The sequence below is a fragment of the Mesobacillus subterraneus genome, assembly GCF_020524355.2.
Classification (GTDB): Bacteria; Bacillota; Bacilli; order Bacillales; family Cytobacillaceae; genus Mesobacillus; species Mesobacillus subterraneus_C.
The window spans coordinates 4,572,510-4,786,507 of the sequence record NZ_CP129019.1 but is presented as its reverse complement, the minus strand read 5'-3'; the positions used below and the strand labels follow the sequence as shown (position 1 = coordinate 4,786,507).

The window sequence follows — 213,998 nt, the reverse complement described above, 5'->3', positions numbered from 1 at the left end:
AAAAATGAACGAGAACTTCAAGTTCCCGTTCATTTTTTTACTTATCCTTTATTTCCAGCAGCTTTAATTTCAACTCATTTTCCATAGCTGAAAGGTCCTGCTCTGCCTGGCGCCTCTTCGTCCTGCCTTCCTCCTGGATCCTCAATGTTTCTTCCAGAGTAGTGATCAGGCTTTCCTGCGTCTTCTTCAATGTTTCGATATCCACAATACCGCGTTCATTCTCTTTCGCTGTTTCGATTGTGTTGGTTTTAAGCATTTCTGCATTCTTCAACAGTAATTCATTCGTTGTCTTTGAAACCTGTTTTTGCGCTTCAACAGCATGTCGTTGCCTGATCAATGTCAACGCAATCGCAACCTGGTTTTTCCAAAGCGGAATGGCCGTAACAATCGATGATTGGATTTTTTCCACGAGCGCCTGGTTTGTGTTCTGAATCAAGCGGATTTGCGGCGCACTCTGGATGGTGATTTCCCGGCTAAGCTTCAGGTCATATAAACGTTTATCCAGACGGTCGGCGAACTGGATCATATCGTTAACTTCCTGGAACTTCATCTGGTCCTGGGAAGCTTCTGCTTCTTTCTTTAACTGCGGAATTGTCTTTTCATGAAGCTCCTCTAGCTTCAGCTCCCCAGCAGCGATGTAGATGTTCAGGGCGTTGAAATATTCTTTATTTGTTTCATATAACTTTTCAAGCATGCCTATGTCAGAAAGCAGTACATTTTTGCTTCGGTCCAATTTCACGCTGATCCGGTCAATTTGGGTCCCTGTCTTCTGATACTTCGAGAGAATTTCCTGGACAGATCCCGAAAGCTTACCAAACATCCGCGCAAAGAATGATGGTTTATCGGCGCTTAGCTCCTCTGGGTTCATATTGTGAAGGTGCTTCATCAAATCATTGATGATCTCCCCAACTTCACCGACATCCTTTTTTTGGACATGCTCAAGCATCGCATGGGAAAAAGTCAGTAACTTTCCTTGTGCCTGAGTACCGTATTGGATCATCGCCTGGTGGTTTTTCGGGTCAATCTGCTCAGCTAATTGGTAGGCTCTCTGTCGATTTTCTTCCGGTATGACATCAATCAGCTTCACCGGTTTACTCCCCTGTTGCTGCGGGCTTGGCTGCAGCTGCATTTCCGGTGTATCACCAAATGGGTTTGTTAATATATCATCCATAATATTGCCGGTATTTTTTAATAAATTCGAATTGTTTTCAGTCATTATTTTAACCTCCTGGTTTCATCAGGAATATCATTTAGCTTCTTGATGGAATGCTTAGCTACGTCAATTTCAAAATTCAGATGGTCAATATCATCAGCCAGCATATAACTTAAATCTTTCTCAACGATTTTGGTAAGTTCCTTTAATGTATCCTGTGTATCATATAAAGATCGCTCCAGCTCACGGTTTTTTCCGGGCTGCGAAGAAAGGAACGCGTACCTCTCGCTTAGTTCCATAATTGAGTCAAGATGTGAAAAGTAAAACTGTTCAGCCTGGAAAAACCTCCTCGGTTCCCGATTGCTTAGCTTCTGGATGTTTTTCACTAGACGCAAAAGCTCCATTCTTTGCCTCAGAGAACGGATATGGCGGATCGAAAAGAGTGATTTCTGGATTTTGTTGATCTTTCCATTCGCTTCTTTAAGATTTCTCTGTATATATTTGTATTCCTTCTTAGTGAGCCTGTTTTTTTCAAGAACTCTTCGTTCAAGATAATAACCTAATCCAAGAAACATGAAGCCACCGCCAATAAACCCATAAAGTGACGACATCCAGAACGACTGGTCAAAACCAGCAAAGGCCAGCAGCCAGATAAACGCGGAAAATGGAATTGCCGCTCCGGTTTGCATGAATCGTAAAAGGAATTTATTCATTAATATCGACTCCTGTTTTTAAATCTTCCTATTTTATACGAATAGGAGACACAGAATGTTTCAATCACTGTTAAAAAATGTTTTCTCCCTCATACATTACTGCAAAACCAGCTATTTTACCACAGACCCTGTCTGTAATGTCTTCTAGGTCCTCGGACGGAGAAGGAAGCAGAGAAAACATCTTAACGAGCATGATAAAACTCGGTTCTAGCCAAGGGTCTTTATGCTAGGTATTAGATAATTTCACACTCACACCTTTTAATTGCACGCTTCTAAACAATATTTGCACGGTCATGTGGAAAAATTGCACCATATATAAACATAATTGCATCATCGTCCAAATTTCGGTTCAAATTCATTGTCTTTTTATGATGATTTTCGACCTTGTTTTAACAATAATTTCCCCTTTCGACAAAAGTGGAGGGTAAGCGTGTAATTCCTTCTGGTAATTTGTAGAAACTTTTGTTGTTTGTTTTTCTGAAAAGGGCGGTATATAAGGATTACAAGTATTAACAGTAAAAAAATACAGTTAAAGAAGGAATGGTTGAAATGAAAGTAAAAGCAGGAAGCTGGAGCATGTTGAGCCCGGAGGAAAAATTTTTATTGTTAACTGTCATCAGCAATCAATCAATAAAGCAAAAGATTAATGGATAACGAAAATGGAGTGAATTTATCAGTAATGAACTTAAATAGTGTAAAAGAAAGACTGCTATAATGTACCTATCTATATTTCAAATAATAGCAGTCTTTCAATTTTGTTTAAGATAAATAGAATAGCCTCCTTGGTTCACTTCCCTCACCAGTTCCCCCTTAATTACCTTCTGTCTCATTTCCCTATATTTTCAGGACTTTTATATTCTTAGTTCGTCATATTACTTGGAAATATTGTCGCAAATTGTAATATAAATGTAATTATCCCGTTATTTGTTTGTAACCCCTTTCGCTATATACTAGGTTTAACTTTTAACAAACGGGGGTAAATTACTTGCTTAAGAGAATCTTGACTTCTATGTTGCTCTTCACTTTACTAGCTACTGTCGTTCCGTCTATCGATAAAGCCTCTGCCTCTGGAACTACCTATTATGTTAAAATTAATTCTGGAACGTTAAATATGCGCAACAATCCTTCCACTTCCGGAAAAGTTGTTAGCACTCTTTCAAAAAATGAAGTAGTAACCGTTTCTTCCCAATTAAATGGCTGGGCGAAAGTTTCAGCAAAAGGAAAAGCAGGTTATGTAAGCTCAAAATACCTTGCACCAAAAACAGCTGCCAAAGCACCAGTTTCCAAGCCAGCTAACTATAAAGCTACAGCGATCTCTGCTGCCAAAAGTAATCTGGGAGTTAAGTATAAATGGGGCGGTAATAATCCCAATGGGTTTGACTGTTCAGGATTGGTGACTTATTCATTTGCAAAAGCTGGTGTTACATTGCCCCGAACTGCTGGAGAAATGTATAACGTAGGCACCAAAGTTACTTCATACCAGCCTGGTGACCTATTATTCTATGCAACCAGCGGCGGAAAGAAAGTTACTCACGTAGCAATTTACATTGGCAATGGACAGATGATTCACTCTGCAACTTCAAACGGTGTTTCAATCGCCAATCTTAACAATTCATATTGGAAGCCAAGGTTCATTGGTGCTAAAAGACTATAAGCAAAAACGTGGCTGACGCAGCCACGTTTTTTTATTGAATATACCGTTCAATCCACCCGCCAAAATGCATGGCAATCAGTGCGATTTCATCCTGGGAAACCTCTTTGCCGATTGCATTTTCCAGGTGATGTATCACCTTTTTAGTTTCATTGAACAACTCTGGATAGTTGCTGATGATGCCTTCAGCTAGGAGGTTATCAACCTCAAGTCCGTAAACAATGCGGTAATAGGCAGATTTCAAATGAAAATACAAACTGCGTTCGAGCACATCACGATCCCTGAAGGAGAGATGGAAATCATCTTCAAAGTCATTGACCATCTTTTCAATTAGCTTTTTTAATCTCGCAAGCTCCGCCTCACCAGGGCTGCCTGGGCAATATTCCTCATTTTTCACCTCCATCAAGCAAACCGAAAGATAGCAAAGTTCATCATCCGGGATAACCAGCTCGAATTCGTCTTCCATTCTTTCACCGATAAAACGGGCAGCCTCGTACTCGTCAGAAGGCTTAAGGATGATTTTTTCCATAGAATCCATTTTCATCATCTTTCCCTGACGGTAGCGCTTTAATAAGAAAAGCAGATGAATGCTGAGGATTTCAATAATGTCATCCGGATACTGGATATTAAGAAATTTTTCTGATTGCAGAATAATCCTGTAAATAATTGCAGCATCAGGCGAAGCAAAGATCTGGTCGGGACAGCTCTTTTTTTCAAATTCACTAGGGGTCTCATTCACCAGCCAGTGACTTTCTTTATCTGGATGAATACGTCCCAGAAAATGGACAAGGCTTCGCCGTTTATCCTGTTCTATCCCTGCAATATGATACCCTTCACCCTTGTCCAACTGAAGGTCCAGATTGTGCCTAGCCAGCTTTATCTTTAATTCTTCAATATCACGTGAAATCGTGCTTCGACTGACATTTAGCTTGGTCATCAACTCCCCCTGAAAAACAGGGTGCTCTCTGGTCAGCAGAAGTACTCCGATCCATGCTCTTCTCTCCTGTGGCGAACGGTGATATTCACGATCCAGTGCCAGTCGCCCGATTTTTTCCTTGATAAGATGTTTTTCGGCAGAATTCAAGTAAAAACCTTCGCTCAACTTATGATGGACAGGCTGCAGATTGGATTCCGCCAGCCATGCTGAGATATCCTTGATGTCGCGATAAATTGTACATCTCGAGATATTGTAATTCTCCACTAAAACATGAATATTTACCGGGGTAGACAAATGGAATAAACTGTTGAGGATTTTCACTTTCCGGTTATTTAGCGCCATGGAAAAGTTCACCCTTTTCGACAAGAAACTTTTTCTTGCTTCCATTATAAAATCTTAGAACACTTTTTCATACCCCGCGGGTATTTAATTTTGCCAAAAAACAAGCTATCGTCCATTATTTGAACGGTAGCTTATCTGATCATACCCTTACTATTTCTTCATTTCATTCGCAATCAATATTCTGTCCAATTGTTCTATTTACCAGCGTAGCCCCCTGGATGCTTTTGAAACCAATTCCAAGCGCTGTTAATCATTGTATTAAGTGCTGTGTATTTGGGTTTCCAGCCGAGTTCGTCTGCCGCTTTTCCCGAAGAAGCAACAAGGCTTGCCGGGTCTCCCTCACGTCTTGGGGCAACTTCAGCAGGAATCTTCTTGCCTGTAATTTCACGTGAAATCTCTATCACTTCTTTTACAGAGAAGCCGTTGCCATTCCCGAGATTATAAACAGAACTTGTTCCGCCCTCGCGCAGTCTTTTAATGGCGAGAATATGAGCATCAGCAAGGTCCGTCACATGAATATAATCACGAATGCAGGAGCCATCCGCTGTATCATAGTCATCCCCGAAAATCATGATTTTTTCACGTTTGCCAAGCGCGACCTGCAATACGATTGGAATCAGGTGTGTCTCAGGCACGTGGTCTTCGCCAAGCTTGCCATCTAGATCGGCACCGGCAACATTAAAATACCTGAGGACAACATGCTTAATACCATAAGCCCATTCAGACCATTGGAGCATTTTTTCGATTACCAGCTTCGTTTCCCCATAAGGATTGGTAGGGTTGGTCTGCAATGTTTCAGGTATTGGCATTAGGTCTGGTTCCCCATAAACCGCTGCAGTCGAAGAGAAAACCATCTTCTTTACTTTGTGTTTTGACATCGCTTTTAAAAGTGAAATTGCGCCGCCGACATTATTGTCAAAATACTTAAGCGGATCTTCCATACTTTCGCCAACAAGAGAATCAGCCGCAAAATGTACTACTGTATCAATCTTTTCGGCGAAAACTCGATCAAGGAATACAGAATCCCTTAAATCCCCTTCGAAAAACTTCGCTTCATTAAATAAAGCCTCCTTATGCCCATTTTGGAGATTATCTATGACCACTACTTTCTCCCCGAGTTTTATTAGCTCCAATACAGTGTGACTCCCAATATAACCAGCACCACCAGTAACTAAAACTGCCATGAATAATCCCTCCCAGTAGAAATATTTATTAATTTTTATTAAAAGTCATACGACTTTTTTAATAAAAGGAGAATGATTTGTCATACAGCTGTGGAATATAGAAATTTCATGCGGACCATATTCTGGATCTAACGAGCATTAGTTATTATTCAAATCAAATTCCCGGATTCATACCTATCTTCATCCAGATTCATAAACAAAAAGAGCCCAAGAAACATTACCCATTAGACAGTAATGCACTTGGTCTCTTTAGCTAACTCTATTTAAAAAGTTTACATTATTTAAACGCCATCGTAGCGTTGACGGCTTTTTTCCAGCCTCTGTATAACTGCTCGCGGCTATCCTCAGACATCTTCGGTTCAAATGCACGGTCAATCGCCCACTGGGAAGCAATTTCCTTCTGATCAGCCCAATAGCCAACCGCGAGTCCTGCCAAATATGCTGCACCAAGTGCGGTTGTCTCGTTGACTACAGGTCTTTCGACAGGAACGTTGAGGATATCGCTTTGGAAGTTCATCAGGAAGTTGTTTTTCACGGCACCGCCATCGACACGCAGTGTTTTTAGCTCAATACCTGAGTCTGCCTCCATCGCGGTCAGCACATCCCTTGTCTGATAGGCAAGGGACTCCAGGGTCGCGCGAACGAAGTGTTCCTTGCTAGTTCCGCGGGTCAGGCCAAATACTGCCCCTCTGACGTCACTGTCCCAATAAGGAGTTCCCAGTCCAACGAAGGCTGGAACCACATAAACTCCGTCAGTGGACTCCACCTTTTCAGCATACGTCTCACTATCGCTCGCATGCTTTAGCATCCTCAATCCATCCCGGAGCCACTGTAGCGCTGATCCGGCCACGAAAATACTGCCTTCGAGCGCGTATTCTACCTTTCCGTTCAGGCCCCAGGAAATTGTTGTCAATAAACCGTGTTCAGACTGTACCGCTTTTTCACCTGTATTCATCAGCATGAAGCAGCCAGTGCCATACGTATTTTTTCCCATACCTTCCTCGAAGCACGCCTGCCCGAACAGTGCAGCCTGCTGGTCACCTGCAGCCCCGGCGATTGGGATTTCCTGCCCAAAGAAGTGATGCGGTGCCGTTTTGGCATAGACTTCAGACGATTGGCGAACCTCCGGCAGCATAGATGCTGGAACACCGAGGATTTGTAGGAGCTCTTCGTCCCATTTGAGGTCATGGATATTAAACATCAGCGTACGCGAGGCATTGCTGTAATCCGTTACGTGAGCCTGCCCACCAGATAACTTCCAGATCAGCCATGTATCGATCGTTCCGAACATCAGCTTTCCTGCTTCCGCTTTCTCCCTTGCTCCGTCGACATGATCCAGGATCCATTTCACTTTCGTTCCTGAAAAATAAGCATCGATCAACAGACCTGTTTTTTTCCTGAAAAGGTCATTGTGTCCTGCCGCTTTTAACTCATCACAAATCTGGCTCGTCTGTCTCGATTGCCAGACAATCGCATTGTAGACAGGCACTCCTGTTTCCTTATCCCAGACGACCGTCGTTTCCCGCTGATTCGTGATCCCTATTCCGGCTATCTCCTCAGGCTTAATATTTGATTCCGTAAGAACACTAGCAATCACCGCCAAAATCGAACCCCAGATTTCATTCGCATTATGTTCCACCCAGCCTGGCTTAGGGAACAATTGAGTAAATTCTTTTTGTGCCACATGGACAATCTTACCCTTTTTATTGAAAAGAATCGCCCGTGAGCTTGTCGTGCCCTGATCCAGTGATAAAATGTATTTCTCCATCCCATAATCCCCCCTGTAATTAAAAAGAGGAGAACCCCTACAGAAACTGCCCTAGTAATAGGATTTGTCTGTGTGATTCTCCCCGACTCCATCACGAATATTAACTTATTTGCAGTATACCGTACATAGAAATCGCTTTCAATGGTTTTTGTGTTGGACTACATTTTTCATCTACTCTCTCATGCAACATAAAGGTCAAATAAAAAATTATATGGGCGAGATACTGCTGCATAAGGGTACGATTTGACCTTTTTCGTTACCTTATGAGTGGCGATGCTGCTGCATAAGGGTACGATTTGACCTTTTTCGTTACCTTATGAGAGACGATGCTGCTGCATAAGGGTACGATTTGACCTTTTTCGTTACCTTATGAGTGGCGATGCTGCTGCATAAGGGTACGATTTGACCTTTTTCGTTACCTTATGAATGGCGATACTGCTGCATAAGGGTACGATTTGACCTTTTTCGTTACCTTATGAATGGCGATGCTGCTGCATAAGGGTACGATTTGACCTTTTTCGTTACCTTATGAGAGGCGATGCTGCTCCATAAGGGTACGATTTGACCTTTTTCGTTACCTTATGAATGGCGATGCTGCTGCATAAGGGTACGATTTGACCTTTTTCGTTACCTTATGAGAGGCGATGCTGCTCCATAAGGGTACGATTTGACCTTTTTCGTTACTCCTAATTAAGTGTATACCGCTTAACCCCCTCTCCCTCTATCATCTCAATCCCTTTCTTTGATTCTACAAAAAACGTTAGAGAACCTTTTGAGTTCTTTGTCATCTTTTCTCTTAGTTCTTCAGCCTTTTTCCTTCTTTGGTTAAAGGCGGATTCTTTCATTTGTATGATGACCTTATGACCATAGCTCAATTCAACTTCTGTTCTGCGTATTCCCAGAGCTTTTGTCCCTTTTACATGCATCAAAGAGAACCATATGCAAAAATCATCATTGTATGACTTGGTCGGGAATAACCAGATTCCCAGATTGCAGTTAACCTTAATTGGGCACATACTGACATCGCCCAGCAGTCTTCTCGCACTTTTGCGGCCTGTTTTAAAATTAGAACCAACACCTATCATCGTTTCATCGATAATTTTTAATGGTCTCATATCAACCAGGAATGTTTCTTCCCCATGGATCACCCTAGCATATAGCTTTCCATTCACATGATATTCTCCAGTCAATAGCACTGATTCTTCATTGAGTATGTATTCCGATAACACGTCCATCGTATCCTCTCCTTTTAAAATCTATTGATTATTTGATAAGAAAAGGTATACTAACATAGTTGGTATACCCAACACTTGTCCTCGGGAGTCCACCAAGACTTTTTCCCGAGGGCATCTTTATTTTTATTGGATTTCTTCATCTCACCCCTTTAACCCCTACTGGTATTATTATATAAATTCTTCCTTTTATATGTAAATCAGCTTTAAATGTTCCTCTAAAATAATGAATCTTATGGAATATTGTCAAAAAAATGTTTTTTCTGTATAATATATGCTATTTTTCATAAATCCCTTTGAATTTTGCAATTATCCTTTAGATTACCTCCATTAACCGTTCTTTTCATATACATGAATAGTGCTAACCTTCCCTGCCAACCCCAAAAAATATTTTTCTTAGGTTGACAAACAATATTCACAATTTAATGGAAAACTCATTTTTATACTCTTTATTCATGAAGTTGTCTAATAACTCTTAAAAATTGATTTTTGGATGCAAAATAGGCTCTTTATTGAGCTTTTTTGTATCCAAAATTGATTTTTTGCGATTGGCTCAACTCCCACTTTCCAAAGTATCTTAAAGCTACCCGGGAATATAAGTCAGTCGCGCGCGATCCAGGAAGGATTGCAAATGGATAATTTTGACCAATTAGCTAAACAGTATGAACCAATGATTCATAAAATCATTCGTACCTTGCACATCTATAAAAACCAAAAAGAGTATTTCCATATAGGATTGGTAGCACTCTGGGAAGCAGCTGAAGCTTTTGATCCGGTTAAAGGCGCGTTCTCAAATTACGCATATAGCTTTATTAAGGGACAGATCCTTAATGAAATGAACCGGAGCAATAAATATGAAGAAAGAAGTGTCTTTCCGAAGGAAGAATATTGGGAAACAATCGTGGACCAAAACTCAGGCAGTCCGTTTGAGGTAGAATTTCTTCTTAGTTATTGCGGAACGCTGACTGAGAAGGAAACTAAATGGGTTATCTATACGTGTGTTGATTTTTTGTCTATAAAAGAAATTGCTGAAAGAGAACAAGTCTCCTTTTCAGCTGTGAAACAGTGGCGAAGTGGCGCTAAAAGAAAGTTAAAGGAGCAATTGTTAGAGATTGTTGATTAATCTAGCTTGTGAAGGGCAGGAAACTCAAATTGGAACATTAGTAAGCTATTATCCTGCAAAAAGATTAAGGCCGTTTTCATTTTATTGGCGAAGTTCACAACTTTATTAGCGATTTTCAGATTTTATTGGCGAACTGGAAATTCCAGTCGGTTTTTTCCAGTTAAATCAATTAATCAAAGCCGAAGCTTCTAATTCCTCACACTAAGTTGTGGAGTTGGACCAGTACTTTCTTTTACAATAAAAGCCTGAAACCATTGATATTCTTTGGTCTCAGGCTTTTTATATAATCCAAATTTTATTCCGTTTCACCTTACAAAGCATCCTTCCAATTATCAGAAGTCAATTCCATGAATCTTTCCTTATTCTTGTTTTTGAGCGCCAAGTCAATTTCTTCTTCTCTTCTTTTCTCTAGAAATTCATTCTGCACCTTTTGAATGATTCTGTTTGCCCCATCCGTATACCTTGTTTTTTCACGGATCAGTATCATCTCCGTATTGTCTGCATCATGAATGGTATCCATGTACATATTCAAGTTCGCTTCTTGTTTATAATAATTAGAGTTCTTGTCGTTTTTCATCAACCATCCCTGCCTTTATTTGGGGTTTAGTGTTAAATACTATTTACCCGATTTTTCAGGATAATAACTTGTTGAAGGGATTTTTCATTAAGTTTCTTATATGAAAGACACAGAAGCTATTGAACAGGTATTTACATGACCCCTATTAAGAACCAACTATTGGATGTATCTTACTAATCATTCTTGTTGGAAAAGTCGTCATTCAAACGATTAATCTTGCTCAATATTCTTGCGATGAGCTATCGGAGTTTAATAGTAATCCACTCAAAATGAATAAGAGGAGTACAGACATGAATTTGTCAATAGATTCACCTGAAAAAAAGTAATATTTTTACAAAAATATCCACTATCTGTTTTTTCTGAAAGGTTATATAATACTTTTGTAGTATATATGAATTGTAGGAGGAAGAGTTACTTGAAGCGTGTTTTATCTATTATCTTGGCTTTCACATTGACGTTGGGACTGCTTCCATTTGCTGCACTTGCCGCGGTCGATCCTAAGGATCAAGAGTTCCAAAATTACCTGCAGGAAATTGGTATGTCTGAGGAGGATTTCGTTGCCTATTTAACACACTGGCATGATTATTCTTTAGAAGAATTTGAAGATTTAGAAGATTTAATTGAATATCTGGGACCTGTCTTGGATGAGGAAAACCTCCAAGAGTTGCTTGCCGAATATGGAATGACAGAAGAAGAATTCAACCAGTTCCTTGAAGAAACCGACACCACATTGGATGAATTCGTTTTTTATGAGGATTTATATTTCAGTGTATCAGAATGGCTATATACTGAAGAAATGACTCCTATCACTGACGAAAACCTGCAAACGCTTCTTGAAACCTATGAATTTGGATCAATTGAAGAATTGGAAGCTTTCCTGAATTCTTATGATGATTCAATCGAAAACTATGAATATATCGAAGAACTTGAATTCGCTATTGCGGAACACTACTTCATGGAAGCCAAGGATGACTTGATTAACACTTTGGATTCTTTTGGCCTTTCTCTTGCAGAAGCCAATAAACTTGCCAATCATGTCGTTTCTATCTTAGAAAATCCTGACCTTGATCCTGAACAATTTTTCACAGCGCTTGAGGGATACGGTGCTAGATTAATGGATTTCCCTGAGTTTGACAGCGCATCTGAACTTTCTGCTGAAGACATTGCCGAGTTCATTGACATTTGGGATGGCATGCTTACTTTGTTGGACCTAAAAGTAGAATACTATCTGGTAAAGGATGGAGTAACTACTCCTGTTTCATTTGCATCCCTTATGCAAATGAATTCTACTAATGGAGCCGACCTAATGATAAAAATCTATTCTACCAATGGTGATCTTTTAGCTGACATGGTCATCACAAAAGAAATGTTCGACTCCGAATTCATTGAAGAAACTGGAGAAAACATTGAAGATACAACAGATGCAGCTGAAGAAGTTAAAAAAGCTGCCGATGAAGTGGCAAAAGCTGAGAAGAAAGCTCCTGCAGCCAAAGCACCTGCAAAAACGGTCAAAGGCGGCAAGCTGCCGAACACTGCTTCTGATTACCTGCAAAATACAATGGCAGGATTAGCGATGATCCTTCTTGGGGCTATTGTATTCAGGAAAGTGAAAGCTACACGTGCATAAATATATGAAAGGAAGAAGAACCGGAAAACTGGTTCTTCTTTCCTTATCCGTTGTCATAATCGTATTCGGTTTCTGGTTCAGCGGAACAAACGTTTATAAATTCATGAAGGGCTATTGGTTATTTAAAACTGGAGAACCAAAAACAGAGGTCGTCCTTGCCAATAAGCCTGATCCGACAGCAGATAGAAAACCGCAAGAAAGTCCTAAAAAGAATCTCTATTCGGAAAGACCTGAAGAAGGAGAAATGTTCGGCAATCTCTTCATTCCTAAACTTGACGCCAACTTGCCAATCTATCATGGTACTGATGAGGACGAGCTTGAAAAAGGTGTAGGGCATTTTGCCGGCAGCGTGCTTCCAGGTGAGAAGGATAATTCTGTCCTCTCTGGCCACAGAGATACTGTTTTTCGCAAGCTTGGCGATGTAGGCAAAGGTGATTTGCTGATAGTCTCAACAGAAGCAGGCGAATTCACGTACAAGGTCAGAAAAGTCCGCATTGTTGATGCAGATGACAGGACAGTAATTGTTCCAAAACCAAGAGCAACGCTGACTGTGACCACATGCTATCCTTTTGATTTCATTGGAGATGCACCTGAACGATATATCCTGGTAGCTGACTTAATTGAAGACTCTGTTTCCAGGAAAGAATAAACCTGAGCGAAAGCTAATCTTCGCTCAGGTTTTTTGTATCTTTTACATGTCTGACAATAAATATATAATTCACCTAAAATACAGTAATTATATTAAGATAATAATACATAACCATTAAAAATAGGTTAAATGAAGAGACATACAGCTTTTTTCTTGTATTATGTAGAAGGCTTTTTCTACTTTTATAAGAAGGTTGTGAGATGGATGAGGAATAAACGTGAACACATTTATGAAATTCATTATATCCGTGCGATCGCTAGCTTAATGGTCCTTCTTGTCCATGTGTCAGCAGCTTACTTCTATCAGCATGACAAACAATATAATGATTATACCTTTTTTATTAACCAAATCAGTCGCTTTGGAACTCCAATGTTTGCGATGATGAGTGGGTTTTTGCTATTCTATCAGACTAGGACAAGAGGCTTCCAATTAAAAAGGTTTCTTTCGAGCCGCTTTACGAAGATAGGCATTCCCTTTCTTGTATGGAGTGTTTTCTATCTTCTATTTACGTACTTCATCTTGAAAATCAATCCCATGCGAGATGGCATGGAGAGCTTTTTAATCAATTTTCTATCTGGAAATGCTTTTTATCATTTATATTTTATATCCATTGTTTTTCAATTTTATCTAATCTTCCCGATTCTGCAGTTATTTCGTTCAAAAATAATGTGGCCTTTCTTATTGGTGCTTGCAGGGTTGATTAATTGGTACTTTGTGAAGGTTGATGTTTCCGCCCAATTTGAAGGGGTTGCAGGGTTGATATTAAGCCAGCGCGCTTTTCTGCCGGAATGGATCTTCTTCTTTATTTTCGGGGGGATTTTTAGCTTATTACTGGGAGACTCTTCTCGCATTTTCAAAGAGATATAAAATAGCGCTAAGTTTCGCCTCAGTGATAGTGATTGCTTTATCGGTCCTCGAATATCGAAGTGCTGGCTCTATTGCTTCAAATAGAACAGCAAACTTTATTAATATTCCTATCTTGACTTTATTTATGGCTGGAATCATGGACGATATAAGGAAGGTTAGGATTCTTGATAAATTCCTAAAAGAAATAGGGACTTTATCAATGGCAATTTATCTAATTCATCCATTTGTGATTAACATATTTGAAAGAGTTGCGCCCTCAATCCTTTGGAAGACATCTTTATTCCCTATTACTTTTGGAATCATCCTATTAGGGACAATATTCCTTACTAAACTTATACAGTTGCTTCCGTTCAGCAATTATATTTTGACTGTACCTAAAATAAAAGACTCTGGCAGCGATAAACAGCTAAAAACAAGGGGTAAGATAGTACATGTAGCCAAGTTGGCCAAGAATTAGCAAAGTGAAAAGGAGAGCCGGCAACATGTAACGGGTTCCGTTCCCTATCGCAAACGAAGAAAATGTAATATTAAACACCTATCGAATTGTATACCAATTTGATAGGTGTTTTTTCTTGGTAAAAAGGGATTTATTGCCCATTTTGATGTTTATTTGTATAGCAAAATGCCTATAATATTGCTAATATATACTAGCCAGTATATATAAGCAATTCGACCTATAAATTACTATACAAATTAGCTAGCATATTTTTACCAATAAATAGGAGTCGGTATATTTGAAAATCAAGCCTAAGTACCCGAATACAGAGGACGTTAAATTTAAGCTGTCCTTCCAATCTCGAAAAATTTTAGAGCATTATTCCGATTATACGGGTCTAACACCTTCACAGGTATTAGAGGAGGTATTGCCGCACTTGCTAAAGGATGATGATTTCATCAAGTATGTAGAAACCAAACGTAGTAATAAGCGTATGAAGCTTGAATTGGGTATAAGCGATGTACAAAATTAAACGTTTGGCTAATTTGGCTGACCCTATTTGTCGCATTGAACCAAACATCTCTTCAGAAGAACTTGTGAAACGTATAAATGATTACAATGTATTGTCAGATAAAAAAATGAAAACTCTATATATTCATTCTGCCTTTCGAGAAGTGCATTTGCATTGGGGCGAGAAAGAATATGAAATTCAAGTAAATTACTGTTCTGACCCCTTTTGTAAAAACCATAGGCAGCCTCAAGAAGATTATAAGATTGGCAAAAGTAAAAGATATAAATTTACAGGCAAGGATGGTTCAAGAACAATCAATTGTGTGCCAGACCCGACTAATCAAATGGGTGTACCGACTTTAGGGTGCTATACGAAGACTTTTTCCAATTGGTCCTTAGCAACTGAAATAGAAAGATTGGTTCGCATTAATTCCACTGTTCCTTTGGAGCCCGACTACGAATTCCATAAAGATGATTGTTCAGAAAATCAGACTTATTTTGAAAACCCAAAATCCTTCTATAAACGAGGAAAAGCAACATCTAAAGCTCAAATTGTTCAATGTAAATCCTGTAAAAAATATACAAATATATTGCCTAATAAGTCGCAGACCACATCGTACACACAAAAACGGAATGACATTTTGCTTACCTTTGCAGAACATTTAATTAACCGAGTTCCCGTTTCAAGTACGTGTAAAATATTAGGGATAGGGCGAAGCACTTATTACAGTAAACTAGAATGGCTTTATCGCTGTTGTTTGGAATTTTTGGAAATTAGAGAGGCGAAGCAATTTGCTAAACAAATATTTCCTCGGATTTGGTTGAATACCGATATGATGATGTATTACCTAAACAATGTTCGAAAAAAGGGACAGCCACGAACAAAAGGAACGGTATCGGAGAAGCAGTTACAAACACAGACGGTTGTTACAACCGATTTAACTTCTCGTTATGTCTTCAGGGCAGATATAGCGTATGATTGGGACATTGATTTTAAAAAAATTGAAATGGACACTCTAGCCTACAAAGATGACCATTTACCAGTAGAACTGCGGAAAAATGCAAAGTATACAAATTACTCGTATTATCCTATGGAGCCGATTGTGAATGATACGCAGAGTTCAGCAGACTATTACCGTGAAATACAAGATTATATGTTAAGAGGAAAATATGTCGATGGATTGCACATCAATCATACATATACGGCGATGGCTCAGATGTTTTTAATAAAACAAATGGTGAAAACGGACAAATGGCGTGTGGTTAGCGATGATGATATGGTGTTGAAATCTGCCATAAAAAAGGTATTCGCAGAAGAAATCAGTAAGGGTAGATTGCATTATTTTGTTAACACCTTCGATAAGACACTATCAAGGGAAGCTGCTTTTCAAGAATATATCGATGCAAATAAACACCTGAAAAATTGGGCGGAGTCCAATGGTTTAAAGGAACAATCTGATTATGAGGTAGCGATTGAATATTTGAGAAGAAGGTTAGCTGTACACAAATTTTACGAAACAAAAGTAGCTCCGGACGGTACACCTTATAATGTCCATAAATCTAATAAGATTGAACATCCCATTGCGATGGCTGACCGAGGAAGCCGTTATATTGATGTGATTTCAGATACCTCAAAGGTATCAGATGAACACCTAGCAAGGCTAATTACAAGGGCTAATGATAATGCGGTAAATGCCTTTTTACAGGAAATTAGACGTAGCTTATCTATTTTGGAGAGACCGTTAGTGACATCAAGGGGTGACGGAAAATCATATATTTACAGCAATTTCAATCCAAAATATGCACAAATGGCAATCACAATTTTACGAACCTACTACAACTTTTGTCAGCCTTTTAAAACCTACGGAGATGAGCTGACCCCTGCACAGAGAATTGGTATTGCCAAAAGAGCATATAGTTGGAGGGATATTATTTATAAGCGTTAATTCCTTTAATAGTCGAATTCACATACTAAATCTTGTAGGAGCAATTAAATGAAAAAAACAATTAAGGTGATAACGTTAACATTACTGTCACTTGGATTACTTATTGGTGGAGTAATTTGCATTTTATTTTTGATATTTTCACCTGATAAGTTTAACCAAGACAGATGGTTAAAAAAGCCAGAGGAAAGAGTAGATATGGTGGATAGCCTGCTCTCGGAAGTGAACTTGAAAGGAAAAACCAAAGCGGAAATAATAGAACTTTTAGGAGAACAAGAAAAAGATGTATATTTTAAAGAACCGAACAATCTTGTATATTACTTAGGTGCCGAGCGTGGTTTTATTAGTATTGATAGTGAATGGCTAGTAATTTGGTTTGATGATAAAGGCAAAATGACGAATTATGAAGTTAAAACAGATTAACAAAATAAATACAGTGTACAGCCCAGTTCTAAAATGACTGGGCTATTTTTATAAACAAAATGCACCGCAAAAGCGGTGCAAATTAATATACATTTTACCATCCATTTTCTATTGTAATTTCAAGTTTTGCGATAGGAAACGGAACCCGTTAGGCAACATGGCTCTCCTTTTCATTAAAATCCTAGCTTACCTATGTTTTATATAAAATTAACTTTCTATATTTTTTATTTATTTAGTTGCGTCTGATTGATTTCTTTAAGTATTTACATATACCCAATACTGATTCCGAGCATAGAAAATAATGCTCCTCCTCCCTTCATTTCTCCCCTAATATCCTTGACCAGTCAAATAAACTTCCCGGATCTGTTTTACGTTCTGGTGCGTATTCATCATGACCAACTATATGATTCTTGTCTCTCTTAATCTCTTTGTTTCTTGCCAGTATATCATCAATAAGCAGATTAAGAGCTTTATATTGTGCTTCAGTATAGCCGATATGTTTCAGGGGTATTTTCTTATAGTGCTCTGGAGACATCATTTGCTGCATTTCGGATTGTGTTCCGATGGCCATTAACTCAACACCAATCGAATATCTATTCAACTGATTATTATAATCTGTATACTTGGTAAGTTCCCCTTTCCCTGCATGGCGGGCGGCCCGGCTTTCCGGGAGCAGAAAGTATATTTCTCCTTCCCGATCAATCATGTAATGTGGCGAGACATCGTAATCAATAAAAACTTTTCTGATGTCCTCATATATATATGGATTCTCAGGATTGACTCCGGCATTGCTTATAAAGTGCAATACAACATGGGTTGGTATATTGCTCTTTGGCACAAAATTCATATTAGGCATAAAGTCTTTAGTTACAGGAATTTGAATTTGAGTTTGGACAATCTTTTGTTCTTTCACTTCTGCACTTGCCACTGCTTCCTCCTGAAGCCCTTCTGAGCATCCACTCAAGATCAGTAACAAGAAAAATACTAGCTTTCTTAATAATACCCTCTTTTTCATTCTTCTCCCCCAGTACTCTTTCTATTTCAGAACAATTCGGCAGATAAATTGAAATTCCTTCGCAGCTCTCTCCTTTTTATTGTACTGCGGCTATTATCCTTGTATTGAATACATACATCCTAACTATCGGTTCTTTTCTCCCATTACTAAATTACCAAATTAACGAATTTTCAATTTATTTAATTTATATCGTGTCAATTTTGATAGAATTGAAGTGTTTGAGCGAGGTAACTAGTTTAATAGCAACATCACTTAAGATTACAAGGAGGAAAATGTTAATGAACTACCGTACCAAGTTCTATCGTAAGTTTTTATCAGTAGCTGCATCTGCTGCGCTTTTGACATCTATTGCTGTACCTGGTGTATCTGCAAATATGAAGGGCGTAAAGCCAGGCAAGCCTTTTGAATTAACGGTTATGCATACCAATGATACGCATGCGCATTTAGATAATGTCGCGAAACGGGTTTCTGCTATTAAGCAGGTGCGTGAGGAAAACACTAACACTTTGTTATTAGATGCCGGGGATGTTTTTTCCGGAACACTATATTTTAACGAGTTTCAAGGACTGGCGGATTTGGAGTTCATGAATCTTGCTGGATATGATGCCATGACATTCGGAAACCACGAATTTGATAAAGGGACCGGTGTTCTAGCAAACTTTGTAAAAGAAGCGGACTTCCCATTTGTCAGCGCGAACGTCAACTTTGAAAAAGACCAAAATATGAATATGCTTGCAAATAGTGAGTTCTCATCAGAAGCGAATGATGGTGAAATCTACAAAGGCATTGTAAAAGAAGTAAATGGGGAGAAAATCGGTATTTTTGGTCTTACTACCGCTGAAACAGTAGACATCTCCAGCCCTGGAGATGATGTCGAATTCAATGATTACCTCAACGAAGCAAGAGAAGCTGTTAAAGCGTTTGAGGAACAAGGAGTCAATAAAATCATCGCTCTTACTCACATCGGACTGAATGACGGCGGCGGCGACAATGACCTTACATTGGCTGAGGAAGTAGAAGGCATAGATGTAATCGTTGGCGGCCACACTCACGTTAAATTGACCGAACCAGTATTTGTCGAGGTTGGAAAAGAACCGACAGTCATCGTCCAGGCTAATGAATATGGTAAGTTCCTTGGTACGCTGGATGTTAAATTCAATAAAAATGGAAGAGTAATTGAATATGCAGGTGAGTTGCTGGATATGAAAAATTATGAAGAAGATGCAGCAGCAGCCCAAATTTTGAACGAGAAATACAAACCTGCTGTTGAAGAGATGAAAAACACCGTAATCGGAACAACAACTGTTGACTTAATTGGTGGAAACCCTGCCGCAAGAACAGGTGAAACGAACCTAGGAAACCTGATTACGGATGGTATGCTCGCAAAAGCACAAACAATCAATCCTGATACGGTGATCGCACTCCAAAACGGCGGCGGTATCCGGACATCTGTGAATGCTGGTGAAATTACAATGTCAAAAGTACTTGAAGTAATGCCATTCGGAAACTCATTAGCAATCATGCAGCTGACAGGTGCCGAAATCAAAGAAGCATTGGAGCATAGCGTGAAGGATGCCCCAACAGCATTCGGAGGTTTCCTGCAAGTATCCGGCATGAAATTCACGTACGACAGCTCCCTTCCAGCTGGCCAGCGTGTGCAGTCAGTTGAGGTAAAAGAAGACGGAGTAAATTACGTAAGTCTGGATCTTAATAAAACATATGCAGTCGCAACAAACACATTTACCGCTAAAGGCGGAGACGGATACGATGTATTCGGGAATGCTTACAGTGAAGGCCGTGTGAGCGAGCCTGGTTTTGTTGACTGGGAAATCTTCACGGAATATGTGAGCCAACAAGAAAACAATACAGTGAGTCCTGTTGTTGAAGGTCGAATCATCGATTTGGCAAACTAAAAATAAAGCAATGGCCAGCAAACAAGGTATGGTTGCTGGCTTTTTTTATCCGAATAACTGTATATCTAGAAAATGAAAAATATAAATATTAGTCACCATTTCTTTAACTCTTGATAAAAACAAACCATCACTACCAAACATACAGGAAAATAGAAATACGCTCCCCTTTCTATATTCTATTCCAAAACTACCATTATGCTAATTCGCTCTAGTACCTTCCACTCATTTATTTCGTAAATCGAAATATTCGACAAATTCTAGCACCCTTTGCTCTATTAAACATCTTAATATAGTTATGAAATTACTTTACAAGTCTAAGGAGTGAAAGAATCTATGAAAAATAGCAAAGTACTAACAGGTTTAAGTGTTCTGGCATTGTGCACAGCTCTTGCGACGCCTACACTAGCTACTAACTCGCCTAACGGAAACCTTTACAATGACAACCAGGTTTACTCTGTAAATGGCTATACTGACTATGCTGAGATGGTGAAACGCCTCCTGCAAATTGAAGCAAACAGCCAGGGCCGAGTTGCTTTGGAGGTTGTTGGTCAATCAAACCAGAGAAGAGATATTTACCAGGCTAGAGTGGGAACAGGTGAAAAGGTTGTCCTGATCGAAAGCGAGATCCATGGAAATGAAAATACCGGAACCGAAGCCTTGCTTAGCATGCTTCAATACCTCGGATCCAGCAACTCGCCTGAAGCACAAAAAATTCGTGAGGAAATCACCCTTGTCACTTTGCCGAAAATGAACCCGGATGCTTCTGAACTGGATCGACGAGGAAATGATATGTCATGGGAAGAGGTAGTCGATGATTTCCCTCAGCTAGCTGATGCTGCTGGCCCAGCATGGAATTATTATAACAACCGGATTATCCAGGACAGGGACTATAATGGCAGACCAGGATTTGACGTAAACCGTGACTTCAACCCAAATTTGGATTATGTCCCTCAAGCCGAGGACTTCCCGGGAACCTCAAGTAAGCCAGGCTGGTACATAACCCCAGAATCACAAACGGTACGTGATGTTTATAAGTCTCTTTTAGCTGAATTCGGAAAAGTGGATGTATTTGTAGATCTTCACCACCAAGGACATTACTATGTTGAAGGAACAGATAACCTTGTCACCATGTCTCTTTCAGCAGACTTCGTCCCGGATCCAAACACAGCAGAAGGCGCAAAGTACGCCGAATATAAGGACAACTATAATTTCGAGTTTTCCAAACAGTTAAATCTTGCTGCGTACAATGCGCTGCAGGCACTTGGTGAAAATTCACCGTTTAACAACATCACGCTATATCAACAAAACCTTGACCTTCCAGGAACAGCTCTTGGCAGCTTTGCATTAAACGGCAGCGGCACAGTCCTTTTCGAAGTAAGGGGACAATCGCATACATTAGGACAGAAGAAAAAGGGACAGCTCGTTAAGGCTGTTGAAACAGGATTGTATGGAATTATTAATGGGGTAGTAGATGGTAGCGTGGAGGAACTGGACGCGGCGGAATATGATAAAATTCCTCGTACCGCTTATTCACCAAGTTTATAAGAGGATGACGAGAAAAGCGGAGGGTGACCCCTCCGCTTTTTTATGTGATTGCTTTATAATACCTTCTGAACTAAAAGCCAATTAGTGCGGCCAGACTCCTGACTTGTTCGCGAATAGACACATCAATTAGAAAAGGCCTTTCATTAAAGTACAGCAAGCCTATTAACAACATTATCAGAATCATGGGATATAGACGAAAAACATTCGAAAGAATCTCTTGCTTAGAAGCAAGAATATAAGATACTCCCAATGTAATGCCCACCCCTGTTGTCACTCCAAAAATATTTGCAATGGCATCAAAGAACTCCGAACTTCTGACTGGATCCAGGTACTGCCGGTACTCTTCAATTATTCCAATAGTTACCAACACAAACCATATAACACTTAACTGGTCTTTGACTCGGTCGCGGTCTGAGATAATTAACATAAAGACACCTATCAATGCTGAGATACCTGCAAAACCAATAAAATGCATCAGCTTATCCATTCCGAACATCAGTTTATAATTTATAATCACTCGCATCACCCTCTTAGGTATCAGCCTAACCATAGTGAGTTAATGATAATCCTAAAGAGGATAAGCAAAAAAGAGATGTATGAACACCTCTTTAGTAAAAAATATGGTCATCAAAACCATCGATTGCCGCTTTATCAAAAATTTAGTCCTGCCATTCCAAAAATTGGCGCAACTCGTTTCCATGATTGATCGCTTTAATTTTCAGCCCCGAAGGGAACTTTATATGATTATCGCCAAAGAAGTCGTCTTTTTCCAGTACTTCATATACAAAATCAATATACCGGTGGTCAACATCATAACCAACTGTTTGTAGTACAGATAAAACAAACTCCAGATCTGGCGTAGAGACATTTTTCTTTATGTTATCAATATAGAGGCTAAAATCATTGCTTCCCCAACTCTCTTTATCATTCACTTCCTTAAAGAAAGTCAACTCTAAATATCTGCTTCCATCTTTCCTGTTGAAGTTAAGCTTTTTGTCAAAGGAAGAAGAAATCTCCACATCAAGCCCTACAGCCTCACTCAATCTCTCCAGTTCACCTAAAACATTGTCAATGTGCTTCTTGATCATTAAGTCTGATAAAAAACTTTTTGCGGTAAAGGAATGCTTTTTAAACTTTTCCAAGAATTGCACCTGGTCATTCATAGGTATTGTAAATGCTGTTTCTTCCTCTAATAACTTAATATACTTTTCAAGTTTACTGGCAATGCGTTCGGGGTCGGAATAAATCTTAGAATCCTCTCTGTCATATGAATAGTAATCGTCATAGGAGTCAAAGTCAGAGTCATTATTATCCACGTATTCATCAGGAACGATCTCCCCATCATGAACTGCTTCCCAATAAAGTACATCGCTGTATTCATTGTCATCATCATGACTGTGATCGACTGTGTACTTGCTCCTTGTGTAAGTTTCAGCAGGTTTATTCTTTTCCGCCCTGCTGACTGTCTCCAGGATAAATTTCATGACAAAAGGATAATGGCCATTTTCATAGAACAATTTTGAAAGATTAAAAGTATCATCCTCATAAATAATTTTTAAACTTTCTCCAGGATTTAAATTTAGATTCGTGTTTCTGAATTGGTAAAGAAAAGCCTCAGTCAAGAACTTCTTTTTAAAGGACTGGTTTTGTATTTGACCAACAGTATCCTTTATGAAAGAATTTCTTAAACTTGATTGCTCGTAAGGAATATTTTTTAAATCTTTATATATATCCTTTAAAAGATGGAATGTGAGGCGATCAACCGGTTTACTAATATAGCTTAGAATAAACTCATTCTTCACCTTATTGTATTGTCTGTTTAATTCATCTTCATAGGGATCTGGTTCATATTCTTCTGCATAGTCGTATTCATCATAGTCATCCTCAAACATATTTAATCCCTCCTGATGATTCTGATAAGACAAGATATCTCCTGAGGAAGATTCTTTGTCTATCCGCTAATTCATTTCAATATATCTCTTAAACTTTTGTCCCAGTTCAGTGACATTAGACAGAACATATGTAATTTCATCAATGTCCCATAACCGTACCTGGCTGCCTTGTGTTGAGTCATAAATGATTGGCGATTCACCATTCACTATGACATGTTTATTAAAAAATCCTTGAAGTAATTTAGTTTCTAACCTGACATCCATTGTACTAAGCCAATTCATCTTATTTTGTGCATATCTGGCATGGGCAGTTTCTGGCAGGATCCGGTCAATAAGGAAACCTAATTGGTAGGCCAACTGAATTAAAATCGCTTTGTAATGACGATGGACAAAATTGGATTCTCTGCCGCCGGCTAGCATGATAGTATTATCGAAGACGCCCTCTAAATCATTGACAAGCAAGTCCGTGATCCTTTGCCTATTCATATAAGGTAAAGCAGCCTTTTTATACTTTTCAAAATCAGTAACTACCATAAGAACTTCATCTCGTGACTCTGCATTTGATTGTCTCAACAGAATTGAATCAAGGTAGACCGATTCATGATTTTTAATGTTTACAGCAGCCGGAATCTTAATGGCAGTGGCAACAGCACCATTTCCTTTGTGATTTCTCTGATTCATTGAATTATAAGATGGTTGAGCCACCGGTTTTGATGGTGTAGTTTTCGGCATTGATGATGAGTTTTCCTTTTTCATTTTAGAAAGATCGTTAGAAATCCTGACTTCAATTCCATAATTATAGCCGTTTCCACCAACAATTTTTTTAATTTCTGCATACAATGTGATTCCTTTATCCATTTGCGGGGCGATATTGGAAGCATAGCCTTTTGGCACCCAGCCAAGACTTCTGCCATTCGAATTATATACCCCGACTGCGTTACGGTCATGCTGGTTGTTCTTATCACGTTTTAGTGTGATTTGATCCCATTCCTCTGTTTGGGCAATAATCCCCTGACGACCTTCGTATGTAACCCCAGTAAGATTCGCACTGAAATGTATATGTTTCTTAGAAATTTCCCAACCGCATTTTTCACAATGGCTTTGCTGGGAATAATGAATATGCTGGCATTTTGTACATTTATATTCTTTTGCATATTTTGATGTTGATGTTGATGAAGTGCGGCCGGTATTCCCATTACTATTGTAACTGCTGCTTGAGTAGCTATTATTGTTGCTGTTGCTACTGCTGCTGGAGCCAGAGCTGCCCCCCGCTGAAGATATGAACCAAATAATAACGATTATGACTAGTAATGTGAACAATGGATTTCACTCCTGGTTTAAATTTTTGTAGTTATCATCAGCTGTTTTAAGCAAGGAAAATGATTTACTGGGGAAATTTTTAATTTAAAACCTCACTAAGCCAGATAGAAGAAGCATCATTTAATTCATTCCAGGAAATCCCTTTTCCTGCAAGGTCAAAAGTATCACCCAAAACTCCAGTATAAAAATAAGCAAGTTGCCTACAAATCATAATGACCGCCCTTGTTAACGAGCCATTCCATTCGGGATTAAATGATGCTGATAATCCCTGTCCAGCCAACCTCAACTCATTTCGGCCATCCAAGCTTCCATAGTGATGACGTAATGCCCGATTCACACCTGCATCCTGGTAAGCAAGCTCCATGAATTGAGTTGCTATTTCTCTTGCACTATGGTTGCATCCTTCATAAAACTCATAAAAATCCGAAGAGTTGTTTTGCTGTTTTTGAAGCGCTAGCGCCAGCCACTTCATGAATGCCGCGTAGCCAAAGGCCATCTCAAGCTGTGTAAATGGCTCACCAGGCCTGTATGATTGCATCTCTTGACCAGCTCTAGTAACCTCTCTTTTTATTAAATTCATCTTCTCTACAGAAACATACTGTGAATAAAATGCCATATAAATAATCCCACCCTAAGACTTTTTAACCATTACTTTATCACTACTCCTTAATTTCTTCGACAATTTCTGATAATCTCCTGCCTTTTTTGGTGAAAAATGGTGATAGTTCTTTTGTCTTAATATTAAAAAATGTCCTCAAATTATTAAAAACCCTGAACTGTCCCTTTTTATCCCTCCTTTCACTTCCGTAATACAGAGTGAATAAGGTCATCCCTCCTTCAGCAAATACAGTTCCATGGAAAAGGAAAGATCATTGATGATATCTATTATCAAGTTGTGGCGGAGGAGGAAAAACAAAGAATCCAAAGTGAGCTTAAAACACAGCTGGAAATGACAAAATCATAGGGACAATTGTCCCTATGATTCTTTTATTTGCTATTGATAAATAATTGACCAAAGCTCATCTTCAACAACCGGACTCACTGCCCCTGTTCCGCCAATAATGGTGTACCATAAAACATCTTCATCTACAAAGAGCTCTTTTGCCGCTGGATGAAGGGTCTTTGGAGTTGTTAAAACAATTGGTTCGACATAATATCCTGCAAGGACTGACCCTGCTAGTGCATCCGCAAAGTTTGTACCTGTGGTAACGAAGGAAGAATCAATTCCTGCTCCAAAGAAGTATTTTGTTACATTCGCCGATGTTTCGTAACGGTTTTGTCCACTGATTCGATAAGGGTCAGGCAATTGGTTATATACATTTTCTGACACTGCCCCTGTCCCGCCAATAACAAATGTATTTTTATATTTCTTTGCTTCAGCTGCCGTTGCAACAGGAAGCTTATTTGCCTCAGTCAACAGGATTGGGGTTCCACTAATAGCGGCATATGACCCAACAGATAGTGCATCAGGATAATTTTGTCCTGAAACCACAATAGAGTTTTCTTGAAGTGGCAGTTTTTTTGCAATCCCCACAGCAGTTTCATACCTGGTGCTTCCCGCAATCCTTTCAACTGTTACTCTAAGTTTATCGTTGAGATAATCTTCAATCGCCCGGGATACCACTCCAGTACCGCCAATGATTGTTACCTTTTCTACACCTAAATCATGAATTGCTTCAATAACAGAATTAGGCATTGAATTCTTTGGTGTGAGCAAAATAGGTGCATCTAAATAGTAGGCTAACGGCGCTGCCGCTAATGCATCCGGGAAGTCTGTACCCGTCGCTAATACAATTTCACTGGCACCACTACCAAACCAGCCTTCATAAGCAACATTCACTGCAGTTTCATATCTATCACTACCAGCAATTCTATCAATACCAGGTTCCATCATCATTGTTGAGAACCTGTATTGTTCGCCTCTTGTTGTATCGTAGTTGTCTGATAACTGCAAAATGTAAGTACCAGGTTCTAAAATAGCCTCGGCATAAAATCCACCTGCATTATCAATAGAACTGCGCACCTCAGGTAAGTCCTCCCTGGTTCCATCTGAGTGTTCCTTATAAATTACAATACTGATTTCACCAGTCACACTAGTGAAAGCTTCCAGCACTTCTCCGTAAAGAAAAAAACCACCTTTTTTCGGAATGGTAATCTTGTACATATCCCGATTTAAATAACTCATCGTTCCAGTGACCTCGTCCTCAAGCGAGATTACATTCGCTTCGTTAAAAGAATCATTCGGTTCCTGTTCTTGAATATATTGGAAGTCTTCATCATTTTGAAACTTCAATGTCTTTTCTGCGTAACCATTGTTAGCTGATGCTGGACTGGAGATTAAAGAGCTTGACAACAAAACAAAAGCGACTAAAAATAAAAGACTTCTTTTCACAAGTTTGCCCCCATTTGTTTAAACCGCGAGTTGAACTGTACCAACGGTTCACCTAAAGTAAATTGCTAAAAATAATATATAGGAAATGACACTTCATATTAGTCGAATTTTGTCGGAACAAAAAAATTTTCTTTAATCTACCATATTTCGAAAAGCGCTTAAATTACTCCATTGAGCCATTCTGGTTTCATCCTATCATTTCAGAAATTTCACCCAAAGCAGCATGACATTATAGTATTCGGAACATACAATCTATGTCCGCTATCAATCTAACTAGAAAACATGGGCGTTCTGCATGTAATCAACAACTTCTAATACTTATAAATAAAGAATCCAGCTTGTGAAAAACAATAAAAAGCCCTCATTGAAAGAGGGATTGGTTTAGTGCAGGAACCGGGATACGTTTCTTCCGTTACACAATATTACATGTTTTTTAAATAACAAAAATAACAGTTCCTGTGCTTTCTGTTTATCTCTTTTTCCGATCGCTGACAATTGCCTTTAATGTTTTGTGGATTATTGGATAATCTTTCTTTGAAACCACATAGTAAGTTGGTATGTAAATAGATTCCCCGCTCTTTATATTCAGTACAAATGCAGGAGTCCTTATTCCTAAGTATCCAGTTTTGATATCATTCTGTTCTTCAACATTTTTAACGGAATCTAACTTGAATGTCTTGTCCCTGACTGTGATGTTTTCCCGGTCGTAGCCGAACATCTTTTTATTATTGAATAAAAGGAAGATAAGCATTATTGCCATTCTGCCAAAAAACAATATTCCGAGAATACCTGCAGCAACAGAAAATACTTTTCTGACAGTAGGAGCTTCCAAATAGATGCTTGCGAGAATCAGGGCCAATCCAGAAAAGATAAAGAGTGCACAAACCAATAAGCGTCCAATAATGGTTGAGGTCCGATATTTTACTATATTCATATTTTCACCTAATACTTTCAAGATATTTTACTGGTTGCCAATTGAGATAAGACTGATTCCAATAATTGTTGCCATTCTATTTTATGAAGAGTTTTAAAGATAATGTTTTTTTCCCTTTCAACCGTCTCTTCCATAATCGCCCATATTCGATCTTTCCCAACAAGCAGCATTACAACATCGAGGAAGTGCGGGAGTCCTTCATCCTCTGTACGAATCAAAGAAAAGTTAACGATATTCCCCTTATTCTTATGAAAATCATTCACGAATTGATCGGCAGTCTCGTCAAGGTTAATCGGTTTCTTTAACTTGACGGATTCCATGAACTCTTCAAAGTTGTTTTCCTTAACTGAAAATTGCAACGAATCCCAGTTTTTAAATTCCGGCTGAAAAAAAGCTGTAATTTCCTCTATTAATTCCCCCTGGTTCAGTTCACTTAAAACGTGAACAATTTGATTTGAGACTAAGTGAAAGATTAGTCCATTTCTGCTGCTATGGGCAGTAAGAACAAATTAGCCATTTTCATTTTCGTTGTAAGCCCGGAACATATTATTGGATGTCGCCATATCCTGTAAAATTTCGCTAAAACCTTCATCAAATGCCTTATTTGGTTTCCCTTCATCAAGGTTCAGCAATATTCCTTTGGTAAATAAACTCCTGGAAGCCGTTTGGAAAATCAGTTCAATACCTTCTTCTGTTACGTCCCCCACACTTTCCTTTAAGATGGAAGATGCAAGTCCGTCATACTGGCAGAATGCCAGAGCAAAACTAAGTTCCTCTGATGATAGTATAAATTCCTGTCGCTTCATTAGCTCATTCCCCCATGGTCATTTGAACAAATCCTTTGCCTAATTGAAACCCTTATTCAATTGTTTATTGACGCTGTTGCCAACATCCTTTATTGCTTCACCAGGTCCTTGGCGAATAATCTTTTCTGAAAAACCTGCTACCTTATCCCCGAGCCAAACACCACCAGATCCACCTATAAATGATCCAACTGCTGCACCACCAGGGCCGAGTAAAGCACCCAGAGTGCCTCCTATGATTGCACCTGCAGCTTGCACTGGATTTAATGATTACGTTAGAAGCCGCCACTGCTATATCCTTGCCATCTAACGTACCTTTTTGATGTTCCCTATATACACCTACACCTTCCTCGGCAGTATTAAAGACTACATCAATAGCATACACCCTTTTCGCAATCATCCTGGGAATTTTTGACGTTGCGATACCATGGACTCCGTCATCTATACCCGTAATGACTGTCTTCAAGAAGTGCGGAAAACTCTTTGCTTTTGAAATACCGATCAACTGTGCTCTTGTCATCTTCTCTAAAAGACTGTCCGCGGTTTTCAACCCCTTCATTAACATGCCTGGATCTCGAAGGGTCTGATCCATTCTTCTTGCTAATGTTTTTAAAAACTCATTGTTTCCCTTGCCCTTTATCCACTTAGCCGTATGGATTACCGCTCTTCCAGGATGGTCTTTCTTTTTTTGGATGCGGATTTGTTTTCCTAAAATAAGTGCGGATGCAATAGCACTTTGAGTAAACACTGCAGTATTTCCATACTTTTCAAGAAATTCAAAAATTGAATCTTCTATGACTTTCTTTTGTTTGCTGTCTTTCCCGCTAGTTTTTGCAGCAATTTCACTCACATGATGTGAATTAATCCTTCTCTCAGCATTAGTATATTTCCCCATAGAAATCTCTACAAAAGACTTTAGTCCTGATAATTCATGTTGAATTGTATTTCCCTTGCTTACCGCTTTTGTAAGCCTGGCTTCAATCTGTTGGCGGTTTTTTATTCTGTGGTCGATAGAATTTTTTAAAGATATCAACCCTCCTCCAATATTATCTAGTCCGTTTATTTGCCGTACTAAGCCATTATTAGTACTCCTGACATGCTCCAGATGGATTTTTATCGAAGACAAACTAACCACCTCCCTGGAATATAGTCCTTTCAAAATATTATAGATAATACGAATAAAAATGTAAAACATTACCTTTTAAAAACCAAAAAAAGGTAATAAATAACCACGAAAAGACATTCGACATTATTCGAGGAGTGCTAGGGACCTGTCAATAAAAAAAGAAACAAAGTTCATCGCGCTTCTCAGTTTCTCTCAGAATATTTATTTTTGTGTCTTTTTGATTTCTCCTTCTGTTAGGTCGATAAACTTCGCAATCTCTTTTGTGCTTCCTTGTGGTGGTAGATTCTTCTTTTTAGTGGTCCCTTTATGAGCCTGTTGTATGAACTCCACGTGCTACCACCGGGTGGACTGGCCACCAATAAATTCGAACAAGTTATAGTCCTTTCTGACTAACTACTATATTTAAAATCAAAAAGGAAATGATCTATGGGCAAATACTTAGCCAAATATCTATTAAAAGACAGATGAAATAAAGCCGGTTCCATTAGGAACCGGCTTTATTTCAATCGTGCATCTTTTATGGTAAACTTCCGCTTAAAGAAGTTCCCCATTTTCCTCTTTCCTACGCTAATAGTGAGAACCTTTTCTGCGCTTCAGGAATAAAACTGTACCGCTGGAAGCAATCAGCAGCAATCCTAAAAGGAATAGGTTGTAACTGTTCGTTGCTGTGTCTGGAAGTTCATAGCCTTCTTCTGGTTGTGAAATCTTTGAGATGTCATCTGAAGATACTATTTCCAAAGCTGCGTAAGTACTCAGGTGGTTAGTTGTTGCAACAGCATGACCATCTTTGTACTTTCCGCCAACCAGTTCCCACTCTTTCTTCACTTCATTGTAGTAATATACTTTAACATCTTTTTGGTTTTTGACTTCTCTGCTATCGACTTTAAATTTGACTGTCAACGGCTGGTCAAATTGATGATACACCTTCCCGTTTCCAGTAATGGTGAAGTCATAAACAGCACTCACTGCAGACTGGATATCTTTCAACCTCTTCACCTTGATGGATATATCCTCATCCGGAAGAACGGAAGCAGGGATATGCAGTTCTGCATCATTGTTCTTGATAATGATGGTATTGCCTTTTTCTTTTAACATTTTAATTTGTTCTTTTGTCAGTTCCACTTCAAATTGTACCTGTTTTTCAAGGTTCACAATGAGAGATGCATCTTTTTCCAGATTATTCATGACTGTATTTTCAATCTTTGCGACACCATTTTTCGTTTCAGGCTTTACTTCAACAAATTTTTTATCAGGCTTTTCACCACCCGGAAGTCCTGGCAGACCAGGTAGTCCAGGAGTGTTTGGAATTCCAGGGTTTTCACCTGGTGCCTCTGTTGCTTTTCTATCCAACTTAATTACGACTGTAGTCAATGGATCGATTGACAAAGTGTCGTTTGTTAATTTGAATCCAGATCTTTTTGAAACAGGCTTCATACCAGCCTCGTCGCTATCTACAAGTACCTTGCCGCCAGCGAAGTTGTAATCGCCCAGCGTCAATGTACGTGCTTTCGTGTCAGCGTTGACGAATACATAGTAGTTGCCTGTCTTGTCAGTCGATACGTTTTCGTATGCGATGACAAGGTCTGTATCCTTGATTTCAGGGATATCAAGCAATGTAACGTTTTGGTCAACCAAATCACTCTCGCCGAGGCGGAAAGCGTTTGTTGACTTCCTTAACTCAATCAAACCTTTTGTAAAGGCTTGCGTTGTTGTATTCACTTCGAATTCTTCTTTGTTTGTTGCTTTTTCCCAATCGAACATATTGATCGCATCGGAAGAATCATACGAGTCATGAATGAAGTATCCGAATGATTTTCCTTTCTCATCCTTCAGTTCGTGGTACTTCTGTTCTGGAACGCCTTTGCCTTTCCACTGCTTCGTTCTGCCATATTCCTGGCCTGCGTGGAGGAATGCTGTTCCCTGGGATGTTAAAATAATGGAGTTTCCAATGCGAATACGCTTATGGATTTCCAACTCATTTTCTGGTACTGACGGATCCTTTTTGATCGATTGGGCAATGACATCGTGAAGCGGCAGATTATCATGCGCTGCGATGTACTGGACCATATCGCCTGGATCGTCCCAAGCAGTATTGCCTGGCTGACCTTTGATGTTCTTGAAGATTGTGTTGATATCTCTTGCTCCGCCTGTGATGAAACGAGGTTCACCTTCAGAACCGAAGCCAGATTTCAGTTCGTTACGGATTTCGTCAGAGAATACGCCAACGTCATCTGTTTTGTTCATCCAATCCTGATCAGCGCCCATGCCCGCTAGCTCTGGCTCAGCGATGTGGCCTGCGAATGTTCTCCAGCCTTCACCGATGAACAATGCATCAGGATTTACAGCCGCTGCTGCGTCATATGCGTTTTGAACAGATGGATAGGTTGCGTCACCCATCATGTCGAAGCGCATACCGTCAATCTTGTACTCTTCGAACCAGTATTTCACTGAATCTACCATCAGCTTTTCAGCCATTGTATGGCTTGTCGCCAGGTTGTTTCCGAAGCCGCCAAGGAAATTACCTTGAGCGTCCTGGAACGCATAGTAATTTGGAACAATATCATTCAGCTGGCTGGCTTTTGCCATATGAGTGTAAACAACGTCAAGGACAACACCCATTCCAGCATCATGGATTGCATCGATCATTTCTTTCAATTCTTTTACGCGTAATTCAGGATCAGTCGCATCTTCTGAATATGCGCCATCCGGCGAGAAGTAGCTGTGCGGGTCATAGCCCCAGTTGTACTCGTTTCCGCCCGCAGAGTAATCAAGCTCTCTTTGGCCCATCTTTGTTTCGTCGCCATAATACCAAGCCATGACAGGAAGCAGTTGGACATGTGTCACGCCAAGAGACTTAATGTAATCAAGCTTGTCAGCAAACGCTTCGTAAGAACCCCATCTTGCGTTCAAATCGCCTTCGATCGATGGGTCAGAAGTGAAGTCACGTACATGAACCTCATAGATGACTGCATCTTCGCGCTTTTCATAGCCATCGATGTTCGCGTGGCTGAATCCTTCAGGGTCTGTATCGCTAAGGTCAATGATTGCTGCCTTGCCAACAGTGTCGCCGTCTGGACCAGCTTCACCTTCCGTATTAACCGTGAAAGCTGCCATTGATTTTGCATAAGGGTCAAGAACCTGACGAGTCACTCCGTCATTGGTTACATCATACTGGTAAAAATAACCCTCAAGATCAGTAACGTTAAGGTCTCCAGGAGTTGCCTCAACAGACCAGACTCCCTTGTCGCCTTTCTCCAATTCAATGCTGCCGATTTTTTCAGCTGCATCATCTTTATCAAAGAAGTTTGCGACAACCTTGCTTGCCTTTGGAGCCCATAGCTTTAATGTTGCTCCGCCATCCTTGTAAGTTGCACCAAGGTCATTTCCATCATAAGCATACATATCATCAAGCATTCTCCAGCCTGAAGCAGCGGAAACTGTTCTGCCTGCATATGTGACGGACAATGGAAGCTTGTCTAAAGCGAATTCCGCTGTAACTTTTACAGAGGTAGCCCCCGTGATTTCGACGCCTTCAATTGTCACTTCAGCACCGTCTGCATCCGTGATTGCAAGAGCATCTTTTAGTGCATCCGCTGTAAGGCCGTCAGTCATCGTGAAGCCTAATAGAATGGTATTTCCATTAAGAACTTCTGCAGATACAAGACCTGTCGCCTGTTCCCAGTATGGAGAAACGTAGACATTGTCATCGCCTTGTTTTACCCAAACATGGTTGTACTTGTCGAGGAGATTGAAGGTCTTGTTCTCGCCATCCTTATCTCCAGTAGACTTATTTAGCGTGATCATGCCGATTTCTTTCGCATTTTCCTTCAACTGGATGTCCACATAAGCACCATAACGGTCAGTTTCCGAGAATGATGCTGCACCAGTCGGTCAACCATCAGAAGGTGCTGCTACATCGCCCCAGTTCCAAAGCCCAAAATCTTCGTAGTCAGCATTGTCCCGTACATAGTGAACACGGACTGTATTTTCAGGAAGGTTGACTGGTTCATATTTATAAACCTTGTCATCACCTTGTTTGATAAAAATTTCATTCATCTCAGGTGACGTGATTGTAAAGCCTTTGTCTCCGCCATCTTTACCCGAATCCCCTTTGGTAATGTCCATAACGAGGAATCCTATGTTCTTCGCGCCCTCAATAAGTTCTACATCGATATAAGCGCCATAGCTGTCTTTCTTTTCAAACATTGTAGCGCCAGTCGGCCATCCAGCTGAAGGGGATGCTACATCATTCCACAGCCATGCACCGAAGTTTTCATAGTTGTTGTCATCGCGTTTATAGTGGATACGCACATGGTTATCAGGGATTGGATCAACAGTTCCCTCTCCGCCGCCATTTTTTGTACCCGCAGCTTCAGCCGCCGTAATCGCTCCATTTTCAACTGACAGTAAAACCGTACCGCCATCAGCTTTTGCAGGGATTGGTAAAATAACTTCTCCCACTTCTGAAGCAGTGTAAGTTTTGCTAGAGTAATGGTCTGTAACAACCGCTCCGGCATCAACTTTCAATTTCACTTCTTTTGCTGTGTCAGCAACATTCAAGCCGACATATGCAGCTTCATTACCGTATGTTCTAGCAAAAACCATGAACTTATCAGCGTCTGTGCCGCCGATTGTCGTGCGTTCACCTTTAGCGAAAACCTTAGAGTGATCGCCTCGGAAATTCAAGATTTTCTTATAGTGGTCAAGAATGTCATTGCCTTCTACCTCATTCCAGGCAAGGTCATAACGGTTATCGTATTGCGGATAGTTATTCGCTCCTGTTTGGCCAAGCTCTTCACCGTAATAAATGACTGGTTGGCCTTTTGCCGTTGCCTGCAGGGAAGCGGCAATCTTAAGCTTGCCTTCGTCATTGCCGACAGCATGCAGGAATCCATCTTCATCATGGCTGCCAAGGAACTGGCCTAGTGTAGCTGTGTTATCGATTTTTCCGTTGCGGGAAATCAGCGCATCGTTTGCTTGTTTAAGCTTTCCGTTCGCAAAGTTTTTCGCGATATTTTTAAAATCAAAGTCAAGCAGGGAGTCCATCATTCCTGACTCAAGGTATCCAGAGTCGTTTCCGGCACTAGCTCCCCAAGTTTCGCCGATCATCTTATGTTCCAGGCATTTTTTCAGTGATTGCGTTCTTGAACGCCATCCATGTTGCATCTTCGACGTGCTTGACAGTGTCTACACGGAAGTAGTCGATTGTGTTGCCTTTTGCTGTTTTTGCTTTTTCGATCCAGTCAGTCTGCCATTGAACAATCGCATCGCGAACTGCCGGGTCTTCTGTCTTGAAATCTGGAAGTCCAGCCAGTTCACCGCGAACCTCATCTGTTCCTACATTTCCCTGGCGAAGCAGGCTGCTGAATGTAGCTCTTTCTTCATCTGTCGGATAGCCGGCAGGAGGGTTTGTCACCTGGTCATCAATATCCTTCAAACCATAACCTGTGTGGTTCAGGACCACATCGACCATGATTTTGATGCCGCGCTCATGTGCAGCGTCAATCAGGGTATGGAAATCTTCCATTGAACCGAAATGAGGGTTCAACTTGCCAAAATTACTAGCCCAATAGCCGTGGTAAGCATAGTAAGAGTGGCCTTCTTCATTGTCGTAGCGCACATCATGCTTGATGTTTTCTACAACAGGGCTGATCCAGATTGTGTTTACACCTAGATCATCAAGGTAATCTAATTTCTCTGTGATCCCTTTAAAATCACCGCCCTGATACGTACCGCGGTCATTTTTCGCATCATAATTCTGGTTGTATGGATCATTGTTTGTTTCATCACCGTCAAAGAAACGGTCTGTAAGCATGAAGTAAATGATTGACTCATCCCAGTCAAAATCATTTTCGCCGACAGCTTGTCTTGTTTTAACTTCTACAGTAGCAGTACCGTTGTAAGGGTTTCCAAAAGAGTCTACAACAGTTAGTGGAATTTCTTTTGTTCCAGCTGGGATATTGTCATCCACTGCGATTGTCACTTCTTTTAAGGCAGGGTCAATTTCAAGCTGCTTGGATCCGCCAAGTGCTGAAATATCAGCTGTCATTGAGCTGATGGAAAGTTCATCAGTCAAACCTTGTACATCAAGAGATAATACTGCGTTTTGGTTGTAATCGATCGCAGCTGGTGCGATTGTGCCTGAAACAGTCAGTTCACCCTTTTGGAAGACGATTTCTGAAGTCGGATTGTATGGGTCTTTCACTTCAGTTGTAGTGCCGTCCTTCATGGTCACAACATATGTGTAAGGAGTTGTGCCATTAGGAATACTTTCGTAAGTAGCTGTGAATCTCTCATTCTCGGACTCATACGTCATTGGAATGGTTTCATCGTTAAACTTCAATTCTACTTTTTCAATCGTGTCCATTGCGTCGTTAGCAAAAAGCTCTTTGTCACGATAGAAGAACGTCGCATTTCCCTGGTCAATTTTAGGGGCTGATCCATCAGGGACGATGCGGATTTGTTCTACACCGCTAGTGATGAATGCTTTTGTGATGGAGTCATTTTTGCTTAGTGTGATAAAACGGTCTCCAAATTCTTTTTCGGCAGTATCCCAATCATAGTTGCTGCGAAGGACAAAACCCATTTGAGCGGCATCTGGACCAATTGGGATTTCTGCTACCGCTTTGCTACCTTCCTTGATTGTGAAATCTACCTTGCCATCATTCACACCAGTGTTCCATGTCCAAATATTCCACTCGCCAAAGTTTTGATCCTCACGAATATAAGTAAAGCGAACTTTGCGTTCACTCGCTGCAACAGAATCTTCCGTTGCAGATGAACTTTCTGCAAATGCTTGAGGAGCAGGCACAAATGGCAGCCATAAGCTCAACAGCATGATCGCAGTCATGAAGATCGAGAAATTGCGCTTATTGTTCTTTCTCATAAACCTTTCTACCTCCTATGTAATATGTTAATAGAGTAATAGATGATAAGGATCAATCTAGTACTCCACCAATGAAATCGTTTGCACAAATGGTCAAAAAATTTAGAACCTTTAATGCAAACGCTTGCAAAAATTATTTTCCTCTCAATCTTACAATATTTATTTATAAACTTCAATGGAGTAAAGTGAAAAGATTGTGAAGAAACAGGACGTATGGACGGTTCTCTTTTAAAGATGAAAGTTACTATGACAAGGAATTAGTCTATAGTGTAGTAACAAGCCAAGCTAAAGCAGAACAGTAAAGTTATATAACTCTAACTGCGCGGCGGTTGAAAATGTAAAATTTGTCAGCACTAATGGAGCTGTATTATTCGAAAGATCTATTGATAAAGGGAAGTATATATCATTCACCAAAAACAACTCTGGTGAAATATTGAAACTTTTTGTGTATGGCACACACCTAGCTTCCTAATAAAACGTAAAAAATACGTTGATTCTATACCGTGTTTTTTTATTGTCTGTACTATGCTGTAATAAGACATAGGTGCACAGCACGGTTCTCTTGTCCCAAAAATATAGTAGGTATTTACCATTTTGAAAAGCATAGGACGTACCCTTCGATACTCCTTTATTTCACAGCTTAGCCCTAGCCCCCATCCAATACTCAAGCGGTTGGCGAATAAGCATGTTTATAAGCGTTTAATGTTCGGTAAAAATGTAATAATGGATTTTCCAGCTAACACTATCAAGAACTTTAGAAATAGGGGTTTAGAAAAATTATTAGAGGTCAATGCAAACTTTGCAAACTTCTATAATATTCCTTAATCTTAGTAACGATCAATTCTTGCCTCCAATTGCACAAATGCGTAACGAAAAATTCCGTATAGAGACCTATCGACAATGAAGCGCTGTTTAATCATGTGCTAAAATAAATTGAGTACCATGAGCTTCAGAGGGCATAAAACAACACAGCGATTGTCCTATCATAATTATAAGAGCCTTATCCTTTTGTGGATAAGGCTCTTTTAGCAGCGATCTTTTAACTAGTTGGAATGCTATATCGCTTCAAGAATGAGGCTCAGCAACCGTCTCGTGTTTCTTCTAAACTACTCTGTTAGTTCTTTCTTTTTCTTATTGAAGAAGTAGAATGCTGTACCTGCTGCTATTAAGAGTAAGCCTAGTAAAAGTATATTGTATATATTTGAAGCTGTATTAGGTAAAGGGTTGCCCTCACCATCATTGTCTCCAGGCTGGTCGGTTGTCAGGTCGTCTCCTTCATTGTCTCCAGGCTGATCGGTTGTTGGGTCGTCTCCATCATTGTCTCCAGGCTGGTCGGTTGTTTGGTCTTCGCCATCATTGTCTCCAGGCTGATTGGTTGTTGGGTCGTCACCATCATTATCACCAGGCTGATCAGTTGTTGGATCTTCACCATCGTTGTCTCCAGGCTGATCGGTTGTTGGATCGTCTCCTTCATTGTCTCCAGGCTGGTCACTTCCGGAATCATCCACTGTAATCGCTACATTATCCAGAAAAGCAGTTGTGGCAGCATTTCCGTCTTGGATGTTACCTAGCTCAAAGACTATTTTTCCATCGTTGAAGCTTTCTTCGGTCATTTCAAATGAATAGGTAAAGGTTTGCATTTGCTTTGTTAAATCAAATGTTTGCGTTGGTGCATATGGAATGAACCAAGGGTCTTCTGTCAGTTCTTTTCCGATGTTCACATTGACTTTACGAGCGTCATTAGCTCTTGCATTAAACGTAACCTTATAGGTTTTTCCTTTTTCAAAAGTAATCCCCTTCTGAAAAATTTGTGGTGAGTAAGATGCACCGCCTACCTTCGTAATGTCCACCTTTAATTCTCCGTTTTCCACATCAGCTGATCCTTCAGCCACTCCGCTCCATTGGTCACCCCACCATGAGACCCAGCCATCTATTCCTGCATCAAAAGTACCGTTGTCTAGCTCTGGTGTATGTTCCGGCTGTTGTGGTGTGATCGATACATTATCCAGAAAAACAGTTGTGGCAGCATTTCCGTCTTGAATGTTGCCTAGCTCAAAAACTATTTTTCCATCGTTGAAGGTTTCTTCGGTCACTTCGAATGAATAGGTAAAGGTTTGAGTTTCGTTTGTTAAATCAAATGTTTGCGTTGGCGCATATGGAATGAACCAAGGATCTTCTGTCAATTCTTTTCCGATGTTCACATTGACTTTACGAGCGTCATTAGCTCGTGCATCAAAGGTTACGTTATAGGTTTTTCCTTTTTCAAAAGTAATCCCCTTCTGGAAAATTTGTGGTGAGTATGATGCACCGCCTACCTTCGTAATGTCCACCTTTAATTCTCCGTTTTCCACATCAGCTGATCCTTCAGCCACTCCGCTCCATTGGTCACCCCACCATGATGCCCAACCGTCCATTCCTGCTTCAAAAGTACCGTTGTCTAGCTCTGGTGTAGGTTCCGGAGTTGTAGGTTCTTCCGGTTGTGATGCACCTGCTGTGATAATTTTTACATTATCAATAAAAATATCATGAGCACCTGAACCGTATTTACCCATTTGGAACTTCAGGCTTAGTGTGTCATTCGCTGGCATTTCCATGATATACGTAAAGGTTTTCATTTCATTCGTTAATTCTATATCCTCATCGAGATATCTGTAGTATCCTGAATTTTCCAAGGAGACAACGATTGGCCGGTCGGTTGTTGATCTTGCGTCAAAAGAGACCGTGTATTGTTGTCCCTAGCCAAACTTCAAGCCACCTTGCTCAAGAAGAACGCCCCACTCTTCTCCACCAGGATTTGTAATCGCTACTTTAGCTTCACCGTTAGCTTCTGTTATTTGTGCCTGTGCATCAAAGTGGATGTATTGTGACCAAGGTTCTAGTCCATTGCTAAAATCACCATTGACTAACTCTGGCACTACCAGTTCCCCTGAAAGATTCAGCAGCTTCACATCATCAATATAAACATCCGAACTATTTCCACCTAAGTTGAATACTAACTGGCCCTGGATGTCTGTCACTTCGCCAGGCATTGTAAACTCAATCGTTTTCTTGTTCGTTTCTTGAGATAAGTTGACAGTATTTGTTGAGTAAACGACTGTTCCATCCTTGCTTACGAAATCCACTTGGATATCTCTTGGTTCCTCTGCTCTTGCTTTGAAGGTCAATTCGTAATTCTTTCCTTCAAGTAAATTCATACCCTGCTGCGTTAACTGGATAGCATTGGTGCTGCTTCCTCCATCAGCAATCGTTGCCTTGAATTCCCTGGTTGCTTCACTAACATTTCCTGTTGCTGAACCGTCATTTTGAACGAAATTCCAAAAAGTCATGCGGTCCATTGTTCCTTGGTCGAATGTCCCATTATAAACATGGTTGCCATTTAATAGAGGTGCTTTAGAAGAATAATCCTGCTGGGTTCCTGTAATTTCTTCCACTCTGACATTCCCAATCCAAATTGGATTAGTCCCGTTGGCGCCCATATTGAATTCTAATCTTGCCGCTAAGTCCGTATCCTGGATCATGTCAAAAGAAAATTCGTAGGATTTGAGTTCGCTAGTTAATTCAATGGTTTCTTCACTTGAATATTTTGACCAGCCTCGATCGGCACCGCCTGATACTTTTACCATCATATTTCGATTGCCAGTAGATTTTGCATCAAAGCTCACTTTGTACTTTCCGCCAGTTGCAATCGAAAGTAATTGAATCTTTTGCAGGGACCAAAGAGCATTTCCTTGGTTGTTCACATCCACTTTGGCAAATGTATCCCCATTAATAGTATCAGTCGTTATAGCCCCATCCCCGCCAAAGCTTGGCAAGTGAAGGAAGTTCCAATAGAGGGGATCCAGGGATTGCGCTTCTGTTGAAATATCTGTAAACCCATGGGTGTAATCATTGTCATAAAGTAGGTTGCCATCTGCTTGCGGCATCTTTGCATCAGCAGGTAAAGTTACTTTTTCAACCGCGGGTTCTACTGGTGTCAGATAGTCTCTGCCGGTTAATTCATAAACGCGAACATAGTCTACTTCCATTTTTCCAGGAAAAGTAGTTGTCGCATCTGGGTCGCCACCATACCAGCCGCCAACTGCAAGATTCAAAACAAGATAGAATTCTTGATCAAATGGGGCAGGGAAAGAGTACTTTTCTGCATTGTTTTTATCTTTGCTATACCAATTATTCGAAGTCTGATAGAGATTTCCGTCAACATACCAGCGAATCTCGCCAGGCTCCCATTCTATTGAATATGTATGGAAATCTGTAAAAGACTCTCCTTGAGGGAAATGATAAGGCTTTCCTTTATAGACATTGTTAGGATACACCTCACCATAATGAATGGTACCGCCAATTTCAGTTGCGTCTTTTCCTGCTGCTTCCATGATGTCAATTTCACCTGAAGCGGCCCAGCCGCCATACACATCATTCTCAGGTAACATCCAAAATGCTGGCCAGTATCCTTGGCCACTTGGAAGCTTCATTCTGGCTTCAAACTTCCCGTACTTTTTGCTGAACAATCCCTTTGTTTTGAGCTTAGCAGAAGTATAGTCATATGAGCCATACTCATCAGTAGTTGCTTCTTTCTTTGCTTCTATTACTAACTTGCCATCTTGCAGGTAAGAGTTTTCAGGAGAGTCGGTATAATACTCTAGCTCATTATTTCCCCAACCTTGAGCTACTCCATCTCCGTTTTCATCGACAATCCAATTTCCGATGTCATGTGACCATTTCGTTTTATCAATTTCAGTACCATCAAACTCATCCGACCAGAAAAGTGTCCAATCTGACTCATTTGTTGAATTCGTCGCCGCTTGCGGTTTGATTGTAGGGGTAATTGCAAGTCCTAAACTTTGAAATGCTAATAAGAATGTTAATAGAATAATAATTGGCTTATTCAAACTATTTCCTCCTTCGTTATTAACCCTTTTGCTAGTATGGTGCCTTTTGGCCCTGTCCTTATTCCCCCCTTTTCACAAGCAAAGAAAATAAAAGAGTTCTAAAACAATATCTACTAATCAAGTGAATTAGTTGAAAGTCGTTTTACTTAATCTAAGGATGTCGGTGAATTTATTTTCTTATTATTGGTTTATTTATCAGTACCACTATTAATTTTATCCTTTTTCGATATGTTTCTTTAGGTTTGGATTTTTGTAAACGGTTTCATAATTTTGGAGAAGAACCGTCCATGAATAGTCCCAGGGCTTATGTTTTAGGATCTGTTTTAGCTCTGGTGATCATTACACTACTATTTGCTTCTGTAATAATCATAAAAAACGCAGCCTTCACCTACCCAGAAGCTATTCATACATCCTATGAATTCTTTATCGGTTCCATATTGACCCTTTTCCCTGCTACAATTTTAGGAATTAGTATGATTCGCGTTCAAAAGGACCACAAAAATAGTTAGCTACCTGCGATAATTTGTTGTTTATTTCATTATCGCTGAACCTAATTGCCTCAAATTTAAATTGAATATTTTGTTACTTCTATTGAACTCTATATCTACTAGGATTAAGATGTTAATAGAATTTCATCTTAATCTCGAGGTGCGCGCATGAGGTATAAACGAAACGAAAGTTTTCGCTTTTCATTCGGTACTCCTCTTCCCTCTTTTTTTTACAATCCAAGAACTAGATGGGAAGCCCGTTACAACTGGGGAAGGGAAATCTTCCTTAATCAATATCAGCCTCAACGGCCTTAAGCTATCCACACCATTAAACATCCCTGATTCACGGCCGCCTGTAAAAATCTCCGTCCGATTCACCATCAACGAGACGCAATTCATCGTTCCAGGCGAAATCGTCTGGAAGAATAAGCGTTTAGATGACTATTTTTACGGAATCCATTTTCATATAGAAGAGAAGCAGCAAGTTAAACTATTGGAAGAATTGAAATCCTATATCAAGGGGAAAAATGAAAAACGCGGGACATAGGGGAATCCCCCCATTGTCCCGCGTTTTTTTGAGTTAGCCCTAGCCATATCCCGGTCAATTCATATTATTCATCCATCTCCATTTTCAAATCCAAGCATATGTACATTAAGTTGACTTTATAGCAGGTGCAATCAAGATTTCTATTATTCGGTGAGAGTTAGAATATATTCCATCCGCGTCCAGTTAATTCGGAAAACCTGTCATTGCCCACCGTTTTGCCGATAGCTTTCCAGACGCGAAAGCAGACCAACTAAAAAAGAGCACAATACACCTAATTAAGCACCTGACGTTTATTTCGACCCCGAATCGGTCGTGAGAACCTTCCCTCTGTCCCTGTAGTGAGTCTATTCAATCAATCTCTCACTATATTTTGACGGATCGCTAATGAGTGAATAGGCATCAGCCCAGCTATAAAAATGAGGTACAAACCCACTAATATAAAGGCTATGCTCGTTATTTTCCTGCCCTGGGATTCATGATAAATACCCCGCAAAACAAAAGACCAAATCGCCGGTATAGCAATTTGGTCCACAAAATCAATAACCCCTATATGTGAAAAACTATCCAACAGCAATAATCCCATTCAAGAATATTGCAGTTCCTTCCTTAACGGTCCTTAATAGTTAAATGGCCGATTTCTTGATAAAGTTTTCACTTCAATCGTAGGAATCTTGAGACTTCATCTATTTTTAGCAAAAGATCAATTTGAGTTGAATTTGTTGTTTTTCTTTGACTTGTTATCAGCTTCTTATAACTCTATCGCCCGATAATCAAACGGGTCTATCTTTTTCAGCATCACAAGTTCTTCTTTCGCAGGTTCTGCCGTGTACTTGATTTCGTCATAAAGCAGTTCGAATCCGGTGTTGTCTTTTACCTCTTGAAGTGAAGAGGTTGGGTGGATGGTGTCGAGATACAGTTTGCCGTTTTTGAATTCGAATACGCAGAGCGGGGTGACGATTTTCCATAGGTTTCCCCTTGTAGTAACGAAGTCCACTTGTTCGACGAATGTTCTAACGTCGTGCTTCGTCCGCCAGATAATCGCTTTCTTCGCTGTTGGAATTAACACGGCACTTCCTGCTCCACCGGGCAGGCGAAGCTTCGGACGATGGTAGTCACCGATGACCGATGCATTTACATTTCCATTGATGTCAAACTGGATTCCTCCAAGGAATGCCACATCCAGCCGTCCTCTCATCGAGAGGTCAAACACTTCTTCCAGCGGGAAATAAGCTTCACCGCTGTCAAGCAAGTCAGCACCAGCAGAGGAATAGGATGCGTTTCGGATTGACCCTGGGTTCACCCCGCCAGGAATGTTCAAGTGAACCAAGTCTGGTGCATGCATGTGTTTGGCAAGGCTCATCGCAACCATTGGCAGGTGCGATGAGACACCATGAAACACTGTTTCTCCATCCTTCAGCATATTGGAGATGGCACATGTCATGATATCTACCGGCCGATAAGATTGTGTCATCATCTGTTCGCCATCCTTTCCCCTTGATGATCTTTTGCTAGATAGCTAGATAGATAGCCCTGAATTTCTTCCTTTGTCTTCATGCTGATGAAAGATGTAAGTGATTTATCATCGATGTCATACTTTTTATAACAAGAAGTCGGACTCGCACCTTTTGGCGCATGGACGACAGCACTTACCAAGAATGAAGGAATATCGACGTACTCAGCATTGAGCTTCATTTTACTGTCAGGTACAATTTGTTCGGTGGTAATGATCACTTTCTTCGCCGCACGGCTTATCAGCACATCCTCGAACTTAGGTCCATAGATTCGTGCATTTCCATGGGCGTCGCATTCCTGGACATGGATGACAGCAACATCAGGCACGATTGTTTTCACGAGCGTGACGGGATTTCCGCTGAATGGATCCTCAACGACCATGAAATATTCATTCTTCTCCAGAAGTTCGCCAGCGACCAGTCCTTTTACCGGCATAAAAGGTACATTCATTTGGGCACCGCGAAGGGCGCAAATGACCGTATAACATGCATGCTCGTTTCCTTTAACGACGCCCTCCTGCACCGCTTTCCGGTAATGGGACGCAAGACCGAACTTGGTCTCATAGCTGACAAAACCAGCATCCACTGTCGCCACGCTCCCTACTGCGCAAAGAAGGTCGATGTCATGAGCGCCAGCTGTTTTTACAATCTTAAGGTCTTTTTTACCTTGTCTGGCTATTTCACGGACAAATGCCATCGGCGCCCGATGAAGGACATTCCCTCCAAACGCAACCGTATCCCCATTTTCCACAAGAGCTGATGCATCAGCTAGACTAATTACTTTTTTCATAAAAATTCACCACCATCACTTTACTGCATTGCAGGCGATGTGCACTGCATCCCATACTCCTGCAAATGGGGGCGCATAGCAGAGGTCCGCCATTCCCAGGTCGTCGGCCGTCATATTCGCATGGATCGCGACGGCAAAAATATCAATTCTTAAGACAACCCCTTTATTGCCGATTGCCTGTGCACCAAGAATTCTCCGTGTCCTTTTTTCGCAGATCAGCTTAATCCAAATCGGGGTTTGATTCGGATAGTACCCCGGATGGTCCGCACTTTTTACAAAAACAGTTGTATAATCCATGTTCAATTTCTTCGCGTCATCTTCAGACATTCCCGTCCTTGCCATCTCGAGGTCAAAAACCTTGATGGCGGCGCTGCCGAGTGTACCAACGTACTTCTGATGGTCACCTGCAATATTCGCGCCAGCCAGCCTGCCGCATTTATTGGCATTTGTCCCAAGCGGGATGTAGCTGTTTTCTTCCATGACTTTGTTGTAGACAAGGGCGCAATCTCCCGCTGAATATATACCCTCGATGTTCGTGCGCATTTCCCTGTCAATCACTACCGCACCATTATCTGCAAGGGCAATTCCCGAGCCATCAAGGAAACCCGTTGCCGGCTTCACGCCAAGAGACAGAAGGACGAGATCTGCTTCATATTCACCACGGTCTGTTTGTACCTTCGCAACTCGCCCTTGGCCTGCAAAGCTCAGGACCTTTTCATTCAAATTCAGCTGGACGCCCTGTTTGCGAAGCTCATCTTCCGCCATGTCAGTGATTTCTTGATCAAAGGTCCGCATAATCCTGTCTGACAGCTCGATGACTCGGATATTTTTGCCGAGATGGCCCATTGCTTCTGCCACCTCAATCCCGATATATCCGCCGCCGACAATGACCACATTCTTCACCTCTGGGCGCCTGGCAATCTCCTGCAATTGAATCCCATCCTCCAATGTCTTCAGAACATGAATATTCTCAAGTTCCCTGCCGCTGAAAGGCGGGACGATTGGATAGGTTCCTGTAGCGATCATCAGCTTATCATAGCTGTCGAGGAACATTCGCTTGGTTTCTAAATCGCGGATCATGACCTGCTTTTTTTCCGGAACGACCTTGACGACCTCGTGCCTTAAATGAATCTCCATGCCCATTGATTCGAATTGTTCCTTTGTCCGGGCAATCATTTTGGTATAATCGTCATTTTCTCCAGAAACATAGTAAGGGAGTCCGCAAGCACCATACGACAGAAAGCTGCCGCGCTCGTAAACAGTAATTTGGGCATCCTTATTCATTCTGCTTAGTTTGGAAGCTGCAGACATACCTGCTGCAACTCCGCCAATTACGATTAGCTTCATTATGAATTTCTCCCGGACATTAATTTTAAGATCTCATCCTCCGCTGCCTTAAGAGCATCGGCAGGACTTTCTTTTCCAATAAAAGCTTGATAGATATGAGTATATAAAGGTGCCATCCTGTCCCCGGCATCATCCATTTTTGGCAATGGTTTTGCGTAACTGCTAATGGATTTCTGTAAAATTGGGTACCATTCATGATCCCCTGTCTCATAGGAGATTTTCCTGACAGGAGCACCAGAGTAGCTGCCGACCACCCGATCAATCGGGGCAGAAGTTAGATACCCAAGGAATTCATCAGCAAGCTCTTTATTGGACGAATTCTTGTTGACAGCAAATCCCCAGGTTACATTCCAGGCAGTAGGGATGATCGCGAAACCTACATCCTCTTTGTCGAGGCAGCGGTCATCCATGACAAATCCCAGCTGGCCGCCCCATGTAATCGCAAGTGCTGAACGCTTTTCCTGGAATGCTTTCCTTACCTCGTCATTGCCATATGTATGTGAATTTTTAGGAGCAAATTTTCTGAGGGAAAGATACTTTTCGAGTGCCTGCACTCCTTTTTCTTGATTAAAAGCAGGAAGGGATGTTTCCCCGTCGAATGCATCAATCCCTTCATTTCGTAAAAAAGGAAGGAAATCAAGGAAGATTTCACTTTCGTGTGCCTTCAGGCTGATACCAGCCATTCCATCCTCACCGTGCAATTTCTTAGCTAGCGAAATGATTGTATCTGTATCCAGTACATCGGGAAGCTTTCCGCCAAAAGCTTTTTCAGCTGAAGATTTACGATATAAAAGAATATGACCATCGCAAAAAGATGGGTACAGGTATGGCTTTCCTTCAAATGTTACTTCGTTACGGATTTCTTCCATTATGTCGACTTCATTGTAGGATTGGTGTTTTGGATAGTTTACTTCAGCAATATAGCCCTTCTTTATAAAATCCTTCAACCAAAGATGACCGGCCACCATCACTATATCAAAATCACTCTTTCCTTCCAGCGCTTCCACCATCATGCCATAATAGTCCACCCACGGGACGATCTTAAAAAGGACATGCATATCCTTCGCTTTATTATAGGTGTCAATGATCAAATAACGCGGATCTGAATACGCATAGACTGCAGGGTCGCCGACTGCGAGAACTTTTAAAATCGAAAACATTTGAGATTCCACCACCTGTCATCTTACTCTTTTTTTAATGGTTCATGATCGATAATGCCTACCACTGCAGCATCGATCGGTGCCTTCCTGCTCAGGCCGTTCTCCACCGCACTGCCCCGGGAAACAAGGACTAGCTCGCCAATACCAGCGCCAATTTCATCCGCCGCCACGAAGCTATCCTCGACGTCCCCGAAATAAGGCTGGATGACAAGGAGCTTGAACCCTTGCAATTCATTATATTTCCTTGTTGATACGACATTGCTGATTACACGGCCCATGATCATGTTTCACGCCCCCTTTTAGGGAATAATTTTTAGCAGCTCGTTTCCTGCCAGTCCAAACGCATTCGCATCATCTGTGTCGATGTGCATATCCAATGCATAGTTTTCTCTGATTCTGATTGTCACTTGACCCATGATGCCCGCCTTCTCTCCGTCTACCAGGACTGACACCTTTTGTTTGTCCCGGACGCCGAACTGAGCAGCGTCAGCCGGTGTCATATGAATATGGCGGTCTGCAATGATACAGCCTTCCTGTAAAACCACTTGCCCTTTTGGACCGATGAGTGTGATTGGTGAAGATCCTGCTAGATTGCCAGAGTTGCGGACAGGAGGATTGAGGACGAGCTTCCGGGCATCGGTCCTCGCGATTTCCACCTGAGTTTGACTCCTTAGCGGTCCAAGAATCCGAACCTTCTCAATCTTGCCTTTCGGACCTTCGATTGTCACTTGCTCATTGCAGGCGAATTGTCCCGGCTGGGAGATTTCTTTCAGCTTCGTCAAGGTGTAACCTTCGCCAAACAGCTGGTTGACATGCCCCTGCTGAAGGTGGACGTGCCTGGCTGATACACTGACAGGGACATATTCTTTTCGAGTTGGTTCGTCCAAAAGATTATGCTTCTTTAGTTCCTCAACCACCGATTTCGTAATCTCAGATAATAATTCTTGATGATTGATGTTCATCATTACTTAATTCCAGTCAATAATTTTGCTACATCTCCATGAGGTCTTGGGATGACATGTACTGCGACCAGCTCTCCAACTCTTTGAGCCGCTTCCGCACCAACTTCAGTCGCCGCTTTTACAGCTCCTACTTCACCAGTCACGATCACAGATACTAGTCCAGATCCGATTTTTTCACTGCCAACGATTTCAACATTTGCTGCTTTCAGCATAGCGTCCGCTGCTTCAATTGCCGCTGTAAGACCTCTTGTTTCAATGATTCCTAATGATCCGTTCATGTAAAGTTCCTCCTGTAATTGGTTTTTTACTTCCTCGGTTATAGAAAATACTGATATTGGTTGGTTCTGCACAATTCGCTGCATGATTCTTTCATCGCATCCGAACTTGCGCTTACTTCGGACAGGTTTGGGCTCATTTTTAGCCAAGTTGTCCGAACTTGGGCTTACTTCGGACAAGTTTAGGATCTTTTCCACCAAAACTGTCCGAACTTGAACCTACTTCGGACAAGTTGGCTCTCTTTTCTGTCAAAGTTGTCCGAACTTGGACTTACTTCGGACAAGTTTAGGATCTTTTCCACCAAAACTGTCCGAACTTGAACCTACTTCGGACAAGTTTAGGATCTTTTCCACCAAAACTGTCCGAACTTGAACCTACTTCGGACAAGTTCGGGCTCTTTTCCGTCAAAGTTGTCCGAACTTGCGCTTACTTCGGACAGGTTCGGGCTCTTTTCCACCAAAATTGTCCGAACTTGCGCTTACTTCGGACAGGTTCGGGCTCTTTTCCACCAAAGTTGTCCGAACTTGGACTTACTTCGGACAAGTTTAGGAACTTTTCCACTAAAGTTGTCCGAACTTGATCCCACTTCGGACAGGTTTGGGCTCTTCACTGCCAAAATTGTCCGAACTTGCGCTTACTTCGGACAGGTTTGCGCTCTTTTCTGCCAATGTTGTCCGAACTTTAAGTGATTGACTAGTTGCCCTGAAAATTTTACTACCTTATAAATTTGGCAATAGCTTCGTAATATCACCGTGCGGTCTTGGGATGACATGGACTGCGACTAGTTCGCCGACTCGCTGTGCTGCTTCTGCTCCGACTTCTGTTGCTGCCTTGACTGCTCCTACATCACCTTTGACGATAACAGATACTAGTCCTGATCCGATTTTTTCGCTGCCGACAATCTCAACGTTGGCTGCTTTCAACATGGCATCTGCTGCTTCAATTGCTGCTGTAAGACCTCTTGTTTCGATTAAACCGATAGATTCATTCATCATTTTTCCTCCTCAGATTCATTAAATTCTTTTCGACTTTCTACTTCATCAATGATTTCCTCAACGTCAATGTCATCCATGTCACTATCTTTCATTGCTTCATAAACCTCACCAAGCATATCCTTGCTTTTTTCCACTTTAGTGACCAGCTCCTCCGCATCTGCAGCCAATTGGGTTGGAACAATGAATTTCATAATTTCTTCATGCGGATTCATGATGGCAAGTGCCATTTTAAGCGGGTTTCCCGGTTTCCCTTCACAGACCTGTTCGGCGATCTCAATTGCAGCTTTTATATCGGATACACTGCCTCCGATAATCAAACTGACCAGTCTGCCACCCAGGTAATTCTCTGAAGTCAGAAATTCAACGTTTGCACCTTTGCAGACAGCATCTAATATTTCTGATGCGATGGTAAAATATTGTGTTTCTATGACACCTATTGCTTCATATCGGTTCATTGTTCACCGCCTTCTGCTGTATCCGTCAGCTTTTCCAAACCTTCATATGGTCTTGGGATTACCCTGGCCGCTATCAGTTCCCCGTGTTCCACCGCAGCCTCCTGGCCCACTTCAATTGCATGCTGGACAGATGCTAAATCCCCGCGGATGATGATGGAGACCATTCCGGTCCCAATCCTTTTCATGCTTTCAATCTCGATGTATGCGGATTTGATCATTCTGTCAGCGCAGGTTAAAGCGTTTACATTTCCGACGACTTCAATGATTCCCAGTGAATGCTTCACCTGTCTCACCTCTTGCCATGACTTAAGACTTAATTTTGACCTTTCCCAGCGGAAGAAGTTTCTCGATTCCTTTCGATGCAGAAGAGATCATATGAGCAGAAATATCTGCTTCATCTATATACTTTGCGGCTTCATGTTCTGCAGCTTCCAGAGCAACTTTAACATCCGAGACCGATCCGGTGAATTTCACCTGGATTACGACCGGTATTGGTGCATGATCGCCAGCGGCAGGATTATTGCAGTCCATTCCTTCGATCTTTATGTTCGCCGCCTTGCAGGCCTGGTTCATTGCTGCCAGGGCGACACTGTATCCTTGCACTTCCAATAACCCAATTGCATTCCCCATCTTCCATCACCTACCCTATGATTCGAAATCCACCCTCAGCTAACACACAGCGCCTTTGTCTTGTAAAAGTTTTCGCCGAAGTGATCCCTTCACCCGTAGGCCCGGCGATCGTCATCGTTGTAAAGCCTTCGCCCCCAAACCCAACTCCAGCTAGAGATGAAGCATTTTTTACAAAAATGGTCGTCTCGACTGCTCTTGCAAATCGCGTTAGATGATCAACATTCTTGGAGTGCATAATAGCCGTATGGCGATTTCCATGCTCCGCCTTCACTGCAAAATCAATTGCCTCATCCAATGACTTAGTCCGCACTAGTGGAAGGACTGGCATCATTTGCTCCAGCTGGACAAATGGATGATCAAACTCAACATCACATATAAGCAATCTGACCTCACCGTTAGTTACAACTCCCAATTCTTTTAGAAAAGCTGATGCCGGCTGGCCGACCCATTTTTTCGCCACATGGTACTCTCGCTTTGAGTCAAGCGAACATCCCTGGGCCACTTGCTTTTCGTTTTCCTCAAGCGCAAAGCTCATTACTTTCTCCAGCTGATATTGATCGAGCATGTATGCTCCGTTGTTCAGCATATGAAAAACTAAGTCATCAGCAGCTGAGTCAAGGACAAACACTTCTTTTTCGGCGATGCACAGGATGTTGTTATCAAATGATGCTCCATCGATAATCGATTTTGCAGCATGTTCCAAATCAGCGGTATCATCCACGATTACCGGCGGGTTGCCTGCTCCAGCTCCAACCGCCTTTTTACCTGATTTAAGGAGTGTTTTTACGAGACCGGGACCACCTGTTCCAACTAACATCCGAACCTTCGGGCTTTCAATTAAGACCTGCATCGTATCCAATGTAGGATTGCCAACCATTGTAATCAGGTTTTCAGGTCCTCCTGCAGCCTTGATTGCCTTATTTAACAACCGGACCATATAAGCACAAGAGTTTTTAGAAGAAGGATGGACATTGAACACGACTGCATTCCCGGCAGCGAGCATTCCAATTGAGTTATTAAGGATGGTTTCAGTCGGATTTGTCACCGGCGTCACTGCCCCAATCAGTCCGAATGGCGCCTCCTCGACGATTGTTAAACCATCATCACCTGAGAATGCCTCCGTTTTCAGGATTTCAGTACCCGGTGTATGTAAAGCTGTTAATTCATGCTTGGCAATTTTATCGACGACATTGCCAAGTTTTGTTTCCTCATAGACCATATTGGCGAGATTTTCTTTTTCCACTAAAACCGCCTGCCGCATGGAAGAGACAATTCTTTCCCGGTCCTTCAGCTGGAATTGTCTCATATATTCAAGCTGCGCCTTGTGGCCTGCCTCGACTGCGTCCTCCATCGAAGCGAACACTCCAAGGTCCCCTTGCGGTTGTATCGTAGATGTCTCTTGCCTTGCTGCAGCTGCTATCTGCTGCTCAGGATGGACAGCCTGCTTCATCTTCAGAGGAGCGTTAGCAGATGGCGGGATCTCTTTCATCACAGCTTCAACATTTTGCAATACAGATTGAACGATTTTTTGGATATCCTGTTCAGAAATCTGGGTGCTCAAAGTGCTTCCCCCTTACTTAAGATATTTTTTCAATACATCTTCTGTAACCTTCCTGACGATTGATTCAATCAGTTGGTCATTGCTTTGTACGGACTCTGCTTTTTCAGCTGTCCTCACTTTTCCGCCTTGCTCACAGGTAGGAATTCCACCCGTTTTGATGCCCATCTTTTCACGGATGTCGATCAAATCGGATATCTGTGCACAGTTTAGCTCATTGGTCTTGTTGATAATATTGTTGGAGTACATGAGCATGAGCGCATAGTGTTCAAGTGATTCCATGCGGTAATAGGCTTGCATCAGGTCGCTTCCCCACGTAAGCGCACCGTGGTTGGCAAGGAGCACTGCATTGTAATCCTTACAATATGGAGCGATGGAATCTGGAACTTCCTGTGTCCCAGGCGTAGCATACGGTGCCACTGGTACAGTTCCTAAAATGACGACCGCTTCTGGGGAAACTGGCTGATCCAGGCTGATGCCCGCAATCGCGTATGAAGTTGCTACAGGAGGATGAGCATGGACCACTGCATTCACATCGGGATTTTCATGATAGACACGCAAGTGCATCTTCACTTCTGATGAAGGCTTTAACTTGCCGGAAATCACTTTTCCTGATAAGTCCATTTTCACCATCATGTCCGGCGTCATGAAGCCCTTGCTCACTCCAGTAGGTGTCGTCCAAATCGTATTAGGACCTACTTTTACAGAAATATTGCCATCATTGGCTGCGACAAAATTCTTGTTGTATACTCGTCTGCCAATCTCACAAATCAGTTTTTTTGCCTCGAAATCAGACAGATACTTGTTGTTCGTAACCATCTATTACATCTCCTAACTATTCACTTACAAAAGGGTTCTGTGAAACAATAAAAATCTTTAAAAACCCCAATCTTCTTACTTTAATATTCTTACTTTACCTTAGTTTTGTCAATGTTTATTTCTGTTTTGTTGTGATTTACCCCACAAAAACCACATAAACAAACAACAGACCATAACGAATTCAGATTATTACAGTTAAAAAGAGCGCCATCTAGCCTGTACTTCCTCCTCCCAACCTATTAAAATGCCATATAAACCTTTTAAGTAGTTGATTAAAATAATAACCATCACAGTGTTCTTCTTCTCTATATAAACCCAAACAAAAGTGGTATAATACAAAATAACTAATGGCATTAAGGAGAATACAATGTTACACGTAACCCGCAAGAGTAAAATAAAAGAATTGATCATTGAAAAGAAAAGCGTGACCGTTTCTGAGCTGACGAAAATGTTTAAAGTAACGGAAGAAACGATCCGGCGTGATTTGAAGCAACTGGAGGATGAAGGGCTTCTAACCCGTACCTATGGCGGAGCTTATATTTCTGAAGGAGTGCAAAACGACGTCGACGTGAACCTGCGTGAATTCATCCACGTTGAAGGGAAGAAGAAGATCGCTGCCAAAGCACTTTCCTATATAAAAAGCGGTGATTCCATATTCCTTGACGCTTCGACTACATCACTTGTCATTGCCGGGCTGATATCCGACCAAAAATTAACCGTAGTTACGAACTCGATCAAAGTTGTGACCACACTGATGGGCAACCCAAATGTTAAATTAGTGGTCATCGGAGGTACTTTGGCGGGTTCCTCTTTATCGAATCTAGGCCGGAATGCCGAAACTAATATGGAACATTACTTTTTCGACACCGCCTTCATCTCTTGCCGCTCTGTCAGCCGGGCGCACGGAATCACAGACTCCAATGAACAGCAGGCAGTCATTAGAAAGATTGCAGCTGATCACGCAAATAAAGTCTTCCTAATTGCCGATTACACAAAATTTGATAAAACTTCTTTCACTACTATTTGCGGCTTTGAGGACATCAACGCTGTCATCGTAGACGAAAATCTGCCAAGGGAATGGCACGATTTCCTGAGAGACAAGGGCGTTGAGCTTGTGGAGTGTGAGTGAAGAAAACATAAAAACAGGTCGCCTATGTTGGTGACCTGTTTTGCTTGAGAGAAAGTTAGTGCATTAACAGAACAATTTATCTACTGTGTTTGAAAAATAAGAGGAATAATTCCGTTTAAATTGGGAAATATGCATATTTCCTTAAAAATAAGCTGAGTTTTTCCGCCTATACGAACCAAACCTTTAAAATTCGGCTTATTTAGAGTAGTTAACCGGAATTCCTCCGCTTATATCCGCTTCTTATGCTTCCTCTATATAAATAACCGGAAATTCTCCGCCTATTAATTCTCATGTCTTACGTTTTCCTTTTCCGTAACAATACCAGCGCACATGTCCCCACCACAAAAAAATAAGCCAGCAGATTTCTCTGCCAGCTCTTTCACATACTATTTCTTAAACATCTTCGGAAGACTCTCAGTAAACGGCGCATACGCGATTCCGTTTTCCGTGACAATCCCTGCAATCAAACTATGATCTGTTACATCAAAGGCCGGGTTGTAGGTTTGTACATCTTTTGGACCCATCGGTTTTTCATACCACTGTGTCGTGATTTCTTCCGCTGGACGCAGTTCGATATGGATGTCGTCGCCCGTTTTGCATTCCAGGTCGACTGTTGATAGCGGTGCGCACACGTAGAATGGAATGTTGTAGTGTTTCGCAAGGATGGCTACACCAGATGTCCCGATTTTATTGGCTGAATCCCCGTTTGCCGCAACACGGTCACATCCGACAAGTACCGCCTGGACTTTTCCTTCCTTCATGACAATGGATGCCATGTTATCGCAGATCAAGGTTACATCAACACCAGCTTCCTGAAGCTCCCAGGCAGTCAATCGTGCACCTTGAAGCAGCGGGCGTGTTTCATCAGCAAACACCTTGAAATCGTATCCTCTTTCCTGGTCAAGGTATATTGGCGCAAGCGCTGTACCATACTTGGCAGTCGCAATAGTACCAGCGTTACAGTGCGTGAGAATTCCCATACCCGGCTCTAACAATGACAGAGCATACTCGCCAATTGACTCGCACACCTTCTCATCCTCAGCACGAATCAATTCTGATTCCTCTTTTAATGCAGCCTTCACTTCAGACGCACTCTTTCCCTCTTCCCCTTTAAATCGGGCTTCCATGCGGTCAAGCGCCCAGAACAGATTCACAGCTGTAGGACGGGAAGAGGCAAGATAATCCTTCGCCTTCTTAAAGTCTTCATACAGTTCTTCATAAGATTCAGCCTCGGATTTCTTCGTGCCAAGATACACTCCGTACGCGGCCGCAATCCCGATTGCCGGCGCACCCCTTACTTTCAAAAAGTAAATCGCATCCCAAATATCCTTTAGTTCCTTCAATTCAAGAAACTTCTTTTCATTTGGTAAAAGTGTCTGGTCCAACAAGACGAGCATATCTCTCTCATCATCGAGCCGGACCGATTGAATTGCATCCACTGGTCTTTCCATTCGCACTACCTCCTAGATGTTGTTGAAACTTTCTTTCACGACATTGATAAAATCTTCACCAGTTTTCAAAGTTCCTCTTTCCATGATGAATCGCTTACCAGCTGTCAGGCACTCTTTCTCTGCAGCTGCACGTTTTTCTGCATCCTCAATGGAGGTTATGTCTTTTACATGGGCAAGCCCGATGATTCGGCGGCAAAGCTCAAGTCCTGATACAGCAGCTGTATCACGCAGGACAGAATCCAAATAGTACTCTTTAAAGCCTTCGTAACGTGCCGTACGGTCCGTCGCTTTTTCATCCCATGCTTTAACAAACTTCTCTTTAAAAAGATCGACAATATCAATAATCGTGTTTTGAAGATATTCCATTTGGTCTTCCCTTTGTTCCGCATCCTCAATGGTGTACTTCGCATTCGCCAGCGCGAAAGTGAGGTTGGCAATGACATTCCCTACGTCATATCCAGCAGGACCATAAAACGCGAATTCAGGATCAATTACTTTTGTAGAATCTTCTTTTATAAAAACTGAACCTGTATGGAGATCGCCATGCAGAAGCGACTGAGCATTCGTCATGAATTCGAACTTTAGCTTAGCTGTTTCAAGTTGAAGCGCTTTGTCATTCCAGATCGTTTCCTGGACGAAATCTCGTGAAGCCGGGAATACATCGTTACGCGGACAATCATAGAATGGCTCTGTGTACACAAGGTCCTCCGTGATTTCACATAGCTCTGGATTCACAAAGCTTTTTACCAGCTCTTTCTTTTCCTTATGCTCGACGACAACATCCGAAGTCAGCAAAAGTGTATTGACCATATATGTAGTGATGTGGTCTGCGAATAACGGGAACTTTTTATGGTTCATCAAAGCCGTACGCATGATTTCGTGATCTGAAAGGTCTTCCATCGCACAGCAATTCATGACTGGGTCATAACCGTATATTTCCGGGACAAACCCAGGCGCCAGCTTGTTCTGAAGCTCAAGGATTTCACTTTCAATCCGATTTCTGTCAGGCGAAAGCTTGAACTCATCCGATATTCTCGCCACAGGTCCGGCTTGTTTAACGATGACAGACTTCTTGTTCTTTTCATCTACTAATCTGAAAACATAGTTCAGGTTGCCGTCGCCAATCTCCTTGCAAGTAAGCTCCGCATCTTCGTCAAAAAAGTTGAGTCGAGTCTTAGCATATTCAATTGCATCTGCTTCTGTCATTGTAAAATACTCAGTTGTAAAAATAGCCATCTTTTATTCCCCCACTTTACTTTTGTTTATAGTAAGTAAGCGCCAATGCAAATGCCAACACTGTTCCTTTTACAATATCCATTGCGTAATACGGAACAGACATCATGACAAGTCCATTCGCCAGGATTCCGATTAGTACCGCCCCGACAAATGTACCCAGTGCGTTCGGCTTTCCAGCTCCAAAGACGGAGAAACCGATGAATGCTGCTGCAACCGATTCCATCAGATATGGAGCACCAGCATTGATTTCAGCGGTCATTACACGAGAAGCGAGAACAATTCCGCCGATCGCTGCGAATGTAGCCGAAAGCAGATAGGCTGCAATTTTATACTTATTAACCGGAATACCGGAAAGTCTTGCTGCTTCCTTGTTTCCGCCGATTACATACATATATCTTCCGTGCTTTGTGTATGTCAAAAGGATATGGACCAGGATAACGACCACAACCATGATCAGGATAATCCACGGAACCTGCCCTATTTTTGCGAATAACGGGCTGATGGTGCCTTCCGAGAAAGTCCCATCAGGCATGACCATGTTCTGTGAAACGGTTGCACCTTTTGTATACGTCAGGGCAATACCCTGTATGATGAACATTGTCGCCAGAGTCATCAGCATATCAGGAATCTTCATTTTCACGATCATGAACGAGTTCAATCCACCGACAATCAAAGCAGCGGCAATGGCTGACAGGATTGCGATGAAGGTATTCTGCGAGAACCATACGAACATCGAAATGACGACCGCATTCGATAAAGAAGCGACAGAACCTACGGAAAGGTCAAAACCATCGACCGTCAGTGAAATCGTAATACCAATGGCGATAATCGTTACAATCGAGATCGAACGCAGGATGTTGATGATGTTATTCGTCTGTAAAAAACTTGGATTCGCGATTGCAAAGACTGCAATCAACACAAAAATAGTAAGAATCGTTCCGTACTTATATAAAAAATCAAAAAAGTCGAACGTCTTTCTTACTGGCTGTTTGGATGGAGCTGGATTCGGAACGCTCATCTCACTTGCCTCCTGTTGAATAGAATAATAGTTCTTCTTCGTTGGTCTTCGCCGTTTCCAGCTCTTTAGAGATCTGCCCATCATAGACGACATAGACGCGGTCAGTGATCCCGATGATCTCGGAAAGTTCGCACGACGCATAAATGACTGCTTTCCCACGCTGGGCAAGTCCGGAAATCAACTCGAAAATATCCTTTTTTGCACCGACATCGACACCCTTTGTCGGTTCATCAAAGATATATACTTCCGCATCCGTGAGAAGCCATTTGCCGATGGCGACTTTTTGCTGGTTGCCGCCTGACAAATTCTGCACCTTCGTGTCTTCGGACGGAGTTTTGATGCCCAGGCTGCCGATCATTTCCCTCGCCTTGACTTTCTCTCCTTTAAAATCCAGGAAGCCAAGGAACTTTGTGAAACGGTTCAGATTGGCAGAACTCAAATTGCTCGACACAGGCTCAGCGACAAGAATCCCTTCTTTTCTCCGTTCTTCCGGGACAAGGGCGATCCCCTGTTTAACCGCTTGGTGAGGGTTCTTAATCTTTAATGGTTTCCCTTTAAGGATGATATCCCCAGCCGATTTCCTGGTGGCACCGAACAGCGTTTTGCATAGTTCCGTCTTCCCAGCCCCCACAAGCCCGGCGACTCCGAGAACTTCCCCTGCCCTTACATGCATGGAAATCCCCTTGACAACCCCTTCGTCATGAAGATTTTTCACTTCGAGAAGCGTATCGCCAATCGTCACCTGATTTTTCGGGAACTGGTCATCCAGCTTCTGACCAAGCATATATTCAATCACTGTGCTCGGTGTTGTTTCTGCGATTTTTTCCTTGATGACGAATTGACCATTCCTCATAACTGTTATCTCATCACAGATATCAAACAACTCAGGCAAGCGGTGGGAAATGAAGATGACCCCCACATTACGCTTCTTGAGGTCACGAACGATTCGGAATAACTCGTTTGTTTCGGAATGACTCAGCGGAGCTGTCGGCTCATCAAGAATCAAAAACTTACAATCTTTTAAAATAGACCTGGCAATCAGGACCATCTGCTTCTCAGCTAGCGTCAGTTCGCTGACAAGTTTTTTCGTAGGTACCTTAACATTCATACTGGCAAGGATATCAGCAGCTTTACGGTGTATTTCCTTCCAACTTACGATTTGCTTTTTCCCCATATCATTCACGGTTTCGTTCAGCATGATATTCTCGCCAACGGTCAAATAAGGGATTAATGCCGTGTCCACTTCCTGATAGACGATTTGGATTCCATAATCCTGAGAGTCCTTCGGCGTGCGAATATCAATTTTCTCACCATTAAGGTAGATCTCACCGGTGTAATGGTTATAAGCTCCAGAAAGCACCTTCATCAAAGTTGATTTACCAGCACCATTAGCGCCAATCAGTGCATGTGTCGTACCAGTTTCCGTTGAGAAGCTAACATCGTCCAGGGCCTTTACTCCTGGAAATTCAATTGTGATATTCTTCATTTCCAGCAACGTTCTAGTCACAGTTCTTTCCCACCTTCCGGCAATTGCACTTGTAAAGCAAACACTCTCTTAAAGGGTATCTATAAGAGAGTGCGCTTCCCATGTACCTTCAATGAATCAAGATACTTATTTCTTATAATGATCTTTTAAAGTTTTCATCCAATCTTCTTCGAAAGCATCAGACTTGCCCCATCCATCGATGATATCAGCAAGAGTCTGCATATTCACATTTTCTGCAGATTGAAGTGATTCTTGGTCGATTAATGATGCTTCAAGGTCATAGGTCTGTGGAGTTTCTTCATCAGCTAGCTTCTTCGCAAGAATTCTCATATTCACTTCGCCAATCAGCTTAGGATCAACAGCCGCTGTATATGCCCACGGACTTCCTTTTTCCTGCATCAATTGAAGGTCAGCGTTTGAAACGTCAATACCGTAAATCTTGATTTCATCTCTGCTAGCTTCCTTGATTGCACGAGCTGCACCAATCGCGAACGCATCCCAAGTAGCGGAAAATTGCGTCAATTTCACCTTTCTTGTGCTTGTTAAGCATGGCAGCAACAGCGTTCTGTGTCTGGACAGATGTATCAGCAGCAGCAACACCGAAGCGTTCCACTTCTTTTAGGCCAGGATTCTTTTCAAGTACATCTTTATATACATTGTTACGTCTAACCATTGGCGGGAATCCATCAACCCAAAGGTAAACTATATTTCCTTCACCATTTGTCTCTTTAACTAACTGATCCAAAGCAAGCTTTGCAAGCGCTTCGTCATCTTGAGAAGTTAAAGTAACGCCATCAACATTCATCAAATCGCCGTTTGAGTCGAAAGTAACAACACTCTTGCCAGCTTCAGTCAATTTTTTCACATCATCTACAGTAGCAGCATCATCACCATGGGAAATGATGAAACCGTCATAGTCTTCTTGGAGACCTTGCGCAATCGCATCATGGAATTTCGCTGTGTCGCCATTTGCTGTAAATACATCTACCTTGAAGCCTAATGCTTCACCTTCGGATTTAGCACCAGCAAGGAATTGAGCAGTATGGTCGTCGCCGCCAATTTTCCTGATTACCTTGATCTTCATATCATTTCCATCTTTGAACACTTCAGGGACGTTTTCGAAGCTGACTTTTTCGTTCCCTTTCGTAGTCTCTGATCCACCCGAAGAGCAGCCCGTTAACAATAAGCTCATAGCCATTGCTGAAACGGCAACAGTTTTAAAGAAGTTTCTTTTCTTCATCTTTATTCCCCCTAAATTTTTGTTGGATTCCAGTCTATCGAGCCATATGTATCTCTGTCATTCCTAATAGATAGAGGAATCTACCGTGAAGCGCTTTCATGTTTGGTTAAATTTTATCATGACATTCTACCTTTCTACAATGTTTTTTTTGAATTGTTTATAATTTATTTGGTTTTCATGTCTAAAACCCACATTATTTTATTGTTTTATGTTGTTTTCAGGTATTTTTAAAACTAAGTCTTTAATTCTATTTTCATAGTATCTTTATATCATCCCCTTTGAATCTAGTAAATCTTTGATTATCTAGTAAAAAAATTATTATCTAAAACTCAACACGAAACAAACAAAAGCAAAATAAAATTTGTATAAGGAAAATGAGAATGGTAGAATCGAACATAATTTAACAGAATATTATATCAAGGAGGGAAAGAGATGTTAAAAGCAGATCGTATAAAAAAGATGAAAGTAAAAGAAGTGGATCCGAAGTTAAAGGGTAGACTTCCAGCGGGTCAGGTTCTGACAGAGAGATTTCCGATATTGCATGAAGGAGAAGTTCCTGAATATGAAATGGACACATGGGACTTTAAAATCTTTGGAGAGGTAGAAGAGACTGTCACAATGTCCTATACTGACTTGTTAAAACTGCCCCAGACAACCGTTAAATGTGATATCCATTGCGTTACAAGGTGGTCAAAATTCGATACTGAATTCACCGGCGTGAAAGTACAAGACTTATTTGAGCATTATGGGATTAAACCGAGCGGGAAGTTTGTAATGGTTCACGGTGACCACGATTACGAAACAAATCTAACAGTTCAAATGCTCCTTGACGACGATGTATTACTTGCCCACTCCTATGATGGCAAACCTCTTTCAAAAAAACACGGCTGGCCATTGAGACTGGTGTTGCCTAAATTATACTTCTGGAAAAGCGCAAAATGGGTCCGGGGTTTTGAATTCATGGAAGAAGATAAAAGAGGATTCTGGGAAAGCAACGGGTTCCACAACAACGCCAATCCGTTCAAAGAAGAAAGATTCTCAAGCGACGACATGTACCTGCCAGAGGATGAATGGGAAAAGAAGGATTTTGATTGAATGAAGACCTATAGAAAAGGGAGAAAAACAGAAATTGTTTTTCTCTTTTTTCTATTTATTAAGCATTCTTAACCCATGGGTAACCCATAAAAGCTACATCCGAGGTCAGCCATTATGAGAATGGCAATGATCTATCAACTCCTTCTGTTCTTGAGAATGGTAACGATCTACCAACTCCTTCTGTTCTAAGGATATCTTCTTGGCATAATCACGCACAGCTTTTTAAAAGATTGAGGGTTCTTTGCAATGGAACTTCTTAATATATGACTATAATAAGATGAATAAAAAATGAAGCAAAAGATCCTTTCCCTTTTTCTCTCTTCATTTCAATTTTCTGATTATCCTCACATATTCTTCACAAATCTTTAACTTGCTCAGTGTTTCACATTTTAGACACCGATTTATTAATAATCTCTATTATAATAGTGATATATCATAAATATCTCAACATACTAATCCTTTAGGAGGACTCACAAATGGAAACGAATAAAAAAATGACGGCAAAAGAATTTTGGAATCACATCCTCGCCGGACTGAGTATCGGGATTGTCGTAGCCCTTGTACCGGGAGCATTACTAGGCGAACTTGCTAAAGCACTCCTCCCTTACTTTTCCGGTGCACAATATATAATTGATATTACTAGTTTAGCAATAAGAATGTTGCCTATGGTCATTGGTATCACGATCGCCATGCAGTTTAAGTTTACACCGATTCAAACTTCTTCTGTTGGAATTGCGACCGTCGTTGGCTCAGGTGTTGCGATAAGCGGCGAAAAAGGAGCATTTATATTTGCTGGGACCGGAGATGTCATTAATGCTGGTTTAACGGCTGCCTTTGCTGCAGCACTTGTATTGTTGATCGGCACCCGACTAAAAGCTTATACAATTCTACTAGTTCCTACTATTGTAATCACAGTTGCTGGCATTGCAGGAATTATTACACTTCCTTATGTAAAATTAATCACAAGTTTTGTTGGTGAAATCATTTCTAATTTCACCACATTACAGCCTATTTTAATGGGCAGCTTGACAGCCATTTCTTTTGCCTTACTGATAGTTTCTCCTATTTCCACAGTTGGCGTTGCGACCGCCATTGCTCTTGCAGGAATTGGCTCAGGTGCTGCTAACCTGGGAATTGTTGCTGCTGGCTTCGGATTAGCAATTGCTGGATGGAAAGCTAATTCTGCTGGTACTTCTGTAGCACACTTCTTAGGTTCACCAAAAATGCAGATGGTCAACTTCATGAAAAGACCAGTCATGATTCTGCCTATCGTATGTAATGCTGCTATTCTTGGTGCTCTTGCTGGGATTTTCAACATACAAGGTACGCCAATGAGCGCTGGCTTTGGTTTCTCAGGATTAATTGGGCCAATCAATGCCCTGAATCTTATGGAAAACGGATGGTCGGCTACGAATCTCCTTTTAGTAGGAACTATTTTCATCATTCTGCCAATCGCATTGGGATTTGCTTTTAACTACATTTTCTCAAAAGTAACCAAGAAAGTTGCACCGGAAGATTATAAATTAAAATTCGAATAGGAGAATGAAACCATGAATATACTTGCCTACTGCGTTCGCCCTGATGAAATGGAAAGCTTCAAGAAATTCTCCAGCCTTCTGGGGCATCAAGTAACCATCGTACACGAATCTTTCAGCCCCCATAATGCTGCCCTGGCCAAGGGATATGATGGAATCTCCATTTTAGGAAATTGTAATGCGAATGCTGAAGCAATCGAAGAAATCGCAAAGACAGGGGTCCGATACCTAGCTACACGATCCGCTGGCATTAATAATATTGATCTGGATGCAGCAGCCAAGTGGAATATAAAAGTCTCAAATGTACCAGCATATTCACCAAACGCTGTTGCTGAGTTTGCCGTAACCTCTGCTCTTTGCCTGGCCAGAAATATCAAGCAAGCCATCCACAGAGTAGAAGAACAAAACTTCAGCCTTGCAGGTCTAATTGGATTCGAATTGCGAAAAAAAACCATCGGATTCATCGGTACCGGACGGATCGGCGTAACGGCAATCAAAGCTTTTTCAGGATTTGGCGCAAAGATGATCGGATATGATTTGTATCCAAATGAAGAAGCGAAGAAGTATATTGACTACGTTACACTTGACGAATTATTCGCTCAAGCGGACATCATCTCTTTACACTGCCCATTAACAGAAGAGAACCACCATCTTATCAGCAAGGAAAACATCAATAAAATGAAAGATGGCGCAATCATCATCAATACGGCAAGAGGAGCTTTAATGGATGCCCCTGCCATAATCGAAGCCTTGAAAAACGGAAAATTAGGAGGACTTGCAACAGATACCTATGAATTCGAAGTAGGAATCTTCCATCATGACCACTCCAAGGATCGTATTAATGATCCAGTGCTGCAAGAACTGATCAACCTGCCCAATGTCCTGGTCACACCGCATTATGGCTTTTACACTGATGAAGCAGTAGCCAATATGGTGGAATTCTCCCTTACGAACCTGAGAGACTTTGAAACAACAGGAGTTTGCAATAACGAATGTAAAGCATTACAACAGGTATAAGAAAAAAGAGACATAGGGACCCCTATGTCTCTTTTTTCGTACCAATACCAATCAGCAGGTTAGCAAAAAACGCCGCCCGTTCAGGGATTGAGCTGATGATGATATGTTCGTTTCTTGCATGGATTCCGTCTCCAATGGTACCGAGTCCATCTAAGGTCGGGATTCCCATATTGGCTGTGAGGTTTCCGTCACTGCCTCCTCCAACAGAGGCTTCTTTTAGCTTGAAGCCTTCTTCTTTTGCTGCTTCTTTGGCAGTCTGGAATAGATCTTTTGTATCTTGGTTTCGTTCCATCGGCGGGCGGGAGATGCCACCTGTGACGTCGATGCTTGTTCCCTCTGTGAAAGGTGTCAGTTCATAAATGATTTCATCAATTCTTTCCTGTTCTTCACTGGTTTTCGCCCGTACATCGATGCCAATCTCTGCATGATCAGCCACGACATTTAGCTTGCCTCCGCCTTTAACAAATCCAACATTGACGGTAGTTCCAACGTCGTAATCGGTTAAGGACTCTAAAAAATCGATGGTCTTCGCAGCCTCTTGAATAGCACTGGCTCCTTCATGATGGTTATTGCCAGCGTGGGCAGCCTTGCCTGTAATATCAATAAAATAACGCGATGAACCCTTTCTTGCCGTCTTTAAGGCACCGGTCCGAACAACCGGTGGTTCCGTAACCAATGCATATTGGCAATCCTTCGCTATCTCTTCAATGACATAGCGTGATGTCGGGCTGCTCACCTCTTCTTCACTGGTAAAAAGGAAGATAATTTTCTTTGAACACGGGATGTTCAGTTCCTTAATGGCTCTTATTGCCCAAATCGCTTGAACAAGACCGCCCTTCATATCCAATATTCCAGGTCCATATGCAAGATCGCCTTCGATTTTAAACTTTAACTCTCCAGGCTCCCATACTGTATCAAAATGGGAAAGAATTAAGATGGTTTCGTCTCCTTCCCCGAATTCAAATTTCAGATGATTTCCGTACTTCTCTTCTTCCAGCACTTCTGCCCGTTTACCAAAGTAGCGGTATAAAAGCTCCCGAATCCTGTTCCCGCACTGATCGACGAGTTTTTTATTCAATGATGGAGAATCACATTCAACCAGAAACTTGATATCATCTAAAATCTCTTGCACATGGTCCTCCATAAACTCCCTTATGGAATCCATTAGTATCACGCTGCTTTCTTATATGTGTTTGAAAAATCTATGCCTCATTTTATTACGGTTTTACCATTATAACATTTACAGTATTTGTTGGTGCGCAGGATGACGGTTCGTGCATTTTTTTCTCTATTCAAAAAGCTCGACTGCTATTAAGCTATCGAGCTTGTTACTTGGGATTATTGAGCAGATTCGTCACCATGTCACTTCCCCTTGCTTCCAAAAATCCCCCCCCTTTACTTTATAATAAGTATATCCATAAAAAGAATAAGACGAAGGAGGCACTTCGTTTTGAAAAGTGAAACAAAATTGTATGGTTTACCAAAAGAAAGTTTTTATAAGCTCATTAACATTTTTACAGAGTACTCAAATAGTATAGATAAAGTAATCTTATTTGGCTCAAGAGCAAGAGGTGACTATAATTTCGCTTCTGATATTGACTTGGCCATTAAATTTAAAAACAAGAATGAGGAGCTTGTTCGTATAAGTGATATGCTGTCAGAAGCAAATATTATATACACTTTGGATGTCATTGATTATGATCAAATAAGCAATACGGTATTGATAGACTTTATTGACAAGGAAGGAATCATTTAATTTTCGACAAACTCGAGCGGAAAAGTGGTGGATACTATAAACAAAATGATGGTTAAAATGAAGGATCTGGCAAGAGCTCTTTCTACGTTGAAAGAAAGCCTTTCAAGAGACCCTGAACAGGATGACATTGTCATAGATGCTACCATTCAACGATTCGAATTTACATATGAGTTATCCTGGAAGCTTATGAAGTCCTATTAAGAATATTCCGGTGTGACAGAATTATCGAGTCCGAGAAGCACAATAAAAGCGGCATTCAAGGAAGGACTCATAACAGATGGTGAGCTTTGGCTAAAAATGCTGGAAGACCGAAACAGAACCCCCCCACACATACGATGAAGCTACCGCGTTAGACATATATAACATTATAAAAAAAATTTATATCACCCTATTAGATGATGCCTGCAAGACCAGGAGAAAAACATATCTCAAAATTAATGTTTTAATTGGGACGACTCTTGTATAGCTGCTGGCAGTTATACAGGAGTCGTCTTTTTCATTCTATGGATTATATAAAGAGTCAGTAAACTCTTCAATTTCCGGACAGGTCATACCGTCAACTTCCGGAAATTCGAGGGTGTCAAAAACACCTGACTATTAAAACAATAAATTTCAAGACAGAAACCTCAACCGAACTATCTCGACTCCCAATTGAGATATAAGAACCGTGATGTCTGTGTCGCCCCCTATTGCGACGCCAAAACAGTTATGGTGTTTCACCCAAACTCCTCCACCTTACAAAAATGATGGAGGATTTTTTTACTGGTAAAGAGCTTGGCGACGGCTGGTAAAATATTGGCGTAGAGTGGTAAAAAATATGGCGCAAGTGATAAATTCCTTTCACATTCATCATTTATTGCAATTCCATATAAATTAAGTTACTTGATAAATTAAATCGCCAATACCCAGATATCCTGATCATGAGTAAACTATTTCGACTCTTCAAATAAAACACGTCAGCCGTCCCTGTGTTTCATCGCAACAAGCCAAGGCACCATCAACACAAACCAAGTCCTATCAATCTACGCAAGAGAAATAAAGCCCAGCCAACTCAACTTAAACAAAACTAAATTCGCCACCATAAACGAAAACAAAATCTACAGTACAAGGGACTTCGAATAGTATATCTATCATACACAAACAACAAAAAACAGATCAGAACTCATTCCGACCTGGTTTTAGGTTATTTTCAATTATGAAATGCAAAGAGACCGTCCATCTTTCGAAAATTTCGTAACTGAAAAGGAGCAAAAGGTACGTCCCCATGCTTATTCATGCTTATTTGAATACTAACAATACAACTAATTCGACCCTCGAATGAAACACGAGAACGGTCCCTTTGTTTCCCCATCTGAACCAACCTCATGTCCCTCTTCTCACCCATAGAATAATTTGCTAATATAAGGACTAGTGCTAAATCTTCCAACTATGGGAAGGAATATGGATATGAGAGAGAATAAAATTAAGAAAAAGCCTGCTTGGCTTAAAGTAGTGGGGATTACAATTCTTGTCTTCTTTGCTGCTGTGGGTGGCTATGCTTTTTATGTATATAATTCATTGACGAATGCTGTTGATACGATGCATCAGCCCATCGACCGGGAAAAGTCGGAGAAGCGTCCAACACCGGTTACTTTAGAAGAGGAGCAGCCTTTTTCTGTTCTAATGCTTGGAGTCGATGAGCGCGAAGGGGACCGTGGCCGTTCTGATACACTAATTGTGCTGACCGTGAACCCTTCTACCCAAACGACCAAAATGCTCAGTATTCCTCGGGATACGAGAACCGAAATTGTCGGCAAGGGGTTTGAAGATAAGATAAACCATGCCTATGCATTTGGCGGAGTAGAAATGTCGATGGATACAGTAGAAAACTTTCTTGATATCCCGATTGATTACTATATGCAAATCAATATGGAGGGGTTTCGGGACATAGTAGATGCTACCGGCGGAGTGACGGTAGAGAACGATCTGGATTTTACGTATGCTGGCGTTCATTTTCCCAAGGGTGAGATTGTATTAAATGGAGAAAAGGCCTTGAAATACTCACGTATGCGTTATGAAGATCCACGCGGAGACTTCGGCCGCCAGTCACGGCAGCGCCAAGTAATACAAGCAGTAATCAAACAAGGTGCGAGCTTCTCTTCCTTGACAAAGTTTGATGAAATTTTCGAAGCGATCGGCCAAAACATTAAAACAAACATGAAATTTAATGAGATGGTAGATATTCAGTCAAACTATAAAAAAGCTGCCAAAAACATAGAGCAAATGGAAATCAGCGGAAGCGGGACTAAGATTGATGGAATCTATTACTACGTCGTATCAGATGAGGAGCAGCAAAAATTACAGCAAACACTGAAAGAGCATTTACAAGTAAAATTAGATTGAATTGACTTTGGTTTAAAGGGATATTCCTTTTTCTGTAAATTATTAGGGGTGGATTACCTATGGTGTTATTTCAATCTATTATTATACTATTTTTGGGCAAAATTACTGAAAAGTAATGACGCAAAGCTACAGGGGCCTCTGTCATCGACAAAGCCTGCCAGCTGCCATCAAAATAAATGAAGGAGATTATTTGATGTCTACAGAATATCAATGGCTTACACCTGAAGCAAAACAGCAAAGGAAACGAAGAAAGCAAATCATCATGTACGGGACTTTCATTCTTCTTTCTGTATTGTTGAGTGCCATCGTTACGATAGCCACCAACCAATTATAACGATTGAGCACCTGATAAAATTCAGGTGCTTTTTTTTATTTTGAACGGTAAAGTCATGCTATTATTCATCTCCACTAACCAATTAGATTAAAATCTCTCATTTTTATATTAAGAACAATAAAATTCATTTAAAAGAACGAAAAAGTAAGAAATAATGAGTATTAACTAGTAAAATGGTGAAATATGCTTAAAAAAGAACGAAAATGAACAATATTACTAGTTGTCTGTTCTTTTTAAAGAACATATAATTTAAATTGCAAGAGATTTACATACTCTTAAAAAAATGGATTTTGAGGAGGAAATAAAATGGGTTTTATTTCAGGAAAGTTATTAGCAGGACTAACAGCAGGGGCACTTACTGTATCTGGGGTTGCTTACACAGGAGGTCAATATCTTGATGATATCAAAGCAAATATTGACGCAGTAAAAGAGAAAGCAGCACTAATGCACGATGAAGCATATACGAAAGCACAAATCGCCAACGAATTTGTTAATCAAAAAAATGCTGAAATCGATCGCTTGGAAGCGGGTTATGATGCTCTAGAAGATGAGCTTGAGAAAGCCAACTTAGAAATTACTGAAGGACAAGCAGGGTTGGATGCAAAAGATGCAGACCTACAAGAAGCAAATGCTGATATGACTGCTCTTAATACGTACAGTGCGGCTGCTGTTGCAACTGTAAACAGTTTACCTGACCTTGGGGGAATCGCAGATAGTGACTCTGTAGTTAAAGGAAATGAGCTAGTAATCTCCCTAGTCAGCAGCCAAACAATTGAGAAAAAGTACAAAGTCGTGAATAAAAACGGAGTCGCCATTACAGGTACTCACAATGGCGAGGCCTTTACTGTACCAGCAGGAGACGTAATTTATGTAGCTAACAAGTCTGGTGCTGATACTTTCATTTATAATCTAGATACTCCAAATGGAGGAGTAACAACTATTACAAAAAAGAAAACGGACTGATCTTATACACTAAATAAAGGGGAAAGCTTTCCCCTTTATTTTTTCAATTATATGGAGAGGAGCTCGATCCAGCATGGGGACTATTTCAGGAAAAATCTTATCCACAATGTTATCTGCCTCTATTGTCACAACGGCAGTAGGGTACACCGGCGGCCAATACATGGATACCATCAAATCAAACATTGATACAGTCACACTCAAAGCTACTTTGTTGAATGATGAAGCCGCTACTAAGATAGAGATGGCCAATGAATTGCTGCAGCAGAAAAACAAGGATCTTTCTCTTCTAAAAGAAAAACTGGATAGGCTTAACCAGCAACTTAATGAAGCCAATGATAAATTAGCCAGGCTGGAGAAACAACAAATAGAAAACCAGACCGTCGAAAAAAGTTCGGGAGCATACACTGAAGAATCGGAAATACATACAGAACAAGAAATACATCAAACAACCGAAGAGAGCGAAGCACCTCTGGAAACAACTGAAGATCCTGTTATTTCTGATGATAACAATGACGAATCGCAGGAAATTATTGTACACACCGGAGGAGGCGAAAACACTGGTGATAGTGGAAAGTAGAGCATAGGTTTGCGTCATTTTTCTAAGATGGGCAGTTCGCTTCTGTTATCATCCATAAAAAGGCTTGGGGGAGTAGCATGAGGTTTGAGGATTTATTGAATATATGGTTGGGCGAAAGAGAGATTATAGAAGAAATAGAATGTTCTATTTGTAACCATTACGAAACTTATTACATGCATCCAAAGACTAAAAAAACGATAGGACGTTCCTGCAAAACCTGTGACTTCATTCAAAAGATAGAGTGATAGACTTACTAAAAATTTCACGAAGTCCCCATTGCTTATATTATAATTTTAGTTTCGTCAGCCATTAAATAAAAGATTGGATTGAAAGATCTCCAAATTTATTTTATTCCATTACAAGAGTCATCATGCCTCTGATCAATAAACCCTGAATCGACTCACTGTTTCCTTCAGGTCACTGCCATATCGGATAGATTTTGTGATGAAGCGGTGATTTCTTCCCTTTGGGTAGGGAATATATCAAGTGAGTCTGCCCTTCATAGCCAAAGCGTAGCGGCATCCTCTGAAGAACAGCTGGCTGCTTGCCTGACATCTGCTGGGCAGTGGCAGTGGCAGAGACCTCATCCATTTCCATCCAAGTCCTTCACGGAGTTTAAAATTAATTCAAAACTCTTTTGCGTATGTGAGACAATTCCCTAAACGGTTTCAACTTCTTCTTTCACGATGTACATCAATTCGTTTGTTTAGTTCATATCATTCTGACTCGCTTGAAGTCTTGCTTGTACGCTATCTTCATCTGCTGCAGTAGATGATTTGGCAATATTGATATGGAAGAGAAACAGTTGAGAATTAATGTAAACTAACAAAAACTATTGTCAGTTTACACTCTATTTTCAATGCCATTAATGTGGATTACACCTCAAAACGGAACGGTTTAATTTGGTCATACCCATGGTTTTTCAAGGTAAGGAATTAATAATACCTCAAAACCGCACAACCTGACCGTCAGACATCCAGGGAAACGCAGAATTCACCCATTTTCTAACAAATTTCATAACACGATAGCAGTAAAATGTACGTACCCATGTCGTTCAATGTCGCTTGCATCCCTCTGCCTATTTATTTTGTTATTTTGAGAAAAAATCGTAATATGTTAACATTTTTATGGTTAAATTATATAATATTAATTATATAATGAGAAAAAGGCGGAGGTGTTCAATATGTTAGTGCAATTTAGTGTCGGGAATTTCCTGTCTATCCGTGATGTGGCTACATTAAGTATGGTAGCAACAACTATTAGGGAGCATAAAGAGACAAATGTATTTCAAACGAACAAGAATTTACGGTTATTGAAGAGTGCAGTTATTTACGGTGCTAATGCTAGCGGAAAAAGCAATGTTTTCCAAGCATTGCGCTTCATGGCACGGTTTATTAGGAACTCTTCAAAAGAAGGTCAAGTTGATGAAGAAATTGCTGGTGTAGAAAGTTTTCGTTTGAGCACTAAATCAATTGATGAGCCCAGTTTTTTTGAAGTTGTCTTTATTCATAATGAAGTTATGTACAGATATGGCTTTGAGCTCGATTATAAAGAAGTTAAAAGTGAATGGTTATTTTATACCCCTAAGAAAGATAAAGAATATGAATTATTTCAAAGAAACGGTGAGCATTTTGACATTGATAAAAATTTTAAGGAAGGAGAGGGTCTAGATATCAGGACAAGAAATAACGCTCTTTTCTTGTCAGTAGTAGCAAATTTCAAAGGGGAAATCTCCACTCAAATTATGAAATGGTTTGGGAAATTAAATGTCATTTCTGGTCTGCAAGACGATCATTTCTCTTATACTAGACAACAATTGAAAAAAGCTTCCTTCAAAGATGAACTTCTTGATTTAATGAAAGTTGCCAATTTAGGAATTGAAGATATTGAAATTGAAGATGAGGATAATGAACTTCCCAAACCTATTGAGGAATTACTAAAAAAACTTTCCAGTATGCATGATAGTTCAGAAATCAAGGTAAACAAATTAAGCTTAAATACCTTGCATAAAAAATTTGATGAAGATAATAGATTTATTGGGTTTGAGAAGTTTCTGTTATTTCAGCATGAATCCGAAGGCACGAGAAAACTAATTTCATTATTAGGTCCTATCATTGACTCTCTTAAGAACTCGAAAGTTTTGGTTGTTGATGAACTGGATGCCAAGTTACATCCTCTTTTAACCAAGTTTATTATTCAGTTATTTAATTCCAAAGAGTATAACAACAAAAACGCTCAATTAATTTTTAATTCTCATGATACTAACCTTCTAAGTAAGGATACGTTTAGAAGAGACCAAATTTGGTTTACTGAAAAAGACCAATATGGGGCTACTGATTTATATTCTCTTGTTGATTACAAAGTTCGAAATGACGCCTCTTATGAAAAAGACTACTTACTTGGCAAATATGGGTCCATTCCGTATATTGGCACCTTCCAGTTTATTAAGAATGATAAAGAGGGTGTAGATATTGGGGAGTGATGATCTTTTTAAAAAAAGAAAAGCAGCTCGAAAAGTTGCAGATTATAGAAGAAAAACGGGGAAAAAGGGAGAAGATCGGGATTTAATTCTAATTGTTTGTGAAGGAACAAAATCTGAACCAAATTATTTCCATGGATTTAAATTAACGAACCTAACAATTGAAGGGTGCGGAGGTGACCCATTAACAGTAGTCGATAAAGCAATAAGTATTCAAACTTCAGAAAAGGCTAAAGGCAAGATATTCGACCAGGTTTGGTGTGTATTTGACAGAGATAGTTTTCCTGCCTATAGATTTAATGGAGCTCTTCAAAAAGCGGAGGCAAGAGATTTTAAGGTCGCCTATTCAAATGAAGCTTTTGAATTATGGTATGTTCTTCATTTTGAATATTTAAATACAGGTATCTCCCGAAGTGATTATGGTGATAAAATCTCACATCATATCCAAGAAGATTACCAAAAAAACGACCCATTTATCTTTCAAAAATTACAACAATTCGGAGATCAAAATCTTGCAATTCGATATGCTGCCCGCTTAGTAAATAGCTATAATCCACCAGACCCATATAATGATAACCCATCAACAACTGTTTATAAGCTTGTTGAGATCTTAAACAGGTGGTATAAGTAATATCCAGATGATAATAGAAAGAGCCTGAGCACCAATGTAATTGTGCTCAGGCCTTTTGCGATTATGACAAATGATACAAAATTTATTCCGCTCCCAATGAAGTTCCTGTTTCTCACTGGGAGCGGGACGTCTGCACTATTATTGTTGTCGTGTTTATACTTTGCGGTAAGACTGATTATAATTCCGCAACACAAAAAGAGCAAAAGGAATCCTAGTACCACCGTTTTATTCCTTCTTCATGATCTGTCCAAGAAAACTGTCCCCCTGGTCGGTTGGCGGCAAATTGAAGTAATCGCTCATGGTGGCGCCAATGTCTGCCATCGTTGTTCTTGTCCCTATATTGACACGTGCTACTTTCCTTCCGTAAATCATGATTGGAACATACTCTCTTGTATGGTTCGAATGGCCAATCGTGGGATCATTGCCGTGATCGGCCATGATGATGAGCATGTCGCTTTCTTCCATCTTCGGAAGGAATCCTTCCAGCCAGCTGTCGGTATCATTCAAGGTTTGTGCATACCACTCGGGGTCCTCTGCATGGCCAGCCAAATCTGTTTCCTGGACATTGACGAGGAATGCTGCGTCGCCATCCTCCTTCTGGAAGGTTTCCTCAAGAATGTTCAGCACCTTTTTAGTATTGACGACAGGGAAAGCTGGTCCGCTTCCATGAAGCACGTCTGCCGTTTTGCCGATTCTATATACCTTCAGGCCCTCTCTAGCGGCGATCATTGGAAATTGTCCGTCAATATTGACTCCATAACCCATATGGTAGACATCATATCCCTCTCCGTAGACTTTCGCTTTCGGTGCATCGACTCCCCATTGTCCAGGGTTCTTTTCCTTGACCACCGATAGAATTTGCTCTAGTGAGGTACGAGGGCTTCCAAAGGCAATGACCCTGCTTGTATCGACGTTCTGCCTGACAATCCTTCCAACCTTCTTCAACTGTTCAAAATGCATCAGGTTAAAGTCCGCACAAAGATTGATAATATTGCCAACCGCTGACTCCAGGTTATCACCGACTACACAGGCATCATCCACCACAAATACAGGGCGATCCTTCCATGGGTAGGATACATGATGGCCTTCCTTCCGAAGAGCTTCTGCCAGTGTTCCATGGATGTCTTTCATCAATCTCTTTGTTGAGGCCTTCGGGCAGCTGCCGGCGATTTCCTGATGTCCTAGATATGTATCGGCTCCATGATGTGCAAGAGCAGAGCGGCCGAATGCGTTCAAAGGCGCCTCTAACCCATCAACCAGAGCTCCAAGTCCTAGCTGATACATCGTTGGAACCTTCAAGCTGGGCACACTCTCCCTAATATGCTTATACGTATTGGCTCTGCAATCTGCAGGATTGAACTCCTGGCAATCCTCCATCGCCCCGATTCCAAAGCTGTCAATCACAAGCAGGATCAATCTTGCCATGGCTACCCCTTCCTTTCAAAATGAATGATTTCCGGGCTACCTGTCTGAATCCCTTTCACAAGCGCAATATGGGCGCGAGTCACAAACAACTGGGTCCGAAAGGCAAAAATAGCTGTATCGCCTATATCGACAGAAAAGCCATCCGGCTTGCCGATTCTTCCGTAATAATCGATGGCTTCTGGTGAGACTTCATAGGCAGGCACTGATTGCTCCAGAATTTCCGCGGCACTGTTTCCTACCAGGCAACCTGTTAGATTGGAGCGGCCGTAATAACCGCCGCCGATGACATGATATACATCTTCATCTTCATGAGAAACTTCTGTCACATAAATGATCGCAGGCTTCTCTGGCAGGTCACGATACGCATGCAATGGCGTCGTTCCTGTCAGCGCATGTCCTGGCTCGCCATGGGTGACCCCACTTTCGGCTAAAAATGGAATCGTTTCACAGCTTGTAGCACTCGGACCATTCATCTGGTCAACTGTAATACCCCATTGTGCAAGAATTTCTTTTGCTTTAAGCAGAGTGTAAAAATTTTCCGTAGGCTCCATACTTTCATGATTATCACCTAGCTGAAAGTTGGGGAATGTCGTCACCCCAGCAATCCTTATTCCCGGAAGACTAGCAAGCCTTTGGAGCTCACCAGCCAGTTCCGCAAGTCGAATGCCCCCCTCTTGCCCTGGATAAATAACATCCGCGTCACCAAACACCTTAAGGAGGATATCCTGGACTTTCCCCCGTTTTACTGCTTCGTTTGAGACTTGACGGGCCCTCTCCACAGAAAATACCGTTACTACCTCTGGATTCCAGGACAAAACCTCTGCCCACTGGTGTTTACCCGGCTGGACGAGATGGCAGATATTGCCAATTTTTATCCCCGCCTCATGCAGCCTTTTTCCTTCATCAAATTCGACTGCCACTGCCTTTTCAATGCCATTTTCTGCAATCTTCAAGCCGATTTCCGGCAGCCTGCCGAGCTGCTTGCTCATAAAGTAGAGCTGGATTCCATGAGTTCTGGCGGATTCAGCAAGCAGCCGGACGTTTTCCTGTAAAATGTCCATGTCAATCACATACGTATTCGGCGGAATTTTTCCGCTTTGATGCAATGTCACACCAGTTTGGATCAGCTTTGGATTCCTTCTTTTTGTCACATCTAAAAACATGAAGCTACCCCCTTTACTTGGGAATTCTTGCTGTCGGTCATTCCTGCTGAGCTGCCGGGATGACTCTGTTTAAAATATCGAGAATCGTCTCCGCACCGGCTTTCATTGGATTGATTCTTAATCCATATTCCTTGAGTTTTGGCTGTGCCTCAATAAAGCTTCCGGACACTCGGTAGATCATCGGAATGATTTCATATTTTGATTCAGCTCCAACCGGGTGTGTTGCCGCTCCATTCTTGTCGCTTAACGAAATCACCTTCTGCGCTATTGGCTCATCGAGTTCAACGATGACATTTTTGGATTGAGCATTCGTCATGTACGCCGTGTTGATTCCCGGTACTTCTCCTTCATTTAATCGCCTGCAAAGCTCTTCGACCTGTTCATTCTGGATTGCCAGGGAGACCGGCGCAAAGGTCATCATCCGGAGGAGCTCCATAGCTTCATACCCCTGTACCTGACCTCCGCCCGAGTAATTCCGCTCATGAATGACATCTAATCCCGTTTTCTTACCAACAATGATCGCGACTCCTTCTGGACCAAGTACTTTAAATCCTGAAAAAGTAGAATAGTCAGCACCATGTTCGACACCGATGCCTTGGGTTTTGAAAGCACAATAATTATCATCAACGACAATCGGCAAGTCTTCCCTTACACTTTTGACAGCAGTGATGACTTCTTTCAGCTTGTAAGTGTCGGTAGGCTGCTGGCGCGCATGCTGGATGTAAAATACTTTCGCATCCGTAAGTTTTACCGCTTCACGAACGGACTCAAGCTCATTAAAATCCACGCTCTCCGTCTCGATTCCAAGGATACGGATTGTTTCTTTTGTGGTGGTATAGACAGGAGCTTGATGAATCAGCATTTTATCTCCGGCTGAAAGGAGCGTGCTCAGCACGAGACGAATCGCACCGGTCCCTGCTCCTCTCACAAGGGCACATTCCTCAGTGCCGAAAAAATCTGCAATTGCCCGTTCAGCTCGATACGTTTGTTCAGGTCGCTTGTATTTCGGCGAAACTCCCAGGTCACCCATTGATAAAAACTGCTTGCCTTCGAAGTGGGCGCTCATCATATGGACAAGCTTAAATTGCAGTCTTGACGCTTCCTCAATTGTCAGGCTCGGTAAAACTGACTCTGCATATTTCAATTTTTTCGCATCATAGCTGGACATCTTAAGCTCTCTCCTTTTTGGTAAAAGCTCTTGCTGGATTAGAGATCAGGAATTTATTGATGATATCCTCGGACACCCCATGTGATCGAAGCTTCGGAATGAAATCTCTAAGAACAAGGTCATAGCCTGGACCGCCATGCTTTTTCCAATGAGATTTTCTCGTCAAGTCGGCTGATAGTAGAATTTGTTTTTCATAGCCTCTTTTAATGAATTCTAGTAAAAACTCAATCCGTTCGTCATCAGGACGGTAGTTGTTTTTTCCGATCGTGTCAAAATCAATAAACACACCCGTTTCGAGGACAGCAAGCACCTCATCGAAATCAGGGTTTAAATCCTGATGTCCGATGATGATCTGTTCAGTTGATAACCCTTGAGCGGTAAGGAGCTGAACCTGTTCATAACCAAGTGTTCCCAGGGTAGTATGCGTTGTCACGGGCAGCCCCGTTGCTACTCCAGCCAATGCTGCACCAATCATCAGTTCCCGCTCGATCGGTTTGATCTCATTTTTGCTTGTTCCTACCTCACCGATGACACCGGGAAAGATTCCCGTGTCTTCAATTCCTTCTGTTGCTTCCTTGATAAAATGCTCTGCAAATTGGTCAGCACACCAATTCTGAGCGTATTCAGGTATGAACGGATCCTTATAAAAACCGGTACAGGCAATGATATGGACACCTGATGTTTCACTTAGCCTTTTTAGGCGGAGTACATCCCGCCCCATGCCGTCATTGGTTACTTCCACCATTGCCCTGCCGCCCTCGAGATGGAAATCTCGGAGTTCCTCCATCATTCCAGGCTCATCATCGAGGATCGTATCCGGGTCTTTCTTTATTCTTGAGAGGTCAATGGAGAGATGCTCATGGACAGAGCATACTCCCAATGTTTCAGGCTTGATTTTTCCTAAGACCGTTTGAATCATCTAGCTGCACCCCATTCTTTTGGAAGTTTTTAAGAAAAGCGCAAGCGCCTTGGTTAGCCCCGACAAGCGCTGGAGGGCCGACCAGTGAAGTCGTTCTTTGACTTCATTGGGCGGACCGAAACTGAAATGAATAGCCGACTGTCCAGAAACGGAGAAACTGGAGACTCCGACAAAGAAGCGCTTTTTGCTTCTGCCGGCGGAGTTGAAGTTTCGGAGTTTCTAGGAGGCGAAACTAGACATGCGACTCGAGGGGCTAGGCGCTGGAGCTGGACAATTCTCAAAGTAAAAATTTATACTTTCTTAATTTGTAAAAAAGACAAGTAGCTACTCTATATTCAATCAGGCAAAAAAGTTTATTGCGGGATGACCATAAGCCCCAATGCCACAAGGATGTTCGCAATGATCCCGACCGCAATGGCCCCTACAGGACCAACTGCCATCCGGACAATCGGGCGGCCCGCCACTTCATTCAGCAAGTAGAAGCCTGCGATAAAGAAGAAGCCAAATCCTGGAGCGATGGTATTCGCTGCGTTCGCTCCGCCAATCAATAAGGCAACTTCTAGTATCTTTGTCATCGCACTGCGAATATTTTCACCAGAATTACGGACTCCTGGGTATTTATCAAGGAACCGGGCAATTGAGCTTAAAAGCATGACTTCACCAAAAATCACAATGACGCCGCCGATCAAGGCTACCCAGACATTGGGTGCGAAAAGTCCGACTACAAAAATCAAGGTGAAACCAACTGGGCTGTACACACCTGTTGCGATTGCCGTACTGGCTACAAGCGGAATGAAGCCGAGCGCACGTGCTGCAGCGGCAATCCCAGCATCTGCAGTCTTTCCTTCAGCTAAAAGATTGAGTGAGATTGGGTCTCCAGCCATAACAGCCAGGTTTGTCGCAGCAGCAATCAAACCGCCGATGATCATGAAATATACGACATTGCCCCTGATTTTTGCTACCTTATCACTGAAGACTGCCGCAAGATCGATGGATGAGCCTTCATTACGTTTTTCTTTCATCGCATAAACAAGTAAGAAAATCATTCCAGTTATAAGTGCCATACCTTCCTGGTTCAACGTGATCGCTGTTCCAGAAACCGTCAATAGTTTGCTAGTGTTCAGCCAAACGGCAAGTTGTCTTGCAAGGGCTGACACGATAAATGTGATAACGCCTTTTTTGATACTGAATTGCATGGCAACCGCCAGTGCAGGGAATGCCATGAACGTGACAACTACCGGTGCCCCAACCTGTCCCATTGCGTCCAGGAAGTTCAGCGGCAGGTAGTCGAATAGTTTTACAAACCCTTCAAGCCCCACAAGCAGTCCAGCACCATAGGCACCGCCAATAACAGCAGCAACTGGTGTGCCCCATTTGTTCTTCGGTGTCATAAGGTCAATAATATCTGTTCCCAGCAAAACACTGTGAACAAGGATGATGCTTGCTGAAAGCGTGAACGGTATACCAAAACCAATAACCAGTCCAAAACTCATCGCGAAAGCCGTAAAAGCCAGATCCCTTCGTGACAGCGAACCTTCCACATGCTCTGAAACAATCGGACGCAGCCCATCATTAAATACAGCGATATTTCTGTTGGCGAGCACAGCTGCGACAGCACCGATCAAGACGATAAAAATCATTTCCATCTTTATTTTCCCCCTGCCTGCTATTTATTTTTTATGGCTTCCAAAATCATCCGTACTGCAGCTTCCTTGTGATCTGCCGTGAAACCGAATGCAACTTTGCCCTCATTGACAGCGTTTGCAACTTTCTGCGATTCTGGCTTCTTCCCCGGCATCGAAACGGTCTCGCACTTCGGTCTTCCGATCAGAGCGAGAGCCATTGCCAGCGCTCCGCCGCCGCCGGTATGGCATGCACCAAGATAGTAATCGACTTGGCCAGTTTTAAGCGCCATGGCTGCTTCAAGATCGGACTTGATCACTGTTTCTATACTGCTATCAAACTCTTTAACTAAGCTTTCAATCTCTTTTTTATCCACTTGCCCGCCAATCACGATTTTCATGGTTATTTTCCTCCTTCATTTTGCTGAAATACATTTGTATAATGAATCAATAAGTAGTCCCATTCTTCCTGAGGCAGTTTGTAGCCATGTAGTTTTTCAATGAATTTTGTTTGCTGCATCGCATCTTGATAGTATTTTGATGTCTTGATTTCTGCGAGGATCTCAGGCATAGGAGCTCCGATTTCTTCACCCCTTTCAATTCTGGTAATGGCCGATGGCAAATGAGTGAAAAGCATCTCGGAAGCTTGGATATCTTCTATATGTAAAACTTGTTGAAGCTGGGTAAATGCTTGCCTGGCCAAATCAGAGGAGCGATATGATATGACATTGTTTTCTGCGAGAATTTTTAGTCTTTCTTTCAGTTCGTTGGTATTCATGAATAACCCCTCCAGTATACAGTATTTAGTATATTAATCTTACTAAGAAACCAGAACTTCCGTTTCTTAGTAATGTGGATATTTGATGCCCTCGACGACTTGTTTTTGAACACATCTTACTTCACTTGTATCCAGTACTCCGAGCTGCTCTGTAATCCTTCCTCTTGCTGACTCGACCACAAGAGCAGCAGTTGTTGCTTTTGCGGCAAGCTCCTTCGCTTCAGGCGAGTGAAAACCTGATGACTTAAAAGTCTGCAGTGTCCTCTCTTCATCTACATTCCAAACGGCTGCATCAATCATCCCTTTTGTTAACATCGAAAACAGTTGCATATAGCCTACTTCTACTAATTCGACCTGTTTCCCTTCACATTCCAACAGAGTGAGTTCAGCCTGATCAACGGATGAGTAATCAATCCCGACCCTCATCCTATCTTCTATTTTTGAATAGTGAGGATTCGAAAAAAAGATTTTATGGGCTGTTACATAGGATTCCGGACCAAACGTCTTATTGATTTCGAGACCTTCGAACTTTGTCACTGCCTCTTCTGCTGCCAGCAAAGACATAATCGCAAAATCATACCGTCTTGATTTAAGAGCCTCCACTCGCGGAAGTGCTCCCCTCATATAGGCAAGGTCGATTCTTTTATTAGTTCTCTCGAGTACTTCAATAATTCCCGTAGCAAGCCCCTCATACTTCCGGGAATACGGAAGCGGCATGACACCGATAATCGGTCCAATCCCGGCAATTTCATATAAAAGGTTCAAATCCCTTTTCAATAGGAATGTTCCTAAATGCCCCCGTGATTCAAGCCTGATCGCCCGGATTTCTTCAAGAAGCTTCAATGCCCCCTGTACCGTTCCCCTTCCAAGAGAAAGCTTCTCGGTAAAATCGCTGATCCTGGGAATCCTTTGTCCGGTTTCAATATCTATCAATTCCCTGGCGATATATCTGGCGGCCAAACCATTCTTGGAATACAAACTCTCATCAATTCGACTCATTCTCTCACAACCTCGATAACAATATACAATTTTCCGTATATTTAGAGTATAACGCTTACATTTTGATAAAACAAGCTGGATTCAAAAAGTATCTAATGTGTTTTACCAGAATTTTAACAACCCCGACCAGTTCAGAAACCTCAAAAAACAGGAAGGACATAAAGATCAAATTCCCACGGTCCAGGACCGTGACTTTATTCTCTCAGGCAATCATAAATCTTCCACCTTGTTACCAACAGACGAGAAGAAAAAGGCACATTTGAGAGAAGAAAACCTCTCAATGTGCCTTTTCAACCGTATCTTCTGTATTCCAGAAATCCAGAATATATCGATTAGTCTATTAATAAGCAATAAGGTATTAATAGAAATAACATCAACTTCCAGAAATTCAAGGGTGCCTAAAAAATCTGATTATTAAAACTATTAATTTAAAGACAAAGAAACCCTCACCCCAACAATTCCGAATCCCACAATAGCCGTCGTCCCTGTGTCTCTGGTAAGTCCTGATCACCTGGAGGGTAATTTTCAGCAATCATCTCCATTTCCGTTTGCGTCGCACTAGCGTCTGCTTCCCAATCTACCAGGTATTCATCGTAATCCTCGAATACGTCGGACATATCTTCATCGTCAACGAAAAAGTCGGTGAGGTTTTCTTCCTCCCAGATATTCAATATCCAGCAGTTCATCCACCCATTTAAGATTTAAGTCCGTCAACGACTTCACCCAATTCTCCCTCTCCTTTTCCCTCTGCTCTATTTCTTCTAATTCCTCATTTGTTAATCCGAATGAAGCGCCTCCCTCTGTGTAGTCCGCGATAAAGCCATACCCTTCAATATATTCCTCCATCTCCAACTCTTGTGTGTCTTTTGCAATCTCCTTGCCCTAGAAAGCTGCTTCTGTCTAACTTTATTATCATATGCCTCGTTCAGTTTCTTTTTTTGCTTTTCAGAAAAACGGAGCCCTAGTACTTCCAATTCATTCATCGCACATATCGAATCAACCCCAAACCATTTGCTGTACGATTTAACGACATGCTTCCCATCGTAATTCTTCAGCCACGATTTAGCACTTTGAAGCCTGGCCTCCCGTTTCATCCGCTTTCACTTTGGTCCTAATTCACCTTTCTTTTTAGCCATATTTATCCCTTCCGATTAAAGTAGCATATCATGAATCTTTTTCTTTCAATTCTTTTAAAAAGAAGCAGAGAGAGCTCTGATATGCTCCCCTTTAGGTAGACAGATTAAAAAATAAAAATCTGTCTACCTAAAGGGGAGTATTTATTATGTCAAAAAGGACATATTCATTCCAAGATAAAATCAAGATTGTAGAGGCGTTAAAAAAGGGTAGCCATTCTATTTCAGAGCTGAAGTTTATATACAAAGTAAATGATCATGCAATTTATGATTGGGTCTACAGGTATGAAAAATACGGAGCAGAAGGATTAAAGAAGTCTTCTACCTGGAAGAGGTATTCTAAGGAACTTAAGCTGGCGGCTGTACAGGACTATCTTAGTGGGGACTACTCTCAAAATGATGTTATCAGAAAGTATGAAATCTCATGTAGACGCGTCCTCCAGAAATGGATTAACAAGTATAATAGTCATAGAGAATTAAAGGACACTTCCAAAGGAAGGACAAACACTATGACTAGAAGAAACACTACCATAAATGAACGAAAAGAGATTGTGCTCTATTGCCTTGAGAACGGCAAGGATTATCAGAAGGCAGCTGAGACCTTTAAGGTCTCTTACCAACAAGCATATCAATGGGTTAAAAAGTATGAGGATGGCGGCGAAGAAGCCCTTCGGGATAAGCGAGGGAGGAAAAAGGAAGAAGTTGAACTCTCCCCAGAACAGAAGATGAAATTGGAGATGAAGAGGCTTGCGAGCGAAAATGAGCGATTACGCGCAGAGAACTTATTCCTAAAAAAGTTAGAGGAGATCGAAAGGAGGCGAAGATAAGCCAGATACGCCTTGAGGAGAAATATATCGCTATCAAGGAACTACACGAAGAAGAAGGATTCTCTTTCGTTATGCTTTGTGAAATTGCGGGGTTGGTAGGTCTGCATATTATAAATGGCTGAAGCGAACACCTTCCAAGCGTGAATGTCAAAATGTGATGCTTGTAGAAGAAATGAAGGCTCTCCATGAGGAGGTTAAAGGAATCTACGGCTACCGCAGGATTACGATGACTTTGAATAGAAGGTTGAACAAGAGCTTCAATGAAAAGCGAATCTATAGGCTGATGAAGATTGTCGGCATTCAAAGCGTTATTCGGAAAAAGAAAAATCGCTATAAAAAGTCAACCCCTCAACACGTCGCAGAAAACGTGTTAGACCGTAATTTCCAAGCCGAAAGTCCAAATGAGAAATGGGTAACTGATGTGACTGAGTTCAAGTATGGAGAAGCAAAAAAGGCTTATTTGAGTGCAATTAAAGACTTACATGATGGAGCCATCGTTAGTTACGTATTTGGACATTCCAACAACAATAAACTGGTATTTGATACGCTGGATCAGTCCACGGCCCTACTGAATGGTGACCGCCCACTTATACATAGCGACAGGGGCTTTCAGTATACCCATTTTGGATTTAAACAAAGAATAGATCAAGCACAGATGACTCAAAGTATGTCCCGAGTCGGAAGATGTATTGACAATGGTCCAATGGAATCCTTTTGGGGATCACTGAAAAGCGAGAAATATTACATGGAGAAATATAAGACCTTTGAAGAGCTTTCTGCGGCGATTGATGAGTACATATACTTTTATAATCATGAACGTTACCAAAAAAGATTAAACGGCCTTAGCCCCCTAGAATTCAGGGCTAAAGCCGCTTAGGCTGTTTTTATTATTTCCACTGTCTACTTGACGGGGAGCAGTTCACTCCCCGTGCTTCACTATCAAATATATTTAGACTACCGAATGGAGCAAGAAAACCTTCCTCATGTCTTTCTTCCCCCCTATTCCACTTCATCTGTCTGATCAAAGAAATTCATTTTAAACTGAAATCCTTCAAACCTCATTATCATCTCACCTAATTGTTCCCATGTATAAGGTCGACCATCTACTACGACCATGGGTACAGAAGGATTCGAATCATCGTAATCAATACGTCCTCCGACTTCATCATCAATGATTGAGAGGTATTTTTGACCATTTCGGAATTCTCCAGCCTTTGTATATCGTTTAGAAACATTAAGCTTAACCTTATTTACCAGTTTATGAAATAATTCCGTTTGGTTACAATCTAACTCACCATGGACAGAATACTGGTAACCATATTCTAAGTCCTCAACTGCCTCCAAGAAGATGCCATTCGGATAAAGTCGCTGTTGGACCGTAAAATCCCTCCTAGTTCCAGAGAAATCGTTAACGACGATCTCTTCCGGCATCGTCTCTAGCATTACCCCTATTTCTTCAGAAACCATATCGTTAAAACAACGATTACAAAGTCGCTCTTGCCCCTCATCAGTTACGATAATTTTCGCCTCTCTATCAAAACAACGATTGCACTTATACATTCCTATCCCTCACCCTTATATTATTTTGCTTTCGGTTACTTTATTATGACATAATGATCTTACTTTATAGATACCGTTCAACAACCGAACAGCCACAGAATATTCATGTTCATTACTTCCCACAAATACACGTAATCCTAAATAGCCTGATCGTCAGCAAACTATAACATCCAAAGCCAACAGGAATCGCCCATCTCCTTGAAAATTTCATAACACAAAAGAAGCAAAAGGTACGTGATATGCTCCCCTTGCTTCCATAGAAAATGGTGTCCCTTTTCGGGACACCATTTTTCTGTTTTACCGTTGGTGAAGGAGGATTTCATCTAGGTACTTTAGGATATCGGGACGGAGCTCCTCATCCTGGAGCGCAAACTCGATGGTCGTTTTCACAAAACCGAACTTTTCTCCGACATCGTATCGCTTCCCCTCGAAATCATAGGCAAATACTCTCTGGATCTGGTTCAATTTCTGGATGGCGTCGGTCAGCTGGACTTCCCCTCCCGCACCGGCTTCAATGTGGTCCAGGAACATAAAGATTTCAGGGGTCAGGATGTATCTGCCCATGATTGCCAGATTGGAAGGTGCCTTGCCAGGCTCCGGCTTTTCAACAAAATTTTCGACCTGGTATCTGCGCCCTTCCTGAATCGATGGGTCAATGATGCCGTAACGATGCGTCTCTTCCGGAGAGACCGTTTGGACGCCGATCACAGAGGAACGAGTTGTTTCATATTGGTTCAGCAGCTGCTTCAGGCATGGTGTTTCGCTTTGGACGATATCATCGCCAAGCAGAACAGCAAATGGTTCATCACCGATAAAGTTGCGCGCACACCAGACAGCATGGCCAAGTCCTTTCGGCTCCTTTTGCCGGATATAGTGAATGTCTGCGAGATTGCTAGAATACCTGACTTTATCCAGCAATTCGAGCTTCCCTTTACTCTCAAGGTTACGCTCGAGCTCCGGGGCGAAATCGAAATGATCCTCGATGGCACGCTTGCCTTTACCGGTCACAATGATAATTTCTTCGATTCCTGACGCTACCGCTTCTTCAACAATATACTGGATCGTCGGCTTATCAACGATTGGCAGCATTTCCTTCGGCATCGCCTTTGTCGCCGGCAGGAAGCGTGTACCAAGACCCGCTGCCGGAATGATCGCTTTGCGTACTTTTTTCAAATGATCTCCCCCTTGGCCCATTCTAACTTTATTTTAATATACTGCAGATGCTGGTTCAATATGACGGGCAGTAATCACGTTGCCTTCTGTTAAACGCAAAAAAACTGGCTGCCTTATTTAGAAGGCTGCCAGTTTTCATTCTGTGCAAGTCTTTAAGTCTATGATTAAATCTTCCATCAGCTTCTGGATTGTCATTTCTTCGCTGCTCTTTCCTTTTTCATACGTCTTCCTGATGACATCAAAAACAAGTTCCTGATTCAATTCTGATAACTTTTCTTGAGATGATCTCACTTCATGATCCTCCTGTTTTCTGTCTGCAATGACAATATTCTATTAAAATCGATTATATTTGTAAATAGATTTCCAGAAACATCTTTAGGATTCCCGTAATTTTTCTATAATTTGTCATAATTATATATATGTCCCTATTCATCTATGATAAAATGAGTATAAAACTGACAAGTATTGGAGTGACGACAAAAATTGAAGAAACAAGCCGCATCGCTTATCACCGCCGCCATTCTGACTTCTTCCTTCTCGGGAATCGCTTCTGCAGATACATATACTGTTAAAAAAGGGGATACATTATCCCGCTTAGCTTTTACCTATAAAACCACTGTTGTTGATTTGAAGAAACTGAATAAATTATCCTCTGATTTAATTTATGTGAATCAGACACTAACAGTTCCAGGCAATACGCCTGTGGCTAAGCCCGTTATTGCTCCGGCAAAACAGCCTGCTAAAGCCGAGACAGCTTCTGTTTATGTTGTTGTTAGCGGTGATACACTCAGCAAGATCGCTTCCCAGCATAAAATTTCACTCAGCGATCTGATGAAATGGAACGATCTTAGCAGCCACTTGATTTATCCCGGCCAAAAGCTGAAGGTATCGAACGGTTCAGATGCATCAGCTGTGGCTCCAGTAAAAACCAAGCCGGATGCTCCCGTTCAGAGTGCGCCAAAAACACCTGCCGCGCCAGCTAAGCCGGCACAAACTGAATACATAATCAAGTCTGGTGATACGCTTAGCGGAATCGGAAAGCAATTCGATATGTCAGTAAAGGAACTGAAGACGCTGAACAACCTGAAATCTGACATGATCTATGCCGGGCAGAAATTGCTGGTAAGCAAGGAGGCAGAGGTTTCTGCTCCTGCAGAACCTGCAAAGAATGACCAGGCAGCTGCCAAGCCTGTCCAGGATATTGATCCTGAAGTGCTGGCGATAGCCCAGGACCTTCTCGGTACTCCATACGTCTGGGGCGGCAGCACACCGGAAGGCTTCGACTGCAGCGGATTCATCTATTACGCCTTCAACAAAGCCGGCATGAAGATGGGACGCTATTCTTCCGAAGGCTATTATAACCGTTCCTACTATGTGAATGATCCGCAGCCGGGCGATCTCGTATTCTTTGAAAATACTTATAAACGCGGTATTTCCCATATGGGCATTTACCTCGGCAACAATGCATTCATCCATGCTAGTGATTCGGGCGTGACCATTACCAATCTTGACAACTCTTACTACAAAAAGCATTTCGAAGGCTTTAAGCGATTTTATTAACGGACAGGCACCTTAGACAGGTGCCTGTTTTGTTTTACCACCAAGTCAGAATCATAAACATTCTTGTGTTTAATAAACTTTTTACATTCGCGTTCGTCTAAAGAGTAAACACACCCTGGAGGTGAAGAAATGCATAAGGAAAAAGCGATTGGAGATTTGATGGAACAATACGGGACTGCGGTGCTCCACCTGGCATATTCGTATGTCAGGAACAGGCAGACAGCAGAGGATCTGGCGCAGGAAATATTTATTAAGTGCTACCAAAAGTACGATACCTTCCAGGGCAACTCTCAGATCCAGACCTGGCTGTTCCGTGTTGCATCTAATCATTGCAAGGACTATCTGAAAAGCTGGCATCATCGTAAGGTCTCTGTCAGCGGCTATATCTCATCGCTTTTGTCGAACCATCAGGCCAGCCCTGAAACCGAACTAATCAAGAGCGTCGAAAACCAGGAACTGACACAAGCATTATTTCAATTGCCTGTGAAATATAGAGAGATCCTTTTCCTGTTTTATTTTCAGGAATGTTCCCTTAAAGAGATAGCGGAAATCAGCAGTTTGAACCTGAATACGGTGAAGTCGAGACTTTCCCGTGCAAAATCATTATTGAAGGAAATTTTAGAGGAAAGGAGTGGTGACGATGGAAGAACAGTTGAAGAAACTAAAACAAGAAATGCTGGAGGGTGAGTTGGAAGGGTTTGAATTCGGTCCTGAGATGCAAAAAAAGGTAGTTGCACGGTTTAACGAAAAGCCACGGGTAAGCAGGTTCCGTTTTTTGATACCCACAGCCATGAGTGCTGCGTTTCTCCTCATTTTCAGCTTTGGAATCTACTATGTTATTAAGTCGGATCCCTTGATGAACCAGGGAGAAACCACTCCGGACAAGGAAGAAGCTCCTGTTGATGAACCTCCTGTTGATGATATGCAGGATGAAGAAAAACCCGAGCTGATTGTACCGCCTTATGTGCCAGAAGGATATGTCTTCAAGCATACTCATACGAATGATGATGTTTACGAACATTTATATGTGAATGAACAAAATGAGGTCGATTATTTTGCCTATGTCATGCGGAAGGAGAAGCCTGGTTATCCTGTCCCTGGTAGTCCTGTTAAGCTGGCTGCAGACCTTGATGGCGTTATTAATAAGGTAACAGAGGATCACATTTTCCTTACTTGGCAGGATGAAGGCATGTACCAAATCGTCGAGCGTAAAGGAAGCATGGAAGAAAGCGAATTTTACAGGATTGCCGAAGCGATTTTAAAAGCAAAAGGATTTGAAGCTAATCTGGACTCTCTGCCAAAGGTGGAAGAAACGGAACCTGAAGTTTCTTTTGGAGAGAAAGAAGCTCTCAGCCTGCTTCAGAGATACAATTCGGTTAGAAAAACTGCTTTTCAGGATGCTCTTGATGAATTGGATTTTAAGTTTCGTACGTATAAAACCAAAGAAGAGTTTTATCAATTATTTGTTGACTTTATGTCGTATGAGTATGTAGAAGCAACGTTCAGTTTCCGATTGGATGAGAGAGACGACGGGCTTTATGTCATACCGATGGATTCTGTACGTACCTTTTGGTCAGAAAACCCGTTTAACCTGGGAAAAATATCTGATCATGAATATCAGTTGACCCAGGTACAGGAAGGCGATATGAATGGGCGTGAAACATTGATTGTTACTTTTAAGAACCAAGATGGCATCTGGAAAATTGAGTCGATTCAGACGGAAAAAGACTTGACCTCTCCATGGCTTAACCATGGCGGAGCAGTAACAATATTGAGAGACTATAGTGAAATTCAAGAGAGAGTTTTTGCCGATGCCAGTGAAGACTCGGAAAACAAGTTCCAAAGCTATCAGACGATTGAGGAAATCAATAATGAATTCAATGGATTAGCAACAGAGAAATTTTTGCAGACACATCTGGACGGGATTGTGGAAGAAAGGTCTGATGGGATTTACCTGATCTCAAACGAAAAACCTGCCAGGTTCATGGACGGCCTAAAATCTAACCTCAAAAGACTAAGTGATACTGAATATAAATTGACGCAACTACAAGAAAACAACTGGATGATCACTTGCACCTTTAAACGAGTTAATGAAACCTGGCTCCTCAACAGCTTTACAGTTCAACAGCAGAATTGAAACAAAAGGAAGCAGGCGAGATTCAGCCTGCTTCCTAAGAAACTTTAGCTGCCCCAATCTTGATTATCACATACCTGAAGTCCTTGTCGCCGGATACGATGTGGTAGGTGGATGTTGCCTGCTGGAGCTCGTTTTGAGCGATGACTGGCACCTGTCGAACGAGACATTACACGATTCCCGAATCACGCTTGACTCTGTTCAATACCGTCTCCCAAATGATATTGAGAAGGGCAATTACTATCAGCATCCAGATGATTTGAAAGAAGAACTTTAGTGTTCCATTACCAATAAAGCCTGCAAGCCAATTTCCTGCATAGTAGATTGTCAGCCCAGAAACTATCAAAAGACCCACAAAAGTCACTGCCACAAATAACTTATTCCTATTGCTCACTTTTTTAATTTCATCCTTATTCTTAACCAACAAATAGAGCACCACCGAAATAAATAAAAACACCGCAAACCCAAGCCCACCGAACAATAAGACCCCCTACCTTCAAATTAAAGAATTTGACAATATTAAACTATAATTATTCTCCACGAATTCCCTGTATCCTTCCAATAGCCACAAAAAATAAACCATTTCGACAAATTTTATGTGATGACAGGCACCTGTCGATTGCACAAAGAAAAGCGCAAGCGCCTTGGTCAGCCCCGACAAGCGCTGGAGGGCCGACCGGTGAAGTCGTTCTTTGACTTCAGTGGGCGGACCGAAGCGACTCGAGGGGTTAGGCGCTGGAGCTGGCCATTTCTCGAAGTGAAATTTATGCTTTCTTATCTCTCAAAAAAAGGAACGTTCGGGGAACGTTCCTTTTCCAATCTATATTTCTCAAAGGTTCTTGGCAGTACTTGTTTTTTGAAAAATTCCGGTGACAGGCACCTATTTAAAGAACCCGACCATTATGTGCTTGAATATGGTGCGGTTGCTTTCTTCTTTGAATGTTTTTTTCTTTAAACTATCGATTTTCAGTTTGCTGAAGAATGGGTTGTTTTCCTGCTGGACATTTTCAGGTTTTTGGACGATGAGTTCGCCTGGTTTGGCGCCTTCTTTGAGTTCGGTTTTGCCGCCCAGCTGCAGTCCTTTGCTGATTTTGCGCTTCTCGACGAGGCCTATTTCATTCAGGACGTAGATATAGCTGTTTTTCTTGCCTTTTTCGATGGCTTCATCAGGGGCTGTTTTTGCGTTCATCACTTGGTTTGTGATAACACTGACGTCTACATGCGCTCCTTTGATGATTTTTTCCTCGGTTTCTTCAGAGAGAGTAATCTCAAACGGGTAATGACTTTCCTTTTTCACTGACGGGTCGGTTTCCGGATAGTCGGCGATTTTGGTCAATGTCCCAGTAACCTTGCCTGTGATCAGGTCTGATTGCACATACACCTCCATGCCTGCCTCCACCTTCTTTAAGTCCCGTTCGCTAAACGTGCCTTCTACCTTCGGCATGTCCGAAATGATTGTCACGATTGGGTTTTTCAGTTCGTAATTGACCTGTTTAACTGTACCTGAAACTTCACTGTTCTTGCCAAGCTCATCGCTGCTTTCATACGAATCAATCATATCATCATATTTTTCGATCTCCGCTTCTACACGGCCTTTTTCACGCTGTTTGTCATAGATTTCTTTTTCAATCGAGACATTCATCAGTTCATTTGAGTCATTGCTGTCAGATCCATCACCAAAAACAGGAGTGCTGGCGGTCGATGTCGAGGCAGAGACACTTTGCAGGTAACTCAGCTGCTGGATCTGATCATCTATCAAATTCGCTTCGGTAACAAGCTGGCTTTTTTCCGCCTGCAGTCTGGCCAGGTCCTCATCAATGTTATTCGAAGAATATTCATATAGCGGGGTACCATTGGTGACTTCATCGCCTTCTTTTACAAGAAAGCCTTTGAATTCCCCGTCATCAGCATGATAGTACACCTGATACTCGTCCTCGGGTGTGATCACACCCGCTGCACTAAGCGTCTCTGTCAGGTTATCCTTCCCGACCGCAGCCCACTTGTTGATGTAGGAGGAGCGCACCGCTTTGCTGTCATCTTTTAGTGCCAAAAATAGGTTAGCTGATACGAAAATGATTCCAGCAGATGCTAGAATAGCGGTTTTCTTTTTCACGTGATGCACCTCTCTTATAAAATCTTGTCAAATTGGACGAACGATATGAGTGCCGAAAATAACCAAATCACCAAATTGAAGCCAATTACCATCAGAAGGATGATGGCTGTTTTTTTTCCAGTAAGCATTTTTAAATACATGTATTCTATGAAAATAACCCACACCTTAAATATAGATATAGTGGCAAGGAGATAGATAATGAAGTCATTTCCAGTTATGTACTGTGCGATTGTACCCAGGGCGAACGGTGATGACACCTGTGTCAGCCCTAGCGTCAGCGCGAGCGGAATCCCAATTAATTTTTCAAACAGGAGGATTGGCAGGACGAAAATTTGAACAGCCAGCAGTTTTTTAAGTTCCAGATCAGAAAGAGTCCAGAAGAACAGTGCCGGCAGGAAAATCATGATGATGCCAAACACAAGGCCAAGAATTGTCTGCCCTGCCATGAAAAGCAGCTTTTGCATCTCGTACTCTTCCCTGGGGATCGATGTCAGTTCTTTGGACAGATATTCAGAACCGATTCCGAAATAAGCGCTGATTCCAAAGACCAGTCCGCTCAGGATAGTGAGCAGGATTGTATTTTTCCAGATGCCAGGGACATGCTCAGCATCCCTTAATTTATATGTATAATATTTATAGTTAAACAATCCGCGAAGCACTTCTACCGTGTTATTCATTGTTTGTCCCCCAGGTAATTTCTTATCTCTCTTCATTCTATCTGAAAAAAACCTAATATTAAAATAATAACTCAACAGAAAATACTGCTGTAACTATTGGATATTTACTGAATGTTTCTATTCCACAAGCTCTGCACAAATACCGTCGCTTTTTTAAAACACATATCCCCCTCCTCTAATGGCTCATTTTTGGGTATAATAGAAGAATATGTTTTTTTCGTTTATTACTTATTATGATTTTAACAAAGCTTGCCTGATGGACTTGTCGAATTCTGGCATGGAATTGGAAAAATAGAGCGAATGATGCTGTGTGAACGGGGGAATCCGCTGTGGCTGTCATACCTGATAACCAGGCACCGATTTTTAAAGAAGCTTCCGAAAAACTGAATACGATGCTTAAATCCGAGGTCGAGGAGGATGCGCGCCTTGTGCAAAAGGGGCTGATGCTCTATCGCCAGGGAACGGTCCACCATATGAAGTATATGGTGAAGTCGATCTGGGCGACGGTCCAGGACGTGACGCCGGTTCGTGTGTACATAAATATTTCAGATCCTGAGGAGAGCAGCTGCACCTGTCCTGCTGGGTCGTTTTGCCGGCATCGTCTGGCTGCGTTTTTCCAGGCGTATGGTGATGTCGCGAGTGTCTCCGACTGGGTCGAAGCCTGGCGCAAGCCGGCGAAAGAGCAGCTGAATGCTGAAAAATGGGGCTTGCAGCGCGCGAAGGATCTGGTGAAGAAGGATACTCGTTCTGGACATGATTATGATAGCTGGGCCGCGCTTCATTTCGGGAGAGTTTTGAGGAAATTGTCAAAGGCCAGGGCGAACCGAGGGCTTATGTTGTGCCCGGATTGTTCCGTTCCTATATTCGCCGTGTTGAGGTTTCTGCTCCTCTTGAGGTCGTTTGGAAAAACCTTTATATGATCGCCGCGTCGGTCCATTCCTTTAATTTGCTCACAGAACTGGCCCGCGAATTCGGTCACGATGACGAGCCGGCAATGGACCGGTATTACCGGCCGCTGTTCGAGGATCTGTTCAATGATGCTGAGGAGTATGTCGAGCGTCTTGCTTATGGGACGATGCCGTTTTCGTTTGATACGTTTTTGGAACAGCTGAAGGATGATACGGTTGGATTGACAATGCCTGATGCCTCACTTGGCTATGACCGGATTGATTTGTACCGGCTGTTATGGGAGAAACTTTTTAAAAACGGAAGCTGGCGTGATGGAGAGCGAACGCGACTTGAATCCTTTGGCGATGGCAAGCGGGACCAGATTGAGGAAATTGCTTTGATTCATCAGCTAGTTTTAGCAAAGCAGGACAGTGAAGCATTGAAGCGATTCACTGCCCTTTCCATCGGTTCGCTTCCCTATATGTTTTACTGGCTTGACGGCTTCCGGGTTCAGCGCGAGTGGAATAGGATGGGTCCATTTATCGAATATCTCGTCCAGCAGCTGCGGAATTACCTGAAGCATCTCGGGGATTATTATACTTGTAAAAAATTTACGCGTTATGCCTTGAAGCTGGTGGCCGCTTTCACCCGCGAAATCGGGCGCGGCGAGCTGTACGACCGGGCGCTCGCACAAGCCATGCCGTACAGCTTTTACGAATATGAAGATTCCTTGTTTGAAAAAAAGCAATACGAACAATGGGGCGAATTGCAGTCCTATTTTGGCTTTGAATATAATTCGATTTCAAGCGAGCGGATAAAAGTATTGCAAAAAGAAGCTCCTGAAGTCCTGATTCCGCTGTACCACCAGATGGTCGGCGATTTAATCGAGATGAAAAACCGCAGCAGCTACAAGCAGGCCGCACGTTTGCTGAAAAAACTGCGTACCGTTTATAAAAAAATGAAGCGCATCCCAGAGTGGGAAGAGTTTTTCGGGAAACTGCTCGTAAGGACGAAACGCCTGCGCGCATTTCACGAAGAATGCACGCGGAGCAAGTTGATTGAGGTGGAGGAAGCATAGGGACCGCTTTTTCGGATGAAAACAACATTTTGCGTCATCCATCGGGCTTATGGAGACCTGTTTTTGAGTTTCGTGTCTCCATAGGGACCATGGTGAAACTCTTTCGGATGAAATTAAAATTATGTGCTATCCATTGACCTTATGGTCACCTCTTTTTCGGTGTAAAAAGCTTTTTCCCGTCTCCATCGAGGCGGTGGCGACACTTTTTGGTTAAAATCATCCACCGACCGTATGCGAACTAAAACAAACTCCCCAATTAAAGGAGGTGCTTTTGATGCTTGAGATTAAGCAGATACATATAGATGTAATGCCGGTTGATGGAGGGCGATATTTTCTGAGTACTGAGGACTTTGATGGCTTTGAACTGAAGATATCCGACTGGAAGAAGCTGCTCTTTTTCCGCCATAAGGAGAGTTATTACGGGACGATGCTGGACGCTGACAAATGGAGCCCTGCTGAGGGTGTGACCTTGAGTGCCTGGCAGCTTGTGACGCTGTTTGGCGAGGAAAGCTTCAACCGGCTTGTTGAGTGGGAATGGGATGACCTTGGCGACATCTGTCTGTCGACGGCGCATGCGATTTATGATGCGATTCTTGCAAAGGAGTGGCATCCAGATTTTTCCCAGCTTGATGGCGAGGATTTCCGCTGGAAGCTCCCGGTGAGCGTGCTCGATGAATTCCATGAGCCATTCTGGGAGGAAGAGCTGGTGATCGGTGACGAGAAGCTTCTCGTGCGTGATTTCGTAGCGGACCTGTTCCATCATAGTCTGGAGTCTTACTTCCATGAAAATGAGGCGATGAAGTATTTGCTTGGCGATAAGCTTGATGTTCTGCGGAAAAAGCAGCTTTCTGCATCGCAGCTGGCAGCATATTTTGACGAGGACCGCTGGCTTGAGTGGATCGGGCTGAAGGAAAATTCGGCACCGTTTTCGATCGGGATCCGTCTCGAGGAACCTTTGGACGATCTTGGTGACTGGAAGCTTGGGTTATTTTTGCGTGGCAAGGATGAACCGATGCTGATTGAAGCCCGCGACTATGAAAGCTATCCTGCTGGCTGGGACTTTTTTAGCGATAAGGTTGAGGATGAAGAAAAACGGCTTGCTTCAATTTTTCCGTGGATCGAGGAAGACGGCCGCCTGAAGTCCACACTCACCGAGGATGAAGCATGGATGTTTTTGACCGAAGCGAGCGAGACGCTGATTGCGCTCGGCATTGAGATCCTCCTCCCTTCGTGGTGGGAAGCGATCAAGAATGCTAATTTGAAGGTGAAAGCTCGCCTGAAGGGCGAGACTGGCTACCGCCGCTCATTTGTTGGCTTGAATGCAATGCTCGATTATGATTGGCGTTTCTCGATGAACGGTGTTGACCTGAGCGAGGATGACTTCCAGCGCCTGGTGAACGAAAAGCGCCGGCTTGTGTATTTGAAAGGCCGCTGGATCAAGCTTGACCACGGCTTCATCCGCCAGATCCAGGAAATGATGAAGAAGGCAGATAAAGAAGGATTGCATATCCGCGACCTCTTGCAGCAGGAGCTGTCTGATGAGGAAGAAGACAGCGAAGGTCTGGACGATCCGCGGGCGTTCGCAAAAATCCAGATCGAGCTGAACCGCCACTGGAAGCAAATGATGAAGCAACTGTCCGAAACGAAGGAAATCCCCGACTTGCCGGTGCCTGCTGGATTACATGGTGAGCTGCGCCCGTACCAGAAGCTCGGGATGAACTGGTTGCTATTCCTGCGGAAGTACGGATTCGGCGCCTTGCTTGCCGATGATATGGGACTCGGAAAAACGATTCAACTGATCTCTTACATTTTAGCGGTAAAAGAGCAGGAAAGCGACGACCATCCGTCATTGATCATCTGTCCTACTTCAGTTCTCGGAAACTGGCAGAAAGAGATCGAACGCTTCGCTCCGGATTTGCGCGTCCACTTGCATTACGGACCGAACCGCCTGAAGGGCACCATTTTTACCGAAGAAGCTAACGGCTCTGATATTGTACTGACATCCTATGGCCTGACGCATCTGGACTTCGAAGAGCTAGAAAGCATTGAATGGAGCAGCATTGCGATTGACGAGGCACAGAATATCAAGAACGCCGATACAAAGCAGTCGCGTGCAGTAAGGAAGCTGAAGGGCAAGCATCATATCGCCCTGACAGGGACGCCGATGGAGAATCGCCTGTCTGAGCTGTGGTCGATTTTCGACTTTACGAACCGCGGCTATCTTGGCAGCGCCGGTCAATTCCAGAAGCAGTTCATCCTGCCGATTGAAAAAGAAGACAAAAAGGAAAAAATCACCCAGCTTCAGTCGCTGATCAAGCCGTTCCTGCTGAGACGGACGAAGAAGGATGAAGATGTGGCGCTGAATCTGCCTGATAAGGTGGAGCAGAAGGAATACTGCCCGCTGTCTGCAGAGCAGGCTTCTTTATACGAACAGCTGGTAAAGGATACCTTCGCGCAAATCGAAACATTATCGAGCTTTGAGCGGAAGGGCTTAATTTTACAGCTATTGAGCCGATTGAAGCAGCTGTGCAATCACCCTGCTTTGTATTTGAAAGAGGAAGATCCGAAGAAGTTGATTGATCGTTCTGCCAAGATGGAGAAAATGATCGATCTGGTGAGCGCTGTGCTTGAACAGGAAGAAAGCTGTATCATTTTTACCCAGTACATCGGAATGGGCGAGATGATCCAGTCTGCACTGAAAAAGAAATTCGGCATCGATGTTCCGTTCCTGAACGGCAGCCTGCCGAAGACAAAGCGTGATGAATTAATCACGAAATTCCAGAACCGGGAGTTTCCGGTGTTCCTGCTTTCATTGAAGGCCGGCGGAACCGGATTGAACCTGACGGCCGCGAACCACGTTGTCCACTACGACCGTTGGTGGAATCCTGCCGTCGAAAACCAGGCAACCGACCGCGCCTACCGCATCGGCCAAAGTCGCTTCGTGCACGTGCACAAGCTGATCAGCACCGGCACACTAGAGGAAAAAATCGATGCCATGCTCGAGAAGAAGCAGTCACTGAACGATCAGATCATCCAGAGCGACAGCTGGATCACCGAGCTGTCGACTGATGAATTGCATGATTTGGTGTTTTTGTCGTAAAAATGGAACCAGTACCTTAGACTAAACCATTCTGTTTTAGGGTGCATCTCATTTAAATGACAATAAAAATGGCGTGTAAACTGACATCAGTTTTGACACGCCATTTTTCTAATTGAATGTATTTTCGGATCCAAAATATAATGGTTCTTATTCAACAAAGCACCCGTTTATTCCACACCATAAAAGAACGGACCTTAGTGAAGGGATCATCATAGTCTGATAAATAAGCGGAGAAACTTCCCTTATTTAGAAAATGGCACGGAAAACAGCTTAAATAGACGGAAGATTTCCGCCTATTTACTTGAAAAACATAAAAAATTGGCAATCGTGCTTGCTTAACCGGAAAACCTCCGCGTATTTACCCCTTACCGAGCTATACTCTACAGTTTAACCGGATATTCTCCGTTTATATTTAGGATTGTTTGTTACTCAATTAAGGTTAAGTCTTCCTTTGTTCTAGAAAAACTCAATCTTCCGCTAACTGCTCCCTTCGGTGAGAAAAAAATAAAGTGAAATTCCATGTTCATCGTTATACAGGCTATACTTGAATGAAATGTTCGTAGAATGGCACCCTTAAATTGACTTCCGAACTGGTCATAAAATTGACAGTGTAAATGACCGTCATTATTCCTTGTACAACAAACATTGTCAATGGCATTTACTATCATTTTGCAGGTGTTAATTTGTAATGAAATGGCTAATAAATGCTGGCACAATAGGAAAAATGGCGTGGAAAATTCCCACGCCATTTACTGTGCCATTTTCGCCATATGCACCCTAAAGCAGAACGGTTTACCCTTAGACAGGTGCTGGTTTTATTCATAAAAAAACCGGCTATTACAGCCGGCATCAAAAGTTGAGGGTTTATTGGAGATCGGTTTATTGAATTTATCTCTTATAGGATCTAGTGAGGGAATGATGAGGAAAAATTCGCAAGTGTTGTTTATTCTTATTTCCGCACATATTCTTTTCTATTGGAACTAGGTCGTGGTGGCTCGGCAATGAAGGAGTAGACGCGATTGACCTGCAGATCTTTGGAGGCGATTTCGAGCTGGCGTACACGTTTGGTGAGTTCGTCGACCTTCTCATTGTTTTTTCCAACCATCTTAATCAGGCTGACAAGCAGCTTTTCGATTGAGTCGGGTTCATTATGCAAAAGGAAGCTCCTCTCTTTGCGGCGGCGCCTGGGGTACAGTTTCCGGATGCCGAGGCGGTTGCGTTGTCTGCTGATTTTCCCTTGTGCCTGCCGGTTTTGTACTTAAAAACCTGACACCCTCAGCCACGACTTCAGTCACGTAGACCCGCTTACCCTCATGGTTATCATAGTTTCGTGTCTGGATGCGTCCGGTGACTCCGAGAACAGAGCCTTTTTTACAATAGTTGGACGTATTCTCTGCATTTTTGCCCCAGATGATGCAGTGGACAAAATCAGCCTCGATTTCACCGTCAGCATTTTTATAATGACGGTTCACCGCAAGCGTTATATTCGATACCGCTTTTCCATCAGGTGTATACCTGAGCTCAGGGTCTCTCGTCAGTCTGCCTACAAGGGTTACTTGATTGATCACGTTTTCATCTCCTTTCTCCTTGATACCCCGATGATATTCCTTTTTAGCGCTATAGTAAAATGTCGAAAATTGTGCTTTTGACTGGAAAAACAGTGGTAAACTAGCCTATTAACTTCAGATTATTGATTTTTGAACACACCCTCCCCAGCCAAAAATGATTTTTGCCAATTCAGAAATATTTCTTTCGACAAACTTGCTTTTTTTCGTTTTATATTCATCCTGTGTTATAATTTGGACAAGTATTACGGGAGGTGGTTGACATGAAGACGTTTAAGTTGATTTCAATGCAGCTTGCTGCTGATGATGCTTTAGTGGATATCGAAATGGAAGACGGCCTGATTATCAATAAAGAGGATGAAAAAGGCACGTGGCTCGTCGAAGTTTTTACTGATCATAAATACATCCCATATTTCCAGGATGCGTGTGACAACGACAAAGATATCATCGTCCAAGTCGTCATCACCAAACGCGAGAATGACCCGGCAGCCTTTTTGACCAAAGTTTGCTGCGTGAAGAAGCTGAATACACATGCCAGCATTCTTTTAACAGGAAAACTCACCAAACCGAAAAGCGACTATCCTGAAAAATTGCTGGAGTACCTGCTGGATAAAGGATACAAAGGCGATGCTTTGCTTACGGAATTTAAAGAAAAAATCATAACAAGGCCGCAGATTTTGCAGCCGAAGAAAGTGTAATTAAACTCCTGCTGACTAGCTGGAGTTTTTTTTTGTGCTGGCTGAGTTTTCTATGCGCACTGATACTCCTATGGCAAAATCAACACCAAAATAAATGGGCAGGAATCCATCCCTGCCCTTCTTTCATTATTGATCGTTATTATCCTCGTCGTTCATATCAATTTTGTCTTCAACAGCGTCTTCGCCAGGAGTGTTGTCATCCTCCATCATGTCGCCATCGTTTTCAGTGTTGATGTCGTTGTTTTCGTCATCGATCATACCGTCATCGTCGACATTGCCATTATCGTCCGCTGGATTCTCGATATCCACATCATCATCCGGAGGAGGATCCTGATCATTTGCGCAGCCAGCAAGGAACATAGCCGATAGCAATGAGCCACCGATTAACATTAATAGCTTTTTCTTCATGAGTAAAAGCCCCTTTCATTAATAGGTATTTTTGAGACCTGTTGCACGGGTCTGCTGTTATATTGCCCATCAATGAAAAAAACTTGCATTATTTTTGTAAAAATTACCCGATTTCGGTCCATGGAAGTTATTTTCGCGGCAACCGACGGTCAAAGGGCCATGTATAAACGATATTCATATCTGAAATTACTAATAAAAATACATTTTTTACATTATTGTGTAATTTTTATACTGAATTTAAGAGTATCATCCAACTGGAAAAATTATTCTCTTAATATAGGAGGATAATTGCACGGATATTCACCGTAATTGCACACTAAACACGTTTAATTGCACGTTTCACATCAATAATTGCACGTTCAACAGTCATAATTGCACGTTCTACCTAAATATGTAAAAAAAGAACCCAACATACAAATTGGGTCCTCTCCTAATTTTATTTTATCGCAAATGTAATTTCCGCTTCACATGCCAATTCGCCATCTACTGTGGCGACTGCCTTGCCTTTTCCAATCGGACCGCGCAGCTTAATCATTTCAACTTCCAGCCTGAGCTGGTCGCCTGGCTTTACTTGTCTTTTAAAACGGCAGTTGTCGATTCCAGCGAAAAAGCCGATTTTGCCGCGGTTTTCCTCAAGCTTCAAAACGGCTACTGCTCCCACCTGAGCCAACGCCTCCACGATCAGCACACCTGGCATGACCGGATAATCGGGAAAATGACCATTGAAGAACTCCTCATTAGCCGTCACGTTCTTAATGCCGACTGCCCTTTTACCTTCTTCAATTTCAACTATTTTATCAACAAGCAAAAATGGATAGCGGTGCGGAATGATTTCTTTGATTTGGGTGATGTCCATCATATTTTAGTACCTCCTACTAATACTTACTAACTATTGTACTAAAAAACCTCAATAAAAAGGAAGGGAAATCTCCCTTCCTTTCGTAAAATTATTCACCTTTAACCAAATCTATAATATGAGTCCAAGTTGACTTCTCAAAAACATCCTTCGCTTTGCCACTGCCCATAACAGCGTAACCGAACATTGCGCCAAGCAATATGCTCGCTGCTAAAAGAACGAGCACAATAATAATCCGAAGCCAGATCGGAATAAGGCGAATCCGGATTCTTTTCTTTTTTTCGCGTGTTTTCTTTACCTTTTTTACTTCTTCACGCGTTGTTGCTTCTTGATTATTCTTGTTCAAAGCCATTTTGATTGTTCTTCCCCTCTTAACGGATTCCGTTCACCAGTCCGAGCATTTGGTCAGCCAGTGTAATCGATTTCGAGTGGAACTGATAGCTCCGCTGTACATTGATTAAATCCGTCATTTCTTTGCTCATATCCACGTTTGATTGTTCAAGAACACGTTGCTGGATTGATACCCTATTTCGCAGCTCGCCATTAAGTTCTGTCAGGATCTCTGCTTCTTCAACGCCAAGTTCGGCCAGGTTATCTGGCAATCCAAGCAGGTTGCCGCCTTTTTGCTCCAGAAATTGCGGCTTCTCTACCAATACTACACCAAGATTATATTCTTGGCTTGTGCCATCATACATTTCTGCCGAAAATCCACCAAATTCTGTAATCCTGAAATTTTTCACATTGCCGGCAATCGTGATTGGCTGGTTATTCTCATCAAGGATAGCATGTCCATCGCTATTGACAAGCATTGTTTCATTATCAGAAAGCGGCGACAGATAAAGCGCACCATTGCGTGTCAGACGCATCGCTGAGCTGCCATCTTCATTCTGGACCATCACACGGTAAAATTGGCCTTCAGCGGTGAACGCTGTGTCTAATTGCCTGTCCGTCGTTTTCAGACTTCCCTGTGACAGAGTCAGCTGAATTTGGCCAAGCCTAGCACCATTGCCCTGACGAATGTTAAACGGAGTCATCCGGTTCTGCGGCTCCAGGGCATTGTTCGGCTGGTTGCGGTATTCCTGAACAAGAAGGTCGGTAAAAGACGCTTCACGGCGCTTATATCCAGCTGTATCGATGTTGGCAAGATTGTGGCTGATCATGTCCATCTGTTTTTGCAGCTGTGATAATGTATTGGTTGCGGTAATCATTGTTCTGTTCATATTTTATACCTCAATGTGTGCCAGAACCAGGCACGCGAATTTTTTAACCAGGAAAGCATTATAGTCGTCCAATTTCGTTCGCAGCCTTCTCCATGCTTTTATCATAAGCCTGAAGAATTTTTTGATTCGCTTCAAACGCCCGATAAGCAGTCATCATGTCGGTCATCGTCCTGCTGATATCGACGTTGGATTGCTCCAGGAAACCTTGCTGTGTCCTGAACTGAACACCTGCTGTGCCAAAAGCAGTCGGCAATTCTCCGCCATCTTCGGTACGGAACAGTCCGTCGCCTTCTTTGATCATCCGCAGCGGATTGTCCGCATAGGCAACGCCAAGAGTTGCCTCTTCGCCATTTTCACCGATCAGGACACCGCCCTCATTGACTGTAAAACGGTCACTTGAAAGCTGGATCTGCTGACCCGCTGAATCCAGGACATAATGGCCGCTGCCAGTCGTCAAACGTCCTTGTGCATCAACTGTGAAATTCCCATTCCTTGTATAACGGACTGTGCCATCTGTATTGCGCACTGTAAAAAATACTGAGCCATTTTCGGGCATATTTATATCGAGCAATGCCAAATCCGTCTTCCTTCCAGTTTCGCGCAAATCGCCCTGGATGAACTTCGGGATTGCTTCCTGCATGTACACACCTGTATTGATTGTGCCAATCTCCTTGTTGAACGGCAAATTCAGACCGTTCTCCGACGGGATTTGCTGCTTGTCAAAGCGCTGCAGCAGCATTTCCGGGAACGCCCTCATTCCCGCTTGGTCTGCCTTATATCCCGGCGTATTGGCATTAGACATATTATTCGTCAGCATTTCTGTCCTGCGCTGCTGTGCAAGCATACCAGAAGCTACTGTGTAAAAGCCTTTGAACATAAATTCACACCCTTATCGGAAAAATCCCTGCAAATAAGGAAATTTTTTCACTACTTTCTATTATAAGAAATATATCGGCAAGAAACATTAAAAATTTGCAGGAAAATGTAGGATTTTGGGTTTTATTCCAGAAAAAACGGGGAAAACGCAAATCCCAAGCGCTGAAACTGGACAAAATCTTATGTTTTACCGCAAAAAAAATCTGGAATCCTGCGGTGATATTACCGAAGGAATTCCAGATTTTATTTTAGATGATTCCGCGACGACCTGCGATGCGGTCAATATTATCAAGCATAATACCTGTTCCAATCGCAACACAATCCATTGGGTTATCGGCAATCAAGACTGGTACTTTCAATTCTTCCTGCATCAGCTGGTCGATACCATGAAGCAATGCTCCGCCGCCAGTCAAGATAACGCCGCGGTCAATGATGTCTGCGGATAGTTCAGGAGGAGTCTTCTCCAGCACTGTTTTTGCAGCCTGAACGATGACAGCAACTGATTCTCTCAATGCTTTTTCAATCTCCTCAGAACGCACAGTAATCGTGCGTGGAAGTCCGGATACCATGTCACGGCCGCGAATTTCCATTTCCTCACTGCGGCTGCCTGGGAAGACAGTTCCAATTTGGATCTTGATATTTTCAGCTGTTCTCTCACCGATCAAAAGCTTATATTCACGTTTAATATAACTTAAAATTTCTGCATCAAACTTGTCGCCAGCCATTTTAATCGACTGAGATGTAACGATATCCCCCATTGAAAGAACCGCAACATCCGTCGTTCCACCGCCAATGTCAACAACCATGTTGCCGCTAGGCTGGAAAATATCCATACCAGCGCCGATTGCCGCTACTTTTGGCTCTTCTTCAAGATAAATCTTCTTGCCGCCGCTCTTTTCAGCAGCTTCCCTGATTGCCTTTTGCTCAACGCTCGTAATGTTCGTCGGACAGCAAATCAGGATGCGCGGCTTCGACAAGAACCCTTTTACATTCAGTTTATTGATGAAATGCTTAAGCATTGATTCCGTCACATCGAAATCTGCGATTACTCCATCCTTCAACGGGCGAATCGCTACGATATTGCCAGGTGTACGCCCAACCATTTTACGCGCCTCTTCCCCAACAGCCAAAACCTTGTTCGTGTTCTTATCAATCGCCACAACAGACGGTTCATTCAAGACAATTCCTCGACCTTTTACATGGATCAACACATTGGCTGTACCAAGGTCAATCCCGATATCCCTTGCAAACATTTTGCTTTTTCCTCCTTGACAAATGGCTGGCTGCGGCTGATTAAGCCTCGTTATCTCAGCTGATGAAAAGCCTCATCTATGTAAAATAGATCACGATGTCCGAGATTACACAGACGCTGCCGCAATCTGCGAACCATATTCTACCCTAATTGTTTATTTTATCACATTAATAGGAAATTAGTAACTAGCTAACGATAAAATTGACATGATTTGCGGAAATTTGTCAAATTAGCAAAAAACCAGAGGAATTTTATAAAATGGTAATATGGAGTATATACAGAACGGAGGAACAATAGGGGTTTATTAGCAACAGTTGTAGTTATTTTGTTTATCTCTTCTACTGCAGCTTTGTCCTGGTCGCCGCATGCTGAGGCTAATATCATTGAAAATATGCCCATGAATATTAGCACCACCTTCTGCATTTTTCTCATTTTCCCGCTCCTAGACTCTTAAACTTGGTATAATTTATGTTTTATTCTTTGATATTTTCCAGACAGTTGGTTCAGTGAGGATGAACATTGTTCGGCACCGATTCCTTTGTATCTCCTTAGATCATCTGCTGCCAATTCCAACTCCCTTGAAATCTTGTTCAACTCTGCGATGATTTCATTACGATCAGCTAAAAATTCAGGTTTCACCTCAATCACATCCTTACATTTTAAATAAAGAAAAATCCAAAGAGCAATTCAACCATCTCTTTGGATTCTCTACGTGCTTTATTCTTCTTCCACCTTCACCTTGCGCCTGCGAATCAGCACCGTAGCGGCTGCTCCAAGCAGTCCTACTAAACCAGCAATCGTTCCGCCGAGCATTGGTTTATTTTCATAAAACTTCACTAAAGCTCCTTTTTCAACGATTTCAAATGAAATGATGGTTGTTTTTTCGTTACCTGCTTCATCAAATGCAGTTACTTTGATTTCGTATGGCTTGATTTCAGCCAGCTTCGTTTTGATTACTTGGTAGCCGCTTTCTTCGACTACGTCGCCATCGAACAATTCCCCGTTGATCATGACTGATTTTATTTTGTCATTCGGGTTATCCAGGCGGATGGAGATGTCAACTGGATCGTAGTACTTCTCCTTATTTTTCACACCTTCATACACGACCTTTGGTGCCGTTTTGTCGATGATGAACTCGACGCTCAACTGCTGGATGTTGCCTGCCTTATCCTTGACTTCAAAGAACATGACGTGCTTTCCTTCTTCTTTGATTGGATCGCCGGCTTCATATGGTTTTCCATCAAGCATCATCGCAATGATGTCATATGAACTCATGTCATCAATCAGCAGCTGTGGCAGCAGATCGGTGTTGAAATACTTATTGGAAATTGGCTCTTTGAACTTGATGACCGGCTTTGTTTTATCGATTGTGAAGACAATTGTCCGTGATGAAACGTTTTTCGCCAGGTCGGTTACAACCGCTTTTAAAATATAATCCTGTTCGTATTCAAGCTTTGTGCCATTTTCGAATGGCTTGCCGTTCAAGGTTACGGATGTCTTGTTCCCGTCCAAATGAATATCTGAATACGTCACTTTCGGTGTGATGTCTTTATTGAAAAAGCCATCCAGTACGCCGGAAATATTCAGCATCGGCTTTGTAGTATCAAGCGTAAAGCTGATTTCCAGTGTTGATTCATTGCCTGCTTTGTCGCGTGCGAGAACTTTGTAAATGTATTTCATTTCCCTTGCTGCAACTGGACTGTTTTTACCAAGGTTTGCACCATTATTGAGCGTAGCGGAAACGATCATATCCTCCCCTTCATCCAGGGCAAATTCCGGAGTGAATACTTCATTGATATACTCTCCGTCTTTAATGACGCGGTTCTGGCCTTTGAATTTCGGCGTGATGACTGGCTTCGTCTTGTCGATCGTGAACTTCATCATCTGACTGAAGCTGTTGCCCGCTTTGTCGGTTGCTTGAACCAGGATGCTGTATTCACCTTCACCGCTGAAGTTGTGGCGGAAAGAAGCGAGATTTCCGTTCACTGCGAAGCCGCCAGCATTATATCGTGCACCGTTCCTGGTGACCGTGATTTTATTGATGTCCAGGTTAACGTCCTTGATTGTCGTGCTAACTGGTTTATCAACATTGTAATAGGCATTATTTTCGACACCAGTGATTTCGATTTCAGGCTTGGTTTTATCGATCGTAAAGGTCTTTTTTTTCATAGATTGGTCCGTTACCGGCTTTGTCCTCTGCCGTGGCCTGGATCGTGTAAAGACCATCCCTGTTAAAATTGTATCCTAACTTCGACAGCTTGCTTGTATTCTTCCAGCTGCCGATTGGGAAGGCAGCTCCATCTTTTGTTGCGGAGATGCTTACATCGTTCGTTTCATAGTTTAATTCATCGATTGAGATGGTCACGTTTTTGTTTTCTGGATTAAATGAGTTGTTCTCTACTCCATCGATTTTCACGCCCGGGTTGGTTTTGTCGATGATGAAAGTAACCCGGTCATGTTTCTTGCTGTTGCCAGCTTTGTCGGTTGTATTCAGGTCGATCACATAGCTGCCTTCCTGCGAAAAATTGAAATTCTTCTCAGCAGCCGTTTTTCCTTTCAGATCCGGATTGCCAATCTTGAAGGGCTGGCCATTGCGCACGACTTTTAGGTTCGTCTGCGACAGGTCGATGTTGCGGTCTGATATCTTCATGCTGACTGGTTTATCTGTACGGTAATGTTCCTCATCACTAACGCCTGTAATGCTCAGTTCCGGATCGATGTAATCAAGGGTGAAAACGAGCGTTTGCGTATCAGCAGCATTCCCGGCCGCATCCTTCGCTTCGACAGTCATTTGATACTCGCCATCGCGGTCGAACTTGTAGCTTAAGTCAGAAAGCTGCTTTACGTTTTTCCATTCGCCGATTGGGAAGTCAACAGACTTGCCATCGACCTCTATTTTCCTGGTAACCTTGAGATTCACTTTATTATTTGCGAAGTTATGCTCATCTACCGCTATTTTGATCTCTTGGTCACTATTGTAATAAGCGTTATTCTTTGCGCCTGTAATACTAATTTTCGGCTTGATATTATCGACGGTGAAGGACAGCGTTTTTATTTCCGCTTTATTTTTCGCTCGGTCTGTTGCATTTACCGTGATTTCATAGTCGCCGTCTTCGTTAAAAGTGTGGCTCAATTCAGAGACTTCGCCGCTGTTTTCCCATTGGCTTAAATCATATGGCATGCCGTTCTTTGTTGCTTCAATGGTCACTTTGTTATCGTTAAAGTTGTGTTCAGTCACTTTCACCTTGACCGACTTGCCCTTCTGTACGAAATCTCCCTCATCAATTCCACTTAGCTCGATGACCGGATTGGTATGGTCAATTGTGAATTTGACAGGACCGAACGAATGTTGGTGTTTAACCCTGTCCATTGAGGTCAATTTGATTTCATAATCCCCATCTTCTTCAAAGTTAAGCTTGCGGGAGGCTCTTTTGAGAACGCCTTTTGAAGCATCATTCCACTCACCATTCTCTATTTCGTACGGTTTACCGTCTCTTAATACCTCGATTTTCGTTGCTTTTAAATCGATAGTTAAATCTTCTACTGATAATTCGACACCTTCAAGCTTTTGATAATGCTCGCCGGCTTCAAAGCCTGTAATATCAAGTGTTGGCTTCGACTTGTCGACAGTGAATGTCAGTTGTTGTTGGCTGTTTTTGTTCCCTGCTTTATCTGTTGATTCGAGATTGATGACATAAATCCCATCTTCTGTGAATGGATGAACGCCAGAAACCTTCTGTCCTTTTTCGGCCAGATACTCCTCGCCATTCCTTGTAACATTTAGAAATGTTTTATCCAGATCCATATTTTTATCAGTAACAGATACCTTTACATTAAGGTCCTTTCCTAATTCATCCCCCTCTGAGACATTTTCAATTTTTAAATCCGGTGGGATTGTGTCGATGGTGAACTTGATTGGTTCGAGAGTATTTTCGTTTCCAAAAAAGTCCTTTGTTGTGAGCTTAATTTCGTAATCGCCATCCTTATCGAAGCTCAGCTTCTTGACTGCTCTTTTGAGACCGCCTTTAGTAAGGATGTCCCAATCCCCTTTTCCGAAATCGTATGATTCCCCATCCTTCAGTACTTCAAGCTTCGTTTCTCCAAGTACGAAAGTTAAGTCCTCAATCGCCAGTTCGAGATTCTCAAGTTTTTGGTAATACCCTCCATGCTCTACTCCATTGATGGACAGTTGTGGATCCGTATTGTCAATTGTGAATGTCACATCATTTTTGGACGTGACGCGGCCCGCTTTGTCTGTCGCTGTGATTTCGAAAGCATACTCGCCATCTTCTTCAACTAAATGCGTTTTAGCCACTTCTTTTTCTTTGATTTCGGAAAGCAATTCGCCATTCCTATAAACTTTTATACTCGTATTTTCCCACTCGATATACTTATCTGTTACATCAACAGTCACTTCATAGTATTTCTTTTCGTCTTTTACTTTTTCAACAGCTGATGCTGTGATGACTGGATCATTCTTATCAATTGAGAATGTCACCGGAGGATGCGATTTCTCTCGCTCTTTGCCATCTTTTGAGTTTAAGTCAACTTCATAAGTTCCTTCCTCCGTAAAATTGTGCGTAACCGAGGATGTGAACAATTTTTCGATGAAGTTGCCGATGGTATATGGATCGCCATCCTTCTTCACATTCAGGTTTGCTTTTACTAGACTGATATCCTTTACCGAGAATGTCAGCTCCTTGTCTATCTTAAAATACTTTCCGTCTACATCTTCTGAGATGGAGAGGATTGGTCCATCTTTGTCGACTTTGAACGTAACGCTTTCTTCTGCAGCTTGATTGCCAGCGGCATCCGTTGCCTTCAATGTGACGGTATATTCACCCTCACCGTTGGAAGTATAGCTGGCTTTACCGTCTTTCACATCAACACTTTTTGATGTTTCCTCACCATTGATGTCTTTTTTCTTGATTTCAAAGTGAGCATTGCCCATATGGACTTCATCTACTGTCACCTTTACATTCTTATCAGTTTCATATAATCCGCCATTTTCCACATCCAGGATTGCAAGCTTTGGTGCCGTTTTGTCGGCAGTGAAAGCGAATGATGGCAATGAATGTTCCTCGCCCCTTGCATGCTTTTCGCTAACCTTCACCTGGAATTCATATTCTCCTTCACCAGGTGTTGGATAGTTGAGGATGGTTTCCCAATCTCCTGCGGGGAATGTCTTTGTCTCTATTTGCTCTCCATCTTTCAGTACTGTTACCGTCGCGGTATCAATCTTGATTTTGCTAGAAATCTTAAGGTTTACACTGTCCGTTTTTGAAACTTCTCCTTTAGACAGCGGCTTCTCGCCTGCGTAAACAGTCAACTCAGGAGCCTTTTTTCGGATCGCAAAATTCAACTGTTCCTGGCTGCTCTCGTTTCCGACCTTATCTGTTGCTTTTACTGTGAAGATATATTCGCCTTCTTCACTGAAAGAATAAGATTTGCTCTTTGCCGATCCCCAGTCACCCACATTGTATGGGTTCCCGTTTTTCGAAACAGTAACATCTACGTTTTCGGCAACAAAATGTTCCTCTATCACTTCAACATTGATTTTGACATCTTGGTTTGTAAGAATATCATTCTCAGCACCTGATAATTTTACAGTAGGGGCAGTTGTGTCACGTGTGATGCTGAATGTTTTAGTTTCAGCCTCAAGGCTCCATATTTCATCATTTAAAAAATTTACGTCGATATTAATTTTCCCATCATTTGCAGATGGAATATTCACCCTGTATATCCCCGCGAATTCCGCACCGCCTACAGGGGAGATGTCTGTAACTAAAATTGGGTTCCCGTTTTGATCAGCCGTGATATTAAACGGTGCCTGAACATTTTGTCCCTGAAGATTCGCTTTACTGAAATCATTCCGCAAATCAACAGTGAATGTAACAGGATTGTGGTTGGTTTGCCAATCCTTGTTAAACGATTCAGCCATATTCCATTCCTGGCTCTCGAATCCAATTTTTTTGTCAACATTCGTTAATGTAGAAAGCGCCTTGCCATTAAAAAGCACCACAGACACAATCAGGACTAACAAAATCGGGATGATAGCAGCCCATTTATTGCTTGGGTGCTTCTTCTTTTTCCTCGGTTCGAGCATCTCTTATTCTCCTTTTTATTTGGTCGTTTTTTAGTGGTCGGTTATTTGTGCAATACTGGCGGGAGGTTTACGAATTTAATTGATCGTCTCGGTGTGGAACGTTCATCGATTACCATTACCATCGTGCGTATAGTAACTTAAGCTCGTTTTTTTGCGTAAAACACAAACTTAAATAATTGTTTCTGAATGAACCACGATAATATCAACCTGCTTTTTAAAGCTTGGTTCTTCTCTTTTACCGAGATTATCCAATAAGGTTGTTTCACCAAGTAAAGTCGTTTCGTCATGGTCTGAGGTCAGTACAGTCGTTTCATTCCAATCAGACAGGATGGTCGTCTCGGCTGGTGACTCATGGAAAACGCTCCTGTTGGATGAGACTGCTGCTGCCACTGGTTCGCGCACAGGAGTTTCAGCCAATAAAGCTGTTGGCTCGTGCCCATCAGGCGCGAACAGCGCTGTTGGATCTAGGTTATCCTGTTTAAGCAAAGCTGTCTGTTTGAAGCTCTCATTCCTCAAAAGTGCTGTCGGCTCCATCTGCCCGCTTGCCATCTTTTCTGTCGGCTCCACATACTCACCAGCCGCCACTTCCTTCTCGACATTCTTGCGGACATGAATTTCCTTTGTTGTCGGCTTTGTGCTGGTGTTGGTCTTGCGGCTGACTGTGGTCTTCCGGGCTTTTCTCCCCGCGCCTGGAAAATTCCAGCCTGTCAGATCCGTAATGACCTGGGCAATATTGAGTTTCACGTAGGTCAGAACCGCAATCACCAGCGCGATTATCGCACCTGCCAAACCGCCGTAGAACATGATCTGGTATGCCATTTTTCTTCAACTGCCTTCCTTGGGAGCATGGGGACGTACCTTATGCTTCTTTTTCGGTACCAAAAGGCACATCCCTCCGCTTCTATTGCTCCCCTAGAGAATATTCAAATTTTCCATGCGTCTGCTGAGTTTTTTGTATCCTTCGTCGTCTTTGGCACCAGGGAGGGTGCTTGCTTTTTCAAAGACTTTTTTTGCTTCGGCGTAATTCCGTTTGCCTTCTTCTTTGTTTTGTTCAATGTCCAGGAGGAGATTACCTAGCTTCACATTGGCATTGATGCTGTCAGGAAACTTTTTCAGCGTCGTGTTCTGGAAGTACTCAACTGCGCGAGCAAATTCGCCCATTTCCTGATAGATGACACCAATTTTGATGTAGACATCTTCCTGATCTGCAACATTCAAGTCAAGCAGGTTGTTGTAATGCTCGATTGCCTGTTCGTAATCGTCGCGGGCACTCGCTTTGTCCTCGGAATTCACGCCGCGGCTGTAGTATGCCTGGTCCAGCTTCTGTTCGAATTCCATTTCGTATTTGAACTGGAGCTGTTCGTTCTCAAGCTTTGCCAGTACTTCCTTCGCCTTCTGGACAATCTCGATTGCCTGTGTGTTTGATTCAGGAATCTGGCTCTTATATGAAATATAGATATTTGCAAGAGAGTTATAGTTATCGATTTTCTTGCTGTCATTCGCCAGTCCGTCATTATACTGGTGGAATTCCTGGAGATCGCCGGCGAATTTCGTATAATCGACGTTCAGGCTGCTCATTGTCGTTGCCAGCGACTTGTAATATTTCGCATCCGGCAGTTCTTTTTCATCGATCTGCTGGAAGTATTTCAGCGCGTTGTTATAGTCCCTTTTCACATCAAAATAGGTCATCCCCACCTTGAAAAGAACTTCATTATTCTCGTGGACTCCCCCGTATTTATCCTGTATGTATGATTCCATCTTGGCGAGTCCTTCGTCTGTCTGGTTTCTATTAATATATAAATCAAGCAGATTGATGTAGGCCTCCGGTCGTTCTTTATCTACGCGGGTCGCACTCTCGAGAAGCTTGATCGCTTCGGTCTGTTCACCGTCCATCAAGGCAATGCTCGCCTGATTTACAAGATTCATATAATCCTGGAATTGCTCATTCTTCATCCCTTTATAGCCGAGGGCCGAGGTTGTTGAGAACGCCAGGAACAGTACGGCTGGAACGACGAACATAGCCAGCTTCTTAATGAGCATGTTCTTGTAGCCTTTTGTCAGCCTGTTGATGTGCTCGAGGTCATAGCTCAGCTCCTCACAGTTCTGGTAACGGTTCGCCGGCTCGGCCTGGGTGCATTTTTTGATGATATGTTCGAGGCCCTCCGGCAGCGACGGGTCCCACTCGCGGATTGGCCTTATCTCGAACGGCGGTTCGCTGAGATTTTTCCCGGTGACAAGGTGGTAGAGTGTGATTCCCAGACTATAAATATCCGTTTTCGCGTCTGTCTGTCTGCCGGAAATTTGTTCGGGTGCCGCATACCCTTTTGTACCAAGGTTTGTCGTATCCGATAGATTCTCAGTTTTGAATTCACGCGCGATCCCGAAGTCGATCAGCTTGATTTTACCCTCTGGCGTGAGCATGACATTGTCCGGCTTCATGTCGCGGTAGATAATCGGGTATGGCTTGCGCGTGTGAAGATAGCCAAGTACACCGCTCAGCTGCTTTGCCCACTCAATGACCTCTTTCGCCGGGATTTTTCCATCGCGCTTGAGCCTTTCCTTCAGTGACTCGCCTTCGATATAGTCCATCACCACATAGATGTCACCTTCGGACTCGATGATGTCGTATATTTTTGGCAAAGAGCCATGGTCGAGTTTTTTCAGCATGTTCGCCTCAACGACCAGACTGTTGATCAAGAGCTCGTTGTTGCTGTTGCTGCGCTTGCGGATATCCTTGACGACAAGCGATTTATTCAGCCGGTTGTCCATCGCCAGGTAGACGACACTCATGCCGCCACGCCCGATTTCCTTCAATATTTCATATCTGTCATCAATGATCGTGCCAATTTGTATCAAGGTAATTCCTCCTAGAAACGCGGGGATGGTTCCAGCAAACCCCAATTATCGGAACGCAAGAACTTTCCCCATGTCCCGTTTTGCCAGCAGAATCGAGATATTGTCTGTTTCTTGGCGTTCTTTTGCGAGCTCGACGAGTTGTACGAGCGTTTCTTTCATCTGTTTTTCATCGGTAAAATGTTGCGGGTTCAGGTTTGTGACCATTTCTTCATCAGTGATTTCATGGTAAAATCCGTCCGTGCAGAGCATAAACATGTTTTCGCTGTCGACTTCGCCTGAAGTGATGACGACGTTGATGTCCTTTGTTGCGCCAACGCACTGGAGCAACACATTCCGGCGCGGGTCGATTCTCGCCTGTTCGGCGGTAATATTGCCGCGCTGCAACTCGCGTTCGACGAGTGTCTGGTCTTCGGTCAGTTTTATCAGATGATTGTTTATGCTGTAAGCCCTGCTGTCCCCAATCTGCAAAATATAATATTGCTTATGGAGGAGAAGCAAAGCTGTGATTGTCGTTCCAAGCTTGATGTTTGCTGCCTCGCCATATTCAAGGATTTTTGTGTTCAGCTCGCGGACACGCTCCTCAAGCTTGCCGGGAAAATCGTCTTCCGCGATGCCGGAACCCAGAAGCTCCGGCAGATCATTGTCAAACCACTCGGACATTCCTCTGATCACCGTAGCGCTTGCCAGTTCACCATGTGAAAGCCCGCCCATTCCGTCGCAGATGATGAATAGACCGATTTCCCCATCAGGTGTCTTCGCCGTTTTCAGCAACAGCCCATCCTGGTTCGTTTTCTTCTTGATTCCTATGTCGGTATGATAGGCCACTTGAAATGCCATTTTGGTTCCTCCTATCCATCAATAAACCTTGAAGATGAATTCCTCGTTCGCGAGCTTGATTTTATCTTCGTGCTTGATTTTGACTTTTTCCTTTGGCGAGACCTTCACACCATTCACGAAACTACCGTTGGTCGAGTGATTGTCTTCCAGGAAGTATTCGCCGTTCGTTACGATCACATGGGCATGCACCCGGCCGATTACTTTGTTTTCAGTGGCAAAGTCCGCCCTCATCGGATCGCGGCCAATTTTGAAAAAGTCCTTGGCAATCGTGATTTTTTCATTCTTTGAGACTGCCAGTAAAAATGGCCTGCGGGTTGAATGTCCAAGGGTTGTCGTTCCCTCATCCTCATCTGCCGTGACGCCAAGTACTGTCGTGCCTCCGTCCTCCGATTCACTGCTGCTGGCAATGGCCAGGCTGGATGTTGATTGATGTTCCGCCACCGAGTGCCGAAGCTTCTTTTAACAAGGCATTGTTTTCACCAAGCTCCGCCCTCGTGATCCGCTTGTAGTTGACTTCTTCCTCAATTTCAAGCTTGCGGCCTGTTTTTACATCCTTCTTCTGGCTTGTGTACTCAGAAGTCAGCACGCCATTGTCAACGCTCGTTTTCATGGTATGGACTTCACTGCCAGGACTGTAGAAATTCGGGTTGATGGACGGTATCCCAAGCTCTGAGGGTTCAAGTATTGGTTCTTGGTCTGTTACTGTTTGTAGGGTCGCTTCCTGCTTCGGTTTATCCGGCATCTTGTAAGGCTGGCGGACGAGTGTTTCATCCCCGCCGAGCTCATTCACTTTTTCCAGCAGCTCTTCAGGCTTGATTTTCTTTGTCTCGACCAGATAGTTATGGAGTTTGATAAAAAATGCGGCATCATCCTTTTCGTCGTAAGGAGCCGACAGCAGCATGTCCTGCAGGAACTCTTTAAGTGATACCTTTTCAAAAATATTATTTTTTACAGGAAGGTAGATAAAAACTAATCTGTTTGAAAAATTATCAATAAAGATGTCACGCTGGCTGAACACGAAATTTGCGATATCCAGACCGCTTGCTTGAGCATCCACCAATGTTTCGGCAATGTTGAGGAAGCTGTTGTACAGACGCTCCTTCGTCGCCGGCGTAGAATTCAGCATTTCAAGCGTGTTATCGGAAAGCATGTCATAGCGAAGAAAGCAGTTATCTCCCTCTAAAATCGCATGGCACGGCAGGATTCCCGGAACCCGGCTCGCTCTCAGCAGCTCCACCTGGCCGCCATCGATATCCGCCTTGCTGTTCGCATGATAATAAAGGAATTTCGAAATTCCGTAGCTTTCCAGTTTAAATTCCGCATGTTTGATCATTGCGCTTCGACTCCAATTTTGAATTTATGTATGAATTTGGACCAACGGACCCCTTTTTTTTAAAAAAATGACTTTATATCCCGTGAAATAATTTTATCTCCGGTTGAAGAACTTTTATCTCCGGTTAAAATTATTTTATCTCCAGTTGGAGAAAATTTATCTCCAGTTGTGGTCATTTTATCTCCGGTTGGACTCGTTTTTCCTATAAAGGGACCCATTCCACCAGCTGGGTCACGGTTACTTCCCCGTTAATACGCTTTTCATCTTCGTTCACCTGCGGATAATCCCCTTAAACCGCTTTTAATCCCCGTTGGATGATGGATAATCCCCGTTGAGTCACGGATAATCCCCGTTGGATGATGGATAATCCCCGTTGAGTCACGGATAATCCCCGTTTAATGCTCACCGCCGCGTTACAGGGGGGTTATTTTACAGAAGGGCAAACTGCACCAGCCGCTTGCCCCCTACCCTCTGTAAAAAGTGATTATTTAAAAGAGCTGGCGTTGTTGTTGATTGCTGTTTCTGCAGTGTTGTAGTTAGTGACCGTGTTATCCAAGAATTTGGCGTAACTGTCGACGACCTGGCGATATTCTTCAAATCGTGGTGCCAGTGAGTTGAAGTTGCCGCGGATTGTGTTGGATGCATCAGAGTTCCATGATGACGATAGTGCATTCATGTCCTTCTTGATTTCTTCCAATCTAGTGGATAGTTGCTGGTTAAGGTTGCGGATTTGGCCCGCCGTTTTGCTAACCTCGCCAAGCGAGATTTTGATTCCATCTCCTGCCAATGTATTTCACCTCCTGCGTTATGTTAAGGATTAGTTGCTCAATCTCTTAGCCTGGTTAATAACCTCTGATTGAGTGTCGCGGTATGTTTTCGCGCTCATTTTCAGGAACTCAGAGTACTGTCTCATCAACTGAGTCATTTTATTGAAGTCGTCCATGAAGCCCTTGATTTGTGCAGTATATGCCTGGTTATCGGCACCCTGCCAAGCAGCAGCCATCGCTTCAACCTCACTGAAAAGAGCTTTATAGTTTCGTTCGTAATCAGCGGCCTGCTGGTCAATCTTGTTAGCAGTCGTTTCAAGTTTTGCTGGTTCAACAGTGATTGCTCTTGCCATCTTTTTCACCTCCTTTCAAGTGAAGTTAATAGAATCATATTCTTCTATCTTCAAACATCGTGAGGCCGAATAAAGTTCCCAGTCTGACCCGGGACAAGAGAACCGTCCCCATGTCCCATACCACATGTCCCATAGAGTCATATTCTTCTTAACTTATAGCTTACATAGCGGTACTTTTCCGCGGACCGGCGCAAACCTGAGGCCGCTTTTACAGAACCGATGCCCTTGAACTCATGGCCGAGGAGCCATTCGAGATATCCTCCAGCTCACGGGCGATCGCATTTGCTTCCGCCGCAATCCTATTAATCTTGCTTCTCACTTTCGGGTCCATTGTTTACCCCCTGATTGAACCGGCTTTTCCGGCGAGATACCTTTCATTCTGCTGTAAAAGTTCCGCGGTCCGGTTCAGGTAATTGATGCTTTCCGGAATCCGGATATCGAAGGATGAGGCGATATCCGCTGCGAGGACATTATCCAGTCCCATGACACCCGCTTCCCAGTACAAATCGTCGATCATCTCGTTAAGCTGAGCGACACGCCTCTGTACCGAGCGAAGCCGGTTGGCGTAATAGAACAGCCTTGGGATGTCAACTTTTATATAAGGTTCGATTGGGAAGTTGTTGCCAGTAACATAATCAATCGCTTTTGTTATAAAACTTTTTGCATGTTTGGCAACAGTATCGAATAAATTTTCAACTTTGCTCATCAATTCCCGTCCGGCTTGATGTACTTTGGAAATATACATCAATGCCTGCTCTTTTACATAATTGGCCTTTGCGACTATTCCCTGCCAGGTGTTATAAATAATGTCCAAGGTCGCTGCGCCGATTACTATCCATGCCTTGGCAATCTGCCTTGGTAAGTAATCCCGCATACTGCCTAGTGAATGGAACACATCCAAAGCCATATCGGCTACTCCCCATGTACCCGCACTTCGAGCTGATGCAAAACTGCCATCCTTGTTGTATACTCCGCTGGTCTCATAATGCGGATAAAACGGATCCCAATAATCTCCATGCTGTTTATTGATCGACACAATCTTATCTACATACGGGGCATATCCCAGATGTGATACGATATCTCCGTTAAAAGTAATAAATGTAAAACGTTCACTCTTCATCGCATCTTTCTGACGGTCATCCAAATCAAACCACCAAAGGGGAGCTCCATTTAAGATATAGGCGTTGACGTTTGAATCTTGAGAATGATTAACAAAAACCCAGGACCCAAGATTTCCGCCTTTAGAGTGCCCATAAATCGTGATGTCTCCATCCAAGTTCTTCATATTCGCTTCATAAAAAGCAAGCGCTTCGTTATGCTGCTTGGTTTCAATACTAATACCAGCGGCAAGATTTCCTCCCCAATCTGTTTTAAGGTTGCCCCAATTAAGAGGATTCTCACTGCCTCGGAATAATACTGCACCATTGCCATCCCCATCCTTGATTGCGTAACCAACAAAACCGGATTCAGATCCTCCATTTGTATTATTAGCTTCATTCGGGTTGTGGTTTTGGTAGCCAGTGAGTTTGATATCTTTAAGGCTGGTGTTCGGATTATCTTTTAGGAAGTTTTGTATATTATTAAATCGATCCGAATCTACTTCTATATTGTTATCAGATATTTGTATTAGCACCGCATTAATTGTAAGAGTGGATTTATCACTAACAGTAAGTTCAGGCGGCAAATCCAAATATGATAACTGCAAAAGGATACTTTTTTCTTCGTCTGTCAATTTATCCAAGGACATCTAATCACTCCCCGAATGGCTGGTAATTAACAGCTATTCTTTCGGGTCCGATTAGTACAAGCGTGTCATCAACCATTCCCGAATTGTTTTCTGGATCAAAACGGTAATCTACATTAACTTCACCGTAAACTTTAGCTTTTAAATTTGACCATGCAATATTATTTACTAGTGATGTCCTTATGTAATCTGAGATATCCTCTGAATTGTCAACGAATCCTACTGAAACTGTATATCTCTCTGTTCCTAGAGATTTCATCAAGTTATAGAGGTTAAAAATATTTTTGTTAAATTGACTAACCTCTGGTTTGCCTTCCGTCTTAATACCTGCCTTTAAAACCACAGAAAAATCTTGATTGCCACTTTCCAAATACTCATCAAATGACATATTAACCATTGATTTATCATATTTATCAGGCGCGATTCGCAGTAAGATCTTATACGGTGTTCCAGGAGGGAGTTCTTTTTCAATTTGATCCGCAAGCTTTGCTTTCAATTCCTCAGCCCACTTAGCGAGGACATAGTTATCATTCACAACTTCTTTGTCATCTTTATCCTCTTGAGCCAGGAAAACTACCTCAGGATTCCCTTCCGGATGCACAGTCAGCTTATCCTTCCCATACATTTGAGCGAAAATTTTGCTGCCTTCTTTTACGCCTTCAACTGTGAATTTCTGATTATACTTTTCTTCCAATTTAGCAAGAACCTTACTCTCCGAACTCATACAACCCGCACCTCCCATTACTACGAATAAAATCACTGCAGTCAGCATGATCCATTTCTTCAAGTTCCCCACACCTTCCGTTATAAAAAACAGGGGCGGCCCGGTTTATGAAAACCGCCCCTAAGGTCATATGTTCAAATTCTCTGAGACGTACACCGTCTCAACGTAGCACTTTCCGAGACACAAGAACCGTCTTTTTGTCGCATCTTGATCAGTTAAGTTCTCAAGTGACATCTCATCACTCCTGATCAGGCTCATAATGCTTTGCTACATCTGATGGACTTCTTAAAATTAATGATTCGTTTGCATCCTCACCTGGGTTCTCACCATCAAATTCGTCATCAATATTCACATAGCCATACACCTTAGCCTTTAAATTCGACCATGAAATATTATTGATAAATGAAGTCCTGACATAATCCTCAACATTAGACGACTTATCAACAAAACCGATTGAAACAGTATACATCTCACTGCCTACACTTTTAACCAGCTGAAACAACTCATAGATTTGTTCATCATACTTTTCTATCTCAGGCTCACCCTCCGTGCTGATACCAGCTACGAGTGCAACCTGAAAGTCTTTATTGCCTTCATTTACATACTCATCAAAACTCATGTTTATCATTGATGCATCATACTTATCAGGCGCCATCCTTATCAGGACCTTATATGGTGTTCCAGGAGGCAGTTCCTTCTCAATTTGATCCGCAAGTTTCGCTTTCAATTCTTCAGCCCACTTGGCTAAAACATAATTGTCATTAACAACGTCTTTATCGTCCGTATCCTCCTGGGCAAGGAAAACCATATCCGGATTCCCTTCCGGATGCACAGTCAGCTTATCCTTACCGTACATTTGGGTGAAAATCTTACTGCCTTCCTTCACTCCCTCAACAGTGAATTTCTGAGTATACTTTTCTTCCAGTTTAGCAAGGACCTTACTCTCCGAACTCATGCACCCCGCACCTCCCATTACTATGAACAAAATCAACGCAGGCAGCTTGATCCGCTTCTTCAAGTTCCCCACACCTTCCGTTTTTAAAAACAGGAGCGATCCGGTAAATGAAAACCGCCCCCAAGGTCATATTTTCATATTCTATGAGACGTGCATCGTCCATACGTCACACTTTCCGAGACACAAGAACCGTCCCCATGTCGCACCTAGTTATTACTCTTCATAAACAATGTAATATTCATTAATATCTTCAGGATTACTTATTTGAAAGCCATCCATTATAACAACAGCACCGTATACATATTTTAAATTCGTCCAAGAAGTGTTGTTCACGTTGGATGTCCTTATATACTCATCACTATTCATGGAGTCTTCTACAAACCCAACTGAGAGTGTATAAAAATCTGTGTTTAGGCTTTTTAATTTTTGGTATAGATTATATAGTCCTTCATTGTAGGTATTAATGTCTGGTTGGCCAGAGGTTTTTATAGCAGCAACCAATACAACGTCAACTTCCTTATTTATATTTCTTAGGTAATCATATATGGAAGTATCCATCATACTCTCATCGTATTTACTATCTGCTATACGCAGATAGAACTTAAAGTCGCTAACATCAGGAATTTGCTTTTTCACTTCCTGCTCCATAGTCTTTTCCAGCTCTTCTCCCCATTTGGGGCCAGTACATAAGTATCGTATATTACCCCTTCTCTGTTCCGGCTTTCTCCCGCTACAAATATTTGCTCAGGCTTTCCTTCGGGATAGGCAAATATTTTGTCTTTCCCAGAGAGGGAAGGGAATAATGCACTGGCCTTATCAACATCTTCTACTATAAACTTCTCACCATATTTATTTTCCAAATGCTTGATAACCTTGCTCTCGGAACTCATGCATCCCGCTCCAAACAAAATTACAATTATTATTGTCGCAGGCAACATGATCCACTTCTTCAAGTTCTCCACACCTTCCGTTTTAAAAACAGGGAACGTCCAGGTTTATGAAAACCGTCCCCCCTGGTCTTAGTTCAAATCCTACGAGACACAAGAACCGTCCCTATGTAGCACCGCAATTTCTGAGACACAAGAACCGTCCCTATGTCGCGCTGTCCCGCTGCCCACGTCCCTAAATCAACATCAACTTAGCCCCGTTCATCAACCCGATTTCTTCAACGGTCTGGTTGATGTTTAAAATAGTACCTGTTTTGCGGTCACAGAGGATGGTGTCGTGTGTTGCCGAGAAGTATCCTTGTGATAGTTCGGTCATGGTTCCGGCGAGCAGGTGGACGACTTCGTGCAGCAAGATTCCCTGCGGCAGGAAGACGTCGTATGATTTTTCAGAGGCGGGGATGAAGACCTCTACGAGCACCTTATCCATGGTACGCTACCTCCTCTTGCTTACTTTGTACTGAGGATAACAGCTTCACGAGCGTTGGTTTTCCTTTTGTCACGACATAGCCGAAGCCTGGCGGGATTTCCTGGTACATATCGTTTGTCACCTTGCCGAGCTTCATCACATACTGATCAGTGATACCGTTGCCTGCCCATATGAAATCGCTAAGCGATACATGCTGCTTGAACCAGCCTTCGAATGAGATTGAGCTCAGCTTATCGGCGCTGTCTGAGATGATCAGGTTCACATTGAGGCCATTGCCTTTTTCAAGGAAGACCTTGAGCTTATCCTGGCCGTCCGGTGACAGATACATCATTAAATCGGTGAAGGAATCGATGATACAGGTGATGTTGCCGAATACCGGCGGCTGCTCGCCTGCTTCAATTGCATCCTTCGTCGTATTGTTCCGGTGGACGAGCGTGTTGAACAGGTAGACGATCGTGTCTTCGAGTTCGGATTGCTCGCAAAAATACTTATAATCCTGCTTGCGGCCGGCCGCCGGCCGCGAAGTGCTCATTAGGGTCGATGACAATCAATTCCCTGCCTTCTGAAGCGGTGAAAATTTCAGAAACGCCCTGCATGAAGCTTGAGCATTGATCATTTTGCAGCGCAGTAACCACGTTTACATAGTTGCCAAGGAAATCGAAATGAGCTGTTTTCAGCGAGTTTTTCTCAATGCCGACTGGCACTTTGTTACTGTTCATATTTTTCGCTTCATCACGCAGGTAGTCCAGATCGACTTTCTCAGGAAGGATCGGAACACGCATTGCGGCTGGCTGCATCCATGATTCCCGCAGGCCTTTGCAATAATCGGTGATGAAGCTGTACATATTGTCTATATCGCTTGTGATATGGGCAGTCTGGAATTCATATGTTGTATCACTCTTGAAAATGCCGCGACCCTTCGATTTGGATGGATACACTCCTTCTGTATTGCCCAGTACGCCCGAGTATTCACTCTGGTCATTCAGCTGGAGCACATACATCTGCTTAAAGTTCTGGAGCAGCCTGTAGCGTATCGCCCCTGTATTGATTGCGGTGACGATGAAGTAAATGCCATACTTCAGGCCCTCACGTGTCAGGAATGATATACCTTCCTCGAGCTCCTCGAACATCTCGGAGAACGCCGCATAATTGTGAATTGCCACAACAATCGACGACAGGCTCTCACCCGACATTTCGTTGTATGTGATAAAATCTCCGCCGTAATTTGAAAGCAGCTTCTTCCTCCGTTCAATCTCACCTGTAAGCATCTTGAACAGGTTGTGGATCTTCTCGCTTTCATGTGACAGCATCACATCGCCGACATGCGGTGCCTCCTTGAACCAGACAAGCGTCTCAGAACCGAAGTCAAGCAGGTAAAAGTTCACTTCGTTCGGCGTATATTCTTCCATTAATGAATAAAGCATCGTCGTCAAGAAGGTCGTCTTACCGCTTCCGGCAATACCGTAAATCACCGCGTTTCCTTCCTGCGTGATCGGCATGCGCATGACCATCTGCCGCTGGTTGGCCGGGTCATCATATTCGCCAATGATCGGGTTCAAATGGAAACCTTGCTGGTGGATACTATATTTTTTCTTCAACTTATCGATGTATATGAGCTCAGGAATCGGTTCAAGCCACAGCTGGCGGACCTTGATGTTCTCTTGCTTCGCCATTTTTGCCAGGTATTCCGTAATCTCATCAATTTGCTTCGGCGGATTTTTCATCGCGGACTTGCGCTTATCAATACGGGCATTTTTAATGACACGGCCTAGGTCATCTATGACGACGACGCTGTCATCCTTATACTTTTCGACTCTGTCGGACGGATAATACGGCGCGCCAGCCCATGCAGACTGCCCAAGTTCGAACAATTCGTTGAAGCCAACCTGGAGATAGAATCGTCCGGTCTGCTTCAGCTCCGCGGCGTCTGGACGCTTGATGACCTCCATGCTGTCCGCTTTTTCCTGCACCTTCAGACTGATGCGAAATTTACTGTTGCTCCAGATCTGGTCATCGACGACACCAGACGGCTTTTGCGTCGCCAGAATCAGGTGGACGCCAAGGCTTCGGCCGATACGCGCGGCACTGACGAGCTGATCCATGAACTCAGGCTGCTGCGCCTTCAGCTCGGCGAACTCGTCGGAAATGATGAACAAATGCTGCAGCGGCTCTGTTACCAGGCCTTCACGGTATAGTTTCTGATATTTATAGATATCGATGTTACTCTGATCAACAAGGCGGCTCGTTTCACTGAAAATAGCCTGGCGGCGCTTCAGCTCACTCTGGATTGAAATCAGCGAGCGGTTGACGGCTGCTCCATCGAGATTCGTAATCGTACCAGCCAGGTGCGGCAGATCCTCAAACGCATTGGCCATGCCGCCACCCTTGTAATCAATCAAGATGAACGCAATCTCGTCCGGGTGATAATTGACCGCGAGCGACAAAATGAATGTCATGATAAATTCACTTTTACCAGACCCGGTCATCCCAGCAATCAAGCCGTGAGGACCGTGATATTTTTCATGCAGATCAATCATGAACAGGTCGCCCTGTGTATCTACACCGATTTGCGTCTGGATCGTATGGACGGGATTGTTTTCCTTCCATTTCGTCAGCGCATTGAGATGTTCAATCTTACCCACGCCAAACATTTCCAGGAATGTCAGCATATCTGGCAGGGTATATGCTTTTTGTGAGGTATTTAACTGGATATTGGCCAATTTTACAGCCAATTCTTCTGCATCTTCCTCTAGATAGCTATCAGCGTTGAAACCTACATATTTCCCGGAAATATCGTCTTTGTCATAGATTTTGGAAAAACTCTTGTCCAGCTCGATGACATTCGTACATTCCTTCGGCAGGTTTTTCAGCTCGTCATAGAGAGTGACCAGGCTGAATCTTATATTCTTCTTTTCTTTTACTATTTGATTGATCATTTCTGCCTTCGATGCAAGGCTCTTGTTCATCGAGAAAACAATATAATGCTGATCAATTTCCGCAAGATCTTCCTCGGCAAGCTGCTGGCGCGCACTGATTTCTTTTTCAAAATAAGCCGAAAGCTCTTTGATTTCATTACCGTCAGTGGCGACGAAGCGGATGGTCTTGCCATCATCCCAAACATGAGGAAGCCATTTCACGAAATTCCATGTATGATGTTCGTGGTCATCGTATATGAACACTAGCTTTAACTCGTCATAGCTATGCAATGATGTCAGCTGGAAAATCAGCCCCTGAACAAAGCTCTTCACTTCTTCCCTTCTGCCAATGATTCCGCTGATCCGCTCCTCCGTCAAGTCGACAGTGACCGGTACATCCTTTAATATTTGAGGCTTCTCTACGATTTGATAAAGCTCATCCTGAAGGTTGTCATCCTCAAGCATGAAGCGTTTCTCAGGATACTTGATTTCCGCGTTCAGTGGCAGGTCTCCAATTCCCAGGCGTACTTTAAGGAAATCATTCTGCCCGATTCCCCGCTCCCAAAGATTGCGCTGGCGACGCTTGATTCTCGTCAGGCAGTTTTCAAGAGTGACGTGATTTTCGAACAGGATTTCGCTCTGGTGCTTGCACTCCTCCTCAATCACTTGCTTCATTTCCGCCAAGTATTTCGAATATTTTTCCTGGCGGATGCCCTCAAGCTTGATGCGGCGCTTTTTTTTCGTATTTCTTGGTTAAAATCGGCCAGAGTACCGTACCGATCATCATGCTGAACGACATAACAAGCATTGGCAACGCCTGTATCATATCCCCGCCCCTGCTCATGACACTCTGTAACATAAGGAGACCGGTAAAAAGTGAAGCCATCCCCATCGTGATCGACGGTCCCAACAACAACATCAGCGGCGTCTCATCGATATTCGGCTGTGGAGGGGGGCGGATCGATTTTAATGGTTGTTTCTTCAATATCACGCTTGAAGCGCGGCGAACGGTAAAAGAGTTGATTATTTTCTTCTTCAATATGTATTTCATCGAGGTTGAGTTCTTTTTCGACTACAGGTTTTTCTGCAATAAATGAATTGAATGCATTCCGGTCGAGGAATACCGACTTATGCGGATTGTTCAACGATAATAGACGGCCGTTGAAAATGATTTTGAGACCTATGATGAAAATGACATCACCGACAGCCAGTTCCTTTTCCCTGATTCTTTCTCCATTGACATATGTACCGTTGGAACTGTTGAAATCCTTGATGACAGCCTTGCCACTGCTGCTGTATTCAATAACGCAGTGGGAACTCGATACTAGCTTGTTCGAAAAACAAATCTGACTGTCCTGCGAACGCCCGATTTTAATGGAATTTGTGGTTGCAATATGTTTAGTGAATTCATTTCGGTCTGCCGTTTGCGGCTCAACATAGACTAGAGCGGATTGATGGTCGCTGCGGTGAATACTATATGTTTTGAATGGTTCAATGAGGACCTTCGATTGTATTTCGTTGGCGTTATCCTGTAGGTATGCCTGCTTATTGGATTTCAGATACCACTGGCCTTCTTCTGCTTCCACAGCCAGCATATCGACCGGGTTGTTTTCTTGATCTTCCGTATTCAGTATGTATCTACCTGTGACTCGTTCAGGCAAAACGAGATCGAATACCCGATTCCGGTCAAAAAGTGTGAGAATCAACTCAATTCCTCCCCAGCCCTAGATATCTGTATTTCAACAGTATGTAAAGTGAAAACTTAGTATTTTTACCATTTTATCTCAAAAAGTGTAATTTTACATCAAACCTTTGATTCATCTCCAAATATATAAACATCTTACAATATCAGGAATTATATTCAACTAATTACCCCCTCAACTGGAAAAATAGGGATTTTAGTCCTATTCTCACTTTTAGTTCGGATAGATTCACTGGTGTATTTGTATTAAGTTAATAACTCACATAAAGAAAACTAGTTCTATATACCCCAACTAAATCCATCTAAAACCAAAATAATCTAAAATATTCCATTTATTTTTACAAATTTTTGAAGGTTATCATTGGGATTTTTTCAAAGGGCATACTATAATCAAAGAATCTAAATAAATGAGCAGGTGATTCAAATGAAGATTCATGTGGTCCAGGCGTATTCGCAGGCAAATAGAATCAGAGATTACGCACAGGAATTGAACGAGATTAAAAGCAGGCTGCAGGACTTCAAGGGGAATCTTAACAGCGGATGGCAAGCGCAGGAAATGACCTACATCAATAACGCAATTAACAGCATTGGCAGAGAAATTTCCGAACTGCAATCGCTGCTTTTTTCCATCGGGACGGATATCGTAGCAGCAGCGAATGAAATCAAAAGGGAAGAAGAAGCAAGAGAGGCAGCGGAACGGGCGGCAGAAGAAAGAGCAGCTAAGGAAAGGGAAGCAAGGCTGAATAATACCGGTTTGCGGTAAGTCAAACGGGACATGGAGTGATGCCTTCAGGCCTGTCCCCATTTCTACATAATAAAAAGGCGGCAGCCTCCGCTATGTAGAAAAGCAGAATCATACACGCCTTTTGTGGCGATGCCCGGCTTTTCTGGATCTAAGCTGGGCATTTTTCTTTTCTAATTCGGCAATAGTCACACAGCTGAATTACGGTCCCTCCAATCTGTTTGTTTCAATTCTTTTTCACTTAACTGGCTCTTCTTCCCTTTCCTCTTTGCGGTATTTCATTTTCGTGGCTTCTCCGCCTCTCAAGTGGCGGATCGATTTATGATAATCAAGGATTTCTTTTACTTCATTGGCAAGGTCAGGGTTGATCTCAGGCAATCTTTCTGTCAGGTCTTTATGGACTGTACTTTTGGATACGCCAAACTCCTTCGCTATGACGCGAACTGTTTTTCTCGTCTCCACGATATACTTTCCAATCTTGATTGTTCTCTCTTTGATGTAATCGTGCACACCACTCGCCCTCCCTAAATTGGATGTGAGAAGTGTGAAATGAGACTCGCTTTTATCTGCCAATACTGCATTCCGCAAAAATTCCGTTGCGGCAGAAGGTGGTTCCTTCTGGAAATTACTAAGATTAATCATGTCCCCGGCTGAATCCTCATATTGTTCAAACGATTCCTCACCTCAAACACTCTCTTTGTCAGGTTTGTAACATTTTATTAGCTTGGTTGAGGATATATGCACGAAAAAAGCAATAGGGACAAGGCATTGTTAAGTTTTTTGAAAAATTCAACTATTTTACAAGAGAAAAACTTTCCTAAACACCCATATTTATGTACATAAAAACCTGTCTTTCGGCGAATTTCTGATGAGGAGTTATTTTTCATTGGGGGAGAAGCAAACTTGATTACCTACAGACAAACTAGAAAACAGAGAATTAGAGAGCAAAAACGCAAAGTGACCTTAAAACGGAACAGAAAACTGATCGGCGCTGCAGTAGCAGGATCGGTAGCGGCAGGATTACTGCTTGGCATCGGCCAAAAGAAAACAGAAGCGATCGGTTCATTTTATACAGTAAAAAAAGGAGATACGTTATACAGCCTGGCAAAGCAATATGATACATCGATTGAATTGCTGAAAAAAGTAAACTCACTGCCTTCGGACAACATTAAAGCGGGACAGACACTCGAGGTACCCGTTGAGGTTGACGCAGGGAACTATCTCGTAAAAAAAAGGAGACACATTGTTTTCCCTGGCAAAAAAATACGGTATAACGGTGAAAGATTTAAAAAAGGAAAATAAATTGGTCAGTGACTCCATTTATATTGGACAAGTCCTATCGGTCCCCGTTCATGGCTTCCAAATGGATGAAGGTACCTACATAGTCAACCCCGGAGACACATTGTTCAACATCTCCAAGCGGTTCGGTGTCAGCTTGAAAGAATTAAAGCAAGTTAACGGTTTGAAGCAGGACATGGTTCTGATCGGCCAGCACCTCGTCATACCGGGCGAGATTGACTTCGCGGAAGCAACCATTATCGGGGCGGCTGACAATTTTACAATTGAGGTTGAGAGTGATGGAGAAGCCATCCCATTAAAAGTTTCTTACGGAACAGCGAGGGAGTTTGAAGAAATCGCAGGGCGACGAGTTGTCGTTGGATATAAAAATGGTGCCTTAATAAATATTCAATAATCATATGAACCCGTAGCCATCCATCTGCTACGGGTTCTACTGCATATAGCTGACTTCACGATAAGTTAGCAAAGTGCGTATCGGTGGGCGATACGTTTTTAATTCACACTTCCCATTAAAACTGCATCGACCGCGCCTGGCTATCTGTAGCCTTGATGAGTTCTCCCCATGTGGAATGACCACGGTCTTTGAACTGCTGCAACAGTTCAGTGAACAGGTAAGCAGTCGTTAAGGCATCGCCCACCGCCGCACTGTGGCGGTCATAAATTCGTGTGCCGAATGCCATCGCGTATCGCTCTAAGTCCCGCATATCATATGATGGAGCAATAAAGCCAATCATATCAAGTGTATCGATGGTGAACAGTTTTTTTTAGCGTCAGCTTTTCTCGCTTCAGCTCGGTTTTCAGCACAAGGTGATCGAAGCCGACATAATGCCCAACAAGGCAGACCGCTTTGTGTGACCCAACATAGTCAAAGAAGCCATGTATCGCTTCTGAAGCCACAGGTGCTTCGGCAACTTTTTCATTCGTAATCGATGTCAGCTCAATTATTTCCCGAGAAATTTGTCGCTCCGGGTTCACATATGTCTGAAAACGGTCATTTTCCATCACCTTCATCCCGCTTACCGGCACAGCGCCAATTTCAATGAGACGGTCAGTGGTCGCCACCTGGAATCCGGTCGTCTCCGTGTCGAAAACAACAAAAGTTAAGTCATCGATTTTAGTCGATAAAGGAATCTTTTCGTACATAAGCGGGCAGGAAATATTCTTTCGTTGAAAAAACATGCCAACCTCCTTTCAAACCACCTGTCTTCATTGACATTTTGCCAGGTTCCTTTCTGGTGTTCGAAGTGCCATGCTCGTCACAGCCTGACATTCACCAGATGTCTTTCTAGTAAAAATTTATGTCCCAGGACTTTGCCGTAAAGTATTACACTGAGAATCTGGCAAATACCATTCCCTGGAGCTCTCTTAGTGTTCGCAGGCTCAGGATTAGTTCATCTTTTTGTCTGGTTGACATGGTGGCGAATGATAGGACGGAGCTGCCGCCTTTATTTTCCCACCTTTGCCTGATATAAAGGTCGAGCACGTGGCTGAAGGCTTCTTTAAGGTCAGCTGTGAATCCTTTGGTAAAGATACCCTTTTCTTTAAAACTAGTGATTTTCTCCAGGGGCGTTCCCGGGATTCCTTCGTAATAGAGCGATAGAATTTGCAGACTGTGGTGGAAGGGAAACAAAACTTCCTTTTTCATATCTATGCTTTTCCGGCCGAGCTTGAAAAGGGCGCGTATCGGTTCATCCAATGTCGGGATTTCCTGCTCCTTTTCGGTCTGGACCATCCGGTAGAGGAAGATTTTTGACCGGTCAAGTAGTTCGGCGATTTTTGCTTCGAATTCCTGGTCTAGCGCTTGGCTCCCCGCTGCGAAACGATAGGAGAAAAAGTTATGCGCGAGCAGGAGATTGTCATTCGTGGACTGCAGCATCCATTTCCTGACGCGATCCTGCCATTGCTGAAGCGTCCCTCTCCATTGCTCCTCACTCGACATCATCAAGCCCTTGCATCGAGCGTAGCCAGCAGACTCCAGCATTGCAGTGATCTCCGCTCCTAATTTTTCAAAGTAGTCATGGTCATTTGTGTCTCCATACACTAGGAAATGATCCTGATCTGTCAGCATGAACTGTTCCCCGCGGCCCGCAGAACCCATTAAATAAAAGGCAAAAGGAGCTGGTGGCTCAAAACCTTTCTCCCGGAGTGCCTTAAGTGATAATTCGACTGCTCTTCCTATCAGCCGATCGTATAATTTCGTAATGATATCGAGCAATGCTAGAGACGGAACGCGGTCTCGTATCAGCGTTTCGGTAACTTCATAGATTGCTGCCCTGATCTCAGGAAGGCTCTTTTCATCGGATTCCTCGATTTTCTTTATTGTCCTCATTACACTGTCGTTCTTTTTCCGGAGCAAATCAGTCAGGGTAATGACTCCGGAAATTTTCCCATCATCGACCACGGGCAAATGCTTGATCCCGTTCAGCAAAATTTCCGATAGGGCATCGTAATAGTAAGCAAACCTGGAAATCGTCACAGGTTTCTCCGTCATCACAAGCCTGGATGGCTCTTCTACAGGAATCCCCTTCGCCACCACACGGCCGACAATGTCCCGTTCTGTTATGATCCCTTTCAATTCATGCTGGTCCATGACTAGCACCGAGCTTGTTTTATGACTGGACATCTTCAGTGCAGTTTCCTTGATGCTTGTTTCTGGAGATACGAAGGCTATTTCCTCAGTCATCAAATCCTGTACTCTGGCTAAAATCGTCTCTCCCTCACCAATTCCCTTCGCCATTTTCACCTGCTCTGCAAGTGAACCATAAACATCTTTCAGCCTGATTGAAACCTGGGACAGCAGGTAATCATGGACATCCTGATCATCCCATCTTTTTGCCAGTACGGAATAAGGGATCAGCAGTGCCTGGACATCTTCTACAGACCTGACCTCGACATTAGCCTGCGGTTTATCGGCATTCGTAAACCCGAGGAACTCTGCCAGACTTGAAAAACCTACAATTTCACCTTTTCGGATGACTTCAAGGACTTCTTCCTGTCCGGCGGCATTTTTCACGAACACCTCGGCAATTCCCTGTAAAATCAATAAAAGCCCCTGACGTGGAGTGTCCGTCTTGAGCAATATTTCTTTTTTTCCATAGGTAAGTGCTTCGCATTCCTCGACAAGGGAAAGGGCCGTGCGTTCATCCACTCCCTGGAACAGGGGATGGAACTGCACAGCCTTCCAAATTTCCTTATTAAGCTTTTGTTGCATCGTCATTCATCCAAACTTCGCCGTTCTTATAGGTCATCTGTTCAGGATAGCGAAGGTCGAGTACTTCCTCCTGAATTTTTTGCGAAGGTGCCGGAGTGGCAAGTGAAACAATGAAGTTCGCAAGGAATGCTGCTGTTGCACCGAATACTCCAGCACCAGTATCAATGATGCCAAGAATCGTGAAACCGCCGTATTTTGCCGCGAAAATGTATCCTAGTGTCACGGCAAGACCGACAAGCATACCTGCAACAACCCCTTGAGAATTTGAGCGCTTCCACCATACGCCAAGGATCAGTGCCGGGAAGAATGTTCCACTCGCGAGCGCGAAGGCCCAGGCAACGATTTGCGTGATGGCACCCGGAGGATCAAGGGCAACAAGACCGGCCAATACTGTGGCAACAACAATGGAAATACGAGCTACATTCAGGCGCGTCTTCTCTGTAGCATTTGGCTTCATGACACGATAGTAGATGTCATGTGCAAAAGCGGAAGAAATCGCGATCATCAAGCCACCGGCTGTAGAAAGGGCAGCAGCCATAGCGCCTGCCGCTACAAGACCGATGACGAACACTCCAAGGTTTGCGATTTCTGGAGTCGCCATAACAACGATATCATTGGAGATCATCAATTCGCTCCATTGAAGGACGCCATCTCCATTTCCATCAGCAACCTGAAGTTTTCCAGTATCAACCCAGGATTTCGTCCATGCAGGAAGCTCGCTGATTTTGCTGCCGGCAACCTTTGTCATTAGGATAAAACGCGAGAATGCTGCATAAGCAGGGGCAGACAGATAAAGCAAGCCGATGAATAGAAGTGCCCATGCGCCTGACCAGCGAGCAGCCTTCATTGTGGAAACTGTATAGAAGCGGACGATTACGTGCGGAAGTCCCGCCGTACCGGCCATCAAAGTAAACATCAGAGCAAGGAATTGCCACTTTGTGCCGTTTGTGAATGGCGCAAAGTATTCTGAAATGCCTAGTTCACGGTCAAGTTCACCCATTTTCCCGACCAGCTCACCATAAGAAAGCCACGGAAGCGCACTGTTTGTAAGCTGCAATGACATGAAAATAACCGGAATTAAATACGCAATGATCAAAATGATATACTGGGCAACCTGTGTCCAGGTGATTCCCTTCATACCGCCGAACGCTGCATATGTTGCGATCAAAACCACACCAATCATCGTGCCAAGCTTTGCATCGATTTCGAACAGTCGCCCGATAACCACGCCGGAACCGGAAAGCTGGCCGATCGAATAGGTGAAGCTGATGATGATCGTTGATATCGCCGCAATGACGCGGGCAGTGTGGCTGTTATATCGGTCACCGATAAATTCAGGAACCGTATATCGGCCGTATTTTCGCAGCTGTGGAGCAAGCAGGAATGTCAGCAGCAAATAGCCACCCGTCCAGCCCATGATATAAGCAAGGCCATCATAGCCGAGAAGCATAATCGTCCCAGCGAGTCCGATGAAGGAAGCGGCACTCATCCAGTCAGCGCCAATCGCCATCCCGTTGAAAACGGGCGGTACGCCGCGGCTGGCTACATAGAAATCAGATGTCTGCTTAGCTGTATTGTAAACCGCAATTCCGATATACAAAGCAAATGTAGCTAAAATAATAGATAATGAGACCAAGAATTGTGTATCCAAAGTTCTCCCCCTTATTCAAACGCTCTTTTTTCTTTCGCCGTGATTTAGTGATCCAGGCTCTTTCCTTCGCTCAGCTTCACGTTCTTCTCCTCATCAATCCCATACTTCCTGTCGATGCCATCACTCAGTTTGGCGTTGACAAACAGCAGGATGATGAACGTGACAATCGCTCCCTGCGCACCCATGAAATAATGGAATGGGAAGCCGCCGATTGAAAGTTCGCTTAGCGGCTCGGCAATCATTACGACTCCGAACGAAACGAGGAACCAGATAATGAAATAAATGATCATGTTACGGGTTCTTTCACGGAAATACGCGTCAGCAACTGACTTATCAATTTTCTTCACATTTACACCCCTTTGGTTTTGCTAATCCCCTTTGAATAATCCTTCATGAAATGACGACCTAGCATTAGAAAGCTTACTCCACTCCTTTTTTTATGGATTTGAATTATATGAACCTTGCGCCAGGCAAAGTTGATACCAATTAGAAAAGCGGAAGCGCCTTGGTCAGCCCCGACAAGCGTCTCGAGGCGTTAGGCGCTGAAGCTAGACACTAAAATAAGTTATAAATTTGTACATTCTAATAACTCGATAATGGATTCTGGGTGGATTAACTTAAGCTGAAGATGAATTTCACTGTTTCAAAAAAGGGAGCCGGGACCATGATAATCTGGATGAGGAAGTAGAGAAATATGCTTAGAAACGGGACTGCCAGATACATTGCCTTATTTTTCTTCAAGCCAAGGAAAAGACTTATGCCTGTGATCACTAGCAGGCCGATTAGAATGGTCACATTGATTCCTCCTGTGAAAAGAAATTTGCAGAGAGATGTATAAATATTTATTTAACTAAATCTTTAGAAAATTTAATTTAATTATCCATATAATGTCCAGGCAGGTCAATACGTTATTTCTAAAAAATGTAATCGTTTTCTATGTCGATATTTTTCCGGTCGTAGAAAAAACGTGAGTAACCGTAGGGATATACGGGGATATGAACAAGAAGAGTTTGTCGAAATTTTTTTTAGCTGTCCTGGTATTTTTCCCATAGTTTTGTATCGTTTGTAATGATTTTACAGAATAGTAAAAGGAACACTCGCCATGAGTGTTCCTTCATTAGATATTATATTACCAGCAGGCAATTGCTCCATCCGTCCTCATTTCCGTTCCGCCGGTCAGGACTCCCGTTTCAGGATTGCGAACGATCACCTGGCCGCGCCCGAAGCTTCCGCCATCATATGCTACCTTCATTTGATGCCCTCGGGCTGCGAGCTCCTTGACGATATAGTTCGGGAAGGTATGCTCCACTTCGATTTGTTTCCCTTCGATCCACTGCCAGCGCGGCGCATCAAGCGCAGCCTGAGGGTTCAAGCCGAAATCGATCATATTCATCGCCACCTGTACATGTCCCTGTGGCTGCATATAGCCGCCCATCACGCCGAATGGACCGACTGCCTGGCCATCTTTCGTGATGAAGCCAGGAATGATCGTATGGTATGTCTTCTTGCCCGGAGCAAGCGCGTTCGCATGGTTTGGATCAAGAGAGAAGTCATGCCCGCGGTTCTGCAGGCCGATCCCTGTTCCCGGAACGACAACGCCTGATCCGAAGCCCATATAGTTGCTCTGGATGAAGGAAACCATGTTGCCTTCACCATCGGCAGTCGACAGATATACCGTTCCACCTTTAGGAAGAGAACCAGGTTCAGGCATTCTCGCTTCGGCGCTGATTTTAGCCCGAGCATCCTCACCATACTGCTCTGATAGAAGATCCGCTACCTTCGCCTCCATCGTTTTAGGGTCGGTGACATATTCCTTGCCGTCCGTGAACGCCTGTTTCATCGCTTCAAGCTGAAGGTGGACTCCGTTCACGTCCTCGCGGTGGCTAAACTCATAACCTTTTAAAATATTCAACGCCATCAAGGCGACGATTCCTTGGCCGTTCGGCGGAATTTCCCAGGCCTCATAGCCACGATAGGAAACAGAGATTGGATCCACCCATTCAGGATGATAGTTTTCAAGGTCAGATTTCCTGAGGAAGCCGCCCGCTTTTTCAGACGCTTCAGCGATTCTATCAGCAAGGGCACCTCTGTAAAAGCTCTCCCCATTACTTTCAGCGATTTCCTGGAGAGTTTTTGCATGATCCTCAGATTTCCACATTTCGCCCACTTCTGGAACCTTTCCTTCAGGTGCGAAAATGCGGAACCACTCTTCGTACTCTTCTCCCTGGAAGCGATTCTTGTATGCCTTGAAGGCACCCTTCCAATATTTTGCGAGAATAGGAGTCAGCGGATACCCATTGCGCGCATAGTCAATTGCTGGCTGCAGTACCTCAGTAAGCGGCAGGCGACCGAATTTTTTCGACAGCTCTACCCATGCTGATGGTGCTCCCGGGACTGTAACCGGAATCCAGCCATGTGAAGGCATTTTTGCATGGCCAAGCTCTTTCACTTTCTCAATCGAAATCGATTGTGGCGCAGGACCGCTAGCATTCAAGCCATACAGCTTATCTTTCACCCACACAAGCGCGAAAGCATCGCCGCCAATCCCGTTTGAAGTCGGCTCGACGACTGTCAGGCAAGCCGCCGTCGCAATTGCCGCATCAATCGCATTGCCGCCCTTTTTTAGAATATCAAGCCCAACCTGCGCAGCAAGCGGCTGAGAAGTAGCAACCATCCCATTGCGAGCGACCGTCGCCATCCGCTGGGAAGGAAAAGGATATGTATGTAAAGACATTTAGATTCCCCCAATGTTTATTCGTCTTACGAAATATTATAGCAAAAAGGCTGAAAATTCTAAATGATAAATCCTTAAATATTGCTAATGCCTGAAAAATTCCCTTTTCGGTAATAAATCTCTCGGCTATGATTCCTATTTTCTCTGCAATGTTAATTAATCTCTCAAGAAAAAGCGATATTCTCTCAATAAAAGAAATTTTCTCTCACACAATTTGATAATCTCTCGTTATTCCATATAACGGAAGAAAAAGCCCGGCCTGCTCCGGCCGGACTTTCCTACATTCCATTCTGCAATCTCAACTCATAAAATTCCTTCACTCGCGTCACAACGTCTTTTGAACCTGAATCCTCAATCATCATCGCGACGATCATGTCTGTGGATTTGGGATTGTAAGCGACGAACCAGCCGAGCTCCCTGCCTTTACCGCCTTGCTTCTCCTTGATTTCCGCTGTGCCTGTTTTACCGGCGAGCGGATAGTTGGCGATTTGCGCGTTGTGCGCCGTTCCTTTTGGATCGGTGACGACCTTTGTCAGCATGTTGCTGATTGCAGCGGCATTTTCCGCGCTGACCAGGCCTTCCTTCCACACCTGCCCTTGCTCATCCTCCATATTGAGAATTGGCTTGATCAGGTTGCCCTCGTTTGCAAATGGTGAATATGTCGTTGCAAGATGCAGGATATTCATTTCAATCTGTCCCTAGCCATAAGCAGAGTCTGCCAGGCTTATTTCACTATTAATTTTGCCTATTTTAGACGCCTCGATTGGATAGAGATATTCTGGCTGGTCTTCAAAGCCGAATTTCTTCAGGCCTTCTGTAAACGTATCCTGACCCATCCCGAGCGCTGCCTGAGCGAAATAAATATTGTCTGAGTAGATGAGCGCTTTTTCAAGGTTAATATTCCCTACTACATTCGAATACCTCGTCACTTTGTAGCCGCCCCAGGAAGCATCCTTACTCCACTGCTTATCGGTGATTTCATAAGCAGTATCCATCTGGAGCTTTCCGCTCTCAAGTCCGATTGCCGCTGTAAGTGGTTTGATCACAGAGCCCGGTACATAGGTCTGTTTAAATCTATTAAACATCGGCTTAAGCGGATCATCCTCTTGCATTTTCCGCTTGTTTTGCGAGATTCCGAGCGCCATTTCATTCGGATCGAATCCTGGCGCACTGACCAATGCCAGTGTCTCACCGGTAGTCGGATTGATTGCCGATGCGGTACCCGCTTTTCCTTTTAGCTGGTCGTATAATTGCTGCTGGGCTACTACATCGATTGTCAGCTTGACATCCTTCCCGTTTTCCACCGGTTTTTCAGCAAGTGTTTTGACGGTGCCATCCTCTTTTACAATCGAGATTCTGACTCCGTTTATTCCCTTCAGTTGTTCTTCGAGAACCTGTTCAAGGCCGCGGCGGCCAATGAGGTCGGTTGCGGTGTAGCCTTTGCCTTCCAGTTTTTCAAGGTCATCGGCAAGGATTGGACCGACATAACCAATCAAGTGGGACAAAGCCTCTCCGTAAGGATACTCGCGAGCCCCCACCATCTGGCTGGTCACTCCTTCGAGCGCAAATAAATTTTTCGTGAAGCCCTTTATTTGTCTTCGAAACTTTTTTCAGCGGGACAAACAAATCAGGTTTTACCCACCCTGCATTCATTGCCTTGTTGATTTGCTCCTCTGACATTTCTAAAAGCTCCGCAAGCTTGGTGATTGTCTTCTCTTTTGGTTCCCCTAACTCACCTGGGACCACTCCAACTTGGACAGCCGTCCCATTGATCGCAAGTCCATTTCCCGCGCGGTCAAGGATGCTGCCGCGTTCTGCCTGGACATTCTTGAAACTGATTTTATCCCCTGCTTCTAGTTCAGGAAAGATATATGATGTGTTCCAATCGACATACCAATTTGTTTCTTTTTCTCGTTCTTCTTTTACAAGAGTAGCATTGTGGTCGAATTCGATTGGACCAGCGGCGCTATTCATTTTTGCTGAAAAAGGAAGCTCTGCGTTTTCTTCATGTTCCTGCTCTTCCTCAGGCTGCTTATAGCTCACCTTCAGCTCATTGATCTCTAAATCTTTGTGAATTTTATTATATCGAGAGACGAATTCCTCCTTGGAGATGGAATCCTTCGCTTTTTCTGATAAAAATCCGTACATCTCATCAAACTTTTGATCATTCCATAGCTTTACGTACTGGGAAAACCTTTCTTCGGGGGTCATTTCCTTGCTGCAGCCGGAAATGATGACGGCAATTACGACCGACAAGAGTATAATTAATGCCCGTTTCATATGTATCCCTCCTCTTGTCTGATTTTACCATAGAATTGACAATTAGATAAGTTTGGAGTATTTCCTATTAATCCAATAAAAAAACCCGCCTTTATAGCTAGGCAGGTTCCAAAATTTTATTTTTTATTAAGAGTTGGTTGAAGTATCAGAGTCAGTTGAAGAGTCTTTGTCTTTATCTTCTCCTGCATCTTTATCTTCGTCTTTTTTATCAGAGCCGCCTTCAGCAGGCTTGTCTTCTGCTGGAGTTGTACCTTCAGCATCTTCCTGTGAGCTTCCTTCAACGTCTTCTTCAGCACCATCTTCAGACTTGCCTGCATCTGCATCAGAAGAAGCTTTCTCTTCTGTCACATTTGCATCCCGCAATGCGCTTAGAGGCTTGTTGAAGAACTCATGCGGATTGACTGGTACATTGTCCTTGCGGATCTCAAAGTGTACGTGGTTGCCAGCCTTCTCATTGATCAGGCTTGTTCCTGATTTCGCAATGACTTGTCCTTGCTCAACCTGGTCGCCAACCTTCACTTGATAGTCTTTCACTGACTGATATTGTGTTACAATACCTTTGTCATGCTCGATTTCAATGACGTTTCCAAGCACTGCATCTTCCATGACATTTGTGACAGTACCGCTTAGTGACGCGATTACATCAAATTCCTTGCCATCCTTTGTAGCAATGTCCAGTCCAGTGTTCGGATGGTACGTATTATCATAGAACACTAGAGCTGCTTCTTGCTCAGCCGCGTCGCCGTCATTGTCATAGAATCCCATTTGGACGACTGCATCATCTTCATTGACCACTGGCATTACAAAGTTCTCCATCGCGCGGTTCACTTCAACTGCTGGCTGGTCATTCATCTTTTTACCAGGCATGTCAGTCGCTTTGTATTCCGACTGATCCAGCTGATCGGTTCCGCTGTTTTGATACCATAGGACACCAGTTAAAATGATTGCGGCACTAGCAATATAAACTGTTGGATACACCCACCGCTTCTTGAAAAAGCTGTTCTTGCTTTTGTCTTGAGAAGATCTTTTTTCTTCCTCTCTCATTTTCATCACCTCAGCAATCAGTTTGAACAGAAGCGAAAAAATATATACATAGAGTTGAAAAATTTTTTACTGCTTATTTTTCGACAAAGGTAAGAATTTTATGCAAAAAGGTTTTTTTGTGTGTTTGAGGGATTTTAGATGCAGTTTTTCCCGGGGTTGAATTCACACTTCGCCCTGTTCGGGTTATTACTATAAAGTGAGGTTATTACATGAAAAAGGTATTAGTATGGTTTTTACGTATTCTTCCGCTGCTCTATATGGCAGCAATCTGGATCATGTCCAGCAATCCTGCAGACGCCTTGGTTGAGCTGCCGAATCAAGGGCTGGACCGTTTTATAAAAGAATCGCTCCACCTCGTTGAGTTCGGAATCCTGTACGTGCTGTTCGTTTTGGCTGCGTTAACGACCGGGCGCTTCACACCAGTGATGAGCTTTGCCTTCATGGGCGCGGCGATCCTTTACGGACTGCTAGACGAGGTCCATCAAAGCTTCGTCCCGTACCGATCCGCGACCTTGATTGATTTTATAAAAGACGTAATTGGGGTTTTAGCGGCGTCACACTTCATCCACCATGCCAGCTTCAGCGGAAAGTTTGAGCGGTTGGGGAGGGTTTTACGCGAGATTGAGGAGAGAGTTCGGGTATAGAGGACTCGCTAAATCTCAGGTAAAAAACAATTACGGTTTTTAAGGGGCTGGCCTTGTTATTAAGGCTGGCTTTTTCTTAGATTATCGTTTTTTGTAGTCAACGGGGATTATTTCATCCTTAACGGGGATTATAACTGATACAACGGGGATTAAACCGCCATCAAGGGGGATTATCCAAGTCGCAACAGGGATTAAAACCTACAATTCACATAATGTACAATTATAGATACGGAACTAGGCAGGTTTTCATGCTGAATAATGGAATTTGTCCTAAAAAGCAACTTAAGGAGTGATATTTTGATAAAAAAAGAAAGAGGATATCCTATTCGTCTCCGTATGTATGAGGCTATCTTCAATAGAATCCATGACAATCATCCAAAACTCTTACAAATCGAGCAAGATTATAAAGGTTGGCGTTCTGGTTACAAAGGGGAATTGCAAACTGACTACCGTTTAAGCTTTTTGCCTGAAAAAGGCTACTATATATTCCGCGATTTGCGGCTTGCTGATGGCCCTTGGCACTTTCAAATGGACACCCTCATATTAACTCTTCGATACATCCTACTGATTGAAACGAAAAATCATTCAGGTATACTCTTCTTCGATAAAGATTCTAATCAAATGATCCAAACCAAAGAAGACAAAGAAAAAGCGTATGATAGTCCCGTTCTACAGGTTAAAATGCAATCCCGGCATCTAAAAAGATGGATAAATGAGCATAAGTTTAGATTACCTCCCGTTTACCACCTTGTGGTTATCAGTAACTCTTCCACAGTTATTCGAACCAATGATCGGTCGTTAAATAATATTGTAGTGAAAGGAGATGTATTGTTAAATCGAATAAACCAGATTGACTCCAACCATTCCGAAGAGTTTCTTTCTGAAAAAGACCTAAAAAAATTCTCAAATCTTCTTTTAAAAAAGCATACTCCACAGCGTCCGGATTTATTAATGTATTACTCCCTTACAAGCTTTGATTTTCATAAAGGGGTTCAGTGTCCTGCTTGTTCGACTTTTGGGATGACACGCATGAAGTGGCATTGGGTTTGCCCACATTGTGGACATTCATCTAGAACTGCTCATCATGGAGCAATATTAGACCACTTTCTTCTCTTTAAGCCTACCATGACAAATCAAGAATTTAGACACTTTGCAAACATTCCTTCGATAAAGACTGCAAATCGGATGTTATCTTTTATGAACCTCCCACACACAGGCACCAAAAAAGGCCGCATCTACCACATGCCCCCTGACATCGAAGCATTCTTCAATTCCGGGAAAAAATAATCGACATATACCATACTGAATCCCGCAAAAAGATAAAAGTTACCCAAGCATAACTCAATCGCGCTAAAAAGCCAGGGCTGCTCTTCGCCCTGGCCACGTCATTATTCGTTTTTGCAAAAGCAGCCTGCTATTATTTCTTCGCCGTCACCTTTGTCAGCATGCTCTCTGCTTCACTGATCTCGACGCCTTTGTAGTAGTGTTTGACGATGTCCTGATAGTTCTTGCCTTCGGTGGCCATGCCGTTAGCTCCGTATTGGCTCATGCCGACGCCGTGGCCGAAGCCTTCGGTGGTGATGACGACGTTGCTGCCTTTTAGTTCCCAGCTGAAGTCGCTTGAGCGGAGTCCCAGCTTTTCACGGACTTGCTTTCCTGTGAGTACCTTGCCGCCGATATCAATTTTCGCGACGCGGTTGCCTGATGTTCTGGAGATGACTTTGCCAATCTCTGGTGAGTCCGGGAGCTTGACGCCGAGTTTTGATTCCACCTCAGCGACCGTCATCACCGACTGACTGCGGAACTTCGGAGAATCTAAATCCCACGGACTTTCCACACTTCGCAAATACGGCAATGAATTTGCCCAGTATTCCTCTGAGTTCTCAGTAAAGCCATTCGATGTTGAGAAGAAGGTGGCATCGATCGGCGCACCGTCAAATGTGAGAACCTGGCCATCAGTGGCCTTCACAGCCTCGGCGATTTTCTTGATCTTCCATTTGTAGTCGACGCCCCATTGCTTTTTCAATTCATCTTTATTTTTAAATACCTGGTGGATTTCTGTATCATTCAACTGGGCGCCTTCGGGTACGCCTACTTTATTTGGGCTCAGCATTTGTTTTACATAATATGTTCTTGCTGACAGCGCCTGAGCCTTCAATGCCTCTAGCTCGAACTCAGCAGGCATCTCAGCAGCAACGACACCGATCAGGTATTCATCAAGCGGAAGCTTCTCTGTCTTGGACAATGCTGTCCTGTAAACAGCTACCTCAACAGCCGAGTCTGCAGTCGGGACAGCGGCAGCATCTTTTGCCTCACTTTGCAGCTCTTCCCCAAGTTTTCCGCCTGCCTTTTCTTCCATAAAAGGGAGGACAAGCAAGGATGGGATTAGGAGTGTGACGGCGAATAGAATTGCAGCTAGTACGATGATTGGTTTGAATTTTAACATAGAAAAAGCCTCCATTATGAAATTAATCCGGTCGAAACCGTCTCATTCCATTCATATGGAGGCGGACATGCTTTTATGACATAAATCGAAAATGCATATAGTTCTGTCGAAAGTCTCATAATAAGTCGGGCAAAACTAATTCACGAAATTGGACTAAATTTTCGGGCTCAATTCGCCCACATAAAATCAAAGAACCGCAGAACTATACGTTAAAGCACAATTCTCCGGTTCATTGAGTAGTAATATTTATGCGTTCATGTCTGAGACTAATTTATCAGTTACTGCCTGTTCTTCTACTTCGCTGACGCGTTCGATGTCTGCACCAAGTGCTGCAAGCTTCTGATGGAAGTCCACATAGCCGCGGTCCAGGTGATAAAGCTCTGTTACGCGAGTCATTCCATCTGCTACAAGGCCAGTCAGGATCAATGATGCTGCGGCACGCAGGTCAGTTGCTGCCACTTCTGCTCCCTGAAGGTTAGATGGTCCGTTCATGATGACAGAGCGGCCATCGATTTTGATGTTTGCGTTCATGCGGCGGAATTCTTCCACGTGCATGAAGCGGTTTTCGAAAACAGTTTCAGTGATCATGCTTGTTCCCTGGGCACGCAATAGCAATGCCATCATCTGGGACTGCATATCTGTCGGGAAACCAGGGTGCGGCATCGTCTTGATGTCGACTGCTTTCAATTTTTCAGGTCCGATGACACGAAGACCGTCTTCTTCTTCAATGATGGTAACACCCATCTCTTCCATCTTGGCAACCAATGAAGAAAGATGTTCCGGTACAGCGCCTTTTACAAGGACGTTTCCGCCAGTGATGGCAGACGCAACCATGAAGGTTCCTGCTTCAATTCGGTCAGGAATGATGTTGTGATCAGCACCGAACAGTACTTCCACACCTTCAATCTTGATTGTGCCAGTGCCAGCGCCTTTTACCTTTGCTCCCATTTTGTTCAGGAAGTTTGCAAGGTCGACAATTTCTGGTTCTTTTGCGACGTTTTCAATGACTGTTGTGCCTTTTGCAAGGACAGCTGCCATCATAATGTTTTCCGTAGCACCAACGCTAGGGAAATCAAGGTATATTTTAGCTCCATGCAGACCATCGACTGCTTCGGCTTCGATAAAACCGTTACCTACCTTGACTGTAGCACCCATTGCTTCAAAGCCTTTAAGGTGCTGGTCGATAGGACGGGAACCGATTGCGCAGCCGCCTGGCAATGCTACGCGAGCACGGCCATTCCTGGCAAGCAGGGATCCCATTACTAATACAGAAGCACGCATTTTACGAACATATTCAAAAGGTGCTTCTATTTTTAACTCTCTGGATGCATCTACTGTAATCGTGTTATTTTCAAACTCCACTACGGCGTTTAAAGAACGTAATACTTCGTTGATGGTATATACATCGGAGAGAGTTGGCACATCACGAATTACGCTTTTTCCGTCACTTGCTAATAATGTTGCAGCGATAACAGGCAAGACGGCATTCTTAGCTCCTTCAACCTTTACAGAACCGCTTAGCCTTTGTCCGCCGCGGACGATGATTTTTTCCAAGTGTATTCCCCTCCGCGTCCAATTTCTCTATATTAATATTCAATCGTTATGATGGGTGTGCCAACTACGAGGGTAGTCTTTGCGCCCAATCGATCAGTTTTCCGTAATCCAAGCTGCATATTCATCTCATGGTCATTGCTTAAAGAGTTGTCGAACAAAGGTGAAACGGCGGATGTGGAAATAAATAAGTCCTCTTCCAATCCTTCGACTTCCTCGGCTTGAAAAGCCTTTAGCAATTTAGTTTTATAAACAGGTAAAGCCGATTTTATCTTATCACTGATATCGCCTTCAATACAAGAGAAAGTTGTGGCATTTCCTCGAAAAATGTCAAATATTCTGCCTGGTAAATTTTTGTTTAAAAAGGTTTCTGTATTTTTATTCCAATATTGACCTCTGACCTCATACATCACATACGTATGTACCGAGCCCTTTGTGTCGGTAGAAACAATTTTAATTTTTTCTTGCAGCTCTTGAGACTCTGACACAGCGATAACTTCACTATCGCTGCTTTCCCATGTCCAATTTGGAAACTGGGTCATCAAGTCCTTCACCAATGTATCGACATTTTTTTCGTCCAGTGTTTCCCTTGCATAAACAGACCAACCAGTGATTAAAATATTTTCGTCCTGCAAAACCGAGGCCAGAGTTTTTATTTCATGATCAGCGTCAGCTACAGTCGTCTTATTCCCAGCTTGAAGCACAATAAAACCAATAATGCCAAAAATTGATAAAATATATGGTATCTTCTTCATATGTTTGTCACTCTCCCCTTAATACCATTCTTACCAGGAGAGCAAATCGCATACTTGGGAATTCTCGTCACTTTTTGACATCATTCTATGTACCAACTTTGCCGGGTGTTCATTGTTTGTGAAAAAACAAACATGCCTACGCAAAAAAACAAGCACAAAGACAATAATACTCAACATTTACCGTTTTGGAAACATGTATGAAGACCTAATTTTTTACCAATTTGTTTAGAACGAACATTTTTTTAAACGAACAGAAGATGAGCTAAAAGTTCTTTACTGAAAAATCATCGGAAGCTGCTGTGACCATTGGAGGTAATCAAGGAAGAAATTACTTACTGTGGATCCCAGTGCGATGGATGCAAGAATATATAAGACACGGGCTTGAAGAACATGGTTAGCCCGAAGCAGCTTATCAAATTGGAGTGCTTGAAGAGCCCACCATGAAATGGCGATAAAAACAAGATGCGTTAGGATGCTGGTCAGCGCGAAGCCGCCAAAACCTGTGATCATAATTTGTCCCCCCTTATCATGTCTATCTTAACATAAACTTGATGATTACCTGTTATTTAGACGCATCTGACTTCGGAAAGTTTCACTACTTAGAAGGATAATTAATCCTGTTTTTTTCAAGGGCATATATTCGTTCCTCTTGTGACCGAAATGGCACATATTTATCTCTCTTGTGACCGAAACTCGCTCTCTCCTCACTTTTCGGGCACATATTTCTCTCTCTTGTGACCGAAACTCGCTCTCTCCTTACTTTTCAGGCACATATTTCTCTCTCTTGTGACCGAAACTCGCTCTCTCCTTACTTTTCGGGCACATATTTATCTCTCTTGTGACCGAAACTCGCTCTCTCCTTACTTTTCGGGCACATATTTATCTCTCTTGTGACCGAAACTCGCTCTCTCCTCACTTTTCAGGCACATATTTCTCTTTCTTGTGACCGAAGCTCGCTCTCTCCTTACTTTTCGGGCACATATTTCTCTCTCTTGTGACCGAAACTATCCTTTAACCATAAAAATCGCAAAATACCACCCCATAAAAAAACTGGCCCAGCAATGATAGCAAGGCCAGCTGAATTTACCCCTTTGTTTCCATGAATAAATTTTCCCCAAAACCCAAACATGTTTTGTGCTTTGCTTACTTCACAGTTTCCGAAGTGATGGTCTACCTCATGAAATCCACGAACTGATTGAAGTTACTGTGCATGAAGTCGATTGCCAGGTTTGGCATGATTCCGAACAGGATCGTTCCGACTACGGTGATCAGGATGACGGCTATTGTTCCTGCTGGCAGCTGGATTTTATCGTCGTTTGCTGCCGGACGGAAGAACATTTGTGTCATGACTCCAAAGTAGTAGAAGTAGGATACGACTGTTGTCGCAATCATGATTGATACAAGAACGTAATGTGCCTGATTGACCATCAATGCGCCCATGAAGATGTTCAGCTTACCGATGAAGCCAGCTGTACCGGGGATTCCTGCGAGTGACAGGATGAAAATCCCCATTCCCACTGCCAGTAGCGGTGAGCGGCGGTAGAGGCCGGCGAAATGGCTGATATCCTCTGAGCCAGTTTTCATAGTGATCAGCTGAATGATGGCGAATGCGCCGAGATTCATTAAAACGTAAGCAAGCATGTAGAACCAGATTGCATCGAAGGTCACGAATGACATGGCTGTCAAAGCGACAAGGATGTAACCGGCATGCGCGATACTTGAGTAAGCGAACATGCGCTTGATGTTACGCTGTCTTAAGGCGACGACGTTACCAATGATCATTGTTGCTCCAGCCAGGAATGCGATGTAATCCTGAACTGCGAACAGAAGCGGAATTGGCTGTCCATCTTCTTGTGAGACAGGAATATAGCCAAAAATGGATAACAGGATACGAAGGATGATGACAAATCCAGCTGTTTTTGAGACGACGCTCAGGAACGCAGTCACTGGAGTTGGTGCTCCTTCATATACATCTGGTGCCCACATATGGAATGGAGCGGATGCCAGCTTGAATGACAGGCCGACAAAGATCATAAAGAATGCCAGTCCAAGAATGTAAATGTGCTGAGGGTCACTCAGACCTCCAAATACTTGAGCGATTCCTTTTAAATTGGTTGTTCCGGCGATTCCGTAAACATAGCTCATACCGAACAATGTGATTGCAGAAGAAATTCCGCCGTTAATTACATATTTCATTGCCGATTCATTCGATTTCAGGTTACGCTTGCGCATACCTGCAAGGACGTAAGACGGAATGGACAGCAATTCTAGACCGACGAACAATGTGATCAAGTCGCCGCTTGATGCCATGAACATCGTACCAAGCAAGGCAGTAAGGAACAGGTAGAAAAATTCTCCCTTGTATTCCTCAAGTCCATCATTCGTCCTGTAGTCAATCGCCAACAGCATGACTAGCGCCGCTCCTAAAAGGAGGATCAGCTTGAAGGCGATTGCGAACGAATCCAATCGGAATGTATCGTATAGTATCGATGTGGTTTCAGTACCAATCAGCGAAACCAGTGAAACCAGCGCCAGTACCACACCTGCAAAACCGGCCCAGCCAAGGACTTTCCGGTCGACATGCTTGGGCATGAATAAATCAGCAACTGATAAAATTGCAATCATGCCAAGGATGATGAATTCCGGAGTCATCGTTCCCCAATCAAATGATAGAAGTGTATCTAAATCCATCCTTCATCACCCCCCCTATTCCCATCATGATAGTTTCTAATGTTGCCTGAAGCGGTTCACTAAGAACGGCTGGATATACACCGATCAGGACGATTAAGCCGACAAGTACTAACACCGGTGCCCATTCGAATGAGCGTATGTCAGACACTCCGACAAACTCGCGCTCCGCATTGCCATATGTGATCGCAAGCACTGCGCGAAGCAGGTAAACGGCTGTCATGATGATGCCGATTGTACCAACTGCTGCAAGGACAGGCATTTCTTCGAATAGTCCAAGGAATGCCATGAATTCACTGACGAATCCTGACATGCCAGGCAATCCAAGCGATGCCATCGCGCCTGCAAGCAAGAAGCCTGATGCAAGCGGCATTCCTTTTGCCATTCCGCCCAGATTGGCAAGCGTTGTCGTGTGCGTGCGTTCATAAAACACACCGACAAGGAAGAACAGTAATGCTGAAATCAGACCGTGTGATACGACCTGGAAAATAGCTCCCTGGATTCCTGCCTCATTTAATGCTCCAAGTCCGATTAAAACGATTCCCATATGGGAAATAGAAGAGTAAGCAAGGACCATTTTGAAATCTGTCTGGATAAAAGCAAGGAACGCTCCGTATAAAAGGTTAATGACACCCAATACCGCAAGCAGCACGGCCAATTCCGCAAATTGTTCAGGGAAGATTCCCATTCCGAAGCGAATTAGACCGAATGCACCGATTTTCAGCAAAATTCCTGAGTGAATCATGACGATTGACGGTGGCGCTTCAACGTGGACGCGCAGCATCCAGCTGTGGAGCGGGAAGATTGGCAGCTTGACACCGAATGCGACAAGCAAGGCGATCAATAATCCCATTTTCAACGATTCGGAAACAGGTGCGAACATTGGCACGCCTTCTGTATTCATCATGACAGACAGCATATCGATATTTGATGTGCCTGTTCTTGAGAACAGCACCATGATGACAATCAGCAGGATCGCTGAGCCAAGGCCGTTATAAATCAAGAAGCTGTAAGCAGCCTTTTCTTTTTCGTAATAGCCCCATTTACCAATCAGGAAGAACATCGGGATCAAGGTGATTTCAAAGAACAGGAAGAACAGAATCAAGTTTTGTGATGTGAATACTCCTAGCATCCCGATTTCGAGCAGCAAGAACAGCATGTAGTAGCCTTTCCATTCTTTTTTGATATGGAAAGACGCGATTGCCGCAAGCGTCGCGATCACTGCTGTGAGCACCACCATGATCAAACCGAATCCATCGATGCCAAGTTCGTAGTTCACCGCGAACATTCCCTGCTGCTCAGCACCCTGGCCGCCGAATTGGATCCAGCGGAATTTTTCCGAAAAATTAGCAAGTTCATTGCCGCCGCGATATGAAAAGTATGCGATCAACGCAAGAATCAATGACGGCAGAGTTGCCAATACGCCAAGCATTTTGATACCTGATTCATTTGTTTTTGGCATGAATGCCAAAAGCAGGATTCCTAGTAAAGGGGAGAATACCAGTAAGGTAAGAAAATAGTTGAAATCCATTATAAATACCCCCCTGTCAACGCATAGATGACGATCAGGACTGCAAGGTCGACAAAGGCGATGGTGCCGTAAGTCTGTACCTGGCCGTTCTGGATTTTCGCACCGGTTTTACCAAGTCCCTGAACAGCTGCTGTTGTCAGCTTTACGAGTCCCTCAACAAGGAAGACCTCGATGAACCGCAGGAACAAGCTGATTCCTTTCACAGCAAACACGATGCTTTGATTGTAAATCTCGTCGATATAGTACTTATTTTTCACGATGCCATAGGCAATTGGCGCTCTACTGGACAGCCAGTCGCGAGATATCGACTTCTTGCTGTACATCATCCATGCAAGAAGGATGCCGAGAAGGGAGACAGCAGTCGCGACAATCATGATCCAGCCTGGAGCTTCGATATGTCCGTGGCCAAGTGCTTCATTGCCTTCAACAAGCCAGTCACCAAGGAATGTGCCGAACCAAGGTGTATTGACATAACCAGCTACAACAGCCAATACAGCCAGGACCACCATAGGCATTGTCATGACGGATGGCGATTCATGAACATTCTTCATTTCGCTGCGCGCCTCGCCGGTGAACACCATGAAGAACAAACGGAACATATAGAATGCTGTGAAGAACGCCGCGATCACTGCGAGCCAGAACAACGGGTAATTGCCGTGTGCCCATGCAGCAACCAAAATTTCATCTTTACTGAAAAAGCCTGAGAACAATGGGACACCACTGATGGCCAGCGTTCCGATCAGGAACAGCGGTCCAGTGAATGAAAGCTTTTTCCAAAGCCCGCCCATTTTTTCAATATCCTGAGTATGTACAGCATGGATAACGCTACCTGCTGCAAGGAATAACAACGCTTTAAAGAACGCGTGAGTCATCAAGTGGAATACTCCGGCAACATAACCGGCAGATCCTAATGCAAGCATCATATAGCCAAGCTGGCTGACAGTCGAGAACGCAAGCACTCGTTTGATGTCAGTTTGGACAAGGCCGATCGTTGCCGCAAAAATTGCCGTGAAGGCACCTATGATCGCTACAGTCAGCATAGCTGTTTCGCTCGCATTGAACAGCGGGAACAGCGATGCAACCAGATATACACCGGCCGCAACCATCGTCGCTGCGTGAATTAACGCAGAAACTGGCGTCGGGCCTTCCATCGCGTCTGGAAGCCATGTATGAAGCGGGAACTGACCTGATTTACCAACTGCACCGATGAAAATCAGGATTGCAGTCAGGGTAATCATCGTTCCAGAAATAGCGCCTTCTTCTACCGCAGCGAAAATTTCATCATATTCGAAGCTGCCAGTTTGCCAGAATAAAAGAATCATCCCGATCAGCAGCCCGACATCCCCGATACGGGTCATGATGAAGGCTTTCTTTGCAGCCGCTTTGGCGCTTTCTTTGTAAAAATAGAATCCAATCAACAAGAATGAACCTACACCGACCAATTCCCAGAAAATATATGTCTGCAAAAGATTCGGCGAGATTACAAGACCAAGCATTGCAAAAGTAAATAGTCCTAAGTATGCATAGAAAACCGGGAAGCGCTCATCACCATGCATATATCCTTTTGAATAAGTATGCACAAGGAAACTGACAAGAGACACGATCACCAGCATCAATGCGTTTAATTGATTTACTTCAAAGCCCGCAGTTAGTTCCAGATTCCCTATTGTCAGCCAAACGGCTTCAGCTTTGAATGTAGACTCCGAAAAGCGCTCGATCAGCACAAGGATGGAGTATACAAGAGAGGCAAGCGTCGCAAGAATCCCAACGAATGCGCTCGCTTCTTTAAGCTTTTTACCGAACAGCAGCAGGAATAGAAAGGATACAAGCGGGAACAGCGGAATGAGCCAAGCATTCTCCATTAATATCACAATCCCCTTTTTTGAACGTGCGCTATCTATCATATATACGCCCGTCAGATTGAGGCCCCGTCTTTCACGGGGCAGTCCAGCTACAAGAAATCATCTGATTTCAGCGGCAAATGCCGCCTATGAAAAATCCATCAATCCTAATTTTTCAACTGATTCATATCATCAATATTGACACTTCTGCGGTTGCGGTAAAGCGAAATCAGAATTGCAAGTCCTACCGCTACTTCAGCTGCTGCTACCGCAATGGAGAACAGCGCGAAAACCTGGCCAGTGATCGAAGGGTTCACTCCGTATTTACTGAAGGTTACGAGATTGATATTGACCGCATTAAGCATTAACTCGATGGATATCAACACAATAACTGTGTTCTTTTTTGTCAGTGCGCCGTAAAGGCCGATGCAAAAAAAGAATAAGTGCAAGAGCTAGATAGGCTGAAACCGGAACAGAACTCATTCCTGATCACCCTCCTTTTCGTCATCCTTGCGCGCAAGTACGATTGCGCCTACGAGCGCAGCAAGCAGGATCACGGATGTCAGTTCAAACGGGATAATGTAATGCGAGAACAGCGATACCCCGATTTGTTCTGTATTGTTTTCATGAAGTGTATTTGGAACTGCTTCGAAATTCAAATCGTAAATTCCGAAATAAACAGCGGCGCCAAAACCAATTACGCCAAGCAGCAGTGCAATCTTGCGCAGCATACCGCCTTTTGGTTCAGCATCGTCACCATGGTGGCGGGTAAGCATGATTCCGAAAAGCATCATGATCGTGATAGCCCCGGAATAGATCATTACTTGGATGACCGCCAGGAATTCAGCGGACAAGAGCACATAAATACCTGCAATACTGACGAAAGTAAAGACGAGCGCTACGACCATGTGGATCACCTTGGTGAGGTTTAATAAAAGCACGCCGCCGATTACCGCCACTAAAGCAAGTGACATAAACGCAAAGAATTCGCCTGTTAACGTCATGCTTTATTCACCTTCCGTATATTCTCATCATTTTCGTCAAGCCATTCCAGGTTCTTGAATAAATCATCCCGGCTGTATTCAGCAAGCTCAAAGTTGTTCGTCATGATGATCGCTTCAGTCGGGCAAACTTCTGTGCACAGGTCACAGAGGATGCATAGTTCGAAGTTGATATCATACGTATCAATGATTTTGCCTTTTTTCGTTGGATCAGGATGCTTTTTACCAGTCAAGTTAATGCAATCGGTCGGGCAAATATTGGCACACTGGTTGCAGACGATGCATTTTTCAGGATAAAACTTCTGGATCCCGCGGAATCTGTCAGGAAGCGGAATCGGTTCATTTGGATAATCGTAAGTCAGCTTTTCGCGAGTCAATTGTTTAAGGGTATAAGCTAATCCTTTAGTCCATCCTAGCACGTAATTCACCCCTTTAATGCAGGAAGCAATACTGCTCCCGTTCCTATTTTAGAAAAAATTCTTTAATCAAAGCAGTTAGGAAGATGTTTGCCAGCGCGACCGGCAGTAGCACTTTCCATGCGAATTCCATCAATTGGTCGGCGCGGATACGCGGGAACGTAGCACGGAACCAAATGAGGATATAGACCACTACGCTGAACTTGAGCGCGAACCATACAGCTCCTGGAATGAAGCCGAGGAATGGCAGCGGCAGCCAGCCTCCAAGGAATAATACAGTGATCAACGCAGACATTGCGAACATATACACATATTCAGCAAGCATGAACATCGCCCAGCGGAAGCCAGAGTACTCTGTGTGGAAACCGGCAACAAGCTCGTTTTCCGCTTCAGCAAGGTCGAATGGAACCCTGTTCAATTCGGCAGTAGCAGCGATGAAGAACACGATGAATGCGATTGGCTGCCATAAGATGAACCAGCCACTTTCACCTTGTGCCGCAACAATCTCATTAAGATTGAGGCTGCCTGTCAACAGGACGATTCCAAGAACGCTCATGACTAGCGGGATTTCATAGGAAATCATCTGTGCCGCGGCACGCATTCCGCCAAGCAATGAGTATTTGTTGTTGGATGCCCAGCCTGCCATCAGCATGCCGACGATCGTCAGACCTGAAATGGCGATGTAATACAGGAAGCCGACATTCAAGTCAGCAAATTGCAATTTATCCGTCAAAGGAATCGTCGCCATGACCATGAAGGACGGCGCGAACGCGATGACCGGTGCGATAATGAACAGCGGCTTATCCGCTGCTTTTGGAATTAAGTCTTCTTTTACAAGTAGCTTTACAACGTCGGCAACGGATTGCAAAAGACCCCATTTACCGCCGACATGGGATGGACCGTAACGGCCCTGCATGAAACCAAGCACTTTCCGCTCTGCCAGAATTGCCATTGTTACGAATCCAAGGATTACGAACAGCAGGACGACAGCAAGGACGAAGAAGATACTAAAGTTCATAAGGCCAGCGCTTGATTCGAGTAGCTCCTGAACCATTATCCGTCTACCTCCCCAAGAACGATATCAACCGCTCCTAAAATTGCAATCAGATTTGAGATGCTTTCACCTTCGAGCAGTTTAGGGAGGATTTGCAGATTGTAGAAGCTCGGTCGTCTGAACTTGAGACGGTATGGCTCTTTCTTGCCATCGCTTGATATGTAACAGCCGATCTCACCTCGGGAGCCTTCGATCCGGACAAACGCTTCCCCTTTTGGAGCCTTGATGATTTTTGGAACCTTGGCTATGATTTCTCCGTCTTTCGGGAATTGCTGCACAGCCTGTTCGATGATTTTCAGAGATTCTTCGATTTCACCCATCCTTACATGGTAACGGGCAAGCGCATCGCCTTCGTCTCGAGTGACTACGTCGAAGTCGAAGCGGTCATAAATTGAATACGGCTCATCTTTGCGCAAATCCCATTTCACGCCTGTAGAGCGCAGGTTCGGGCCGCTCAATGAGTAATTGATTGCGTCTTCCTTTGTATAAGTACCAATGTTCTTTGTACGGTTAAGGAAGATTTCGTTTCCTGATACAAGCTGGTGGTAGCCTTTCAACTGGCCTCTCAAGTAAGGGACAAAATCTGCCACCTTTTCGATCCAGCCTTCCGGAGCATCCCACTTGACGCCGCCTACACGCATGTAGTTGAACGTCAGACGAGCACCAGACAGTTCATTCAGCAGGTTCAGGATCATCTCGCGGTCACGGAATGCGTAAAGCAAAGGGCTTGTCGCACCGAAGTCGAGGATGAATGTTCCCCACCACAGCAAGTGGCTGGCAACCCTGTTCAATTCCATCGCCAGGATCCTTAGGTACTCAGCACGTTCAGGAACCTGTAAGCCCATCATCGTTTCGACAGCATGGACGATTACATAGTTATTCGTCATCGCCGATACATAGTCCATCCGGTCTGTATACGGAATGATTTGTGTATATTGAAGGTCTTCGGCAAGCTTTTCAGTCCCGCGGTGCAAATATCCGATAACTGGCTTTGCTTCAACGATGATCTCACCGTCTATTTTCAGAACGAGGCGGAATACACCGTGTGTACTAGGGTGCTGCGGGCCCCACGTTCAAGAGCATTTCTTCTGTGCGTATCACGGGCTACACCTCCACATCATACGGTTCATAGTCTTTTCTTAATGGGTGGCCGACCCAGTCTTCACCAAGCATGATGCGATGGAGGTTTGGATGGCCTTCGAATTTGATGCCAAGCAAGTCATATGTTTCACACTCTGGCCAATCAGCTCCTGCCCATAGAGGCTGTACCGACTTGGTAACAGGCTCATCGCGGTCAAGCTTGACCTTCAGCGCTACTGACTGTCTGTTCTTGTATGAGTACAAGTGAACATACACTTCCATATGCGTCTGGAAATCAGTCCCGTGAAGCTCCGACAGGTAATCGAAGCCTAATAATTCGTTGTACCTCAGGAATTCAGCCAGACGATAATAGGATTCTTTTTTAGCGACAAGTGTTGGGACGTCTTTTGAAAGAGGGTTAATATAGGAATCTTCCAAAATATCAGCACCCAGATTGTCGGTAATCGCTTTTACATATTTATCTAAGTAAGGCTGGTTTGGAGATGGCTTCTTTTCTTCAACTGGTTCTTCTGCTCCTGCTTTTGCACCAGCTGCTGATTTAGCTTTCGCTGCTGCGGCTGCTTTTGCCTTCGCTGCGGCAATCGCTTTCGCTTTTTCATCGTCAGCGGATCCCCCGCCGGCTGCGGCTTTGGCTTTCGCTGCTGCAGCTGCCTTTGCTTTTGCTACGGCTGCGGCTTTCTTTTTCGCCAGTTCATCATCGTCGCCTGCTGAAGCATCTGCTCCTCCGCCTGCCTCCTGAGCTTTCCTTTTTGCTGCCGCTGCTGCCTTTGCCTTCGCTACGGCTGCGGCTTTCTTTTTCGCCAGTTCATCGTCGTCGCCTGCTGGAGCATCTGCTTCTCCGCCTGCTTCTGCCTGTGCTTTTCTTTTTGCTGCCGCTGCTGCCTTTGCTTTCGCTACGGCTGCGGCTTTCTTTTTCGCCGGATCATCGTCGTCGCCTGCTGAAGCTTGAGGTGCTGCTGGAGTTTCCACTTCAGCGTGTTCCTCCACCTGGCCAGTTGCTTTCATTTTTGCAAGAGCTGCTGCTTTCGCTTTTGCTGCTGCCGCTGCTTTTTTCTTGGCTAATTCTGCATCTTGACCTTCTACCGGAGCTGAAACTTCTTCTTTGGCTTGTGACGGTTCACCTGCGTCCTGGCCAGTTGCTTTTATTTTCGCCAGTGCAGCTGCCTTTGCCTTCGCTGCTGCGGCGGCTTTCTTTTTTTAGCGAGTTCAGCATCGTCACCTGCTGGTGCTTCTGCCTTTGTCTCGGTTTCTTTAAGCTCAGGTTCTGCGACTAAGTCGGCAACCTCTTTCGGGTCAATTCCTTCCCCTGCTTGTTTTGCAGCCTGGCGCTGCTTCGCAAGCTCCTTTGCTTTTTGGGCTGCTTCTCTCTTTATCTGCTCTAAATCCTTTTCCCCGCTCATCGGTTAGATCACCTTCTTCCCGGTTTTCGCCTCATAACGGATTTTCTCTTTCAATTTATTAATCCCGTAAATCAATGCTGCTGGATTCGGCGGGCAACCCGGTATGTAAACATCGACCGGCACGATCTGATCGACACCTTTTACAACTGAGTATGATTTTACATATGGACCGCCTGCTGTCGCGCATGAACCCATCGCGATTACCCACTTTGGTTCTGCCAGCTGGTCGTACAGCCTGCGGACAGTCGGAGCCATTTTCTTCGTTACAGTTCCTGAAACAATCATGACATCGGATTGACGAGGGGAGTTCCTGTAGAACGTCCCAAAACGGTCAAGGTCATAGTGAGCCGAGCTCGATGCCATCATTTCGATCGCGCAGCACGCTAGACCGAAAGTCATTGGCCACATCGAATTGCTTCTGGCCCAGCCTTTTACCTGCTCAAGAGTTGTCACGAATACATTTCTTTGGAGTTCTGCCGCTTCTGCTGGTGATAAATCATCCAATTTTAAATCCATTTTAGCACCTTCTTTTTCCATGCGTAGATGAGTCCGATGAGTAGCATTACGACGAAAATCAGCATCTCGATCAATGCAAAGATCCCCAGCTTCTCATAGGCGACAGCCCATGGAAACAAAAACGCTGTTTCTACATCAAAAATAACGAACATAAGAGCAAAAACATAATAACGGACATTAAACTGGACCCGCGCATCGCTGAACGGTTCCATCCCGCTCTCGTAGGTGGTATATTTCCGCTCGTCCTGCTTGTATTTCGGCCTTAGAAGCTTAGCCACAAACAAGGCTACGATTGGAAGCAATACCCCGAGACATAGGAACACAAAGACTATCAAATAGTTATTTTGATATAGATTTAACTGCTCCATGCCCATCCCTCCAATGTTGTGAAATTTTCACACTTTTTAATCTTGTAACCGATAACAATTATATCATTGTTACAATAGTGTGTCGACAAGCCATTGAACAATCTGGCAACCTTCTTCCAAGCCGTTCTGATAGAAAAATAGTATCTTTTTGAACGCCGGGAATAGCCGTCCCCTTCCATACTTAGTTTTCTGGAAGACAAATTATTCGCATTGTTTTCACAAGGCTTTTTATTGCCTGGCAGCGCATCGACTTGGAGTGTGCAGCCCCCCTGTTTCGTTACCCGCTGCTCCTAAAAAAAGACAATCGGTTACATTTTATATTAAATACATATTGGATTGAGTTGTCAGTGACGTTTATCAACATTTATAAGGTCTGTTTCGTCGTAGTTCATGGAGAACTGGTGGGTATTTTAACTGGCGAGGAGTTTTTTAGGATTAAAAATAGAAAATTGACTGATGAATTGACCTTCAAATAAGTGTTTTTTGGATAAAACAGTTGGTCTTTGATGTCTAAGTCTCTTTTATTAACTTGAATTGCACATTAAACACTCCGTAATTTAGTCTACAAAATGTTTTATAGCGAAAATAATAATTATATAGCGAAAATCTATTTTTAATAGCGAAAAATTGATTATTATAGCGAAAATCCTTATTTAATAGCGAAATTTTTATTTTTATAGCGAAACGGAATCTGCTACCAGATTTTCAATTAATTTGGCAGAAAGTGCAGGAACCTCTCTCTCCAAAATAAAAACACCCTCCGGCGTCCCGGAGGGTGTGGGTCATTAAATTCTGCGTTCTGCAACTGAAATACGGTTGATCGCACGCTGCAAGGCAAGTTCTGCACGCTTGAAGTCGATGTTCTCCTGCTTTCTTTCATGCAGGCGCTGTTCAGCGCGTTCTTTTGCTTTCAATGCACGTTCAAGATCGATTTCAGATGATTGTTCTGCAGATTGAGCAAGGATGGTCACCTGCTCAGGACGGACCTCGAGGAAGCCGCCGCTGACTGCAATGAACTCGTTGTTGCTGCCATTTTTCAAACGGACAGCTCCAATTTGTAGCGGTGCAACCATAGGAATGTGGCCTGGCAAGATTCCAAGCTCGCCTGTGCTCGCTTTTGTGCTTACCATTTCAACATCTGATTCATACACCGGCCCATCGGGAGTAACAACACTGACTTTAATCGTCTTCATTTTTTACCCTCCTGGTCCGTTATTAGACCTCTACACCCATACGTTTTGCATTCTCGATAACTTCTTCGATTCGGCCAACTAGGCGGAATGCATCTTCTGGAAGGTGGTCATATTTGCCGTCAAGGATTTCAGAGAATCCTTTAACTGTTTCTTTAACTGGCACGTAAGATCCTTTTTGTCCTGTGAACTGTTCGGCTACGTGGAAGTTTTGTGACAGGTAGAACTGGATACGGCGAGCACGGTGTACAGTTAGCTTATCTTCGTCTGAAAGCTCATCCATACCTAGGATCGCAATGATATCCTGAAGTTCTCTGTAACGCTGTAATGTCTGCTGTACGCGACGAGCTACTGAATAGTGGTCTTCGCCAACGATTTCAGGTGTCAATGCACGTGAAGTCGAAGCAAGTGGATCCACCGCAGGGTAGATACCCATTTCAGAAAGCTTACGCTCAAGGTTCGTTGTTGCATCCAAGTGAGCGAAAGTTGTAGCCGGAGCCGGGTCAGTGTAGTCATCGGCTGGTACATAGATCGCCTGGATGGAAGTAACAGAACCTACGTTAGTAGATGTGATACGTTCCTGCAATTTACCCATTTCAGTTGCAAGAGTCGGCTGGTAACCTACCGCAGATGGCATACGGCCAAGTAGCGCGGAAACCTCAGAACCTGCTTGCGTGAAACGGAAGATGTTATCCATGAAGAAAAGAACGTCCTGCCCTTGCTCATCACGGAAATATTCAGCCATTGTCAAACCAGTCAGGGCAACACGCATACGTGCTCCTGGCGGCTCGTTCATCTGTCCGAATACCATCGCTGTTTGCTTGATAACGCCAGAGTCAGTCATTTCATGGTAAAGGTCGTTACCTTCACGTGTACGCTCGCCAACACCTGCGAATACAGAGATACCGCTGTGTTCTTGAGCGATGTTGTTGATCAATTCCTGGATTAATACGGTTTTACCTACACCGGCACCACCGAACAATCCGATCTTACCACCCTTGATATATGGAGCAAGAAGGTCAACTACCTTGATACCAGTTTCAAGGATTTCAACCTCAGTTGAAAGCTGTTCGAATGTTGGAGCTTCCCTGTGGATTGAATCGCGGCGTGCATCAGCAGCGACTGGAGCTTCAAGGTCGATTGACTCACCCAATACGTTGAATACACGTCCTAGTGTTACATCCCCAACCGGAACGGAGATTGCAGCACCCGTATCTAATACTTCGACGCCACGCTTAAGGCCGTCTGTGGAAGACATCGCGATTGTACGAACTGTGTCATCGCCTAAGTGAAGGGCTACTTCAAGAGTTAGTTCGATGTTCACATCCGCATCGCTGGTTACAATTTTCAAAGCGTTATAGATCTCTGGAAGATTGCCGCTTTCAAACTTAACGTCAACAACCGGACCCATAACCTGGAGAACGCGTCCTTTGTTCATCTTGTTCCCTCCTATCGTACTAGTTGAAATATATACATCATGATGGGATGCAGCATCAAGCCACATCCCCGGTTTTTATTTAGAAATGCGCAAGCGCATTGTCCAGCCACGACAAGCGCTGGAGGGCCGGCCGGTGAAGTCGCTCTTTGACTTCATTGGACGGACCGAAGCGACTCGAGGGGCTAGGCGCTGGAGCTAGACACTAAATCTATTCGAGCGCTGCAGCTCCACCGACGATTTCGGTGATTTCCTGGGTAATAGCAGCCTGACGCGCGCGGTTGTAGCTCAAGCTGAGGGAATTGATCAGCTCTTTCGCATTGTCCGTTGCGTTTCTCATGGCTGTCATACGAGCAGCGTGTTCACTTGCTTTGCTGTCAAGCAGTGCTCCGTAAATCAAGCTTTCTGCGTATTGCGGCAAGAGAACTTCCAGGATCTCTTCAGCGTTTGGCTCAAATTCATAAGAGGTAAGCTTTGTTGATGCTCCGCCAATATCCGTTAACGGAAGCAGCTTCTTATCAGTTACTTCTTGAGCGATCGCGCTGACGTAATGACTATAGTAAATATATAATTCATCAAATGTTCCGTCAGAGAACATGCCAACTGTGTTGCTGGCGATATCCTGGATTTCCGCGAAGGACGGCTGGTCTGCAATGCCGACGATGTCAAGGACAACGTTCATGCCACGGCTTTGGAAAAAGTCACGGCCGACACGCCCGATCGCGATGATTGCAAACTCATCATTTGATTTATGGCGTTGCTGGATTGTCTGATACAGCTGGCGAAGGACGTTACTGTTGTAAGCCCCTGCTAGTCCGCGGTCAGATGTAATCACTAGATATCCCGTTTTCTTGACTGGACGGCTGTTCAGCATTGGGTGGTTGGAATCCTTGCTGCCCATTGCGATTGAGGCAGTCACTTCCTGGATTTTTTCCATGTAAGGAACGAATGCTTTCGCGTTCATGACTCCACGGTTCCATTTAGCTGCGGATACCATTTCCATTGCCTTGGTAATCTGGCTCGTCTTTTTAGTCGAAGTAATACGGTTTTTTATATCACGTAAAGATGCCATTTCGGTTCTCACCACCCTTTTACAAAGATTGTTAGTCCAAGGTCAGGCAGGAGCCAGTGAGCCTTTTTCAAGACGGACTGGCAAACGCCTTACCTGTCCAGCTTCAGCGCCTAACTGATCGAGGCGCTTCCGCCTTTCATATTATTCGGAAACTGCAAACGTCTTTTTGAAAGCGTTTAGTGCAGCAGCCATATCGTCGTCTGAAGGAAGTTCCTTCGTTGAACGAATATGGTCTAACACATCTGTATGGTTGTGGTCTAACCATGAAAGGAATTCACCTTCGAAGCGGCGGATATCCTGCAATGGAATATCGTCAAGGAAGCCGCGAGTAAGTGCATATAGGATTGCTACTTGCTTTTCAACAGCAAGCGGCTTGTTAAGATCTTGTTTAAGTACCTCTACCGTACGGGCACCGCGGTTCAATTTAGCCTGAGTCGCTTTATCAAGGTCAGAACCGAACTGTGCGAATGCTTCCAATTCACGGTAAGAAGCAAGGTCAAGACGCAGTGTACCAGATACCTTCTTCATCGCTTTGATTTGAGCGGACCCACCTACACGGGATACAGAAAGACCTGCGTTGATCGCTGGACGTACGCCAGAGAAGAATAGGTCAGACTGTAAGAAGATCTGTCCGTCTGTGATTGAGATAACGTTCGTTGGAATGTAAGCAGAAACGTCGCCTGCTTGTGTTTCAATGAACGGAAGTGCTGTGATTGAGCCTGCGCCTTTAGCGTCGCTCAACTTCGCAGCACGCTCTAGTAAACGTGAGTGCAAGTAGAATACATCCCCTGGGTAAGCTTCACGACCTGGAGGACGGCGAAGCAGCAAGGAAAGTTCACGGTATGCTGCCGCTTGTTTTGAAAGATCATCATATACGACAAGAACGTGCTTGCCATTGTACATGAACTCTTCACCCATTGTTACACCAGCGTAAGGAGCAAGGTATAGCAAAGGTGCTGGCTGGGAAGCAGATGCTGTAACAACGATAGAATAATCTAACGCGCCGTGTTTACGGAGAGTTTCAACCGCGTTACGTACAGTTGATTCCTTCTGTCCGATTGCCACGTAGATACAGATCATGTCCTGGCCTTTTTGGTTAAGGATTGTATCGATCGCTACAGATGTTTTACCAGTCTGGCGGTCACCGATGATCAATTCACGCTGTCCGCGGTCGATTGGCACAAGAGCGTCAATCGCCTTGATACCAGTCTGCAACGGCTCATGAACGGATTTACGATCCATAACGCCTGGTGCAGCATACTCGATTGGACGAGTTTTCGTTGTGTTGATTGGACCCATGCCATCGACTGGCTGTCCAAGAGGGTTTACGACGCGGCCGATAAGCTGTTCCCCTACAGGAACCTCCATGATGCGGCCCGTACGGCGTACCCTCGTCACCTTCACGGATGTCCGTGAAAGGTCCAAGAATGATGATACCGACGTTATTTTCTTCCAGGTTTTGTGCCATACCCATAACGCCGTTTGAAAATTCAACAAGTTCTCCAGCCATGACATTGTCGAGGCCCATGAGCACGGGCGATACCGTCACCAACACTGATAACTGTACCCACATCACTCACTTGAATTTCCGACTGATAATTTTCGATTTGCGATTTTATCAGCGCACTGATTTCTTCAGCTTTGATGCTCATGAGTTTCACCCCTATCTACGAATCTTAGCCTAGCAATTTACGTTCTAAACGATCGAGCTTGCCGCGCAAGCTACCGTCAAAAATGCGATTTCCAATTCGAAGCTTTACGCCTCCAAGCAAATTGGAATCTACAATGTTTTCAATTTGAAGTGACTGTTTGCCAACCTGCGGCGCGAACGAAGCTGAAATAGCTTCAGCCTGTTCAGCCGTGAGTGGCTGGACACTATACACTTTTGCTTCAGCCACGCCTTTTGCATCATTTGCAAGGGCGATGAACTGGTCAGCAACGTCTGCGATCTGGTCTTCGCGGTGGCGGTCAACCAAAATCATCAGAGTATTAAGGACATATGTGCTTGCAGATCCGAATGCTGTCTTTAAAACCTCTTTTTTCTTCTCATTAGGAAGTTTCGGAGACTTTAAAAAGGCAGTCAATTCAGGATTGTTCACAACAACTTCTTTTACAGTACGAAGCTCTTCCTCAACCTGTGGGAGAGCCTGTTTTTCAGAAGCGAGTTGAAAAAGTGCCAGGGCATAGCGTTTTGCTACTGTCGAGTTGCTCATCGGGCATTACCCGCCTCTTGAATGTATTCATTGATGAGCTTTTCCTGGTCAGCCGCAGAGATTTCCTTCTCGATTACTTTAGAAGCAATCAATACAGATAGTGAAGCCACTTGTTCGCGGATTGCCGCAACAGCCTGCTCCTTCTGCTGCTCAATTTCAAGCTTCGCAGATTCTTTGATTCTTTCAGATTCAGTGCGTGCAAGCGCAATGATTTCTTCACGCTGAACATCGCCCTGTTTCTTAGCGTTTTCAATTAGGCCCTGTGCTTCTGTGCGTGCCTGCTTAAGCATGTCACGCTGTTCTTCCAAAAGTTTCTGTGCTTCAGCACGGCTTTTTTCAGCCGCTCCGATTTCGCCAGCAATATGCTCTTCACGTTCCTTCATGATGCCCATCAATGGACCCCAAGCGAACTTCTTAAGCAATGCTAACAAAACAAGGAACATAAAAAGCTGGAACAAGATATCGCCCGTGTTAAGGCCGGTTGCCGCTCCCAATACAAAATTCATTGTTAACACCCTCGATTCACTCCCTTCAAGAGTTGTACCATGATTTAGAAAAGCGCAAGCGCCTTGGTCAGCCCCGACAAGCGCTGGAGGACCTGACAGTGAAGTCGTTCTTTGACTTCATTGGCAGAATCGAAGCGTCTCGAGGGGCTAGGCGCTGTAGCTGGACATTTCTCGAAGTGAAATTTATACTTCCAAACCTCTTTAAAAGGTCCAACATGCGTCACCTGTCTAACTAGTAGCCAACGCTAAAGGCTGCCCTTCCAAAAGGCGGGCTTGCCCGATTTTATTTCAAACGATTGCTTGCATTCAAATTCAGGTCGGCCCCTGCCGGTTTGGCAAACCTTCCCGGCACAGTGCCTACATAATAGAATGGCGAAGGTTCGCGCGGAATGATCTTCGCCATCTTAAGTTCTTATAATGTATTAACCACCAATAACCATGAACGCGATAACTACAGCGATGATTGGAATCGCTTCAACCAATGCAACCCCGATGAACATTGTAGTTTGAAGCATACCGCGAGCTTCTGGCTGACGAGCGATACCTTCTACTGTACGTGATACGATCAAACCGTTACCAATACCTGCACCTAGTGCTGCTAAACCGATTGCGATTGCTGCTGCTATAAGACCCATTATAAATTTCCTCCTTTAATGTATGAAAAAATGTTTTTTTTAGTTTTGTCCATTAAATGAACAGGTATATATTAATGGTCATGGCTCACTTTATGAGAGAGATAAACCATCGTTAACATTGTGAAGATAAATGCCTGGATTGCTCCGACGAAAACGGAGAAACCTTGCCATACAAGCATTGGAAGTGCTGCGGCCAATGTGCCGACAGCATCAGTTGCTAGGCTGGCTGCAAGCAGACCCAACAGGATCTCACCCGCGTAAATGTTACCGTAAAGACGAAGACCAAGAGTGAGCGTATTTGCGAACTCTTCAATGATCTTGATCGGGAACATGAACCAAAACGGCTTAAAGAATTCCTTGCCATACTCGGCGGTCCCCTTAAGCTTGACGCCATAGTAATGGGAAAGCCCTACCACCATGACTGCAAGAGTCAGTGTGATGACTGGATCGGCTGTAGGTGATTTCCACCAAAGTTCATTGTCGACAACGACAGAGAACGGCAGTCCCAGCATATTGGCAACAAACACATACATAAGCAATGTGATGCCAAGTACGTGGAATCTTCCCCCGTCTTTCCAGTCCATCGTGCTATTGATGATTCCTTTGACGAAATCCATAATCCATTCCATGAAATTTTGAATTCCTGTCGGTTTCATCGCAAGCCTTCGAGTGGAAAGTACTGCAATGATGAAAACGATAGCACTTGCTACTGTGATCATCAGCATGTTTGCCAGGTTAAAATAAAGTCCTAAAAATGGAACTAAAGGAGCTTCATGATGCATCAGTTAATTCACCTCTCTTCCCCGCTATTTACGTAAATGAAAAGACTGGACAAAAAAATCTATCATAATGACAATATAGGCTGTCATTAATCCCAAAACCGTAAATACAAGGTCAATGCGATCCGGGTATTCCATCGCAACGATTACAGCAAGCGCTCCGGTCGCAAGCCTCGACATCGAGCCGAGAGAGCGTACCTTCTTCCCCTGCACCACCGAATCCCCGAAGTTGTTCATCTTCCTCGCAAGCAGCCATAAATTAAAAAGGCTCAGGCTTGTACCAAAGATCAACCCTGCAAAAACAGATTGATAGCTTGTAAAGCCGTACCCGAGTACGTATAGAGACAACAAGGTGAATATGTATTTGCGCTGGCGAATAAACAAGTCCTGAATTTCCATAGGTGGCTAGTCTCCCGAAAAGAAGTGTTGGATGAGGCGGAGCATGGCATAAACACCTGCCGCCAATCCGATCAGCAATCCGAATATTAAGAAAAGTGGCTCTGCACCAAGGGTACGATCAAGCCATCTTCCGGAGAAAATGCCAATTAAAATGGAGCCTACCAATTGAGATAGTATAGCGGACATGAGTGCCATCGCTTGTAAAGGGTGGCGGTTGTTTCGGCGCATAAAAAACGCATCCTCACATTTGAGAATGGGAGCTTCAGGGGGTGAAAAATCATTTTCAGAAAAAAACAATATTTTCACTAAAAAAAGCTTGCATATCAACATTGAAAACCTTATCATTTTATGCCCTTTGTAAGCATACAATAGGCAAATGTCAATGTCAATCCATTGGGGTGAAAAAATTCACAAAGTTTTCACTGTGAATATATACAATTAACCCTATTTTAGTATTATATTATAAAAGCTTATTTTCCCTGTCATTTCAATGTGCTTTTTTCCATTCATGCCGGTTTTTGAGAAAAATAAAACTTTAGAAAAAAAATTCAGAGCCGGAAAGGAATGACCTTTTTCCGACCCTAAATCATTCCATAAATCACTGCTTCAATCGTGCTCCCGATTCCCTGTATTTTTACCTATAAAAATCATGGCGTCTACTGTACTCTCTCGGCCTTTTTTCTTTGCGAAAACCTTGGCAAGATACATTCCTTCCTCGGGCAATTTCTCCAGAGGTATTTCTTTTCCTACCATGCCCTTTTCCAGCTTTCTTCCCCAATCAAGGAATCCGACGAAGCGGTATTGATCGGGATCAAAAAGCGCGATGCCAAATTCGTCTGCTCCTCCCGGCAAATAGACTTCATAGCGATAAGCCCCGCCGTTATCTGCCGGCGCGAAGTCGAAGCCCATCACCCGCGGGTAATCCGGTTCTTCCAGAACATACAAGTATGGAATCCTTATCATATATTCTCCATCATCCATCAGCAGTCTGCCGTCATGGATTTTATCTTTCAATAATGCTGGAGTGGCTTGCATCGCCACCTCCAAGCTTTTCGCTTCATTCGGCTTTAGCGAAAAGCTCATCGGAAGCTCCCACTCTATTCCCTGTTCTTTTTTTGGAATGGAAAATGAATAAGTTTTGGTGGTTGAACCCGTATTTTTGACTGTCATTTTCGCACTGTGACGATGCATGTTATCTGCAAGCTGGAATTTTCCAAATTGTAGCGAGCCCGGAATGACCAGACTCTCCGTATTGATCGCTTCCTCCAGCTGAATCCTTCCTGCTCCCTGCTCGTAAGTCCGGTACCGCTTGCCGTCACGGTCGCTAATATCCTTGGCAGTATTCATGATTGCCGCCTTGATCTCGGCTGGGGACCAGTCTGGATGGGCCTGCTTGATCAAGGCTGCCGCTCCTGCAATATGAGGTGCTGCCATGCTCGTCCCTTGAAGAGGAAGGTAACCTCCGGGAATCGTACTGTTGATTGCAACGCCAGGCGCGACGATATCCGGCTTGATTTCCCATGTGTCGGTCACCGGACCGCGTGAGCTGAAGTCAGCAAGAATATCTTTTTCTTCTATTAAATCCATCCGGATGAGCATGGAGTTTTTATTGAGCTGCTTTTTTAGCGCCAAGCCATCTTCTTTGCTGATTGCAGCCACCGGAATTGGCAGGTTCTCTTCTAGATTCCCAAAGAATGTTCCTTTTGTGTTGTTATAGATGATCACTCCGATTGCTCCTGCTTCAAATGCATTCTTTGATTTTTCGGTAAAAGTAAGATTACCCCTCTCGACTAGGACAAGCTTATCCCTTACACCTTTCATCTCTTCTTTCGTTCCCAGCCCTGCAAAAACAAGATTTTCACTTTGGGTAATATTCCAATTATCCGAACCCTGTAAAAGTTCTAGCCGTATTTCTTTAGATATTCCCGGGGCATTGAAGTACGGCACCTGCATCGGAGGTGTCGACGCGCCAACCGAAATGGCCTTTGAAGCGGTGCCGGGTGATCCCACTGTCCACCGGTTCGGTCCAGAATTCCCGGATGAAGTAACCGCGACGATTCCTTTATCGACCGCTTTATTGAGCGCCAAGCTGATAGGAAGGTCCGGACCATTGACATCATTTCCGAGCGAAAGATTCAGAATGTCCACTTTGTCTTCTATCGCGTCATCGATAGCAGCTATAACCTGCTCTGTTGTTCCGCTGCCACCTGGGCCCAGGGCACGGTAAGCAACAATTTTCGCATCGGGAGCCATCCCTCTCATTCTTCCGTTTGCCGCGATTACACCTGCTACATGAGTACCATGCAGGGTGCTTCTAAAGCCGGCCCCCTTCGTTTCCATCGGGTCATCATCGCCGTCAACCAGGTCATGACCTCCCGAAAAACTTCTTCGCAAGTCAGGATGCTCATAATCGATCCCCGTGTCGATTACCCCGATTGTCACACCCTTCCCTGTTAGACGGTTGCCTTTTTTATCAAGAAGCCCACGGACCGCTTCCGTTCCAATCAGCTCAAAATTATCGATAAAGCTCTCGCTTGGCTTGTATCGGTTTGGCAGATGCCCTGAATTCTCTACCTTGTATGTGTTTACTTCGGATAACAGTTGGATGTCATTGGACTTTTTTAGCTGTTCAAGCTCAGAGATTGGACCTTTAACGGAATATCCGTTGACAGCATGCTTGAAGACGCGGCGAAGCTTTGTGTTTTTAAGGGTTTTCAGCTGATGATGGATTTCTTGTTCATTCACCTGGTGCTCAGTTAACACGATAGCGATTTTCTCGGTTTGGGGATCTTCTTGAGGAATCGGCGGGAGCTCCAGTTTTTGCGGTTGGAATGCAGTGAGTATCAGTAATATCGGAAAAATAATTAAGAAAGAACCCTTCAGCAAGATGAAATCCCCCTTTTTCCGTTAGGATTTCGAATTAGGGTGGTAAGTATACAGGGTGATAGATTGGAAATTATGGATTGGCACGAGATTTACTTTTTCCAAAATAAGTATAATTACGCAATTATTCCGTTTACTTACGCAATTAAGCATGTATTTGGTGCAATTATTGAGAAGTAGTACGAAATTCTTCCTGTTTCTCACGAAATTATCATACATTAGTAATTTAAAAATTTTCCCAGCAAATATTTCAAGAGTGAAATTGGATGCAATGAAGCTTAAATTTACCATTCATAGGACGACGGGATGATTTTGGGTAATTACAGACTAATTTATTCATGCTTTCCGGGCAATTATTGCAATTGAACAGGAGAATATCACTGATTTTCGGGCAATTAACTCGTTAAAGGGATTTAAAAACTTTTCCAGGAGGCGCTTTGGATAACTCAGCTAGATCTTGAAGCTAATTTCACCCCTCTGCCACCTCCATCCACCCTTCATACAGAGAAAAAACACCCCTTTTGTAAAAAAGGGGTGTCTAAAGCTTCTTATTAATATTGTTCAGGTCGATTTTCTGTCCGTTTGAAGTAATATTGAATGGCTTCACAAATGCGTTCGGATGCGCGGCCATCGCCATATGGATTCGATGCTTTGGCCATTTTTTCATAGGCTTCCTGGTCTGTCAGCAATTCTGTTGCCATTTGGTAAATCGGCTGCTCTTCGTTACCAGCAAGCTTCAGTGTTCCTGCTTCGATCCCCTCCGGACGCTCTGTTGTGTCGCGCAGGACCAGTACTGGCACACCTAATGACGGTGCTTCTTCCTGCACGCCTCCTGAATCAGTCAGGATAAGATGCGCGCGTGACGCGAAGTTATGGAAATCAATGACGTCAAGAGGCTCGATCAGATGGATGCGCGGGTCATTGCCCAACACTTCATCCGCCAGTTCACGGACCACAGGGTTTAAGTGAACAGGATAAACAACTTGTACATCACGCTGCTCATCGACGATTCTCTTGATAGCGCGGAACATATTGCGCATTGGCTCGCCAAGGTTTTCACGGCGGTGTGCCGTCATCAGGATCAAGCGGCTGTCGCCAAGCTTATCGAGAACTTCGTGCTGATAAGTTTCTTTTACCGTTGTCTTTAGCGCATCAATTGCCGTGTTACCAGTTACGAAGATGTTTTCTTCAGATTTGTTTTCCTGCAGCAAATTAGCCGCTGATTTAGAAGTTGGGGCAAAATGAAGATCTGCCATTACTCCTGTCAGCTGACGGTTCATTTCTTCAGGGAACGGAGAATATTTATTCCACGTTCTCAAGCCCGCCTCGACATGGCCGACAACAATCTGATTGTAATACGCCGCTAGGCTTGCCACAAATGTGGTTGTCGTATCTCCATGCACAAGGACGATGTCCGGCTTGACTTCCTTCATAACTTTATCCAGACCTTCCAAACCTCTTGTCGTTACATCAATCAATGTCTGGCGATCCTTCATGATGTTGAGGTCATGGTCTGGCGTGATATTGAAAATATTCAAAACCTGGTCCAGCATTTGGCGGTGCTGGGCGGTTACCGTTACGATTGATTCAAAGTGTTCAGGGTGTTTCTGTAATTCGAGGACAAGTGGCGCCATTTTGATCGCTTCCGGGCGTGTCCCAAAAATCGTCATCACTTTAATTGGCTTACTCAAATCAAACACTCCTTATTTTGTACCAAATAAACGGTCTCCTGCATCTCCCAATCCAGGTACGATATATCCGTGGTCATTCAGCTTTTCATCGAGTGCAGCGATGTAAATATCCACATCTGGGTGTGCTTCTTTTACCGTTTCAACGCCTTCTGGAGCCGCAATCAAACACATGAACTTGATGTGCTTGGCGCCGCGCTTTTTGAGAGAGTTGATCGCTTCGACTGCAGATCCGCCTGTCGCAAGCATAGGGTCAACGACGATGAAATCGCGCTCTTCGACGTCACTTGGAAGTTTCACATAGTATTCAACCGGCAGTAATGTTTCTGGATCACGGTATAGTCCGATATGTCCAACCTTTGCTGCCGGGATCAATTTCAGGATCCCGTCAACCATTCCGATTCCTGCACGAAGAATCGGGATAATGCCGAGCTTTTTACCTGAAAGTACTTTTGATTTTGTCTTTTCGACTGGTGTTTCAATTTCAATTTCCTCAAGCGGCATGTCACGCGTGATTTCGAACGCCATCAGCGTTGCGACTTCGTCTACAAGCTCGCGGAACTCCTTCGTGCCTGTGCTTTTTTTCGCGGATATAAGTAAGTTTATGCTGGATCAATGGATGGTCAAATACGTATACTTTTGCCATGTGTATCGCTCCTTTTAAAGGTAAATGAGTTGTGAACACCTGTCTGTTTTATGTAAGATCTGTTGAATCACACTTCGTATAATTTTACAGAAAAACTACTGTACAAGCAACCGCTATATTGTAATGATTTTTCCCGAAAAAAACGGCCCTCATTCATGTAGGGCCGCCGGGTAAAATCTTATCTTTCAGGATATAGTTCGAACTTGCTTGTCAAATCTTCGACGCGTTTGCTTGCTTCTTCCAGCTTCGCCTCGTCTTCGTAATTTTTCAATGTGAAGGCAATGATTGAAGCGATTTTGTCCATCTCGTCGTGACCGAAGCCGCGGCTTGTGACAGCAGCTGTACCGATGCGGATGCCGCTAGTGACGAATGGGCTTTCCGGATCGAATGGAATCGTGTTTTTATTGACGGTGATGCCGATATCATCCAGCACCTTTTCAGCAATTTTCCCAGTCAGGCCAAGTGAACGCAGGTCAACCAACAGCAAATGGTTGTCCGTTCCGCCGGATACAAGAGCGATGCCTTCTTTATTCAAACCTACTGCAAGGCGGTTGGCATTCGAAATGATATTCTGGGCGTATTCTTTAAAAGAATCCTGTAGCGCTTCGCCGAATGCTACTGCTTTAGCAGCGATCACGTGCATAAGCGGCCCCGCCCTGGATTCCAGGGAAGATGGATTTATCGATTTTCTTCGCGAATTCTTCTTTGCAGAGAATCATTCCGCCGCGCGGGCCGCGAAGTGTTTTATGAGTAGTCGTTGTCACAAAGTCAGCGTATGGCACTGGATTCTGGTGCAGGCCAGCTGCAACAAGACCAGCGATATGAGCCATATCGACCATCAAGTATGCGCCGACTTCATCAGCGATTTCACGGAAACGCTTGAAGTCGATCGCTCTCGGATAAGCACTTGCTCCGGCAACGATCAGCTTCGGCTTATGCTCGCGGGCTTTTTCCAGTACGACATCATAATTGATTGTATGAGTATCTTCATCAACACCATACTCAACGAAATTATACTGGACGCCGCTGAAGTTAACCGGGCTTCCGTGCGTCAAGTGTCCGCCGTGGGAAAGATTCATCCCAAGCACAGTATCTCCATGCTCGAGGATTGTAAAATAAACAGCCATATTGGCTTGCGCTCCAGAATGCGGCTGGACATTGACATGCTCTGCACCGAAGATTTCCTTCGCGCGGTCGCGGGCAATGTTTTCAACAACATCGACGTATTCGCATCCGCCATAATAACGTCGTCCCGGATAGCCTTCTGCGTACTTATTCGTAAGTACAGACCCCTGCGCTTCCATTACGGCTTCACTGACAAAGTTCTCTGATGCGATCAATTCGATTTTCGTACGCTGGCGCTTCAATTCATCCTGCATTGCAGCATAAACTTGGCTGTCCTGCTCTGACAAGTGCTTCACTTAAGTTCCCCCTCTTATATGTATTCCCTTTGTTCATTTATTAGAAAATTCATTATTATTTTAGCCGATATGATAATGAAAGAAAAGGAGGAAGGTAAAAGTAGGGCTGATTACTCAATTACCTTTTCCCCGTCAGCAAGATTCGTTTTCCGGCGTATGCTCATAAACCGCACGAGCGCCGCCGATCAGCTTTGGTCTTGTTTTCGCCAGAGTAACATGCGCATGACCAATGCTTTTTTGCTGAACTCGTACAGGCACAGCGACATGCTTCATTTGCATACCAATCAGCGTGTCACCAATATCAATGCCTGCATCAGCCTTGATGAATTCGACAACCACAGCGTCCTCAAGATTTTTGTACGCGTAAGCTGCCATCGCTCCGCCCGCATTCCTCACCGGAATCACGGTCACTTCATCCAGCTGCTTCTTTTTGGCCGTTTCCCGCTCGACGACAATCGCCCGGTTCAAATGCTCGCAGCACTGGAACGCCAGCTGGACACCTGTTTTTGACTGCAGTTCGCGGAGCTGCCTGAAGACCATTTCGGCAACCTCATCTGTACCAGCTGTGCCAATCCGCTGGCCAATGATTTCACTCGTGCTGCAGCCAACGACCAGCACCTGGCCTTTTTTTAGCTGAACTTGCTCATTAAATTCAGTAAGGATGGAGTTCAATTCTGCTCTCCATTGTTCGATAGACAGTTGTAACGCCTCCATTACATGGTATTTGGCCGAAGGTTTTCCGGCCTATTTATTTTCGTAATCTTTTATTTTACCGACGCGGTTTTCGTGGCGCCCACCTTCGTACTCTTCCGAAAGCCAAACGGCTGCGATTTCACGTGCCAGGCCAGGTCCAATTACTCGCTCTCCCATCGCAAGGACATTGCTGTCATTATGCTGGCGTGTCGCTTTTGCACTGAAGACGTCATGCACAAGCGCACAGCGGATTCCTTTTACCTTGTTCGCGGCGATGCTCATGCCAATGCCCGTTCCGCAAATCAGGATTCCTTTATCAAACTCTCCGTTCGCCACTTTCTCAGCAACTGGAAGCGCATAGTCCGGATAGTCAACAGATGTACCGCATTCACAGCCGAAATCTTCATACTGAATATTCATTTCATCCATCAAATTCTTAATTTCTTCGCGGATATTCACTCCGCCATGGTCTGAAGCAATAGCAACTTTCATTGTAAAATCCTCCTATGTTATCCCGAATTGTGGGGCGATCAAATCTATCGTTATTTTCTCATATTCGTTTCATTTTATAAAGAAAACGGGTTGGTTTGTGCCGATAATTTAGCAGCTTACTGTTAGAATCTCATCAGGAAAAAATATTATAACGAAAATTTACTTTTTAATAGCGGTGGTTTTACTTTATATAGCGAGTTTTTTATTTTTATAGCGAAAATTCATTTTTTATAGCGAAGTATTGTTTTTATAGCGATTTCCTATTTATTATAGCGACTTCTTCGTTTTTATAGCGAAATGGAAATTCCGCGGGATTTTTCCCAGTTTTACAAAAAGGAAAACCACAGCATCATCCAGCTGTGGTCCAAAATCTATAATGAAAACTTCGTAATCGTACCTTTTAATTTTTCAGCTTGATTTTTCAGTTCAACCGCCAGTTCTTCGACATTCGCGATGACTTCTGCCTGCTGCTCAGCTGCTGATGCTACGCTGATCGCTCCGGCGGAGGTTTCTTCTGCGATCGCCGCCATTTCCTGCGATTGGGTGGAAGTGTGCTGGATTGTTTCCATTTGGGTTTCAACCAGTGCGGCAATCGTATGGATGACATCTGCCATTTCATGAATCGTTGAGGTCATCGCGTCGATCACCTGATTCGTTTTCTCGCCTTTCTTTGCTTCTCCGTTGGCAGTTTCAACCTGTCTGCTGATCTGGCCGACCACATTCTGGACTTCAGACTGGATGTTCTGGATCAGTTCTGAAATCCCCTGGACCGCGTCCGCACTCTGGTCAGCAAGCTTCCTCACTTCTTCGGCAACGACAGCAAATCCTTTGCCGTGCTCGCCAGCCCTAGCTGCTTCAATCGATGCGTTCAAGGCGAGCAAATTCGTCTGTGCTGCGATGTCGCCAACAAGCTGGATGATTTGTTCAACTTTTGTCGCGTTTTCTTCTAAACGCTTTACCGTACCAAGCGATTCGCGGTTATCATTCGCCAGTGTCTCTATGCCGGAAATCAGTGAATGGATTGCATTCTTCGATTCTTGCAAGTCTTTCACCATTTCCACAGAGATGGATTCAGATGTACGCGCTTTTTCCTGGACATCCTCTGCGATGCGAATAACTTCATCGACAGACTCTGCTGTTGTCTGTGTAGACAATGCTGAAGAATCCGCCCCAGCGGCAATCTCTTTGATCGTTGTCGAGATGATGGACGCCTGCTCAGATGCTTGCGCTGATTGCCCGGAAATCTGGATGACTTTGTCATTGGTTTCTTTGAAGTTGCTATCAATCTGGCTGACCATTTCACGCAGGTTTGCGAGCATATGATTAAAAGCCAGTCCCAGAGAGCGGATCTCGTCATCCGATTTCGAAACTTCTGTATCCTCGCCAATTTCGCCCTGAGCTGCTTTTATTGCAGACTGCTCGAGCTTTTGCAAAGGCTTGGTAATCAAACCAGCAGCCATATACGCTAGCAGGCCTGACCAGAAAATCCCCATTCCAAGAATGGACGCCGTATAAACGACCGAATTGATCCCCAAGAAGTTTTGAACAATAGGATAAAGAAAGTAAATGAAAAATGCGCTTGTTGAATAAGTGATGATCGCCAACACTGTCGTCAGCATGACCAATTTCTTTCTTAATCCCATTTTGTAGCTGTGATTAGACCCCACGGATAATCCCCCTGAAAAAATTTTAGAATGATCTTTTAGCCTCATTACGCTTTTCGGAGCGGTCGCGCCATATTCGCAAAGAGCTTTTCACAGGTATTATCGGATTTTATCCATGATTCTTTCAATATTTTTTTGAATTTCTTCAAAAGCTTCGCGATAAATTTGTTCATTGCCGCCAAATGGGTCTGCCACATCCAGGTTTCCCTTTTCATCAGCGAATTCTTTCAATGTGAAAGTTTTATCCCCAGCGTCTGGATACTGGCTCAAGATCAAGCCTTTGTGACTCTGTGTCATCGTCAGGACCAAAGTTGCCCAGTCGATGTTTTCTTTCGTTAATGTCGAGGAGCGATGATCATGGCTGATATGGTTTTCCTCGAGCACGGTCTTCGCGTTGACAGAAGCCTCCGCACCATTCGGGGCATATACTCCTGCTGATTTCACCTCGACCCCAGTCAGCTGCTTGCTTTTTAAAATCGCTTCCGCCATCGGGCTGCGGCATGTGTTTCCGGTACAGACGAATAAAATGCGCGCCATGCTTGTTCCCTCCTATTCATAACTTTTCTTCATTATATGATAATCTTTCAGCGTTTTCATTTTTGCAGATAGGAATCCCACATGCCTTGCACAACCCCGAGAAGCAAGCTAGACATAAAAAATACACCTGACCAGCAGGTGAAAAAAAAGCGCAAGCGCCTTGGTCAGCCCCGACAAGCGCTGGAGGGCCGACCAGTGAAGTCGTTCTTTGACTTCACCTGAGCGGACCGAAGCGACTAGAGGGGCTAGGCGCTGGAGCTGGACAATACGAAAAGCACAAGCGCCTTGTTCAGCCCCGTAAAACTTTATAGAGGAAGCAGCAATTTAAGACCGAATGCGAGCAAGATACTGCCGCCCAATGCCTCACTGTATGTACCTAGCCATCCCTGCACTCTTTTTCCGACCAGGAGACCTGCCCACGTAAGGACCATTGCCGCTGCACCAAAACAGATCAGTACAAGCAGCGTCCTGGCGCCGTAAATTCCAAGTGTCAGTCCTACTGAGAAGCTGTCCAGGCTGACGCTGAGGGCAAAAATAAATAAACCCTTGCCAACCGGGGTAATCAAGCTTGTCTCATCTTCCTTGAAGCTTGCCCAGATCATCTGGACACCCAGCACAATCAGAAGCAGGCCGCCAATATATCCAGCTATTGCTCCGAACTGCTCGGACAAAAATCTCCCAGCCACCATTCCCAGCAGCGGCATCCACACATGGAATAAACCAATTGTGACGCCGATTTTAAATATATGCCTTTTCGTCAGTCTGAACATGCCCATTCCGAGACCTACGGAAAAAGCATCCATACCCAACGCGAATGCCATCAACAACAATGTGAATACTTCGCCGGCTATTGCAGTCATATCTTCGCCCCCTCGGACTTGCTAATTCAGCATATGCACGTCCAAACGGATTTAGAAGCATGGAATTCTCTGGTTTCGTCATGAGATACCAATTGTTTGTATGCCTGTTCACCGTGACAATATTTCGAAAGCTGGTTCGACACCTGGTATTAAATTCAGTTCAACTGGACTTAGATGGTCTCAACTACGGCAAATGGTCATAAATGGTCTCAACTAGTATTTAGTCATCGCCAACTGGTATTATTTTTGTCTCAACTAGTATTAAATCATCGGTAACTGGTATTATATTGGTCTCAACTGGTATTAAGTCTTCGCAAAAGTGGTATTATCCGCTAAAATGATATTTTTCAGAATCCTTCTATAATATAAAAAGCGCTTCATCACCTGAAGCGCTTCTCTGTAAAACATTATTTTTCAATGATTGGCAGTCCCGAGGCTTTTGACAGCCTGTTCATGATTGCCTGGCCTACGCCTTGTTCGGGGAAAATTTCACCGAAAATGATATCGAGTTTTTCCTGATTGAAGGCCCGGAGTGTATCATAGAGCGTTTCGGCAACTGATTCAAGCCTTGCTCTTTCGCCACAAGGCAGTACAATATCGGCATCATAAAACTCAAGGTTTTCCTTCGTTGTCATCACGCCGACATTCATTCCTTCATTTCGCTTTTCATTCACCAGCTGCTGAATTTCTTCTTTTGTTCCATTAACAAGATAGAAGGGCGCATTTGGTGCATAATGTCGATATTTCATTCCCGGGGATTTTGGCGCCTGGTTCGAATCTTTCAGGGCTGGATCGACGGCGACTTCTCCGACCACTTCTTCCAGCCTGTTCTTTTGTCACACCGCCCGGTCTTAAGATGGCCGGAATTTCACCGGTGCAATCGACAACTGTGGATTCAAGGCCTACTCCGGTCGCTCCGCCATCGATAATTCCAGAAATCCGGCCCGTCAAATCATCGGCAACGTGATTCGCAGTCGTGGGGCTCGGCTTGCCTGACAAATTCGCACTCGGGGCTGCCAGTGGCAATCCAGAAGCTTCGATAATCGCCAGTGCGATCGGATGGTCGGGCATCCTGACGGCAACTGTGGATAAACCGGCCGTTGCTTTTTCAGAAAGCGCACCTTCTTTTTTTTCCAGGATAATCGTCAACGGTCCCGGCCAAAAGGCATCCATTAAAGTGGCTGCCTGATCAGGGATTTCTTTTACAAACGAATGAATCTGCTCACGATTAGCAATATGAATGATCAACGGGTTATCCCCAGGTCTTCCTTTTGCTTCGAATATTTTCAAGACGGCTTCATCGCTTTCTGCGCTGCCGCCGAGGCCATAAACCGTTTCTGTTGGAAAAGCTACTACTTCATTTTGCTTTAGTTTTTGTGCAGCTTCGATGATTTGTGGATATGTTTTTAAATTATCCACATTCTTATCCACTGTCCACATTTGTGTTTGCATGTACATCCACCTTTAACTTCTCGCTAAACTAGTATATTTCTTATGAAAGTATAAAAGAAGAATATGGCGAACACAAGTTTTTATCCACAAATTGTGTATAATTTTAACGAATCCGTGGATAACTTTGTGGATTAATCCACAATTCACAGAATTATTTTCATAATTGCGGAGTTATCCACAGTTAGAACTTGTTTTATATGGCTTTTTTCAAGGAGAGCCTGCGGGAGCTCTGATTGATTTACCATTTCAAAACCGAAACCGCTGAAGAAGGAAACCGCACTCATCTTGTTAGTAACCAGATAAAGCTCATCAAGCTCCTGATTTTTCGCTGTCAGGAATGCCCGTTTAAAAAGAAGCATCAAATCAGGCTGGCCAATTTGCGGGGAAACGACAAATGAGCGAAGCAGTCCTGCTTTATCCACCGGTTCTACTCCAAGGCATGCCTTAAGCTCGCCGTCCTGGTTTTCCATCAGTGAAAAGTTTTCGATGAAATCATTCAATCCATCCGCGCTTACTCCTGCCTTTGTTAAAAAAGCCTCGAGCTTTGGTACATCCTTTTGATAAGCACTTCTGATTTTCCATGTCATATTATTCACCTCAAAAATAAGATTCTACTAAATGAATATGATAGAAGATAAAAAGTAGAACCTAATTCCTGATAGAAAAAGAAAACACGGCAGCCTTCATTAAAATGAAAGCTGCCGTGCATCTTTTTATTCCGGCTCTCTATGCCAATGGATTAGTTATTGTTGTTGCGGGCATTGCCGCCTTTGCGGCCGATTTCCTGATAGAAGTTCTTGTCGTGGCTTTCTGATGTAGATTCGCCGCCTTTTTTCCCGATTTCCTGGTAGAATTCGCTGTTATGGCTCCCAGCAGTAGCCTCTCCGCCTTTGCGGCCAATTTCCTGATAGAAATCTTGATTGTGATTTTCGGAAGTTGCTTTGCCGCCTTTACGGCCGATTTCCTGATAGAATTCGCTGCCATAGTTTTGGCTTGTTGCTTTGCCGCCCATGCGTCCTCGTTCTTCACGTGACATCTTATCATTGTTATTGTTTTTCGCCATTTCACTCATCCTCCTTGAAATCTAAGCTTAGATGTTATACCACTTTGAATATCCTGAATCTCCCTAACCCAAAACTAGTAACAGGAGGATGTAATATGCTTGTCTGAAGAATGTAATATAATTGGAAATTATCTCAGCTCTTTTTCCTCTTTTACCAAGTATTTCTGAGAAAAGGCAGCTTGAGTTTCTCAGCTTCTCATAATGAAAAATCTTAAGTGAGTGATTTAAGTCACTATGTCACTCAATCTGTCTAGTTATAATAAATGTATTCAAATGAAAACCTTTCTCAAAAAGGGGGGACGGCATGGAAATAAAAACGATATATGACCGGATCGGCGGAGATGAATCAATCCGCAAGATTGTGGATACGTTTTATCCAAAGGTTTATGAAAATGAAGAACTCAGCCCTTTGTTTGAAGGGGATATGGACGAAATCAAGCGAAAGCAATGGATGTTCCTCACGCAGCTGACCGGCGGCGGCGCACTATACAGCGAGGAATTCGGGCCGCCCAATATGAGAGTGAGACATATGCCATTCGAAATTACACCGCTGCGCGCGAAGGCCTGGCTGAAGCTGATGCATGAAACACTTACGGAAACGGGCTTGATCGAAACCGACGGCGGAAAGGCCCTGTTCGAGCGTTTGAGCCAGATTGCACCAATCATGATTAACAAACAATAAGGGGGCATTTCATAATGGAAAGACAGACATTAAAACAATACCAAGAATTTAGCGAAGAACGTTTTACAAAGAGGATCGTTTTTAAAAAAGGCGAAAGCACCGTGTTCTTGTTGAACTTCATGCCAGAACAAGAGCTGCCAAAGCACACACATCCAGGAACAGAAGTTTTTATCCTAACTTTGCAGGGCGAAGGCACTTTCACGATTGACGGTGAAGCCGTAGTAGCTGCAGCAAACGAAACCGTCCACGTGAGCGGAACAGAAGAGCTTGCCTATAAGAACACAGGGTCAGAGCCAGTCACACTTTATGTGATGCTCAACAAGATTCCGGATGAGAGATTTGCGCAGAACATTTAAAGAGTAGCAAGTGTTATCGGAATTATTGGCAAACGTCTCGATAGAAGCTCAAACATGAGCGGAATATCATCACTTGGTCGAATTATTCGATAATGTGGTCGAAAAAATTCAAAATGTGGTCGAAATAGCTAAAAATCCGCCAAATTAATTCAAAATGTGGTCGAAATATCCACAAATGTGATCGAAATAATTTTATACGCAAACAAAATATCATCATCTGGTCGATACCCTGGCCTTTTCAAGCTCAAAATAAGCCCCTGCAACCTGCGCAGGGGCTTATTTTATCCGAAAATCCTGTTCCAAATCTCGACGAGGAAGAAGGCTACCTCAACTTCTTCTTCTTCGCCGCCTTCATATACTGTTTTTTTACCTTTTTTGCTTTGTTTTTCGTCATCAAGCTTGATATCGGCTGACTCGTCTTCAGCGTCAGCTTTTACAGCGCCTTTGTCATCGTTTTCGTCGAAGCCTTCGCTTGTTGCTTCGCCATTCGAGAAGTCAAGGAAGCATAGTGGCGGATACAGGACGCACCACCAGTTCGCGCCTTCGCCTTCACCAATCGTGATCAAGATTGCTTCGTACTCACCTGCCGGGTAGAGCAGCTGCCCATATAATTTAGTAGGAAACTGCACTTTATCAAACTCAGTTTTTACAGGATGATTTGACCCTTCAGCTGCGATAACTTCTTCAGCGATTGCCTGGATTTCTGGCAGCTTGGATTTGATGACGTTCCTCGCTTCTTCAATCGAAGTCAGCTCCTGAACCCAGTTCGTGATTTCTTTGTTCACTTCGTCGCGGATCAGACGTTTGATATTCTGATCCTTTTCCAGATCACTGTCAGCGAGGATCCTCAGGCGAATCGCCTCATTCGGGATGACCATCGCTTCCTTCGCGGTCACTTCATTTTTTGGAATATATAAACTTAGAATAGTCCCTGCACATAATAAGAATATGTATAAAATAGCGGCTGATTTTTTCATCATCATCTTTCGCACCGTCCCTTCACTAGTCACAGTGTGGACAGATTGATAGATTCTTAAACTAGTAATTTTGAAAAAAACGGACTCCTTTTTTTAGGGAGTCCATTTCCGCAAACACCATCCGGTCCTTGCCATTTATATCAAAGACAACCTCTACCCTGGCATGCGGGAAGGTTTTTTCCAGAAGCGCACGTACTGCCTCACCCTGGCCAGCGCCGATTTCAAAGCCGACCAAGGCTTTCTCCTTCAATACCAGCGGGAGTTCGTCCATGAAACGGCGATACAGGTCCAGTCCGTCTTCGCCTGCAAAAAGCGCCATATGAGGCTCGTGTTCTGTCACAATGTCTGACATCCATTCCTGGTCCGAAACCGGAATATATGGAGGATTCGAGATGACAGCATGTACTTTTTTGCCTTGTAAAATGAGCGGCTGCAGGAGATCTCCGTGTAAAAATTCAATCTCTGCACTCAGCTGACTTGCATTTTCCCGGGCAACCTGGAGGGCGTCTTTTGAAAGATCAACCGCTGTTACCTTCATTTCTGGTTTTTCCAGCTTTAAGGTAACCGAAATTGCTCCGCAACCGGTGCCGACATCGACAAGGTCAATTTGACCATTCTCCGGAAAAAGTCTATCCAAACGCTGAAGCGTTCCATGAACAAGCTCCTCCGTCTCCGGCCGGGGAATCAGCACATGCTCATTTACATTGAAGGAGCGGCCGTAAAACTCCTCGCTGCCCATGATATATTGAATCGGTTCGCCAGCTGCATGCCTTTTTACAGCATCCTGAAATGCGGCCCACACTTCTCCATCAAGTTCGTCGCGCATCATCGCAAGCATCGACGTACGGGACAATCCGGAATAGTGCCGGAGCAAAAGTTCACCGGCGAACTCCTCGCGATTATGTTCTTTTAAAAAAGAAGAAGCCCAATTGAGGGCTTCAAATATTTTCACATTAGTCATTGTTCGCACTCTCAAGTCTTTGAGACTGGTCTTCCATAATAAGCGCTTCGATGATTTCATCCATCTTGCCCTGAAGGATCTGGTCAAGCTTCTGGATCGTCAGGCCGATGCGGTGGTCGGTCACGCGATTTTGCGGGAAGTTGTACGTACGGATGCGCTCGGAGCGGTCCCCTGTACCTACAGCAGATTTACGAACCTGGTCATACTCCGCCTGTGCTTCCTGCTGGAATTTGTCATAGACACGGGCACGAAGTACCTTCATCGCCTTGTCTTTGTTCTTGTGCTGTGATTTTTCATCCTGGCACGATACAACGATTCCAGTTGGTATATGTGTCAGACGTACAGCTGCTGACATTGTCGTGTTAACAGACTGTCCACCGGCGCCGCTTGATGCAAAGGCATCAAAACGGATGTCTTTATCGTGCAGCTCAATTTCCACTTCTTCCGCTTCAGGAAGACATGCAACCGTAGCAGTTGAAGTATGGATACGGCCGCCTGATTCCGTTTCCGGAACACGTTGTACTCGGTGGGCACCGTTTTCGAACTTCATTTTAGAATAAGCGCCATTGCCATTGATCATGAAGATGATTTCTTTAAAGCCGCCCACGCCAGTCGTGCTGGCATCGATGACTTCCGTTTTCCATCCCTGTGATTCAGCATAACGGCTGTACATCCTGTAAAGGTCACCGGCAAATAAAGCAGCTTCATCGCCGCCAGCAGCGCCACGGATTTCCATGATAACGTTTTTGTCATCATTAGGGTCTTTAGGGATAAGAAGAATCTTGATGCGAGCTTCAAGCTCCTCGATTTGTGGTTCGAGCTCGGAGATTTCTTCCTTTACCATCTCACGCATGTCTGCATCGAGCTTTTCCTCGAGCATGGCTTTCGCATCTGTCAGCTGCTCTTTAACTTCCTTGTACTCACGGTAAGCCATGACTGTTTCCTGGATGTCAGACTGCTCTTTTGAATACTCGCGGAGCTTCTTGGAATCATTGACAACTTCCGGGTCACTCAATAACTCATTCAATCTTTCATAACGATCCTCAACTGATTGAAGACGATCAAACACGGACATTCACCTCTATTTTTATAGCCTTGAAAATTAGTTTATACATTTATTCTTGCCTGTGTATTTCCGCACCAGGTCCGATAGTTCAACATAGCATAACATTCTAATTATAGTATAGGTGGCACACTCAGTCAAAGCCATTGTGAATAGAAAAGCGCAAGCGCCTTGTCCAGCCCCGGCAAGCGCTGGAGGGCTGACCAGGAAGTCGCTCTTTGACTTCACCTGAGCGGACCGAAACCGAAAAATTATAGCGGACTGCCCAGAAACGCAAAAACTGGAGACTCCGACAAAGAAGCGCTTTTTGCTTCGCCGGCGGAGTTGAAATTTCGGAGTTTCTAGGGACCGATACTAGACAAGTCGAAATGCGGAGGCGACTGTCCAACTTCAGGCATCAGAAAAAGCATGCCCAATTTACGAGCATGCTGTGAAGCTTCACAACTTTATTCAATATCAACGTTAATATCATAGCGCGGCAAAGCTCTTGTCAGCTTTTTCTGCAGTATCTTTTGAGCGTTTTCACGATCTTTTCTGGTTACGCGCCCTTCAAGCTGTGCGGTCACGTTCATTTCGCCGCCGTTAATCCAGATGGAACCCGGGTCATAGCCTGCATCAGAAATGACGTCCTTCGCTTTTTGGACATCCTGGGAAAAACTATAATGGTTTTCGTTATCGGTATTCAGCAAATTGGGATTCTGATCGGTCATCGTCATGCCCTCATCCTGGTCCCTTGTGAAATTCGGTCCATCTCCTTCGCGGACCCCGTCATCATCCCTGTTCAGGTCTACTCCAGCATGATCTTCATTCTTGTCATAGACTGATTCTGTATTATCCTGGACACAACCTGAAACCATAATCATCGCAAGCACAAACAACATGAGTAATTTTTTCAAATTATGGCACCTCCCGCTGTTAGATTGCCCCAAAAAGTTGCTGAAATGCATCTAGGAGCTCTAAAGTCACCTATTTTAAGGGAAAAACGGCAATTGGAAAAATTATTCTCTTACTCAATGACTATAATTGCACGGAAAAGAGTCATAATTGCACGATAAAACCATTAATTGCACATAAAAGAGTATGAATTGCACAGTAAAGTGTAGTAATTGCACTTTCATCCAATATTAGGTAAATACAAGCCCGCAAATAACAAAAAATCCCCCCGCACCCGGGAGGATTCCACCTTCTATGTTAAGCTTTCCGTCGTCGTGTTCTTGATCTTCAGCTCGTTTGGTGATTTAGGAACTTCATGATGGTGTCTGCATCGTGGTTCGTACGATTCGGAGGCGCCAACGAGAATGATTGGATCATCATAAGAGGCTGGCTTGCCGTTGATCAAACGCTGTGTCCGGCTAGATGGCGATCCACATACTGCACATACAGCTTGAAGCTTGGTCACATTTTCGGCAACGGCCATCAATGCAGGCATCTGTCCGAATGGCTCGCCGCGGAAATCTTGGTCAAGTCCGGCAACGATTACGCGGTAGCCGCTGTCTGCAAGATGCTGGATCACCTGCAGGATTTCATTGTCAAAAAATTGCACTTCATCGATGGCAATGACATCGATTTCAGGGTTGATATGCTTAAAAATATCAATAGAGTTGGCAATAGGCTTTGCAGTAACTGCAGTTCCGTTGTGTGATACAACCGATTCTTCGCTGTAGCGGTTATCAATCGCGGGTTTGAATACAGCAATTTTTTGCTTGGCGAATTGAGTTCTGCGCACTCGGCGGATCAGTTCTTCGGATTTACCGGAAAACATGCTGCCGCAGATCAATTCAATCCAACCGCTTTGTTTCATAACGTACATGGTCAGCCTCTCCTTCCTCGCTCGTAAATTTGGAAGCGCAAGCGCATTGGTCAGCCATGACAAGCGCTTGATGGCCGAACGGTGAAGTCGTTCTTTGACTTCATCGAGCGGACCGAAGCGACTCGAAGGGCTAGGCGCTGGAGCTGGACAATAAAAATGTTATCTTGCACTAAATAAGCTGTTTTCGTAATTTTACGGCTTCTTCATGCCATAAAGGTACGAAAAAAGCCTGGTTAAAAGTTCGACACTTTTTTTCAGCTTTTTCCATTATAACAAAAAAAGGCGCTGAATCCAGACACAAAAATAAAGTTCATAAAATTAAATTTTATCTGTTTGTATTCCATAATTCGAACCAAAATCCCGAAAAATGCAAAATAAAAAACAGGCAAGTCACAAAGCTTCTTGCCTGTTTTATCGTTTCTTATATTACTGGTTGTTTTTAAGACCGTATTTCTTGTTGAAGCGGTCAACACGTCCGCCAGCTTCAGCAAACTTCTGACGTCCAGTATAGAATGGGTGGCACTCAGAGCAAGTTTCAACGCGAATCTCGTTCTTAACAGAACCAGTTTCGAATTCGTTTCCGCATGCGCAAGTCACCTTAACTGTTTTGTAGTTTGGATGAATTCCTGATTTCATTCTTTTCATCTCCTTCCGCCCTGAATCATATCCGAAACAGAGTTATAATCAACGGTTAAACCGTTATTGGAAAAACACACTGCACTCATTATAACAAGTCCATCTATATATTTCAAGTTAGTTTTTACGACCATAATTTGGAATTAAGATCGCTTGTTATTCCCCTTCATTTCCTCGCCAAGAACAGCGAAGAAGTCTTCATTTGACTTGGGAGAGTCTTAGCTTACGCAGGAATTTTTCCGCGAAGTCTGGAGAATCGGACATCGATTTACGGATTGCCCACAGCTTGTCCAGATGGTCTTTCGGAATAAGAAGTTCTTCTTTACGAGTTCCAGAATGTCGATTGCAGGGAAGATCCTTCTTTCTGCAAGTGAACGGTCAAGGTGAAGTTCCATGTTTCCGGTTCCCTTGAACTCTTCATAGATGACATCATCCATACGTGAGCCTGTATCAACAAGCGCAGTCGCAAGAATCGTCAAGCTGCCGCCTTCTTCAATATTACGGGCAGCACCGAAAAAGCGCTTCGGACGGTGGAATGCCGCCGGGTCAATACCACCTGACAAAGTACGTCCGCTTGGCGGGATGACAAGGTTATACGCACGAGCCAGACGAGTGATGCTGTCCATCAGGATGACGACATCACGTTTGTGTTCAACAAGACGCATCGCACGCTCAAGCACAAGCTCAGCTACCTTAATGTGGTTTTCAGGCACTTCATCAAAAGTGGAGCTGACAACATCGCCAGCCACGGACCGTTCGATATCTGTTACTTCTTCCGGACGTTCATCGATCAGCAGGACAATCAGCTCAGCCTCAGGATGATTCGTTGTGATGCTGTTTGCGATTTCTTTTAAAAGCATGGTCTTACCAGCCTTAGGCGGTGCGACAATCAAGCCGCGCTGACCAAAACCGACAGGAGCGATAACATCCATGATCCTTGTTGATACATGTTTATGAGTTGTCTCCAGTTTCATCATGCGGTCAGGATATAATGGCGTCAAACCCGGGAAGTGAACCCTTTCCTTCGCCGATTCTGGGTCATCACCATTGACTGCCTCTACCTGAAGCAAGCCGAAATAACGCTCGTTCTCTTTAGGAGGACGCACTTTACCCGAAACTTTATCCCCGTTCCTTAAATCAAAACGGCGGATTTGTGAAGCTGAGATATAAATATCCTCAGAGCTTGGCGAGTAGTTAATCGGGCGCAGGAATCCAAAGCCTTCAGACTGGATGATTTCCAGGACACCTTCCATGAAAAAATAGCCCTGCTGTTCCGCACGCGCTTTTAAAATAGCAAAAATAAGTTCTTTTTTCGATAATTTGCTGTAGTAAGAGACTTTATACTCTTTTGCGAGTTCATAAAGCTCTTTCAATTTCATATTTTCTAAGCTTGAAATATTAACTTCCATAATGTCACCACGCCTTAAAATATTTCGATTTCCCCCATAAAAAATGTATTAAGAATATCAGCGTATGGATGGAAAAAGAAGAAATGAGTTACCTTTGAAGGTTGTAAGAAGGAATTAATGAAGGTATACAACTGGTTTGTGTCTAATCTAAATCAACTAGTTTATTAAAACAATTTTCATTTTACCCTTAAATGGGAAAAATAATCAATCTTTTTATTTATTAACTCCCTTTACCTGCAGAATGCGGTAAAGGGAGTCTGTTTGTAAGGGTTTGCACTCAATTTTATTAAAAAATTATTATTTCATTACCAGATGCGGCTTTTTCTTTAGGCTGTGCTGCCCTTCAATGAAGCGGACTGTGCCTGATTTTGCGCGCATGACGACAGAATGGGTTGAGCCGTAAGAGCCTTTGAACTGGACTCCTTTTAGCAGCTCGCCATCAGTTACGCCTGTGGCAGCGAAAATCGCATCATCGCCGCGGACAAAATCTTCCATGAGGAGGACCTTATTGACATCGATGCCCATTTTTATGCAGCGCTCGAGCTCTGCATCATTTTGCGGAAGCAATTTACCCTGGATTTCACCGCCAAGGCTTTTCAGCGCTACCGCTGCGATCACTCCCTCAGGTGCTCCGCCTGAACCGAACAGGATATCGACGCCTGTCGTATCAAACGCCGTGTTGATTGCGCCTGCTACATCTCCGTCATTGATCAATTTGATCCTTGCACCGGCATCACGAAGCTGGGCAATGATATGTTCATGGCGCGGGCGATTCAATACCGTTGCCACTACATCTTCAATATCCTTGTTCTTCGCTTTTGCCACGGCCTTCAGATTATCAAGAACGGAAGCATTGATATCGACCATGCCTACCGCTTCAGGTCCGACAGCAAGTTTGTCCATGTACATGTCAGGTGCGTGAAGAAGGTTTCCGTTATCTGCCACCGCAAGAACTGCAAGAGCATTCCAGCCGCCTGACGCTACAATGTTCGTCCCTTCCAATGGGTCGACAGCAACATCCAAACGCGGGCCATAGCCTGTCCCGAGCTTCTCACCGATATACAGCATCGGTGCTTCGTCCATTTCCCCTTCGCCGATTACGACTGTGCCTTTCATCGGAATGGTGTCAAACACATCTCTCATTGCCGACGTTGCAGCATCGTCAGCTTCATCCTTTTTACCGCGTCCCATCCAGCGGGCTGAAGCAAGCGCAGCCGCTTCTGTCACGCGGACAAGCTCCATCGTTAAGCTACGTTCCATATGATCATCCCCTAATCATGAAAGATGCTAATGCCTACCGAAAATGCGTCCCTTTCAAAGAAGCCTTTTACATAAATCAACTTTCTCCTCGTTAGCTGATTGTGTATCCGGAAACTACTTAGGAAGCAAAACTTTCATGCCGCCATAGTTGGCGGCTTAAAAGTTAAATAGGTTATACTTTTTTGTTTAAAAATAAGCATTAGCACCACTATTTGTATTGTACAGCTCTATTGTACTATACTTTTTATGATTTTTTCACTTCTTCTTGCTCTTCAGATGTCATATCTTCACGCCAAATTGTGGCACCGAGTCCATTTAGCTTTTCAACGATATGGCTGTAACCGCGGTCAATATGGTCGACACCAGTAATTTCGGTGACACCTTCCGCCATCAGTCCAGCAATGACAAGTGCAGCTCCTGCGCGGAGGTCACTTGCCTTAACCTTAGCTCCCTGCAGCTTGACAGGACCGCTAATAATCGCCGATCTGCCTTCGACCTTGATGTTGGCATTCATTCTTCTCAGTTCATCAATATGCTTAAAGCGCGCGCCATAAATCGTATCTGTTACGACACTTGAGCCTTCCGCTCTTGTTAAAAGTGCAGTGAATGGCTGCTGCAAATCCGTCGGGAAACCAGGGTAGACAAGCGTCTTAATATCGACTGCTTTATACTGTTCAGACGGCGCAACATATATTTGCTCGTCACTGGCTTCAATTTTAGCGCCCATTTCCTTCAGCTTGGCCACAAGCGATTCAATATGCTGTGGGATGACATTATCGATTGTCACTCCGTCTCCAATGGCAGCTCCAAGAATCAGGTATGTCCCAGCTTCAATGCGGTCAGGAATGATCGTGTGGCGGCATCCGTGAAGCTCGTCGACACCATCGATACGGATGACATCCGTACCTGCCCCTTTAATCTTCGCACCCATATTGGTAAGCAAAGTGGCGACATCAATGATTTCCGGCTCTTTTGCGGCATTTTCAATGATTGTGCGCCCTTTTGCACGGACAGCAGCAAGCATGATGTTAATTGTTGCCCCAACGCTAACGACGTCAAGATAAATTCTTGCACCGCGAAGCTCGTCGGCACGCAGGTAAATCGCGCCCTGTTCGTTAGTCACGCTTGCACCAAGCGCCTCGAATCCTTTTATATGCTGGTCAATCGGCCATGGACCCAAATGGCAGCCGCCCGGAAGTCCGATGACAGCCTTTTTGAAACGGCCCAGCATAGCTCCCATCAAATAGTATGAAGCTCGCAGCTTTTTCACTTTTCCATTCGGCAAAGGCATGGAAATCATGGAAGACGGATCTACCGTCATTTCATTGTTCGAGAATTCAACAGAACCGCCGATCTCCTCCATCAAGTCCTTGAGCATATGAACATCGGAAATATCCGGCAAACCTTCAATGGTCACAGGCGATTCTGCTAAAATCGTTGCTGGGATCAAGGTCACTGCGCTGTTTTTCGCACCGCTGACCCGAACAGTCCCTTTTAAAGGATAGCCGCCTGCAATCTTAAGCTTTTCCATTTTTGACTCCCTTCTAAGCCGTGATGTATTAAGGTCAAGCTGGAGATAAAACATTTACAGCTAAGACCGATATAGGCTCTACTTAGATTTAATTACCGAAATCAACAGGAATATTTTTCCATTAAAAACACTTAGATTCCGGGAGTTTTCTATTCCTTTAGTTTACACGATATTCCCAATTTCATGTAATAAAATGCAAAAAAGATTAAATTGGGTAAAAGTTCCTAATGAAAAATGGTTTCGGCTGGCCGAGACCATCTCTGTGCAAATCAATTGTTAATCTCCACTTTCGGCTGAGTGTCTGAAATCTTAAAACCCACCATTTTAAATAAATGACTCTCCGAAATCGGTCGTTGATTTCCGTTCCAGGCGCTTCGCTTTCCGCGGGGCTGGAGCTGAGCCCGCAGGACTTTGAATAGACTTCTTCGATTTCGCCCACGCACGATGGATATGCGTTAGCATTTTCGGAGGAGTCTGCGCGCCTTCCACTCCAATCAACTGGACTTAATTCATTATTTTGCTTTCCCGCCTTTTTAAAAAGGAAAAATTATTGTCCGCGAGACTCCCAGTCTTTCAAAAATGCTTCGATTCCTTTGTCGGTCAGCGGGTGGTTGAACATTTGCTGGATGACTTTGTATGGTACGGTTGAGATGTGTGCTCCTCTTAGTGCTGCATCTGTTACGTGCTGTGGATGGCGGATGGATGCGGCGATGATTTCTGTGTCGATTCCGTGGATGGTGAAGATTTCGGCAATCGTTGAAATCAAGTCGAGTCCGTTATGGTCGATGTCATCCAGGCGGCCAAGGAATGGAGATACATATGTAGCGCCCGCTCTTGCTGCCAGCAATGCTTGATTTGCGCTGAAAACAAGGGTTACGTTCGTTTTGATTCCCTCTTTTGAAAATACAGAAACGGCCTTCAAACCTTCTGGGGTCATTGGCACTTTGATCGTGATGTTTGGAGCGATTGCAGCTAGTTCTTTCCCCTCTTTGATCATACCTTCTGCATCTAGTGCGATGACTTCTGCACTGACAGAGCCTGGAACTAATTCAGTGATTTCCTTTAAGCGGTCTTCAAACTTTACATTCTTTTCTTTTGCTACTAGTGAAGGATTCGTTGTAACCCCTGATAAAATCCCCAGTGTATAGGCCTCGCGAATTTCTTCCATATTTGCAGTATCGATAAAAAACTTCATTTGTAAACGCCTCCAGTCGACATAATTTTCAAACAAGGATAAATGGACAAAAACCGCCTTGATGTAAGGCGGTTTTATTATAACAGAATTTTATTGTTATTACGCTTTGTTAGAAGAACCAAATTCGCGCATTTTGCCGATTACCGTTTCCTTGATTGCATCGCGAGCTGGTCCAAGATATTTACGTGGGTCATACTCTTCCGGCTTCGCAGCAAGAGTTTCACGAACTGCTTTTGCAGATGCAATTTGGTTTTCTGTGTTAACGTTGATTTTAGCTGTACCGAAAGAGATGGACTTCTGGATGTCTTTTGTAGGGATTCCAGTTCCGCCGTGCAATACTAATGGTACGCCTGCAGTCTTGTTGATTTCTTCCATTTCTTTGAAGCCAAGGTTCGGTTCGCCTTTGTAAGGGCCGTGAACAGATCCAAGAGCTGGAGCAAGGCAGTCGATTCCAGTGCGTTGAACTAGTTCTTCACACTCTTTAGGGTCAGCATAGATAACGCCATCAGCAACGACATCATCTTCCTGGCCGCCAACTACTCCTAATTCTGCTTCAACAGAAACACCTTTTGAATGAGCGTATTCTACCACTTTTGAAGTGATTTCTACGTTCTCTTCGAAAGGACCGTGTGAAGCATCGATCATGACAGATGTGAAACCTGCATCGATTGCTTCTTTACACTTATCGAAGCTTGAACCATGGTCTAAGTGGATTGCGACAGGAACTGTTGTTTTGTAGTCCTCCATCAATCCTTCTACCATTTTCACTACTGTTTTGAAGCCGCCCATGTAACGTGCAGCACCTTCGGAAACACCAAGGATAACTGGTGATTTCTCAGCTTCTGCAGCTTGAAGGATCGCTTGAGTAAATTCAAGGTTATTTAAGTTAAATTGCCCAACAGCGTAGCCTTCCGCATTCGCTTTTTTCAGCATTTCCGTCATTGAAACTAAAGGCATATTTTTTTCCTCCTTCGATATGATCAATTTTCATTTTGACAATGCTACCATTTTAAAGGTTTTCCTTCTCTGCTTTTGATTATGTACCCGAGAAGGCATTCATCAAAACGAATGATCCTGTGGAATTCATAAGTATCATACCAAAAGAAAATCAGAATTACCATTGTTCAAGCCATGTTTTTGCAAGTGTCATAAAAATGCTATAAAGCAAACGTTACCAATAATTTTACTAGTCTGTAAACTTGTTTTATCCTTGCTTTTTAAAAGGAAATGCCCTCCGAAAATTCGAGAGGACATTTCTATGTAATCTGTTTTTTAAATTAAGAAACGGTTTGCGAATATTTTTTAACTGCCGCACGGATGTCATCAATATCGAATGGTTTTGCAAAATGGGTCAGTGCACCGAGGTCCATAGCTTCCTGGATCATATCAAGCTCGCCGTAAGCGGTCATGATGATGACGCGGATATCAGGATCGATTACCTTCATTCTTTTTAAAATTTCAATTCCATCCATACCAGGGATCTTCATGTCTAGAAGTACTAGATCTGGTGGATGCTTTTTAACGAGATCCAGGGCCTGGACGCCATTTGCAGCTTGATACGTTTGATAACCTTCTTTTTGCAGCACTTCATTAAGTAGAATTCTGATGCCAAACTGGTCGTCTACAATTAGTATTTTTTCTTTCATGCCGCCTCTTCCCCCTAATAAATGTAGTATATTGATAAATGTGTTTGTCCAGGAAAATCGTTCGTCTTATCCCCATTTACACAATTCGTTAAAAAGCTTGAAATTCCTCCCATATTTTCAAACTTATTTTTCGACAGATGCTTTTTCATTTCCATTGTAGTACTTTATAATCAGTATTGGCAAAAACGGAGGTGCTGTTATGTTAAAAATGTTTTCGACACAGCTGACAGGTTTGTTCAACAGGCTTCAGGAGAAAGAAGAATTTTCGATTGAGGACGGAGCTCGCCTGCTTGCACAGGCTGCAGCTGGTGAAGGAACTGTATATATTTTAGGTACGAAGGAGATGCAGGCTGTAGCCCTTGAAGCGATTTATGGAGAGGAACCGTTGCAATCTGCGGCAATTTTAACAGAGAACGTCGAGCTCGAGGCTGCCGATCGAGTATTGCTTGTTAGCCGATATGCCGACGACGAAGAGGCTGTCAAAGCAGCACGCAATTTGCTGGAAAAAGGGATTCCTTTCGTGGTCATCTCCACTGTCCGCGGTGAAAATGAAAACACCGGCCTGGACACTATGGCTGATGTGCACATCGATTTAAAAGTAAAAAAAGGACTCCTGCCTGATGAACTGGGCAACAGAGTCGGCTACCCTACATCCATCGTCGCATTATATATTTACTTTGGATTGAAATTCACAATACAGGAAATTTTAGAGGAGTACTAATAGCGGGGGCTTGGCACAACTGGTATTAACACGAATTAAACTGGCATTATGTTGACGCTAACTGGTATTAAAACCGATCCAACTGGTATTATATTGACGTTAACTGGCATAAAGCGGAAAAATACGGCCAGTTGATCCATAAATGCAAAAAAGCCGGTGATTTCCCACCGGCTTTTTGCTATTTCTCCGCTTGTTACTTATTTGACTTGATGGATGCTTCAATAAAGTCTCTGAACAATGGCTGCGGGCGTGTTGGTCTTGATGTGAATTCTGGATGGAACTGGGATGCAAGGAACCATGGGTGGTCCTTCAGTTCGATGATTTCAACTAAACGGCCATCCGGGCTTGTCCCAGAGAAAATGAATCCTTCTTTTTCCATCGCCTGGCGGTATTCATTGTTGAATTCATAGCGGTGGCGGTGGCGTTCATAGATCAAATCGTCATTGTATGCTGCGAAAGCTTTTGTATCTTCACCAAGCTTACAAGGATATAATCCAAGACGAAGTGTTCCGCCTAAATCTTCGATATCCTTCTGTTCTGGCAGAAGGTCGATGATTGGGTACGGCGTGCTTGGCATAATTTCTGCTGAGTGTGCATCCTTCAAGCCAAGTACGTGACGTGCGAATTCAACAGATGCGAGCTGCATGCCGAGGCAAATACCGAAGAACGGCACTTTGTTCTCGCGAGCATATTTGGTCGCAAGGATTTTCCCTTCAATACCACGGTCCCCGAATCCGCCTGGAACGAGGATTCCGTCTACGTCATTCAGCAATTCAACAACATTTTCTTCTGTAACTTCCTCAGAGTTGACCCACTTGATTTCAATATCACTGTCAAATGCGTAACCAGCGTGCTTCAATGATTCAACTACTGAAATATAAGCGTCTTGAAGTTCAACATATTTACCAACAAGAGCAATTCTTGTTTTACCTGAAAGATGCGTAACTTTTTCAACTAGTGCATTCCATTCTGTCATGTCCGCTTCGCCGCAATCCAGCTTGAAGTGATCGCATACAAGCTGATCCATCTTCTGGTCCTGCAAGGCAAGAGGGATTGAATATAATGTATCCGCATCTGCCGCTTCGATTACTGCTTCCTTATCGATGTCACAGAAAAGAGCAATCTTGTCTTTCATGTCCTGCGAAATCGGCATTTCTGTACGAAGAACAATGATGTTTGGCTGGATACCGAGGCTGCGAAGTTCTTTTACGCTGTGCTGAGTTGGCTTCGTCTTCATTTCACCAGCTGCCTTTATATAAGGAACCAATGTACAGTGGACGTACATCACATTGTCGCGGCCAACATCATTCTTGATCTGGCGGATTGCTTCGAGGAATGGCAGGGATTCGATGTCCCCTACTGTTCCGCCGATTTCTGTGATGACAACGTCAGCTCCTGTTTCTTTGCCGGCACGGAAAACTCGGTCTTTGATTTCATTCGTAATATGCGGAATAACCTGTACAGTTCCGCCCAGGTAGTCACCGCGGCGTTCTTTTTTCAGGACAGTCGAGTAGATTTTTCCTGTCGTCACGTTTGAGTATTTGTTCAAGTTAATATCGATGAAACGCTCGTAGTGGTCAAGGTCCAGATCCGTTTCAGCACCATCATCTGTAACGAATACTTCACCGTGCTGGTAAGGGCTCATTGTCCCAGGGTCCACGTTGATGTATGGATCGAATTTCTGGATCGTAACATTCATGCCCCTGTTCTTCAGCAATCTTCCAAGAGATGCTGCTGTGATCCCTTTACCTAAAGACGAAACTACGCCGCCTGTTACAAAAATATACTTTGCCATTTGTGTAATCCCCCTCATCAAACAGTTTGTACAATATGTACCTGTTTAATTGATTTATTAATAAAATTTTTAACCTTTTCATTTGGCCCGCAAGCCAATATAACCGGGGGTTTTCAACAATCTGCACAAAATAAAAAAAACGCCCCGCATACAGAGTATGGGGAGCGTTTAGTAACTGTTTTACATAATCGTCCTTTTTTAAGGAGCCCAAAAAGTATTCTACAGCCGGTCAAAATAAAAGTCAAGCTGTTAATTACAGTTCTTCGTCCTCTTCCTCATCTTCTTCTTCGAGTGGACCTTCTTCGTCTTCTAACAACTCATCATCGTCGTCGAAATCATCAGTGTCTTCAAGATCCTCATCGAAGTCTTCATCATCATCGTCATCATCGAGATCATCATCGTCATCTTCATCAAACTCCTCGATGTCATCATCGAAGTCCAAATCTTCCTCATCGATTTCATCGAATTCGTCAAGGTCAAGGTCATCCTCATCGACAGCTTTCTTCGCTTTCTTCTTCTTTGGCTTCACTGTCGTGACATTGTCTTCTTCGATTTGGTCAACTGGATACCAAACGCGCAGTCCCCAGCGGCCTTCCCCCTGGGACATGAAACGTCCATCTATGTTTATATCTGTATAGAACTGAACCATTTTTTCAGTTACTTCGGCCTCGTCCAATTTCATGACCTTCTTGATCTCCGCCATAAGGTCTTGAAATGTTACAGCCTGCTTTTTCTCTTTTAAAATTTCAAAGGCAACTTCAATCATTGACATTTCTTGAAGCTCTTCTTTTGAGTATTGATTTAAACTCAATTTTCGCACTTCCTTTCTCTATTCCAGGCCTTACCCGGCCCTGCGTCCGAAAACAAGGAAATTATCCCAGAATGCATATTCTACATTATAAACAAATTCTAAACCTTTATGCCAGTTTTATCTGTCCTTTTCTCGCCTTTTTTCGGTTTCGTTATCCGCTTTCCTGCTGCCAGTCCTTTTTCTCTTTTTAAGTTGGACGAAAGCCAGGAAAAAGAAAACAATCGAAAGAATGAAAAAAGATATCGCTCCAAGCTGTCGCTGGTAAAGATAATACATGGCTGCAGCTGCCATAACAGCCCCTGCCGTTAATAACACCGATCTCACAAAATTCACATCCTGAAGTAGGTCGTATGTATTAGCTGATATCTAGATTATATAAGATTATTTGGTAAAAGATATGAAAAATTCTTTAAAAGTTGCTTTTCTCACCAAATCTCATCTTATATTCGTGCTCTTTTTTATAGAAGCTGCTGGAGCTATTCATGTGTTAATGCTAGTTTACGAAAAGAGCATAACAAAATGCAAGATGGCTTATAGTTTTCCTACAAGCCACCTTGCCAAATCCAGATCGATTGCAAAAGCTCTAATGCCACGTCCTATCTTTATACACCAGCGCTTTTGATTTTAAACTATACCTACTTCAATTATGAAAAAATTGATATCCTACATATTCCTGCGGAACTGGCCGCCAACTTCGTAGAGCGCCCTGGTAATTTGACCAAGGCTTGCATATTTTACAGTTTCCATCAGCTCTGCAAAAATATTGCCTCCGCTGACTGCTGTCTCCTTTAAGCGATCAAGCGCTTCTTCGGATTGATCCTTGTTTTTGCCTTTGAAGGATTCAAGGTTAAGAATCTGAGTTTCTTTTTCTTCTTTCGTTGCTCGGGCAAGCTCCATCTTGTCAATTTCTTCCTCGGATGGCGGGTTTGGATTCAGGTAGGTGTTCACACCGATGATCGGCAGCTCTCCTGAATGCTTCTTCATTTCGTAGAACATCGACTCATCCTGGATTTTTCCGCGCTGATACTGTGTTTCCATCGCACCAAGCACACCGCCTCGGTCATTGATCCGTTCAAATTCCTGAAGGACAGCTTCTTCTACTAAATCTGTCAACTCTTCGATGATAAATGCACCTTGGAGCGGATTCTCGTTCTTCGTCAAACCATGCTCCTTCGTGATGATCATCTGGATGGTCATCGCGCGGCGGACAGATTCTTCCGTCGGGGTTGTAATTGCTTCGTCATAAGCATTTGTATGAAGCGAGTTGCAGTTATCATGCAATGCCATCAAAGCTTGAAGCGTCGTTCGGATATCATTGAAGTCGATTTCTTGTGCATGAAGGGAACGACCGGATGTCTGGATATGATACTTCAGCTTCTGGCTTCGCTCATTTGCGCCGTATTTGTTCTTCATCACTGTCGCCCAGATGCGGCGGGCAACGCGGCCAATCACTGAATACTCAGGATCAAGTCCGTTTGAGAAGAAGAAGCTCAGGTTCGGTGCAAAGTCATCTATGTTCATGCCTCTGCTTAAATAGTATTCAACATACGTGAAGCCATTTGACAGCGTGAAGGCCAGCTGGGAAATCGGGTTCGCTCCTGCTTCGGCAATATGATAGCCAGAAATAGATACAGAATAATAGTTCCGGACCTTCTCATCGATAAAATACTGCTGGATGTCTCCCATCATTCTGAGTGCGAATTCAGTAGAGAAGATACAAGTATTTTGTCCCTGGTCTTCTTTTAAAATATCTGCCTGCACCGTTCCGCGAACTGTCTGGAGCGTCATTTCCTTCACTTGCGCAAACTCTTCGTCATTCAGCTTGCGGCCGAGCTCTTGTTCTTTCTTTTCTACCTGTTGTTCAATTGCTGTGTTCATGAACATTGCCAGGATGATCGGTGCCGGTCCGTTGATTGTCATCGACACGGATGTTGATGGATGGCAAAGGTCAAATCCTGCATAAAGCTTTTTCATGTCATCAAGTGAACAAACGCTGACACCACTTTCGCCGACCTTACCGTAAATATCTGGACGGTAATCAGGATCCTCACCGTATAAAGTCACGGAATCAAATGCTGTACTTAGACGTTTTGCTGAATCATCCTTTGAAAGGTAATGGAAGCGGCGGTTCGTCCGTTCAGGTGTACCTTCACCAGCGAACTGGCGCTTTGGATCCTCACCTTCGCGTTTGAACGGGAATACGCCCGCTGTATACGGGAAGCTTCCTGGTACGTTCTCAAGGTATACCCAGCGCAAAATCTCGCCGTAATCCTTGTACTTTGGCAATGCCACTTTAGGGATGCTCAAACCTGACAGGCTCTTCGTCCTTAGCTCAGTGACGATTTCCTTATCGCGAATCTTTGTCACGAACTGGTCAGCGCTGTACTTTTCCTTTAACGCCTCCCAGTTTTCAATGATATATTTTGATTCTGGCGTCAGCTTTTTCTCCGCTTCTTCCTTCAGCATCTGTAGAGAAGATAGCACTTTGCTGTTACTTCCACTTTCTTTTACCGCCTCGATTGTACCTTCAATCTGGAACAGTCTGCGCGCAAGTTCTGCCTGCTCTGCAGCATGCTTATGATAACCGCGAACCGTCTCGGAAATCTCACGCAGGTAATAACGGCGGTCATTGGGGATGATGACATTCTGTTTTTCAACTACTGCATTTGTAGAGAAAGGTGTCGTCCAATCGGTCCCTGCTTTTTCATTGATCTTATTGACTAATGCCGCAAATAGAGCGTTCGTCCCCGGGTCATTGAACTGGCTGGCGATTGTGCCATACACAGGCATCTGGTCCAGCTCTTTTTCCCAAAGAAGGTGGCTGCGCTGATACTGCTTCTGCACCTGGCGCTTAGCGTCCTCAGACCCTTTGCGCTCAAATTTATTGATGACAATCAAATCCGCATAATCAATCATGTCAATTTTTTCAAGCTGTGATGGTGCTCCAAATTCGCTCGTCATCACGTACATCGAAACATCGCACACATCGGTGATCCCGGCATTGCCCTGTCCGATCCCGCTCGTTTCGACGATGACCAGGTCAAAGCCCGCTGCTTTTACCACGTCGATTGCATCCTTAATTGCCAGCGATAATTCTGACCTGGATTGTCTTGTCGCTAGGCTTCGCATGTAAACGCGTGGAGAGAAGATCGCGTTCATCCGGATACGGTCACCTAGAAGCGCGCCGCCCGTTTTCTGTTTAGTAGGGTCGACTGATAAAATCGCTACCCGCTTTTCAGGGATTTCATTGATGAATCTTCTGATCAATTCATCCGTCAAAGAGCTTTTTCCTGCTCCGCCTGTACCTGTGATACCCACGACAGGAACGGATTTTGTCATTGTCTTTACTTTTTCCATCAATGTTTCAACAGCTGCTGCTGTTTCTTTTTCTGAACCGACATGCTGCTCGGCAAGCGTAATCAGCTTGGCAACTGCATTCGGGTCTCCAGCCTCAAGCTTCTCGATCTCCTCAACGCCTTCTGGAGTGACGGTCGGGAAATCACATTCCTTGACCATTTGCTCAATCATGCCGTTAAGGCCATACTTCCTGCCGTCTTCCGGAGAAAAAATCCTCGCAATTCCGTATTCCTGAAGCTCTTTTATTTCCCGAGGAATGATGACACCGCCGCCACCGCCGTAAATGCGGATATGGGAAGCGCCCTTTTCCTTTAAAAGATCATACATATACTTAAAATACTCAACGTGTCCGCCCTGATAGGATGAAATCGCAATTCCCTGTGCATCCTCCTGGATAGCGGCATTGACAACCTCCTCAACGGAGCGGTTATGCCCAAGGTGGATGACCTCGCCACCCATTGCCTGGATAATCCTGCGCATGATATTGATTGAGGCATCATGGCCGTCAAACAAGCTTGAAGCTGTCACAAAGCGAATATGGTTCTTTGGCTTATATGTTTCCTGCATACTCATTTTGTTCCCCCTGTTCCTAATTTCATTTCCTACCCCTTGATCCCCTTAAAAAGCAATTCTGTCTGAAGCTCCGTATACTCTTCGAGTGTATACAGTTTTTGCAGCGCCCAGCGACGGAATCCCCACATCTGCCCCTGGACGAAAATATCATGGGCAATGATTTTGACGTGCTTCTCATCCAGGTCAAGCTCGCCATTTTCGACGCAGCGCTGGATGACTTCCTCAAACATCCCCACCATTTCAATCTCTTTTTTCAGTACGTAAGGAAGGGCATCCTTTGTCAGCGACTTTACCTCCTGATACATAACAAGCACTTCGTCCTGAAGGTCGTCCATGACCTTGAAGTAATTCGCAATCCCTACCTTCAGGCTCTCAAGCGTACCCTGATCGGTGTTGAGATTTTCTTGAAGGCGATTGCGAACCTCGTCATAAATGCTGTCACAGACAAGATACAGAACATCTTCTTTCGTTCGGATATATTCATAAAGGGTGCCGATGCTAAAGCCTGAAGCCCGGGCAATCTCTCTGGTCGTCGTGCGGTGGAAGCCCTTCTGCTTGAAAAGGGTAACGGCCCCTTTAATCATCTGGTCGCGCCTTTTTTTTCACAAGTCGCTCATCTTTTACCGACGCCTGCACTTCTCGCTTTTTCATCAACATCTACCCGCCTTGTTATTTCGTCAGCATCCTGGAAATGACAAGACGCTGGATTTCCTGTGTTCCTTCATAGATTTGCGTGATTTTCGCGTCGCGCATGAAGCGTTCAACCGGATAATCCTTCGTGTATCCGTAGCCGCCGAATACCTGTACAGCTTCAGTCGTGACCTTCATTGCCGTGTCGCCGGCGAACAATTTGGACATTGCAGATTCCTTGCCGTAAGGAAGCCCTTCCGATTCAAGCCATGCAGCCTGATAGGTTAAAAGTCTAGAAGCTTCAACAGAAGTAGCCATGTCTGCAAGCTTGAAGCCGATTCCCTGATTCGCCGCGATTGGCTTGCCGAATTGCTGACGTTCTTTCGCATAATCGACTGCTGCATCAAGCGCGCCTTGTGCGATTCCCACCGCCTGGGCAGCGATACCATTGCGGCCGCCATCGAGTGTCATCATCGCGATTTTGAAGCCTTCGCCAACTTCACCAAGGATATTTTCCTTTGGCACACGGCAATCTTCAAAAATGATTTCCGTTGTTGGAGATGAACGGATGCCGAGCTTTTTCTCCTTCTTGCCGACGGAGAATCCTGCAAAGTCGCTTTCGACGATGAACGCAGTTGTTCCTTTATGCTTGCTCGTTGGGTCGGTCAACGCAAACACTACATAAATATCCGCAACGCCGCCGTTTGTAATAAAGATTTTAGAGCCGTTCAGTACATAATGATCGCCATCTTCTTTAGCGGTCGTCCTCATTGCACCTGCATCCGAACCGCTGCCCGGCTCAGTCAGGCCGTATGCGCCGATACTTTTTCCTTCAGCCATCGGGCGCAAGTATTTTTGCTTTTGCTCCTCGTTTCCGAACTTGAAGATCGGCCAGCCAGCAAGTGATGTGTGTGCTGAAAGCATAACGCCGGTGGATGCACAAACACGGGACAGCTCTTCAACTGCGATGCAATATGCCAGATAGTCAGAGCCAATTCCGCCATACTCTTCAGTCCATGGAATACCAGTTAGTCCAAGCTCCGCCATTTTGTCAAAAATCTCACGGTCAAAGCGTTCCTCTTCATCACGCTCAGCAGCAGTGGGAGCCACTTCATTTCTCGCAAAATCTCGGACCATTTTTCGAATCATTTCATGTTCTTCGGATAATCGAAAATTCATTTTTGTTTCCTCCGTTACTGTTTATTTGAATTGAGTTATCTGCTGTTTCGGGAGTCTATTGACTCTATTTCGTGATCCAACCTGGTTATATATCAAATTTTTATGACAGCTCTTTTGCTTTCACACGCAAACCTGTCACAATTACGAGCTTTTCTTGACAGCTTTTCTACTTCCACTGCCTAACCTGTCACGATTTCGCGCTTTTCTTGACAGCTTTTCTACTTCCACTGCCTAACCTGTCACGATTTCGCGCTTTTCTTGACAACTTTCCGGCTTCCACTGCCTAATCTGTCACAATTACGAGCTTTTCTTGACAGCTTTCCGGCTTTCACTGTCTAACCTGTCACGATTTCGCGCTTTTCTTGACAGCTTTCCGGCTTCCACACCCCAACCTGTCACAATTACGAGCTTTTCTTGACAGCTTTCCGGCTTTCACTGTCTAACCTGTCACGATTTCGCGCTTTTCTTGACAACTTTCCGGCTTCCACTGCCTAATCTGTCACAATTACGAGCTTTTCTTGACAGCTTTCCGGCTTTCACTGTCTAACCTGTCATAATTCCGGGCTTTTCCTGACAGCTTTTCGCCTTTCACTGTCTAACCTGTCATAATTACCGGGGTTTCTTGACAACTTTCCGGCTTCCACTGTCTAACCTGTCACGATTTCGCGCTTTTCTTGACAGCTTTCCGGCTTCCACACCCCAACCTGTCACGATTTCGCGCTTTTCTTGACAGCTTTCCGGCTTCCACTGTCTAACCTGTCACGATTTCGCGCTTTTCTTGACAACTTTCCGCCTTCCACTGCCTAACCTGTCATAATTCCGGGCTTTTCCTGACAGCTTTTCTACTTCCACTGCCTAACCTGTCACGATTCCGCGCTTTTCTTGACAGCTTTCCGCCTTCCACTGCCTAACCTGTCACGATTTCGCGCTTTTCTTGACAGCTTTCCGCCTTCCACTGCCTAATCTGTCATAATTCCGGGCTTTTCCTGACAGCTTTTCGCCTTTCACTGTCTAACCTGTCATAATTACCGGGTTTTCTTGACAGCTTTCCGGCTTCCTCAGCCAAACCTGTCATAATACCAGCAGCTTACAATTGCTTACTAATAACAATCTTCTGTATCTCGCTTGTGCCTTCGTAAATTTCGGTTACTTTGGCGTCGCGGAAGTAGCGTTCGACTGGGTAGTCTTTTGTATAACCGTAACCGCCGAATACCTGGATGGCTTCGGTTGTGACTTCTACTGCTGTGCGTGATGTGAAAAGTTTTGCCATCGAGGCTTCGATTCCGCACTTTTGTCCTTCTGAGCGCAGCTGGGCAGCGCGATAGATTAATAGTTTTGCAGCTTCGACGGATGTTGCCATGTCAGCGAGCTTGAAGCCGACTCCTTGCTGGGCAGCAATTGGCTTGCCGAACTGGACTCTTTCTTTTGCATAATCAGTCGCCGCTTCCAAAGCAGCTTCTGCAATCCCAAGTGCCTGAGCGGCAATACCGATGCGTCCGGAGTCAAGGTTGCTCATCGCAATTTTGAACCCTTCGCCTTCCTGGCCAAGCAGGTTTTCTTCTGGCACCTTCATGTCTTCAAATGTCAGCTGGACCGTGCGAGAGCCGTAAAGTCCCATTTTGTGCTCATCCTTGCCGACGATGAAGCCCGGTGTGTCTTTTTCGACGATAAAAGCGGAAACGCCTTTCGTACCAGCTTCAGGATTAGTAGAAGCAAAAACAATATACACATCTGCTTCGCCGCCGTTCGTGATGAACACCTTCGAGCCGTTCAACACATAATGTCCATCTTTCTTGGCCGCCCGCGTTTTCAGGCTTGCAGCATCCGATCCGGCACTTGGTTCTGTCAGACAAAATGCGCCGAGATATTCGCCTGCAGCCAGCTTAGGCACATATTTCTTCTTTTGCTCTTCTGTACCAAAATACAAGATCGGGTTCGTCCCGACTGAAGTATGGACAGACAGGATGACACCAACCGTAGCGCTGACCTTGGAGATTTCATGGATCGCGATGATGTAGGAAATGAAATCCATTTCCGATCCTCCATACTCTTCAGGAACCGGGATTCCCATCAGGCCAAGCTCGCCCATCTTCTTTAAAATCTCTCTCGGGAACTCGCCATCTTCCATTTTTTCAACAAAAGGAGCGATTTCGGTTTGTGCAAAATCTCGCACCATTTTGCGCATCATTTCCTGCTCTTCTGTAAATCTCAGATTCATTTTTAACCCTCCCCACGTCCAGACAAAATCTATGTACGGACGGATAAATTATTACTCGTAAATGTAGAAACCGCGGCCTGATTTTTTGCCTAACCAGCCTGCTTTTACATATTTTCTTAACAGTGGGCAAGGGCGGTATTTGTCATCGCCAAAGCCTTCGTGGAGCGTTTCCATGATGTAGAGGCAAGTATCAAGGCCGATGAAATCCGCAAGGGTCAGCGGTCCCATTGGGTGGTTCATGCCGAGCTTCATGACGTCGTCGATCGCTTCCTTCGTCGCTACTCCCTCGTACAATGTATAGATTGCTTCATTGATCATCGGCATCAGGATGCGGTTTGAAACGAAGCCAGGGAAGTCATTCACTTCGACAGGGACTTTTTCCAATGTCTTGGTGATGTCTTCAATGGTTTGATAAACTTCATCAGCCGTCGCGAGCCCGCGGATGATTTCAACGAGCTTCATTACCGGCACCGGATTCATGAAGTGCATGCCGATGACTTTTTCCGGTCGCTTTGTCGCTGCAGCGATTTCGGTGATTGGTAAAGATGATGTATTGGAAGCAAGAATGGTGTGTTCAGGTGCAATTTCATCAAGCTGGGCAAAGATTTTCGCCTTGATGTCCATGTTTTCAACAGCTGCCTCGATGACGAGGTCAACCTTTGCAGCATCCTGCAGGTCACTTGAAGATGTAATTCTTCCGACAATCACATCAAGCTGTTCTGCTGTCATTCGCCCTTTGTCTACCTGGCGGTCAAGGTTCTTTTTGATGCCGGAAAGTCCGCGTGCCACAAATTCCGGCTTCAGGTCGTTCAAAAACACATCGTATCCTGCCTGCGCGCATACCTGGGCAATACCGGAACCCATTTGTCCTGCGCCAATTACCATAATTGTTTTTACACTCATCGTTTCTCCTCCTATAAAAAGTTCTCGTCAATGGAGGGCAGCTCTTGCATGTGCCCTCTTCTCTTTTCCTTATTGCTTAGGAACCTCGATCATCACTGCGTCACCCTGGCCGCCGCCCGAGCAGATCGCCGCAATGCCGACCCCGCCGCCGCGGCGCTTCAGTTCATGCATCAAAGTAAGAATGATGCGTGCCCCACTGGCTCCGATAGGATGACCAAGGGCAACCGCACCGCCGTTTACATTGATCTTCTCTGGATCAAGGTTCGCAATGCGTCCACTCGTCAACGCGACTGCAGCAAAAGCTTCGTTGATTTCAAATAGATCGATTTCCTCAAGCGACTTGCCAGTTTTTTTCAACAATTCGTTAATGACAATTCCAGGTGTCTTCGGGAAGTCCTTCGCTTCTGTTGCGATGGCCGCGTGCCCAAGGATGACTGCCTGCGGTGTCCTGCCTTCACGCTGTGCACGCTCTTCGCTCATCAGCACGAGGGCCGCCGCGCCGTCATTGATGCCTGGTGCGTTACCGGCAGTAATCGTGCCGTCCGAGTTGAACACTGGGCCTAACTTAGCTAGTTTTTCAACTGATGTATCCTTCCTTGGTGCTTCATCATGCTGAACCAAAATTGGATCGCCCTTCCGCTGCGGCACTTCAACAGGTACGATTTCTTCTGCTAGCTTGCCTGACTCAATCGCTTCAATCGCCTTCTGGTGGCTGCGATATGACCATTCATCCTGTTCCTCGCGGCTGATTTCATATTCTTTCGCTACTTCATTTCCGTAAGTGCCCATATGGACTCCCTTGAAACTGCAAGTCAATCCGTCATGGATCATCAAGTCCCTCACCTGTCCGTCGGCCATGCTGAAGCCCCAGCGTGCTTTCGGAAGAATATAAGGCGCGTTGCTCATTGACTCCATTCCGCCGGCAACGATGACTTCCTCGTCTCCCGCGCGGATGATCTGGTCTCCAAGCGTCAAGCTGCGCATGCCTGATGCACAAACCTTATTGATTGTTTCCGTTTTTACTTCCCACGGGATTCCTGCTTCTCTTGCAGCCTGGCGTGAAGGGAGCTGTCCCTGGCCTCCCTGCAATACTGTGCCAAGAATGACCTCGCCGATTTCTTCAGGCTTAACGTCGGCACGCGCCATCGCTTCTTTTACCGCGATTCCGCCTAGCTGGCTCGCCGTGAATCCGCTCAAAGCTCCCCCCAAGCTTTCCAAATGGTGTTCTAGCTCCTGCTAAAATGACTGTCTTTCCCATTGCCATCTCTCCCTTTCCATCTATTCTTTTTTGAAAATGTAAAATCAATTTTGTTTCGAGCGGCTACGAGTGACTGAACGCTCGCTCGAAACCGGTCCAAAAAAATTTGCGTATTCTTGTTTATGTGAGGTTCTAAGGTGGATTCTTGCCGAAGAATAATGTAAGCGCTTTATCATATTATTCATTTTACTTTAAAAATAGTAGAAATTGAAACACTTTGCTAAAAATTCTGTCTTATGTCGAATTTTTACCTGTGAGTCAACTTCTACTATTTAAGTTTTAAGGATTAATCTGCATTAAGAAACAAGCGGTTTGATTTCACCGAAAACGGATTTTTCAAGTAGTTCGGCAACGTCTAAGGTGTCGACGTTTTCTTCTACTTCCTTCGCTTTCGTTCCGTCAGATAGCATTGTCAGACAGTATGGGCATCCGGAACTGATGACGGATGGGTTCACTGCAAGTGCCTGTTCTGTACGGGATACATTGATTCTGTGTCCTGTTTCCTCTTCCATCCACATCAAGCCGCCACCAGCGCCACAGCACATGGCTGTATCACGGCTGCGCTCCATTTCCTTAAGGTCCACACCTGGAATCGCCTTGAGGATATCACGCGGTGCGTCATACACTTCGTTATAACGTCCAAGGTAGCAGGAATCGTGGAAAGTGATTGTTTCGTTCACTGCATGCTTTGGAGTCAGCCTTCCTTCTTTCACAAGTTGTGCAAGAAGCTCGGTATGGTGGTAAACCTCACCTTCAAAGCCGAAATCAGGATACTCATTCTTAAAGATATTGTATGCGTGAGGGTCGATCGTCACGATCTTCTTCACTTCATTTTTCTCGAACTCTTCGATATTCTTTGTCGCAAGTTCCTGGAACAAGAACTCGTTGCCCAGGCGGCGTGGTGTATCACCGGAGTTCTTTTCTTTGTTTCCAAGGATGGCGAACTTGACGCCTGCTTCGTTCAATAGCTTAGCGAAAGAAAGAGCGATCTTCTGACTGCGGTTATCGAATGAACCCATCGCGCCAACCCAGAATAAGTATTCAAATTCTTCGTCTGCCTTTTTCATTTCTTTTACCGTAGGAATGACAACATCGTCGCGAAGCTCGCGCCAGTTTTCCTTTTCCTTGCGGTTCAAGCCCCAAGGATTGCCCTGGCGCTCGATATTGGTCATCGCGCGCTGTGCATCGGCGTCCATCTTCCCTTCAGTCAAAACAAGATAACGGCGAAGGTCGATGATTTTGTCAACGTGTTCGTTCATAACCGGACATTGATCTTCACAGTTACGGCAAGTTGTACAAGCCCAGATCTCTTCCTCTGTGATGACATCGCCGATCATGCTCGGGCTGTATGCGAGCCCTGCTGCAGCTTCATTCGCACCCTGGCCGGCAGCCGCTAATGCGAGTTGGTTGCCTTTAGTATTTGAAAAAGCAAAAGTCGGAACCCAAGGCTGCTTGGAAGTGACTGCTGCACCGTGAAGAGTCAAATGGTCACGCAGCTTTACGATCAGGTCCATTGGTGACAGCATTTTTCCAGTGCCTGTTGCCGGACACATATTCGTACAGCGTCCACATTCAACACAAGCATAAAAATCGATCATTTGTTCATAATTGAAATCGGTGATTTTACCTGCACCGAATGTTTCCTGAGTTTCATCTTCAAAATCAATTTTTGTAATTTTTCCCGGAGAATCAACCCTTGTTAAATAAACATTGGCTGGTCCAGCAATCAAGTGAGCATGCTTGGATTGCGGCACGTACACCAGGAACGCAAGCAGGAACAAGAGGTGAATCCACCATGAGATATAGAAAATCGTGATGGCAGCTGCCTCAGGAATTCCACTGAATGTTGCTGCAATAAGAGATGCAACCGGTTCAGTCCATGTTCCTTCATGGCCATGCCAGATCATGCCCATTCCGTTGCCGAGCAAAACAGAAAGCATTAATCCGCCGATGAATAGTAGAACTAGACCATTTTTAAAGCCGCGCTTCAGACGGACAAGCTTTTCAACATAACGGCGGTAAAAAGCCCACACTACCGCTACAAGAATTGTAAGCGTAACAAGCTCCTGAAAAAATGTGAAACCAGGATATAAAGGGCCTAATGGCAAATGTGAGCCAGGCTTGATTCCCTTCCAGATAAAATCAATTGCCCCAAATTGGACAAGAAGAAATCCATAGAAAAACATAACGTGGATCGCACCGCTTTTCTTGTCCTTCAAAAGCCTTTTCTGGCCAAATACATGGACAAGGATTCTTCTCCAGCGATCCTTGATATCATCATCAAACTCTGATTTCTTGCCGAGCTTAATGTACTCGATTCTCGTCTTTACCACGTACACAAACAAGCTGACAGCGTAAGCGGTTACAAGCAAGAACGCGATAAGATTAATCCATAGCAGACCGTTCATAAAAATCATTTACCCCTTTCGATGCTGATTTTTGGATGAAAATTTTTAACCAAACAAATTTTCTGAATATACCTTTAACTACATTATATAATGAATGAGCATTCAGTCAACTCATTTCCTTTCATTTCTGAAAATTGTTTACACTTCCTCTTTTACAGGAACTTAACATATATGAAGCAATTTCGGCAAAAATAATATGAAAAGCGGAAGCGCCTTGGTCAGCCTCGACAAGCGCTGGAGGGTCGACCGGTGAAGTCGTTCTTTGACTTCACCTGAGCGGACCGAAACTGAAATGTATAGCCGACTGTTCAGAAACGCAGAAAACTGGAGACTCCGACAAAGAAGCGCTTTTTGCTTCTGCCGGCGGAGTTGAAATTTCGGAGTTTCTAGGAGGCGGCACTAGACTAGCGTCTCGAGGAGTTAGGAGCCGCAGCTAGACATGCGACTAGGGGCTAGGCGCTGGAGCCGGACACTGATCGAGGTGAATCCAGCTATGCTTTAATTTACTTTTCAAGGGAGCCGAATTGCTATGGATTTTGGATGGATTTTGATTGCAATAATAGCAGGACTTGTCCTCTGGCTCTATGCAGACTTCATGCTCGGCAGGAAAAAACATCTGGCAAATGCCCAAACGAATAGGCTGCCAGTTAGGAAAAGCAACCTTGCCATTTTTGCAGAAGGTCCTAAATTGTTTGATGACCTTTTTTCGGAAATAAAAAATGCAAAGCAGCACATTCATATTTTGTTTTACATCGTGCAAGATGATAAAATCAGCCAGGAATTTCTCACTATTGTAAAAGAAAAAGTTAAATCTGGTGTCGAGGTGCGGCTAATGGTCGACTGGGTGGGCAACGGGCTGAAACGCAAGACAATCAACTCGTTGAAGGCTGCCGGAGTGGAATTCGCCTATTCCCAAATGCCCAAATTGCCTTTCCTGTTTTATTCTTCACAGGTGCGGAACCACCGCAAGATCACTGTCATTGATGGGGAAATCGCTTATCTCGGCGGCTTCAATATCGGTAAAGAATATAATAATCAAGATCCCAAACTGTCTCCATGGCGTGATTATCATTTAAAAATAACAGGTGAAGGTGTCAGTGATTTGCAGTCTGAGTTCCTTGAGGATTGGCACGCAGCTGCAAAAGTCAATTTATTGCAAAATATAGCCTACTTCCCTTCTCTAGAAAAAGGAGCAATACGGCACCAGATCGTTCCTACTGAAGGCATCCTGCTCGAGGAAATGATGTCAGACCTGATCAGCAATGCAAAGACCTCTATTTTTATCGGTTCACCGTATTTCATCCCGAGTAAAAGGGTATTCAATTTATTAAGGGATGCGATCACAAGAGGTGTTTCAGTTACGGTTCTTGTTCCTCTCATTTCCGACCATGCCCTTGTAAAAGAAGCATCATTCCCATACCTGAGGACTTTGATCAAAGATGGAGCCGAAATTTACCAGTATTTAAATGGATTTTACCATGCAAAGATTCTGCTTGTGGATGATCAGGTTTGTGATGTTGGTACGGCCAATTTTGATAAAAGAAGCATGTTCTTGAATTATGAATTAAACTGCCTGATTTATGATAGTGAATTTATCGAAAAGATTAAAAGGATTTTGACAGAAGACATCCTGAATTCACGGAAGGCTGCATTGGATGATTTCAACCGTGGGACCCTGAAGGAAAAAGCAGCAAGTACAATATCCTACTTTTTGTAAAAGAACTGGTCATCATCAAGGCATTGAAGGAGTGTACCTATGATTATTCGGTTGGGTTATGTATCCACCGCCATCAGCCTTTGGGATGCATCCCCCTCCAAGGCCCTTACATTTGCTCGTTATGGTCAGCTGCCAAAGGAAGAACGTCATGAAAAGCTGCTTTCCGTAACCTATCAGAACCTGGTGAACACAGAAAGAATGATACACTACAATATCGCCCATGATATTCCCTTGTATCGCTTCTCCAGCTCGATTGCGCCTCTGGCTACACATCCGGAGGTCAAGTGGGACTATGTCACGCCATTCCGTGAAAAATGGCAGGAGATTGGCGCACTGGTGAAAAAGCATGGGTTGCGGACAAGCTTTCATCCAAATCAGTTTACCTTGTTCACCTCTCCAAGGGAGGAAGTAACCTCCAATGCGATTCTTGATATGGAATACCATTATGGGATGCTTGAAGCAATGGGACTGGAGAACGAAGCGATCATCAACATCCATATTGGCGGAGCATATGGAAACAAGGAAGAGACCATTTTGCGCTTCCATGAAAACTTCGCCAAACTGCCAGCCCATATCAAAAAAATCACCACGCTTGAAAATGATGATAAAACTTACAATGCGGAAGAAACACTGGCAGCATGCCTGAAAGAGGACGTGCCATTTATGTTCGATTATCATCACCATATGGCGAATCTTTATGACGGGGCTTTGGAAGAATTGCTACCAGCAGGCTTTGGTACCTGGGAACGGACTGGTTTGAAACCTAAGATTCATATCTCCTCCCCCTAAATCGGAAAAAGCATATCGATCCCACGCAGATTATGTTGATTCAGAATTCATCCTGCCACTGATTGATATCCTCCGCGGCATCGGCCAGGACGTCGACTTCATGATCGAAGCAAAAGAGAAGGACAAAGCAGCTCTCAAGCTGGTCGAAGATTTGGCTAAAATCCGCGGAGTGAAACGGATTGGCGGGTCTGTTTTAGAGTGGAAGAAATAAACTAGCATGCTTTTTATGAAAATTTAGATGAAAAAATTTGATTTAAGCCTGGGAACTAATTATTATAGCGAAAATCTTGATTTAATAGCGAAAAAATCTTTTTTTATAGCGAAATTTTTAATTTTATAGCGAAAATAGCCTTTTTATAGCGAAATTCTAATTTTTATAGCGAATTGGAAATTCCGCTTGTTTTTTTCCAATTTAAAAAAGACCCAGCCATCTTCGGCTGGGTCTCATCATTTTCGTGTTACATCTTCTCCGGAGCAGAAACCCCAATCAATTCTAGTGCATTCTTCAATGTGATCTGCGCTGTCTTGATCAGCGACAGGCGGTCCACTGTTCTTTCTTTGTTCTCCAGATCCAATACTTTCTCCGCGTTGTAGAAGCTGTGGAATACGGATGCCAGTTCGAAAATGTAGTTAGAGATTCGATGCGGCATGCGCTTTTGTGCTGCTTCGGCAACAGCCAGCGGGAATTCGCCTAGCTTTTTCAGCAAGTCGATCTCCTTCTCAGCCTGGATATGCTTGAAGTCTGCTTCAATGTCGAAAATCAACCCTTGCTCTGCAGCAGAACGAAGGATGCTGTTAATACGAGCGTGCGCATATTGTGCGTAGAATACTGGGTTTTCATTGGACTGGGATACAGCCAAATCAAGGTCGAAGTCCATATGAGTATCCGCGCTTCTCATTGCGAAGAAGTAACGAACTGCATCCAGACCAACTTCATCAATCAGGTCACGCATCGTAACAGCTTTCCCTGTACGCTTGCTCATCTTCATCTTTTCGCCGTCCTTATAAAGGTGGACGAGCTGGATGATTTCAACTTCAAGCGCATCGCGTCCGTATCCAAGTGCCTCGATCGCGGCCTTCATACGCGGGATATAACCGTGGTGATCCGCTCCCCAGATGTTGATCAGCTTTTCAAAGCCACGCTCAAGCTTGTCCTTATGGTAGGCAATGTCCGGAAGCAAATACGTATAAGAGCCGTCCTGTTTGATCAGCACGCGGTCCTTGTCATCGCCAAGCTCTGATGAACGGAACCATGTTGCCCCATCTTCTTCATAGATATGGCCATTCTCACGCAATGCATCAAGGGCCACGTCGATTTTACCATTTTGATATAGAGAGGTTTCTGAGTACCAAACATCGAACGGAACACGGAAGTTTTCTAGGTCCTGCTTCAGCTTTTCCATTTCATATTTCAAACCGTACTCACGGAAAGCATCGAAGCGCTCCTGGTCGGGAACATTCGCGTACTTGTCGCCGAATTCTTCAGCAAGCTTGTGCCCAATTCCAATGATGTCAGCACCATGGTAGCCGTCTTCAGGCATCGGCTTGTCCATGCCAAGCGCCTGGAAGTAACGTGCCTCAACAGAAAGAGCCAAATTGTTGATCTGGTTCCCAGCGTCGTTGATGTAATATTCACGGGATACATCGTACCCAGCTTTAGCTAGCACATTGCACAGTGAATCACCGACAGCCGCGCCGCGTGCATGGCCAAGGTGAAGGTCGCCTGTCGGGTTTGCAGAAACAAACTCGACCTGGATCTTCTCGCCATTACCTACATTTGATTCGCCATAATTGTCCCCAGCTTCAAGGATTGCCGGAATTAAATCCGTCAAATAGCTGTTATCCATGTAAAAGTTGATGAATCCAGGTCCGGCGATTTCTATTTTCTCAATGGATGCTTTGCTCTTATCAAAATTCTCGATCAGCAGCTCCGCAATTTGGCGAGGTGCTTTCTTCGCAACACGCGCAAGCTGCATCGCCATATTCGTAGAGTAATCCCCATGCGCTTTTTCCTTAGGCGTCTCTAAAATAACGGCCGGAATTTGCGCCTCCTCAGCTAGACCGGCTTTGAGGATCGCCTGCTTGATTTCTTCCTTCAGCTTCAATTGAACCTGTTCAACTATATTCATTTGCCTTCCTCCTTATAATTGATCGTCAAATGGTATGTACCTGCAGTCGCGCCCTGTATTGCCATATCATATAGCAAGTCCACATAGCCCTCCTGCTTTGTCTCGTTAAAATCAGTATCAAGCCGCTTCGTGAGTGCAGAAGTCTGCAGCAGCCCATATTGGGTCTGATAATTGCCCGGAGTTTTTTTATTCAGCAGAAAAAGAAGCCTCATCTTGATCGCACCGCTGCGCAAAATCAACACTTCGTCCCCTGATATTTTAACCGTCGTATGGACATCTCCTTCCTCCATCACTTCATCATATTGGAGGTATGAGCTGTTCGCCTTTTTATAGTATCGGTCAAAAGTGGTCAATTCAAAAGTTTCCTTCTCTTTGCCACTGTAAATCGCCGTTTTTACCGTCACTTTAACAGAAATCTGATCAGCGGGTTTACTAGACACCGTTAACACGCCCTTTTCTTGTCCAGCTTCAGCGCTTGGTCAACTTTGACAAAGTCGCCTGTGCTTTTCTATCTTCATTATAACTTTATAAGTATAAATATTCTCCTATGAAAGTGCAAGGAGCGCAGGAGGAATTGCGTTATGATTCAAAAGGGAAATTTAGGTATATATGTATAGGATTAGTCCCCCTCTAAATCGGGTATCAATTATTAAAACCTTTTAAGTACAAAATTTTAAACTTAAATTAATGTGTAGCTCCAGCGCCTAGCCCCTCGAGACGCTTGCCTAGCTTTGGCTCCTAACTCCTCGAGACGCTAGTCTAGTGTCGCCACCTAGAAACTCCGAAACTTCAGCTTCGCCGGCAGAAGCAAAAAGCGCTTCTTTGTCGGAGCCTCCAGTTTCTGCGTTTCTGGGCAGTCGGCTATACTTTTCGTTTTCGGTCCGCTCAGGTGAAGTCAAAGAACGACTTCACCGGTCGGCCCTCCAGTGCTTGTCGGGGCTGACCAAGGCGCTTGCGCTTTTCAATTTAAGGAGGTGGTCTACATGAAAATCGAAGTAAAATGCGAAGTAGAAAACTGCAAATATTGGGCAGAAGGCGATAAATGTGTTGCCGATTCCATCCTTGTTGTTGCGAATACTGGCAAACAAGCCGCCAATGAACGTGAAACCATTTGTGATACATTCGAAAAGATGTAATAACGGGAACTGGACAGAGTGGCTGTCCAGTTTTTTATTATTATCCGAGAAAACCTCAGTTTTTCCTGCAAAAGTAAGCTTGGATTCTGCGAAAGGATAAACCACCATAATTCAGCGATCTTCATGCATAATTGCTCGCACTTGAAAAAACACCCCCTTTTCAAAAAGGGAGTGTCTACTAATTTTATTTTACAAACCCAAGCAGCATTTCACGAATGATTTTGCTTGCTGTGTTGGCTGTCATTTCAGATGTATCGTAGATTGGCGCGACTTCAACAAGGTCTGCTCCAACTACGTTCACGCCAGAATTTGCGATTGCATGGATCGATGCAAGCAACTCTTTAGAAGTGATGCCTCCAGCGTCGACTGTTCCAG

The 213,998-nt window shown here is 43.7% G+C and carries 189 protein-coding genes, 16 pseudogenes and 1 riboswitch (1 of these 206 only partly in view); of the genes and pseudogenes, 45 read left to right on the top strand and 160 right to left on the bottom strand.

Annotated features, from left to right (window positions below; genetic code table 11):
- Positions 1-37: 37 nt before the first annotated feature.
- Both LC048_RS24855 and LC048_RS24850 read right to left on the bottom strand, forming a co-directional pair.
- Positions 38-1,216 carry a toxic anion resistance protein gene (locus LC048_RS24855; protein ID WP_306049090.1) on the bottom strand — a complete coding sequence of 393 codons (1,179 nt, stop codon included), beginning with the start codon at positions 1,214-1,216 and terminating at the stop codon, positions 38-40.
- Positions 1,216-1,866, bottom strand: a complete 651-nt coding sequence (locus LC048_RS24850; RefSeq protein WP_226604911.1) for a 5-bromo-4-chloroindolyl phosphate hydrolysis family protein — start codon at positions 1,864-1,866, stop codon at positions 1,216-1,218. Before LC048_RS24850 ends, LC048_RS24855 begins: the two co-directional genes overlap by 1 nt.
- 985 nt (positions 1,867-2,851) lie before the next feature.
- Here LC048_RS24850 and LC048_RS24845 point away from each other — a divergent pair.
- The gene (locus tag LC048_RS24845) at positions 2,852-3,520 is read left to right on the top strand and encodes a C40 family peptidase (protein WP_226604914.1); all 669 of its coding nucleotides are present in this window, start codon (positions 2,852-2,854) and stop codon (positions 3,518-3,520) included.
- A gap of 31 nt (positions 3,521-3,551) precedes the next feature.
- Here the strand turns inward: LC048_RS24845 and LC048_RS24840 are convergent, their stop codons facing one another.
- The 4 genes from LC048_RS24840 to LC048_RS24825 all read right to left on the bottom strand — a co-directional run bounded on the left by LC048_RS24840 (position 3,552) and on the right by LC048_RS24825 (position 8,983).
- Positions 3,552-4,796, bottom strand: a complete 1,245-nt coding sequence (locus LC048_RS24840) for a BglG family transcription antiterminator (protein ID WP_306049088.1) — start codon at positions 4,794-4,796, stop codon at positions 3,552-3,554.
- Between the two features lie 194 nt (positions 4,797-4,990).
- A complete protein-coding gene (gene galE, locus LC048_RS24835) occupies positions 4,991-5,980 on the bottom strand; it encodes a UDP-glucose 4-epimerase GalE (protein ID WP_226604920.1) in 990 nt (329 codons plus the stop codon).
- Positions 5,981-6,257: 277 nt separating this feature from the next.
- Entirely contained in the window at positions 6,258-7,748 is a 1,491-nt protein-coding gene (glpK, locus tag LC048_RS24830; protein WP_306049086.1) for a glycerol kinase GlpK, read from the bottom strand.
- 686 nt (positions 7,749-8,434) lie between these two features.
- Positions 8,435-8,983, bottom strand: coding sequence for a competence protein ComK (locus LC048_RS24825; RefSeq protein WP_226604926.1), 549 nt, complete (start codon positions 8,981-8,983; stop codon positions 8,435-8,437).
- Positions 8,984-9,611: 628 nt separating this feature from the next.
- On the opposite strand from LC048_RS24825, the gene LC048_RS24820 reads away from it, so the two are divergent.
- On the top strand, positions 9,612-10,103 hold the full coding sequence (locus tag LC048_RS24820) for a sigma-70 family RNA polymerase sigma factor (RefSeq protein WP_226604928.1): 492 nt from the start codon (positions 9,612-9,614) through the stop codon (positions 10,101-10,103).
- Positions 10,104-10,413: 310 nt separating this feature from the next.
- Here LC048_RS24820 and LC048_RS24815 read toward each other — a convergent pair whose 3' ends face one another.
- Entirely contained in the window at positions 10,414-10,680 is a 267-nt protein-coding gene (locus LC048_RS24815) for an IDEAL domain-containing protein (protein WP_226604931.1), read from the bottom strand.
- Between the two features lie 415 nt (positions 10,681-11,095).
- On the opposite strand from LC048_RS24815, the gene LC048_RS24810 reads away from it, so the two are divergent.
- From LC048_RS24810 to LC048_RS24780, 7 genes are all read left to right on the top strand, one after another.
- The gene (locus tag LC048_RS24810) at positions 11,096-12,307 is read left to right on the top strand and encodes a processed acidic surface protein (protein ID WP_226604934.1); all 1,212 of its coding nucleotides are present in this window, start codon (positions 11,096-11,098) and stop codon (positions 12,305-12,307) included.
- A 4-nt stretch (positions 12,308-12,311) separates the two neighbouring features.
- A complete protein-coding gene (locus LC048_RS24805) occupies positions 12,312-12,956 on the top strand; it encodes a class D sortase (protein ID WP_226604937.1) in 645 nt (214 codons plus the stop codon).
- 204 nt (positions 12,957-13,160) lie between these two features.
- Positions 13,161-13,823, top strand: coding sequence for an acyltransferase (locus LC048_RS24800; protein WP_371931966.1), 663 nt, complete (start codon positions 13,161-13,163; stop codon positions 13,821-13,823).
- A 22-nt stretch (positions 13,824-13,845) separates the two neighbouring features.
- Positions 13,846-14,280: an acyltransferase family protein gene (locus tag LC048_RS24795; RefSeq protein WP_371931965.1), complete on the top strand. Its 435-nt coding sequence runs from the start codon at positions 13,846-13,848 to the stop codon at positions 14,278-14,280.
- A 277-nt stretch (positions 14,281-14,557) separates the two neighbouring features.
- The gene (locus tag LC048_RS24790) at positions 14,558-14,791 is read left to right on the top strand and encodes a hypothetical protein (protein WP_226604942.1); all 234 of its coding nucleotides are present in this window, start codon (positions 14,558-14,560) and stop codon (positions 14,789-14,791) included.
- Positions 14,778-16,715, top strand: coding sequence for an insertion element protein (locus tag LC048_RS24785; protein ID WP_226604944.1), 1,938 nt, complete (start codon positions 14,778-14,780; stop codon positions 16,713-16,715). The genes LC048_RS24790 and LC048_RS24785 overlap by 14 nt, the downstream gene beginning before the upstream one ends.
- Positions 16,716-16,763: 48 nt before the next feature.
- Complete coding sequence (locus tag LC048_RS24780; RefSeq protein WP_226604947.1) at positions 16,764-17,135, top strand: hypothetical protein; 372 nt, start codon at positions 16,764-16,766, stop codon at positions 17,133-17,135.
- A gap of 316 nt (positions 17,136-17,451) precedes the next feature.
- On the opposite strand, the gene LC048_RS24775 is transcribed toward LC048_RS24780, so the two are convergent.
- Entirely contained in the window at positions 17,452-18,150 is a 699-nt protein-coding gene (locus LC048_RS24775) for an N-acetylmuramoyl-L-alanine amidase (RefSeq protein WP_226604963.1), read from the bottom strand.
- Between the two features lie 278 nt (positions 18,151-18,428).
- On the opposite strand from LC048_RS24775, the gene LC048_RS24770 reads away from it, so the two are divergent.
- Together LC048_RS24770 and LC048_RS24765 are read left to right on the top strand one after the other, a co-directional pair.
- Positions 18,429-20,063, top strand: a complete 1,635-nt coding sequence (locus LC048_RS24770) for a bifunctional metallophosphatase/5'-nucleotidase (RefSeq protein ID WP_226604964.1) — start codon at positions 18,429-18,431, stop codon at positions 20,061-20,063.
- A gap of 333 nt (positions 20,064-20,396) precedes the next feature.
- Complete coding sequence (locus LC048_RS24765) at positions 20,397-21,608, top strand: M14 family zinc carboxypeptidase (protein WP_226604967.1); 1,212 nt, start codon at positions 20,397-20,399, stop codon at positions 21,606-21,608.
- Positions 21,609-21,678: 70 nt separating this feature from the next.
- On the opposite strand, the gene LC048_RS24760 is transcribed toward LC048_RS24765, so the two are convergent.
- From LC048_RS24760 to LC048_RS24695, 13 genes and pseudogenes are all read right to left on the bottom strand, one after another.
- A complete protein-coding gene (locus tag LC048_RS24760) occupies positions 21,679-22,131 on the bottom strand; it encodes a VanZ family protein (protein WP_226604971.1) in 453 nt (150 codons plus the stop codon).
- Between the two features lie 136 nt (positions 22,132-22,267).
- A complete protein-coding gene (locus LC048_RS24755) occupies positions 22,268-23,500 on the bottom strand; it encodes a hypothetical protein (RefSeq protein ID WP_226604974.1) in 1,233 nt (410 codons plus the stop codon).
- Positions 23,501-23,566: 66 nt separating this feature from the next.
- The gene (locus LC048_RS24750; RefSeq protein WP_226604985.1) at positions 23,567-24,820 is read right to left on the bottom strand and encodes an HIRAN domain-containing protein; all 1,254 of its coding nucleotides are present in this window, start codon (positions 24,818-24,820) and stop codon (positions 23,567-23,569) included.
- 79 nt (positions 24,821-24,899) lie between these two features.
- Positions 24,900-25,436, bottom strand: a complete 537-nt coding sequence (locus LC048_RS24745) for a hypothetical protein (RefSeq protein ID WP_226604987.1) — start codon at positions 25,434-25,436, stop codon at positions 24,900-24,902.
- A 378-nt stretch (positions 25,437-25,814) separates the two neighbouring features.
- A complete protein-coding gene (locus LC048_RS24740; RefSeq protein WP_226604990.1) occupies positions 25,815-27,212 on the bottom strand; it encodes a cell wall-binding repeat-containing protein in 1,398 nt (465 codons plus the stop codon).
- Between the two features lie 469 nt (positions 27,213-27,681).
- The gene (locus tag LC048_RS24735) at positions 27,682-28,146 is read right to left on the bottom strand and encodes a DUF5381 family protein (protein ID WP_226604993.1); all 465 of its coding nucleotides are present in this window, start codon (positions 28,144-28,146) and stop codon (positions 27,682-27,684) included.
- Between the two features lie 17 nt (positions 28,147-28,163).
- Positions 28,164-28,505, bottom strand: coding sequence for a hypothetical protein (locus LC048_RS24730; RefSeq protein WP_306049082.1), 342 nt, complete (start codon positions 28,503-28,505; stop codon positions 28,164-28,166).
- A gap of 150 nt (positions 28,506-28,655) precedes the next feature.
- A complete protein-coding gene (locus LC048_RS24725) occupies positions 28,656-28,952 on the bottom strand; it encodes a hypothetical protein (protein ID WP_306049081.1) in 297 nt (98 codons plus the stop codon).
- A gap of 142 nt (positions 28,953-29,094) precedes the next feature.
- Positions 29,095-30,075, bottom strand: a complete 981-nt coding sequence (locus LC048_RS24720; protein ID WP_306049080.1) for a hypothetical protein — start codon at positions 30,073-30,075, stop codon at positions 29,095-29,097.
- Positions 30,076-30,642: 567 nt separating this feature from the next.
- The gene (locus LC048_RS25280) at positions 30,643-31,170 is read right to left on the bottom strand and encodes an LPXTG cell wall anchor domain-containing protein (RefSeq protein WP_443137083.1); all 528 of its coding nucleotides are present in this window, start codon (positions 31,168-31,170) and stop codon (positions 30,643-30,645) included.
- A gap of 228 nt (positions 31,171-31,398) precedes the next feature.
- A pseudogene (locus tag LC048_RS25275) lies at positions 31,399-36,961 on the bottom strand (pullulanase); the annotation flags it as partial.
- A gap of 1,106 nt (positions 36,962-38,067) precedes the next feature.
- Positions 38,068-39,633 (bottom strand): carbohydrate binding domain-containing protein, encoded by a 1,566-nt coding sequence (locus LC048_RS24700; RefSeq protein ID WP_306049077.1) that lies wholly within the window; start codon positions 39,631-39,633, stop codon positions 38,068-38,070.
- A gap of 63 nt (positions 39,634-39,696) precedes the next feature.
- A complete protein-coding gene (locus tag LC048_RS24695; RefSeq protein ID WP_306049075.1) occupies positions 39,697-41,847 on the bottom strand; it encodes a family 16 glycosylhydrolase in 2,151 nt (716 codons plus the stop codon).
- A gap of 663 nt (positions 41,848-42,510) precedes the next feature.
- On the opposite strand from LC048_RS24695, the gene LC048_RS25240 reads away from it, so the two are divergent.
- Complete coding sequence (locus LC048_RS25240) at positions 42,511-42,882, top strand: PilZ domain-containing protein (protein WP_371932087.1); 372 nt, start codon at positions 42,511-42,513, stop codon at positions 42,880-42,882.
- Positions 42,883-43,630: 748 nt separating this feature from the next.
- Here the strand turns inward: LC048_RS25240 and LC048_RS24690 are convergent.
- From LC048_RS24690 to LC048_RS24630, 13 genes are all read right to left on the bottom strand, one after another.
- Positions 43,631-44,356 (bottom strand): CoA-transferase subunit beta, encoded by a 726-nt coding sequence (locus tag LC048_RS24690; RefSeq protein WP_226605027.1) that lies wholly within the window; start codon positions 44,354-44,356, stop codon positions 43,631-43,633.
- A complete protein-coding gene (locus LC048_RS24685) occupies positions 44,353-45,183 on the bottom strand; it encodes a CoA transferase subunit A (RefSeq protein ID WP_226605029.1) in 831 nt (276 codons plus the stop codon). The genes LC048_RS24690 and LC048_RS24685 overlap by 4 nt, the downstream gene beginning before the upstream one ends.
- 15 nt (positions 45,184-45,198) lie before the next feature.
- On the bottom strand, positions 45,199-46,530 hold the full coding sequence (locus LC048_RS24680; protein WP_226605032.1) for a CoA-disulfide reductase: 1,332 nt from the start codon (positions 46,528-46,530) through the stop codon (positions 45,199-45,201).
- On the bottom strand, positions 46,530-47,690 hold the full coding sequence (locus tag LC048_RS24675; RefSeq protein WP_226605035.1) for an ABC transporter substrate-binding protein: 1,161 nt from the start codon (positions 47,688-47,690) through the stop codon (positions 46,530-46,532). The genes LC048_RS24680 and LC048_RS24675 overlap by 1 nt, the downstream gene beginning before the upstream one ends.
- 23 nt (positions 47,691-47,713) lie before the next feature.
- On the bottom strand, positions 47,714-47,974 hold the full coding sequence (locus tag LC048_RS24670) for a EutN/CcmL family microcompartment protein (RefSeq protein ID WP_226605036.1): 261 nt from the start codon (positions 47,972-47,974) through the stop codon (positions 47,714-47,716).
- Positions 47,975-47,989: 15 nt separating this feature from the next.
- Positions 47,990-48,655 (bottom strand): phosphate propanoyltransferase, encoded by a 666-nt coding sequence (locus tag LC048_RS24665; RefSeq protein WP_306049073.1) that lies wholly within the window; start codon positions 48,653-48,655, stop codon positions 47,990-47,992.
- Positions 48,655-48,930 carry a BMC domain-containing protein gene (locus LC048_RS24660; RefSeq protein WP_167831228.1) on the bottom strand — a complete coding sequence of 92 codons (276 nt, stop codon included), beginning with the start codon at positions 48,928-48,930 and terminating at the stop codon, positions 48,655-48,657. Before LC048_RS24660 ends, LC048_RS24665 begins: the two co-directional genes overlap by 1 nt.
- Positions 48,931-49,647: 717 nt before the next feature.
- On the bottom strand, positions 49,648-49,920 hold the full coding sequence (locus LC048_RS24655; protein WP_306050607.1) for a BMC domain-containing protein: 273 nt from the start codon (positions 49,918-49,920) through the stop codon (positions 49,648-49,650).
- Positions 49,920-50,378 carry a BMC domain-containing protein gene (locus LC048_RS24650; RefSeq protein WP_226605050.1) on the bottom strand — a complete coding sequence of 153 codons (459 nt, stop codon included), beginning with the start codon at positions 50,376-50,378 and terminating at the stop codon, positions 49,920-49,922. The genes LC048_RS24655 and LC048_RS24650 overlap by 1 nt, the downstream gene beginning before the upstream one ends.
- Positions 50,375-50,662 (bottom strand): BMC domain-containing protein, encoded by a 288-nt coding sequence (locus LC048_RS24645; protein ID WP_226605060.1) that lies wholly within the window; start codon positions 50,660-50,662, stop codon positions 50,375-50,377. The genes LC048_RS24650 and LC048_RS24645 overlap by 4 nt, the downstream gene beginning before the upstream one ends.
- A 22-nt stretch (positions 50,663-50,684) precedes the next feature.
- The gene (locus LC048_RS24640) at positions 50,685-51,008 is read right to left on the bottom strand and encodes a BMC domain-containing protein (RefSeq protein WP_226605063.1); all 324 of its coding nucleotides are present in this window, start codon (positions 51,006-51,008) and stop codon (positions 50,685-50,687) included.
- Positions 51,009-51,018: 10 nt separating this feature from the next.
- Positions 51,019-52,569 (bottom strand): aldehyde dehydrogenase family protein, encoded by a 1,551-nt coding sequence (locus tag LC048_RS24635; protein ID WP_226605065.1) that lies wholly within the window; start codon positions 52,567-52,569, stop codon positions 51,019-51,021.
- A gap of 12 nt (positions 52,570-52,581) precedes the next feature.
- The gene (locus LC048_RS24630) at positions 52,582-53,385 is read right to left on the bottom strand and encodes a class II aldolase/adducin family protein (protein ID WP_226605068.1); all 804 of its coding nucleotides are present in this window, start codon (positions 53,383-53,385) and stop codon (positions 52,582-52,584) included.
- 367 nt (positions 53,386-53,752) lie between these two features.
- Here LC048_RS24630 and LC048_RS24625 point away from each other — a divergent pair, with 367 nt between their 5' ends.
- Positions 53,753-54,514: a DeoR/GlpR family DNA-binding transcription regulator gene (locus LC048_RS24625; RefSeq protein ID WP_226605069.1), complete on the top strand. Its 762-nt coding sequence runs from the start codon at positions 53,753-53,755 to the stop codon at positions 54,512-54,514.
- A 386-nt stretch (positions 54,515-54,900) separates the two neighbouring features.
- Here LC048_RS24625 and mtnA read toward each other — a convergent pair whose 3' ends face one another.
- From mtnA to LC048_RS24600, 5 genes and pseudogenes are all read right to left on the bottom strand, one after another.
- Positions 54,901-55,965 (bottom strand): S-methyl-5-thioribose-1-phosphate isomerase, encoded by a 1,065-nt coding sequence (gene mtnA, locus LC048_RS24620; RefSeq protein WP_306049070.1) that lies wholly within the window; start codon positions 55,963-55,965, stop codon positions 54,901-54,903.
- A gap of 12 nt (positions 55,966-55,977) precedes the next feature.
- Positions 55,978-57,201 (bottom strand): S-methyl-5-thioribose kinase, encoded by a 1,224-nt coding sequence (gene mtnK, locus LC048_RS24615; protein ID WP_226605072.1) that lies wholly within the window; start codon positions 57,199-57,201, stop codon positions 55,978-55,980.
- Between the two features lie 16 nt (positions 57,202-57,217).
- Positions 57,218-58,219, bottom strand: coding sequence for an ABC transporter permease (locus LC048_RS24610; protein ID WP_226605075.1), 1,002 nt, complete (start codon positions 58,217-58,219; stop codon positions 57,218-57,220).
- Between the two features lies 1 nt (position 58,220).
- Positions 58,221-59,705 (bottom strand): sugar ABC transporter ATP-binding protein, encoded by a 1,485-nt coding sequence (locus tag LC048_RS24605; RefSeq protein WP_226605181.1) that lies wholly within the window; start codon positions 59,703-59,705, stop codon positions 58,221-58,223.
- A 126-nt stretch (positions 59,706-59,831) separates the two neighbouring features.
- Positions 59,832-60,945, bottom strand: a pseudogene (locus LC048_RS24600) (sugar ABC transporter substrate-binding protein).
- Positions 60,946-61,377: 432 nt separating this feature from the next.
- On the opposite strand from LC048_RS24600, the gene LC048_RS24595 reads away from it, so the two are divergent.
- The 3 genes from LC048_RS24595 to LC048_RS24585 all read left to right on the top strand — a co-directional run bounded on the left by LC048_RS24595 (position 61,378) and on the right by LC048_RS24585 (position 64,592).
- The gene (locus tag LC048_RS24595; RefSeq protein WP_226605079.1) at positions 61,378-62,040 is read left to right on the top strand and encodes a sulfite oxidase-like oxidoreductase; all 663 of its coding nucleotides are present in this window, start codon (positions 61,378-61,380) and stop codon (positions 62,038-62,040) included.
- Positions 62,041-62,516: 476 nt separating this feature from the next.
- The gene (locus LC048_RS24590; RefSeq protein ID WP_306049067.1) at positions 62,517-63,578 is read left to right on the top strand and encodes a PTS sugar transporter subunit IIC; all 1,062 of its coding nucleotides are present in this window, start codon (positions 62,517-62,519) and stop codon (positions 63,576-63,578) included.
- 12 nt (positions 63,579-63,590) lie between these two features.
- Entirely contained in the window at positions 63,591-64,592 is a 1,002-nt protein-coding gene (locus tag LC048_RS24585) for a D-isomer specific 2-hydroxyacid dehydrogenase family protein (protein ID WP_306049065.1), read from the top strand.
- Between the two features lie 22 nt (positions 64,593-64,614).
- Here the strand turns inward: LC048_RS24585 and LC048_RS24580 are convergent, their stop codons facing one another.
- Positions 64,615-65,724, bottom strand: coding sequence for a M20 family metallopeptidase (locus tag LC048_RS24580; RefSeq protein ID WP_371931964.1), 1,110 nt, complete (start codon positions 65,722-65,724; stop codon positions 64,615-64,617).
- Between the two features lie 318 nt (positions 65,725-66,042).
- Between LC048_RS24580 and LC048_RS24575 the strand changes: the two genes are divergently transcribed.
- The 6 genes and pseudogenes from LC048_RS24575 (at position 66,043) to LC048_RS24550 (ending at position 70,604) form a co-directional block, all read left to right on the top strand.
- Positions 66,043-66,348 (top strand): nucleotidyltransferase domain-containing protein, encoded by a 306-nt coding sequence (locus LC048_RS24575; protein WP_226605090.1) that lies wholly within the window; start codon positions 66,043-66,045, stop codon positions 66,346-66,348.
- A gap of 45 nt (positions 66,349-66,393) precedes the next feature.
- Positions 66,394-66,687, top strand: a pseudogene (locus tag LC048_RS24570) (HI0074 family nucleotidyltransferase substrate-binding subunit).
- Between the two features lie 1,101 nt (positions 66,688-67,788).
- Positions 67,789-68,730, top strand: coding sequence for a polyisoprenyl-teichoic acid--peptidoglycan teichoic acid transferase TagU (tagU, locus tag LC048_RS24565; RefSeq protein ID WP_226605101.1), 942 nt, complete (start codon positions 67,789-67,791; stop codon positions 68,728-68,730).
- A gap of 85 nt (positions 68,731-68,815) precedes the next feature.
- Positions 68,816-68,899, top strand: a riboswitch (cyclic di-GMP riboswitch).
- A 24-nt stretch (positions 68,900-68,923) separates the two neighbouring features.
- Entirely contained in the window at positions 68,924-69,064 is a 141-nt protein-coding gene (locus LC048_RS24560) for a hypothetical protein (RefSeq protein WP_226605103.1), read from the top strand.
- A gap of 306 nt (positions 69,065-69,370) precedes the next feature.
- The gene (locus LC048_RS24555; protein ID WP_226605105.1) at positions 69,371-70,027 is read left to right on the top strand and encodes a hypothetical protein; all 657 of its coding nucleotides are present in this window, start codon (positions 69,371-69,373) and stop codon (positions 70,025-70,027) included.
- A 73-nt stretch (positions 70,028-70,100) separates the two neighbouring features.
- Positions 70,101-70,604, top strand: a complete 504-nt coding sequence (locus LC048_RS24550; RefSeq protein ID WP_226605108.1) for a hypothetical protein — start codon at positions 70,101-70,103, stop codon at positions 70,602-70,604.
- A gap of 417 nt (positions 70,605-71,021) precedes the next feature.
- On the opposite strand, the gene LC048_RS24545 is transcribed toward LC048_RS24550, so the two are convergent.
- The gene (locus tag LC048_RS24545) at positions 71,022-71,201 is read right to left on the bottom strand and encodes a hypothetical protein (RefSeq protein ID WP_226605110.1); all 180 of its coding nucleotides are present in this window, start codon (positions 71,199-71,201) and stop codon (positions 71,022-71,024) included.
- A gap of 586 nt (positions 71,202-71,787) precedes the next feature.
- Between LC048_RS24545 and LC048_RS24540 the strand changes: the two genes are divergently transcribed.
- Together LC048_RS24540 and LC048_RS24535 are read left to right on the top strand one after the other, a co-directional pair.
- On the top strand, positions 71,788-73,086 hold the full coding sequence (locus tag LC048_RS24540) for an AAA family ATPase (RefSeq protein ID WP_226605112.1): 1,299 nt from the start codon (positions 71,788-71,790) through the stop codon (positions 73,084-73,086).
- Entirely contained in the window at positions 73,076-73,714 is a 639-nt protein-coding gene (locus tag LC048_RS24535) for an RloB family protein (protein WP_226605114.1), read from the top strand. The genes LC048_RS24540 and LC048_RS24535 overlap by 11 nt, the downstream gene beginning before the upstream one ends.
- Before the next feature lie 225 nt (positions 73,715-73,939).
- Here the strand turns inward: LC048_RS24535 and LC048_RS24530 are convergent, their stop codons facing one another.
- Genes LC048_RS24530 through LC048_RS24515 form a run of 4 tightly spaced genes read right to left on the bottom strand, consistent with a single transcriptional unit; the run spans position 73,940 to position 78,389 of the window.
- On the bottom strand, positions 73,940-75,139 hold the full coding sequence (locus LC048_RS24530) for a phosphopentomutase (RefSeq protein ID WP_226605117.1): 1,200 nt from the start codon (positions 75,137-75,139) through the stop codon (positions 73,940-73,942).
- A 2-nt stretch (positions 75,140-75,141) separates the two neighbouring features.
- Positions 75,142-76,302 carry a YhfX family PLP-dependent enzyme gene (locus LC048_RS24525; RefSeq protein ID WP_306049061.1) on the bottom strand — a complete coding sequence of 387 codons (1,161 nt, stop codon included), beginning with the start codon at positions 76,300-76,302 and terminating at the stop codon, positions 75,142-75,144.
- 37 nt (positions 76,303-76,339) lie between these two features.
- Positions 76,340-77,470 carry an aminotransferase class V-fold PLP-dependent enzyme gene (locus LC048_RS24520; RefSeq protein WP_226605123.1) on the bottom strand — a complete coding sequence of 377 codons (1,131 nt, stop codon included), beginning with the start codon at positions 77,468-77,470 and terminating at the stop codon, positions 76,340-76,342.
- Position 77,471: 1 nt separating this feature from the next.
- Positions 77,472-78,389: a phosphotriesterase family protein gene (locus LC048_RS24515; protein ID WP_306049059.1), complete on the bottom strand. Its 918-nt coding sequence runs from the start codon at positions 78,387-78,389 to the stop codon at positions 77,472-77,474.
- 84 nt (positions 78,390-78,473) lie between these two features.
- Here LC048_RS24515 and LC048_RS24510 point away from each other — a divergent pair, with 84 nt between their 5' ends.
- Positions 78,474-78,713, top strand: a complete 240-nt coding sequence (locus tag LC048_RS24510) for a hypothetical protein (RefSeq protein WP_226605128.1) — start codon at positions 78,474-78,476, stop codon at positions 78,711-78,713.
- Between the two features lie 29 nt (positions 78,714-78,742).
- On the opposite strand, the gene LC048_RS24505 is transcribed toward LC048_RS24510, so the two are convergent.
- From LC048_RS24505 to LC048_RS24480, 6 genes are all read right to left on the bottom strand, one after another.
- Positions 78,743-80,035: a YhfT family protein gene (locus LC048_RS24505; protein WP_306049057.1), complete on the bottom strand. Its 1,293-nt coding sequence runs from the start codon at positions 80,033-80,035 to the stop codon at positions 78,743-78,745.
- A gap of 20 nt (positions 80,036-80,055) precedes the next feature.
- The gene (locus tag LC048_RS24500; RefSeq protein ID WP_226605133.1) at positions 80,056-80,412 is read right to left on the bottom strand and encodes a DUF2620 domain-containing protein; all 357 of its coding nucleotides are present in this window, start codon (positions 80,410-80,412) and stop codon (positions 80,056-80,058) included.
- 2 nt (positions 80,413-80,414) lie between these two features.
- Positions 80,415-80,789: a PRD domain-containing protein gene (locus LC048_RS24495; RefSeq protein ID WP_226605135.1), complete on the bottom strand. Its 375-nt coding sequence runs from the start codon at positions 80,787-80,789 to the stop codon at positions 80,415-80,417.
- Positions 80,790-80,855: 66 nt separating this feature from the next.
- A complete protein-coding gene (gene yhfZ / locus LC048_RS24490; RefSeq protein ID WP_306049055.1) occupies positions 80,856-81,788 on the bottom strand; it encodes a GntR family transcriptional regulator YhfZ in 933 nt (310 codons plus the stop codon).
- Between the two features lie 446 nt (positions 81,789-82,234).
- On the bottom strand, positions 82,235-82,474 hold the full coding sequence (locus LC048_RS24485; protein ID WP_226605141.1) for a hypothetical protein: 240 nt from the start codon (positions 82,472-82,474) through the stop codon (positions 82,235-82,237).
- Between the two features lie 90 nt (positions 82,475-82,564).
- Positions 82,565-82,882 carry a hypothetical protein gene (locus LC048_RS24480; RefSeq protein WP_226605180.1) on the bottom strand — a complete coding sequence of 106 codons (318 nt, stop codon included), beginning with the start codon at positions 82,880-82,882 and terminating at the stop codon, positions 82,565-82,567.
- A gap of 188 nt (positions 82,883-83,070) precedes the next feature.
- On the opposite strand from LC048_RS24480, the pseudogene LC048_RS24475 reads away from it, so the two are divergent.
- Positions 83,071-84,625, top strand: a pseudogene (locus LC048_RS24475) (IS3 family transposase).
- A 122-nt stretch (positions 84,626-84,747) separates the two neighbouring features.
- Here the strand turns inward: LC048_RS24475 and LC048_RS24470 are convergent.
- From LC048_RS24470 to LC048_RS24460, 3 genes are all read right to left on the bottom strand, one after another.
- Entirely contained in the window at positions 84,748-85,308 is a 561-nt protein-coding gene (locus tag LC048_RS24470) for a DUF7713 domain-containing protein (RefSeq protein WP_226602869.1), read from the bottom strand.
- A 297-nt stretch (positions 85,309-85,605) separates the two neighbouring features.
- Complete coding sequence (gene galU / locus LC048_RS24465; RefSeq protein ID WP_226602870.1) at positions 85,606-86,481, bottom strand: UTP--glucose-1-phosphate uridylyltransferase GalU; 876 nt, start codon at positions 86,479-86,481, stop codon at positions 85,606-85,608.
- A 135-nt stretch (positions 86,482-86,616) separates the two neighbouring features.
- The gene (locus tag LC048_RS24460) at positions 86,617-86,772 is read right to left on the bottom strand and encodes a YwzD family small protein (protein ID WP_226602872.1); all 156 of its coding nucleotides are present in this window, start codon (positions 86,770-86,772) and stop codon (positions 86,617-86,619) included.
- Between the two features lie 192 nt (positions 86,773-86,964).
- Here LC048_RS24460 and LC048_RS24455 point away from each other — a divergent pair, with 192 nt between their 5' ends.
- The 3 genes from LC048_RS24455 (at position 86,965) to LC048_RS24445 (ending at position 90,178) form a co-directional block, all read left to right on the top strand.
- Positions 86,965-88,041: a C40 family peptidase gene (locus tag LC048_RS24455; RefSeq protein ID WP_226602874.1), complete on the top strand. Its 1,077-nt coding sequence runs from the start codon at positions 86,965-86,967 to the stop codon at positions 88,039-88,041.
- Between the two features lie 129 nt (positions 88,042-88,170).
- A complete protein-coding gene (locus LC048_RS24450; protein ID WP_226602875.1) occupies positions 88,171-88,728 on the top strand; it encodes a sigma-70 family RNA polymerase sigma factor in 558 nt (185 codons plus the stop codon).
- Positions 88,682-90,178: a hypothetical protein gene (locus LC048_RS24445; protein WP_306049051.1), complete on the top strand. Its 1,497-nt coding sequence runs from the start codon at positions 88,682-88,684 to the stop codon at positions 90,176-90,178. Before LC048_RS24450 ends, LC048_RS24445 begins: the two co-directional genes overlap by 47 nt.
- Positions 90,179-90,344: 166 nt before the next feature.
- Here LC048_RS24445 and LC048_RS24440 read toward each other — a convergent pair whose 3' ends face one another.
- The 3 genes from LC048_RS24440 to LC048_RS24430 all read right to left on the bottom strand — a co-directional run bounded on the left by LC048_RS24440 (position 90,345) and on the right by LC048_RS24430 (position 92,965).
- Positions 90,345-90,656 (bottom strand): hypothetical protein, encoded by a 312-nt coding sequence (locus LC048_RS24440; RefSeq protein ID WP_306049049.1) that lies wholly within the window; start codon positions 90,654-90,656, stop codon positions 90,345-90,347.
- A 399-nt stretch (positions 90,657-91,055) separates the two neighbouring features.
- Positions 91,056-92,288: an efflux RND transporter periplasmic adaptor subunit gene (locus tag LC048_RS24435; RefSeq protein WP_226602879.1), complete on the bottom strand. Its 1,233-nt coding sequence runs from the start codon at positions 92,286-92,288 to the stop codon at positions 91,056-91,058.
- Between the two features lie 14 nt (positions 92,289-92,302).
- Positions 92,303-92,965 carry a hypothetical protein gene (locus LC048_RS24430; protein ID WP_226602880.1) on the bottom strand — a complete coding sequence of 221 codons (663 nt, stop codon included), beginning with the start codon at positions 92,963-92,965 and terminating at the stop codon, positions 92,303-92,305.
- Between the two features lie 329 nt (positions 92,966-93,294).
- On the opposite strand from LC048_RS24430, the gene LC048_RS24425 reads away from it, so the two are divergent.
- The 3 genes from LC048_RS24425 (at position 93,295) to LC048_RS24415 (ending at position 98,031) form a co-directional block, all read left to right on the top strand.
- Positions 93,295-93,885 carry an SWIM zinc finger family protein gene (locus LC048_RS24425; protein ID WP_306049047.1) on the top strand — a complete coding sequence of 197 codons (591 nt, stop codon included), beginning with the start codon at positions 93,295-93,297 and terminating at the stop codon, positions 93,883-93,885.
- Positions 93,804-94,931 carry a hypothetical protein gene (locus LC048_RS24420; protein WP_306049045.1) on the top strand — a complete coding sequence of 376 codons (1,128 nt, stop codon included), beginning with the start codon at positions 93,804-93,806 and terminating at the stop codon, positions 94,929-94,931. The genes LC048_RS24425 and LC048_RS24420 overlap by 82 nt, the downstream gene beginning before the upstream one ends.
- Positions 94,932-95,205: 274 nt before the next feature.
- Positions 95,206-98,031: a DEAD/DEAH box helicase gene (locus LC048_RS24415; RefSeq protein ID WP_306049043.1), complete on the top strand. Its 2,826-nt coding sequence runs from the start codon at positions 95,206-95,208 to the stop codon at positions 98,029-98,031.
- Between the two features lie 949 nt (positions 98,032-98,980).
- Here the strand turns inward: LC048_RS24415 and LC048_RS24410 are convergent.
- Positions 98,981-99,187, bottom strand: coding sequence for a hypothetical protein (locus LC048_RS24410; protein ID WP_226602884.1), 207 nt, complete (start codon positions 99,185-99,187; stop codon positions 98,981-98,983).
- A complete protein-coding gene (gene ssb, locus LC048_RS24405; protein ID WP_226602886.1) occupies positions 99,180-99,599 on the bottom strand; it encodes a single-stranded DNA-binding protein in 420 nt (139 codons plus the stop codon). Before ssb ends, LC048_RS24410 begins: the two co-directional genes overlap by 8 nt.
- A gap of 260 nt (positions 99,600-99,859) precedes the next feature.
- On the opposite strand from ssb, the gene LC048_RS24400 reads away from it, so the two are divergent.
- Complete coding sequence (locus LC048_RS24400) at positions 99,860-100,294, top strand: YwpF-like family protein (protein ID WP_226602888.1); 435 nt, start codon at positions 99,860-99,862, stop codon at positions 100,292-100,294.
- A 126-nt stretch (positions 100,295-100,420) separates the two neighbouring features.
- On the opposite strand, the gene LC048_RS24395 is transcribed toward LC048_RS24400, so the two are convergent.
- The 27 genes from LC048_RS24395 to LC048_RS24265 all read right to left on the bottom strand — a co-directional run bounded on the left by LC048_RS24395 (position 100,421) and on the right by LC048_RS24265 (position 126,576).
- Positions 100,421-100,702, bottom strand: coding sequence for a hypothetical protein (locus LC048_RS24395; RefSeq protein ID WP_226602889.1), 282 nt, complete (start codon positions 100,700-100,702; stop codon positions 100,421-100,423).
- A gap of 436 nt (positions 100,703-101,138) precedes the next feature.
- Positions 101,139-101,561 (bottom strand): 3-hydroxyacyl-ACP dehydratase FabZ, encoded by a 423-nt coding sequence (gene fabZ / locus LC048_RS24390; protein WP_023613628.1) that lies wholly within the window; start codon positions 101,559-101,561, stop codon positions 101,139-101,141.
- Positions 101,562-101,649: 88 nt separating this feature from the next.
- A complete protein-coding gene (locus LC048_RS24385) occupies positions 101,650-101,910 on the bottom strand; it encodes a DNA-directed RNA polymerase subunit beta (protein ID WP_226602891.1) in 261 nt (86 codons plus the stop codon).
- 19 nt (positions 101,911-101,929) lie between these two features.
- Complete coding sequence (locus LC048_RS24380; protein ID WP_226602892.1) at positions 101,930-102,778, bottom strand: flagellar hook-basal body protein; 849 nt, start codon at positions 102,776-102,778, stop codon at positions 101,930-101,932.
- Between the two features lie 58 nt (positions 102,779-102,836).
- Positions 102,837-103,655 carry a flagellar hook-basal body protein gene (locus LC048_RS24375; protein WP_226602894.1) on the bottom strand — a complete coding sequence of 273 codons (819 nt, stop codon included), beginning with the start codon at positions 103,653-103,655 and terminating at the stop codon, positions 102,837-102,839.
- A 247-nt stretch (positions 103,656-103,902) separates the two neighbouring features.
- Complete coding sequence (locus tag LC048_RS24370) at positions 103,903-104,907, bottom strand: rod shape-determining protein (RefSeq protein WP_226602895.1); 1,005 nt, start codon at positions 104,905-104,907, stop codon at positions 103,903-103,905.
- 449 nt (positions 104,908-105,356) lie between these two features.
- A complete protein-coding gene (locus LC048_RS24365) occupies positions 105,357-105,545 on the bottom strand; it encodes a hypothetical protein (protein WP_226602897.1) in 189 nt (62 codons plus the stop codon).
- A 78-nt stretch (positions 105,546-105,623) separates the two neighbouring features.
- Positions 105,624-107,075 carry an Ig-like domain-containing protein gene (locus LC048_RS24360; protein ID WP_306049039.1) on the bottom strand — a complete coding sequence of 484 codons (1,452 nt, stop codon included), beginning with the start codon at positions 107,073-107,075 and terminating at the stop codon, positions 105,624-105,626.
- The gene (locus tag LC048_RS24355) at positions 107,047-111,012 is read right to left on the bottom strand and encodes an Ig-like domain repeat protein (RefSeq protein ID WP_306049037.1); all 3,966 of its coding nucleotides are present in this window, start codon (positions 111,010-111,012) and stop codon (positions 107,047-107,049) included. The genes LC048_RS24360 and LC048_RS24355 overlap by 29 nt, the downstream gene beginning before the upstream one ends.
- Positions 111,013-111,180: 168 nt before the next feature.
- Positions 111,181-111,831, bottom strand: coding sequence for a hypothetical protein (locus LC048_RS24350; RefSeq protein WP_226602900.1), 651 nt, complete (start codon positions 111,829-111,831; stop codon positions 111,181-111,183).
- A 93-nt stretch (positions 111,832-111,924) separates the two neighbouring features.
- Positions 111,925-113,868: a serine/threonine-protein kinase gene (locus tag LC048_RS24345; RefSeq protein ID WP_306049034.1), complete on the bottom strand. Its 1,944-nt coding sequence runs from the start codon at positions 113,866-113,868 to the stop codon at positions 111,925-111,927.
- 45 nt (positions 113,869-113,913) lie between these two features.
- Positions 113,914-114,705, bottom strand: coding sequence for a PP2C family protein-serine/threonine phosphatase (locus LC048_RS24340; RefSeq protein ID WP_226602904.1), 792 nt, complete (start codon positions 114,703-114,705; stop codon positions 113,914-113,916).
- 18 nt (positions 114,706-114,723) lie between these two features.
- Entirely contained in the window at positions 114,724-115,146 is a 423-nt protein-coding gene (locus tag LC048_RS24335; RefSeq protein ID WP_306049032.1) for an FHA domain-containing protein, read from the bottom strand.
- A complete protein-coding gene (locus LC048_RS24330; RefSeq protein WP_306049030.1) occupies positions 115,097-116,038 on the bottom strand; it encodes a DUF6382 domain-containing protein in 942 nt (313 codons plus the stop codon). Before LC048_RS24330 ends, LC048_RS24335 begins: the two co-directional genes overlap by 50 nt.
- Before the next feature lie 484 nt (positions 116,039-116,522).
- Positions 116,523-116,825, bottom strand: a complete 303-nt coding sequence (locus tag LC048_RS24325; protein WP_102264547.1) for a pore-forming ESAT-6 family protein — start codon at positions 116,823-116,825, stop codon at positions 116,523-116,525.
- 30 nt (positions 116,826-116,855) lie between these two features.
- Entirely contained in the window at positions 116,856-117,158 is a 303-nt protein-coding gene (locus LC048_RS24320; protein ID WP_226602910.1) for a WXG100 family type VII secretion target, read from the bottom strand.
- Positions 117,159-117,366: 208 nt separating this feature from the next.
- Positions 117,367-117,489, bottom strand: coding sequence for a hypothetical protein (locus LC048_RS24315; protein WP_306049027.1), 123 nt, complete (start codon positions 117,487-117,489; stop codon positions 117,367-117,369).
- Between the two features lie 3 nt (positions 117,490-117,492).
- The gene (locus LC048_RS24310) at positions 117,493-118,905 is read right to left on the bottom strand and encodes a Tle-like phospholipase domain-containing protein (protein WP_226602915.1); all 1,413 of its coding nucleotides are present in this window, start codon (positions 118,903-118,905) and stop codon (positions 117,493-117,495) included.
- 4 nt (positions 118,906-118,909) lie between these two features.
- A complete protein-coding gene (locus LC048_RS24305; protein ID WP_226602917.1) occupies positions 118,910-119,689 on the bottom strand; it encodes a hypothetical protein in 780 nt (259 codons plus the stop codon).
- 175 nt (positions 119,690-119,864) lie between these two features.
- Entirely contained in the window at positions 119,865-120,581 is a 717-nt protein-coding gene (locus LC048_RS24300; RefSeq protein ID WP_306049025.1) for a hypothetical protein, read from the bottom strand.
- A 213-nt stretch (positions 120,582-120,794) separates the two neighbouring features.
- Positions 120,795-121,229 (bottom strand): hypothetical protein, encoded by a 435-nt coding sequence (locus LC048_RS24295; protein WP_306049023.1) that lies wholly within the window; start codon positions 121,227-121,229, stop codon positions 120,795-120,797.
- Positions 121,214-121,534, bottom strand: a complete 321-nt coding sequence (locus LC048_RS24290) for a hypothetical protein (RefSeq protein ID WP_306049021.1) — start codon at positions 121,532-121,534, stop codon at positions 121,214-121,216. Before LC048_RS24290 ends, LC048_RS24295 begins: the two co-directional genes overlap by 16 nt.
- A gap of 169 nt (positions 121,535-121,703) precedes the next feature.
- Complete coding sequence (locus LC048_RS24285; protein ID WP_226602924.1) at positions 121,704-121,955, bottom strand: methyltransferase; 252 nt, start codon at positions 121,953-121,955, stop codon at positions 121,704-121,706.
- Positions 121,948-122,502: a hypothetical protein gene (locus tag LC048_RS24280; protein WP_306049019.1), complete on the bottom strand. Its 555-nt coding sequence runs from the start codon at positions 122,500-122,502 to the stop codon at positions 121,948-121,950. The genes LC048_RS24285 and LC048_RS24280 overlap by 8 nt, the downstream gene beginning before the upstream one ends.
- Positions 122,444-125,554: a type VII secretion protein EssC gene (gene essC / locus LC048_RS24275; RefSeq protein WP_306049017.1), complete on the bottom strand. Its 3,111-nt coding sequence runs from the start codon at positions 125,552-125,554 to the stop codon at positions 122,444-122,446. The genes LC048_RS24280 and essC overlap by 59 nt, the downstream gene beginning before the upstream one ends.
- Positions 125,555-125,585: 31 nt before the next feature.
- Entirely contained in the window at positions 125,586-125,789 is a 204-nt protein-coding gene (locus LC048_RS24270; protein WP_306049015.1) for a hypothetical protein, read from the bottom strand.
- 10 nt (positions 125,790-125,799) lie between these two features.
- Positions 125,800-126,576 carry an FHA domain-containing protein gene (locus tag LC048_RS24265; RefSeq protein WP_306049012.1) on the bottom strand — a complete coding sequence of 259 codons (777 nt, stop codon included), beginning with the start codon at positions 126,574-126,576 and terminating at the stop codon, positions 125,800-125,802.
- A 420-nt stretch (positions 126,577-126,996) separates the two neighbouring features.
- On the opposite strand from LC048_RS24265, the gene LC048_RS24260 reads away from it, so the two are divergent.
- Positions 126,997-127,335 (top strand): hypothetical protein, encoded by a 339-nt coding sequence (locus tag LC048_RS24260; RefSeq protein WP_306049011.1) that lies wholly within the window; start codon positions 126,997-126,999, stop codon positions 127,333-127,335.
- Positions 127,336-127,551: 216 nt separating this feature from the next.
- Here LC048_RS24260 and spoIIID read toward each other — a convergent pair whose 3' ends face one another.
- The gene (spoIIID, locus tag LC048_RS24255; protein ID WP_031307660.1) at positions 127,552-127,824 is read right to left on the bottom strand and encodes a sporulation transcriptional regulator SpoIIID; all 273 of its coding nucleotides are present in this window, start codon (positions 127,822-127,824) and stop codon (positions 127,552-127,554) included.
- A 393-nt stretch (positions 127,825-128,217) separates the two neighbouring features.
- On the opposite strand from spoIIID, the gene LC048_RS24250 reads away from it, so the two are divergent.
- Positions 128,218-128,616 (top strand): LysM peptidoglycan-binding domain-containing protein, encoded by a 399-nt coding sequence (locus LC048_RS24250; protein WP_306049008.1) that lies wholly within the window; start codon positions 128,218-128,220, stop codon positions 128,614-128,616.
- Positions 128,591-129,007, top strand: coding sequence for a LysM peptidoglycan-binding domain-containing protein (locus tag LC048_RS24245; RefSeq protein ID WP_306049006.1), 417 nt, complete (start codon positions 128,591-128,593; stop codon positions 129,005-129,007). The genes LC048_RS24250 and LC048_RS24245 overlap by 26 nt, the downstream gene beginning before the upstream one ends.
- Before the next feature lie 115 nt (positions 129,008-129,122).
- Here the strand turns inward: LC048_RS24245 and LC048_RS25235 are convergent, their stop codons facing one another.
- The 10 genes and pseudogenes from LC048_RS25235 to LC048_RS24200 form a co-directional block, all read right to left on the bottom strand.
- The gene (locus tag LC048_RS25235; protein WP_371931963.1) at positions 129,123-129,293 is read right to left on the bottom strand and encodes a hypothetical protein; all 171 of its coding nucleotides are present in this window, start codon (positions 129,291-129,293) and stop codon (positions 129,123-129,125) included.
- 55 nt (positions 129,294-129,348) lie between these two features.
- Positions 129,349-129,792 carry a 3'-5' exonuclease gene (locus LC048_RS24240; RefSeq protein ID WP_371931962.1) on the bottom strand — a complete coding sequence of 148 codons (444 nt, stop codon included), beginning with the start codon at positions 129,790-129,792 and terminating at the stop codon, positions 129,349-129,351.
- Positions 129,793-129,937: 145 nt separating this feature from the next.
- A complete protein-coding gene (locus tag LC048_RS24235) occupies positions 129,938-131,824 on the bottom strand; it encodes a DUF294 nucleotidyltransferase-like domain-containing protein (protein ID WP_226602946.1) in 1,887 nt (628 codons plus the stop codon).
- Positions 131,808-133,475: a sodium:solute symporter family protein gene (locus tag LC048_RS24230; RefSeq protein WP_226602957.1), complete on the bottom strand. Its 1,668-nt coding sequence runs from the start codon at positions 133,473-133,475 to the stop codon at positions 131,808-131,810. The genes LC048_RS24235 and LC048_RS24230 overlap by 17 nt, the downstream gene beginning before the upstream one ends.
- Positions 133,476-133,519: 44 nt before the next feature.
- Complete coding sequence (locus LC048_RS24225; protein WP_226602959.1) at positions 133,520-133,822, bottom strand: DUF4212 domain-containing protein; 303 nt, start codon at positions 133,820-133,822, stop codon at positions 133,520-133,522.
- Between the two features lie 265 nt (positions 133,823-134,087).
- Positions 134,088-134,270, bottom strand: a complete 183-nt coding sequence (locus tag LC048_RS24220; RefSeq protein ID WP_226602961.1) for a hypothetical protein — start codon at positions 134,268-134,270, stop codon at positions 134,088-134,090.
- A gap of 334 nt (positions 134,271-134,604) precedes the next feature.
- Positions 134,605-136,209 (bottom strand): gamma-glutamyltransferase, encoded by a 1,605-nt coding sequence (gene ggt / locus LC048_RS24215; RefSeq protein ID WP_306049004.1) that lies wholly within the window; start codon positions 136,207-136,209, stop codon positions 134,605-134,607.
- 278 nt (positions 136,210-136,487) lie between these two features.
- Positions 136,488-137,750, bottom strand: a pseudogene (locus LC048_RS24210) (peptidoglycan D,D-transpeptidase FtsI family protein).
- Positions 137,671-138,489, bottom strand: coding sequence for an NTF2-like N-terminal transpeptidase domain-containing protein (locus LC048_RS24205; RefSeq protein ID WP_306049002.1), 819 nt, complete (start codon positions 138,487-138,489; stop codon positions 137,671-137,673). The pseudogene LC048_RS24210 and the gene LC048_RS24205 overlap by 80 nt, the downstream one beginning before the upstream one ends.
- A gap of 126 nt (positions 138,490-138,615) precedes the next feature.
- Positions 138,616-139,533 (bottom strand): stage II sporulation protein SpoIIQ, encoded by a 918-nt coding sequence (locus LC048_RS24200; RefSeq protein WP_226602968.1) that lies wholly within the window; start codon positions 139,531-139,533, stop codon positions 138,616-138,618.
- Positions 139,534-139,742: 209 nt separating this feature from the next.
- Between LC048_RS24200 and LC048_RS24195 the strand changes: the two genes are divergently transcribed.
- Together LC048_RS24195 and LC048_RS24190 are read left to right on the top strand one after the other, a co-directional pair.
- Complete coding sequence (locus LC048_RS24195; RefSeq protein WP_226602971.1) at positions 139,743-140,177, top strand: VanZ family protein; 435 nt, start codon at positions 139,743-139,745, stop codon at positions 140,175-140,177.
- 297 nt (positions 140,178-140,474) lie between these two features.
- Entirely contained in the window at positions 140,475-141,464 is a 990-nt protein-coding gene (locus tag LC048_RS24190) for a nuclease-related domain-containing protein (protein ID WP_226602973.1), read from the top strand.
- 130 nt (positions 141,465-141,594) lie between these two features.
- On the opposite strand, the gene spoIID is transcribed toward LC048_RS24190, so the two are convergent.
- The 21 genes and pseudogenes from spoIID to LC048_RS24080 all read right to left on the bottom strand — a co-directional run bounded on the left by spoIID (position 141,595) and on the right by LC048_RS24080 (position 163,270).
- Entirely contained in the window at positions 141,595-142,623 is a 1,029-nt protein-coding gene (spoIID, locus tag LC048_RS24185) for a stage II sporulation protein D (RefSeq protein WP_226602987.1), read from the bottom strand.
- 246 nt (positions 142,624-142,869) lie between these two features.
- A complete protein-coding gene (murA, locus tag LC048_RS24180) occupies positions 142,870-144,177 on the bottom strand; it encodes a UDP-N-acetylglucosamine 1-carboxyvinyltransferase (protein WP_226602995.1) in 1,308 nt (435 codons plus the stop codon).
- 32 nt (positions 144,178-144,209) lie between these two features.
- Positions 144,210-144,929, bottom strand: a complete 720-nt coding sequence (locus LC048_RS24175) for a YwmB family TATA-box binding protein (RefSeq protein ID WP_226602998.1) — start codon at positions 144,927-144,929, stop codon at positions 144,210-144,212.
- Positions 144,930-145,202: 273 nt separating this feature from the next.
- Positions 145,203-145,439 (bottom strand): DUF1146 family protein, encoded by a 237-nt coding sequence (locus LC048_RS24170; RefSeq protein ID WP_102264569.1) that lies wholly within the window; start codon positions 145,437-145,439, stop codon positions 145,203-145,205.
- Between the two features lie 660 nt (positions 145,440-146,099).
- A complete protein-coding gene (gene nuoN, locus LC048_RS24165) occupies positions 146,100-147,620 on the bottom strand; it encodes an NADH-quinone oxidoreductase subunit NuoN (protein ID WP_226603001.1) in 1,521 nt (506 codons plus the stop codon).
- Positions 147,592-149,148 carry a complex I subunit 4 family protein gene (locus tag LC048_RS24160; protein ID WP_306048997.1) on the bottom strand — a complete coding sequence of 519 codons (1,557 nt, stop codon included), beginning with the start codon at positions 149,146-149,148 and terminating at the stop codon, positions 147,592-147,594. Before LC048_RS24160 ends, nuoN begins: the two co-directional genes overlap by 29 nt.
- Entirely contained in the window at positions 149,148-151,010 is a 1,863-nt protein-coding gene (nuoL, locus tag LC048_RS24155) for an NADH-quinone oxidoreductase subunit L (protein ID WP_306048995.1), read from the bottom strand. The genes LC048_RS24160 and nuoL overlap by 1 nt, the downstream gene beginning before the upstream one ends.
- Positions 151,011-151,156: 146 nt before the next feature.
- A pseudogene (gene nuoK / locus LC048_RS24150) lies at positions 151,157-151,472 on the bottom strand (NADH-quinone oxidoreductase subunit NuoK).
- The gene (locus tag LC048_RS24145) at positions 151,469-151,993 is read right to left on the bottom strand and encodes an NADH-quinone oxidoreductase subunit J (RefSeq protein WP_226603017.1); all 525 of its coding nucleotides are present in this window, start codon (positions 151,991-151,993) and stop codon (positions 151,469-151,471) included. The pseudogene nuoK and the gene LC048_RS24145 overlap by 4 nt, the downstream one beginning before the upstream one ends.
- Positions 151,990-152,409 carry an NADH-quinone oxidoreductase subunit NuoI gene (gene nuoI / locus LC048_RS24140; RefSeq protein WP_023613591.1) on the bottom strand — a complete coding sequence of 140 codons (420 nt, stop codon included), beginning with the start codon at positions 152,407-152,409 and terminating at the stop codon, positions 151,990-151,992. Before nuoI ends, LC048_RS24145 begins: the two co-directional genes overlap by 4 nt.
- A 43-nt stretch (positions 152,410-152,452) precedes the next feature.
- Positions 152,453-153,460: an NADH-quinone oxidoreductase subunit NuoH gene (gene nuoH / locus LC048_RS24135; RefSeq protein WP_226603019.1), complete on the bottom strand. Its 1,008-nt coding sequence runs from the start codon at positions 153,458-153,460 to the stop codon at positions 152,453-152,455.
- A pseudogene (locus LC048_RS24130) lies at positions 153,460-154,561 on the bottom strand (NADH-quinone oxidoreductase subunit D). Before LC048_RS24130 ends, nuoH begins: the two are co-directional and overlap by 1 nt.
- 3 nt (positions 154,562-154,564) lie before the next feature.
- Positions 154,565-155,961 (bottom strand): annotated as a pseudogene (locus LC048_RS24125) (NADH-quinone oxidoreductase subunit C).
- A gap of 3 nt (positions 155,962-155,964) precedes the next feature.
- Positions 155,965-156,477 carry a NuoB/complex I 20 kDa subunit family protein gene (locus LC048_RS24115; RefSeq protein WP_144479119.1) on the bottom strand — a complete coding sequence of 171 codons (513 nt, stop codon included), beginning with the start codon at positions 156,475-156,477 and terminating at the stop codon, positions 155,965-155,967.
- Positions 156,468-156,845: an NADH-quinone oxidoreductase subunit A gene (locus LC048_RS24110; RefSeq protein ID WP_226603034.1), complete on the bottom strand. Its 378-nt coding sequence runs from the start codon at positions 156,843-156,845 to the stop codon at positions 156,468-156,470. The genes LC048_RS24115 and LC048_RS24110 overlap by 10 nt, the downstream gene beginning before the upstream one ends.
- Before the next feature lie 785 nt (positions 156,846-157,630).
- Positions 157,631-158,038, bottom strand: a complete 408-nt coding sequence (locus tag LC048_RS24105; RefSeq protein ID WP_102264580.1) for a F0F1 ATP synthase subunit epsilon — start codon at positions 158,036-158,038, stop codon at positions 157,631-157,633.
- Between the two features lie 22 nt (positions 158,039-158,060).
- A complete protein-coding gene (atpD, locus tag LC048_RS24100) occupies positions 158,061-159,473 on the bottom strand; it encodes a F0F1 ATP synthase subunit beta (RefSeq protein WP_226603036.1) in 1,413 nt (470 codons plus the stop codon).
- Between the two features lie 208 nt (positions 159,474-159,681).
- The gene (locus LC048_RS24095) at positions 159,682-160,542 is read right to left on the bottom strand and encodes a F0F1 ATP synthase subunit gamma (protein ID WP_023613583.1); all 861 of its coding nucleotides are present in this window, start codon (positions 160,540-160,542) and stop codon (positions 159,682-159,684) included.
- Between the two features lie 141 nt (positions 160,543-160,683).
- Positions 160,684-162,194, bottom strand: a pseudogene (gene atpA / locus LC048_RS24090) (F0F1 ATP synthase subunit alpha).
- A gap of 24 nt (positions 162,195-162,218) precedes the next feature.
- Positions 162,219-162,755, bottom strand: a complete 537-nt coding sequence (locus LC048_RS24085; RefSeq protein ID WP_226603039.1) for a F0F1 ATP synthase subunit delta — start codon at positions 162,753-162,755, stop codon at positions 162,219-162,221.
- Positions 162,752-163,270 carry a F0F1 ATP synthase subunit B gene (locus tag LC048_RS24080; protein WP_226603041.1) on the bottom strand — a complete coding sequence of 173 codons (519 nt, stop codon included), beginning with the start codon at positions 163,268-163,270 and terminating at the stop codon, positions 162,752-162,754. Before LC048_RS24080 ends, LC048_RS24085 begins: the two co-directional genes overlap by 4 nt.
- An 89-nt stretch (positions 163,271-163,359) precedes the next feature.
- Between LC048_RS24080 and LC048_RS24075 the strand changes: the two genes are divergently transcribed.
- Positions 163,360-163,497, top strand: coding sequence for a hypothetical protein (locus LC048_RS24075; RefSeq protein ID WP_226603044.1), 138 nt, complete (start codon positions 163,360-163,362; stop codon positions 163,495-163,497).
- Positions 163,498-163,683: 186 nt separating this feature from the next.
- On the opposite strand, the gene atpE is transcribed toward LC048_RS24075, so the two are convergent.
- The 16 genes and pseudogenes from atpE to LC048_RS23995 form a co-directional block, all read right to left on the bottom strand.
- Positions 163,684-163,896, bottom strand: a complete 213-nt coding sequence (atpE, locus tag LC048_RS24070) for a F0F1 ATP synthase subunit C (RefSeq protein ID WP_019153961.1) — start codon at positions 163,894-163,896, stop codon at positions 163,684-163,686.
- 71 nt (positions 163,897-163,967) lie between these two features.
- Positions 163,968-164,678, bottom strand: coding sequence for a F0F1 ATP synthase subunit A (gene atpB / locus LC048_RS24065; RefSeq protein WP_226603047.1), 711 nt, complete (start codon positions 164,676-164,678; stop codon positions 163,968-163,970).
- Positions 164,679-164,702: 24 nt separating this feature from the next.
- Positions 164,703-165,074: an ATP synthase subunit I gene (locus LC048_RS24060; RefSeq protein WP_226603050.1), complete on the bottom strand. Its 372-nt coding sequence runs from the start codon at positions 165,072-165,074 to the stop codon at positions 164,703-164,705.
- 6 nt (positions 165,075-165,080) lie between these two features.
- On the bottom strand, positions 165,081-165,302 hold the full coding sequence (locus tag LC048_RS24055; protein WP_226603053.1) for an AtpZ/AtpI family protein: 222 nt from the start codon (positions 165,300-165,302) through the stop codon (positions 165,081-165,083).
- Positions 165,303-165,680: 378 nt separating this feature from the next.
- Positions 165,681-167,957: a S8 family serine peptidase gene (locus LC048_RS24050; protein WP_306050600.1), complete on the bottom strand. Its 2,277-nt coding sequence runs from the start codon at positions 167,955-167,957 to the stop codon at positions 165,681-165,683.
- 551 nt (positions 167,958-168,508) lie between these two features.
- On the bottom strand, positions 168,509-169,627 hold the full coding sequence (wecB, locus tag LC048_RS24045; RefSeq protein ID WP_226603524.1) for a non-hydrolyzing UDP-N-acetylglucosamine 2-epimerase: 1,119 nt from the start codon (positions 169,625-169,627) through the stop codon (positions 168,509-168,511).
- Between the two features lie 33 nt (positions 169,628-169,660).
- A pseudogene (upp, locus tag LC048_RS24040) lies at positions 169,661-170,291 on the bottom strand (uracil phosphoribosyltransferase).
- A 178-nt stretch (positions 170,292-170,469) separates the two neighbouring features.
- Positions 170,470-171,712: pseudogene (glyA, locus tag LC048_RS24035) on the bottom strand (serine hydroxymethyltransferase).
- Positions 171,713-171,844: 132 nt separating this feature from the next.
- Positions 171,845-172,426 carry a TIGR01440 family protein gene (locus LC048_RS24030; protein WP_226603061.1) on the bottom strand — a complete coding sequence of 194 codons (582 nt, stop codon included), beginning with the start codon at positions 172,424-172,426 and terminating at the stop codon, positions 171,845-171,847.
- A 30-nt stretch (positions 172,427-172,456) separates the two neighbouring features.
- Positions 172,457-172,897, bottom strand: a complete 441-nt coding sequence (gene rpiB / locus LC048_RS24025) for a ribose 5-phosphate isomerase B (RefSeq protein WP_226603064.1) — start codon at positions 172,895-172,897, stop codon at positions 172,457-172,459.
- A gap of 371 nt (positions 172,898-173,268) precedes the next feature.
- Positions 173,269-174,540, bottom strand: coding sequence for a methyl-accepting chemotaxis protein (locus LC048_RS24020; protein WP_226603529.1), 1,272 nt, complete (start codon positions 174,538-174,540; stop codon positions 173,269-173,271).
- Between the two features lie 120 nt (positions 174,541-174,660).
- On the bottom strand, positions 174,661-175,098 hold the full coding sequence (locus LC048_RS24015) for a low molecular weight protein arginine phosphatase (protein WP_226603067.1): 438 nt from the start codon (positions 175,096-175,098) through the stop codon (positions 174,661-174,663).
- 305 nt (positions 175,099-175,403) lie between these two features.
- Positions 175,404-175,958: a manganese efflux pump MntP gene (locus tag LC048_RS24010; protein ID WP_226603070.1), complete on the bottom strand. Its 555-nt coding sequence runs from the start codon at positions 175,956-175,958 to the stop codon at positions 175,404-175,406.
- Between the two features lie 407 nt (positions 175,959-176,365).
- Positions 176,366-177,410: pseudogene (locus tag LC048_RS24005) on the bottom strand (L-threonylcarbamoyladenylate synthase).
- A gap of 143 nt (positions 177,411-177,553) precedes the next feature.
- Positions 177,554-177,997 (bottom strand): GNAT family N-acetyltransferase, encoded by a 444-nt coding sequence (locus LC048_RS24000; RefSeq protein ID WP_226603088.1) that lies wholly within the window; start codon positions 177,995-177,997, stop codon positions 177,554-177,556.
- Positions 177,998-178,149: 152 nt separating this feature from the next.
- Complete coding sequence (locus LC048_RS23995) at positions 178,150-178,473, bottom strand: KGG domain-containing protein (RefSeq protein WP_226603090.1); 324 nt, start codon at positions 178,471-178,473, stop codon at positions 178,150-178,152.
- Positions 178,474-178,777: 304 nt separating this feature from the next.
- On the opposite strand from LC048_RS23995, the gene LC048_RS23990 reads away from it, so the two are divergent.
- Positions 178,778-179,155 carry a globin domain-containing protein gene (locus LC048_RS23990; protein ID WP_226603092.1) on the top strand — a complete coding sequence of 126 codons (378 nt, stop codon included), beginning with the start codon at positions 178,778-178,780 and terminating at the stop codon, positions 179,153-179,155.
- Positions 179,156-179,169: 14 nt separating this feature from the next.
- Entirely contained in the window at positions 179,170-179,511 is a 342-nt protein-coding gene (locus tag LC048_RS23985) for a cupin domain-containing protein (protein WP_226603101.1), read from the top strand.
- Positions 179,512-179,792: 281 nt separating this feature from the next.
- Here the strand turns inward: LC048_RS23985 and spoIIR are convergent, their stop codons facing one another.
- The 12 genes and pseudogenes from spoIIR to LC048_RS23925 all read right to left on the bottom strand — a co-directional run bounded on the left by spoIIR (position 179,793) and on the right by LC048_RS23925 (position 191,999).
- Positions 179,793-180,488 carry a stage II sporulation protein R gene (gene spoIIR, locus LC048_RS23980; RefSeq protein ID WP_371932086.1) on the bottom strand — a complete coding sequence of 232 codons (696 nt, stop codon included), beginning with the start codon at positions 180,486-180,488 and terminating at the stop codon, positions 179,793-179,795.
- Between the two features lie 61 nt (positions 180,489-180,549).
- A complete protein-coding gene (gene prmC / locus LC048_RS23975) occupies positions 180,550-181,449 on the bottom strand; it encodes a peptide chain release factor N(5)-glutamine methyltransferase (RefSeq protein WP_306048987.1) in 900 nt (299 codons plus the stop codon).
- Positions 181,442-182,518, bottom strand: coding sequence for a peptide chain release factor 1 (gene prfA / locus LC048_RS23970; RefSeq protein ID WP_306048985.1), 1,077 nt, complete (start codon positions 182,516-182,518; stop codon positions 181,442-181,444). The genes prmC and prfA overlap by 8 nt, the downstream gene beginning before the upstream one ends.
- Before the next feature lie 440 nt (positions 182,519-182,958).
- Positions 182,959-183,408, bottom strand: a complete 450-nt coding sequence (locus LC048_RS23965) for a hypothetical protein (protein ID WP_226603107.1) — start codon at positions 183,406-183,408, stop codon at positions 182,959-182,961.
- Positions 183,409-183,698: 290 nt separating this feature from the next.
- The gene (locus LC048_RS23960) at positions 183,699-184,322 is read right to left on the bottom strand and encodes a thymidine kinase (protein WP_226603119.1); all 624 of its coding nucleotides are present in this window, start codon (positions 184,320-184,322) and stop codon (positions 183,699-183,701) included.
- A gap of 426 nt (positions 184,323-184,748) precedes the next feature.
- A complete protein-coding gene (gene rpmE, locus LC048_RS23955) occupies positions 184,749-184,958 on the bottom strand; it encodes a 50S ribosomal protein L31 (protein ID WP_041964628.1) in 210 nt (69 codons plus the stop codon).
- A 143-nt stretch (positions 184,959-185,101) separates the two neighbouring features.
- Positions 185,102-186,367 (bottom strand): annotated as a pseudogene (gene rho, locus LC048_RS23950) (transcription termination factor Rho).
- 297 nt (positions 186,368-186,664) lie between these two features.
- On the bottom strand, positions 186,665-187,627 hold the full coding sequence (gene glpX, locus LC048_RS23945; protein ID WP_226603133.1) for a class II fructose-bisphosphatase: 963 nt from the start codon (positions 187,625-187,627) through the stop codon (positions 186,665-186,667).
- A 244-nt stretch (positions 187,628-187,871) separates the two neighbouring features.
- Positions 187,872-189,158 (bottom strand): UDP-N-acetylglucosamine 1-carboxyvinyltransferase, encoded by a 1,287-nt coding sequence (locus LC048_RS23940; protein ID WP_306048982.1) that lies wholly within the window; start codon positions 189,156-189,158, stop codon positions 187,872-187,874.
- 547 nt (positions 189,159-189,705) lie between these two features.
- Positions 189,706-190,353 (bottom strand): fructose-6-phosphate aldolase, encoded by a 648-nt coding sequence (gene fsa / locus LC048_RS23935; RefSeq protein WP_306048980.1) that lies wholly within the window; start codon positions 190,351-190,353, stop codon positions 189,706-189,708.
- Positions 190,354-190,452: 99 nt separating this feature from the next.
- Positions 190,453-191,310, bottom strand: coding sequence for a class II fructose-bisphosphate aldolase (locus tag LC048_RS23930; protein WP_214904471.1), 858 nt, complete (start codon positions 191,308-191,310; stop codon positions 190,453-190,455).
- 320 nt (positions 191,311-191,630) lie between these two features.
- Complete coding sequence (locus LC048_RS23925; protein ID WP_079506260.1) at positions 191,631-191,999, bottom strand: response regulator; 369 nt, start codon at positions 191,997-191,999, stop codon at positions 191,631-191,633.
- Between the two features lie 199 nt (positions 192,000-192,198).
- Between LC048_RS23925 and LC048_RS23920 the strand changes: the two genes are divergently transcribed.
- On the top strand, positions 192,199-192,720 hold the full coding sequence (locus LC048_RS23920; RefSeq protein WP_306048977.1) for a DUF2529 domain-containing protein: 522 nt from the start codon (positions 192,199-192,201) through the stop codon (positions 192,718-192,720).
- Between the two features lie 193 nt (positions 192,721-192,913).
- Here LC048_RS23920 and LC048_RS23915 read toward each other — a convergent pair whose 3' ends face one another.
- The 10 genes and pseudogenes from LC048_RS23915 to LC048_RS23870 form a co-directional block, all read right to left on the bottom strand.
- Entirely contained in the window at positions 192,914-194,515 is a 1,602-nt protein-coding gene (locus LC048_RS23915; protein WP_306048975.1) for a CTP synthase, read from the bottom strand.
- Positions 194,516-194,768: 253 nt separating this feature from the next.
- A complete protein-coding gene (rpoE, locus tag LC048_RS23910; protein ID WP_371931961.1) occupies positions 194,769-195,335 on the bottom strand; it encodes a DNA-directed RNA polymerase subunit delta in 567 nt (188 codons plus the stop codon).
- Between the two features lie 108 nt (positions 195,336-195,443).
- Positions 195,444-195,650 carry a hypothetical protein gene (locus LC048_RS23905; protein ID WP_226603147.1) on the bottom strand — a complete coding sequence of 69 codons (207 nt, stop codon included), beginning with the start codon at positions 195,648-195,650 and terminating at the stop codon, positions 195,444-195,446.
- A 339-nt stretch (positions 195,651-195,989) separates the two neighbouring features.
- Positions 195,990-199,250, bottom strand: coding sequence for a fused isobutyryl-CoA mutase/GTPase IcmF (icmF, locus tag LC048_RS23900; RefSeq protein ID WP_306050598.1), 3,261 nt, complete (start codon positions 199,248-199,250; stop codon positions 195,990-195,992).
- Between the two features lie 35 nt (positions 199,251-199,285).
- Positions 199,286-199,907 (bottom strand): annotated as a pseudogene (locus tag LC048_RS23895) (TetR/AcrR family transcriptional regulator).
- Between the two features lie 18 nt (positions 199,908-199,925).
- On the bottom strand, positions 199,926-201,065 hold the full coding sequence (locus LC048_RS23890; RefSeq protein WP_306048973.1) for an acyl-CoA dehydrogenase: 1,140 nt from the start codon (positions 201,063-201,065) through the stop codon (positions 199,926-199,928).
- A gap of 1,087 nt (positions 201,066-202,152) precedes the next feature.
- Positions 202,153-203,283: an acyl-CoA dehydrogenase gene (locus tag LC048_RS23885; RefSeq protein WP_226603153.1), complete on the bottom strand. Its 1,131-nt coding sequence runs from the start codon at positions 203,281-203,283 to the stop codon at positions 202,153-202,155.
- 51 nt (positions 203,284-203,334) lie between these two features.
- Entirely contained in the window at positions 203,335-204,186 is an 852-nt protein-coding gene (locus LC048_RS23880; RefSeq protein ID WP_306048970.1) for a 3-hydroxybutyryl-CoA dehydrogenase, read from the bottom strand.
- A gap of 69 nt (positions 204,187-204,255) precedes the next feature.
- A pseudogene (locus LC048_RS23875) lies at positions 204,256-205,444 on the bottom strand (acetyl-CoA C-acetyltransferase).
- Positions 205,445-205,740: 296 nt separating this feature from the next.
- On the bottom strand, positions 205,741-207,852 hold the full coding sequence (locus LC048_RS23870) for a (Fe-S)-binding protein (protein WP_226603161.1): 2,112 nt from the start codon (positions 207,850-207,852) through the stop codon (positions 205,741-205,743).
- Positions 207,853-208,381: 529 nt separating this feature from the next.
- Here LC048_RS23870 and cls point away from each other — a divergent pair.
- On the top strand, positions 208,382-209,569 hold the full coding sequence (gene cls, locus LC048_RS23865; protein WP_226603164.1) for a cardiolipin synthase: 1,188 nt from the start codon (positions 208,382-208,384) through the stop codon (positions 209,567-209,569).
- A 39-nt stretch (positions 209,570-209,608) separates the two neighbouring features.
- Positions 209,609-210,569: pseudogene (gene uvsE, locus LC048_RS23860) on the top strand (UV DNA damage repair endonuclease UvsE).
- Between the two features lie 247 nt (positions 210,570-210,816).
- Here uvsE and argS read toward each other — a convergent pair.
- The 3 genes from argS to LC048_RS23845 form a co-directional block, all read right to left on the bottom strand.
- Complete coding sequence (argS, locus tag LC048_RS23855) at positions 210,817-212,487, bottom strand: arginine--tRNA ligase (protein ID WP_306048967.1); 1,671 nt, start codon at positions 212,485-212,487, stop codon at positions 210,817-210,819.
- Positions 212,484-212,927 carry a YwiB family protein gene (locus LC048_RS23850; protein ID WP_306048966.1) on the bottom strand — a complete coding sequence of 148 codons (444 nt, stop codon included), beginning with the start codon at positions 212,925-212,927 and terminating at the stop codon, positions 212,484-212,486. The genes argS and LC048_RS23850 overlap by 4 nt, the downstream gene beginning before the upstream one ends.
- 285 nt (positions 212,928-213,212) lie before the next feature.
- Positions 213,213-213,386, bottom strand: coding sequence for a hypothetical protein (locus LC048_RS23845; protein ID WP_226603175.1), 174 nt, complete (start codon positions 213,384-213,386; stop codon positions 213,213-213,215).
- Positions 213,387-213,470: 84 nt separating this feature from the next.
- Between LC048_RS23845 and LC048_RS23840 the strand changes: the two genes are divergently transcribed.
- On the top strand, positions 213,471-213,623 hold the full coding sequence (locus LC048_RS23840) for a DUF1540 domain-containing protein (RefSeq protein WP_226603178.1): 153 nt from the start codon (positions 213,471-213,473) through the stop codon (positions 213,621-213,623).
- Between the two features lie 184 nt (positions 213,624-213,807).
- Here LC048_RS23840 and speB read toward each other — a convergent pair whose 3' ends face one another.
- Positions 213,808-213,998, bottom strand: partial view of an agmatinase gene (speB, locus tag LC048_RS23835; protein WP_226603181.1) — the 3' end only. 682 nt of this gene lie beyond the right edge of the window; the window shows 191 of its 873 coding nt (coding positions 683-873); its start codon lies beyond the right edge, outside the window — the gene reads right to left on this strand; it ends in the stop codon at positions 213,808-213,810.

What these genes read in the sequence shown, in the direction of transcription:
- LC048_RS23960 (WP_226603119.1), bottom strand. Translation starts at nt 184,322, where the DNA reads ATGTACGTTATGAAACAAAGCGGTTGGATTGAATTGATCTGCGGCAGC.
- mtnK (WP_226605072.1), bottom strand. Translation starts at nt 57,201, where the DNA reads ATGGCTATTTTTACAACTGAGTATTTTACAATGACAGAAGCAGATGCA.
- LC048_RS24315 (WP_306049027.1), bottom strand. Translation starts at nt 117,489, where the DNA reads ATGGACCCGAAAGTGAGAAGCAAGATTAATAGGATTGCGGCGGAAGCA.
- LC048_RS24555 (WP_226605105.1), top strand. Translation starts at nt 69,371, where the DNA reads ATGGGTTTTATTTCAGGAAAGTTATTAGCAGGACTAACAGCAGGGGCA.
- LC048_RS23920 (WP_306048977.1), top strand. Translation starts at nt 192,199, where the DNA reads ATGTTAAAAATGTTTTCGACACAGCTGACAGGTTTGTTCAACAGGCTT.
- LC048_RS24300 (WP_306049025.1), bottom strand. Translation starts at nt 120,581, where the DNA reads ATGAGTTCGGAGAGTAAGGTCCTTGCTAAACTGGAAGAAAAGTATACT.
- LC048_RS25235 (WP_371931963.1), bottom strand. Translation starts at nt 129,293, where the DNA reads ATGGCATTCGGCACACGAATTTATGACCGCCACAGTGCGGCGGTGGGC.
- LC048_RS24745 (WP_226604987.1), bottom strand. Translation starts at nt 25,436, where the DNA reads ATGGCATTTTATTCACAGTATGTTTCTGTAGAGAAGATGAATTTAATA.
- fsa (WP_306048980.1), bottom strand. Translation starts at nt 190,353, where the DNA reads ATGAAGTTTTTTATCGATACTGCAAATATGGAAGAAATTCGCGAGGCC.
- LC048_RS24800 (WP_371931966.1), top strand. Translation starts at nt 13,161, where the DNA reads ATGAGGAATAAACGTGAACACATTTATGAAATTCATTATATCCGTGCG.
- LC048_RS24295 (WP_306049023.1), bottom strand. Translation starts at nt 121,229, where the DNA reads ATGGAGCAGGAAGTGAAAAAGCAAATTCCTGATGTTAGCGACTTTAAG.
- LC048_RS24815 (WP_226604931.1), bottom strand. Translation starts at nt 10,680, where the DNA reads ATGAAAAACGACAAGAACTCTAATTATTATAAACAAGAAGCGAACTTG.
- LC048_RS23995 (WP_226603090.1), bottom strand. Translation starts at nt 178,473, where the DNA reads ATGGCGAAAAACAATAACAATGATAAGATGTCACGTGAAGAACGAGGA.
- LC048_RS24605 (WP_226605181.1), bottom strand. Translation starts at nt 59,705, where the DNA reads ATGAAGAATATCACAATTGAATTTCCAGGAGTAAAGGCCCTGGACGAT.
- LC048_RS23930 (WP_214904471.1), bottom strand. Translation starts at nt 191,310, where the DNA reads ATGCCTTTAGTTTCAATGACGGAAATGCTGAAAAAAGCGAATGCGGAA.
- tagU (WP_226605101.1), top strand. Translation starts at nt 67,789, where the DNA reads ATGGATATGAGAGAGAATAAAATTAAGAAAAAGCCTGCTTGGCTTAAA.
- prmC (WP_306048987.1), bottom strand. Translation starts at nt 181,449, where the DNA reads ATGACTAATGTGAAAATATTTGAAGCCCTCAATTGGGCTTCTTCTTTT.
- LC048_RS24055 (WP_226603053.1), bottom strand. Translation starts at nt 165,302, where the DNA reads ATGCGCCGAAACAACCGCCACCCTTTACAAGCGATGGCACTCATGTCC.
- LC048_RS24235 (WP_226602946.1), bottom strand. Translation starts at nt 131,824, where the DNA reads ATGCAACAAAAGCTTAATAAGGAAATTTGGAAGGCTGTGCAGTTCCAT.
- argS (WP_306048967.1), bottom strand. Translation starts at nt 212,487, where the DNA reads ATGAATATAGTTGAACAGGTTCAATTGAAGCTGAAGGAAGAAATCAAG.
- cls (WP_226603164.1), top strand. Translation starts at nt 208,382, where the DNA reads ATGGATTTTGGATGGATTTTGATTGCAATAATAGCAGGACTTGTCCTC.
- LC048_RS23890 (WP_306048973.1), bottom strand. Translation starts at nt 201,065, where the DNA reads ATGAATTTTCGATTATCCGAAGAACATGAAATGATTCGAAAAATGGTC.
- nuoH (WP_226603019.1), bottom strand. Translation starts at nt 153,460, where the DNA reads ATGGTTCAGGAGCTACTCGAATCAAGCGCTGGCCTTATGAACTTTAGT.
- LC048_RS23990 (WP_226603092.1), top strand. Translation starts at nt 178,778, where the DNA reads ATGGAAATAAAAACGATATATGACCGGATCGGCGGAGATGAATCAATC.
- LC048_RS24670 (WP_226605036.1), bottom strand. Translation starts at nt 47,974, where the DNA reads ATGATCATGGGCCGTGTAATCAGCAATGTCGTATCAACAAGGAAATAT.
- LC048_RS24360 (WP_306049039.1), bottom strand. Translation starts at nt 107,075, where the DNA reads ATGAAAAAAAAGACCTTTACGATCGATAAAACCAAGCCTGAAATCGAA.
- LC048_RS23885 (WP_226603153.1), bottom strand. Translation starts at nt 203,283, where the DNA reads ATGAATCTGAGATTTACAGAAGAGCAGGAAATGATGCGCAAAATGGTG.
- LC048_RS24485 (WP_226605141.1), bottom strand. Translation starts at nt 82,474, where the DNA reads ATGAACTGCTGGATATTGAATATCTGGGAGGAAGAAAACCTCACCGAC.
- LC048_RS24785 (WP_226604944.1), top strand. Translation starts at nt 14,778, where the DNA reads ATGTACAAAATTAAACGTTTGGCTAATTTGGCTGACCCTATTTGTCGC.
- LC048_RS24680 (WP_226605032.1), bottom strand. Translation starts at nt 46,530, where the DNA reads ATGAAGCTAATCGTAATTGGCGGAGTTGCAGCAGGTATGTCTGCAGCT.
- LC048_RS24430 (WP_226602880.1), bottom strand. Translation starts at nt 92,965, where the DNA reads ATGAATAACACGGTAGAAGTGCTTCGCGGATTGTTTAACTATAAATAT.
- glpK (WP_306049086.1), bottom strand. Translation starts at nt 7,748, where the DNA reads ATGGAGAAATACATTTTATCACTGGATCAGGGCACGACAAGCTCACGG.
- LC048_RS24780 (WP_226604947.1), top strand. Translation starts at nt 16,764, where the DNA reads ATGAAAAAAACAATTAAGGTGATAACGTTAACATTACTGTCACTTGGA.
- LC048_RS24175 (WP_226602998.1), bottom strand. Translation starts at nt 144,929, where the DNA reads ATGAAGAAGATACCATATATTTTATCAATTTTTGGCATTATTGGTTTT.
- galE (WP_226604920.1), bottom strand. Translation starts at nt 5,980, where the DNA reads ATGGCAGTTTTAGTTACTGGTGGTGCTGGTTATATTGGGAGTCACACT.
- LC048_RS24775 (WP_226604963.1), bottom strand. Translation starts at nt 18,150, where the DNA reads ATGAAAAAGAGGGTATTATTAAGAAAGCTAGTATTTTTCTTGTTACTG.
- LC048_RS24545 (WP_226605110.1), bottom strand. Translation starts at nt 71,201, where the DNA reads ATGGAAATGGATGAGGTCTCTGCCACTGCCACTGCCCAGCAGATGTCA.
- LC048_RS24450 (WP_226602875.1), top strand. Translation starts at nt 88,171, where the DNA reads ATGCATAAGGAAAAAGCGATTGGAGATTTGATGGAACAATACGGGACT.
- LC048_RS24755 (WP_226604974.1), bottom strand. Translation starts at nt 23,500, where the DNA reads ATGTTTGAGGATGACTATGATGAATACGACTATGCAGAAGAATATGAA.
- LC048_RS24655 (WP_306050607.1), bottom strand. Translation starts at nt 49,920, where the DNA reads ATGAATGAATCTATCGGTTTAATCGAAACAAGAGGTCTTACAGCAGCA.
- mtnA (WP_306049070.1), bottom strand. Translation starts at nt 55,965, where the DNA reads ATGGAAAGACCAGTGGATGCAATTCAATCGGTCCGGCTCGATGATGAG.
- LC048_RS24030 (WP_226603061.1), bottom strand. Translation starts at nt 172,426, where the DNA reads ATGGAGGCGTTACAACTGTCTATCGAACAATGGAGAGCAGAATTGAAC.
- LC048_RS23915 (WP_306048975.1), bottom strand. Translation starts at nt 194,515, where the DNA reads ATGGCAAAGTATATTTTTGTAACAGGCGGCGTAGTTTCGTCTTTAGGT.
- LC048_RS24550 (WP_226605108.1), top strand. Translation starts at nt 70,101, where the DNA reads ATGGGGACTATTTCAGGAAAAATCTTATCCACAATGTTATCTGCCTCT.
- LC048_RS24850 (WP_226604911.1), bottom strand. Translation starts at nt 1,866, where the DNA reads ATGAATAAATTCCTTTTACGATTCATGCAAACCGGAGCGGCAATTCCA.
- LC048_RS24355 (WP_306049037.1), bottom strand. Translation starts at nt 111,012, where the DNA reads ATGCTCGAACCGAGGAAAAAGAAGAAGCACCCAAGCAATAAATGGGCT.
- LC048_RS24625 (WP_226605069.1), top strand. Translation starts at nt 53,753, where the DNA reads ATGTTACACGTAACCCGCAAGAGTAAAATAAAAGAATTGATCATTGAA.
- atpE (WP_019153961.1), bottom strand. Translation starts at nt 163,896, where the DNA reads ATGGGTCTTATAGCAGCAGCAATCGCAATCGGTTTAGCAGCACTAGGT.
- LC048_RS24685 (WP_226605029.1), bottom strand. Translation starts at nt 45,183, where the DNA reads ATGAAAAAAGTAATTAGTCTAGCTGATGCATCAGCTCTTGTGGAAAAT.
- rpmE (WP_041964628.1), bottom strand. Translation starts at nt 184,958, where the DNA reads ATGAAATCAGGAATTCATCCAAACTACAAAACAGTTAAGGTGACTTGC.
- LC048_RS24820 (WP_226604928.1), top strand. Translation starts at nt 9,612, where the DNA reads ATGGATAATTTTGACCAATTAGCTAAACAGTATGAACCAATGATTCAT.
- LC048_RS24145 (WP_226603017.1), bottom strand. Translation starts at nt 151,993, where the DNA reads ATGACGTTAACAGGCGAATTCTTTGCGTTTATGTCACTTGCTTTAGTG.
- LC048_RS24560 (WP_226605103.1), top strand. Translation starts at nt 68,924, where the DNA reads ATGTCTACAGAATATCAATGGCTTACACCTGAAGCAAAACAGCAAAGG.
- LC048_RS24095 (WP_023613583.1), bottom strand. Translation starts at nt 160,542, where the DNA reads ATGGCATCTTTACGTGATATAAAAAACCGTATTACTTCGACTAAAAAG.
- LC048_RS24595 (WP_226605079.1), top strand. Translation starts at nt 61,378, where the DNA reads ATGTTAAAAGCAGATCGTATAAAAAAGATGAAAGTAAAAGAAGTGGAT.
- LC048_RS24160 (WP_306048997.1), bottom strand. Translation starts at nt 149,148, where the DNA reads ATGGATTTCAACTATTTTCTTACCTTACTGGTATTCTCCCCTTTACTA.
- LC048_RS24110 (WP_226603034.1), bottom strand. Translation starts at nt 156,845, where the DNA reads ATGGAGCAGTTAAATCTATATCAAAATAACTATTTGATAGTCTTTGTG.
- LC048_RS23925 (WP_079506260.1), bottom strand. Translation starts at nt 191,999, where the DNA reads ATGAAAGAAAAAATACTAATTGTAGACGACCAGTTTGGCATCAGAATT.
- LC048_RS24060 (WP_226603050.1), bottom strand. Translation starts at nt 165,074, where the DNA reads ATGGAAATTCAGGACTTGTTTATTCGCCAGCGCAAATACATATTCACC.
- LC048_RS24240 (WP_371931962.1), bottom strand. Translation starts at nt 129,792, where the DNA reads ATGTTTTTTCAACGAAAGAATATTTCCTGCCCGCTTATGTACGAAAAG.
- LC048_RS24385 (WP_226602891.1), bottom strand. Translation starts at nt 101,910, where the DNA reads ATGGCTTTGAACAAGAATAATCAAGAAGCAACAACGCGTGAAGAAGTA.
- LC048_RS24320 (WP_226602910.1), bottom strand. Translation starts at nt 117,158, where the DNA reads ATGGCAAGAGCAATCACTGTTGAACCAGCAAAACTTGAAACGACTGCT.
- LC048_RS24640 (WP_226605063.1), bottom strand. Translation starts at nt 51,008, where the DNA reads ATGGGGAATGCAATTGGGTTATTGGAAGTGCAAGGATACAGTGTCGCC.
- LC048_RS24380 (WP_226602892.1), bottom strand. Translation starts at nt 102,778, where the DNA reads ATGAACAGAACAATGATTACCGCAACCAATACATTATCACAGCTGCAA.
- LC048_RS24630 (WP_226605068.1), bottom strand. Translation starts at nt 53,385, where the DNA reads ATGGTTACGAACAACAAGTATCTGTCTGATTTCGAGGCAAAAAAACTG.
- LC048_RS24675 (WP_226605035.1), bottom strand. Translation starts at nt 47,690, where the DNA reads ATGTTTTCGATTTTAAAAGTTCTCGCAGTCGGCGACCCTGCAGTCTAT.
- LC048_RS24260 (WP_306049011.1), top strand. Translation starts at nt 126,997, where the DNA reads ATGAAGATTCATGTGGTCCAGGCGTATTCGCAGGCAAATAGAATCAGA.
- LC048_RS24010 (WP_226603070.1), bottom strand. Translation starts at nt 175,958, where the DNA reads ATGACTGCAATAGCCGGCGAAGTATTCACATTGTTGTTGATGGCATTC.
- LC048_RS24200 (WP_226602968.1), bottom strand. Translation starts at nt 139,533, where the DNA reads ATGAGAGAGGAAGAAAAAAGATCTTCTCAAGACAAAAGCAAGAACAGC.
- atpB (WP_226603047.1), bottom strand. Translation starts at nt 164,678, where the DNA reads ATGCATCATGAAGCTCCTTTAGTTCCATTTTTAGGACTTTATTTTAAC.
- LC048_RS24505 (WP_306049057.1), bottom strand. Translation starts at nt 80,035, where the DNA reads ATGGAAATGATTTTTATCGTCTTGATCGGTGCTGTCGCAGCTGTGCTC.
- LC048_RS24725 (WP_306049081.1), bottom strand. Translation starts at nt 28,952, where the DNA reads ATGAAGCGACAGGAATTTATACTATCATCAGAGGAACTTAGTTTTGCT.
- LC048_RS24285 (WP_226602924.1), bottom strand. Translation starts at nt 121,955, where the DNA reads ATGGATAAGGTGCTCGTAGAGGTCTTCATCCCCGCCTCTGAAAAATCA.
- LC048_RS24690 (WP_226605027.1), bottom strand. Translation starts at nt 44,356, where the DNA reads ATGATGACACAATCTTATCGGCCGGTAGATATCATGACATGTGCCATC.
- glpX (WP_226603133.1), bottom strand. Translation starts at nt 187,627, where the DNA reads ATGGAACGTAGCTTAACGATGGAGCTTGTCCGCGTGACAGAAGCGGCT.
- LC048_RS24415 (WP_306049043.1), top strand. Translation starts at nt 95,206, where the DNA reads ATGCTTGAGATTAAGCAGATACATATAGATGTAATGCCGGTTGATGGA.
- LC048_RS23985 (WP_226603101.1), top strand. Translation starts at nt 179,170, where the DNA reads ATGGAAAGACAGACATTAAAACAATACCAAGAATTTAGCGAAGAACGT.
- yhfZ (WP_306049055.1), bottom strand. Translation starts at nt 81,788, where the DNA reads ATGAGTCGAATTGATGAGAGTTTGTATTCCAAGAATGGTTTGGCCGCC.
- LC048_RS24375 (WP_226602894.1), bottom strand. Translation starts at nt 103,655, where the DNA reads ATGTTCAAAGGCTTTTACACAGTAGCTTCTGGTATGCTTGCACAGCAG.
- LC048_RS24400 (WP_226602888.1), top strand. Translation starts at nt 99,860, where the DNA reads ATGAAGACGTTTAAGTTGATTTCAATGCAGCTTGCTGCTGATGATGCT.
- spoIIR (WP_371932086.1), bottom strand. Translation starts at nt 180,488, where the DNA reads ATGAAAAAATCAGCCGCTATTTTATACATATTCTTATTATGTGCAGGG.
- rpiB (WP_226603064.1), bottom strand. Translation starts at nt 172,897, where the DNA reads ATGAAAGTTGCTATTGCTTCAGACCATGGCGGAGTGAATATCCGCGAA.
- LC048_RS24825 (WP_226604926.1), bottom strand. Translation starts at nt 8,983, where the DNA reads ATGGACGTGTTATCGGAATACATACTCAATGAAGAATCAGTGCTATTG.
- LC048_RS24660 (WP_167831228.1), bottom strand. Translation starts at nt 48,930, where the DNA reads ATGAACGGATCATTAGGAATCATTGAAACAAGAGGTCTTACAGCGGCA.
- LC048_RS24540 (WP_226605112.1), top strand. Translation starts at nt 71,788, where the DNA reads ATGTTAGTGCAATTTAGTGTCGGGAATTTCCTGTCTATCCGTGATGTG.
- LC048_RS24105 (WP_102264580.1), bottom strand. Translation starts at nt 158,038, where the DNA reads ATGAAGACGATTAAAGTCAGTGTTGTTACTCCCGATGGGCCGGTGTAT.
- LC048_RS24770 (WP_226604964.1), top strand. Translation starts at nt 18,429, where the DNA reads ATGAACTACCGTACCAAGTTCTATCGTAAGTTTTTATCAGTAGCTGCA.
- LC048_RS24470 (WP_226602869.1), bottom strand. Translation starts at nt 85,308, where the DNA reads ATGTATAAGTGCAATCGTTGTTTTGATAGAGAGGCGAAAATTATCGTA.
- LC048_RS23880 (WP_306048970.1), bottom strand. Translation starts at nt 204,186, where the DNA reads ATGAGTGTAAAAACAATTATGGTAATTGGCGCAGGACAAATGGGTTCC.
- LC048_RS24525 (WP_306049061.1), bottom strand. Translation starts at nt 76,302, where the DNA reads ATGTTTTTAGATGTGACAAAAAGAAGGAATCCAAAGCTGATCCAAACT.
- LC048_RS24445 (WP_306049051.1), top strand. Translation starts at nt 88,682, where the DNA reads ATGGAAGAACAGTTGAAGAAACTAAAACAAGAAATGCTGGAGGGTGAG.
- ggt (WP_306049004.1), bottom strand. Translation starts at nt 136,209, where the DNA reads ATGTCTTTACATACATATCCTTTTCCTTCCCAGCGGATGGCGACGGTC.
- LC048_RS24085 (WP_226603039.1), bottom strand. Translation starts at nt 162,755, where the DNA reads ATGAGCAACTCGACAGTAGCAAAACGCTATGCCCTGGCACTTTTTCAA.
- wecB (WP_226603524.1), bottom strand. Translation starts at nt 169,627, where the DNA reads ATGACGATTTTTGGGACACGCCCGGAAGCGATCAAAATGGCGCCACTT.
- LC048_RS24610 (WP_226605075.1), bottom strand. Translation starts at nt 58,219, where the DNA reads ATGAGCGTTCCGAATCCAGCTCCATCCAAACAGCCAGTAAGAAAGACG.
- LC048_RS24805 (WP_226604937.1), top strand. Translation starts at nt 12,312, where the DNA reads ATGAAAGGAAGAAGAACCGGAAAACTGGTTCTTCTTTCCTTATCCGTT.
- LC048_RS24650 (WP_226605050.1), bottom strand. Translation starts at nt 50,378, where the DNA reads ATGAACCGATATGAAGCAATAGGTGTCATAGAAACACAATATTTTACC.
- LC048_RS24500 (WP_226605133.1), bottom strand. Translation starts at nt 80,412, where the DNA reads ATGAAAATCGTGATTGGCGGGCAAGTGGATAAAAAAGAGATTGAAAGC.
- nuoL (WP_306048995.1), bottom strand. Translation starts at nt 151,010, where the DNA reads ATGGAGAATGCTTGGCTCATTCCGCTGTTCCCGCTTGTATCCTTTCTA.
- spoIID (WP_226602987.1), bottom strand. Translation starts at nt 142,623, where the DNA reads ATGTTAAAATTCAAACCAATCATCGTACTAGCTGCAATTCTATTCGCC.
- atpD (WP_226603036.1), bottom strand. Translation starts at nt 159,473, where the DNA reads ATGAACAAAGGACGCGTTCTCCAGGTTATGGGTCCGGTTGTTGACGTT.
- LC048_RS24350 (WP_226602900.1), bottom strand. Translation starts at nt 111,831, where the DNA reads ATGGCATACCAGATCATGTTCTACGGCGGTTTGGCAGGTGCGATAATC.
- LC048_RS24520 (WP_226605123.1), bottom strand. Translation starts at nt 77,470, where the DNA reads ATGTCCAGCTATGATGCGAAAAAATTGAAATATGCAGAGTCAGTTTTA.
- icmF (WP_306050598.1), bottom strand. Translation starts at nt 199,250, where the DNA reads ATGCAGGAAACATATAAGCCAAAGAACCATATTCGCTTTGTGACAGCT.
- nuoN (WP_226603001.1), bottom strand. Translation starts at nt 147,620, where the DNA reads ATGGATTTAGATACACTTCTATCATTTGATTGGGGAACGATGACTCCG.
- LC048_RS23870 (WP_226603161.1), bottom strand. Translation starts at nt 207,852, where the DNA reads ATGAACGGTCTGCTATGGATTAATCTTATCGCGTTCTTGCTTGTAACC.
- LC048_RS24370 (WP_226602895.1), bottom strand. Translation starts at nt 104,907, where the DNA reads ATGTTTGCAAGGGATATCGGGATTGACCTTGGTACAGCCAATGTGTTG.
- LC048_RS24020 (WP_226603529.1), bottom strand. Translation starts at nt 174,540, where the DNA reads ATGGGATTAAGAAAGAAATTGGTCATGCTGACGACAGTGTTGGCGATC.
- LC048_RS24735 (WP_226604993.1), bottom strand. Translation starts at nt 28,146, where the DNA reads ATGAATATAGTAAAATATCGGACCTCAACCATTATTGGACGCTTATTG.
- LC048_RS24395 (WP_226602889.1), bottom strand. Translation starts at nt 100,702, where the DNA reads ATGAAGAAAAAGCTATTAATGTTAATCGGTGGCTCATTGCTATCGGCT.
- LC048_RS24530 (WP_226605117.1), bottom strand. Translation starts at nt 75,139, where the DNA reads ATGGCAAGATTGATCCTGCTTGTGATTGACAGCTTTGGAATCGGGGCG.
- LC048_RS24495 (WP_226605135.1), bottom strand. Translation starts at nt 80,789, where the DNA reads ATGAATACCAACGAACTGAAAGAAAGACTAAAAATTCTCGCAGAAAAC.
- LC048_RS24515 (WP_306049059.1), bottom strand. Translation starts at nt 78,389, where the DNA reads ATGATTCAAACGGTCTTAGGAAAAATCAAGCCTGAAACATTGGGAGTA.
- LC048_RS24340 (WP_226602904.1), bottom strand. Translation starts at nt 114,705, where the DNA reads ATGGCATTTCAAGTGGCCTATCATACCGACATAGGAATCAAGAAGAAA.
- LC048_RS24480 (WP_226605180.1), bottom strand. Translation starts at nt 82,882, where the DNA reads ATGAAACGGGAGGCCAGGCTTCAAAGTGCTAAATCGTGGCTGAAGAAT.
- LC048_RS23940 (WP_306048982.1), bottom strand. Translation starts at nt 189,158, where the DNA reads ATGGAAAAGCTTAAGATTGCAGGCGGCTATCCTTTAAAAGGGACTGTT.
- LC048_RS24760 (WP_226604971.1), bottom strand. Translation starts at nt 22,131, where the DNA reads ATGCGAGTGATTATAAATTATAAACTGATGTTCGGAATGGATAAGCTG.
- LC048_RS23840 (WP_226603178.1), top strand. Translation starts at nt 213,471, where the DNA reads ATGAAAATCGAAGTAAAATGCGAAGTAGAAAACTGCAAATATTGGGCA.
- LC048_RS24270 (WP_306049015.1), bottom strand. Translation starts at nt 125,789, where the DNA reads ATGTTGTTGTTGGGACCGTCGATCACGATGGGGATGGCTTCACTTTTT.
- LC048_RS24000 (WP_226603088.1), bottom strand. Translation starts at nt 177,997, where the DNA reads ATGACATGGAAAATCAGAAGTGCTTATCAAAAGGATGTACCAAAGCTC.
- LC048_RS24855 (WP_306049090.1), bottom strand. Translation starts at nt 1,216, where the DNA reads ATGACTGAAAACAATTCGAATTTATTAAAAAATACCGGCAATATTATG.
- LC048_RS24195 (WP_226602971.1), top strand. Translation starts at nt 139,743, where the DNA reads ATGAAAAAGGTATTAGTATGGTTTTTACGTATTCTTCCGCTGCTCTAT.
- LC048_RS24665 (WP_306049073.1), bottom strand. Translation starts at nt 48,655, where the DNA reads ATGATGAACATCAATCATCAAGAATTATTATCTGAGATTACGAAATCG.
- LC048_RS24170 (WP_102264569.1), bottom strand. Translation starts at nt 145,439, where the DNA reads ATGATCACAGGTTTTGGCGGCTTCGCGCTGACCAGCATCCTAACGCAT.
- LC048_RS24765 (WP_226604967.1), top strand. Translation starts at nt 20,397, where the DNA reads ATGAAAAATAGCAAAGTACTAACAGGTTTAAGTGTTCTGGCATTGTGC.
- LC048_RS24840 (WP_306049088.1), bottom strand. Translation starts at nt 4,796, where the DNA reads ATGGCGCTAAATAACCGGAAAGTGAAAATCCTCAACAGTTTATTCCAT.
- LC048_RS24330 (WP_306049030.1), bottom strand. Translation starts at nt 116,038, where the DNA reads ATGATCAAACATGCGGAATTTAAACTGGAAAGCTACGGAATTTCGAAA.
- LC048_RS24590 (WP_306049067.1), top strand. Translation starts at nt 62,517, where the DNA reads ATGGAAACGAATAAAAAAATGACGGCAAAAGAATTTTGGAATCACATC.
- LC048_RS24310 (WP_226602915.1), bottom strand. Translation starts at nt 118,905, where the DNA reads ATGTCCTTGGATAAATTGACAGACGAAGAAAAAAGTATCCTTTTGCAG.
- LC048_RS24205 (WP_306049002.1), bottom strand. Translation starts at nt 138,489, where the DNA reads ATGAAACGGGCATTAATTATACTCTTGTCGGTCGTAATTGCCGTCATC.
- LC048_RS24115 (WP_144479119.1), bottom strand. Translation starts at nt 156,477, where the DNA reads ATGGATTTAAAATTGGATGATTTATCACCAGCAGAAGCGGCAGAACTC.
- fabZ (WP_023613628.1), bottom strand. Translation starts at nt 101,561, where the DNA reads ATGATGGACATCACCCAAATCAAAGAAATCATTCCGCACCGCTATCCA.
- LC048_RS24585 (WP_306049065.1), top strand. Translation starts at nt 63,591, where the DNA reads ATGAATATACTTGCCTACTGCGTTCGCCCTGATGAAATGGAAAGCTTC.
- LC048_RS25280 (WP_443137083.1), bottom strand. Translation starts at nt 31,170, where the DNA reads ATGTTAAAAGAAAAAGGCAATACCATCATTATCAAGAACAATGATGCA.
- LC048_RS24015 (WP_226603067.1), bottom strand. Translation starts at nt 175,098, where the DNA reads ATGGCGCGCATTTTATTCGTCTGTACCGGAAACACATGCCGCAGCCCG.